The sequence below is a fragment of the Neorhizobium lilium genome, assembly GCF_004053875.1.
GTDB classification, from domain to species: Bacteria; Pseudomonadota; Alphaproteobacteria; order Rhizobiales; family Rhizobiaceae; genus Neorhizobium; species Neorhizobium lilii.
In genome coordinates this window covers 620,786-846,459 of sequence record NZ_SBIP01000003.1, presented here as the reverse complement: position 1 = coordinate 846,459, position 225,674 = coordinate 620,786, and the positions used below count along the sequence as shown (strand labels likewise).

The window sequence follows — 225,674 nt, the reverse complement described above, 5'->3', positions numbered from 1 at the left end:
TCCGGCTGGTCGGAGTGAGAGGATTCGAACCTCCGACCCCCACGTCCCGAACGTGGTGCGCTACCAGACTGCGCTACACTCCGTGACCAGTGGCGCCTCTATAGAACAGCATTTTACGTTCCACAAGCGGCCTCATCAAAAATTTGCGGCGCAGGATAAGGTGCGTGGCATGACGGAAATCCCGGGCTCCCAGGCGTGGCAAAAAAGCGGCGCTCGGTAAAATTCCGACGTGGGAACCGGTGCAGCCTCGCGGAAGGCTTGCGAAACCTGCTAATCCGAGCCCATCACCTTAATCCTCCCCCGGCGCCCTCAGAGGCGCCCCCAAGCGACACAAGGATCCGTCAAGACAATGAAGCGCCGCGTCATCGCAACGACTGCCATTCTCACCCTTGCCCTTTCGGCCTGCACCACGGTGAGCGTGGCACAAAACCCGATTTCCCAGCGCTGGGTCGGCCGTTCCGCCGGCGAGTTCTTTGCGAAATACAGCCCGCCGCTCAGCGACACGGAAAATGGTTCCACCACTGTCTACAACTGGCGTGGGGGCTATAGCCGCATCAAGCTGCAGAACGGCAAAAGCGCCAGCGTCAGCTGCTCTGCCAAGATCACCGTCGGCCAGGATTATGTGATCCGCGACATCACGCTCGTCGGCGACCGGCCCGGCGCCAATGGCGCAAGCTATTGCGAGGAACTGCTGGCCCCGGCCAAGTAGGTCGCTTTCGCGATCGGCTGCCTTTCGCAGCAATCGATGGACGGGCGGCAGCGACAAGCGGCGCCCGTCACATGCCAGCCCGGCTGGAGGGCATAAACCATGGCCGAAGATATAGACTTCGATCTCGAATTCGCTCCCGCGCATGACATGCCCGTTCCGGTTGCACCCGGCATACAGCGGCTGACCGCGAACAACTCCTCGCCCTTCACCTTTCACGGCACCAACAGCTATATCGTCGGCCCCGGGCAGACGGTGGCGGTCATCGATCCAGGACCGGACGATGCCGCCCATTTCGAGGCGCTGATGGCGGCACTTGGGCAACGCCAAGTCAGCCATATCTTCGTCAGCCACACCCACCGCGACCATTCCCCCCTCGCCCGCCGCCTCAAAGCCGAAACCGGCGCGTTGACCGTCGCCGAAGGGCCGCACCGTCCGGCCCGCCTTCTCCATGCCGGCGAGATCAATCCCTTTGCCGAAAGCGCCGATATGGATTTCGTGCCCGACATGGCGATTGCCGACGGCGCGGCCATCGAAGGCGACGGCTGGACGCTGTCGGCCGTCCATACACCCGGGCACACGGCCAACCACATGGCTTTTGCACTGGAGGGAACCGGCATCCTGTTTTCGGCCGATCACGTGATGGCCTGGGCGACCACGATCGTGGCGCCGCCGGACGGTTCCATGGCCGATTTCATGCGGTCGGTCGATCGGCTGCTGGCGCGCGACGACCGGATCTTCTTTCCCGGTCATGGCGGACCGGTTCGGGAGCCTGCCTCCTTCCTGCGGGGCCTGCGCACCCACCGGCGCATGCGCGAACGCGCGGTGCTGGAACGTATCCGGGCGGGCGACCGGCTGATCCCCGACATGGTGCGGGCGATCTATGCGAAGACGGACCCGCGGCTGCATGGGGCGGCCGCCCTCTCCGTGCTCGCCCATCTGGAAGATCTGGTGGAAAAAGGCCAGGTCTTGACCGAGGGACCGCCTTCGCTGTCTGGCGAATACCAGCCGGTCTAAAACCTTGTAATCTCAGCCGCCGGCAAGTCCCAGCAATTCGGCATCCAGCCGGGTTAGGAAATCTTCCGCTATCGCCGCGCCCATACCCAAATCGTGCGGGCCGTAGCGGGACTGGACGCGCATATCGACCGACGTGGTCTCGGCGTCCTCGCGCAGGCGGATGACCACGTCGAACTTCAAGCCGAGAATAAGCGTGCGCGTTTCGCCCTGGAGGAGAACGTCGCCGGGGGAGCCGGAGGCCGGCGTCAGCAAGGGTTCCGGCCGTGGCACGGGAATGGGCGCCACATCCGGCACGGGCGCCTGCTCGTCACGCGGCGCGGCCTTTGCAGAAATATCCGGCGCCACCAGCGACATGCCCTCCCTCCGGGTGATGGCGATGCGAGCGGAGGCCGCTGCCTTTTGCACACCCTGATACACCCGGTCGAGGGCGCCCTCATAGCGCCGGCCCGTCAGTGCCGGATAGGCCGCCAGCTGGGCACGACGATCTGCCGAGGTCATCGTGGAAGGACGCGGCAGCCATTGCTGGCCGGCATGCGGTTCCGCCACGAAGGCGGGGGGATCGGCGATATCGGTGGACACATCGTAAAGCGGCGGCAGGGTGAAATAGGAGACGAGGCCAAAGCCGACGGTGCAGAGCGGTATCGCCGCGTAAAGAAGTCCCTTGGCAGCCGCCATGCCGCCTTCCGCGCCCACCTGCCAAAACCGCAACAGCCCGACCACCGAAAGAAGCACCGATGCGGCGGCGATGGCCGCGGACAGGAACAGCAGCGCCAGAAGATCAGGCTCCGTCAGGGGACCGAAGCGGTGCGCCAGGCCCGCGATCAAAGCCAGCAGCAGGCTGGAGACGGCAAGCTTGTGGCCGGCATGAGCCGAGTGGGAAACAGGCCGGACGAAGCGGACGGTCATCGGGTGGAACTGGCTCCAGGGCGAAAGCGCGCCCCCATTTATTAGAACAGCTTGAACGGGAAGGGAATGCTCGCAAAAGGGCCAGCGGCTGCAATTCGGGATTGGCAAGGCTTCGACCAAAGCTTGGCAAGTGATCATAGCCGGAACTTCTGCTCCTTCGGGGGGTTACGGAGCTGCTGTCTTCAAGGATATCCCCATGGCCAATCTTTCTCCCCAGTCCACCGCCCGGATCGCCAGGCATCCGATCCATCCCATGCTGGTGCCATTTCCCATCGCCTGTTTCGTCGGCACCCTGCTGACCGACATCGCCTATTGGCGAACGGCCGAGATGATGTGGGCCAACTTCTCCTCCTGGCTCGTCAGCGCCGGTGTGGTGCTCGGCATCTTGGCCGCCATTGCAGGGCTCATCGATTTCATCGGCGACCGCCGGATCCGCAGCACGCCGCCCGCCTGGCCGCATCTGATCGGCAATGTCCTGGTGCTGGTCATCGGCACCATCAACATGTTCATCCACACACGCGATGCCTGGACCTCGGTCGTACCCTGGGGGCTGGCACTTTCGGCGCTCACTGTTTTGATCCTGCTGTTCACCGGCTGGATGGGGTGGTCCATGGTTTACCGTCATCGGGTAGGAGTAGCAGAATGACATTTTCCCCAATTCGCGCCGGCCTGAGCGGGCTTGCCGCTCTTCTCCTGTCCTCCGCAGCCGCGCTGCCGGTGCTTGCCGCCGAGGATTTCGACCCGATGAGCCAGGTCGGACCCAATCCCGTGCTTCCCGAGCCGCAGCAATATCTCTTTCCGCCCATGAAGATCGCCAAGGTCGTCGGCTGGAAGGAAGGCGAAAAGCCAACCGTTGCGCCCGGCCTCAAGGTCGAAGCGCTGGCGACCGGGCTTGAGCACCCGCGCTCCATTTACGTTCTGCCGAACGGCGATGTTCTAGTGGTGGAATCGCAAGGGCCAGGGGTCGAGCCCGTCAAGCGGCCGAAGGAAGTGGTCATGGGCCTGGTGATGGGCATGGCGACCGGCGGCGGCGACAGCAGCAAGAGCAATCGCATCACGCTGCTGCGCGATGCCGACGGCGACGGCAAACCGGAAACCCGCAGCGTCTTCCTGGAGCATCTGAGTTCGCCGTTCGGCGTGGCGCTGGTCGGCAGCGACCTCTATGTCGCCAATACCGATTCGCTGATGCACTACCCGTACAAGGACGGCGACACGAAGATCACCGACCCCGGCAAGCCGCTGACCGAGCTTCCGGGCGGGCCGATCGATCACCACTGGACGAAAAGCCTTGTCGCCAGCCCGGATGGGTCGCTGCTCTATGTTGGCGTCGGCTCCAACAGCAATATCACCGAAAACGGCATGCAGGCGGAGAAGAACCGCGCCGCGATCTGGGAAGTGGACCGTGCCAACGGCCGGTGGCGGATCTTTGCCGACGGGTTGCGCAATCCCAACGGCCTGTCCTTCGAACCGACGACCGGAGCGCTCTGGGCCGTCGTCAACGAACGCGACGAGCTTGGGCCGGACCTCGTTCCGGACTACATGACCTCCGTGAAAGATGGCGGCTTCTACGGCTGGCCCTACAGCTATTACGGCCAGCATATCGATCCGCGCGTCCAGCCGCAGCGGCCGGACCTTGTGGCGAAAGCCATTGTTCCGGATTACGCACTGAGTTCGCACGTGGCGCCGCTCGGCATGGCCTTCAACACAGGCGAAAGCCTGCCGGCCAAGTATAAGGGCGGCGCGTTCGTGGGCGAGCACGGCAGCTGGGACCGCGACAAGTTCAACGGCTACAAGGTCGTGTTCGTCCCATTCAAGGACGGCAAGCCCGAGGGCAAGGCGGAAGACGTAGTGACCGGCTTCCTCGACGGGAACGAAGCGGCGCGCGGACGCCCGGTCGGCGTCGCCATCGACAAGACCGGAGCGCTGCTGATCGCCGACGATGTCGGCAATACGGTCTGGCGGGTGACCGCAGGGCAGCAGACGGCAGCGGTAAAATAAATCGTTCCGCCTGCCCACGGCGGAGCAATCCAGATGCTCAGAAGTTCTTCATGTTGACGTGAGGAATGCCGACATCCAGGAACTCGTCGCCATAGGGCTTGAAACCGAAGCGGGCGTAGAGCGCCATCTTGTCGCTCTGCGCCGCCAGGTGGAATCTGCCCTCGCGTCTCTCGCGGTGTGCCTCTATCGCATGTCGGAGCATGGCGCTCGCGACGCCCATGCCGCGCCAGGGCATGCCGGTAACGACGCGGCCGATCTTCATGTAGTCCAGCGCTTCGATGACCCGCAGCGTGCCGCAGACATGGCCATGGATGATTGCCACGGAATGGGCAGCGGTAAGGTCGTCGGCGTCGAATTCCTCGTCCGGCGGCACTTTCTGCTCCACGATGAAAACTTCGCGACGCAGCCGAAAGCCTTCATTGCAAAGGGTACTGAAGACAGGAACGGTCAAGACGGTGATGTCGGTCATTTCGTCTCTCGAAGGTTGGGAATGTGAAAAGCCATCGCGTCACATAATGAACCTGTATCCGCTTTCAAAAGAGGCCTTGCTCTGCAATAATGGCTTCATGAACAACCTAGGCAAGCCAACCTCCCCTGAAGATGCCATTTCAGCATCACCCCTGGCGGCGGATGATGACTTGCACGCATGGCAGGTCGCTAAGCTGGCCGAGCGACGGAAGCGGGCCGACGAAGGACATTTTTCATCGGCGGAAACCGTGCGGGCTGTGATCCGCAAATTCATCCCCAATGGATGAACTCGTCTGGCTGGACGAAGCGCTGCAAGATCTCGACGAGATAGGTTCCTATATTGCTCTTGATAATCCCAAGGCTGCAGAGAACGTCATCCGACGGATCGTCGAGTCGGTCTCTGCTGGCTTGGCATCCGAAAATTGGACGCATCTCTGCGGATGGAGACACGAGAAGATTGACCATAAACGGCACGCCCTACATTGCCTTCTATCGCATGCGGGAGAGGATAGAGGTTCTCGCTATCTTCCACGCCGCCCGCAAATGGCCGGACCACTTGTGACTTAGCTTGACACACTGCGCTTTCCCTGTCGCTCGATGGCGGCCTGGGCTGCCGCAAGGCGTGCGATCGGTACGCGGAAGGGCGAGCAGGACACGTAATCCAGGCCCACATTCTCGCAGAAGCGGATGGAGTCCGGATCGCCGCCATGTTCCCCGCATATGCCGAGCTTCAGATCGCTGCGCGAGCGGCGACCCCGTTCGGCAGCGATCTGGATGAGCTCTCCCACCCCGTCGAAATCGAGAGAGATGAAGGGGTCATGCTCGATGATCCCTTTTCTCTGGTAGGTGGGGATGAAGGCGGCGGCATCGTCGCGTGAAATCCCGAAAGTGGTCTGCGTCAGGTCGTTGGTGCCGAAGGAGAAGAATTCCGCGGTCTCGGCAATGACATGGGCGCGCAATGCTGCGCGCGGCAGTTCGATCATGGTGCCGGCGAGATAGGCGATCGGGCTGCCGTTTTCGGCCCCCACCTCGGCTGCGACCCGGTCAATCACGCCCTTCACATAGTCCAGTTCAGCCCGCAGGCTGACCAGCGGCACGAGGATTTCCAGTTCCACGGCCTCTCCCGTCCTCTTCGCGGCGGCGACGGCCGCCTCGAAGATCGCCCGCGCCTGCATTTCCGCGATTTCCGGATAGGAGATCGCCAGCCGGCAGCCGCGCAGGCCAAGCATGGGATTGAACTCGTGCAGCGCATCTATGCGGCGTGCGAGAAACGCAGGCGGCATGTTCATGGCCCGCGCCACATCCTCGATTTCGGCCTCGGTCTTGGGCAGGAACTCATGCAGTGGAGGATCGAGAAGACGGATCGTCACCGGCAGCCCGTGCATGATGGAGAACAGTTCGGTGAAGTCGGACCGCTGGTAAGGCAGGAGCTTGGCAAGCGCCGCCCGCCGCCCCTTCTCGTCTTCCGCGAGAATCATTTCACGCATGGCATGGATGCGCTCACCCTCGAAGAACATGTGTTCGGTGCGGCAAAGGCCGATGCCTTCAGCTCCGAAATCACGAGCCGCACGAGCATCCTGGGGCGTATCGGCATTGGTGCGCACCGCCATGCGGCGCGTCTCGTCGGCCCAAGCCATCAGCTTGGCGAAGTCGCCGGAGAGCGCAGGCTGGATCATGGGAACGGCGCCGCGCAGAACCTGACCGCTCGATCCATCGATGGTGATCACCTCGCCCCGATGCAGCGTCACGCCGCCCACGCCGATCAGGGTTTCGTTGCGCAGATCGACACGCATCGAGCCGGCGCCGACGACGCAGGGAATGCCCATGCCGCGTGCAACTACGGCGGCATGGCTGGTCATGCCGCCGCGGGTGGTGAGGATGGCTTCCGCGGCATTCATGCCGTGAATGTCTTCCGGGCTTGTCTCGATCCGGACCAGGATGACCTTGCGGCCCTCCTCCTCCGCGTGAACGGCCTCTTCCGCCGTGAAGACGATCTCGCCGGTCGCGGCCCCCGGCGAGGCAGGCAGGCCGGAGCCCAACACATGCCGCTCGACGCGCGGATCTATCGTCGGGTGCAGGAGCTGATCGAGCGAGGGCGGTTCGATCCGGCAGACCGCTTGCTCCTTGGTAATCAGTCCCTCTTCCACCATATCGACGGCGATCTTCATGCCGGCCTTGGTGGTCCGCTTGCCGGAGCGGGTCTGCAGCATCCAGAGCTTGCCGCGCTCGATGGTGAATTCGACGTCCTGCATGTCGCGGTAATGCGCTTCCAGCCGGGTACAGATCGCCCGGAACTCCGCGAACACCTGCGGCATCAGCTTTTCCATGGAGGGCTTTTCGGAGCCCGATGCGAGCCGCCCTTCCTCCGTGATCGACTGCGGCGTGCGAATGCCCGCCACGACATCTTCCCCTTGGGCGTTGACCAGGAATTCGCCGTAGAGCGCATTTTCACCCGTGGAGGGGTTGCGCGTAAAGGCGACGCCGGTCGCCGAGGAAGAGCCGAGATTGCCAAACACCATGGCCTGAACACTGACCGCCGTTCCCCATTCCTCCGGGATACGGTGGAGCATGCGGAATGTCGCAGCGCGCGGGTTCATCCAGCTTGCAAAGACCGCGCCAATGGCCTTCCAGAGCTGAAGATGCGGGTCCTGCGGGAAGATCTCCCCCAGTTCCTCTTCGATGACATGTTTATAGAGCTGCACGACCTCCTGCCATTCCGCGGCGCAGAGATCCGTATCGTATTCATGGCCCGCCTTGGCCTTTTCGTCTTCCAGAATTTCTTCGAAGACCTCATGGTCGAGGCCCATGACGACGCAGCCATACATCTGGATGAAGCGGCGATAGCTGTCCCAGGCGAACCGGGGATCTTCCGAATCCACCGCCAGCGTCCGGACAGTCTCGTCGTTGAGGCCAAGATTGAGCACCGTGTCCATCATGCCAGGCATGGATGCACGCGCACCCGACCGCACCGATAAAAGCAGGGGCCGGGCCGTGTCTCCGTAGACGCGGCCGGTAAGCTCTTCCATGGCCGTTATGCCATCGAGCACTTCCTGCTTGAGGCCTTCCGGCAGGCTGCGCCCGCTGTTGAAATAATGCGTGCAGGCGTCGCAGACGATCGTTAGCCCCGGCGGAACCGGCAGGCCGAGACTCGCCATTTCCGCAAGATGGGCGCCCTTTCCTCCCAGGCGTTCGACATCTGCCGCTCCCCCTTCCGCCTTGCCACCGCCGAAACGGTAGACCCATTCCCCCATGCCTGCTCTCCACCCAATGCAGTCCACTATTGGCCTTTACCGCCTATCGGGCAATCTGAAAACGTAAGAAGGCAGGATTATGTTGCGCTGCAGCAATAGGGTTAGGACTCAATCATGTTGTGGAAATGGCGCGGGAACAGCAATGATATGCGAGGAGAAGCGTGCACGGATGGGTTCCAGACCCATTCAAGCGCTTCGACAAAGCAGATCGCAGCCGTCCGCGCGTCCCTTGGATGTGGGCGCTCCGGCGAGCTACGTCGTTGAAAAGCCTCGTCGATGCGTCAAGCATCGCCTGCGTTTTTCGCCTCGTATCTCACCCGGATCGCCTCACACCATTTCAACAAGATGATTAAGTCCTCACCCTTAGCGAGGCAACGGAGCAAAGCTTTGCGGGGCCGGATCACGGGCGGCCCCGCAAAGCTTTCCGCGCAGGACAGGAAACCTGCACGGGGGGTCTCATCAAAATGGATCAACCGGAAGCGGTAGAGGCACCGGAGCACCACACGTCTTATACCCATACTGCAATATTACTAAGCAACTGAACAGCCCCTAGGCGTAAGGTTTGTTTAGATCTGCGTCGTTTGACGTATCCGTGGTGAAATATTCGGTCGTAATCAGCCGACTTCGCGCAGCAGTTCTGCCGCCTGCAGATCCACGGATACGAGCTGAGAGACGCCCTGCTCGGCCATCGTCACCCCGAACAGCCGGTTCATCCGGGCCATGGTGATGGGGTTGTGGGTGATGATGACGAAGCGGGTTTCCGTGGACGCCGCCATCTCGTCCATCAGGTTGCAGTAGCGCTCGACATTGTGATCGTCCAGCGGTGCATCCACCTCGTCCAGCACGCAAATTGGTGCCGGATTGGTGAGAAAGACAGCAAAGATCAATGCCATGGCCGTCAGCGCCTGCTCGCCGCCCGACAGCAGCGTCATGGTCTGCGGCTTCTTACCCGGCGGACGGGCGAGGATTTCCAGCCCTGCTTCCAGCGGATCGTCGGATTCGATCAGCTGCAAATCCGCCGTTCCGCCGCCAAAGAGATGGGTAAAGAGGCGCCTGAATTGCGTATTCACCACATCGAAGGCGGCAAGCAGGCGTTCGCGGCCCTCGCGGTTGAGGCTCTGGATCGCGCCGCGCAGCTTGCGGATCGCGTCGATCACGTCGTCCCTGTCGCGGATCAGGGCACCAAGCTTGTCGGAAAGCTCCTTCTGCTCTTCTTCAGCCCGCAGGTTGACACCGCCCAGGCGCTCGCGCTCCATCTTCAACCGATCCACGTCGCGCTCGATCTCGCGCATGTCGGCAAGTGCGGCGCCGGGGGCGATTCCCGCCAGCCGCGCCACTTCGTGAGAGGCCACATGGAGAGCCTCGCGGATGCGCAATTCGCTCTCGTTCCGCTTCTCGGCGGCCGATACCAAGCGCTCTTCAGCGCGTCCGCGTTTTTCCCGCACGTCGGCGAGCTCGGCCAATGCGGTCGTCGCAATCCGATCGGCCTCCCGCTGGCGCGTTTCGGCTTCCGCCAACCTGTCTCCCGCGGCGCGTCGGGCCTCCTCCGCCTTCTGCAACTCGGTCATCAGACTACGACGCCTGTCGTCAAATTCCTCCGGCGCGATTTCAAGATCGGCGATTTCCTCCCTCGCCTCTTCCTCGCGCTCCCTCAGACTGCCGATCTGATCGGCAGCGCTTTTGGCGCGGGCGTTCCAGGCGGACCGCTCCTGCGCAATCGCGGACAGGCGGCGCTTGCGCGCTTCCGTCTCGCGGCTGAGACCTTCGTAACGGGCGCGCGCCTCGGCCAGAAAACCGCGATCCGTCGCCACCACCGACTGCTGGTCGCGCAGACGGTTGTCGATATCGGAGAGATCCGGAGCATCCTCCAGCTCGGCGCGGGCGTTCTCCTCCTGCAGGCCGAGATCCTCGATCTGACCCTGGAGCTGGCTGACGGCCTCGGCCACCACGTCGCGGCGGCGCATCAGGTCGCTGGCCGCCCGCTCGGCTGCGGCAAGAGCATCGCGCGCTTCGGTCAGCTGGCGGGCCGCGAAGCGGCTGCGCTCGCGTGCGTCGGCCAGCCGCTTGTCCTGCGCTGCCACCGCGCCCAGCGCCTGCGCAAGCCCGGCCTCGGCCTCGGAGACGGCGATGCGCGCTTCGTCGATCTCGCCTTCGAGTTCGGAGAGGCGGTTCTTCTGGGACAGCCGCAAGGCGGCGGCCCCCGGCGCTTCCGAACCGGCAATGTGCCCATCCCAGCGATAGACCGCGCCTTCGCGGGTCACCAGCCGCTGGCCGGGCAGGAGCTGCGGCATCAGGGCCTTCGCTTCGCCAGCCTCCACCACACCGATCTGCCGCAGCCTGCGGCGAAGCTCCGGTGGGGCGGTGACGCGGGTCGCCAGCGGCTGCACGCCATCGGGAAGATCGGGATCGCTCGATCCATCGCCGTTCAGCGCCCAGTGAGCGGGCGCCGCGGGATCGACCGGGGTTTCCAGATCGTCGCCAAGGGCTGCACCCAGTGCTGTTTCATAGCCGCGATCGACGCGGATCATGTCGGCAACCGGAGGATAGGCCCCGGAAACGGCGCCGGCGGCCAGCATGCGCGAAATGGTGCGCGCCTCGGTTTCGAGCGCGTTCAGCGCCGAGCGCGCTTCTTCCACCGGTCCGCGGGCCGCAAGTTCGGCTGCGCGGGCGGAGGCAAGTGCTTCCTCTACATCTTCGACAGCGATTGCCGCATCTTCGACAGCGACCTCCGCGGCCTCGACCGCCTCGCGTTTTTCTGCCGGATCGTCCATCAGATCGAGGCGTTCACTGATACCGTCGAATTCCGCCGAGGCGTCCGACAGCTGACGGTCGAGCCGCTCGCGGCGGTCGCCGAGATCGCGGATCACGCGCTCCAGCTGGGTTCGGCCGGCTGCGGCTTCGGCTCGCTCGGCGGTCAGGGCGGCAAACAATTTCTCGCTATCTGACAGCGCGAGTGCTGCCGCCTCGAAAGCCTCGCGCATTTCGTCGGCCTCCGACCCGGCATCGGCCAGCATGTCGTTCAGTTCGGCCTCTTCCTGAGCCAGACGATCGAGGAAGGCGGTATTGTCCGCCGCCAGCTGCTCCTCGCGGCGGATGTCTTCACTCAATTGAACCAGGCGTCGCGTGAGCTCGTCGCGCCGCTTCAGGAGGCGGCCCATTTCCTCTTCCAGCTGACCGCGGGCGATCTGCAGCCGCTGCAGGACAGCGCCCGCCCGCGCCTCCTCTTCCCGAAGCTCGGGAAGTTTGAGGCTCGCAATGGCCTGATCCTTGGCCGCCTGCATCTGCGCCTGCGCCTTTTCGGCAACCACCATGGTGGCCTGGTTGAGCGCCGTCTGCGCTTCCGTTTCCGCATCCCGGGCCTGGACCCAGCGGATGTGGAGGAGCATGGCCTCGCGCGCCCGGATATCGGCCGACAGCATCTTGAAGCGGTTGGCCTGGCGGGCCTGTCTCTTCAGGCTTTCGATCTGGCTTTCCAGCTGAGCAACCACATCCTCCAGCCGCTCCAGATTGGTTTCGGCGGCCCGCAGGCGAAGCTCCGCCTCGTGGCGGCGCGAATGCAGGCCGGAAATACCGGCGGCCTCCTCCAGAAGCTGGCGGCGCGCCTGCGGCTTGGCATTGATCAGTTCGCCGATACGGCCCTGACCGACCATGGAGGGAGAGCGGGCGCCGGTGGAGGCATCCGCGAACAGAAGTTGCACGTCCTTGGCGCGCGCCTCCTTGCCGTTGATGCGGTAGACGGAACCGGATTCGCGCTCGATACGGCGGCTGACCTGGATTTCGTCTGCGTCGTTGAAGGCGGCGGGCGCGGTGCGGTCGGAATTATCGAGATAGAGGCCGACTTCAGCGGTGTTGCGCGCCGGGCGGTTACCGGAACCGGAGAAGATGACGTCGTCCATGCCGGAGGCGCGCATGTTCTTGTAGGAATTTTCTCCCATCACCCAGCGCAGCGCTTCGACAAGGTTCGACTTGCCGCAGCCATTGGGGCCGACCACGCCGGTCAGCCCGCGCTCGATGATGAATTCCGTCGGCTCGACGAAGGACTTGAAGCCGACAAGGCGCAGCTTGTTGAACTTCATGCCGGCCTCCCCTCAAGGTAAGACCGGAGAAGGTTAGAGAAGTCCGTCGATAAGCTTCGACATGGCGTCAACAGACATGTCCCCGGAATATTTCTTGCCGTTGATCAGGAAGGTCGGCGTGGAATTGACGCCGAATTCGCTCGTAGCCCGCTTCACGACCGCATTTACATCATCGAGAAGCTTCTGGTTCGTCAAGCAGGCTTCGAAACTCTCCTGTGAGTAACCGGCCAGTTTGACCGTCTGGAGCAGTGCGCCGCGCACATTTCCGTCCTGCGGGGATGCCCAGGAGCGCTGCTGCTTGAACAGCATGGAGACCATGGCGAAGTATTGCGCCGACGTCGCCATGGTCTTCGGGTCCTGCGGGTTGCAGCGGGCGAGCATGAAAGCCGCCGTCGCAACCGGATCGAACGGGAATTCGCGCAGGATGAAGCGCACCTTGCCGGTGTCCACGTATTTTGTCTTGATGGTGTCGAAAGTGGTGGTGTGGAAGTGCGCGCAGTGCGGGCAGGTCATCGACATGTATTCGATGATCGTGACCTTGGCCTTCTCGTCGCCGAGCGCCATCTCCGGCAAAGAGCCGGGCTTCAGTGCCGCGGCCATGTCCACATCGCCCTGGGATTCCGGCGGCTGTTCCTGCGCCATGGCATCGGTGATGCCGAGCGGCAGGGCCAGGCAAAGCGCCGTTACGGCAACGCCGCCGAGAAGAGCGCGCCTGGTCATCGTCATATCGTTCAGCTGCATGAAACACCCGTGTGCGAGAAAACTGAATAAGGTTGGACATTCCGTATCGCGGCGTCTCAACCCCGACAAGCGGTCGATATGCAAATCTCTTCAAAGAATTGTGACGAAATGAAGGGGCGAAAGGCGACTTTACTTCCGCTTCTGCTGCAGCACCGCCGTGCCGAGCCTTGCCACTGCTTTTTTCAAAGCCTCGCTTTCGATACCCTCCATCATCCCTTCCAGTCGCTTCGCAGCCTCGCCCTTCAGGGGCGGCGGCTTTCTTGGATGCTTGAAGGTTTGCGACACAGGTTTCTGGACGATGCGGATCTGGCGGACGGCCGGAAAGCCGAAGAAGCCGTTGATGCGCGCAATCAACTCTCCCTGTGCATGGGTGAGGAAGAGGGCTCTTGCTCCTTCGCAGGCGACGGTCAGCACGCCCGGCTGGTGCCCCCCAGGATTATAGGAATCGTTGCGCGGCCAGGTGATCTTTTCCGGGCGGGTGCAATCAGCAAAATCCGCGCCGGCGATCTCGTCCCAGGAGCCGAGCAGCGCGGTCGAAATACCTGCGCGACGCGCCAGCACCGGGTCGATAATGCCATTCGCCACTTCAGCGATCTGACGCGCGCCTTTTCTGGGATAAGCCATTATGCCTGCTGCATTTGAATGAGCCGTTCTTGATACCGGCACGTTGTTCGTCCAGATATAGGTCATCTCACGCATAAACGGAAATCATGCTGCAGACGCTCTCTCAACCGCCTTCCCGCAACCTGGCGGAACACCTGCTCGCCTGGTACGACCGGCATCACCGCGAGCTGCCCTGGAGGGTGAGCCCGGCGGCTGCGAAGGCCGGAAAGCGTGCCGACCCCTACCATATCTGGCTGTCGGAAGTGATGCTGCAGCAGACGACCGTGCAGGCGGTGAAGCCCTATTTCGCCAAGTTCCTGACGCTCTGGCCGACCGTCGGAGAGCTTGCCGCCGGGCCGGTCGAGGATGTCATGGCCGCCTGGGCGGGGCTCGGATATTACGCGCGTGCCCGCAACCTCAAGAAATGCGCGGATGCCGTGGCGACGCTGCATGGCGGCGTCTTTCCGGACACGGAGGATGGTTTGCGTTCCCTGCCTGGCATCGGCGACTATACGTCGGCGGCCGTGGCGGCCATTGCCTTCAACCGGCAGGCGGCGGTGATGGACGGCAATGTGGAGCGGGTGATTTCCCGCCTCTACGCGATCGATTCGCCGCTGCCGGGTTCCAAGCCGACGATGAAGGCGAAGGTGGCGTTACTGACGCCCGCCGATCGTCCGGGGGATTTCGCTCAGGCGATGATGGATCTCGGCGCGACGATCTGCACGCCGAAGCGGCCGGCCTGCGCGCTTTGTCCGTTGCGGGAGGACTGTCTGGCCTTTGCCGAGCACGATCCGGAGCGGTTTCCGGTGAAGGCTAAGAAGAAGGACAGGCCGGTGCGGCTGGGGGCGGCCTTCGTGGCCGTGACGCCGGAGGGCGAGGTGCTATTGCGGCGGCGCGTCGAGACGGGCCTGCTCGGCGGCATGACCGAGGTGCCGACCACAGCCTGGACCGCGCGGATCGATGGCGGCGACACGGCCGAACACGCACCCTTCGAGGCGGCGTGGGAGCCCTGCGGCACCATCATCCATGTTTTCACCCATTTCGAACTGCGGCTTGCGGTTTTTCGGGCGAGGACGGAGAAGAGCCCGGCGGATGGCTGGTGGGAGCCGGTGGAAAATCTCGAGGCCCAGGCCTTGCCGACGGTCATGAAAAAAGTCATCACCCAGGCACTTCCGCTTGCCTTCGCCAAGAATCCGAACTGACCCCAAGCACCTCTCATCAGGACCCGTCATGGCTGCCAAGATCGACCACATTGTCTTCGACATCGGAAAAGTGCTGATCCATTACGATCCTCACATTCCCTTCAGCCGGATCATTCCGGACGAAGAAGAACGCAACTGGTTCTTCCACAATGTCTGCACCCATGACTGGAACCTGGAACAGGACCGGGGTCGCGAATGGCCCGAGGCGGAAGCGCTGCTGATCGCGCAATATCCGGAACGCGAGGAGCAGATCCGCGCCTTTCGCAAGCACTGGCATGAAATGGTGCCGCATGCTTACGAGGAGAGCGTTGCCATCATGGAAGGCCTGATTGCGCAGGGCCGCGACGTGACCATGCTGACCAATTTCGCTGCAGATACGTTCGTGGATGCGAGGAAGCTCTTTCCCTTCCTCGACAAGCCGCGCGGCGTCACGGTGTCTGGCGAAATCCGCCTGATCAAGCCGGATGTTGCGATCTACGAAAAGCATGCGCGGGATTTCGGCCTCGAACCCTCTGCAACGATCTTCATCGACGACAACGCCGACAATGTGAAAGGCGCCCAGGCAGCCGGCTGGCATTCGGTGCAGTTCATCGATCCGGCGACGTTGCGCAAGGACCTTGACGGCTTCGGCATCGAGGTCTGAAGACACCGCCGCCCTCGTCGCCTACACGCCCCTGCTATGGGAACGCAGCCGCCCGACCACGCCGAGGCCGGGGATAGCGGTTTTCTTGATCCTTTGCGGAGGATAGCGTTCGCTGTCCCCGCTCAGGAGTTCTAAACTGCCTTTTGGCAGATGGCGGACGCGCCGGATGATGGCGCCGTTGCCGGCATTGAGGACGTAGAGGCATCCATCGGAAAGCTCCCTGTCCGCGGTATCAACCAAAAGGAGCGCTTCTTCCTCGACCTCGGGCGCCATGCCGTGGTCGGTGGCGACCATGGCAAGCAGGTCGCGCGGGTCCACCTGCAGCCGGCCAAGATAATCCAATGGCACCGACAGATGGATAAAATCATCCTCTTCCGCCAGTCCGGCAGGGCGCAGGGGCGTCTCACGATCGCGGACATAGACGAGCGTTGGCTCGTCTTTGGGGGCTTGGGCTTGCGGCCTATCCAGTTCCGCCGGATCGCGGTAAACATTGCCTTGGCCGTCCGCAAACAACAGCTCGCCGTTTTCCACGCTCCACCGGAAATAAAGACAGGCTTGTGGCAACCCGGCCTTTTCCGTCAGCTGCCGAAAGGCGGTATGGCTGACATCGCCGATACCTTTGCGGTGGTTGTCTATCGTGTTGTCGGAAACATCGAGGAGAGCGGCGGCCTTCTCCCGTCCTCCAACCAATTCGACCAAAATGACCGCCTTGCCGCAGACCTGGTGCCGGGTTTCGTCCAATTCCGACCAATGCGGAGTGAATTTTTTCAGTCGAGCCGGGATGGTGCGCGCGAGCCGGGCGTCCAGCTTCATGGGCGCGCCCCGGAACAGGCGCCGCAATTCCTAGATGCGTTCAGTTGTGCGGCCATCCAACCTCGACATCGGATAAGAGCCTCCCAGCCAAAGGGTCGGCGCTCTTAATCTCGGTAGCGGGAACACATCTTCCAGCAACCTCGATTATTCAATGCAGTTGCATCAGGTTGTCAAACGGAATTGTGCCTCATCTCGGGATGCTGAAACGAATGACGCCCGAAGCTCATCGCTCCGGGCGTCAATTATCCTCATCCTGAATGTCGATAGGTTTTGGAGGTATATAACCGGACAAGGAATGCTGCATCTGGCGGACTGGTGGATCAGCTGAGTTTTGCCAGATCAGTTCGGATGATGGCGCGCAGGTCATCGATCGGGCGCAAGGCCTCGCCTTCCTGAAAATGCCAGAAGGTCCAGCCGTTGCAGGCGTCGAGCCCCTGGACCTTGGCGCCCAGGCGGTGGATGGAGCCGGCATCGCCATTGGCTGCGAGCGTACCATCGGCACGAATGATGGCGCTGTGTCGGCGCTTTACGTCGCTCAGGACCTGGCCGGGCTTCAGAAGCCCTGCCTCGATCAAGGTGTTGAAGGCGACGCGCGGCTCGGCCTTCTTGCCGGTCATGACCGTCAGTTCCGCCTTGCCGAGAGGTTCGACGGCGCCGATGCGGGCCGAGGCAGCGTCGATATAATCCTGCTCCCGCTCGATGCCGACGAAATTGCGCCCCAGGCGTTTGGCGACCGCGCCGGTGGTGCCGGAGCCGAAGAAGGGGTCGAGGATCACGTCGCCAGGCCTGGTGGAGGCCATGATGACGCGCGCCATCAGCGCTTCCGGCTTCTGGGTCGGATGAACCTTCTTGCCGTCCTCGCCTTTCAGCCGTTCGCCGCCCGAGCAGATGGGAAACAGCCAGTCGGAGCGCATCTGGACGTCGTCATTGGATGCCTTCAGCGCATCGTAGTTGAAGGTATAGCCCTTGCCCTTGGCATCGCGGCTCGCCCAGATCATGGTCTCATGGGCGTTCTGGAAGCGACGGCCCTTGAAGTTCGGCATGGGGTTGGTCTTGCGCCAGACGATATCGTTGAGGAGCCAGAAGTTGAGGTCCTGCATGATGGCGCCAACGCGGAAGATATTGTGGTAGGAGCCGATGACCCATATCGTGCCGGTCGGCTTCAATACCCGCCGGCAGGCAAGTAGCCAGGCGCGGGTGAAGATGTCGTAGGCTTCGAAGGAAGCGAACTGGTCCCAGTCGTCATCGACGGCGTCGACCAGTGACTGATCAGGCCGGTGCAGGGCGCCGCCAAGCTGCAGGTTATACGGCGGATCGGCGAAGATGGCATCGACGGAATGATCCGGAAGGGCCTCGAGGGCCGCCACACAATCGCCCTTGATAATGCTGTTTATCCAATTGCCCGGCCCCACCTGACGCTTCAGGTCGGCCAGCGGAAGAACTGCTGCCATCGGTCACTCGCTACGCTATACACACACGAATTTACTGGCTGTTATGGTTACTCATGTTGGTTACCAAAGCTTGAAGACATTGCGTAATTTTCGACAATAATTTCATTTGGGAACGGGAGGCATCATTTTCCTTAAGCAAGCGCGGTAAGGTCGACTGGACTCATTCAGGTCAAATTTGCCAATAACCGAAGCAGTGCGGCCCCGTGCAAAACCGCAAACTCCGATGAGGTCGTGATGGAAAGTGTCGGCATTGCCTTGATCCTCCTGGTAGCGGTTGTCCTCAGCGGCACGCTGTCGCGGCTCTCTCCAGTGGCGATCCCGCTACCGCTCATCCAGATCGCACTCGGCGTGCTGATCGCGACGGTGTTCGGAGCCGGTGTCGAGCTGCAGCCCGAAGTGTTTTTCCTGTTGTTTCTGCCGCCGCTGCTTTTTCTCGACGGATGGCGGATTCCGAAGGAGGGCCTGTTCCGGGACAGGGCCGTGATCCTCGAACTCGCGCTCGGCCTCGTGGTCCTTACCGTGCTGGGAGTGGGTGTGCTCATCAAATGGATGATTCCGAGCATGCCGCTACCTGTCGCCTTTGCGCTGGCAGCAATCGTCTCGCCCACGGATCCGATCGCCGTTTCGGCGATCGCGGCACGGGTGCCCATCCCCAAACGGCTGATGCACATTCTGGAAGGCGAATCGCTGCTCAACGATGCGTCGGGGCTTGTGTGCATGCAGCTTGCCGTCGCCGCCGCATTGACGGGCGTCTTCTCGCTTACCTCCGCCTTTGGCACGTTTCTGTGGCTGGCGATCGGCGGCATCGCCATTGGTGCTGGCGTCACTTTGGTCGTGACGAAGGTGAAGGACTACGTCTCGCACAAGCTCGGCGAGGAGCCCGGCTCGCAGATCCTGATCAGCCTGCTCATCCCCTTTGGAGCCTACCTGCTCGCCGAACACTTTCATTGCTCGGGCATTCTTGCAGCCGTCGCCGCCGGGATCGCCATGAGCTACGCCGAACAGACAGGCCAGGCGCTGGGCGTGACAAGGGTGAGACGCGGCGCGGTATGGGACACGATGCAATTTGCGCTGAACGGGATCATTTTCGTGCTGTTCGGGGAGCAACTGCCGAAAATCATCTCGGGCGCCGCCAAGGTGGTGACCGAGACCGGCCACATGCACCCGGCCTGGTTGCTGGGCTATGTGCTGGCCATCAACATCGCGCTGGGGCTGCTGCGCTTCGCCTGGGTTTGGGTATCGCTCCGGTTCACGCTGTTTCGAGCGGCGCGGCAGGGGCGTACGATGTACAAGCCGCACTGGCGGCTGCTTGCCGCGACTTCGCTTGCCGGTGTGCGCGGCGCCATCACGCTTGCCGGCATCCTGACCCTGCCGCTCGCCATGAACGACGGAACGCCTTTCCCTGCCCGCGATCTTGCAATCTTCCTGGCAGCCGGCGTCATCGTCTTCTCGCTCATTGCGGCCAGCATCAGCCTGCCGTTCCTGCTCCACAACCTGGAACTGCCGCCGGAACCCAGCGCTCGCCAGGAGGAGGATATTGCCCGCATCGCTGCCGCCGAGGCCGCCATCCGCGCCATCGAGAAGCACCAGCATGCGCTTGGGCAAGGGCGGACGGATGCCGACATCTATTCCGACGTGGGCGCAAGGCTGATGGAGCTCTACCGCCGGCGTATAGAAGGCTCCAAGACCGGCGATGACGCTGAAACCGCCCGGATGATGGCCGATGTCGATCGTCGCCTGCGGCTGGCGGCGCTTCGCGCGGAACGGGACGAATTCTTCCGGCTCGGACGGACGCGCGTGGTGTCGGACGAGATCATCCGCCGGCTGGTGCGCGAGATCGATCTGGCGGAGGCACGCTACAACCTCTCCAGTTGAGGATCACAAAAAACCTTCATCCCTGTGCCGCATGCACCTCCCGGCTATCTTTCGGAACCTCCTCCCGCTCGAACATGCCGTAGTCCCGCAGCACATGGCCGATGCGCAGGCGATAATCGGCGAAGATGCCGTTGCGCCCTGCCCTTTGGGCGGCGCGATGGGCCTCAAGATTGCGCCATTGGCGTACCGCCTCCTCATCCCGCCAGAAGGATAGGGACAGGAGCTTGCCGCGCATGGTGAGGCTCTCGAAACGCTCGATGGAGATGAACCCGTCCATGGTTTCCAGTTCGGAGCGCAGGTCTCCGGCGAGATCCAGATAGCGGTGCCGCTCGCCCATATAGGGTATGACTTCGAAGATGACGGCGATCATGGCATCACCAGAGCAGCATGCGGCAGCGACAGGTTCTTCAGAAAGATCCGATCTTCCTTGAGGATGAAGCGTTCACGGGCGGCGAGCTCATAGTTGTGGCGGCCGAGCGGATCGGCGGTGAGACGCGCGCGATAGGCCTCGTAGGCGGCAAGGCTTTCGATCGTGTAGACGCCGTAGGCAGTGGTGGCCGAGCCTTCATGGGGACCGAAATAGCCGACCAGATCGGCACCGCAGCGCGGGATCGCCTGGCCCCAGTTGCGGGCATAATCGGCGAACTGCTCCTTCTTGAAGGGATCGAGTTCGTAGCGGATAAAGCAGGTGATCATGGTCGTCTTCTCCTCGTCATGCTTATGGCGACGAGCTTGTTCTGCCATGTTGCGGAACGACAATGCTTCGGCTACGATCGAAGTATGAACGACGGAAGGTGATCCATGAAAGAAGGCCCGGACATAGCACGCATCGGAATGCTGATCGGCGATCCGGCCCGCGCCAATATGCTGACCGCGCTGATGGGCGGCCAGGCGCTGACGGCGACGGAACTGGCGCAGGCGGCCGGTGTCACGGTGCAGACGGCGAGTTCGCACCTGTCCAAGCTGGAGGATGGCGGGCTGATCGCCCAGCGCAAGCAGGGACGGCACCGTTATTTCGCGCTGGCCGATGCCGCAGCGGGGACGCTGCTGGAAAGCATCATGGGCTTTGCCGCCAGCCGCGGCCATCTGCGCCACCGGCCCGGACCGAAAGACCCGGCGCTGCGCAAGGCGCGTGTCTGTTACGATCATCTGGCGGGCGATTACGGCGTGCGGATGCTGGACAGTTTCGTGGCGCGTGGCGCGATCACCAGCGATGGCGAAAACCTCAGCGTGACCGCGCAGGGTCATAGCGAGCTTGCAGGCCTCGGCCTTGATCTTTCGCCGCCTGCCTCCAACCGCCGGCCGCTCTGCAAGTCCTGCCTCGACTGGAGCGAGCGGCGCTCGCACCTGGCCGGAACGCTCGGCAAGGCGCTGCTCCAGCATTTCATGGAAAAGGGTTGGGCGCGGCGCGGCGACGAAAGCCGGGCGGTTGTCTTCACGCCGGAAGGCGAACGGCAGTTTCTTTCCCTTTTCCCGATTTAGGGTGGCCTGCCGCTCCATTTACGCCAGTCACATCTTCGAATTGGTTGAGCTTCAGCTGGCGCTGGTATAGAAGGCCGCGCACTCTTCCAAACAAGGCACTTCATCATGAGCGGTTTCGACCTCATCATCTTCGATTGCGACGGCGTTCTCGTCGATTCCGAAATCATCGCCGCAAAGGTCGAATCCAAGCTTCTGACCGAGTCCGGCTATCCCATCAGTGTTGAAGAAATGGGCGAGCGTTTCTCCGGCATGACCTGGAAGAACATTTTGCTGCAGGTGGAGAAGGAGGCGGACATTCCCTTGTCGGCCACCCTGCTCGATAAGTCGGAGCAGTTGCTCGACGACCGCCTCGCCCGCGAAGTGAAGATCATCGACGGCGTCAAATTCGCGCTTTCGCGCATCAGCACGCCGCATTGCATCTGCTCCAATTCCAGCAGCGCGCGGCTCGACATGATGCTGGAGAAGGTCGGGCTGAAGCCCTATTTCGCTCCGCATATCTTCTCGGCAAAGGATCTGGGTCCGGACCGCGTCAAGCCGAAGCCGGACATTTTCCTGCATGGAGCCGAGCAGTTCAAGGTTTCGCCGGCCAAGTGCCTGGTGATCGAAGATTCGGTTCATGGCATCCACGGCGCCCGCGCCGCCGGCATGCGGGTCGTGGGCTTCACGGGAGCGTCTCACACCTATCCCAGCCATGCGGACCGGCTGACGGATGCAGGCGCGGAAACCGTGATCTCGCGCATGATCGACCTTCCGGCCGTGATCGCCGCCCTCAGCGACTGGGCCGGCGCTGTCTAAAAGTCGACGTTGACGCTGAGCATGATGGAATGGTTGACCAGACGGCGGGCGAATTCGCCCGCATAGGTCAGCTTCAGCTTGGCCGTCTTCGACAAGGGCGCGGTGAGAGCCGCCTCGACGACCGCCGCATCCCGCACCAGTGACACACCTTCGACCATGAACGGGCTGCCTGTGGCAAAGGCAAGCTGCGACGACGGCGTCAGGTCACCCATCGCGTGACGCCAGCCGAGCATGCCGGAGAGGGTAACCGGCATGTCATCGACAGGCATGTCCGCCGCCCACCGCAGACCAAACGTGGTCATCGTCACGTCATCATGACCGCCGCGTCCGGAGAGTGCCGCAGACCCGCCTGATTCGCCAAAGCCATCCGTATCGAGGTTGACATAGGCGAGATTGGCAAACGGGCGCAGCTCGATACCGCCAGCCCGCATGCGCCAGGACAGATCGGCAAACAGCTGCCTTGTCGCGCTGTCGTAGTCCGATTTCAGGCGGTCCGTCAGGCTTCCTGCGGAGACGTTGCGATCGGTCGAGATATCGTTATGCGACAGGATTGCGCCACCCGTAAAAGTCAGGTCTCCCCAATCGGCCGAGGCGTAGAGGCCGACATGGTAGGAATCCGCGTCGGCATCCCGTCCGACGGACGTATGGCTATAGCCTGCGAGCATGCCCAGCCGCCAGTTGTCGAAAGCTTCGACATCGGCGCCCGCCACCACCCCGCCGGTGTGGCCGTCGATACCGGCGGCGTTGCCGTCGCCATCCGTATGGCCTGCCGCGCCGAAACCGGTCATCCAGAACGTCGCGTCGCCGATGTCCGACTGCCGCGTCGGCACAGCGCCACTCATCCGGTCCAGAACGGCATTGCGCACGAAGCGGCTGTCCTCAAGCATCTGGCTCTTGAGCGACGCGTGGATTTCGCCGCTCAGCTGCCGGAACGCCGAATTGGCGCCATCGGCCGTCAGCGGCAGCACGGCGAGAAACACCGGGTCCGCCGTACCGAGGGAATTGATGGCGTTGGCCACCGCGCGGCCATTGGCCGTTTCCGCCACGTCAGCGAACTGGACGTCGTTGCGATAGAGCGCCAGAAGGACGCCGGTGGCGTCATAGGTGACGTATGGCGACAGGAAGGCCATGTCCGTCGTCACGTCATCGAACCTGCCGGTAAGGCTGCCGGACGTCAGGACGGTGTACTGCGTCGACAGCCCGTACGTGCCGCTGGCGGCCAGGATTTGCAGCGTGCCGCCATTGATCGTCGTCGTGCCGCTTACGGTTACCAGATCGGACAGCCCCGAGGCATCCACATCGACGCTATAGGTCGATCCGGTTTCGAACGTCACATCGCCGTCGATCGCCAGTGTCGCGATTCCCGGTCCGGGAGAGAGCGTACCGCCATTCGAGACGGTCAGTCCGCCGATGCTTCCGGATCCGGCGAGGAACCCGCCGGTGTCGACATCCACGCCGCCGGAAATGGTGCCGTCATTGACGAGGGTTCCGCCCGTCACGCTTGCGAGGCCGGTTATCGTGCCGCTGTTGAAGAAGGTGCCGTCGATATTCAGCAGCGAGGCTATCGTTCCGCCGTTCGAAGCCGTGCCGGCATTGGTGAAAGCACCCGTCGTCCCGGCCAGGTTGTTGACGAATGTCCCGCCTGAAAGAACCTCTACGGTATCGAATATCGAATTATTGGTGACACTGCCGCCGGCAATGGTCGTCGCGCCGGAGACGCTGCCGCCAGCATTGTTGGTGAACGTGCCGCCGTCGTTGGTAAGCGAGCCGATGGCGCCGGCGTTGGTGCTATCACCCGCATTGGTGACGGCCCCCGCACTGGCTGCCGTGTTGTTGGTGAATGCGCCTCCGGAGGCGATATCGACCGCGGCAAGCGCGCCGTTATTGGTCAGCGTTCCGCCGGTTACTCCCGTCGCGCCGGTGACAGTGCCACCGGAATTATTGGTAAAGCTGCCGGCCGTATTGACCAGCGAAGAGACCGTGCCGGCATTGGAGGCATTGCCCGCATTGGTGACGGCACCTGCGACCGCGCCCGTATTGTTGTTAAATATGCCACCCGAGCCGACATCAACCGATCCAAGCGTGGCGTTGTTCGTCACATTGCCGCCTGTGACGACCGTGGCTCCGGTGACCGTGCCGCCCGAATTATTGGTAAAACTGCCGCCGGCCAGATTATCGAGGGAGGCGATGGTGCCGGCATTCGAACTCGTGCCGGAATTCGTCAGATCGCCGACATTTCCGCCGCTATTGCCGGTAAACGTCCCCGCGCTCCCAACCTCTACCGATCCCAGAGCGCCATTATTGGTGAGCGTGCCGTCGCGAACCGCAGTGCCGCCGGTCACCGTCCCGGTTGCATTGTTGGTGGCGATGCCGCCGGAAGCGATGATCAAGTCGCGCAGCGTGCCGTTATTGGTGAGCGTCGCGCCATCGATGAAGGTTTCCCCGGTGATCCGTCCGTCATTGATGATCGTCCCGGCCGATGCGTCCAGATCGCCGGTCAAGGTGCCGGAGACGCCGAGATAGCCATCTGTCATCGTCACGTTGGAAACCAGCTCGCCGCCGACGGAGGCTTCGATCCGGCCCGTGTCGAACAGCGTCGTCCCCCCCGGGGCGGCAAGTTGCGCCTCGATCTTCAGCGTACCGCCGGAGACGGCCAGTGTATCGACGGCCGAATCGCTGCCGACGATCGGTGTGCCGGAGGCGATGGCAGCGCCATCCCCTGCCCCAGGGGCTGCCGGCGCGGTGTTCCAGTTCGCCCCATCGGAAAAATCACTGCCGCCGGCGCCGGTCCAGGTCGATTGTGCGAGAGCCGGAAGAGGCATGGAGATCGTCAGCGAAACCAGCGCCGTACAGAGCCGCAATCGCCTCGCCAGAGCGCCCAGCCCATCAGTCCGCATCATCCCTACCTCATGCAAGAAATCGCACAGGCGTCCTGGCCTTGGCGATCATTCAAGCCATAAGATATTATGGTTAATGGGGACTTAATGCGGGGGCTGGATGCACTGGCCCGGCCCCCGCAAAACCGATGTCAGCCGCGCTTGGCCGGCTTCTTGACCGGACCGGTGTCGAAGCCGAGCCGGACGCGGGTGAAGCGCGATGCGCCGCCCTGAGCGTTGGGGATCTGCACGTCCTGCTTGTTGAAGATGAACTGGGTGCCGCCGCTTGGAATTTCGACCGGGAAGGCCACCTTCTGCGAATAGATCACCTTGTCGCCATCCAGCACCTCGACCAAGACCGGCAGAGTGGCTTTGCCCGGAGCACCCGCCGGACCTTCGACGATACGACCCTGGGCAACGACATTGATGGTCATCGTCGTTTCGTTGGCGGTGCATTGGCGCGTCGCATCGGCGAGCGAAGCTTGGAACAGCAGCTTATCGGCATTGTCCTGCCCGCCCTTGGCATAGGAACGGTAGATGGCGTCCTGGTCGCGCATGACGACCTGCGGGCAATAGGCCTGCACCACCGGCGTCGCATTCGGATCCGGCCCGCGCTCTGGGAGCCTCATATCGATGGGGCCGGAGCCGTGGGACCGGCCATAGGGATTTGGTGCATCTCCGCTCGAGCTACATGCGCTCAAGAGAGCAACCAGCGATACAGTCAAAAAACCGCGTAAATTCTTTCCAGACACGATACTCAACCCTTTGCCGTCCCGTTTCAAAGGCGACGAAAAGCGTGTTTTTTCACTCTTTCACCGCCGATTTTCATGGTCTATACCAGCGGCGCGAACAAAAATCGATTGGGGATTGAAGCTCGTGGACTACATTTCTACCCGGGGCGAGGCACCCGCTCTCGGCTTCCGCGACGCTCTGCTCGCAGGACTTGCTCGTGACGGCGGCCTTTACGTGCCGCGCGAATGGCCGGTATTGACGAAGAAGGAGATCCGGGCGCTACGGGGCAAGGCCTATCCGGACGTGGCCTTCGAAATCATCAAGCGATTTGTCGATGGCGAAATCCCCGACGACAAGCTGCATGCGATGATCGGCGACGCCTATGCCACATTCCGGCATCCCGCCATCGTGCCCCTGGTGCAGACCGGCCCGAACGACTTCATCCTCGAACTCTTCCACGGCACGACGCTCGCCTTCAAGGACGTGGCGATGCAGCTGCTGGCGCGGCTGATGGATTATGTGCTGGCCGAACGGGGTGAGCGCGCGACAATCGTCGGGGCGACGTCCGGCGATACGGGCGGCGCTGCCATCGACGCCTTTGCCGGGCGCGACCGCACCGACATCTTCATTCTCTTCCCGCATGGCAAGGTTTCGCCCGTCCAGCAGCGGCAGATGACCGGCTCGTCGGAGGCCAATGTCCACGCGATCGCCATTGAAGGCAATTTCGACGACTGCCAGAACCTGGTGAAGGAGATGTTCAACGACGTCGCCTTCCGGGAAAGGGTCAGGCTTTCCGGCGTCAACTCCATCAACTGGGCCCGCATCATGGCTCAGGTCGTCTATTATTTCACAGCGTCGCTTTCGCTGGGCGGGCCGGACCGGAAGATATCCTTCACGGTTCCGACCGGCAATTTCGGCGATGTCTTCGCAGGCTATGTGGCCAAGAAGATGGGGCTGCCGATCGACCGGCTGGTGATCGCCACGAACGACAACGACATCCTGGCGCGGGCGCTGAAGACGGGTCGCTACGAGATGCGAGGCGTCAAGGCGACAAGCTCGCCGTCGATGGATATCCAGATTTCGTCCAATTTCGAGCGCCTGCTGTTCGAAGCGCATGGCCGCGATTCCACTGCCGTGCGCAACGCCATGGCGGGCCTCAAGCAGTCCGGTTCGTTCGAGATCGCGCCTGAAGCACTGAAGGCGATCCGCCGCGAATTCAAGGCGGGAAGGGCGACCGAACGCCAGGCGGCGGCAACCATTCGCGAGACGCTGGAAGCGACCGGCTACCTCCTCGATCCCCATACCGCGACTGCGGTTTTCGTTGCCGCCAGGAACAGCAAGGCGCCTACTCCGATGGTGACTCTTGCCACCGCCCACCCCGCCAAATTCCCGGCTGCCGTAAAATCCGCTTGCGGAATTGATCCCGCGCTTCCATCATGGCTCGCTGATCTGATGCAAAGGGAGGAGCGCTTCGACACTTTGCAGCCGGAGCTTAAAGCCGTCGAAACTTTTATCGGCGAGCGTGCCCGGGCTTGAGTGCGGCAGCGCCGGAAAGACTGAGTATGAATGTTGAAACCACCCGGCTGTCTTCCGGGCTGACTATCGTTACCGAGAACATGCCCCACCTGGAGAGCGTTGCCCTCGGTGTCTGGATCAAATCGGGATCGCGTAATGAGTCGGAGGAGGAGCATGGCATTGCCCACCTTCTCGAGCACATGGCCTTCAAGGGCACCGCGCGACGCAGCGCCCGCGACATTGCCGAGGAAATCGAGAATGTCGGCGGTGAACTGAACGCCGCCACCTCGACCGAAACGACCTCGTATTACGCGCGCGTCCTCAAGGACCATGTGCCGCTTGCGGTGGACATTCTTGCCGACATCCTGACCGAGTCGGAATTCGACGAGGAAGAACTGCGGCGCGAAAAGCACGTCATCCTGCAGGAGATCGGCGCCGCCAACGATACGCCCGACGATGTCGTCTTCGACCGCTTTTCGGAAGTCGCCTATCGCGGCCAGACGATCGGCCGGCCGATCCTTGGGACGCCGGAAAAGGTCAACAGCTTCACGCCGAACCAGATCCGCGGCTACCTGTCGCGCAATTACACGACCGACCGGATGTTCGTCGTCGCGGCCGGCGCGGTGGATCATCAATCCTTCTGCAAACAGGTTGAAGAGCGTTTTGCAGGCCTGCCACTCACCCCCAGCAGCCCCGTCATCCTGGAGCCGGCGCGCTATATCGGCGGCGATGTGCGGGAAGACCGCGATCTAATGGATGCGCAATTGCTGCTCGGCTTCGAGGGCAAGGCCTATCACATGCGGGACTTCTATTGCTCGCAGATCCTGGCCAATATTCTGGGCGGCGGCATGTCGTCCCGGCTGTTCCAGGAGGTGCGCGAGCATCGCGGCCTCTGTTACTCGGTCTACGCCTTCCACTGGGGCTTTTCGGATACGGGCATTTTCGGCGTGCATGCCGCCACAAGCGGCAATGAGCTGCCAAACCTCGTGCCCGTCGTGATCGACGAGCTGCGCAAGAGCGCCGAGCGCATCGAACAACAGGAAATCGACCGCGCCCGGGCGCAGATCCGTGCCCAGCTTCTGATGGGCCAGGAAAGCCCTGCCGCCCGCGCCGGGCAGATCGCCCGCCAGATGATGCTCTATGGCCGTTCCATTCCCAACGAGGAGATGATGGAACGCCTGGAAGGCATCACCACCGGTCGGCTGACCGATCTGGCAGGACGGCTGTTCTTCGATACGGTTCCGACCATGTCGGCCGTCGGCCCGATCGAGAAGCTTGCCCCGATCACCGATATTTCCACGGCGCTGTCTTCGCCTGCAATCAACACACAGAAGGCTGCTGGTTAGGGTTCCCCTAATCCGGCAGTCCTGCCCGGAGCAGCAGCAGAATGGCCAAGTCGGTGTTTCGGTTTCTGTCTCGACAGCCGGATACGCCCGAACTGTATGGCGCCGAGCATTTTCTGCGGCTGCCGCGCAATTCCGATTACGAACAGTGGTTCCGGCTGCGCTCCGACAGCCGGACCTTTCTGCAGCCATGGGAGCCCACCTGGCGAAGCGACGAGTTGACGGAAGCCTCCTTCCGGGCACGGGTGCTGCGGGCGGGGCAGGAATGCAGTTCGGGCCTTGCCGTGCCGCTACTGCTTTTCCACAAGAAGGACATGGAGCTGCTGGGGGGCCTCACCATCGGCTATATCCGCCGGGGTGCGGCGCAGAGTTGCATGATCGGCTACTGGATGGGCGAGAAACACGCAGGCAAGGGCCATATGTTGGCCGCATTGAAGGTCGCTATCCCTTACATCTACGGCGGACTTCAGTTGCACCGGATCGAGGCAGCCTGTATTCCGGACAATTGGAAGAGCATGCGGCTTTTGGAAAAAGCCGGCTTCGAGCGGGAAGGTCTTTTGCGCAAATACCTCAAAATCAACGGCGAATGGCACGACCACGTGATGTTCTCCCGCTTGCCGGAAGACGGCGAGTTCGGGAAGCTTCTGAGATCATGATCGTTTCAGCGGTTCCGCGTCACCCCTCCTTTCTCCGTCGCATCGTTTCCCTGCTTGCGATGATTGCCTGCCTCATCTGCATGACGGCCGCCGTCGGCGCGCGGGCGGCCGAGCCTGTGAAGATTTCGCGCGACGGCACGGCCCTCGACCTGACCCGCACGACCGATATCTACGCGAACCAGGGCGAAGCCTTCCAGGTCTCCACCGCAGCCGGCGCCGACGGCATCCGCCGTCGCATCGAAGTGCGGGCGAGTTCGCCGACGCACCAGGGCGACTGGGCCGTGTTCGCGCTCTCCAACGTATCGGAGGAGCAGCTGGAGCGCGTCATCGTCGCGCCGCACTTCCGCCTGGTCAATTCGCAGCTGTTCTGGCCGGATCTCGGTTCGCAACGCATCATTTCGATCACGCCGTCGGAAGGCTTCGCGCTCGACCGTATCGCCAGCCCCGACGCCGACGTGTTCCGCATCACGCTCAATCCGGGTTCGACCATCACTTTCGTGGCAGAGCTTGCGACGCCCTCTCTGCCGCAGATCTATCTGTGGCAGCCGGACGCCTATAAGGACACGGTCAACTCCTTCACCCTTTATCGCGGCATCGTGCTGGGGATTGCCGGGCTTCTGGCGGTTTTCCTCACCATCCTCTTCGTGGTCAAGGGAACATCCATGCTGCCGGCAGCAGCAGCACTCGCCTGGGCCGTGCTTGCCTATATCTGCGTGGATTTCGGCTTCCTCGACAAGCTGATCACCATCACCTCCAGCGACCAGAGGATCTGGCGGGCGGCAGCGGAAGTGGCGCTCGCCTCCTCGCTCGTCATCTTCCTGTTCACCTATCTCAACCTCAACCGCTGGCACGTCCATCTCGGCTATGCGACGCTGGCCTGGATCGTCGGCCTCGTGCTGCTCGGCGGCGTCGCCGTCTACGATCCGTCCGTCGCCTCGGGCATTGCACGGCTTTCGCTGGCCCTGACGGCAAGTGTTGGCATCCTGCTGATCATCTATCTCGGCTTCAACCGCTACGACCGCGCCATTCTTCTGGTGCCGACCTGGGTGCTAATCCTGGTCTGGCTGTTCGGCGGCTGGCTGACGGTGACGGGCCGGCTCGACAATGACATCATCCAGCCGGCGCTGGGCGGGGGCCTGGTGCTGATCGTGCTTCTGATCGGCTTCACCGTCATGCAGCACGCCTTTGCCGGCGGCGCCTATCAGCAAGGCCTGTTCTCCGATCTCGAGCGGCAGTCGCTGGCGCTGACCGGCAGCGGCGATACCGTCTGGGACTGGGATGTGGCCCGCGACCGCGTAGTGACGACGCCCGATATTTCCACCCGGCTCGGCCTCGATTTCGGCACGATGCACGGCCCCGTGCGCAACTGGCTGCCGCGCCTGCATCCGGACGACCGGGACCGCTTCCGCGCAACGCTCGACGTGCTCCTGGAACACCGTCGCGGTCGGCTCAACCACGAATTCCGCATCCGCGCGGAAGACGGCCATTTCCACTGGCTGCAGATCCGCGCGCGGCCGGTATTGGGCTCGGACGGCGAAATCATCCGCTGCGTGGGCACGATCATCGACGTGACCGAGCAGAAGAATTCGATCGAACGGCTGCTGCAGGATGCGCTGCACGACAACCTCACCGGGCTTCCGAACCGGCAGATCTTTCTCGACCGGCTGCAATCCGTGCTGGCGCTTGCGCCCGGCAGCGAGACCGTTCGCCCAACGGTGATGGCGATCGACATCGACCGCTACAAGCAGGTGAATGACAGTCTCGGCATTGCCGCAGGCGACAACATCCTCATCGCGCTCACGCGGCGTCTGCGGCGGCTCCTGAAGCCGCAGGACACGCTGGCCCGCCTTTCCGGCGACGAGTTCGGGCTGATCCTGGTTTCGGAACACGATCCGGCCAAGGTCGCGGATTTTGCCGATGCGATCTCCAAGGCTATCATGGTGCCGATCAACTTCGCCAACCGCGAAATCGTGCTGACGGCGTCGATCGGGCTCGCCTCCTGGGTCGACCAGCAGGAGAACGCGGCCGGTCTGCTTGCCGATGCGGAACTGGCCATGTACCGGGCCAAGCGCGCCGGCGGCAGCAAGGTCGAGCCCTTCCGTCCCGCCTTCCGTTCCACCACCACGGACCGCCTGCAGATCGAGACGGATCTGCGCCGCGCCATCGAGCGCCGGGAATTGTCCATGGTCTACCAGCCGATCATCCGGTTGAAAGACGGCGAGCTTTCGGGCTTCGAAGCGCTGATGCGCTGGGATCATCCCAAGCGCGGAACGATTCCGCCGTCCGAATTCATCCCGATCGCTGAAATGTCGGATCTCGTCGGCGCGCTTGGCATATTCGCATTGGATCGAGCAACCGCCGACCTGATGGCGTGGCAGACGCAGACCGGTGAGCTTCCGCTCTTCGTGTCGGTGAACCTGTCGAGCGCCCGGCTCATTAATGCCGACCTCTACAACGACGTCCGCTCGCTGCTGCAGAAGACGCAGGTGAACCCTGCGCAGCTGAAGCTTGAGCTGACCGAATCAATGATGATGGAAAACCCGGAACAGGCGCGGCTCGTTCTGGCGAAGATCCGCGAGACCGGTATCGGCCTCGCGCTCGACGATTTCGGCACCGGCTATTCGTCGCTCGGTCACCTCACGCAGTTCCCGTTCGATACGATCAAGCTCGACAAGTCGCTCGTGCGCGATGCGACCGACAAGCGCGCTGTCCTCTTACGCTCCGTCGTCGCCATGGCCCGCGGGCTCGATATGTCTGTCATTGCCGAAGGCGTCGAGACGGATGACGATGCGACGGAACTGGCCAAGATGGGCTGCCATTACGGGCAGAGCTATCTCTTCGGCCCACCGGCAGCGGCAGACGCCGTGATGCGCCTGCTCAAGGAACGCTTCCCGCTGACCAAACGCGCCTGACCGGCCTGCTCAGTCAGGCGGCAGGTGCTATTGTCCTTGCTGGAAGGCCTGGTTCGTCCATGACCGCTGACGCTGGTTGTCGTGGATGAGCATGTGGATGAATTCGAGCTTTGTCACGACCTGCGCCGTCAGGATGAACGGGTAGAGATCCGGCACGCCCATGGAGCGGTGCAGGCTGTTCAGCGCCATGCTGAAGGGGATCCAGGCCGTTACGAGCTGTTCGGCACTCTGGGCGTCATAGGGATTGAAAGCCACTTCGGCTGACAGTTCCTCATGGCGGCGCGGCTCGACGGTCATGCCGTAAGCGCGGGCCGTTTCCAGCGTATCGACGATGTGCAGGTAGTGGGCGAAGCATTCGGCAAAGTCCTCCCACGGATGGGAGCTTGCATAGGTGCTGATGTAAAATTGCTGCCAGTCCGGCGGCGGCCCCTGCTCGTAGTTGCGCTTCAGGGCTTCGCCGTAGTCGATCGTCTCGTCCCCGAAAATCGCACGAAAATCGTAGACCTTGCCGCCGTCGCGGACAAGCTTGTCCCAGATGTAGTGGCCGGTTTCATGACGGAAGTGGCCGAGCATGGTTCGGTAGGGTTCGTTCATCGACACCCGGATCTGTTCGCGCGTGGCATCGTCGGCCTCAGCCGCGCGGATGGCGATCAATCCGTCTTCGTGCCCCGTCATGGCCGGAACGATCGTGCCGTCCGGCTTGACCTCGTCCACAAGGAAATCAAACACGAGACCGCCTTGCGGATCTTCCTCGCGGTTCGTCCGCGGCAGGTCCCAGCGTATCAGGGAATAGAAAAGATGGCGTTGCGCCTGACTGATGCTACGCCACTGCTTCAGTCCTGCTTCCGTCGAGGCGTCGGGCACCAGACGGTTATGCCGGCAGGCCGGGCAGAACGCGTTCGGATCGTCGGTCAGCACAGTCCAGTTGCAGACATCCATCGCCGCGTTGGCGCAGAGCCTAACCTTGTGCCCGGGTGTCGCCACAAGATGCCATGTCCCATCTCCCGTTTCCGCCAGAGCGTGCATGGCGAGCTTCTCCGGCACGAAGGCCAGCCGATAGCCGCAATTCACGCATGTCCGGTTGTCGAAATGGATAGGCTGGCCGCAATGGTCGCAATCGTAAAGCCGCATGACAGTCCTGCACCGCGAAGTATGAACACAAAAAGAAAACCTGCCCCGGCAAACTGTCGGAACAGGTTTTTCGACGAATTGGGAGTTGGACCGTTAGAGGCGGTCTACAACACCCTTAGCCGTATCCTTAACCTTGCCCTTGGCCTGTTGGGCATCGCCCTTCAGTTCCTGAGCGGCGCCTTCGGCGCGGAGCTTGTCGTTGCCCGTCACGTCGCCGGTTGCCTGCTTGACCTTGCCAGCCAGCTCGTTGCCTTTACCGGCGATCTTGTCGCTTGTGCTACCCATTGTCTTTCTCCTTGATTGAAGGCTTTGTTTGCCTTGCGAGGATAAAACGCGCGGGCCGCGTCATCGTTCCGTTCATTTATTCAGGCGTGGCCAGCTTCGCTGGACAGCATTTCCGGGCTGATGCCCATGGAGGCGAGCGCGCGTTCATATTTTCCATCCACGGCGCGGTCGAAGATGAGTTCTTCGCTCGCCGGGCAGTTCAGCCAGCCATTGCTTGAAATCTCCAACTCGATTTGGCCGGGGCCCCAGCCGGCATAGCCGAGCAGCATGGTGGCGCGTGCCGGTCCATGGCCATCGCAAATGGCGCGGATGATATCGAGCGTCGACGTGAGCGAGATCTCGTCGCTGATGGGAATGGAGGAACTGCTGCTGAAATCGTCCGAGTGAAGGACGAAACCACGCCCCGTCTCGACTGGCCCGCCGGACAGGATGGGAAACTCTCGCGTTTCGCCGGGAAGCATGATGACGTCATTCTGGTCGGCGAGCTTCAGGTGCAGGAGGACTTCGCCAAAGGAAATTGCCTGCGGACGGTTGATGATGAAGCCCATGGCGCCGGCAGCAGAATGGGCGCAGACATAGACGACGCTGCGCGCAAAATTCGTATCCTGCATTCCCGGCATGGCAATCAGGAACTGGCCGTCGAGAAAGCCGCGCTCGCGTGTATCCGTCAGCCTTGAGAGAGCCATTCTGCCTCCACCGCCGTCCGCCCGTGAAAGGGGCTTGACCATTGTTTTTCCAAGATGCGGCAGTGTCTTCCATCAATCAACTGAAAATGAAGCGCACTCTCATCAGAGTGACTGGCCTGCCCTGCCGCATTCCACTACATGGCTGGAGCATGACGAAACGCTCGCCTTTCCGTTTTGCCCGTATGGTTTCGGGTTGGCTTCTGGTCGCATTGCCGGTGCTGGGCTTGGCCGCGGGGCCAGTGCGGGCTGACTTCACGCCCTGGGCGACCAATGAAGGCGGCCGCATGCGGCTGGTATTCATGCCGCCTGAGCCGGATGGCAAAATCCGCGGCGCGCTGCAAATCGAGCCAAAACCGGGCTGGATCACCTATTGGAAGGAGCCGGGCGATACGGGAATTCCGCCGAAACTCTCCTTTGGGGAAAACAGCGGCATATCCCTCGACCGCGTGTCCTATCCGGTGCCGAAGCGGATCGACAACGGGGCGCTGCGCGATATCGGCTACGACCAGCCGGTGGCCTTTCCCTTCGAGCTGACGGTAAAGGACGCGAGCAAGCCGGTCATGCTCAGTGCCTCCGCCTTCATCGGCCTTTGCCGCAATATCTGCATTCCCTTCCAGGCAGATTTCACTCTGGCTCTACAGCCGGCCAAGGGCACGCCTGTAGAAGAGGCGATGATCCTCAACGCCGCAACAGCCACCCTGCCCGAGCCTCCATCGGAGACATTCGCCCTCACGCATTACATTATGACCCAGGGGGGCCGGATTCTGAGGCTGACGCTGCGGCTGCCCGAGGGAACGAGCGACATGCCGCAGGTCATCGTTTCCGGGCCGGAAGGCCATATCCTGCTCGACGGCATCAATGGAAGGTTCGAGGGCGACAGCTATACGCTGGACATGCCGGTGGGCAAGCTACCCAAGGGCTACGAGATCAAAGGCAAGCGCTGGAGCATTCTCGCGATTGCCGGCAGCCGTGCCATGGAAACTTCCCTTGCCTTCGATTAGCCACAACGTCGCCAGCCCGCCGACATCCGCATATCTTGCCTTGCCCTGCCCCGCGCCTATAGTGCCGGCAACACATAACCCATGCCTATTCAAAAGGAGACGTTCATGACCATCCAGATCGGCGAGACACTGCCGCAGGCGACATTCAAGGAAAAGACTGCCGACGGTCCGGTCGAGGTTTCCACGGACGCCCTGTTCAAGGGCAAGAAGGTCGTGCTTTTTGCCGTTCCCGGCGCGTTTACGCCGACCTGCACGCTGAACCACCTGCCGGGATATCTGGAAAACCGCGACACGATCCTGTCCAAGGGCGTGGACGATATTGCGGTTCTTTCCGTCAACGACTGGCACGTGATGGGCGCCTGGGCGCAGCAGACCGGCGGCATGGGCAAGATCCATTTCCTGGCCGATTGGGACGGTGCCTTCACCAAGGCGCTCGGCCTTGATGCCGATCTTTCCGCCGGCGGGCTCGGGGTCCGCTCCAAGCGCTACTCCATGCTGGTGGAAGACGGCGTGGTCAAATCCCTCAACATCGAGGAAAACCCCGGCCAAGCGACCGTCTCCGGCGCTGCGGCCCTGCTCGACCAGCTCTGATCTTCGAATAACAAAGGAAACGGGCGCTTCCATGCGTCCGTTTCGTTTCGGCCTTTGGATCAAACAGCCAGGTCGAAGACCATGAGGCCCGACACGCCGCCGTCGCTGGCGGCGACGATCTTCTCGGCAACCGCCATATGCAGCGGATGGGGCAGATAGGCATCGCGGGATTCGACACTGTCGAAAGTAACGATGAAGCCGTCCAGGAAGCCGCCGTTCAGGCCTTCCGGCGAGACATTGGGGCCGAACTTCACGTCCAGAATGCCCGGCAGCGAATTTTTCAGCCCCGCCAGTTCATCGTATATTGCCTGCTTGTCGGCCTGTGGGAACGCGCTCTTGAAGCGCATGAAGACGCAGTGAAGGATCATGATTTCCGCCCTACCCTTTTTCTCGGTTGACATCAGGATAGAGTGCGAGGCCGAAAGCGCAACCGCCCGAGCTATTTCTTCTTGAACGGCGCCATGCCGAGCCGCGCCAGTTCATCGGCCCGTTCGTTTTCCGGATGGCCCGCATGGCCCTTGACCCAGTTCCACTTGACCTTGTGGCGCTGGTTTGCGGCATCGAGCTGTTGCCAGAGTTCGCCATTCTTGACCGGCTTCTTGTCAGCCGTCTTCCAGCCGTTCTTCTTCCAGCCGAAGATCCACTTGGAAATGCCATCCATCACATATTTGCTGTCCGTGTGGAGGTCGACTTCGCAGGGGGTCTTCAGAGCATTGAGGGCACTGATGGCCGCCATCAGTTCCATGCGGTTGTTGGTCGTGTCCGCCTCGCCGCCGAACAGTTCCTTCTGCGTCTCGCCATAGCGAAGGATCGCGCCCCAGCCGCCCGGCCCCGGATTGCCCGAACAGGCGCCGTCGGTAAAAATCTCGACCTGCTTCATGCGGCAACCCCATATTCGGCGACCGAGCCGACCTGCCGGTGGAAGCGGAGCTTGCGCAGATATTCCAGCGGGTCCTTCTTGACCACCAGCGCGCCGGCAGGCGTCGTCAGCCAATCATAAAGCCGGGTCAGGAAGAAGCGCAGCGCTGAACCCCGCGCCAGCACCGGCAAGGCCGCCAGCTCCTCGTCCGACAGTGGCCGGACGGACTGATAGCCTTCCAGCAGCGCCTTGCCCTTGGTGACGTTGTAGGCGCCGTCCTTTTCGAAGCACCAGGCGTTGAGGCAGATCGACACGTCATAGGCGAGCAGATCATTGCAGGCGAAATAGAAGTCGATCAACCCCGACAGACCGTCGCCGAGGAAGAAGACATTGTCTTGGAACAGATCGGCGTGGATGACGCCAGCCGGCAGATCGTTCGGCCAATGGCGCCCGAGAAAGTCGAGCTCGGAGGAAATTTCCTCCTGGAGGCCGCCTTCCACTTCGTCGGCCCGGTCCGCCGCCTTGGCCCAAAGAGTGCGCCAGCCGTCCAGCGACAGCGCATTGGGCCGTTCGATGGAAAAACCCTCTCCGGCAAGGTGCATCTGCGCCAGCGCCTTGCCGACTTCCCGGCAATGCCTTGCCTCCGGCTTGCGCAGCCACATCCCTTCCAGGAAGGAGATCAGCGCTGCTGGCCGGCCCGAAAGCTCGCCCAGCAATTCGCCGTCGCGGCGCGGCAGCGGCAGCGGGCAGGACAGGCCGCGAGCGGAAAGATGCTGCATCAGGCCCAGGAAGAACGGCAAGTCGTTCTTCTCGACGCGCTTTTCGTAGAGCGTCAGGATCAGCGGATCGCGGGTCGTGTGCAGGAGGAAATTGGAATTCTCGACGCCTTCGGCGATCCCCTTGTAGGAGGTCAGCTCGCCCACATCATATTGCTGGAGAAAATGCTTGAGATCGCCTTCGGAAATGTCTGTGTAAACGGCCAAGATGGAGATCCCGCTGTGATTCTGCCCGCTTCAGGGTGCCGGTTCTTCCTATCCCGTCGTCATGCGGTCCGCTAGGGATCAGGGCGTTCGAAGCTTAAATCGATTCACAGAATCGACTTCTCCGGCTGCGCCGGAACGCTTCTCACCCCATTGACCCACTCCATATCCTCATGGGTCAGCGGAACGCTGCGCAATTCGCGGTTGACGAGGAAATTTTCCGTCTCCTCGGCGGTGATGGCAAGTTCGATCCTTGCATCGAAGCGTGCCTTGAAGGCGGCGATGATTTCATCGACGATGACTTCAGGAGCAGAGGCGCCGGCAGACAGACCCAGCGTGCCGATCGGGCCGATATCCGCCCAGTCCAGTTCGTCCGCGCGTTGCACCAGCAGCGAGCGCTTGGCCCCGGCCCTCAAGGCCACTTCTACCAGCCGCTTGGAGTTGGACGAGTTGGGTGCGCCGACGATGATGAAGAGATCGCAGCCGGGTGCCGCCTGCTTGACGGCTTCCTGCCGGTTTGTCGTCGCATAGCAGATCGAATCGGCGGCCGGCGCCGTCAGGTTCGGGAACCGCTGCTGAAGCCGTGCAATAACGCCCGCCGTATCGTCCACCGAAAGCGTGGTCTGGGTGACATAGCCGAGATTATCCGGATCGACCGGCGCGTAGCGATCCACGTCGTCCACGGTCTCGACCAGCGACACGGTTCCCAGGGGAAGCTGGCCCATCGTGCCGATGACCTCCGGGTGGCCCGCATGACCGATCAGCACCACATGCCGACCGAGCCGCTGGTGGCGCATGGCCTGCTTGTGCACCTTGGAGACGAGCGGGCACGTGGCATCCAGATAGAAGAGGTTGCGGGCAACTGCATCCTCCGGCACCGATTTCGGCACGCCATGGGCCGAAAACACGACCGGCTGAGACCGATGTTCCGCCGGAATCTCGTCCAATTCCTCCACGAAGACCGCGCCCTTGGCCTCGAGCCCCTCCACGACATAGCGATTGTGGACGATCTCGTGACGGACATAGACCGGCGCGCCATAGGCCTTCAGCGCCAGAACCACGATCTGGATGGCCCGATCGACACCGGCGCAGAAGCCGCGCGGACCGCAGAGCCGGATGCTCAGGGGTGGTTTCATCACCTGGAGGTTCATTCGCTTTCCATCTGTGACCGGCGGCGGGCAGCTCTTGCGCCTCATATAGGCGAGCCGGCAGGGCGGCGCCAATAAAAATCTTGAGCCCGCGCTACTCCGCTGCCGGCTTCCTGCCCCGCCACCAGGCTCCTATCACGACGGCGACAAGGGCAGCGGCCAAGCCGTACCAGGTGACGGCATATTGCAGATGGCTGTTGGGCAGATCGAATTGCGTGACGCCACCTTTCGGCCAGCCGGCCGGATTTTGCACGGAGGCATCGACATCCACGAACAGCGGAACCAGCTTCGCTCGGTCGATGCCCGTGCTTGCCGCCATGGTCCACAGATCCTTCCAGTAGAAGATGTTCTTAGGCACATCATTGTCCGGGACAATGGAGGAAGGCTTGCCTTCGAGCGGCGCCCGCACATAGCCTGTTAGTCTCTGGACGCCCGCGACCTCCCCCGCCGCGCGCTTTTCCGGCACCTTCAGGTCGTAGGGCACAAAGCCGCGATTGACGAAGAGAATGCGGCCATCGGCAAGCGTCATCGGCGTATAGACGTAGAAGCCCGTCTGCCCCTCGAAAGTGGCGAAGAAGTGCCGTTCCTTCGTGTGATCGAAACTGCCGGTCAGCGTAACGCGCCGGTATTCCACGTCGGCCCCCGAGGCCTGCATGGCCTCGACCGCAGCCAGAGGCACAGGTGCCGCGGCACGGCGCTCGGCGATATCGGCAAGCAGGCCCTCCTTCCAGTGCAGCCGCTCGACCTGCCACGTGCCAAGCGAGATGAGGATAGCGAGGGCAGCCAGCACGATGATGGCGGTCGCGATGAACCGGAGCCTGCCGCCGGAAGGTCTGCTGTGAGAGAGATCCATGAGAGACGTCAAACCAGCTCTATCCGCAGGTTTCTTCCAACCGCGGCCGCGGCACGGCGCAGCGTCAGCAAGGTTACCGAGGGATAGTGGGGGTCAAGGAGGCGATCGAGTTGCTGGCGGCTCGAGTGCATGCGCTCAGCCATCGCCTTCTTGGTAAGGCCGTTTTCCGTCATCGCTGCGCGGACTTGATCCGCGATCACCTGCTTCAATGCTATCGCTTCGGTTTCCTCCAAAAGCCCATCAGCCTGAAGAAAATCATCAAAGCTTTCGCTTTTATCGACATAGCCTTTGGAATCGGTCACGTTTCAATCTCCCGCTTACGTTTCATGGCAAGATCTATATCCTGGCTCGGTGTCTTCTGGGTCTTCTTCTCAAAGCCATGCAAGAGAACCATCTCGCCATCCTGAATGACGAATATGACGCGAGCGATCCGGCCTCCGGCCAAATCGCTTCGAACCTCTCACAGACCGCGGCCCAGAGAACGGCAATAGGGCATTCCAAGAGGCCAGCCAAACTCAACCCGCTGGATATCGATGCCGACTTGCCGCCTGTCGTCGCGGGAGAGTTGCATCAACCAATCACGAACCGGCCTGCGACCGTTTCCAGTCGCATAGAACCGCCCGGTGATCTTCTTCAACTCCGCGCCCACAGTGAATCTGTACCAAAATTGGTACGTTTACACAACGAAAAAAGGCGGCTCAAAAGCCGCCTTCATCAATGCCCGCCGCTCACTTTACCAGCCCTTCGCTTTGGCTCAAGGCAAGCGGGACCGCGCCTCAGCCTGCGTGGAGCGGTGCACCCCAGCCGCCCCAGATATAGATGGCGAAGAACAGGAACAGCCAGACCACGTCCACGAAGTGCCAGTACCAGGCGGCGGCTTCGAAGCCGAAGTGATGGGTCTGGGTGAAGCCGCCATTCATGGCGCGGATCAGGCAGACGAGCAGGAAGATCGTTCCGACCAGAACGTGGAAGCCGTGAAAGCCCGTCGCCATGAAGAAGGTCGCGCCATAGATCGAGTTCGCGAACTCGAAGGGGGCGTGAGCATATTCATAGGCCTGGACGCAGGAGAACAGCACGCCGAGCGCCACGGTCATTGCGAGACCCGTCACCAGGCCCTTGCGGTCGTTGTGCAGGAGCGCGTGGTGAGCCCAGGTGACGCAGGTGCCCGAGAGAAGCAGGATCACCGTATTGTAGATCGGCAGGTGCCAGGGATCGAGCACTTCGATACCCTTCGGCGGCCACTGACCGCCCAGCGCCTGTACGCGAGAGGCCTGGATGGCTTCGTTGGGGTAAAGGCTTGCATCGAAAAACGCCCAGAACCAGGCAACGAAGAACATCACCTCCGAGGCGATGAACATGATCATACCGTAGCGCAGGTGCAGCGACACGACGCGGGTATGGGCGCCGGCACGGCCTTCCTTGATCGTATCCGACCACCAGCCGATCATCGTGTAGATGATGATTGCCAGGCCGATAAAGAAGATCCACGGCGTGGCGAGGTTCATCCCGAAAATGTGGAATTCGCCGCCGCGCAGGTAGCGCATATAGCCCACGCCGCCAAAGGTGATGACGAAGGCCCCGATGGATGCCAGGAGCGGCCATGGGCTTGGATCGATGATATGGTAGTCGTGATTTTTCTGATGCGCGTCGGCCATGTCAGAATCCCCCGTGAATGCCTCTCCGCCGTTGCCGGCGTCCTCTTAAAGTCTCTTGTCCGCCGCCTTTACGCCTTCCGGCAAAGCCGCGACCGGTTTGCCCGGCTGGCTCGGATAAAAGCTGTAGGACAAGGTAATCGTCTTGATGTTCTTCGTTTCTTCGGCCTTCGCCATGTCCGGATCGACAAAGAAGACGACCGGCATCTTGACCGTCTCGCCCGGCTGCAGCGTCTGCTCGGTAAAGCAGAAGCACTGGATCTTGTTGAAATAGACGGCCGCTTCCATGGGCGTCACGTTGAAGACCGCGGTGCCCGTCGTCGCGTAGGGCGAACGATTGGTCGCCGTGTATTCGATCTGCACGGTCTCGCCGATCTTCGGGTCCACCGTCTTGGCCGGCTTGAAATCCCAATTCAGGGCCGGCGAGATATTGGCGTCGAAGCTGACTTCAATCGTTTTGTTGAGCACGGTCGAGGAATACTGCTCGGTGCGCTGCGTCGTGCCGTTATAGCCCGTTACCTGGCAGAAGAGGCGGTAGAGCGGCACGGAGGCATAGGCCATGCCGACCATGCCGGCGACGAAGACGACGCAGCCGCCGAAGATCGCACTGTTGCTGACCCGCTTCGCTTGGCCATTCTGGCCCTGACCGTGGTGATCATGTTCCGCCATCAGTGCCTCTAGTTCCAGAATCCGCCGATTTTTGCGAGTGTGATCAGGTAGAAGATGACGACGAGCGCCGCCAGCACGAGGCCAAGCGCCACATTGCGGTTGCGCCGCGATTTCCTCTGCGCCTCACTGAGTTTGATCGTTTCGATCACAGCGCGCCTCCGAAAAGAGCACCGACGCTGGCCGAGACATGATCCGCCAGCAGGCCCGAGAAGATCGCAAACAGGTAGAAGACCGAATAGGCGAACATCTTCTTGGCCGGAACCATCCTGGCATCGCCCTCCGGCATCCGCCGGACGGAGATGGAACAGAGCACGAAAATGGCACCAAGCACTGCGGCAAAGATGCCGTAGCCTAATCCGGCAAGGCCGGTAACGCTTGGCGCGACGCTGACGACGGCGGTCAGCACGGCATAGACGATCATCTGGTTCTTGGTGGAGGTCTCGCCCGCCACGTTCGGCATCATCGGCACGCCAACAGAGCCATAGTCGCGCATCTTGAAGAGAGCCAGCGCCCAGAAATGGGCCGGCGTCCACAGGAAGATGATGAGAAAAAGCAGGATGCTGTCCAGCGATACGCCACCCGTCACGCAGGCCCAGCCGATCATTGGCGGAAAGGCTCCGGAGGCGCCGCCGATCACGATGTTCTGCGGCGTCGAGCGCTTCAGCCACATGGTGTAGACAACGGCATAGAAGAAGATGGTGAAGGCCAGAAGGGCGGCGGCAAACCAGTTGACTGCCAGCCCGAGGATGACAACCGAGAAGACCGACAGGGTGAGCCCGAAGGCGAGCGCCTCCTGCGGCAAAATGCGACCGGCAGGGATGGGCCGCCTGGCAGTCCGGCTCATGACCGCGTCGATATCGGCGTCGTACCACATGTTGAGTGCGCCGGAGGCACCCGCACCGACAGCGATGCAAAGGATAGAAACGGCGGCGAGGACAGGATTGACATGGCCGGGCGCCAGAACGAGGCCCGCAAATGCGGTAAAGACCACCAGCGACATCACGCGGGGCTTCAGAAGCTCGAAGTAATCACGCGCATTGGCTTCGGAGAGGCGAAAGCCTGCCTCTGAGCCGAGAGCGTCGTGATTGTCGATAACCGTCATGGAACCGTCCTAAAGTCTGTCGGAGATGGCGCTTGCCGCGCCACCTCCCCTTATCTGGCCGTCAGCGGATGCGCGGCAGCTGTTCCCACTGGTGGTATGGCGGCGGCGAGGATAGCTGCCATTCCAGCGTGGTCGCACCTTCGCCCCAGGGATTGTCGCCTGCGACCCTCTTCTTGGCGAAGGCTTCCCAAACGCCGAAGAGGAAGATCAGCACGCCGACAAAGGAGATATAAGACCCGATAGACGACACATAGTTCCAGCCGGCAAATGCGTCCGGATAGTCGATATAGCGGCGCGGCATGCCGGCAAGGCCAAGGAAGTGCTGCGGGAAGAACACGAGGTTCACGCCGACGAACATGACCCAGAAATGCAGGTTGCCGATACGCTCGTTGTACATGTAGCCGAACATTTTCGGGAACCAGTAGTACCACGCCGCGAAGATCGCAAACACGGCGCCGAGCGACAGCACGTAGTGGAAGTGGGCCACGACGTAATAGGTGTCGTGCAGCGAGCGGTCGAGGCCGGCATTGGCGAGCTGCACGCCGGTGACGCCACCCACGGTAAACAGGAAGATGAAGCCGATCGCCCAGATCATCGGCGTGCGGAACGATATCGAGCCGCCCCACATGGTCGCGATCCAGGAGAAGATCTTGATGCCGGTCGGCACCGCGATCACCATGGTGGCGAACACGAAGTAGCGCTGCGCATCGAGCGACAGGCCGACCGTGTACATGTGGTGAGCCCAGACGACGAAGCCGACCGCGCCGATTGCCACCATGGCATAGGCCATGCCGAGATAGCCGAAGACCGGCTTCTTGGAGAAGGTGGAGACGATGTGGCTGATGATGCCGAAGCCGGGCAGGATCAGGATGTAGACTTCCGGGTGGCCGAAGAACCAGAACAGGTGCTGGTAAAGGATCGGGTCACCGCCGCCTTCAGGCGCGAAGAAGGTCGTGCCGAAATTGCGGTCCGTCAGTACCATGGTGATCGCACCTGCCAGAACCGGCAGCGACAGCAGCAGAAGGAAGGCCGTGACCAGAACCGCCCAGGCAAACAGCGGCATCTTGTGCAGCGTCATGCCGGGTGCGCGCATGTTGAGGATGGTCGTGATGAAGTTGATGGCGCCGAGGATCGACGAGGCACCGGCAATGTGGAGTGCGAAGATCGCCAAATCGACTGCCGGGCCGGGATGGCCAACGGTCGAGAGCGGCGGATACATGGTCCAGCCGCCGCCCGCGCCGTAGGCACCCGCCGGGCCTTCCACGAACATGGAGAGGATGAGCAGGATGAAGGCCGGCACGATCAGCCAGAAGGAAATGTTGTTGAGGCGCGGGAAGGCCATGTCCGGCGCGCCGATCATGATCGGCACCATCCAGTTGGCAAAACCGCCGATCATGGCGGGCATGACCATGAAGAAGATCATCACCAGGGCATGCGCCGTGGTGAAGACGTTGTACATGTGCTTGCCGGCATCGATCGCCGCATCGCCCTCATAGCCATAGACCATGGACGCGAGACCGTGGAAGATCTGGATGCCCGGTTCCTGCAGCTCCATGCGCATGGCGACCGACAGCAGACCGCCGATCAAGCCCGCCATGATCGCGAAGATCAGGTAGAGCGTGCCGATGTCCTTATGATTGGTCGAAAAGAGCCAGCGAGCCGCAAAGCCCGGGGTGTGGGAATGATGATGGTCGTCATGGGCATGCGCATCGTCGTGAGAGGTGCGGGCATGAGCGTGATCGTCGTGAGCAGAATGTCCAGCCATTGTCCTCGCTCCTCCTTACTTCGAAACGTTCGCGGCGACGGCGAGATTACCGGCGGGCCGATCCGTCGAAGCCATGATCGCCTTGTTGGCGCCCGGCAGGTCGTTTGCCGCCTGCGCAAGCCATGCCGTGTACTTATCCTGCGAAACGACGCGGATTGCGATCGGCATGAAGGAGTGGTCCTTGCCGCAGAGCTCGGAACACTGACCGTAATACATGCCTTCCGCATCCGCCTTGAACCAGGTTTCGTTCAAGCGACCCGGTACGGCATCGATCTTGACCCCGAAAGCGGGCATTGCAAAAGCATGAATGACGTCTGTCGGAGCCGCGGTCACCAGAACGCGGACCGTCTTGCCGACCGGTAGGACCAGCTCGTTATCGACGGCGAGCAGGCGCGGATAACGGCCGATATCCGTCTTGCCGGCGCCGGCGCGATCCTGGTCCTTCAGCATGTAGCTGTCGAAGGCGACAGGGTTGGCGGAGCCCTCATATTCATAATTCCACTGCCACTGGGTGGCGGTAGCCTTGATTGTCAGATCCGCATCCGGCAGCTCGAGCTGCGCATTGAGAAGATTGAAGGACGGGATCGCCAGGAAGAACAGGATGAGCACCGGGCCGACAGTCCAGACAATCTCGATGACCGTGTTGTGGCTGGTCCTGGACGGCACCGGATTGGCGCTTGCCCGGAACTTGACGCCAACGACGATCAGAAGCACCAGCACCAGCAAGGTCACCGGAACGATGAACCAGAGCGTATAGTGCTCGAACCAGCGGATCTGGTGCATGATCGGCGACGCGGCCGCCTGCAGGTCCATCTGCCATGGACGCGGCTGGTCCGCATAACTTGTGGAAACACAGAACAGACAGATAAGCGCAGTCAAGGCTGCGTAAGCCCTATTCATCACGACGTTTCTCCCCAAGCGTCCAAGCTCCATCCAACCCGACGCAGAATCCAAGCTGTAGCTCTTGCTTCAATCACAGTTTGCAGGCCGCCGCAATATCCGCGACTTGAGCCCCATGCGGCATTTTGCTCCATTGCGAGCGCGATTTCCAATAGGGCGGCGCAGATTCATGGTGAAGGCCTTGAACTCAAGGCCGATTTCCACCGCGTCCGCCGCCAATGGCGACCCAAGAGGCTTTATTTGCCCCTCTCCCCGATCACAATCAGTGTTGCCATCGCGTCTCTATCCACAAGTCCCATTTTCGCCGCAGTCGGCTGGAAAGACGGCGGGGCTTTCATTTCGCCTCCCCAGCGACAAGAATAGCCGCACCGATTCGTCCATCCTGAGGTTTCCATGGGTCGTCCCCACCGTTTTACCGCCTGCCTTGCTCTGATGCTTGCGGGAGCCCTGTCGCTTCCGGCAATCGCGCAGCAGCCGGGGCCGCGGCCGACCCCGAACGCGACACAGCCAACTCTTCAGCCGCCATCGGCCACGCCGGCGCCCCCAACGAAGCCCAAGACGGGCGAGAACCAGCAGCCTGCTCCCCAGCCTGGCCAGCCGCCCGGCAATGTCAAGGAGAGCCATGGCGCCTGGTCGATCATCTGCGACAGGCCCGCGGGCGCCTCTGCCGATCAATGCGCGCTGATGCAGAACGTGATTGCTGAGGACCGGCCGGAAGTGGGTCTCTCCGTGGTCGTGCTGAAAACGGCGGACCGCAAGGCAAGGATCCTGCGTATCCTGGCTCCGCTCGGCGTGCTGCTGAAGGACGGCATGGAGCTCTATGTCGATAACAACAATATCGGCCGCGCCTATTTCACCCGCTGCTTCTCCGAGGGCTGCTATGTGGAGGTGGAGATCGACGAGGAGCTGATGCGCATTCTGCGGGCCGGCAAGAACGCCGTTTTCGCGCTGCGCGAATCGGCCGATCAGGACCGTGTCGGTATTCCGATCGAGCTTGCCGGCTTCGGCGAAGGCTACGACGCCCTGCCCTGATGGACCTGCAAGGCAGCCACCATTTCACCGTCCGTTACGATGAGGATATCGTGCGCGATGCCATCCGCACCTTCATCTGGCGCCGCGCCATCGTTGAACAGAAGGTGATATGGATCACCTCCGTGCTGATGGCGGTCTCATCCTTCTATTTTCTGTTCTGGGGCGATGCGGGATGGATGGCCGGCGTCATGCTTGGCGTCGCCTTGCTGCCGCTTGTCTTCGTCGCCGTCTTCTGGCGCGTCCGACACGCTAATACACTCAACCGCTTCAAGCGCATGGACGACCAGAAGGCCGAGATCACCATGGATGGCGAGGGCATGCAGATCCGGCCCGACCCCGGGAGCGGGCGAACCGCGTGGCGCGATGTTATCGAAGTCTGGGAGCGGCCAGGGTCCTTCATCGTCTTCAGCGGCGCAGCCACGTTCGACACGCTGCCACGCGACGGCATGCCCGAAGAGGTCCAGGCCTTTCTGCGGACCCGTCCGGTCCAGGACTGAATGCCCAGGCTTGCTTAGCCGCGGCGGCGGACCTACATCGGTCGCAACACCGTCGGGCGAATTTCGGCCCGCGCCAGGGAGCTTTGCATGAATACCGATCTCTTGAACCTGTTCGACTGCGACGAAGCCAGGTTGCGCTCCATCCTTTCGGAGGCTCTGTCCGGCGCAGACGACGGTGAGCTGTTTCTGGAACATGCACAGGCGGAATCGCTCACCTTCGACAATGGCCGCCTGAAGGGCGGTTCCTTCAACACGGACCAAGGTTTCGGGCTCCGGGCCGTGGCGGGCGAGTCCGTGGGTTATGCCCATGCCGGCGAAATGTCGGCAGCCGCGCTATCGCGCGCCGCCGACGCCGTGCGGGCCGTGACCGCCGGCTATTCCGGTTCCTACGCGACCGCCCCGCAGCGAACCAACAAGAAATACTACGGCGACGAGAACCCGATCGGCAGCCCGAGTTTTGAGGCCAAGGCAAAGCTTCTTGCCGATATCGACGCCTATCTGCGCAACAAGGACGACAAGGTGCGCCAGGTGACGGCCACGATTTCGGCCAGCTGGCAGGTGGTCGATATATTGCGGGCGGACGGGCACCGGGTGCAGGATATCCGCCCCATGACGCGCATCAATATTTCCGTGGTTGTCGGCGACGGGGACCGGCAGGAATCGGGCTCGTTCGGCACGGGCGGACGTATCGGCTTCGGCGATTTCGTGAGCGAAGGCAACTGGCAGACCGGCGCCGACGAGGCGCTGCGTCAGGCGCTCGTCAACCTGACGGCGATCGACGCGCCAGCGGGCACAATGGATGTGGTTCTTTCCTCAGGCTGGCCGGGCGTGATGCTGCACGAGGCGGTCGGGCACGGACTGGAAGGCGATTTCAACCGCAAGAAGACCTCCGCCTTTGCCGGTTTGCTGGGTGAAATGGTTGCAGCGCCCGGCGTCACCGTCGTTGACGACGGCACGATCGACAACCGCCGCGGCTCGCTGACCGTAGACGATGAAGGCACGCCTTCGGGATATAATGTGCTGATTGAAAACGGCAGGCTGGTCGGCTACATGCAGGACCGGCAGAACGCCCGGTTGATGGGCATGAAGCCCACCGGCAACGGACGCCGCCAGGGCTATTCCAGTGTTCCCATGCCGCGCATGACCAATACCTACATGCTGTCAGGCGACAGGACGCCCGAGGAAATCATCGCCTCGGTCAAGAAGGGCATCTATGCCGTCTCCTTCGGCGGCGGCCAGGTGGACATAACGTCCGGCAAGTTCGTGTTCGGCTGCACGGAAGCCTACATGATCGAGGATGGCCGGATCGGCCCGGCTATCAAGGGCGCCATGCTGATCGGCAATGGACCCGACGCGATGAAGCGGGTCTCCATGGTCGGCAACGACATGAAGCTCGACACCGGCATCGGCAATTGCGGTAAGGCCGGCCAGTGGGTGCCTGTTGGCGTCGGGCAGCCGCATCTGCGCATGGACCAGGTGACGGTAGGCGGCACGAAAGCCTGAGAGATCATGGCTTCCCACGCTCTCGTTCCCGAACTCTCCGTGACCGACTGGCGCAGGAGCCGTGATTTCTATTGCAAGATCATCGGCTTCGACGTGCTCTACGAAAGGCCGGAAGAAGGCTTCTGCTTTCTGACGCTTGGGGAAGCGAACCTGATGCTGGACCAGATCGGTACGGGCCGCGATTTCGACCTGTCGTCAGAACCGCTCACCTATCCCTTTGGACGGGGCATGAACCTGCAAATCCTCATACCCGCAGTCCTGCCCATGCTGGCGCGGCTTCAGGCAGCGGAAGTCCCGGTCTACCTTCCCCTCGAAGAGAAATGGTATCGCCGCGACGATCACGAGGTCGGCAACCGTCAATTCGTCGTCGCGGACCCGGATGGCTATCTTCTCCGGCTTTTCGAGGATCTGGGGGAGCGCAGCCTTTCCAAAGCCAGCACCGACTAGACGAAACCGTCATTGCGTATTCAACAAGGCTTAACGGGTGGCGCGTAGGGTCGCGACCTTGGGGTTCAAGCGGGCTTGGTCGTCGTGGGGTTTGGAAAGGCGAAGCTGCAGACGTTTATGCGGCGGGACGTGCGGCGTCAGGCGATGGCCGGCGGGCTGCAGCTTTCGGCCGCAATGGCGGTTGCAGGGCTCATGCCGCAGGCGCGCGGCCTTGGCGCCATCTTCACGCTCCACCATGTCAGACCCCACGACCGGCGGGCCTTCGAGCCTAACCGGCATCTGGAAGTGACCCCCGATTTCTTGTCTTCCGCCATCGAGCAACTGAGGTCGGACGGCTATGAATTCGTGCGGCTGTCCGACATTCCGCGCCTGCTCGCCGAGCCGGCCGGACGGCCCTTTGCCGCCTTCACCCTCGATGACGCCTACCGAAACAATGCCGAGCATGCCCTGCCCGTCTTTGCAGCGCATGACGTGCCCTTCACTATATTCGTGGCGCAAGGATTTGCCGAGCGAACGCATACGCTCTGGTGGGAAACGCTGACCGATATCCTTGGCCGCGAGCGGGAGATCCGCTTCGATTTCGGTGCCGGCGAGGAGAGCGTCCCCCTTACCTCCGTGCACCAGAAGCTTGCAGCATTCGAGCGTTTCGTTCCCCTGGTGATGACCGGCAAGGACGAAGCGGGTGCAATATCCCGTATCGATGCTCTTGCGCGCCTGCACGGTATCGATCCGCTCGCCATAACGGCGGATCTCACAATGTCGCCGGACGAACTCAAGGCGCTTTTCGACCATCCGCTCGTTGATTATGGGGCGCATACGGTGAGCCACCGCGCGATCAGCCGTCTTTCGCCCGAGGAGGCGCGTTATGAAATGCAGCAATCCGCCGATTATCTTCAAGCGCTGACGGGAGAACGGCCGGTTTCGATCGCCTATCCCTATGGGACGGCACAGGCAATCTGCGAACGGGATCAGGCCGCCGCGCGCGAACTCGGACTGACGGTTGGCGTCACGACGCGGCCAGGCACTCTGCATGCCGTGGATTTGAACCGGCTGACAGCCCTACCCCGCATATCGCTCAACGGATATTTCCAGCGGGCGCGATATGTCTCCGCGCTCGCCTCAGGCATTCCCTTCAGGCTCGGACGATAGCCGTCAGATTCAAGGGTACATCCGCACCTTTTCCCAGACCCCATCCGGCGCCGGACGGCGGAATTCCATGCGGTCGTGGAGCCGGAACGGCCGGTCGTGCCAGAACTCGATCGTCAACGGACGGATGCGGAAGCCGCTCCAATGGGGCGGACGCGGGATATCGCCGAGGGCATGGCGTGCCGTGTATTCGGCGACCGACTTTTCCAGCGCAAATCGCCCTTCCAGCGGCCGCGACTGCTTGGACGCCCAGGCACCAATGCGGCTTCCGCGCGGCCGGGTGGCATAGTACTCGTCGGCCTCGGCGTCGCTGACAACTTCGACCTCGCCCCGCAGCCGCACCTGGCGGCGAAGCGATTTCCAGTGAAAGCACATGGCCGCCTTTTTCTGGCCGAGGATTTCCTGCCCCTTCTGGCTTTCGAAATTGGTAAAGAACACGAAGCCGCGCTCGTCATACCCCTTGAGCAGGACCATACGGACATTGGGAAGGCCATGCTCATCCACCGTCGCCACTGCCACGGCATTGGGATCGTTCAGTTCGCTGGCCTCAGCCTCCTTCAACCACTCGCCAAAGAGGCTGAAGGGCTCGTTCTGCTCGGTAAAGTCACCGCTTGTTAACCCGCTTAAAGACATATTGTCTAAAATACTCCCAGTGTGATTTCCGCTTGCCCGGATTCTTACCAGACAGGACTCATGGTGGTACTAGTAACAAAGTCGCAGCGCCGCACAAAGCCCTCCTCCATCCGCAGCCTTGCTCTGGCCGCGGTTGCGATGTCCGCTTTTTCAATGACCGGCTGCACCAGCAGCATGGACTTGTTCGGCAGCGACAAAGTGGACCGTATCTCGACAGGCGCCGTACCCGGCAAGACGAATTCCGCAGGAGCCGTCTCGGACGAAGCGACCGTTCGCAATGCCGTGACCTCCGCCGATCTCAGCAAGGTTGCGACCGCTCCCGTGCCGTGGGCGAATACGGCAACCGGCAGTGCCGGCGTGGTTTCCTCCATCCGCGAGGATAAAGGCCAGGGGCATGTCTGCCGCGCCTTCACCACGACCAGGCACTCCTACGAGGGGATTGCCATGTTCTCGGGCCAAGCCTGCCTGACCGATAGCGGCGAGTGGCTGCTGACCGCCTTCGACCGCCAATAGAAACGGTTTCTTAACCGAGTCTCTAGCGAAAAGAGCGCCGTAACCACTGATTCAGCAGTTCGACCGTAGCCTCTCCAGCGAGTGATCGACCAGGCGCCGGGGCATGAGGAACCAGCGTATGGCCGTGAGAGTTGTGTCGAAAATCGGGGGGTCCAAGGATTAGCGGGGGCCCACCGCCCAGAGCGTTACCGGTGGCCCCACAATGCGCGATCCCTATTCCCTTCTCGGCGTCAAACGCAATGCCGGCGTCAACGAGATCAAGGCTGCCTGGCGCACCAAGGCCAAAAGCATTCATCCCGACCATAATCAGGACGATCCTTCCGCCGGCGACCGGTTTGCCGAAGTGGGCCAGGCCTATGAGCTTTTGAAGGATCCCGAGCGCCGCAAGCGCTACGACAGGGCGGCTGACATGCAGCAGACGATCATGGAGCAGCGTGAAACCGCCCGGCAGGCCGCAGAACGCGCCAAGGTGGCGAAAGCCAATGCCGAAAAGGTTATGGAAGAGCTGGCGCGTGCCAATGCACGCCGCGCGCAGGACAATGCCCAAGGCGCCGCACATGGCGAGCCGAACGCCCAACCCGCATCCTCTGCCGGCGCTTCTACGAAATCCTCCGCCGGAGCATCCACCGGCGCTGCAGGGGAAACACCGGAGGATATGATCGAGCGCATTTTCGGCTCCGGCCCGCAAAGCCAGAGCAGCCAGAGCAGCCAGAGCAAGCCGGAAGAACAAGCGCGACCTGCCGAAGGCGCCCATGCCGCAGATAGTTCCAGCGCAGATGCCGCTGCGGCCTCGCCCACAGCCGCCCACCCTGAGATGGGAAGCGACGGCAAGACGCCACTCCCGGTCCTTGCCGTCGATCTGATCGCTTCGCTGGTACGCCGCATCCGGGGCACGTCAGCGGCTGCGGAAAAGGCACCCGATCTTTCGGTCGATGCTATCGTGACGGTGGCCGACCTGCTGCAGCAGAATGCCGTGACCGTTCGGCTTCCCGACGAGCGGGAAGTTCGCGTTCCGCTGGATCGCGGCATGACGGAGGGACAGGTTCTGCGGCTGAAGGGCCAGGGCCTGAAGGTCCCGAACATGAAGCCCGGCGACCTGCTGGTCAATCTCAAGCTCGCCAAGGATGCCCAGTATCGCGTCGATGGTTTCAACATCCACACGGTGCTTCCCGTCTCGCTCGAAGACGCGGTGCTCGGAACGGAAGTTTCACTCGAAACGCTCGACGGCAGCCGCCAAGTGGTGATCCCGGCCTGGTCCGGTTCCGACCAGACTATCCGGATCGAAGGTCTCGGTCTTCATACCGGCGGCGGCGAACGCGGCGATCTGGTAGTCGAGCTGCGTATCCTTCTTTGGGAGAAGCCGGACCCCAAGGTGACGGACCTCATGCGCCATATGCGCCACGGCCTCTTCCTCTGAACGGCGGCCTCCCGCGCAAGATGACAACCATGTGACGGCCTCCACAGCCGCGCACCCTTTGTTACCAGCGCTTACATGAGATGATCCGGCTCAGCTTGAACCGACTGGCTGCCTATGCCATAGGCAACGCTTATCCAGAGTCTCAGAGGACAGAGAATGGTTCAGGCTTCCGGCCTCATGGCAGGCAAACGCGGCATCATCATGGGTGTCGCCAATAATCGCTCCATCGCGTGGGGCATTGCCAAGGCCATTCACGCCCAGGGCGGGGAGATCGCGCTGACCTATCAGGGCGACGCGCTGAAGAAGCGGGTTGAGCCGCTGGCTGCCGAAATCGGCGCCTTCATGGCCGGCCACTGCGACGTCTCGGACGAATCCACGGTGGACGAGGTGTTCAAGAACATTGAAAATCACTGGGGCAAGATCGACTTCTTCGTGCATGCGATCGGCTTTTCCGACAAGGACGAGCTGACGGGCCGCTACATCGATACGACGCCTGACAATTTTACCAAGACGATGCAGATCTCCGTCTACTCCTTTACCTCCGCCGCGCGGCGTGCGGAGAAGCTGATGACCGACGGCGGCTCGATGCTGACCCTCACCTATTACGGTGCTGAGAAGGTCATGCCGAACTACAATGTCATGGGCGTCGCAAAGGCGGCACTGGAAGCCAGCGTCAAGTATCTCGCCGTCGATCTCGGCCCCAAGAACATCCGCGTCAACGCCATTTCCGCCGGCCCCATCAAGACGCTTGCCGCCTCGGGCATCGGTGACTTCCGCTATATCCTCAAGTGGAACGAATACAATGCGCCACTGCGCCGCACCGTCACCATCGAGGAAGTCGGCGATGTCGGCCTCTACATGCTGTCGGATCTGTCACGCTCGGTCACCGGCGAAGTGCACCATGCCGATAGCGGCTATCATGTCGTCGGCATGAAGGCCGTGGACGCGCCCGACATTTCGGTCATCAAAGACTAACGAAACCGAGGCGGATCGCCGTGCTCCTTTATGTGATCCGCCACGGCCAGACGGACTGGAACGCGCAACGCCGCCTCCAGGGCCAGAAGGATATTCCGCTCAACGATATCGGCCGCATGCAGGCTGCGCAGAACGGCAGGACCCTGCGCGGCTTGGTTGGTGATGCGGAGGGATTTTCCTTCATCGCGAGCCCGCTTTCACGGACGCGCGAGACCATGCAGATCATGCGCCAGGCCATGGGCCTCGACCCTTCCGGCTACAGCACGGATGAAAGGCTGGTGGAGCTTTCCTTCGGCGACTGGGAAGGCCATACGTTGAAAGAGGTTCGGGGCTTCTCGCCCGAGAAGCTTGAAGGCCGGACGGCGGACAAGTGGAGCTTCATTCCGCCCGGTGCCAGCGCCGAAAGCTATGAAATTCTAAGCTGGCGGATCGGAGCCTGGCTCCAATCCCTGGATGGACCGACAATCAGCGTCAGCCACGGAGGCGTTATCCGCTCGCTGTTCCGCCTGATCGGCGGCATCAGCACGAACGAAGCCGCGGAACTTCCCATTCCCCAGGATTATGTTCTGGCGATCGACACCGCGGACGGCCGAATGGACTGGATCAACTAACGCGGAGCCGATACCCTCGTCACTGGACGATCTGCAGATCGTCCACCACCCGGTTGCCGTCCACCATGGTGAAGAAGACGAGCACCTTGACGCCCGCCTTCAGTCCCTCGAAATTGAACTCTTCCGGAACTTTATATGTCTTGCCGTCATCAAGCGTAAGGCTCATCGACTTGACGTCGATCGTCTTGATCGTCGCCTCGATGTCAGCGCTCTGCGCCCAGCTGTTGAGCGGCGAGAAGATGCTGGCTGTGGCGAGTAACGCGGCGATCAGGATACGCATGGTCTGAGCCCTTGAATCGGTCGTTGGTGTGCTGTTTCGAGGCAGAGATAGCCTTTCGAATGTGGCGAAAATCGCCCGCCCACGTGACATTTTCTGTATTAATAATCACCTGATTATTAACCATAATCAAGACCAGACGCCCCTGAACCCGGGCGCTCCCTGTATAGTTCTGGCATTGGTAAAAGTATTTCCCCCGAAATCTTACCATTAACATTGCAGGCCGGCGTTCAATCGTAAATTAACACGCTGCCTATATGAATAAGTCCCAATGTCACAGGAGTTAACGGGAAAAGGTGCCCACGTTGCAAATCTGGTTTCCGTTCTCCCGATCCAAGTCTTTCCGTTTCGACCGGGCATGCCTTCCGCCTGCTGCCGCAATCCTCATTTCGCTTGCGGTGATAGGCATCGGCATCTTGCTGGACGCTCGCAATACGCAAGACTACCGGCATGATCTGAGGGCCTCGGTCGAAGATACGGGGAACATGCTGGCGCGGCGCATGAACCGCCGGATCGAGGGCCATTTTGCGGCAGCCGATTATCTCGGCAATCTGCTTTCGGCGGATGGCAGCTTCAAATCGGAACTCATTCAGCGGGCGGCAAGGAAATATCTCGAGGACCGGCCCGACATCTCGCTTTTTGCGATTGCATCCGGCTTCGAACTGCAGGCGACGATCAGCCGCGAAAACCTCACGGCCGAAGCCGGTCGCGGCCTGACGGCTGGCGTCGATCTTGCAAGGCTCGCAGCCGATCTCAAATCCGTCGGCGATCGCAATCGCGTGGCGCTGATCACCGGAACCCAGGACGGCGGTGTGACGCTCATCGTGCCTGTGCGTGTTTCCGAAGAAGACAATGCTCCAATCTGGGGCGCAATTGCAGTCGTCATCGATGCCAAAACGCTGTTGGGCACTGCAGGTGGAAAGGCTTCACCCTTTTCGGTCCCCAAAAGGCTGACCGATCTCGATTGGCTCGACATTGCCGTCCGGGATGTGGAAAAGCCGGATCATCTCGCCTTTTTCGGTAATGACTCGATCGAGAGCGAACAGCCTCTGACCTGGTCGGTGCCGGTCAAGGGCGGCGCCTGGTATCTGATGGCGGCGCCTCGGCAGGGGTGGGATATCGCCCCTCCCAACCAGGCGCAGTTTCGTATGGCACTGCTGCTTGCGGCGCTGGCGATCATAGCGCCGGTGATCATGGTGAGTTCCCTGATTGCCCAGCGCAACGGCAATATTGCGGAGCTGAAGGCGCGGGAGACCAAGCTTCTGGAGCTTTCGCAGCGGTTCAATCTTGCCATGGAAGCGTCCAATATCGGCATATGGGAAGTCACCCGGGACGGACACTACCTGTTCTGGGACGACCGGGCCGCCGGTCTTCACGGCAAAGCCTCTTCCGCGGACAACCGGATGGCGGACTGGATGCAATCCATCGTGCCGGAAGATCGCGCCGTCGCCGAAGCGCATTTCTTTATCTGTACCTGCACCAAGCTTGCGAACTCGGAAATCTACCGCGTCGCCGTAGAGGGCGGCTGTCGGTATCTGCGCTCCGCAGGCGCCCATTTCGAGGGCGCAGACGGCAAAGTCCGCACCACGGGGATCGTCTGGGACGTCACTGCGGACGTGACGATGACGCAGACGATGCGAGACGCCAAAGAACACACCGAAATCAAGAACGCCGAGCTGGAGCTTGCGCTGGACGAACTATCGCATCGGGAACATGAGCTGGAGGAATTGTCCACCAAGCTGGATCTGGCGCTCGATTCCTATGGATGCGGCATATGGGAAGTGGATCTGGGAACGAGGATGGAGCTTTGGGACGCGCGCATGTGCCAGCTTTATGGCATTCCCTATGTCGATGGGATCATCAAGCGCGGGCAATGGCTGGACTTGATACTCCCCGAAGACCGAGAGATCGCGATCAAGGTTTCGGCGGCCTATGCCAGCGGCCAAACCGACGAGCCGCTTGTGCTGCGGGTGCCCCAGCCGGACGGGACGCTGCGCTATATCCGCTCCTTGGGGAAGCTCAGAACGGATCGCAATGGCGCCCGCAAACTGGTCGGGATCGCATTCGACGTGACCGAAGACGCCCTTTTGACGGCGGAACTCCAGTCGGCGAAGAAAGAAGCAGACGTCAAGAACATTGAACTTGAGCTTACCAAGAGCCGCATCGAGCATAATGCGCTTCATGACCCGCTGACCATGCTTGCCAACCGGCGCAAGCTGGACCAGGAACTGGATCTCCTGTCGCGGTCCAGCGAAGGGGAGCGGCAGAAGTTTTCGATCCTGCATCTGGACCTCGACCGCTTCAAGCAGATCAACGACACGCTCGGGCATGCTGCCGGCGATGCCATGCTGGTGCATGCCTCGCGGATCCTTTCACGCAGTGTCCGCAGCAACGACCTGGTGGCCCGGATCGGCGGCGACGAATTCGTCATCGTCACTGTCGGCAAGTCGAGCGCAGAAGAAATGGCACAGCTTGCGCAGCGGATCATCGGAGAATTTCACCAGCCTATCAGCTTCGAGGGCTTTTCCTGTCGCTGCGGCGTGTCGATCGGCATCGCTCAGGCGAGCGGCTTCAATATCGACTCCCGGCGCATCCTGGTGAACGCGGACATCGCACTCTACCGGGCCAAGAGCCAAGGCCGCAACCGCTATGAATTCTTCACGCAGAACCTGCAGGCGGAGATCATCAACCAGAAGCGCACGGCGGACGAACTGCTTGCCGGCATCGACCAACGCGAATTCGTGACCTATTACCAGCCCCAGTTCTCTGCCCGCACCAACGAGCTCACCGGGGTCGAAGCGTTGATCCGCTGGAACCACCCGCATCACGGCATTCTGGCTCCCAACCGGTTCCTGAATATCGCCGAGGACCTGAACGTGTCCGCCGTCCTGGACCACATGGTTCTCGAGACCGTGCTCAACGACAAACTCCGCTGGATCGCGGGCGGCCTGGTCATCCCCAAGGTCTCGGTCAACGTATCGTCCAAGCGCCTTCACGACGACACGCTGATCGAAGCGCTGACCAATCTTGCCATCACACCCGGCGAGATCGCCTTCGAGCTGGTGGAATCGATCTTTCTCGACGAAGGCGAGGAATCACCGTCCGGGAACGTGGAGCGCATCAAGGCGCTGGGGATCGACATCGAGATCGACGATTTCGGCACCGGGCATACGTCGATCGTTTCCCTGCTGAAGCTGAGGCCCAAGCGGCTGAAGATCGACCGCCAGCTGGTGATGCCGATCGTGACGTCGCCGCAGGAGCGGTCACTGGTTCGCTCCATCATCGATATCGCGCGTTCGCTGGGAGTCGAGACCGTGGCCGAGGGCGTGGAGACGATGCAGCACGCAGCCATGCTGCGGGATCTCGGCTGCGACCATCTTCAGGGCTATGCCTTTGCCCGGCCCCTGCCCTTCCACGAATTTACCAGTGCGGCACAGGAGGGCTGGAAGCGGCTGGCCGCTTGACGGCCTCGCGGCGACGGAGTGTTCACCGATGCCCCACCGGGGCGTCGCAAGAAGGGCTTGTCGCCCGGCAGCCTTTTCCATAAGACAGCCAACGTCATAATGGCGGAGAACAGCTCCGCCAAAGCCAGTCCGGTCTTCGATGTCGCACAATACGTTCGGTCACCTTTTCCGCGTTACCACATGGGGCGAAAGCCACGGACCCGCGCTCGGCTGCGTGATCGACGGCTGCCCGCCCGGGTTGCGCTTTACCCTTGGCGAAATCCAAGCCTGGATGGACAAGCGCAAGCCCGGCCAGTCACGATTCGTGACGCAACGCCGGGAAGACGACCTGGTAAAGGTGCTGTCCGGCGTGATGATGGACGAGGACGGCGAGACGATGATCTCGACCGGCACGCCGATGTCCATGCTGATCGAAAACACCGACCAGCGCTCTAAGGACTATGGCGAGATCGCCCGCAGCTACCGGCCCGGCCATGCGGATTTCACCTATGACGTCAAATACGGCATCCGCGATTATCGCGGGGGCGGCCGCTCTTCGGCCCGCGAAACGGCAGCGCGCGTGGCGGCCGGCGCCATCGCGCGCAAGGTCGTGCCGACGCTCAACGTCCGGGGCGCGCTCGTGCAGATCGGCAAGCACAGAATAGACCGGGCCAACTGGGACTGGTCGGAGGTGGATCGTAACCCGTTCTTCTGCCCGGACCCGGCCATGGTGCCTGTCTGGGAAGACTATCTCGACACGATCCGCAAGGCGGGCTCCTCCATAGGCGCAGTGGTGGAAGTGGTTGCCGAGGGCGTCCCTCCCGGCATCGGCGCTCCGATCTATGCAAAGCTCGACCAGGACATCGCCTCCCTGCTGATGTCGATCAATGCCGTCAAGGGCGTGGAAATCGGCGAGGGTTTCGCCTCTGCCGAGCTTTCCGGCGAGGAGAATGCCGACGAGATGCGCATGGGCAATGACGGGAAGCCGATCTTTCTGTCGAACCATGCCGGCGGCATCCTGGGCGGCATCTCCACGGGACAGCCCATCGTCGCCCGTTTTGCGATCAAACCCACCTCCTCCATCCTCACCGAGCGCCAGTCGATCAATGCGGACGGCCACAATGTGGAGGTTCGCACCAAGGGTCGGCACGACCCCTGCGTCGGCATTCGCGCAGTCCCCATCGGCGAGGCCATGGTTGCCTGCGCCATTGCTGATCATTATCTCCGTGACCGCGGCCAGACCGGCGGACGCCTCTAAGGATTTCTTCATGCCCTACGATCAAAAGCGTGTCGTCGATGCCATCCGTGCCTTCGAAGCCGGTGAAATCGTCGTCGTGACCGATGACAACGACCGCGAAAACGAAGGCGACCTGATCGTCGCTGCAGTCCATTGCACGCCGGACAAGATGGCCTTCATCGTTCGCCACACGTCCGGCATCGTCTGCGCTCCCATGCCGCGCGAGGAGGCCAAGCGGCTCAACCTCAATGCCATGGTCGCCGAAAACGACAGCGCCCATACCACCGCCTTCACGGTCACTGTGGACTTCAAGCACGGTACGACGACGGGTATTTCCGCCGACGACCGGACGCTGACGGTTCGCAATCTTGCCAACCCCAATGCAGGCCCCGCCGATTTCGTGCGCCCCGGCCATATCTTCCCGCTGATTTCGCGCGAAGGCGGCGTGCTGATGCGCTCCGGCCATACAGAGGCCGCCGTCGATCTCTGCAGGCTCGCCAACCTGCCGCCGATCGGCGTCATCAGCGAATTGGTCAATGACGACGGCACCGTGATGCGGGGACCACAAGTCGCCGACTTCGCAATCAAGAACGGCTTCAAGCTGCTCTCGGTGGCCGACCTCATTGCCTACCGGCAGCGCAAGGAAACACTGATCGAGCTGCAGTCCAGCTTCGATATCCAGACAACCTATGGCAAGGCCAAGGCGCATGCCTATTCCCTGCCCTGGGATCCCATGCAGCATGTGGCGGTGATCTTCGGAGACATCCGCGACGGCGTCGATATTCCTGTCCGGCTGCATCTGGAAAACGTCGCTCAAGACGTGTTCGGCGCCAACCGTTCCATCGACCGCTATATCGCAAAGATCGAGGAAGAGGGTCGCGGCGTAATCATCTACCTGCGCGAGGGCTCGGTCGGGGTGGGCCAGACGGAGTCCGGGCGCAAAGTGCGTCAGGGACAGGAAGCGCATGCCGAGGCGCAGGCCCGCGACAGCGAGTGGCTGGAAATCGGCCTCGGTGCCCAGATCCTGAAGGATCTCGGCGTCACCTCGATCAAGCTCCTGACCCGCAGCGAGCGTCACTATGTCGGTCTCGAAGGGTTCGGCATCAAGATCGCCGAAACCGTCCTCTGCTGATGCAGATGTAGGACCCGGCAGCCAAACGAAGCCGGAACAGGTTCGGCTCGAACCCGTTGATGTGCCGCAGCGCATCGACAGGGGAGCCGGCCGTGGACCGCAGCGTCAAAATTACCTCACCAGACGGCCAGACGGCACAGCCGACTTCCACCCTGACCGTCGAACACATCCTGTTCGAGCCGAGCGACTGGGTGCCGAACAATCCGCGCCTGCCGGTTCTGGTCTATCACCAGGCCTGCGCGGAGGAAGTGGACGTCGCCGGGGAATTCGAACGGCTGTTCAGCCAGGCCGGATGGCAGGGCCTCTGGCGCAACGGCATCTTCGACTATCACCATTACCATAGCGGCGCGCATGAAGTGCTTGGCATAGCCGGCGGTCGCGCGCGCCTCCTGATCGGCGGCCCCACCGGCCGCGAGATCAGTGTCAATGCCGGCGATTGCCTCGTGCTGCCGGCGGGCACCGGCCACAAGCGCATCGATGCGAGCCGCGATTTTCTCGTCGTCGGTGCTTATCCGCCGGGGCAGGAGGCGGACATCCAGACCGGTGCGCCGACGGAAGACCAACTCGACACCATCGCTTCCCTTCCGCTTCCGCAAAACGACCCGGTGGAGGGTGCCGAAGGGGCGCTGAGACGTTTCTGGCAGCCTAGGAACTGATCCGAAAAGCACCGCCGGATGCCGCCGAACACGCAATTCGGCGGAACCAGCACGCCCGCCAGACAGTTAAACCGCAGAACCGAGGCAAGGCAGAACGATGAACACGCGCCCCCAATTCTCCACGCGGAACTCGCTCACGCAGGTGCCCCCGCAGATATATTACGTCCATCCCCTGATGCTGAAAGGGCCGGAAGCCTGGCGGGAGATTTTCGCCCATGCCAGAGATCTGGGCTTCGACACGGTGCTGAGCGCGCCGCTTTTTCAGCGCGGGGAGAATGCCAGCGTCTTCGTCACCAAGAATTCCGACGCGCTGGACCCGGCGCATGGCCTCGGCACGTCCTTGGATGACGGCATCAAGGCGCTGGTCGCAGCAGCCCGCGAAAGCGACATCAAACTGATGCTCGATCTGGTCGTTGACCGGGTTGCGATGGATGCCGATCATCCGTCCTCTGCAGTTGCCGACCCGCGGGTGGCGCCGCAGGAGAGCTGCAGCCGCCGGATCGACTTCATGAGCGAGGCTCAGCATATCGAGGAATGGCGCGGCCGCCTCGTGCGGCTTGCGGGCCTCGGCATTGCCGGCTTCCGTTGCCTCGGCATTGGCCGCCTGGCACCCGAGGCCTGGCAGGATCTCATTCTTGCTACGCGTGCTTCCTCTCCCGATATCTCTTTCCTGGCCTGGACGCCCGGCACCTCGTTCGAAGACCGCAAGGCCCTGGTTGGCGCCGGCTTCGACGGAAGCTTTTCCTCGCTTGCCTGGTGGAACCTCGAAGAGCGCTGGATCATGGACGAGTACCAGATCCAGCGGGAGATCGGCTATCAGGTCGCCTTCCCGGAAGCCCCCTTCGGCAAGCGGCTCGGTCACGGAACCGACAGTTGTGAAGTGCTGCAGCGCAAGGCGGTGCGCGCATTGAAGCTTGCCTCGACATTCGCCAGCGGCCTGATGGTGCCGATGGGGTTCGAATACGGCACGGCATTGCCGCTCGACCCTCTGCACGGTGACGGGCTAGGGCTGCGGGGCCTGCGCGAACTGGGCTCCTTCGACCTGTCTTCAGAGATCCGGCAGGTCACGAGCGCCACAAATAAGACGGAGGCCGGCTTTGCCCGGCAGCCGCTGAAGGTGATTTCCACCAGCCAGACCGCCGCCGTTGCCCTGCTGCAGACGGATCAGGAAGATATCCGAGCTTCGGAGAAAGTGCGGGTGGTGGTGGTGAACCGCGACCTGCGCCGCGCCGTCACTGCACCGTTCAATCTGGTGCGGGACGCGGCGGCCGGGTTCCTACCGCTGACGTCGCTCGATGCGGATAACGAAGTGCTGGACGTCCAGCTCAAGCTGAAGCCGGGCGAGCTGCGCATCTTCGAAGGACGCGCCTCGGCCGCCATCGTGGATGCCGTTCCCGCAGGTGACGCAGCCGATGCCGCGGCCTCCCCGCGGCTCGCGATCGAGAAGATCACGCCAGCCGTCGATGAAGGACGTTTCGTCGTCAAGCGCGTGGTCGGCGAGACTGTGAAAGTCGAGGCCGATATCTTTGGCGACGGTCACGACCCACTGTCGGCGGCGCTGCTCTGGCGGGCGGCCGACGAGACGGAATGGCAGGAGACGCGCATGCAACTGGTCGTCAATGACCGCTGGAGCGCAGAATTCACCTTGCGGCGCCTCGGACGTCACGAATATGCCGTCGAAGCTTGGCGCAACCCGTTCCAAATCTTCCGCTACGAACTCACCAAGAAGAACGAGGCGCGGCTGGACCTGCGCCTGGAAATTCTCGAAGGCATAGAGCTGGTGAAGGATGCCCGCGATCATGCGGCCGGCGAGATCCGCAGCCGCCTGGACACTTTGTTCGACCAGTTGACCGCGGCACAGGACCCGCAGCGGACCGAAATGCTGCTGGCGCCTGACACGGCCGAACTGATGGCGCTGGCCGACCGCCGACCGCACCGGGTTCGTTCGCAGATCATTCCGGTCGATGCGGAGCGCAAGGCGGCCGCCTTTGCCAGCTGGTATTGCGTGTTTCCGCGCTCGCAGAGCGGCGATCCGCAGCGGCACGGCACGTTCGATGACGTGATCCAGCAGCTGCCGCGCGTCGCCGAAATGGGGTTCGACGTGCTGTATTTCACGCCGATCCATCCGATCGGCAAGACGAACCGCAAGGGCCGCAACAACAGCCTGAACGCCGGTCCCGACGATCCGGGCAGCCCCTATGCAATCGGCTCCGAGGATGGGGGTCATGACGCCATCCATCCCGAACTCGGTACGTTCGAAGACTTCCGGCGTCTAGTCGAGGCCTCCAAAGAGCATGGGCTGGAGATCGCGCTCGATATCGCCATCCAGGCGTCACCCGACCACCCCTGGCTGAAAGAGCATCCGGGCTGGTTCGACTGGCGCCCCGACGGCACGATCCGCTATGCGGAAAACCCGCCGAAAAAATATGAGGATATCGTCAACGTCGATTTCTACGCCAAGGATGCCGTGCCTTCGCTATGGATCGAGCTGCGCGACATGGTGCAGAAATGGGTCGATAACGGCGTGAAGCTGTTCCGGGTCGATAACCCGCACACCAAGCCCTTTCCGTTCTGGGAATGGCTGATCGCCGATATCCGTTCGCGCCACCCGGATGTTGCCTTCCTGTCGGAGGCCTTCACCAAGCCCAAGGTGATGTACCGCCTGGCCAAGATCGGCTTCTCGCAGTCCTATACGTATTTCACCTGGCGCAATGCCAAGTGGGAGCTTGAGCAGTATATGCGCGAGATCACCACAGAAGAGCCGAAGGAATTCTTCCGCCCGCATTTCTTCGTCAACACGCACGATATCAATCCGGATTTCCTGCAGAACGCGCCGCGTCCCGCCTATCTCATCCGGGCCGCTCTTGCAGCGACGCTTTCCGGCCTGTGGGGCGTCTATAACGGCTTCGAGCTGTGCGAAGGCCGGCCGGATGCCAAGCGCAAGGAATATGCGGACTCCGAGAAATACGAGATCCGCGCCTGGGACAATGACCGGCCCGGCAATATCAAGGGCGAGATCGGCCTGCTCAACCGCATCCGCCGTGAGAACCCGGCCCTGCAGTCGCATCTGGGCTTGCAGCTTCTGCCCGCCTGGAACGACAACATCATGTTCTTCGAGAAGGCGAGTGCCGGCCGCGAGAACGTGCTGCTCATCGCCATCAACCTCGATCCTGCCAATGTTCAGGAGGCGGATGTCGAAATTCCGCTCTGGTCATGGAACCTCCCGGACGATGGCGCGCTTGATCTGGAAGACCTCGTCGGCGGAGCCAAGTTCACGCTTGCGGGCAAGGTACAGCGAATCCGACTCGACCCACAGAATGGCCTGCCCTTCCTGATCTGGCGCGTGCGCTAAGGAGACTTAAAGAATGAACATGGTGACCGTTGGCCACAGCCAGATGGAAAATAACGCAGAAGCGAAGGAGAACGATCCGCTCTGGTACAAGGACGCCGTCATCTACCAGCTGCATATCAAGTCGTTCTTCGACGGCAATGGTGACGGTATCGGCGACTTCAAGGGGCTTCACGAGAAGCTGGACCACATCGCCTCGCTCGGCGCGAACGCGATCTGGCTCCTGCCGTTCTTTCCCTCGCCGCGCCGCGACGATGGCTACGACATTGCCGACTATGGTAATGTCAGCCCAGATTACGGCACGATCGACGAGTTCCGCGCCTTTGTAGAGGCTGCGCATGCGCGCAGCATCCGCGTCATCATCGAACTCGTGATCAACCACACGTCGGATCAACACCCCTGGTTCCAGCGTGCCCGAAATGCGCCTGCCGGATCGCCGGAGCGGGATTTCTACGTCTGGTCGGATACGGACCAGAAATTCCCGGAGACCCGCATCATCTTCCTCGATACGGAAAAGTCCAACTGGACCTGGGACCCGGTGGCCGGCTCCTATTACTGGCACCGTTTCTATTCCCACCAGCCGGACCTCAACTTCGACAATCCGCAGGTGCTGGAGGAATTGCTTGAGGTGATGCGCTTCTGGGCCGATACCGGCATTGACGGGTTCCGCCTCGACGCCATCCCATACCTGATCGAGCGCGAGGGCACCAATAACGAGAACCTCTCCGAGACGCACGACATCCTCAAGAAGATCCGTGCGGCGCTGGATGAAAGCCATCCGGGCAAGATGCTGCTGGCGGAAGCCAATCAGTGGCCGGAAGATACGCGCGAATATTTCGGCGATGGCGACGAGTGCAACATGGCGTTCCACTTCCCGCTGATGCCGCGCATGTACATGGCGATCGCCAAGGAAGACCGCTTCCCGATCACCGACATCATGCGTCAGACGCCCGAAATCCCCGAGAACTGCCAGTGGGCCATCTTCCTGCGTAACCACGATGAGTTGACGCTTGAAATGGTGACCGACGAAGAGCGCGACTACCTCTGGAATATCTATGCGGCCGACCGCCGCGCACGCATCAATCTCGGCATCCGCCGCCGGCTGGCGCCGCTGATGGAGCGCGACCGCCGCCGTATCGAGCTGATGAATGCGCTGCTGCTCTCCATGCCCGGCACGCCGGTCATTTATTACGGCGACGAGATCGGCATGGGCGACAACATCTATCTCGGCGACCGCGACGGCGTTCGCACGCCGATGCAATGGTCTCCCGACCGCAATGGCGGCTTCTCCAAGGCGGACCCGGCGCGCCTCGTGCTGCCTCCGGTCATGGACCCGCTCTACGGCTACGAAGCGGTGAACGTCGAGGCGCAGAGTGCGGATGCCCATTCGATGCTCAACTGGACGCGGCGCATGCTGGCGCTGCGCAACAAGCACAGCGCGTTCGGTCGCGGCACGCTGCGGTTCCTGACCCCCGGTAACCGCAAGATGCTCGCCTATATCCGCGAGTATGAGGGGGAGACCATCCTCTGCGTCGCCAATCTTTCGCGCCTGCCGCAGGCCGTGGAACTGGATCTCGCGCAGTTCGAAGGACGGATTCCGATCGAGCTTACCGGCATGTCTCCTTTCCCGCCGATCGGCCAGCTGACCTATCTTCTGACGCTGGCGCCCTACGGCTTCTTCTGGTTCCATCTTTCCGCCGATAGCGAAGGGCCCGCATGGCGCACGGCGCCACCTGAGCAGTTGCAGGATATGGTCACCATGGTGATCCGCCGCGATCTGCAGGAAGTGGCAGACGAGCCCCGGCTTGCCGCAACGCTGTCCAACGAAATCCTGCCGGCCTATCTCGCCAAGCGCCGCTGGTTCGGCTCCAAGGGCGCCATCGTCAGCGCCGCACGGATCACCGCCACCACGCCGGTCGCCTTTGCCCACAACATCCTGCTTGCCGAGCTGGAGGTGGACATCAGCGGCCGCACGGACACTTATCTCCTGCCACTTGCCGTGGCATGGGACGAGACGCAGCCGACAGCGCTTGCCCAGCAGCTGGCGCTTGCCCGTATCCGGCAGGGCCGCCGCGTCGGCTATCTGACCGACGGGTTCGCTCTCGAAAGCCTGGCACGCGGCGTCCTTCGCGGCCTCAGCGAACGCTCGGTCATCTCCGGCCGCGCCGGTACGCTGGAATATATCGGCGCCGACCAGCTCGACGGCATGGCAATCACGGATGACCTGCCGGTCAAATGGCTTTCCGCCGAACAATCCAACAGTTCGCTGATCCTCGGCGACCTGGCGATGGTCAAGCTCATCCGCCACATCTTCCCGGGCATCCATCCGGAAGTGGAGATGACCCGCTACCTGACCGAGGTCGGCTACCAGAATACGGCCCAGCTGCTGGGCGAAGTCGTAAGAACCTCGCCGGACGGCAACCGCTACACGATGATCATCGTCCAGAAAGCCATCCGCAACCAGGGCGATGCCTGGACATGGATGCTCAGCAGCCTGCGCCGTGCCATGGACGACATCATCGGCAACAGCCTGGAGGGCGAAGCTGCGGATGAGCACTTCAAGCCGCTGATCAACTTCGTCGCCACGATCGGCAAGCGGCTCGGCGAGCTGCATGTGGCGCTGGCGCAGCCGACCGAGAACGAGGACTTCAAGCCTGTGCGGGCCACGGCGGACGATGCCCGTTCGTGGAGCGAGGCGGTTCGCGGCCAGATTTCGGTCAGTCTTGCCATGCTGGAACGCATGGTGGGCGAGTTGAAGGAGGAGTCGGCGGCAGAGGCCCGCATCCTTCTGCAGCGTCAGGACGAACTCCTTAAGCTCACCTCCCGCTTCGCCAACGCGGCCGAAGGCACGCTGATGACCCGCAACCATGGCGATTTCCACCTGGGCCAGATCCTGGTGGCCGAAAGCGATGCCTATATCATCGACTTCGAGGGCGAGCCGGCCCGCGACCTGACGGAACGCCGCGCCAAGACGAACCCGTTGCGGGACGTCGCGGGGCTCCTGCGTTCGCTGAGCTATCTTGCCGCTTCGGCCGATCTCGACCGGGAACTGGTGAGCGAAGTGGCTGACACGCGACATGACGAACTGGTGGCCCGCTTCAGCACCATGGCCGAGCCCGCCTTCCTTGAAGCCTATTTCGAGGCGACGGCTGTATCGGACGAACTTCGCATTCCCGAAGAAGAGCGTAGCCGCGTGCTGGATCTCTTCCTGCTGGAGAAGGCTGCTTACGAAATCGCCTACGAGGTTCGCAGCCGTCCGCACTGGCTTCCGCTTCCGCTTGCCGGCTTCTCGGCCATCGCATCACGCCTTCTGGAGACTGTTGCATGAGATACGAGCGTTCGGACCTGATGATCGGCACCGTCCAGGAGGGGCTGCAAGCCTTGGTGGACAGTCGCCATGGCGATCCCTTCTCCATTCTGGGCCGGCACCAATATGGCGATCTCGTCGTGGTGCGGGCGCTGCTGCCTGGCGCGCTTGGCGTGCAGGTGGTGGAGGCTGACACGGGTCGTCTGCTGGCCGAGCTGGAGCCCATCCACGAAGGCGGGCTTTTTGCCGGCGTGACGGGAAGCACGGGCCCCTATTTCTACCGGATCACCTGGCCGGATGCCGTGCAGGAGATGGAGGACCCCTATTCCTTCGGCCCGCTGCTGGGGGACCTCGACCTGCACCTGATCGGACAGGGAACCCATTACGATCTTGGCCGCACACTGGGCGCAATCCCGATGGAGGTGGACGGCATATCTGGAGTCCGCTTCGCCGTCTGGGCACCGAATGCCCGCCGCGTTTCCGTCGTCGGCGACTTCAACGCCTGGGACGGACGGCGCCACCCGATGCGACTGAGGCCGCAGGCAGGCATATGGGAATTGTTCCTGCCGCGCCTGACCCATGGCGAGCGCTACAAGTTCGAGATCATCGACGGCAACGGCAATCTCCTGCCGCAAAAGGCGGATCCGGTAGCCCGCGCCAGCGAGGCCGCGCCGTCAACCGCTTCCATCGTCGCCTCGTCCAAGCCCTTCCGCTGGAATGACGAGGAGTGGATGCGCAGCCAGCGCCAAGTGCGCAGCGGCGAGACTGCCATATCGGTCTACGAGGTCCATCTCGGCTCCTGGGTCCGCATCCCGGAGGAAGGCAACAGGTCGCTCGACTGGGTGGAGCTTTCCCAGCGGCTGGTTCCCTACGTCAAGAGCCTCGGTTTTACCCATATCGAGATGCTGCCGATCATGGAGCATCCCTTCGGCGGGTCCTGGGGCTATCAGCCGCTCGGCCTGTTTGCGCCGACGGGCCGCTACGGCACGCCGGAGGATTTTGCCTATTTTATCGACCGTTGCCACCAGGCAGGTATTGGCGTGATCCTCGACTGGGTGCCTGCGCATTTCCCGACCGATGTCTGGGGGCTGGCAAAGTTCGATGGTACGCCTCTCTACGAGCATGCGGACCCGCGTGAAGGTTTCCACAAGGACTGGAATACGCTGATCTACAATCTCGGCCGCAACGAGGTGAAGGGCTTCCTGATCGCCAGCGCGCTCGAATGGCTGGAGCACTATCACGTCGACGCGCTACGCGTGGATGCCGTCGCCTCCATGCTCTACCGCGATTACAGCCGCAATGCCGGCGAATGGATTCCCAACAAATACGGCGGGCGCGAAAACCTCGAATCGGTTGAGTTCTTCAAGCACCTAAACAGCATCGTGCACGAGCGCTGCCCGCATGCCTTCACGGTCGCGGAGGAATCGACCGCATGGCCGGGCGTCACCAAACCGCCGGAAGAAGGCGGCCTCGGCTTCGATTTCAAATGGAACATGGGCTGGATGCACGACACGCTGCATTACATGTCCGACGACCCGGTCTACCGCAAATACCAGTATGGCGGCATGACTTTCGGGATGATCTACGCCTATTCCGAACGCTTCATGCTGCCCATTTCCCATGATGAAGTGGTGCATGGGAAGGGTTCGCTGCTGGGCAAGATGCCGGGCGACCCATGGCAGAAACTCGCCAATCTTCGGGCCTATTTCGGCTTCATGTGGGGGCATCCCGGTAAGAAGCTGCTGTTCATGGGCTGTGAACTGGCGCAGGAGACCGAGTGGAACCACGACGGCTCCGTCGTCTGGGACCTGCTCGACCAGCCGGGTCATGCGGGCATGCAGCGGCTGATCCGCGATCTCAACGCGCTCTATGCGAAGGAGCCCGCATTGCAGTTCGGCGACCTGCATCCGGAAGGTTTCGAATGGGCCGTGGCGGACGATGCGGAAAACTCGGTTTACGGCATGCTGCGCAGCGCGCAGGACCAGTCGTCCCGCATGCTTGTCGTGTCCAGCATGACACCCGTGCCGCGCGAGAACTACCGGATCGGCGTGCCAAACGAAGGCCGCTGGGAGGTGGTGCTGAACACGGATGCGGAGATCTATGGCGGGTCCAATTTCGGCCAGACCGAAGCCTGGGCCGAGCCGCAGCCTTCGCACGGCAAGCCGTTCTCGATCTCGCTCATGCTGCCGCCGCTCGCCACCGTCTTCCTGCGCTGGCGGGGCTGACGGGCACTCTCACGGCTCGCGCCAGCCGTCCTGATAAACAACCGCCTCGACGCCGGCGAATTTTGCAAGCCGGCTCAGCTCGGCTTCGAGGCGCTCCAGACGGCCGGCGGAGGGGCGGACGCCCTTCTCCAGCCATAGCCGCTTGACGTCGAGCGTGCCTGTCTTGCGGTCCGCCTTCATGTCGATGCGGCCGATCATCCTGTCGCCTTCCATCAGCGGAAACACGTAATAACCGTATTGCCGCTTCGGCTCGGGCACGAAAACCTCGATACGGTAGAAGAAGTCGAACAGGCGCTCGGCGCGATCCCGGTTGCGCAGCAGCGGATCGAAGGGGCTGAGAACCCTTATCCGGGCTGGCGGCTCGGCCATGTCGCCCAGAGTGTCCGGGAAGCCCTGAAAGGCAAAGGAAGGTCGCGGCCGGCTGCCGTCGGCCGTGCCGATCAGCACCTCCATCAGTTCGTCGCGATGGGATTTTACCCAGTTCCTCGCTTCATCCGGGGTGATGATATCCCAGAAGGCGGCGATCTCGCCCGAGGTCGCAAAGCCCAGCCGGGTCAGCGCGTTGCGGCAGGCCCAGTCGATAAACTCTACTTCGGTCACCTCAGGCTCGAAATGAACCGGGGGAATGACCCGCTCGGTCAGATCGTAGATCTTCTGGAAATTCACGCGACCGGCGATCGACAGCTTGCCGGTATGCCAGAAATATTCGAGCGCCGTCTTGTTCGGATGCCAGTTCCACCAGCCGCCGGATTTGTGATCCTCCGCCTTCATATCGCGGGACATGATCGCGCCGTTTTCCGCGATATGCCGGAAGGTCTCCTCGAAGGCGGCGTCGAAATCCTCGCCGTGCCACTTCCTCCAGCGTTCGGCAATGATGGGTTCGCGGCGGCGAAACCGGTGTTTCCAGTAGCGGAAGAAGCGGGCCGGAATGATGGAGGCGTCATGCGTCCAGTGCTCGAAAAGCTCACGGTCCTTTTCGATGAGCGCCGTCAGGTGTTCGCGCCGGTAGGTCTGGCTGCGCGAAAACAGGATCATGTGATGGGCGCGTTCGACGGTAGCGATGCTGTCCACCTGCACGAAGCCGAGGTCGTCGATCAGCTGCAGCAGGCCGGACTTGGTCAATATGCGGCCCGGCGGCTGCGAGAGCTGCTGCCGTTCGATGAAGATCTTTCGCGCTTGCTCGTTCGGAATGAGAATCGTCATGAGAGGAGACTAGGCTGCCCGGGCGACGGTTGCAATGTTCACCTTCAGTTCTGCATTCCCCTTGTCCATCATCCGGTCTATAGACGGCCAGACACCGAGGGGACAGGCTTGGATATCCGGTTCGAACAGGCAGAGGCGCGTTACGAGGGGCGAACGGTTCTTCACCCGCTGACGCTTTCGCTGACCGAGCGCCGGATTGGCGTAATCGGCCTCAACGGCTCCGGCAAGACGACGTTCGCGCGGATGATCAACGGGCTGGTGAAGCCGGCATCGGGTTCGGTTTCGATCAACGGCTACGACACGGTAAAGGAAGCCGAGCGGGCTCGCGGGCAGACTGGCTTCATCTTCCAGAACCCGCAGAACCAGATCATCCTGCCGATCCTGCGCGAGGATATCGCTCTCGGGCTGCAAGGTCGAAAGCTGCCGAAACAGGAGGTCACGGCGGCGGTCGATCATATCCTGTCGCGCTTCGGCATCGGGCATCTGGCCGAGCGCCGCTCGCACGAACTATCGGGCGGCGAGCTGCAACTGGCGGCACTCGCTTCCGTGCTGGTGACGGAGCCGGCCATCCTCATCATGGACGAGCCGACCAACCAGCTGGATCTCCGGAACCGTCATCTGGTGGCAGGCACGATCGGCAGCCTGGACGAGAACGTGATCGTCGTTAGCCACGATCTCGACCTTGTGGCGGATTTCGACCGGGTCTTGCTGTTCCACGAGGGACGGATTGTGGCAGACGGCGCGCCCGGTGAAGTGATTCAACATTACCGCGGGACCGCAGTGCGATGAAGACGCTCTATGTCGAGGGCAACACATTCCTGCACCGGATGTCGTCGCGGGTGAAGCTGCTATGCCTTGCGGCGACAAGCGTGGTGCTGTTTGCCGTTCAGTCCACGCCAGTGCTCGGGCTCTTGTGCCTGGCCAGCGCCCTCCTCTATCTCCTGCTGCGCCTGCCGCCGAAGGATGCTTGGGCAAGGCTGCGGCCGGTGCTGCTGACAATCATCGTCGTCGGGCTGTTTACGCTCGTGGTGGACAGCGCGACACAGGCTGCCGTTTTCGTGCTGCGGCTGACCAGCCTGATGCTGCTTGCAGCCACCGTTACGGCGACGACCGGTATCGCCGAGTTCATGGATGAGGTGACGCGGCTTGCCACGCCGCTGGAACGTATCGGACTGGTGAAGGCAAGCGATATCGGGCTTGCCGTGGGCTTGGTCATCCGCTTCGTGCCGGAAGTGCTGGCCCGCTATCAGGCGATCCGCGATGCGCACCACGCACGGGGGCTGCGGCCACGGATCCTGACGCTCGCGGTGCCCATGATCATCCTGACGCTTCGCAATGCGGACGAAATCGCTTCGGCGATTGACGCCCGCGGGCTGCGCGGGCACAAATAGCCGTCTATCAACCTCAAGAAAGTCGCATCATGCTTACCCGCGATCTCGTTCTGGCCGCCCTTTTTGCAGCCATCATCGTCGTGCTCGGGCTTCTGCCGCCGATCATGCTGGGCTTCATATCCGTGCCGATCACGGCGCAGTCGCTCGGCGTGATGCTGGCCGGTGTCGTGCTGGGCGCCAAGCGCGGCACGATTGCCGTGCTGCTGGTGCTGCTGCTGGCCGCCATTGGCCTGCCGGTGCTGTCCGGCGGACGCGGCGGGCTCGGGGTGTTTGCAGCGCCGACGACCGGCTACCTGATCGGCTGGGTGGCAGCCGCCTTCGTCACGGGCTTCCTCAGCGAGAAGCTGGTGAAGCGGGAACAGCCGGGCCTGGTTCAAGGCACCGGGTTCTTCATTTCCGCATTGCTCGGCGGCGTGGTCGTCCTGTACGCCTTCGGCGTCACCTATCTGGCGCTGGTAACCGGAATGGGTTTTGTGAAAGCCTTTCTCGGCTCGCTCGCCTTCATTCCCGGCGATGCGCTGAAGGCCTTGGTCGCAGCCCTTGCCGGGCGCGCCGTCATGGTCGGCTATCCGCTGCTGCCGCAGCGGGCCTAGGACTAATCGAGAAACTGGTAGAGCCAGTCGCGCAGGTCTTCCGGAAGCGCGATTGGGTCTCGGGTCTTTGCGTCACAGGCGATCCACACCAATTCCGCTTCCGCCACCGCCTCGCCATCTCGTGTCATGTGAACGATGAAGCCGGCCGACTTCCCGCCGATCTTGCTGACGGCGACATGTGCCTGGACTAGGTCGGCAAGTTTCAGCGGCGCATGAAATGTGCAACTGACCTTTGCAACATTGAAGAAGGGATCGTCCTTGGCCTTGCGGCGGCGCCAGAACTCGGTCACGGCCTCCTCGGCGCGAACCACATATGCCGCGCGGAACATCTCGCCGTTCATGTCCACATCACGGAACGGCACCCGGAATTCCTGAACTTTGCTGGACTCTTTGGCCACTGTCACCTCCGGCTCGCCGCCCTCATTTAAGCTTAGTCCATCCGCCGAAACAACCGTTAGGACCAATCGGATGCAGCTTGAAAAACGCTGACGTCTGCGCCATGTCCCACCGGATCCGTTCCGGATCTATTCCCACGAGGCCGCCTCATGACCACGCGCCTTTACGAACACGAGATTTTCCTCGAGCACAACACGCCGCCGGGCCACCCCGAGCGGGCGGACAGGTTACGGTCGCTGGCGATTGCGCTCCAGCACCCGAATTTCGACAAGCTCGACCGCAAGCCGGCGCCCCAGGCCAACGAGGACGCCGTCCTGCTGGCGCATCCGGAAGAGCATCTGCGCGCCGTCATGCGCGCGATTCCGGAAGAGGATACGATCCGGCAGATCGAGGCGGACACCTATGTGAGCCCGAAGAGTTTTCAGGCGGCACTGACGGGTATCGGCGGCGCGCTTGCCGCGGTGGACGACGTCATTTCAGGCAAGTTCGACAATGCCTTCGTGGCCAGCCGCCCGCCGGGGCATCATGCGGAACGCAACAAGGCGATGGGTTTCTGCCTGTTCAACAACGCCGCCATTGCCGCCCGGCATGCGCAGCAGACCTACGGCGTCGAGCGCGTGGCAATCGTTGATTGGGACGTGCATCACGGCAACGGCACCCAGGACATCTTCTGGAACGATCCGTCCGTGCTGTTTGCATCGACGCACCAGATGCCGCTCTATCCGGGCACCGGGGCCAGGGACGAGACGGGTACGAAGAATAACATCGTCAACGCTCCTCTCTCGCCCGACACCGGCAGCGAGCACTTCCACGAGGCCTTCCGGTCACGCGTGCTGCCGGCACTCGAAAATTTCCGCCCGGACTTCATCATCATCTCGGCCGGCTTCGACGCGCACCACCGCGATCCGCTGGCGCAGATCAATCTGGTCGGCAACGACTTCGACTGGGCGACGGGGCGGGTGATGGAAATTGCGGGGAAATATGCCAATAACCGGGTCGTCAGCCTGCTCGAGGGCGGCTATGATCTTGAAGGGCTGGCGGAATCGGCCGGCCTGCACATCTGCAGACTGATGAAAGGGTGAGGAATGACCGATAGCACGACGACGACCCAGACCGGGGCCGATGTGAGCGGCTATTCCTTCGAAAAGGCGGTGGCGGAGCTGGAAAGCATCGTCCAGCGCCTGGAGCGCGGCGACGTGGCGCTGGATGAATCCATCGCCATCTACGAGCGCGGCGAAGCCCTCAAGAAGCACTGCGAGAAGCTTCTGACCGCAGCGGAAAACCGCATCGAGAAGATCCGCCTCGACCGTTCCGGAAACCCGACAGGCGTCGAGCCGCTCGACGCCGAGTAAGGGGCGCGGGGCCTTCGGTCGCCGTATCGGGATCGGGCTCTCGACCAGAAGCCCCAGGTCGATTACATTGGCGATATGGACAAGGATCTGGTCATTGCCAAACTGAGGGAGCACGAGAACGAGTTGCGCGCCGCCGGCGCGGAGCACGTATCCATATTCGGCTCGGTTGCCAGAGGGGAAGCGACGGCGGAATCGGATCTCGATGTTCTGGTCAAATTCGCGGAACCGGTGATCCAGTCCGGCTTCGGATATTTCAGTGCGCTCGCAATTCTCCAAGAGCGTGTAACGGAAATTACGGGCTTCCCAAAGGTTGACGTGGTCGCCGAGCCGATTCTGAAAGAGAGTGTTCGAAAGTCGATTGAAAGGGACCGCAAAGTTGCCTTCTAAGCGCCCTCTGACCCGGTTGCGCGACATTGTTGAGAACGGAACTTCGGTTCTGGATTACACCAAGGATCTGGATTTCGAAGGGTATATAAGCAATCGGCTCGTATGCGATGCAACGGAGCGATGCTTGGCTCGTGTTTCGGAAGCGGCCGTGAAGCTCGATACGTTGGCTGAGGAATTGTTCCCCAACCATGATTGGCTTGCAATGCGGCATCTCGGCAATGTTCTTCGCCATGATTACAGCGGCGTTATGGACTCTGTCATCTGGATCATCCGCAACGATCGGCTTCCTCCGCTTCTGGCAGACCTTGAAACATTTCTGGCGCAGTATCCGGACGATCAGGAAATGCTTTAGCGAAAAAGCCGATGTCCTTCTTCTGCGAACCAAGACCGGCGACGGCGATGCCCTTGCCGCATATGCGTTCGAGAACCTGACTTCCCGAGGGCAGGCGACATCAAGCGATCGTTCAAGCCTCGTACCGGGGGACACGCAAGAGTTCGTACCCCTTGCCCACCGGCTAAAATCGATTAGAAACCTTGCCTCATAAAACTTGAAAAAGCCTGCATCCTTCTCATTTGTGAGAAGAGGCGCTTTAGCCGAGAAAAAGAGAAGGCCTAGCTTCCGTGACATCTCTCCCCGCGACGCCGCTGCTCGACCAGGTCGCGCTTCCTTCGGACATTCGCCAGATTGACGACCGCGAACTGCCGCAGCTTGCACGCGAATTGCGCGACGAGATGATCGATGCGGTCTCCAAGACCGGAGGCCATCTCGGCGCGGGTCTCGGTGTCGTCGAGTTGACGATCTCCATCCACAAGGTTTTCAACACGCCGGACGACAGACTGATCTTCGATGTCGGCCACCAGTGCTATCCGCACAAGATCCTGACCGGCCGCCGCGACCGCATCCGCACGCTCCGACAGGAAAACGGGCTTTCCGGCTTCACCCGCCGCGCCGAGAGCGAGTACGACCCCTTCGGCGCCGCCCATTCCTCGACGTCAATATCGGCCGGCCTCGGCATGGCCGTCGCGGCTGACCTGTCAGGGTCGAAGCGCAATGTCATCGCGGTGATCGGCGATGGCGCCATGTCGGCCGGCATGGCCTATGAAGCGCTGAACAATGCCGGCGCGCTCGACGCCCGGCTGATCGTCATCCTCAACGACAACGACATGTCGATTGCGCCGCCGACCGGCGCGATGAGCGCTTATCTGGCGCGCCTTGCCTCGGGCCGCACCTATATGGGCTTCCGCGAAATGGGCAAGAAGCTCACCGGCTATCTCGGCAAGTCGATCGACCGCGCCATTACCCGCGCCGTCGAACATGCGCGCGGTTACGTCACCGGCGGCACCATGTTCGAGGAAATGGGCTTTTACCATATCGGCCCCATCGACGGGCATTCGTTCGAGCATCTTCTGCCGGTTCTCCGAAACGTGCGCGACAATGCGCGCGGCCCGGTGCTGATCCATGTGGTGACGCAGAAGGGCAAAGGCTATCCGCCGGCCGAGGCGGCTGCCGACAAGTATCACGGCGTCAACAAGTTCGACGTGGTGACCGGTGCACAGGCGAAAGCCAAGCCGAATGCGCCGAGCTATACGAGCGTGTTCGGCGATGCGCTGGTGCAGGAAGCGACGATAGACGACAAGATCGTCGCCGTCACTGCCGCGATGCCCAACGGCACGGGGCTCGACAAGATGTCGGAGATCTTCCCGTCGCGCACCTTCGACGTCGGGATCGCGGAACAGCATGCGGTGACCTTCGCGGCGGGCCTTGCCGCCGAAGGCTACAGGCCCTTCTGCGCCCTCTATTCCACCTTTCTTCAACGTGGGTACGATCAGGTCGTGCATGACGTCGCCATCCAGAAACTGCCTGTGCGTTTCCCCATCGACCGGGCCGGTTTCGTCGGCGCCGATGGTCCGACCCATGCCGGTTCCTTCGACACGACCTTCCTTGCCACGCTTCCCGGCATGGTGGTGATGGCGGCCGCCGACGAGGCGGAACTGAAGCACATGGTGCGCACCGCAGCGGCTTACGACGATGGCCCGATCTCCTTCCGCTACCCGCGCGGCGAAGGCGTGGGAATCGAGCTTCCCGAACGCGGGCGCATTCTCGAGATCGGCAAGGGCCGGGTCATGAAGCAGGGCAGCAAGGTGGCGCTCCTGTCCTTCGGCACGCGCCTGAAAGAGTGTCTGCTGGCAGCCGAAGATCTCGAAGCTGCCGGGCTTTCGACCACAGTCGCGGATGCTCGTTTCGCCAAGCCTCTTGACCACGACCTCGTCCGGCAGCTTGCCCGCCACCACGAAGTGCTGATCACCATCGAGGAAGGCGCGGTCGGCGGGTTCGCCAGCCATGTCCTGCAGTTCCTGGCGCTCGAAGGCCTGCTGGATCAGGGATTGAAGGTTCGCCCTCTGGTGCTGCCGGATGTCTGGATGGAGCAAGCGAGCCCGGACGCCATGTATGCCAAGGCCGGACTCGACCGCGCCGGCATTGTCGCGGCCGTGTTCGGTGCACTCGGCAACCCCCATATCGGTGTCGGCGTTGCAGGCTGATGACCGCCGCGGTGAGATCCTGTGAAGGACAAAAAGCTTGCACGGCCGGCGAAAGAACGCCATTGACTGGGCCATGTCCACACCCTCTCCCAGCCAGCGTCTCGACCAGCTTCTGGTGTCGCTCGATCTCGTTGCGAGCCGTGCGCGAGCGCGCGATGCGATTTCTCGCGGCACCGTGACCGTCAACGGCCGCGTCGTCACCAAGCCGAGCCTCACTTTTCCTCTCGATGCCACGATCACCATTGACGATCCGGCGCAGGATTATGTGTCTCGCGCAGCGCTGAAGCTTGCCGCAGCGCTCGATCATTTCAAGCTCGATCCGGCGGGGCACGACTGTCTCGATATCGGCGCCTCCACCGGCGGCTTCACGGAAGTTCTGCTGAAGCGCAGTGCCGCGCATGTGACGGCAATCGATGTCGGGCATGACCAGCTGCATCCGCGACTCGTCGAGAACCCGAAAGTCACGAACATCGAAGGGCTCAATGCCCGCTATCTGACCGCGGAGGATTACGACGATCGGGAAATCACCTTTCTCGTTTCGGATGTGTCGTTCATTTCGCTGAAGCTGGCTCTTGCGCCGGCACTGGATCTTGCGGAACCCGGCGCCCATTGCGTGCTGCTGGTCAAGCCGCAGTTCGAGGCGGGCCGCGACGCCATCAGCAAGGCCGGTCTCCTCAAGGACCCGGAGACGGCACCTGCCGTGGCAGCCGAGCTGGAACGCTGGCTGACCGAGGACATGGGCTGGACGAGCCTCGGGATGATCCCTTCCCCGATTGCCGGCGGAGATGGCAATGAGGAATTCCTGCTGGCGGGACACAAGCCGCAATGAGCACGGTCTCGGTCACTATCGAAAAGCTCGGCGCCCAAGGGCATGGCATTGCGCATGCGGACAACGTTCCAGTCTATGTGCCCTATGCGCTGCCCGGCGAGACGATCGCTATTGCGCGCAACGGCGACCACGGCACGGTCATGTCGACCTCCAACCTGTCGTCGGACCGCGTCACGCCGCCGTGCAAGCATTTCGGCTACGAAGGCGACCTGTGCGGCGGTTGCGTGCTGCAGCATCTGGCGGACGAGCCCTACCACGCCTTCAAGCGCAACCTGGTTATCGAGGCGCTGAAGTCCCGCGGGCTGGAGCCGGAGGTCGCACCGCTGTTCATCGCACGGCCCGGCGAACGCCGCCGCGTGGTGTTTTCCGTACGCCAGACGGACAAGGGCTTCCTGCTCGGCTACAACCGCGCGGAAAGCAATCATCTCTTTTCGGTCGAGGAATGTCCCATCACCTCGGCGGGCATCGTGGACCGCCTCGACACGATCCGCGCCGTCGGCCGGGCGCTGGCTCAGGGTTCGGATGTGTTCCGGCTCGCCGTGCTCGAAACCCTGTCCGGCCTCGACATCGCAGCCGAAGGCCTGAAGCCGCTCAACGACAAGCAACGGCGCGCGGCGACCGAGACGGTTCTTTCACTGCGCGGCATCGCCCGGCTTTCGGTCAACAGTGAAGTGGTGATCGAGCAGCAACGACCGCTTATCGACTTCGGCGGCACCAAAGTCTCGCCTCCGCCCGGCGCTTTCGTGCAGGCGACCGTGCCGGCCGAAGAGGCCATGTCCAATCTGGTGCTCTCGCATCTCGCCAAATCCAAGCGCGTGATCGACCTTTTTGCCGGATCGGGCACGTTTGCGCTGCGGCTTGCCCGCAAGGCCAAGGTGCATGCGGTCGAAGGCGACGACAAATCGGTGAAGTCGCTGGACCACGCGGCGCGCAATACGCAGGGGCTGAAGCCCGTAACCGTGGAAAAGCGCGATCTCTTCCGCCGGCCGATGATGGCATCCGAGCTGAAGCTCTATGATGGGCTGGTGTTCGATCCGCCGCGGGCGGGTGCGGATACGCTCGCCAAGGAACTGGCACGTTCGGCGATCAAGTCCGTCGCAGCCGTCAGCTGCAACCCGGCCACGCTGGCGCGAGATCTGCGGATTCTCGTCGATGGCGGCTACAGGATCAAGACCGTCGTGCCGATCGACCAGTTTCTCTGGTCGGCCCATGTGGAAGCCGTTGCGCTTCTGGAGAAATAGAGCCGCTGCTTCGTATCAGTTGGTCAGATCCAGACGACCGGTTCCCACCACGTTTTCGCAACGGCAGGCGCCGCCCACCCGGCCCGACTGGGCTCGGCACACATAGGGGCTGTTGCGGTTATCGCTCTGCCGGGGCGGCACGACGCAGACATAGCGCTGCGGTCTGACCGGACGCTCATCCGACCGGGTGATCGTATTGCCCTGGTATTGGATGAGGCTGATCGAGACATCGGCGGACGGGCCGGAAAGACCCGCGGCCAAGGCCGTGGAACAGGACAGCGTCAGCAGGGTCAGGCCGGACAGGATGGTGCGCATGGGTGATCCTCCTCGTTTGCGATCATCTAATCCTGCTCGGTGCGCGAAGGAAGCCTTGTCCTTAGTCCTTCTTCCTGCGGTTAACGGCGCATAAAGGCCTCGAAGGCCGTCCGCGCTTCCGCACTTTTGAGCTGCAGCGAGAAATGGGTAATTTCTTCGTTCATCCGCACCAGAACCTCATTGCGCGGACCTCGGACCAGGTTGCGGGCGATCTTCAGCGCCTGGGGCGGTTTGGCCGCAAGGCCGGCGGCAAGCGCCAGCGTCTCCGCTTCCACGGCTTCCGGGGCGACAACCTTCCAGATCAGACCCGCCTGAAGGGCTGCTTCCGCCGAAAATCCCTCGCCTGCCACCAGCATGGCAAAGGCGCGCTGATGGCCCATGATCCTTGGCACGAGCAGGCTGGATGCCGCTTCGGGCACCAGCGCCAGATCCACGAAAGGCGTCCTGAAGGTGCTGCGGCTCGATGCAACCGTCAAGTCGCAATGCAGGTTGAGGGTTGTGCCGATGCCGATCGCCAGACCGTCGACGCCGGAGACCAGCGGCTTTTCGGCCAGCGCCAAGGCCTTGATGAAGCCTGCGGCAGCCGGCACCTCGTCGGAGCCAGACATCGCATAGGCCAGGAAATCGACCATGTCGTTGCCGGCGGTGAAACAGCCTTCGGTTCCGAGGAAGACGACGGCGCGGATCGTGTCGTCCCGGTTGGCCTCTCCTAACGCAGCCGTCATCCGGTGATACATGTCGGAGGTAATGGCATTCTTCTTTTCGGGCCGGTTGAAGCGGAGGACGAGGACCCCTCTGTGTTCTTCAGGCCGTTCGATCAGGATATGGCTGTCGCTCACGATGATCTCCTTCAGCTCAGCACGGCGTGGGCGGCCAGAAGGCTGGCGGCGCCCGAGATGACGCGGTCCTTCAGCGCTGCGGTTTCCGCCAGCAGGTTTTCCGCCGCAAACCGGCAGAGAGCAATGCGTTTCGCCTCTCCTCCGTCACCCACGTCGGCGACCGCGCCTTTCGCCAGATAGGCGCCGGTCAGTACCAGTCCGAACAGACGCTGATAGGGCGTTGCGCCCGCCAGAGCCTCGGCAACGCGGCCTCCTGTCTGCGCCTCCAGCAGCCAGGTCGTCGCCTGTTCCAGATCGGCAATCGCCTTGCGCAGGCGCTCGGCTGTTTCGCCCAATGCCGCATCGGAGGTCGCCACCCGTTCGGCGATCTCGCGCAATTCGCTCAGGAAGCCCGCGACCTCGCCGCCCGAAGACAAAGGCAGCTTGCGCATGACGAGGTCGATCGCCTGGATACCGTTGGTGCCCTCGTAGATCGGGGCGATACGGGCATCCCGCAGATAGCGGGCGGCACCCGTTTCCTCGATGAAGCCCATGCCGCCATGGACCTGAATGCCGAGCGAGGCGACATCGACGCCGGCATCGGTCGCGAAGGATTTGGCGACAGGGGTCAGCAGCGCTGCGCGCTCTGCCCACTTGCGGGCCTCGTCGCCTTCCGTATGGTGGGACATATCGATGGCATGGGCGCAGGCATAGCAGATGGCGCGGGAGCCTTGCGTCAGCGCCTTCATGGTCATCAGCATGCGCAAGACGTCAGGATGCTCGATGATCGGGCTCATGCCATCGCGCTTTTCCGCCCCCGCCCAGGCTGGTGCCTTCCCTTGCGTTCGCTCCCTGGCGAAGGCAACCGCCTTCTGGGTCGCAGCCTCGGCCACGGCGACGCCTTGCATGCCGACGGCCAGGCGGGCATTGTTCATCATGGTGAACATGCAGGCGAGGCCCTTGTTCTCCTCTCCCACAAGATAGCCGACGGCACCTTTCTGCCCGCTGCCCGCTGGGTCGAAGCGCCCGTCGCCATAGATCATCGTGCAGGTGGGCGAGCCGTGGATGCCCAATTTATGCTCGATCGAGTGGCAGAACACGTCATTGCGAGGCCCGAGCGATCCGTCTTCGTTGACCAGAAACTTCGGAACCAGAAAAAGCGAAATGCCGCGGGTTCCGGCCGGGGCATCGGGAAGCCGCGCCAGAACAAGGTGGATGATATTATCAGCCGCGTCATGCTCGCCCCAGGTGATGTATATCTTCTGGCCGAATATGCGGTAGGTGCCGTCGCCGGCCCGTTCGGCCCGGCTCTTCAATACGCCGAGATCGGAGCCCGCATGCGGCTCGGTCAGGTTCATCGTGCCGGTCCACTCGCCGGACACCATTTTGGCCAGGTAGGTCGCCTTGAGCGCATCGCTGCCGTGAGAAGCCAATGCCTCGATCGCACCCATGGTCAGCGTCGGCGCCAGTGCAAAGGCCATGGAGGCCGAGTTCCACATTTCCAGCGCCGCGACGTTCAACATATGGGGCAGGTTCTGGCCGCCGAAGGCCTCCGGTGCGGTCAGCCCGTTCCAGCCGCCCTCGCGCCAATTGCGATAAAGTTCCGGCCAACCGTCCGGCGTCGTGACCTTTCCATCCGCCAGTCGCGCGCCTTGTCTGTCGCCGATCTCGCCGAGCGGTGCCATTTCATTGCTTGCGAAGCGCCCTGCCTCTTCCAGAATGGCATCGACCAGATCGTCCGAAAGATCGCCGAACCTGCCGATTTCCAGTGCGGCTTCCAGACCGGCCACATGTTTCAACGTGAAAGCAATGTCTTCCAAAGGTGCGCGATACATGATGCTCCTCCCAAGCGGCGAGAAGTTCACCCGCCAAAACCGATCCTCTCACGCTTTTTACGTAAACGTAAACGGGATTGTCAACGGCGTGCTGATGCGCGCAGCAAAAGCTCTCGCCCATCCTGTCGAACTCCAGTTACATTACGGGCATAAGGAGTAATCCATCATGCCCGATTCTTCCGCCGCACCGCCCCTTACGCCCGCCATACCGGGCCTCGTCTGGGCCTATCGCTTCCAGCGAGGGCCAGCAAATTGTGTAGCCCTTCCAGCGGAACCATCGCTTTCCGATCTGGAAGTGGAGGACGGCTTCCTTTGGCTCCACCTCAATCTCGCCGATATGCGGGTGGCGAATTTTCTGGAGAGCCTGCCGGAGCTTCCGCCGGAGGTCATCGTGGCTCTGACGACGCACGATACCCATGCCGCACTGACGCTGGACGAACAATCGATCTACGGCACGCTTGTGGATTTCCAGCGGGATTTCGACCACGACACCCGCGACATCGGCTGGCTGCACTTCTTCGTCTCGGAAAGCATCATCATCACCACGCGGCTGCAGCCGCTCCGGTCGGTGGATCGGGTGCGCTCGGCCGTGGAGAAGAATGGCGGTCGCTACCGGCGTCCGGTCGATCTCTTCGAGACGCTGGTTGCCGAGTTCCAGCGTACGATGATCACGCTGGTGATGGAGTTTACCGAAGAGCTGAACCTGATCGAGGACTATGTCTACGACAACGCGCCGCGAGACGAGCGGCGAAGGCTGGCGCCCGTGCGGCGGACCGTGGTGCGGCTGCACCGGCATCTTCGCACCGTTCTGACGCTGATGCGGCGCGCTGCCGCCGCTGATGACGACGAGATGCCGGCCGGCTTCGAGGATGTCGCCGGGCGGCTGATAAGCCGGCTGGAAGCCGTCGATCACGATGTCTACGCGCTGCAGGAGCGGGCGCGGTTGCTGCACGAGGAAATCGATTCCAAGCTTTCGTCCGAGACGAACCGTCACCTTTACATCCTGTCGATCATGACGGCGTTTCTTCTGCCGCCGTCTCTGGTGACCGGATTTTTCGGGATGAACACGGAGGCCCTGCCGTTTGCCCATACCGCGCACGGTACAGCCTATGCACTTGGCTTCATGGTGCTTTCCGTGGCGGTGGCATGGTGGTTGCTGCGGCGGACAGGAATCTTCTGAGGCAATCAAACGACAGACGGCCACCCGTTCATGCAGGGGGCCGTCTCATCATATGATCTCGGTCTCAATAATAGGGCGAGACGCAGCTCTGGCGCGGCCCGTTATAGGGCTGGAAGGTGTTGGAATAGGCATCATAGGAGCGATACCGGTTCGAGCACCATTCCGCGTGGCGCGGGTTGATGCCGGTCGAGCGATAAACCGGCGCCGGTGCCGGCTCGACATAGCGAGGTGCCGCGATGGCGCCGCCGATGATCGCCCCTGCCCCGAAGGCCGCCAGCGGGAACCAGTAGCCTTGATGGAAGCGATAACCCGGCCGGTGCTGGCGGTAACCCTGATAGCCGCTGTAATAGCCCGGCCTGGCGTAATAATTTGGGCGCGGACCATAGAAGCCCGGGCGGGCTCCGTAATAGCCAGGACGGGGGCCGTAATAGCCCCGGCGTGGGCCATAGTAGCCGGGACCGGGGCCGTAATCGCGGTAATACTGGACATTAGTGACATCAGACGACGCAGCATCAATGACGGGGGCGGCCAGCAACGGCATGGCCTGCGCGGGCGCCATTGTGCCGAGTATGACGGCGACAGAGGCGGCGGCAAGAGCAAGTTTCTTGAACATTAGCGACATGTTGAGATCTCCATCCCCATGAACACAGCTTAGATTTGCTAAGGCGAGGACAGCACGTAAAAGCCAAGCCACACCCGTCGCAAACTATGGTCAACCTAGGATCGTCTTCCTGAACTGGCCATTAACGAGAAAGGGCGCCCGTTGGCCGGGCACCCTTTGCATTTCCGCCTGATCTCAACGGAAAGGCGAGACGCAGGATCGACGCACGCCGCCGCTGGCGACGAAGGTGTTGTCCGAAGCGCGGTAGGTCCGGTACTGGTTTTCGCACCAGGCATAGTGACGGCTGCCGTAATTGCTGCCGCGGTCGCGGTCGGCTGCGACAGCTCCGCCGATCAGCGCACCAGCGCCGAAGGCCGCCAGCGGAAACCACATGCCATTGTGCTGGCGATAGCCCGGGCGGCGGTCGCGGTAACCGCGATGACCATTATACCAGCCACGGCGCTCCTGAGGGCGGCGGTACTGCACATCGGTGACGCCCTGGTCGGAAGAGACCTGAGGAGCGGCGATAACCGGCATGGCGGCCTGTGCCGGCAGCAAGCTCGTAAGCGTGACGGCGAGGCCGGCAGCAACCGTGGTCAGGCGGAGGCGTAAAGAGGTCATGTGAGTGTTTCCCGTTTTCTTTTTATCGATAACGGCTAACGGGAAACACCATGGTTAGTTCCTGGGACGAAAGTCCCAGGGCCGAGTGACGCAAGCTCAGGCGACGACGGAGAGCTTTGCCTGGTCGCCCTGCAGGCGATTGATCATGAAGTTGGAATACCATTCCACGAACTGCATGACGCCGCCTTCATGCGCCTGCGAATAAGGGCCGGGCTCATAGGCCGGCGAGCGGATGCCAAAGGCATTTTCCTCGACGATCTGACGGTCCTGATCATTGGTCATGTCCCAAACATGGGTCAGTTCCTCGATCGTGTAGTCCACACCTTCCACCGCGTCCTTATGGACCAGCCATTTGGTCGTGACGGCAGTTTCCTCGGGGCCGATCGGCGTGACGCGGAAGGATATCGCGTGATCGCCGAGAAGGTGGTTCCAAGTACTGGGGTAGTGGAAGAGCAGCATGGTGCCGATATGGGAAATTTTCACGTCATCGGATAGTGCCCGACCAACGGCGCGTTTGCCGGTCATCGTGTAGCTTTCGGCACCCTCGATCAGCGGCATGCGTGCAACGCGATACTGGCCATCGGTCGACATAACGAATTCGCTCGGCAGGCCGGCGCTTTCGCAACGTGCCCAATGCTCGGCAATCACCGGATCGTCGGCGGCACCCTGGACGCCGGTCGCGGTCGGAGCTTCCGGGAATGTGCGGCAGAGCTCCGGATGATTGCCGGCGCAGTGGTAGCACTCGCGGTTGTTTTCCCAGACGAGCTTCCAGTTGCCCTTCTCGATGATGGTGTTCTGGTGAGCGACCTTGGCCTCGGAAAGGCGATGCGGCACCATGTAAGGCTCGAGCATGGCGTGCACCGGCGCGAAATCCGGTGCCTCCTGAGCCAGGCAGATAAAGATGTAGCCGGCAACGCTGCGGCAATGCACGGGCTTCAGGCCGTACTGGCTCTTGTCGAAATTCTCGCCCATATGGCGGGCGGACATCAGCGAGCCGTCATGCTGATAGGTCCACTGATGGTAGGGACAGACCAGCCGCACGGCCGAGCCGGTATCCTTGGTGCAGACCCGGTGTCCGCGGTGGCGGCAGGTATTGTGGAAGGCGCGGATCTCGCCGTCACGGCCGCGGATGACGAGGACCGGATAGTCGCCGATCTGGAGCGTGACATAGTTGCCGGGTTTGGCCACCTCGCAGTCATGGCCGATGAACAGCCAGTCGCGATACCAGATCATCTCGAGGTCGAGCTGGTAATAGTCCTGGTCGATGTAAAACGGTTGTTCGAGACTGAAACCGTCACGGCGGTTTCTCAGCTGCCGCAGAACCTGATTATGAATATCCATATGCCTTCCTCGTCAAAGCCTGCAGCGAAGGACATGGAGATGCGTTGCGGCACAAGGCCGTCACCACAAGCTCCGAACGCCCGCCGCGATCGGTCGTTATGTCGTCCAAGGCTGGTTTCCGGGCTCAGGAGCTGTCCTTGACGGACGACATGGCACCTTCCCAGGCGGCCGTTCCGGCTCTACCCAGTGGCTTTCCGCCATGCTTTCGCACTCCACCACCGTTGCGGGGGCAGCGCCGGATGGGCCGTTAGGCCTGCCGGCTTCCCAATTCTCCGCCTTCCCTAGCGAGGCGGCACCTTGAGCTTGTTTCGATATAAGCATCGGCCCTTCCTGTCGCATAGGCAACATTGCGACATCGGCGACCGCATTGACGACGGCGACATGCTCGTTACGCGACTGATGCTTTAGCGCAACCGCAAGAAACCGCTTGTTAAGGCCTGCGCGTTAAAATGCCGTCATCCATGGAGTAGGTCATGCCGACGACGGGTAAGCTCCGCTACTACGATGCCAGGCAACAGTCGCCGCCGGCAGTGCCGCCAAGCAAGGCTCCGGCGCATTCGGAATTTTTGCGCACCGGCCGGATTACCCGCGCAAAGCCGATCTGGAATTCGGACGAACGCCGCTATCTCACCTATGACGAGGTTGCCCAGCGCACAGGCGAAATGCTCGAAGCCGCCGGGGATATGACCTACACCAAGATCAACGGCTTCCACCGCGCCATTCAGTTCCCGAAAATCCTCTTTCACCGGACGCTAGAAGGCAGTCCTCACCTCGGCTATTGCCATGTCACGGCGGCCAAAACGGCCTTCGCACCGCATGCCAAGCTGAGCTGGTCCTTCTACATCGCGAACTTCTTCTCCGACATCGGCGAGGACGATCTGTTCTTCGAGCGCATCAATTCCAGTTATGCCCGCATGTATTTCGCCGTGGCGCTCGAAGGCGAACCGGGGCAGCCGCTGCAGATTTCGCGGCGCATCCGCAAGAACGGTCTGCTGTTCAAGACAAGCGATCCCAAACAGGCGATGAAGAACGTGCTGATGCTGGGCGCGCCCGACCAGACCATTCGAGAAATCATCAAATCGCTTTGAAGACCGGTGCGTCCGCGCTATGCACGAGCGGACATGACGGCAAAGATCATCGACATCGCGCGCGACCCAGAAGGCGCGCTTGAGGCGGCGCTCCAGGTGCTGGGCGAAGGCTTTCCCGTGGCCATCCCCACCGAGACCGTCTATGGCCTGGCGGCCGACGCCACCAATGCCGCCGCCATCGCCCGCATCTATGAAACCAAGGGCCGGCCACGCTTCAACCCGCTGATCTGCCACATGGCGGATCTTCAGATGGCGGAGCGATACGGGCAGTTCGACCCGCTATCGCGCAAGCTTGCCGAGGCGTTCTGGCCGGGGCCGCTCACCCTGATCCTGCCGCTCGTGGAGCAATCGGGCATCCATCCGCTTGCAACGGCGGGTCTGGACACGGTCGGCATCCGCGTTCCAAAGGGCTTTGCCGCCCAGCTCATCCGGCATTTCGGCAGGCCGCTCGCAGCCCCCAGCGCCAATACGTCGGGCAAGGTGAGCCCTACCAGCGCCGCTCATGTGGCGGAGGACCTGGGGAGCAAGCTGACACTGATCCTGGATGGGGGCGCTGCACCGGTAGGCGTGGAATCGACCATCGTGCGGGTCGAGGATGGGCGTATTCGTCTGCTGCGGCCAGGCGGCGTGTCCGCGGAAGAGATCGAGGCTGTCACCGGCATTGCGGTGGTGCGGCCAGACGGTCCATCCGCCACGATCGAGGCGCCGGGCATGCTTGCCTCCCATTACGCGCCGGGCGCTGACGTCCGGCTCAACGCCGAAACCGTCGAAAAGGGCGAAGCCCTGATCCTGTTCGGCGGACAGCCGGCAGCCGGCGCGGACCGTGCGCATGCGGTCTTTGACCTCAGCCCCTCCGGCGACCTTGCGGAAGCGGCTGCCAATCTCTTCGATTATCTGAAGCAGGCCGATAGCACGGGCGCGACGCGGATCGCTGTCGCCAGTATTCCGGCGCACGGGCTAGGCGAGGCAATCAACGACCGGCTGGCGCGCGCCGCAGCGCCGCGGGAATAGGTTAAACACCAGGAGAACGACGATGGATCTGTCGCAACCGAAGCCGGAGCTTCTCGACCGCTTTGCGGCCATCGTCGGCGAAAACCACGTGCTGCGCGATGCCGCCGACCTCGCGCCTCGCCTCGTCGAGGGGCGCGGTCTGTATAAAGGCGCCTCGCGGATGCTGCTGAAGCCAGGTTCGACGGAAGAGGTGGCCGCCATCATGAAGCTTGCCAGCGAAACCGGCACGCCGATCGTGCCGCAGACGGGCAATACCGGGCTTGTCGGGGGACAGACGCCGCGGGAGACCGGCGGCGATCTCATCCTGTCGCTCGAACGGATGAACCGCATCCGCGATGTCGATCCCGTCGCCAATGTGCTGGTGGCAGAGGGCGGCGCTATCCTCGCCGACGTGCAGAAGGCGGCAGACGCTGTCGACCGACTCTTTCCGCTGTCACTCGGCTCGGAAGGCTCCTGCCGGATCGGCGGCAACCTCTCCACCAATGCCGGCGGCACGGCCGTACTCGCCTATGGCAATATGCGCCAGCTATGCCTCGGGCTCGAAGTTGTGCTGCCCACCGGCGAGATCTGGAACGGGCTGCGGCGGCTGAAGAAGGACAATACCGGCTACGATCTGCGCGATCTCTTCATAGGCGCGGAAGGTACGCTCGGTGTGATCACCGGCGCGGTCCTCAAGCTGTTCCCGCGGCCGGCCGGTCACAAGGTGGCGTTTGCCGGCGTCAACTCGCCGACGGATGCCTTGGCGCTGTTCGGGCTGGCCTCGAACCTGTGCGGCGGCGCCTTGACCGGTTTCGAGCTCATGCCGCGCATTGGGGTCGAATTCACCAGCCGCAACATCGCCGGCGTGCGCGATCCATTGCCCGATGCGCATCCCTGGTACGTGCTGATCGACATTTCCACATCCGACACGGCGGAGACGGCCGAGGTCATGATCCAGTCGCTACTCGAACAGGGCATCGAGGCAGGGCTCGTCCGGGATGCCGTGATCGCGTCCTCGCTCGCGCAGGAAAAGGCGTTGTGGCACATGCGCGAGAGCCTGTCCGATGCGCAGAAGCCCGAGGGCGGCTCCATCAAGCACGACGTCTCCGTGCCGGTGTCGAAAATCCCCGCCTTCATGGAGGAGGCCGCGCAGGCAGTCCTCGCGGCCATCCCGGGCGCCCGCATCTGCGCCTTCGGGCATCTGGGCGACGGCAATATCCACTACAATATTTCGCAACCGGTGGGGGCCGACAAGGCAGCCTTCCTGGCTCGCTGGCGGGAGATCAACGGGATCGTGCACGGTATCGTGCTGGCGGCCGGCGGATCGATCTCAGCCGAACACGGCATCGGCCAGTTGAAGCGGGACGAGCTAGCGCATATCCGCTCGCCGATCGAGATGGAGCTGATGTACCGGATCAAGAAAGCCTTCGACCCGGCCGGCATCATGAACCCCGGCAAGGTGGTGGCGCTTCCTTGAACCCGCCGCTCAAGGCCACGATCCGTGTTGATCTCCAGAACGGGGTTCGGCTAGGGCCGGGCAAGGCGCAATTGCTGGAACTGATCTCGCAGCATGGCTCCATCCGGGCCGCAGGCGCCGCCATGGGCATGTCCTACCGCCGGGCGTGGCTCCTGACCGACGAGATCAACCGCATGTTCCGCGAGCCCTCCGTCTTCACGCGGCATGGCGGCAAAAGCGGCGGCGGCGCCGGCCTTACCCCGTTCGGGCAGGACCTGTTGGCGTGCTACCGCCGTATGGAAGAGATCTCCAACCGGGCGATCCGGGCCGAACTGGACTGGCTTGCAGACCAGGCGGACCCTGACTTCCGCCCGGACGATAAAGGAACGCCGCGCAGCCTATAGAGTCCGAAGCGGCCTGTGCCAGCGCTGCACAAATCCCGCGATTCACCCCTCGGAAACCCAAATTGGAAGGCCATTCGGTAACCATCCACCGAGGCAAGCCTTCCTTAACCGCAATTTTTAAGCGGTCTAGAAGGCGTGCGGCCTATCCTGAAGCCATCAGAGGACAAAAGTCCCACAGAGAAACCGGAAACGGCTCTCAGGTAAAACAAGGGTAGCATAGCCGATGACGAAAACTGTTCTGAAGCCCGTTTGGGCAGGATCGACATTGAGGATCGATCCGTCTCGCATCCCGCAGCAGGTGACCTACCGGCTGCATGACGAGACATCAGGAGATGTCACGATCTCCATCGACGAGCGCGGCGCGGTGATGCGCAAGATCCTTCCCGGAAGCGGCCTGCCGCTCTCCTTCGCGCTCCCCGCACGCGCCTTCAAGGGCGTCGCAGCCCGGGCTATCGACCACGGTGACGGCGAAGTCACCGTCACGCTCGAACTCCACCACGACGATCCGGAGCTCTGCATTCCGCTTCTGGTGGCGCACGATCTTTGCGATATCGCCGCCGACTGGCGCTCCTGGTCAGAAGCCTTCCGCATCCCCATGCTGATGGTGGAAGCCGACGGCATTGCCCGGCCGCTGGAAAAACATCTCGGCGATGTGCGCACCGAGGGCGTCAAGCAGCGCCGCCGCCACTCCTACTTCGCGGCCCGCCGCCCGCGCTTCCTGGTGCGCCGCACGACTGGAAAGCTGGGCGTCGCCATGAAGATCGAAGGTAAGGAAATCATCGCCCGGCGGTAAGGTTTTCCCTAGCCTGTTTCATGTTGACGCGACCAAGCCCGGGTTTTGCCCGGGCTTTTCGTTTACAGAAGGGCCGAGAGGCAGAGCCCTATGAAGATGGTTGCGCCGACGCGTGTATTGAATTTGAACAGTTTCAGGCACTGGTCGGCATTGCCGATGTCCAGAACCAGGATCTGCCAGGCGAACATGACAGCGGCTGCGGCGAGGCCCAGATAGGCCAGGACGCCGGCGCTACCGGCGATGAAGGCAAAAAGCAGCAGCAGCAGCGCCAGGCCGTAAAGACCGAAAAGCCAGGCTTTGGTATCCTCGCCGAACAGGCGCGCGGTGGAGCGGACGCCGATCAGTTCATCGTCCTCCTTGTCCTGATGGGCGTAGATCGTGTCGTAGCCAATGGTCCATGCAACCGCCCCTGCGTAAAGCCAGATTGCAGCCCAGGACACGGTGCCGAAGGTCGCCGCCCATCCCATCAGCGCGCCCCAGGAAAAGGCGAGCCCCAAAAAGAACTGTGGCCAGTCGGTGAAGCGCTTTGCGAAAGGATAGATGGCAACTGTTGCCAGCGACAGGATGCCGAGCCCAATGGCAAATCCGTTGAACTGAAGCAGGACAAGCAGGCCGGCAAGCGCCTGCAGCGCCAGAAACACCTTGGCTTCGAAGCGCGACACGCGGCCCGAGGGGAGCGGCCGCGAGCGGGTACGTGCCACCTCCATGTCGATCTCGTGGTCGATCAGGTCGTTATAGGTGCAGCCGGCGCCGCGCATGGCGACCGCGCCGATGAAGAACAGCACGAGATGGAACAGGAAGAGGCCGGGAGAAAATACACCCATTTCTTCCGCCGCATTGGCCGCCAGCGCCGCAGACCAGAAGCATGGCCACATCAGAAGCTGCCAGCCGATGGGGCGGTCCCACCGCGCCAGCTGCGCATAGGGCCATGCCGCACGCGGCAGCAGCCGGTAGACGAAATTGTCGGATGGGGCATCGGCCACGCGGCCGCTGAATTGCTCGCTCTTGCTCATGCGAATGTACTAGCGCTGCCCCAAAGACATGGTCAAGCAGGCGGGATGGCTCGATGTCACGGGCTGGCGGGCGGTATCGACCCCCTCACTTGCGATTTCCAACACTTAGCTGAAGCTAAGATGTTGAAATCGCTTTCTCCCCCACAAGGGGAGAGAAAGCGCGCCCGCGGCGCTGCTCGTGCTCCTTCGGAAACGTTGCCGCGATCTGAGCCGTCGAGCGAGGCACCCTGCCTCTCCCCTTGTGGGAGAGGTTACAAAATCATGATCTTAGCGTCAGCTAAGTCTTAGATTTTGTTGGTGAGGGGTTGCGCCCAAGGCCCGAACCTCCCACTCACCCGGCAACCTTCTCCAGCGGCCTGCGGCTCTGTTCGAAAGCCTTCAGTTCCGCTTCGCGCTCGTAGATATAGTTGCGGTTATCGGGCACGCCGGTGCGCTTCTTGACGATCTGCATCTGGAAAATGAAGAACGCCTCGTGGGTGAAAGCCATTTCGGAACCGGCCAGGTAGAATTCCCACATCCGCACGAAGCGCTCGTCGTAAAGTGCTGCCGCCTTCTCGCGGTTGGCCATGAAGCGCTCACGCCAGTGGCGCAGCGTATGGGCATAGTGCATGGGCAGGATTTCGATATCCGAAACGAGCAGGTCCGCCTTTTCGATGGACGGCAGCACCTCCGCGATCGACGGGATATAGCCGCCCGGGAAGATGTATTTCTCGATCCAGGGATTGTTATAGATCGCGGGGTAAGGCTGGCCGATGGAGTGCAGCACCATGACGCCATCCTCGGCAAGCACGTCGTTCACCTTGTTGAAGAACTTGCGGTAGTTCAGCCGGCCCACATGCTCGAACATGCCGACAGAGACGATGCGGTCGTATTTCCGTTCGGTTGGCAGATAGTAGTAATCCTGCAACTCGAACCGGACCTTGTTGCCAAGGCCGCGTTTGACGGCGCGCTCGCGCGAGATCTTCAGCTGCTCGGTCGACAAGGTGATACCGGTGACATCGACGCCGGAGGATTCGGCCAGATACATGGCCATGCCGCCCCAGCCGGAGCCGATTTCAAGCGCCCGCTGGCCGGGCTCCGCGAGCAGCTTTGCCACGATATGGCGCTTCTTGGCGATCTGCGCCTCGTCCAGCGAAATGCCCGGCGGGTTGAAATAGGCGCAGGAATACTGCCAATCCTCGTCGAGGAAGAGCGAAAAGAGCTTCTCGTCCAGATCGTAGTGATGGGCGACGTTGCGGCGATTGTGGTTGATCGGAACCCGGTTGCGGAACTGCGAGACGATGATGCGGCGGATGCCGTTCAGCACCATCGGGAAGGTCAGTCCCTCGCTGAGCGTATTGTCCTTGATGAGCGCCAGGAACTCGTAGATGTCGCCGCGCTCCACGATCATGCGGCCGTCCATGTAGAGTTCCCCCAGCTTCAGCTGCGGGTCGTAGGCCAGCTCGCGCTCGGCCGCCTCGTCGGTGAAACGAACGGTGACAGAGCGCCCTCCCCCATTGCCATAATGCCGTTCGCCGCCGGAGCCGCGCACAGTCATGCTGCCTATCTTGATGATCTTGCCGAAAAGCGTGTGAAGGGACGAGGCCATGGACTCACCACCGATACTAAGGCTAACTTATCAATTGCAAAGGAATAGACCAATCCGGGGAACTTGCAAGATGTTCCCAGACACGAAAATGACACAAAAAAGCTTGCGGTCAAACAGGGTCTGACCGATCAAGCGGCGGGCTTGCTCACGTGGCGTTCAGCGCTTTTTCAGGGCTTCCGCCAGCGCTGCGCCGAAAGCGCCCTGCTCGGACGGCTTCTCGGTTTTCATGAATTTCGGGTTGGCCGGCTTGCCGCGATCGCCCGTCTGTGGCGGCTGTGCAGCTTCGCCACCATCCTTGCGCATGGTGAGCGCGATGCGCTTGCGCTTCACATCCACCTCGACCACGCGCACTTTCACCACGTCGCCGGCCTTCACCACGTCATGCGGATCCTTGACGAAGCGGTCGGCCAGCTGGGACACATGAACGAGACCATCCTGGTGGACGCCGATATCCACGAAGGCGCCGAAAGCGGCCACATTGGTGACGGTGCCTTCCAATAGCATGCCGATCTTCAGATCGCCGATCTCGTCGATGCCATCGGCGAAGGTTGCCGTCTTGAAGCTGGGTCGTGGGTCGCGGCCGGGCTTTTCCAGTTCGGAAATGATATCCTTGACCGTCGGCAGGCCGAATTGCTCATCGATGAACTGGCGCGGATCGAGCGCCTTCAGGGCGGCACTATCCCCCATCACAGTGCGCAGATCGCGACCGCAGGCCGCGACGATCTTCTTGGCCACGCCATAGGCTTCCGGGTGGACGGCGGAGGAATCGAGCGGCTCCTTACCGTTCGGGATGCGCAGAAAGCCTGCCGCCTGTTCGAAGGTGCGGTTTCCGAGACGGGCGACCTTCAGGAGTTCCCGGCGGCTCTGGAACGGTCCGTTCTGGTCGCGGTGGATGACGATGGCTTCGGCGATGGACCGGCTGAGGCCCGAGACGCGCGACAGAAGCGGAGCCGACGCAGTATTGAGATCCACGCCGACGGCGTTCACGGCATCCTCGACCACGGCATCGAGCGAGCGCGACAGCTTGTTCTGGTCCACGTCGTGCTGGTACTGGCCGACGCCGATAGACTTCGGCTCGATCTTCACCAGTTCTGCGAGCGGATCCTGCAAGCGGCGGGCGATAGACACCGCCCCGCGAAGCGAAACATCCAGCTGCGGGAACTCGGCGGCGGCCGTTTCCGAGGCGGAATAGACCGAGGCGCCGGCTTCCGAGACGATGACCTTGGTGGGCTTGGCGCCGGGGAGGTTGGTCAGCATGTCGGCCACCAGCCGTTCCGTTTCGCGGCTGCCGGTGCCGTTGCCGATGGAGATCAGTTCCACATTGTGCTTGCGCACCAGCGCGGCAAGCTCCGCCTGTGTGCCGCGAACGTCGTTCCTGGGCGGGAACGGATAGACCGTCGTCGTGTCCAGCAGCTTGCCGGTGCCATCGACGATCGCGACCTTCACGCCGGTGCGGATGCCGGGATCGAGGCCCATGGTCGAGCGGGAGCCTGCCGGTGCGGCCAGCAACAGGTCCTTGAGGTTGCGGGCAAAAACGTGGATGGCATCTTCCTCGGCCCGTTCGCGCATTTCCCGCATGAGATCGAGCGACAGCGAGACGGACAGTTTGACGCGCCAGGTCCAGCCGGCGACCTCCAGCAGCCAACGATCGGCCGCGCCGCGGTCCCTGATGTCGAAAGCGGCAGCGATCATGCGTTGCGCGGGTTTCACCGGCGACGGATCGTCCTGATCGACCTCGATGGAGAGGGTCAGAAATTCCTCATTCCAGCCGCGCAGCATGGCGAGCGCCCGGTGGCCCGGCACGTTCGCCCAGCGCTCCGTATGGTCGAAATAATCCGAAAACTTGGCGCCCTGCTCCTGCTTGCCGTCCACCACCCTGGCCTTCAATACGGCACCGGCGCGCATATGCTGGCGCAGCTTGCCGAGAAGATCGGCGTTTTCCGAAAAGGTCTCGGCAACGATATCGCGGGCGCCTTCGAGTGCAGCCTTCACATCGGCAACGTCTCCGGTCACATAAGCCTGCGCCAACCTAGCCGGATCGGCGGCACGGTCGCCCCAGATGGCTTCGGCCAGCGGCCCCAAGCCCCGCTCTCGCGCAATCTCCGCCCGGGTGCGGCGCTTGGGCTTGTAAGGCAGATAGAGGTCTTCCAGCTCGGCCTTGGTCGTCGCCTTGGCGATCCGGGCGGACAGCTCGTCGGTCATCTTGCCCTGGCCCGAGATCGAATCCGCAATCGAGCTGCGACGCGCCTCCAGTTCACGCAGGTAGACCAGCCGCTCGGCAAGATTGCGCAACTGCGTGTCGTCCAGCCCGCCAGTCACTTCCTTACGATAGCGCGCGATGAAGGGCACGGTCGCACCTTCGTCCAGCAAGCCGACCGCCGCCACGACCTGATCGGGTCTGGCATTGATCTCGGATGCGATCACGACGGCTAGCGAACGGTTATCGGCGACCATGTATGACCTCGTTTCATCGGGAGGCGCGACCATAGTCAAACTTCGTGGCAAGGCAACAGCGCATCGGCTTGGTGCACAAGCTTCGACGCAACTGTCCCGATCCGGGACCGTCCTTACCCATTCTTAACTCAAGATCTGTGCATTAGGACATGGCCACTTCTCGGATTCGGGTGCCTGCTTATACTAAGGGCGCCGTATGACGCGGCTCGAACGGAGGTATAAATGCCTAGCAAGATCGCTCGCATTTTGGCGCAGGACGATGCCGTGGGTTCCGAAGAGCTGGAAGCGGCTATAAGTTATCTCAAAGACAAGATCTGCAATGCAGAGCTCAGCGATGAACCGACTCCCTTTCTCGCCTACCGCAACAAGGTGATTTTCGAGACCACCTTGAAGCTGCGACGGAGCGGGCTCCTGCCTCAGGATACCCAAAGCCCTAAGGCATAGGGAAGCCCTTTCGAAGGTCGAGGGCAGTGTGTGCCCTTGACCTTCGCCGCCTCTCGCCTTAACCGCCGGAGGACCATAAACGAAGGGCGGCAGATGAAAGTTCTCCTGATCGGTTCCGGCGGACGCGAGCACGCCCTTGCATGGAAACTCGCGCAGTCTCCCCGGCTGACCACGCTTTTCGCCGCGCCTGGCAATCCGGGCATCGCAGAGCATGCCGAACTCGTCGCCCTCGACGCGGAAGACCATGCGGCGGTGTTTGCCTTCTGCCGCAGGCAAGCTATCGATCTGGTCGTGGTCGGACCTGAGGCGCCTCTGGTTGCCGGGCTTGCCGATGTTCTTCGCGATGGCGGCATTGCCACCTTCGGACCCTCAGCCGCCGCAGCACAGCTCGAAGGATCCAAGGGCTTCACCAAGGATCTCTGCGCCCGCTACGACATTCCCACAGGCGCATACCGTCGCTTCACCTCCGCCGCAGAGGCAAAGGCCTATGTGGAGGAACAGGGCGCGCCGATCGTGGTCAAGGCGGATGGACTTGCGGCCGGCAAGGGCGTTACCGTCGCCATGACCGTGGACGAAGCACTGGCCGCCATCGACGACTGCTTCGACGGCGCCTTCGGCGAGGCGGGGGCGGAAGTGGTGGTCGAGGCCTATCTGGATGGCGAGGAGGCGAGCTTCTTCTGCCTCTCCGACGGCAAGACCGCCTTGGCGCTCGCAACCGCGCAGGATCACAAGCGAGTCGGCGACGGCGATACGGGGCCGAACACCGGCGGCATGGGCGCCTATTCTCCTGCCCCGGTGATGACGCCCGACATGGTGGAGCGGACGATGAAGGAAATCATCGAACCCACCATTCGCGGCATGGCCGAGAGCGGCTATCCGTTCACCGGCGTCTTTTTTGCCGGACTGATGATCACCGCCAAGGGGCCGGAACTTATCGAATACAATGTCCGCTTCGGCGACCCGGAATGCCAGGTGCTGATGATGCGGCTGGAAAGCGACCTGCTGGACCTGCTTCATGCGGCAGCGACGGGATCACTCGACCGGGTTTCCGCCAACTGGAGCGACGATGTGGCGCTGACCGTGGTCATGGCCTCCAAGGGCTATCCCGGCGCTTACGAGAAGGGCACGGTCATTGACGCCTTGCCGCCGACTGGCGAAGGGGAAAAGATCTTCCACGCCGGCACCGCGCTCAAGGGCGGGACGCTTGTTGCCACGGGCGGCCGCGTTCTCAACGTTACCGCTAACGGAGCGACCGTGGCCGAAGCGCAGGCAAAGGCCTACCGCCTTGCCGGGCAAGTGACGTGGGACAATGGGTTCTGCCGCAGCGACATCGGCTGGCGTGCGGTGGAGCGCGAGCGGGGCTGACGCAGTCGCTATTGGTTTAAAATTTACCAATTCTCCTGACGGGATGGAAACGAAGCGGCGTTAGTCTTTTGCGGAATCCGTGGGGAAATCCGTCTATGCGTCTCGTCCTGACAATTGCGTTCGCGGCTGCAAGCGGCAGCGCCTTCAGCGCCTCGATCACCACCCTCAGCGGCACCCCCGCGAATGTTCCCAGCATTATCCAGCAGCACTGCACGGATTGCCCGGCTCCGACGCCCAAGGTCGATCGCTCCACCTACCATGTCCCGAGCCTGGCATCCGGCACGCAGACGACGGAGATCCGCGATATCAAGGGCGAAAAGAAAATTGTCCGCACCGAAGCCTGGCTCGGCGGCTCGCCTGTGATCTACATCAGCAAGCTGCCGGACTGGGAAAAGGACGACACCGCATTGGCGGGCGTCCGGCCTCCGGCCGGGAGACTTGACGAAAAGTCGCTCGACAAAGTCGCATCCCCTGCCGACGGCATCGACCTGAACGCAACGACCAGTGCCGTCGACGCGACGTCCGCCAGCCAATCCGGGGCGCTTGCGCTCGACCATTTCGACCTGCGCCTGCAGGACGTCAACTGATCCGGTCCTGGGGCTTAAGCCAGACCGGCAGCAGACCCTCGGGACAAGCCCGAGGGTGACGAAACGGGGAACAGGATCAAGAGACGATCCTGGAGAAGTCGGCCACCGTGCCAGTCGCTTCACGGATCGCCTTCAGCAGCGCCAGACGGTTGGCGCGGATCGCCACATCTTCGTCATTGACCAGCACGTCCTCGAAGAAGCGGTCGACCGGCGCGCGCAGCTTTGACAGGGCTTCCATGGCGAAGCGGAAATCCTCTCCGGCAATAGCCTGCGATGCTTCGCTGGAGGCGGTCACGATTGCGCTCCAGAGCGCCTTTTCCGCGTCGAGCCGCAACAATTCCTCTGAGACGCCATCGGCGACGACCGTGCCCTTCTTCTCCTCGGCGGCCAGAAGCTGAACGGCGCGCTTGGTGCCGGCCAGCAGGTTCTTGCCATCTTCCGAGGTGATGAAGGCCGTCAGCGCTTCGGCGCGACGAGCGACCAGAAGCAGGTCGTCGGCGTCAGGCGTCAGCACCGCATCGATAATGTCGTGCCGCGCGCCCATATCCCGCAGATAGACCTTCAGGCGGTCGTGGAAGAAGGACAGGAGGTCAAGCGGAGTCGTATCGGCGATCTCAGCGGCATTTAACCGATCTTCATCCGTTGCCGCAAATTCCAGATAATTCAAAAAGAAATCAACATCGTCACTACCTGTCAATTCCGCAGCATTGCGCATTTCGGCAGGCGGATTCAATTGATTTGCTTCTTTCGATCGGCGGAGCAGCTCCAAGATCAGCATCTCGGTATGCGGCTCGATGATCTTCAAGAGCGGCAGCCGCACCTTCCGCTCCAGAATGATCCTAACCACACCCAGCGCCGCCCGCCGCAGCGCATAGGGGTCCTTGGAGCCGGTCGGCTTCTCATCGATGACCCAGAAGCCCACCAGCGTGTCGAGCTTGTCGGCCAGCGCCACCGTCAGGCCGACCTTGTCTTCCGGCAGGCGGTCGGACGGGCCGTTCGGCTTCCAGTGGTCTTCGATCGCGGCGGCAACGGAGGCATCCTCGCCCTGCAGCAGGGCGTAGCGTCGGCCCATCAGGCCCTGAAGCTCCGGGAATTCGCCGACCGCTTCGGTGCGCAGGTCCGCCTTGGCGAGCACGACCGCCCGATCCACGAGCGCGAGGAACTCCCCCTCACCCGGCGCATTCGCGCCACCCTCTCCCCGAAGCGTAGAGGTGGAGGATGCCGTACCCGCCTGCTCCCTCTTCTTCTCGGCGGGGAGAAGGTGGTCCGAAGGACTGGATGAGGGGGCATGACTTGCCGCATAGACGGCGCGCCCGATCTCCTGCGCCAGCGCCCGGATGCGGGCCACGCGCTTCCCTTGTGTGCCGAGCTTGGCATGGAAGGTCACGTTCAACGCGTCGAGCTTGGCCATGCGCTGGTCGAGCGGCTTCTTCAGGTCGAGGTCGAACTTGGCGGCGGAGGCTTGCAGCGTGCCGAGATCGGGCAGGTCGCCTTGGTCGCGGGTCCAGAAATGCTTAGCGTCCGACAGGCGCGCGCGCACCACCTTGCCATTGCCGTGAACGATTTCTTTGCCGCCATCTTTGGCGTCGATATTGGAGACCAGGATGAAGCGGTTGGAGAGCCCCTCTTCTGCACCGTGGGGGCGGGTGACGAAGCATTTCTGGTTGGTCTTGATGGTCAGCCGGATGATTTCCGCCGGAATTTCCAGATAGCCGGCCTCGAACTCGCCCATCAGCACATGCGGCCATTCGACCAGACCGGAAGCTTCTTCCAGCAGGCCCTCGTCCTCGACCAGATCGAGACCATTGGCGAAAGCGAGATCTCGGGCATCGTGCAGGATCACATCCTTGCGGCGGTCCGCATCGAGCATGACCTTTGCCTTTTCGAGGCTCGCCACATAGTCGTCGAAGCGGCGGACGGTGATGGCGGCGGGAGCGTGGAAGCGATGCCCATAGGTGATGTTGCCCGCAACAAGTCCGTCGATCTCGAAGGGGATGACCTGCGTTTCCTCATGCTCGGTCCCGAAGACGCAGACGATCGACTGTAGCGGACGCACCCAGCGCAGGCTTTCCGAACCGCGGCCTTCCACGCCGTCATAGGTATCGCCCTTCGGCATGGAGGCGGCACCCCAGCGCATGGGCTTCGGCCACGGGAAATTGCGGATGATGCCGGGCATGACATCGGCGATGATCTCTTCGGCCGCGCGGCCGGGCTTTGAGATGATGGCGACGTAGAAATCGCCCTTCTTCGGATCGTTGACGACCTGGGCTTGCGAGACGTCAGCAAGGCCAGCCTTGCGCAGAAAGCCCTGCACGGCCTGTTCCGGTGCCTTGGTGGAAGGGCCCTTGATCTCTTCCCGCTGGTCGGCCGAGCGGGCGTTCAGCCCGCGAATGTCGAGCGTCAGCCGGCGCGGCGTCCAGTATTCCCGCGCGCCTTCGTAGGTCAGCCCTGCCTCGACCAGTGCATCGGTCACGAGCTTTCGCAGATCTCCCGCCGCCTTGCGCTGCATGCGGGCCGGAATTTCCTCGGAACGAAGTTCAAGAAGCAGATCGGGCATGTCATTTTTCCTCACCCTCCCCTTGAGGAGGAGGGTCGGACCGCAGGTCCGTTGTGGGGTGAAAATCTTGTGCCTCTGCTAGCAAAATTGGGCGCCGCTGCACAACGGCAAATATCGTGTCGAGGCCTCGGCCAACTCTGGAGACGCTCAGACAACGCCCAGGAAAACCGCAAGCGACCGCGTGACGGCAATCATGGCGTCATCGCCAAGCTTCCCGAAGCTCTGACCCAGCTTGTCCCGCTTCACCGACATGGCCTTGTCGATCATCACCTGAGAGGGCTTGCGCAAGCCATTTTCCGCCGATGGTTCGACGGGGAGCCGGATCAGCGGCGCATCCACCAACGTTGCGGAAAGAAGCAGGACGGTGACAGTGCCGGTTTCCGCGAACCGATCGGATTGAATGACCAGCGCCGGACGCGGCTTGCCGAAATCGCCGGAGATTGCAACCGATACAAGATCGCCGCGCCTCATGACCGGTCGTCATCGTCCAGATCGGCCAAGGCAGCGTCCAGCAAAGCGCCAAGATCGGAATCCGAGGCATCGGCAACGGCCACGAGCATCGCCTGGCGCCGGCATTCGGCGTCGAAGTCGGGCCGACGGGTATCGGGCACCCATATCTGCACAGGGCGCAGCCCAGCAGACCTCAGGGCTTTCCGCCGCTTCTGAACTCTTGTGCTGACAGGTACAGGCATGAATGCGTTCGGTTATCGTTACATGTAACAATACTGCCGCAGCGGCCGGCGATCAAGCACCTTTACCACCCGCCTCCGCCGCCTCCGCCTCCACCGGAGGAGCCGCCGGAAAAGCCCGAGGAGGTGGACGATACCTTCGGCGTGGGAATGGTGGAGGCAATCGTTGAGGCCATGGAGGACGAGAAGCCGCCGATGCGGTCTCCGAAGCTTGAGCCGGCATAGCCCGAATACCAGCCGGGGTGGTAGGACGCGGCGGCGGCGCCCGCTGCGGCACTGGCAAGCCAGGTCTCGAAGGCACTGCTCCAGGGCTTTTCCACCCCCAGCGCCACGGCATAGGGCAATAGCGTTTCGAAATGCTGCGGCGACATGGTGGGGGCTCCGGCCATGTTCATCCGGTCCTTTTCGGCGAGTGTCAGATAGATTCGCAGCCCCTCGATGCCATCCATGAGCTTGCGACCGAGCGGCGTCGGCGCCGCCATCAGGAAGAAGAAGATGACGTTGGCAAGCACGATGCCGCCGACCGAAACCAGGACCGGCCAGTGCTCGTCGCCGGTCATTTCCGACATGAGCGCGACCAGAACCGCCGATCCGACCGAAATCGCGACAAGGCCGACAAAGCCGAGGACGACGATGGAAATGATCTTGGTGACGACCGACGATCCCCGCCGCAGGCCCTTGCCGAAGCCGACCGCCATCACCCCGAAGAAGATCGCCAAAACCACCGGAACGATCAGCGTCGCGATCATGTCCGGTTCGAGATTGCCGAAGGCGACGACGCCAAAGAGCGCGAGAGCGCTGATCAGTATCCCACCGATGACATAGCTGCGGTTGGCATTGTAATACTTGCCGCGATGTTCCTTTTCGATCGCCTGGCGGAAGGCAGCGCCTGCCGCCTGAACCGTTTCGCCATTGGCCTCGTCGATCACGAAACGACCGCCGGCAGCATCGACGGCGCCCAGAACTGCGGCTTGCGCGGTGGGCACCTGCTTGCCATCGCGCTTGGCCGTGCGGCTGATGGTGATGGAGCTCTTGAGGTCCTCCAGGACCACATAGCCCTTGACTGCAAGATCGAGCGCGCTTGCGGAAAAGGCCGTCCAGCCGCCGCCGGAAAAGCCCTTGTTATCAATATAGTTGACCAGCGCCGGTGACAGACCGTCCGGTGCATCCCAGCGCGGCACGACGACGCCCGCGGCCGGATCGCGGCCGACGCGCCTCCAGAATATTCCGTAATAGGCGAGGACGAGAACGAAGCCTATAACGGCGATGATGGTGCCGGCATTGTCGCGCCACCACCAGGCGCTGGCCTGAGCTTCGGAGGGCGGCGTGATGACGCCCTTCGGAATGCCGACGACGATGGTCAGTCCTTCCGCTTCGGCAAGAGGGCGAGTCGTTGCAAACTCTGCGACATCGCCATCCTGTTGCGCCTGCGCATTGCGGGCGGTCGATCCGAGCGGGCCGGTATAGGCGGCGGTGCGCATGACCTCCGCGCCATCGGGCAGCGTCACGCGTGCCGAAGCACTGGCAATGCGGAACTGCCAGCCATTGCCGGTGACGTTCCAGTAGAGTTCGTCGTGATCGGCAAAGAAACGGATCTGCCGGTCCGTCCGATAGGTCAGGACATAGGTGTGCTGACCGTCGCGCAGAAGCACGTCCTTTGAGCCGGCATAGATGCGCGTGCCGCCGCTTATGCTTTCCGTATGCCATTCTTCCGGCCGGCCATCCCGGGTAAGCGACAGCAGGTCGAAACCGACACGTACGGCGCGGCCTTGCGCATCCTGCATGGTCAGGGGGAAATCCCGGAAGATGCCGCGCTTGATCCGGTCGCCCTCGGCATTGACGATGATCGTCTCGGCGACAGTCAGATCGCCGTTCGGGGCAATCGTCATGTCCGAATGGTAGGAGCGGATATATTCCTCCGCCGCTGCGGGCAGAATAGCGGTCAGGCCGAAGAACAGGGTCAGGCAAAAGCCGGAGAACCACCGCATCAAGACATTCCTTTCCCTCGGCCCGGCCGATCCAGATCTTTCGCTTAAATTATGTCTGTGTATTCAACCCCGAGCGAAGCCAGCACGTCCCAGTAGCTGGGGAAGGTCTTGGCGACGCAATCCGGATCGAGAATGGTGATGCCGCCGATCATCAGCCCCGCCAGCGCAAAGCTCATGGCGATGCGGTGGTCGGCAAATGTATCGATTTCGGCCGGCAGGGTCTGGCCGGCAAGCGAGGGATCGGAGGCGACGATCAGGTCGTCGCCCTCTTCCGTCGCCAATCCTTCGCGAATGGCGTTGAGGCCAAGCGATAGCGCCCTCACCCGGTCGCATTCCTTGACACGCAGGTTGGCGATGCCGGTGAAACGCACCGGCGTCTGGTTGAAGGCGGCGAGTACGGCAAGCGTCGGCACTGCGTCCTGCATCTGTGAGCCATCGATTTCGGCCGGCAGGTGCGGGAATTGCGCGATGACTTCGTAAGCCTTGGCATCCGGCTGGGTAAAGGCGGTGGCCGGCACGCCGAGATCGATGGCGCCGCCGGTCAGCACTTCGGCAGCCCAGAGATAGGTGGCGGCCGAAGCATCCGGCTCGATAACGAAATCCGCAGCCTTGTAGCCGGTCGGTTCGACCTTCCAGGTCGCGGCGTCGATCTGCTCGACCGTGGCGCCGAAGGCCTGCATGGCCGCAAGCGTGAGATCGACATAGCCGCGGGCGCCGATTTCCGTGCCGGCGAGCGCCACGGTCAAGGGCGCATCGGCACCTTGCTGGACGAGCGGTCCCGCCATCAGCAGCGCGGAAACGTACTGGCTCGACAATCCGGCATCGATTTCGACGCGGCCGGAGGCAAAATGGCCCTTGCCGCGCACCGTCACCGGCGGGCAGCCCGTCAGCGCCTCGGCATCGACGCCGAGCGATTTCAGGGCGGCGACGAGCGGACCGATCGGCCGCTTGCGCATGTGTTCGTCCCCATCGACGACGACAGTGCCATCGACCGAAGCGACGGCCGCGGTCAGGAAGCGGGTCGCGGTGCCGGCATTGCCGAGAAACAGCGGGGCCTGCGGGGGCAGAAGCCTGCCGCTGCCGGTGACGACAAAGGTCGTCTCGTCCGGCTCGTCCACCGCTACTCCCATGGCCCGCAATGCGTCGGCCATGTAGCGCGTGTCGTCGCTTCTCAGCGCTCCGGTCAACCGGCTGGTGCCTATGGCAAGGCCTGCCAGAAGCAGCGCGCGGTTGGTGATCGATTTCGACCCCGGCGGCACGGCGCGTCCCGCAAGCGGCTTGCCCGACGGCAGGATGGTAAGTTTGGCTCTGCCCATGATATTCGTCTCTTAACGCAAACAGGGTGCCGACACGGGTCGGCCTAGCGCGCTCTTAAACCGTCGCGCACAAAGGTCCAATGACCGATTTCAGAACTTGACGCTCGGGACGGCGCGATCCGCTTCATTGGTGATCTCGAAATACTGGCGCTTGGCAAATCCGAACTGGCCGGCAATCAGGTTGGACGGGAAGCTTTCCACCTTGACGTTCAGGTCGCGGGCGGCGCCGTTGTAATAACGACGCGACATCTGCAACTCGCCTTCGATGGTTTCGAGCGATGCCTGCAGTTCGGAGAAGTTCTGGTTGGCCTTCAAGTCCGGATAGGCTTCCGCAAGCGCGATCACCTTGCCGAGCGCCTGGCCGAGCAGCCCTTCGGCCTGCGCCCTGCCCGCGACGTCGCCGGCGGGAACTGCCTGCGCCTGGTTGCGCAGCTTTACCACTTCCTCGAACGTGCCCTTTTCGTGGGCCGCATAGCCCTTGACAGTTTCGATCAGGTTCGGGATGAGATCGGCGCGTCTTTTCAGCTGTACATCGATGCCGGACCAGGCTTCTTCCGCCATCTGGCGAGATTTGACCAGCCCATTATACGCCATCATGACGTATAGTCCGATCAGAACAACTATTCCCAAAATGATGTACATGCGCCTGCCCCCGGATGATGCCTCGATTTGGCGGAGACATTATTGTGGACAAAGCAGAATGTCACCGGAAATCGGTGGGTTAGCACGCATGATGCTTAACAGGCGGATGGCCGTCAGGCGGCTTGGCTCCTGAGGTTGGCGCCACCGGCATCCGTCAGAAGAAACGCCTCGCCGCAGGCCTTGGCCAGCGTGCGCACCCGCAGGATATAGCTCTGCCGCTCGGTGACCGAGATCACCCCGCGGGCATCCAGCAAATTGAAGACGTGGGACGCCTTGATGCACTGGTCGTATGCGGGGAAGACGCATTTGTGGAGCATGTGATTGGCCTTGTCGCCCGGCGCTCCGGCTGCCAGAAGCGCCTGGCACTCCTGTTCCGCATCGATGAAGTGCCGATGCAGAATCTCCGTATTGGCATACTCGAAATTGTGCCGTGAATATTCCTGCTCGGCCTGCAGGAATACATCCCCGTAGGAAATCTTCTCTTCGCCCTCGCGACCGTTGAAGTTGAGGTCGTAGACGTTGTCGACGCCCTGCACATACATGGCGAGGCGCTCGAGACCATAGGTCAGTTCGCCAGCGACCGGCGAAACCTCGATGCCGCAGACCTGCTGGAAATAAGTGAACTGCGACACTTCCATGCCGTCGCACCAGCACTCCCAACCGAGGCCCCAGGCGCCGAGCGTCGGGCTTTCCCAGTCGTCTTCGACAAATCTGACATCGTGGAGAAGCGGGTCGAGACCGATCGCCTCCAGAGAGCCGAGATAAAGCTCCTGCAGGTTCGGCGGATTGGGCTTCAGAATGACCTGGTACTGATAGTAATGCTGCAGCCGGTTCGGGTTCTCGCCATAGCGTCCGTCGGACGGACGGCGCGATGGCTGGACATAGGCAGCCTTCCACGGCTTCGGCCCCAGCGCGCGCAAGGTCGTGGCCGGATGGAAGGTGCCGGCGCCGACTTCCATGTCGTAAGGCTGCAGCACGGCACATCCCTTATCCGCCCAGTAATTGTGGAGCGTCAGGATGAGGCCCTGGAAAGAGCGCTTCGGGGACATGTGGTCAGGCAGATCGGTCATCGGAATGCGTTTGCCGGTTGTTGCAGGATGCGGACGAGTGCCACGCGAGGGCGGAAGGGTCAAGGATTTATGCGTTTGCGGATCATGGAGTCGCACGACCGGGATGATCCATGATATTATGGTTCGACTTGGAGGCTCGCCATGAACATCAAGAACACGATTACGCTGTCAGACCCATATCTGCGCCGCGCGGAACGGCTGGTTGAAGACGGGCAGTTTCCGTCGGTCGAAAAGGTGGTCGAGGCGGGCATCGATGAACTCCTGCGCGCCGACCATCTGACGCCGGAGCAGAATGATTCCGTGACCCGCATGGGCGACGAAATCCGCCGGCGGATGGAATTGCCCAAGGATCAGTGGATACCGATGGACAATGACACAATGTTTGCCGAACTAAAGGAGCGGATATACAGGAAGATCGAAGAGGAGAAGAATGGCTTATAAGGTCATCCGGCATCCGCTGGTTCGCGATGACCTTTCAGACATCACGACCCTGATAGGTGAATATGCAGGTTATTCCTTGGCTCTCAACAAGATCGACGCCATCGAGGACGCGCTGAACAGCTTGGTCGATTTCCCAAAGATTGGCTCTACGCGCGACGATATCCTGCCAGGCCTTCGAGCCATTCCCGCAGCGGATAAAGCCGTGCTGTGCTTCACTGTCGATGACGAGACCGGTGTCGTCTTCATCATCTGCGTAAGCTATGCCGGCTCGGACTGGATGTCGCGGGTCAAAGCACGCGTTTAAACGAGCTCACTCCTCGTCGCGCTTTACCCGATACTCGCCCGTCACAGGGTCTTTTTCCAACGTGCCGACGGCGCCGGTCTGGCGCTCCTGCTGCTGCCGCCGATTGCGGGCCGACAGGCGCTCGGCATCCTTGATGAAGCGTTTGTAAAGCATCCAGCCGCCGTAAATCACGACGATCATAAAGATGAGCTGCGCCATTATCCCCCTCGTCAGGTCATCAGAGCCCGTAGCGGCTCCACAATGCCTTTTCCTCGAGGCCTTCCGCAAGACCTCCAACCGCGCCTGCGGCCATTTCGCCCAGCGAAGCGGAAGAGGATAGAACGCCGGGTATGCGCCGGCCGAAAAGGCTGCGGCTGCCGCCGATCAGCTCCAGCCGCGTATCCTTGCCGAAGCGGCGCTTGAGCACGTCGCGCATCTCGCCCAGCCCATCGATCAGTCCGAGATCGACACCGCGCATGCCGGTCCAGAACAGGCCGGAGAAGATCGTCGCTTCGTCGGCCAGCCGCTCGCCCCGGCGCATCTTCACCATCTCGATGAAGACCTTGTGGATCTCCAGCTGCAGCGTCTTCAGATATTCGACATCGCCTTCCTTTTCCGGCTGGAAGGGATCAAGGATGACCTTGTTTTCGCCCGCGGTGTAGACGCGGCGCTCGACGCCCATCTTGCGCAGGAGTTCCGGGAAACCGAAGCCGCCGGAGACGACGCCGATCGAGCCCACGATGGAGGTGGGATCGGCAAAGATCTCGTCGCCGGCCAGGGCTATCATGTAGCCGCCGGAAGCTGCGACATCTTCCACGAAGATCAGGACCTTCTTGTCCTTTTCTTCCGCAAGCGCCCGAATGCGCTGGAAGATCAACCGCGACTGGACGGGAGAACCGCCGGGAGAATTGATGGAAATGGCGACCACCGGGCTATCCTTTTTGGCGAAGGCTTTCTCCAGCATGGGTGCGACGCCGGCGATATTGAGCGCCGGCTTGAACTGGCTCCCGCCCGCCATGATCGTGCCGTGAAGCCGGACGACGGGAATGACGGTCCCCTTTTTGCGGAACCGCTTCGGCATCAGGCGCGTCAGAAAACCCATCTTCTATCCCGTTTGCAAGTGTGACAGCATCCGTGATGTATGTAGCTGGCTGAGGAACACAATGGCGCAGCGGCAAAAAACCGAATGCCTTCAGGCTTTGGGACGCTTGACCCGGCCATAGGCGGCGCGGCCATTGTTGAGGTCGTCCACGACAGAAGAAAAGGCGTGGCCGTTCTCCCCATGCACGAAAAGCGGCGAGCGTAACGCGAGGCGCGCCCTGGAACCCTTGATCGCCGTGACCAGAATGCGGATCGCATCGGCACCGATGCGCGGATGTACGACGGTGATCTCAAGGCCCCCGAACCGCTTGCCGCAGGCCTTGATGATCTCGGCAATCGACTCCGGCCTTGCGATCAGAGACAACTGGCCGCCCGGCTTCATGATGGCGCCCGCGGTGCGGACCCAGCTCTCGAACAGGCCGTCCGTCATGGCATGCGCCTCGGCCTTCAAGGCATCCGGCGTGCGGCGGTCACGACCGTGGTTGAAGGGCGGGTTCATAATCACGTGGTCGTGGATTTCGTCCTGCAGCCCTGCGTCCAGCCTCGCCTTGCCGGTCAGCGCCACGTCCGCTTCCAACACCTCCACACGCCCGGCGAGGAAGGCGTTTTCCGCGAGCGCTACCGAACGGCGGGCATAGTCCGCCATTGCGGAAAATTTCTCGACAAGCAGAACACGCGCATCGGGCAGCCTTGCCGCGACCGCCAGACCCGCCGCACCGGCTCCCGATCCGAGATCGGCTACGCTGACAGGTCCGGCGGCATCGACCAGAGAAGCCAGCAGCATGGCATCGACGCCGGAGCGATGGCCCTCGCCCTTGGGTTGGACAATGTGGAAACGCCCCCTGTGGAAGGCATCGACGGTAAAAGAGCCCGGACTTGCCGGCTCGTCTGCGTCGCCTTCAGTCACGATTTCAGCTCCGCTTCAAGGCCTGCATCCTTGAGAATGCGGCGTGCCTCGTCTGCGCGGTCGTCTTCCACCAGAAAGCGGCGCTGCAGGAGCCCGAGCGAGCCCTCCAACACGCTCATAGACTGATCGGCGATCATGCAGTGAATGCCGGCATCCCGCATCAGGCTTTCGGCGACCGACAGGGTCACGACGTCGTTGGTGCGGATAATTTCCTGCATGTGCCTTAAACCCCCAGTGAATTCCGCGTGATTAGCGCTTGCCGCCCTATGTCGCTCTTTCTATTGTTCTGCGAAAGAATTCACAGGGAGGCCTGATCATTGGGCGTCGTCATACCGCTTGAAGAAGGCAAAAACAAACCGGCATCGGTGAAGCCGCTGGTCGACCTCACCAGGGGCGACATGGACCGCGTAAACCAGCTGATCCTGTCCCGGGCCGGCTCCGACGTGCAGATGATCCCGGAAGTGGCCAATCATCTGATTTCCTCCGGCGGCAAGCGGCTGCGCCCCATGCTGACTTTGGCCTCGGCCTCGCTGTTCGGCTATCAGGGCGACGGACATGTGAAGCTGGCGACAAGCGTCGAGTTCATGCACACGGCGACCCTTCTTCACGACGACGTGGTGGACGAGAGCGATCTGCGCCGCGGCAGATCCACCGCGCGGATGATCTGGGGCAACCAGGCGAGCGTGCTGGTGGGCGATTTCCTGCTCGGTCAGGCGTTCCGGATGATGGTGGATGTCGGGTCGCTGGAAGCGCTCGACGTGCTGTCGACCGCCGCTTCCGTGATCGCCGAAGGCGAAGTGCTGCAGCTTTCGGTCGCCAAGAACATGGAAACGACCGAGGACGATTACCTCTCCGTCATTCGCGCCAAGACCGCCGCCCTGTTTGCCGCAGCCGCGGAAGTGGGTCCGATCATCGCCAATGCCGACAAGGGCGGGCGCTCCGCGCTGCGCTCCTACGGCATGAACCTGGGGCTGGCCTTTCAGCTGGTGGACGACGCGCTCGACTATGGCGGCAAGGCTGCCGATCTCGGCAAGAATGTCGGCGACGATTTCCGCGAAGGCAAGATCACCCTCCCCGTCATCCTCGCCTACCGACGCGGTACTCAGGACGAGCGCGCCTTTTGGCGCGAGGCGATCGAGAAAGGCGACAGCAGCGACGACAATCTGGAAAAGGCGCTGGGGCTGATCAACAAATACGGCGCGTTGAACGACACGATCGGGCGGGCACTACACTATGGCACGATCGCGCGCGACGCACTGGCGCCGCTGCCTCATACGCCGATGAAGGCAGCACTTCTGGAGGTCATCGACTTTTCCATCCAGCGGGTGAACTGACGCATCACGGAAGCTGACGCAAGGGCGACAATCCTTGCGATCCTGCTTCAAAAAAGCCATTCTATCGTGAATGAATCGCCTGAAGATCGGGCGGCCTTGGGCTGCATCCGAATTACGCTCTTATGAAAGGCCTTATTTTATGCAGCAGAAACCCGGGCTTCTTCTGCGCTCCGGCGTAGCGCTGGCAACCATCCTGCTGTTCAGCGGGTCGGGCTATGCCGCGACGGCCGTGCCCAAGCCGGCAGCTGAAGACGCCGTCACTTTCGATTCCAGCGATGCCAGGTCGTTTTCGGGCGCGTTTCTGGCTGCCCGGACGGCAGATGTCGATCATGATTACGTGAACGCGATCCAGCTTTACCGCAAGGCTTTGACGTTTGAGCCGGCCAATCTGCAGATCCGCGAACGGCTGATGATTTCGCTGTTCCTCAACGGGAACTTCGATGAGGGCCTGAAGGAAGCGCAGGCGCTGAAGGACGATGCAGCGGTGGAGCGCATCACCCGCATCGTGCGCGGGCTCGATGCCATTCGCGGCGGCAAGTTCGACACGGCGCGCAAGATCCTTGCCTATGACGGCCCTAACGACCTCGACAAGCTGACCCATCAGCTGCTCGGCGCCTGGGCGCAGGTCGGCGGCGGCAAGAGCAAGCAGGCGATCTCCACCATCACCAACCTCAAGGGCCCGGACTGGTTCAAGGTCTTTACCGACTACCATATCGGCTCCATGGCCCTGGTGGCCGGCGACCTCAACACGGCACGCCAGTACCTCAACAACGCGGTGACCAACCGCGATGCGGTGGCGACCGCTCCCGATACCTTCATGCGCGCGGTCATGGCGCTTGCCCGGCTCGAAGCTGCGGCCGGCAACAAGCAGAAAGCGCTCGATACGATCTCCGTCGGCGACGAGCAGGTCAATAATTACGCCCCGCTCAAGGCGCTTCGCCAGAGCATTGAAAAGGGCGAGAAGCCCGCCCAGCAGGTGACGACTGCCGCCCAAGGCGCAGCCGGCGTGCTGTTTTCGATCGGCGGCGCGCTGAACCGCCAGGGCGCAGAGGACATGGTTGCCCTCTATCTCGAAATCTCGCATGCGCTGGACCCCAACAGCGCCGACACGCTGATCATGCTCGGCGGCATTGCCGAAAAGCTCGAAAAGTCGGATCGCGCCATCGCCCTCTACAAACAGGTGCCGGCTGATTCGCCGATGCGGCGGATCTCCGAGCTGCAGCTCGGCGTCACGCTGTCCGACACGGGCAAGACCGACGAAGCAAAACAGCACCTGAAGGCGCTGATCGACTCCGATCCGGCCGATATCCGCAGCTATATCGCCTATGGCAGCGTCTTGTCCGAGGCCAAGGACTACAAGGCCATGGCGGAGAATTACGACAAGGCCATCGAGGTGATCGGCCCCGTGCCGCGGCCAGGCGACTGGACCGTCTTCTTCCAGCGCGGCATCGCCTATGAGCGGCTGAAGCAGTGGGACAAGGCCGAGCCGAGCTTCCGCAAGGCGCTGGAACTCAACCCCGAGCAGGCGCAGGTGCTGAACTATCTCGGCTATTCGCTGGTCGACATGAATATCAATCTCGACGAAGGCCTTGGCATGATCAAGAAGGCCGTCGATGCTAAGCCGGACGACGGCTACATCGTGGACTCGCTGGGTTGGGCCTACTTCCGGATGGGCAAGTTCGATGAGGCCGTGACCGAGTTGGAACGGGCCGTCCAGCTCCGGGCCGGCGATGCGACGATCAACGACCATCTCGGCGACGGATACTGGCGGGTGGGCCGCAAGCTCGAAGCCGTCTACCAGTGGAACCGGGCGTTGATCTCGGAAGGCGAGGATATCAACCGCGAACACGTCAAGGAGAAGATCGCCAACGGCCTGCCGCCGATCGATCCGAACGCGACGACGGCCGACCGCAGCGAGCCGGCCCCCGTGCCGCCGGTGGCGCCGGCTCCGGAAAATCCCGACAAGAAGTCCTGATGCTCTCGCAGCTCGACGACAATACGAGACCCGCCACTATGGCGGGTCTTTTCGAATTGGCGCCTGCCAAGATCAATCTAGCCCTGCATGTGGTGGGGCGCCGGGCGGATGGGTATCATCTGCTCGAGAGCATCGTGACCTTCGCGGACCATGGCGACCGCCTCGACTTCGCGCCGGCGGAGCGGGACCGTTTCAGCTTTTCGGGGCGCTTTGCCCCTGCCCTCAGCACCGGCTCCGGCAAACATGCGGACAACCTCGTGCTGAAGGCGCGCGACCGTTTGCGCAGCCTTTTGCAGGACCAGGGTCTGGCCGCTCCGCCGGTTGCCATACACCTTGAAAAGAACCTGCCTGTCGCGGCCGGAATAGGTGGCGGTTCTGCGGATGCCGCCGCTGCTCTGCGCGGGCTGCTGCGTCTGTGGGATGTCGAGGTTTCCGCGCCGGAACTGGACCGCCTGGCGCTGGAGCTTGGTGCGGACGTTCCCATGTGCCTGAGGAGCGAGCCGATGCTCGTGCGTGGGATCGGCGAGGATGTGACCCTGCTGCCGGATTTCCCTTCGCTTGCACTGGTTCTTGCAAATCCTCTGGTCGGCGTCAGCACGCCGCAGATCTTCCGCCGGCTGGAGCGCAAGAACAATCCCCCGATCGGGCCGAAGGGCGAAGGCGATTGGGTGGATTTTCTGGGAATGCTGCGGAACGATCTCGAACCCCCCGCCCGCTCGCTGGTGCCGGAAATTGCCCAGGTTTCGGCAATGCTGGATGCCGAAGACGCGTTGCTGACGAGAATGACCGGGTCCGGCGCCACCTGTTTCGGCCTGTTCGAGACGATGGACACGGCTCGTGGCGCGGCAAGCGCTCTGCAGCGCCGGAAACCGGACTGGTATTTTCAGGCCGTGCAGACAGCCGGCCACAAAAGCGGGACATCCTCATGAACCGGATCGACGAAAACCGCCCCTTCATTCCCGTCGGCATTGCGGTACTGACCGTTTCCGATACCCGCAGCCTGGCGGACGACAAATCCGGGGACACGCTGGCGGGTCGGATAACCGAAGCCGGGCACATGCTGAAAGCCCGCGCCATCGTGCCCGACGACAGGCAGGAGATCGCCAGCCAGGTTCGCGCATGGACGCTCGACCCGGAGATAGACGTGGTCATCACCACCGGCGGGACCGGATTTACCGGCCGCGACGTGACGCCGGAGGCGCTGGAGCCCCTGTTCGAAAAGCGCATGGACGGGTTTTCCGAAGTGTTTCACCGCATTTCCTACGACAAGATCGGCACTTCGACGATCCAGTCGCGCGCCACGGGCGGCGTTGCCAATGCCACCTTCATCTTCGTGCTGCCGGGATCGCCCGGCGCCTGCAAGGATGCTTGGGACGCCATTATCAAGGCACAGCTCGACTATCGCCACATGCCCTGTAATTTTATCGAGATCATGCCGAGGCTCGATGAACACCTGCGGCGCGGCAAGGGCTGAAAAAGCCCTATCGCGATTTCGCAACCCAGGCCGGGATCATCTCGCTGACCAGGCTTGCCGCCTTCTGCCCTTTTGCCAAGCCTTCGAGATTCATCCCCGATTGTGCAAGCGCAAGCACCTGTGGCTTGGGGATAAGCAGGCCGTATTCCAGCGGCGGCACATTGCGGCCGATTCGCTTGAAGAAGGGCCGGCGATAAGTCCGCGAGGGCGCAAACCGGGCCGCCCGCTTGTTCAGCGCGATGAATTCCATGACTTCTTCGATCCAGCCCGACTGCAGGCGCGCACCCGGCTCTATCAGAAGCAGCCACTGCCCGCGCGCAGCCTGCGCTACGTCCTTGAGGTTCCAGTTCGTATGGAAATGGCAGCCGGCAGCATCGGCGACCCGCGATGAGCCATCGGTCGAGCCGTTATCAAGGACGAAAACGTCGCTCACCAGACCCTCTACGGCGGCTGATACGAGGATCGAGAGCGTCTGAACAAGCTCCGACTCCTGATTGCGGCATTCCATCAACACTGTCAGCATGTTCCAACGTTTATCGCACAAGCTGCTCCCTTGCCAGAAAAGCTTTGAGTGTTTTGTTCTTGCATTGTTCTCTTTTGTGCGTTAGCTATTGAGTGACGAAACGGGAGTTTTCCCGCAGGAGTACCCCATGATAGAGCTGTCCCGTTTGCGGCAGGTCGCATTTGCGCCTGCTCATACGCCAGATATTGCCGACGCTCTGGTCACCGCGTCGGGATTGCGGATCGATGCGGATCGACGGCGCGGGCGTGGCGCGGGCCTCAATCCGAGCGGGCGTTTCGAGGAGGAGCGGCGCGAGGCATTCGATGATGGCTGGCAGAGTCTCGAAGACTTGGAGCCGTTCAAGACCGAAGTGCAGGTGGAGAAGCCGAAGACAGCCATCACCCGCAACGAATCGCCCGATCTCCCTTTCGACCGTTCCATAAACCCGTATCGGGGATGCGAGCATGGCTGCATCTATTGCTTTGCCCGCCCGACCCACAGTTTCATGGGGCTTTCACCGGGCCTCGACTTTGAAGCCAAACTGTTTGCCAAGCCGGACGTGCCGAAACTGCTGGAACGGGAGCTGAGCAAGGCGGACTACAAGGTGCGGGCGATTGCGATCGGCACCAATACGGACCCATATCAGCCGATCGAGCGGGAATGGCGCATCATGCGCCAGATCCTCGAAGTGCTGCAAAAGGCCAATCATCCGGTCGCCATCGTCACCAAGTCGGCGCTGATCACCCGCGACATCGACATCCTGTCGGAGATGGCGGCCAAGGGGCTGGCAAAGGTGGGCATTTCGGTGACGACGCTCGACCGAAAGCTCGCCCGCAGCATGGAACCACGGGCCTCGACGCCGACCAAACGGCTTGAAGCGATCAAGGCGCTCACGGATGCCGGCATCCCGACCGCCGTGATGGTGGCGCCCATTGTTCCGGCGCTCAACGACCACGAGATCGAACGCATTCTCGATGCCGGGCATGCCGCCGGAGCCACTGAGGCGAGTTATGTACTTCTGCGACTGCCGCTGGAGGTCAGCCCGCTGTTCCGCGACTGGCTGCTGCAGAATTATCCCAACCGCTACCGGCACGTCATGTCGCTGGTGCGCTCCATGCGCGGCGGCAAGGATTACGACGCGGAATTCGGCAAGCGGATGAAGGGCGCCGGACCCTATGCCTGGCAGATCAGCCGCCGATTCGAAATGGCCACCAAGAGGCTCGGCATGGTGAAGCGCGGCCTGCCGCTTCGCGACGATCTTTTCATCCGGCCGAATGGTGGAGGGATTCAGCTCTCCCTTCTCTGAACGAATTCGGTGTTCGGCCGCGGGTGGAACCCGTCGCACAATTTGATTTCGGCACGCGGTTCGCCTCCGTCTCGTGCCGGAAATACCCCGGAGCTACCGCACCCGCCCCCGAGGCCTTGCGGTGGATAGCGGCGCCGCAACCGCTTTCCGGGGTTGCAGGAGATCGGGCCGGTGTGCGAGGTTGCCACCATGTTGCTTCGCACACCGCCCGATACTCCGATGCTTTTTGAAGACGCGCCGCTGCTTCCCGATTTCAGTCTGGAACTTCTGGCGCGACAGGCAGGGCACTGGCCGGTTGCGGGGACGGACGAAGCAGGCCGCGGCCCATTGGCGGGTCCGGTCGTGGCGGCAGCCGTCATTCTCGATCCGAACAATATCCCACCCGGCCTGAACGATTCCAAGCAGCTCACCGCCAACCAGCGGGAAGTCTTGTTTGAAGCCATCATGGCGACAGCGGAGGTCTCGATCGCTGCGTCCAGCCCTCGCCATATCGATGAACGGAATATCCTGCGGGCAAGCCTCGATGCCATGCGCCGCGCCGTTGCAGGCTTGAGCCTGACGCCATCCTATGTTCTTTGCGATGGACGCGACGTGCCGGAAGGGCTTTGCTGTGCCGGCAAGGCCGTCATTCAGGGCGATGCCCGTTCCGTCTCGATCGCCGCCGCTTCCATCATCGCCAAGGTGACCCGTGATCGGATGATGACACGCGCCCATCAAGTTTTCCCGGTTTACGGTTTTGCCAACCATGCCGGCTACGGCACGCCGCAGCATCGGGCCGGCATCGAGGCGCACGGTCCTTGCCGCCTGCACCGCATGAGCTTTAGGCCGTTGCGCAAGGACGCGCCGGCCGAGAGTTGAAGCCTGGTGGCCTATTGGTCAGGCCGCGCTCCTTCGCCTTCACCAAATCCCAATATGCAAAAAGCCGGGCTTTTGGCCCGGCTTCGGAATTCTCTTGGCTTGTTTGGCTGGACTCAGTTCAGGCGAGCCTGAACCTTGCCGACGCCGTCCTTGAACAGCGCGTCCTGGGTCGAGCCATCGGCCTTCGCGGCGATAACGCGTTCGGCTGCTGCGATGGCAAGATCGACTGCGGCGGAGCGAACGGCCGAAATTGCGTCGGCTTCCGCCTGACGGATCTTCTGCTCGGAGAGCGCATTGCGGCGGGCGACGAATTCCTCCGTCTTCTGCCGTGCTTCCTCGGTCAGGGCAGCCGCCTCACGCTCTGCGGCGGCCAGGATCTGCGCGGCGTCTGCTTCCGCTTCCTTGCGCTTGCGCTGATATTCACCGAGCAGGATCTGCGCTTCCTCCCGGAGGCGCTTGGCCTCTGCGAGTTCCTCGCGGATGTTGTCGGCACGCTCGTCCAGCGACTTCGCCATCATGCCTGGAACCTTGAGATAGGCGATCAGGATGAAGAAGAGAATGAGGCCGACCAGAGCGAAAAATGTTGCGTCGAATGCCATGGGATCAGGCTCCCGTCTTCGCGGCCGCGACTGCAGCCTTGATGTCGTCGTTGGTTGCCTTGCCGCCGATCAGAAGATCGACGATCGACGATGCAGTTTCTTCGGCGATCTGGCCGACCTCTGCAAACGCCTGGGCCTTGATCTCGCCGATGCGGCTTTCGGCAGAGGCAAGCTTCGCAGCAAGTTCTGCTTCGATGGCATTGCGATCCGCAACGGCCTTCGCCTTGGCAGCTTCGCGAGCGGTCTCGGCAATGGTGTGGGACTTTGCCCGAGCCGCAGCCAGCTCGCGTTCATAGGTAGCCACGGCAGCGTCGGCTTCCGCCTTCAGGCGGCCGGCTTCGTCGAGATCCTGAGCGATACGGCTCTGACGGTTCTCGATAATGCCGCCAACGCGGGGAACGATGACGTTCTTGATGAGGATGTAGAAGAGACCGAAGGTGATGACGAGCCAAAGCAGCATCGACGGATAATAAGTCGCGTCGAAGGGCGGGAACGTACCACCATGCTCTGCGCCATGGGCGGCGCCGGTTTCGGTATGCGTTTCGCCTGCCGGCGCGGCATGCGAATCTCCTGCCGGTGCTGCAGGAGTCTCAGGAGCGGCCGGCGCGGTCTGCGCATATGCCGAGGTCACCAACATCATCACCTCCAGGTGTATTCAATACGAAAGATCACGACGCCCTTGAGGACGCCGTGATCCCGATGCCGGTTATGGCTCAGACTGCGTAAAGCAGCAGGAGCGCGATGAGCAGCGAGAAGATGCCCAGAGCTTCCGTAACGGCGAAACCGAATACCAGACGGCCGAACTGGCTGTCAGCGGCAGACGGGTTGCGCAGAGCGCCCGACAGGTAGCTGCCGAAGATATTGCCAAGGCCCAGAGCCGTGCCGGCCATGCCAAAGCAAGCCAGGCCTGCACCGATGTACTTTGCTGCTTCCGCTTCCATGAGAAACTCCTTCGAAATGGTTGTTGCGGCTGATGACTGACGCCTCAGGACGCCAATGTGGTTATCCTTAGTGCCCGCCGGGATGGACTGCATCATTGAGGTACATGCAAGTCAGCACCGCAAAGACATAGGCCTGGAGGAAGGCGACGAGGAATTCGAGACCGGTCAGGGCGACCGTCATGAGTAGTGGCAGGACTGCGCCGCCAATGCCGAGCGCGCCAAGGGCTCCAAGCGAGGCAACGAAGCCCGCGAACACCTTGAGCGTGATGTGACCGGCCAGCATGTTCGCGAAAAGACGAACCGACAACGAGACCGGACGGGACAGGAAGGAGATGATTTCGATGGTGACGACCAGCGGCAGAAGCGCGCCCGGAACGCCGCTCGGCACGAACAGCTGCAGGAAGTGCAGGCCATGCTTGTAGAAACCGTAGACGAGAACCGTGCCGATCACCAGAACCGCAAGCGCGAAGGTTACGATGATCTGGCTGGTGATCGTATAGAAATAGGGGAACATGCCGAGCAGGTTCGCGGTCAGCACGAACATGAACAGCGAAAAGACGAGCGGGAAGAATTTCATGCCGCCGCTGCCGGCGCCTTCGCGCAGCATGTTGGCAATGAATTCATAAGACATTTCGGCGACGGACTGGCCGCGGCCGGGTATCAGACTGCGCTGCGAGGTCGCGAAATAGAGGAAGCCGGCGGCACAAGCCACCGTGGCGACCATGAACAGCGATGCGTTGGTGAAAGAGAAATCGAGGCCGCCGATTTCGATCGGAACGATCTTGCTGATCTGAAACTGATGGATCGGATCGTTTGCCACCGTCTACCTCTTATCCTTCGCCGCCTCGGCGACACCAATCACTTCAGGAGAACGGCTTAACGGCCGTCCTTTTTCCCATTCTTATTCGTTTCGCCCGTCAGGCTGGGCGGCGCTGCCACCATGCCGACGGCCCGAAGGACGTTCAGAACCCCGGCACAGAAACCAAGCAGGAGAAAGATGATCAACCCCCACGGCTTTGAGGCCGGCCATACAAGCCCTAGCAGATAGCCCAGAACCGCACCCACTGCGACCGCGGCAATGAACTCGGAGGAAATCTTGAAGCCCAAGGCCACGCCCCTTCGGCTTTCTTCAGATTGCGCGTCCCTCTTCGCCTCTGCCGCGTCCTCCACGCGCCTTGCCGCCAAGTCGGCAGACAGGCGCTTGCGGCGCTCTTCCAGACCATCTTCCCGGTTGTCCGTCATTTGCGTCCTCCCCCTCGGCCTTCCCCTTCGGTGCCGGCTAGCCGCTTCAACGCAGCCAGCGAGGGATTTCGCGCCTTCCGCCCGGTTTTCAAGTCGCGCGCAACATAGTTTTGAGAGCCCTTATAGTCAAGGCATCGCGCATGGTTCATTCAGAGGAAATTAACACACATTTTTCAATCGGTTAGAAGTGGGCGCCGGCCGATAGCGCAAAACTTACGCGGGAATCGGGCCGGCTTTCCGGCGGGCTTCAGCTCCAACCACCACCATAGGTACGGTAGAAGACGTGCAGGCCGATGCGGCCGACCTTCTTCATGGTCTTCGCCCAGGCCGGCCGGACATAGACGGCGTGGTAGTGCGTGGCAGAGCCCACTTCCGGAAGCCAGATCTTGCCGGCGGTTACGGCCATGGCCACTTCGCGCGCCATGTCCCAGTGCTCCTGGGAGCGGATGCGATCCTGAATATTGTCGCAGGCGAAGGAGAACTGGCAGCGGTTGCGCCAGTCTTCGTTCTGGTAGACGACGTCACAGATGGTCTTAGGGTAGGACGGATTGCGGACGCGGTTGAGTATGACCTGCGCCACGGCGGCCTGTCCCTTGACCGATTCGCCCCGCGCCTCAAAATAGATGCCGGACGAGAGGCATTGCTGTTCCTGCGCAGAAAACACCAGCGGCGGCAGGGGCGAGGCCGCCCAGGCGTGGTCCTCCGGGCCGATCGGCGGAATGAACCGACCGGCCTTCGGCTTGTCCTTAAGGATGGCATCGAAGGGCGAGTCCTTGGAAAAATCCGGCCTTGCGGACGCATAGGCGGTCGCCAGCACATCGGCCTGATTATTGGTGACGAGGCTCGCAATCACCGGCGGCAGTTCGGTGCCCGGCTCCGCCTCGTCCTTGCGGAAGTAGAAGGCGGCCAGTTCCACCGGCTGCTCGTCCTGGCCGGCCTTGACGAAGGCGGTCATGTCCTCGCGCTGTTCGGCAGGCGCGGTGAGCGCGCTCGACCGCTGCAAAACAGAACCGGCGGAAAATGCCTTGGGCGGCTGCATGCGCTCGACCGCGACGATACGGCCCTTCTTGTTCGTGCGGGTGACGCGGTCTTCGTCCGGCGTCCCGTCCTGCGGCTTGTCTTCACCGGACAGCGCGAGCTTGCGGCCATCGGGAAGCGCAACGCCCGCATCGCTGCCAAAGGCTCCTCCCCCGCCCGGGAAAGACAGGGAGGCGGTATGGATGGAGCCGGCTGGCGAGTTGGTCAGCACCATGCGCCACTGCTCTGTGCCGCTGCCAAGGCCGGTAAAGAGATCGGCGAGATCGCCCTGGGCCGGCACGGAGGGGAATATCAGCCAGGAGGCCAGGCCGAAAACAGCCGGGGAAATCCATCCATCCCAGCGGGACGAGGACTTGCGGCGCACAAGACGCTTCGTACGCAAACTGGTTACTCCACAGGGCAAATCGACCCGGTGAAGATGAATCATTAACCTTGATGAGCGGTTAACGCAGCCATGCTGAACGGCCCGTGCGGCACTCTATTTCAGCATATTCACATAAACGTCAGCGCGGCGGGGGGCCAAGCGGAGACCCTCCGCCCTCAGATGATGACATGCGACCCCAGTTCCACGACCCGATTGGCAGGCAAGTGGAAATAGTCCGACGGATCGGTCGCGGCATTGGCCATGGCGATGAACAGCTTGTCCTGCCACATGGGCATGCCCGAGGCCGCATCCGGAACGAGCTTGCGCCGCCCGAGATAGAAGGAGGTGGACATGATGTCGAACTTGAAGCCGGTCTTGCGCAGATAGGCCAGCGCCTGCGAGACGTTGTGCGACTGCATGAAGCCGAAGCGCAGCTCGATCACCGTGAAGCGGTCGGAGATCTTTTCGATACGGAAGCGCTGCTCCAGCGACACGCGCGGCTTGTTGACCGTGGTGATCGTCAGGATCACGTTCTTCTCGTGCAGGACGTGGTTGTGCTTGATGTTGTGGAGAAGCGCTGCCGGCGCCGTTTCCGGATCGCCGGTCAGGAAGATGGCGATACCCGGTACGGACACGGGCGCGTGGTCGCTCTTCTTTTCCACCATGGGAATGAAGGTGCCAAGCGGCACGTCGATCCGGCGGGTCTTCTCGAACAGGATGCCCGCACCTCGGCGCCAGGTCCACATGACGATGGTGAAGATGATCGCCATCATCACCGGCACCCAGCCGCCGTCGTGGATCTTCAGCAGGTTGGCGCCCAGGAAGACGACTTCGAGCGCCAGCAGCGGTGCAAGGGCTGCGATGGCTAGACTTTGCGGCCAGCGCCATCTGATCCGGACGAATTCGAAGGCCATCAGCGTGGTCACCACCATGGCGCCGGTCACGGAGATGCCGTAGGCTGTCGCCAGCGCATCCGAGCTTTCGAAGCCGAGGACGAGCGCGATGACACCCACCAGCAGCACGGTGTTGACGCTCGGCAGGAAGATCTGCCCGGTATTGGTTTCGGATGTAAACAGGATCTGCATGCGCGGCAGGTAGCCGAGATGGATCGCCTGACGCACCAGCGAGAAGGCACCGGTAATCACCGCCTGGCTGGCGATGATGGTCGCTGCGGTAGCGAGGATAACCATGGGCAGCAGCGCCCATTCCGGAAACATGAGGTAGAAGGGATCGGACATGGCTTCCGGACGCTTCAGCACCAGCGCGCCCTGACCGAGATAGTTGAGGGTCAGCGCTGGGAAGACCAGCGTGAACCATGCCCACTGGATGGGGCGGCGGCCGAAATGGCCGAGATCGGCGTAAAGTGCTTCTGCGCCGGTAACGGTCAGGAAGACCGCACCGAGCACGACGATCCCGACGAAACCTTCGCGCAGCATGAACTGGATCGCATACCAGGGATTGAAGGCCGCCAGAATGCTGAGGTCGTCAAAGAGATGCGCGACGCCTCCGGCACCCAGCACGACGAACCACACGGCAGTGATGGGTCCGAAGAAGCGGGCAAGCGGACCGGTGCCCTTGGACTGGATGGCAAAGAGCGCAATCAAAATGCCGACCGACACGGGCAGGACCGCGCTTTGCAGGGAGGGCGCCACCAGCTTCAGGCCTTCCACGGCCGACATCACCGACAGCGCCGGGGTGATCATCGCGTCGCCCAGAAAGAGCGCTGCGCCGACGAGGCCCAGAAACATCAGCATGGCCCGCTGGCCGCTTGCGCCCTTGGTCAGAAGTGCCAGCAACGACAGCGTTCCGCCTTCGCCGTCATTGTCTGCGCGCAGCAGGAAGAGGACATATTTGAAGGTGACGATGATCGTCAGCGTCCAGATCATCAGCGAGATGAGGCCGATGACTTCCGCTTCCGTGACGCCGTCGCGCGCGACCGGCTTCAGGGCTTCACGAAAGGCATACAGCGGGCTGGTGCCGATGTCGCCGTAGACGACACCGACCGATCCGAGAGCCAGGGAAAACAGGCCCTGAACTTTCGTCTTTTCTGCAGCGTGATGTTCAGCGGGATGACCCATATGGGGATCTGGCTTCAGAGCCAGCCTTTCCAACGGAAAAAGAAAAAGGGGATGATGGCGGACAACAGCATGCCGAGAATGGCCAGCGGGTAACCAAGCTGCCATCCCAGTTCGGGCATGAATTGGAAATTCATACCATAGATGGAGGCGACGAGGGTCGGCGGCAAGAACACCACCGATGCGATGGAAAAGATCTTGATAATTGCGTTCTGCTCGACATTGATCAGCCCCAGCGAGGCGTCCAGCAGGAAGGCTATATTGCCGGCAACGAATGTCGCATGTTCGGAAAGCGTCTCGATGTCATGGGCAACGGTGCGGCACAGAGTATCATCCGTCTGGCTCTGGCACATCGACGGCGTATTGCTGAGAAAGGTCAGAAGCCGGGACAGAGAGTTCAAGCTATCACGCACCTTGCCGACGAGACGATGAAACTGGGCGATCTCGGCCAGCTTGCCCTCGAGGAACTGTGGCGGGCGGCGCTTGCCGCGATTGAGGAAAATGTCGGTCGACATCTTGTCTATGCCGTCGGCGGCCTGTTCCAGGATTTCGGCGGTGCGATCGGCAATGGTTTCGAGGAGCCTCGCCAGCAGCGTCGTGGCATGATCCATCGTTTCATTCGCCCGCCCAAAGGCGTCAATGAACAACCGGAAGCTCTTCGGGCTCGCATAGCGGACGGTTACGAGACGGTTGCCGGTCAGGATGAAGGCGACATCCGTCAAGCCCGGATTGGGGCCGTCGGCACCCGCGACCAGCGAAGCAGTCATGAAGACCGACCCTCCCTCTATATAAAGACGGCTGGAAGGCTCTATATCTTTCATGTCCTCGCGCGTGGGGATCGGCACGCCCAAAAGGCCTTCGACATAGGAATCTTCACGGGAGGTCGGTTCGAGAAGATCGATCCAGACCACATCCGGCGAAAGTTGGCGCAAAGCGTCAGCAGGCGCGAGCGTCTTCAACGAGCCATTGGCGCTATAGGCATTGATCAATCTTGGTCTCCGACCGAAGTGGATCGGCCTTGAAGGGGACTAAGGCATATGGCTCGCGAGCTATCGCGCACGCAAGACTGCCCCCGGCGGCCCGCGCCTATAAAGGCAGCTATATCCAAAATCAAGCGCTGCATCGAATTCCCCAATGACGCCGCACCATGGACCCGGCGCCAGCGATATTCAAGAAGCTTGCCGAAATCTATTGTGCGGCTTGAAGTTGTCGCTGGATTTGCTTGGGAATTTCATGCCCGAAGGCGAAGGAAAGCCAAATGGCTTGTCCCAGCGTCAATCGAAGACGATCGCCGGGGCCTCGCGCTTTACCCGGCCACCGAGCTCGGCCCAAAGCTTTGCCGCCATATCCCTGTAGATGAGCGCCGTCGGGCTTTCCGGATCCGAGACGACAACGGGAGTGCCGGCATCGGACCGTTCCCGGATATCGATCGTGAGCGGCACTTCGCCCAGGAAGGGGACGCCAATCCGCGCCGCCTCGTCTCGCGCACCGCCATGGCCGAAGATATCGTAGCGCGTGCCGGTGTCGGGTGCGAGGAAATAGCTCATATTCTCGATGATGCCGAGCAGCGGCACCTCGACCTTGCGGAACATGGCGATCCCCTTGCGGGCATCGATAAGCGCCAGATCCTGGGGCGTGGAGACGATGACGGCGCCGGCCAGCGGAACCTGCTGCGCCATGGTCAGCTGCACATCGCCGGTGCCTGGCGGCATATCGACGATCAGCACGTCCAGGTCTCCCCAGGCCACTTCCCGCAACATCTGTATCAGGGCGGATTGGACCATCGGCCCGCGCCAGATCATCGCGGTTTCCTCATCGACCAGAAACCCCATGGACATGGCTTTCAGGCCGTAATTCTCCATGGGCTTGATGATGCGGTTTTCGATCTGCTGCGGACGTCCGGAGATCTTGAGGAGGCGCGGAACGGAGGGGCCGTAAATATCCGCATCGAGAATGCCGACACGCAACCCGTTCGCCTGCAGGCCGAGCGCAAGATTGACCGCTGTGGTGGACTTGCCGACGCCGCCCTTGCCCGACGCGACCGCGATGATGGCGCCGATGCCGGGCACGCCGATCTTCTCGCGCCCCTGCGCTTGCGGCGGATGCGGGTGAGCGTGACCTGGGCTGTGATTATGGCTGTGGCTGGCTGGGGCTTGCGGTTGAGGACGTGGCGCGGGCGCAGTGCCCGCCTTTCTGTCGGCTGTCAGTGTGACCAGCGCACCCTTGACGCCCGGGATGGACTTGACCGTCTTTTCGGCGGCGATCCGAAGAGGCTCCAGTTCCGTGGCGCGGTCCGCAGGCACGGTCAGCGAAAAATAGACTTTGCCGTCGGAAATGAACACGTCGGAGACCACGCCGAGCGAGACGATGTCGCCCTGCAGGTCAGGCCCGCGGATCTTCGTCAGAGCCTGTATCACCTGATCTTTCGTGACGTCTGCCATGCCAAGCTCCCTCGGCGGAGCCAGTGGGCTACGCCTCTCATTCTGCGCGGTATATAGGAACTTGTATTGTGCTGGAGCAAGCAAGAATAAAGCCGCCACCCTCATGGCAGCCTTCAGGCGCTCATGGAGTGGCGGCTTTTCTTTGGCGCGTCTCTTGGGACGCTTTTAGTCCCCTCTGGACATGTTCTTCCAGAAGCAGGAAGTGTGCCAAGTCGCGTTTTTCGATCATCTCCACCTGGATGGGAGTATTTGCAGCCGTTTGCAGAGATAAAGCTGGCCCCTCTGCTCATCAGAGTGCCAGTGTTACGGCGCGCTATTGATGGATCCGCCTAATTTTGAGGCTGTATTACTTGATGAAGCCCATCCGTAGCGCCTTCGCAACGGCCTGGGTGCGGTTGACGCTGTCGAGCTTTCGGGCTGCCCGATTGAGGTAGTGATTGACCGTGTGTTCCGAGAGCCCGAGAATCTCGGCGATCTCAGCGCTGGTCTTGCCGGCCGATGTCCAGTTGAGGCAATCGATCTCGCGTTCGCTCAACACATCCGTCGGACGAACCTCCAGGTTGCGGATTTCCGCAAGGCGCTGGAAAACGTGAACGGAAATATACATCAACTCCATCATCTGCTGATGGGTGAACATGGCAGACGGACCCGCCCAGGACACGGCACCCCGCGCGCCCGATATATCGTGGACCGGGAAATAAGCGCCACGCACGATTTCGAACCGGAGGAATATTTCCCGCACTTGCGGCAAGACATGTTCGGCGCTGAGGGCATCGATATCGAAAGCAAAGGGCGTGGTCGAGCGCCGCAGCCTGCTGAAGACGAGGCTCGTCTGCATCAGACCTTCCTTATCGAACAGCGACATGAATTCAGCCGGCCAATTGGTGATGATGGTATTGGCGGACAATTCCCGGGAGGTGGTCGGCGGCAGGTTGAGGACCATGAAGCTGCGCGCGCCGTAGAAATCGGTGACGCGCTTCATGAAGCGTATGACGTCGAACTGGGTGCCGAGCTTGGCGATCTCGCCAATATCCCCATCGAGGATAAAGGAGTCGCGGGTTTTCAGGGTGTTGGACATCTTCTACTTCTTCGTTCGGACCAGCCGTTGTATGAACGGACCAATCGACCACTGGTTGGATCGCCACGCCAAATAGCCAGTAATAGCTGAGGCTTGCTACAGTCTTTCGCGCTTTGCGCGTCTGGTTGCAATTCGATGTTATGTCTGATGCAGATTATAAAAACGGGCTGAAATCGTTTCACTGGACGGCTGCACCAATGATGACGACATTCGCTCGGATTTGTAAATCGTCCGGTTCGTCGGTTCACTGTTTTATAAGGGGGTAAGTGTTCGAAGCACTTCCCTTGCGTCTCCAAGACTTCGACATGGACCCACCGATCCTCTACAGAGGCTGGCACTATGAATGAGGAGAATTCTGAATGACGACGACCCATGAATTCAGCGGCGCCGTTCTGTCGCCTTTGTTGTGCGAACTGGGCGAAGGCCCAAGTTTCGAGGCCGCAACCGGCACGTTGTGGTGGTTCGATATCGTCGGCAAGATCCTCCATGAACTCGAGCTGGCGACGAATCACCATACGAGCCATGCACTGCCCTTCATGGCGAGCGTCGTCGCCCGCATCGATGCCGAGCGTCAGCTTATCGCCAGTGAAAAGGGTCTTTTCATTCGCGATCGCGCGACGGGCGAACTCTCCCTTCACTGCGAGCTAGAACCGGACAAGCCGGGCAACCGCTCGAACGACGGGCGGGTGCACCCCTCCGGCAGTCTGTGGATCGGCACGATGAGCAAGACCGGGGAAGCAGCGGCGGGGGCGATCTACCACGTGGCGAAAGGTGCCGTGACACCTCTTTTCCGCGAGGTCGGCATTCCCAATTCCATCTGCTTCTCGCCCGACGGGGCGACCGGCTATTTTGTCGATACGAAAGTGAACCGGATGATGCGGGTGGCGCTGGATCCCGCCACCGGACTGCCGCAAGGCGAAGCCGAAGTGTTCGTGGACCAGGCGGGACAGCCGGGTGGGATCGACGGCTCCATCTGCGACAGCGAAGGCAAAATCTGGAATGCGCGCTGGGGGCAAGGTGCGGTGGATTGCTACAGCCCGACCGGCGAACATCTCGCCCGCTATCGTCTTCCGGCCAAGCAGACTACCTGCCCGGTGTTCATCGGCGAAGGCAGGATCGCGGTGACTTCGGCACGGGAAGGGTTGGACGAGGCGGCCAGGGCTGCAGATCCTCTCGCAGGCGTCGTCTTCAGCCTGTCTGTGCCTATCCGGGGCCAGGATGAGCCACACTATATGCTTTGACGCGTAGGAGCCAAAACCTACAGAAAATTGCCGATGTTCCGCTGCATTTGCCTAAAATAACAGCATTATGCGACGGAACCATTCGTGCTCGTGGTCATTTCCTATTCAGACGGCTCGGCAAATACTGGTCACACGGACTGGAAAATCGAGCCGCCTGAACGCGTAAAAGCAAGAGGATGGATCGCTATGAAGAAGACCCTTGGTACGATGGCAGCTGCTGCAGTTCTGGTGGCATCGACCGCCGCAGCTCCGGTATTCGCTCAGACGAGCCCCGCTGCTCCCACAACAACTGCTCCTGCTGCAGACACTGCAGCGGCCCCGGCACCAGCCGGTGACGCGGCTACCGCGTCCGGCACCTATCTGACGCAGCAGGCCGAGAACCAGATCAGCGCCAATGATTATATCGGCAAGGCGGTCTACAACGCCAATAACGAGAGCATCGGCGACGTCAACGACCTGATCTTTGAAAACAAGGGCCGCATCGTTGCAGCCGTGATCGGCGTCGGCGGCTTCCTCGGCATCGGCGAAAAGGATGTCGCCGTTCCGGTCGAGAAGATCAATATGACCCGCGATGCCCAGAACAACACCGAAGTGCGCCTGACGACGACCGAAACCGCGGATGCGCTCAAGGGAGCACCGGAGTTCAAGACGCTTCAGGATCAGCAGGCAGCAAAGGACTCGACGACCACGTCATCGACCATGCCTGCGGCAGGCAGCGCCACAAACCCGTCGACGGCTCCAACCAAGTAAGGTCGGGCCTGGAACGGACCACACGCTGCTGATCATTGGCGGGCGGCACCTAAGGGTGTCGCCCGTTTGCTGTCTGGATTTACAGCAATGAGCAGTATCGGGCGGCATCGTAGATCGCCGCATGGATATTGCGGCTGGCAACGGCATCGCCGATCCGGACAAGCTCGAACGCGGCATCCGGCGCCTTGGCCGGCAAGGGCGTCCTGCGTGCTATCAGCGCTGGATAATCCACCGCACCCAGGTTTCGAGACAGCGGTTTCAACGCCAAATAAAGGTCGGCATTGGCCGCCGTTCCATACTCCACCACAACTTGGGCGACACGCCGTTCTTCCACAGCGGCGGCCGCGAAATCCGAGCCAAGGACGGCCACGAGTGCATTGCCGTCGCGGCGAACCGATTTCAGCCGGGTGTTGATGGTCACGCGGACTTTGTTTTTCGCAAATGCGCGAGCATAGGGGACGTGATTCATGCCGCCCATTTCCGGCGCGAAGAACCGCTCCGGTGAAACGATTTCCAGTTCCGCACCCGATTGCGCGATGACCTCGGCCGCGCTCATGCCTGCATGGCCGCCATGATCATCGAACAGCAAGACCGGGCCGGCTGCCTTTGCGGCTCCGGCCAGAATATCCCAGCTGGAGGTCACGAGGTCTTCGCCCTCATCGAGCGGCGGAACCTGCGCCATGCCTCCCGTTGCCACCACCACCAGATCCGGCTCCAGCGCCAGCACGTCCTCGGCTTCCGCATATACGCCATAGCGGATCTCGACGCCTAGGCGCTCCAGCTCGGCCAGACGCCAGTCGACGATGCCGATCATTTCCCGCCGGCGCGGATTGCGCACCAGAAGGTTTACCTGGCCGCCAGCCTCCCCCGTAGCCTCCAGCACGACGACCGAATGTCCCCGCTCGGCCAGAACCCGCGCGGCCTCCAGTCCGGCCGGTCCGGCACCGACGACGACGGCCTTGCGTGGGCGCTCGGCCTTGATAACCTGATGCGGCAGCTCGGCTTCGCGTCCCGTGGACGCGTTGTGAATACAGAGCGCTTCACCGCCCTCGTAAATCCGGTCGAGACAGTAGGTGGCACCGACGCAAGGGCGGATGCGGGCTTCCTCGCCGCGCATGACCTTGGCGCCGATATGCGGATCGGCGATATGCGCGCGCGTCATCCCCACCATGTCGAGCTTGCCCTCGGCAATGGCATGGCGCGCCGTGGCAACGTCGGCGATGCGCGCGGCGTGGAACACCGGAAAACGGGTCGCCGCCCTCACCTCGCCTGCAAAATCCAGATGCGGCGAGGTCCGCATGCCCTGGATCGGGATCACCTCGTTCAGCGCCGCGTCGCTGTCGATATGTCCACGGATGATGTTGAGGAAGTCGATCTTGCCGGAGGCTGTCAGCCGGCGGGCGATCTCCACACCTTCCTCGCGGCTCAGTCCCTGGTCCCAATCCTCGTCGGCCACCATGCGGATGCCGACGATGAATTCCGGTCCAACCGCCTTGCGCACCGCTTCCATGACCATCGACGAGAACCGCATGCGGTTTTCGAGCGAGCCTCCGAACTCGTCTTCGCGCCGGTTGGTGGCCGGCGACCAGAACTGGTCCATCAGATGCCCGTAGGCTTCGAATTCGATGCCATCCAGTCCAGCCGCCTGCATGCGCGCCGCGGCATCGGCGTAGTCGCGCACGATCCGCTCGATATCCCAATCCTCGATCTCCTTGGGAAAGGCGCGGTGGGCCGGCTCGCGGATGGCGGATGGCGCCAGCACGGGCAGCCATGCGCCCTTGTTCCAGCCGGTCCGGCGTCCGAGATGCGTGAGCTGGATCATCACGGCCGCGCTGTGCTCATGACAGTCGTCCGCCAGCTTCTTCAGCCACGGCACGATCTCGTCGCGATAGGCATGCAGATTGCCGAAAGCGGGCGGGCTGTCATGGGAGACAATGGCCGAGCCCGCGGTCATGGTCAGCGCAATGCCGCCCTTCGCCTTCTCCAGATGGTAGAGCCGGTAGCGATCCTTGGGCATGCCGTCTTCCGAATAGGCCGGCTCATGGGCGGTGGACATGAGCCTGTTCTTCAGCGTCAGGTGCTTCAGCTGGTAGGGCTGCAGAAGAGGGTCGTTGGAAACGGACATGGCGCTCTCCGCAGGCTTGAGGGAGTGCCATCATCGCGCAGCCCTGCCGAGCTTGGCGACAACCAGACGCGTCGCAAACTATCCGGTCAGCGGCGTCGCTTTAGCCGCGCTCGATCATCAGGAAGTCGCGATAGTGCTCCTGAAGATACCGCAGCGTCGCGTTGCCATCGACAGGCTTGCCGTAATAATAGCCCTGGCCCATGCCGCAACCGAGCTCCTTCAGCTTGTCCGCATCGGCCTTTTCCTCGATCCCTTCCGCCACCACGTCCAGGTCAAGGCCCTGACACATGGTGATGATGGCCCTGACGATGTGCTCGGAGGGGCGATCGGACGTGATGCGCGAGATGAAGGCCTGGTCGATCTTGACCTTGTCGAAGGTGAAATCCCGCAAACGGCCAAGGCTCGACTGGCCGGTGCCGAAATCGTCCAGCGAGATCCGCACACCGGCCTTGCGCAGTTGGGTGATGATCCGGGCGGCGGTATCGGCCGATGTCATGACCGCCGTTTCGGTTATTTCCAGCTCCAGCCGATGGGGGTCGAGCCCCACGCGTGCAAGCGTTGCGAGTGTGGTTTCGGTCGTGGTCGGGTCCATCAGCTGCGCGGATGACAGGTTGAAGGACAGGAAGAGTTCCCTTGGCCAGGACAGCGCCGCTTCCGCTGCCTTGCGCAGCAGCGTTTCAGACAGCGCATCGATGAAGCCGCGTTCTTCCGCCAGCGGCACGAAGACGGCCGGCGACACGAAGCCGAGGTCGGGGTCGTTCCAGCGGGCGAGCGCCTCGAAGCCCACCGGGGCGCCGTCGCTCAACCGAACGATAGGCTGAAAATGCACATCGACCGCATCGTTGATAATGGCATTGCGCAGCGCCTGTTCCAGCTGGGTCGCCCGCTTCATTTCCTGCGCAATCTCGCGGGAATAGACGGTAATCTGCCCACGGCCGCGGCGCTTTGAGCGATAGAGCGCGGTCTCGGCGCTCTTTAGGAGTTCTTCGAAATCCTCCCCGGCAAAGGGATAGATGGCAAAGCCGAAGGAAGCGGAAAGCCGAACATTGCGGTCGCCGAGGTCGTAAGGCGCCGACAGGACGTCCTTCATCATCTGGCCAATGCGCTCGGCTCCCATCCGCTCGAAGACCAGAGGAAATATAAAAGCAAACTCATCGCCGTCGTGGCGGGTAACGGTTGCGCCGTCCGGGATGCAAGCCTTCAACCGATGCGCCACCTGACACAGGATCTCATCGCCCGCTTCGGCGCCGAAGAGGTCGTTGATGGGTTTGAAGCCGTCGAGGTTCGCGATGCAGATGGTGAAGGGGGCGGGATCGGCGGCCCGCTCGGCGGCCAGAAGCTTCACCTTGTCACGCAGTCGGTAGCGGTTACCGAGCCCGGTCAGCGGATCGCTATAGGCCATGACCTTTAGCTCATGCTGGCTGACCTGAGGCCATGGGTTTCCCGCAAATGTCATCTAAAATCCCGCTACCGCAATAATGCGGAAGAGTGCGGCAGAAAGATTAAGAAATCACCTGCCCGAGCCTTGACCCCCGAAGCGCTTCAAGTCCGCTATTTCCGGGTGGTGAATTCCTGTCTGGAATGGAGAAATTTACTGAACACGGTCTGCAAGGCTTCCGGGCTGATCGGCTTGAGGATGACGTCGTCCATTCCGGAGCTGAAGCATTCGTCGCGGTCCCGATCGAAGGCTTGCGGCAGGACGCCGATGATGGGCACCCTGCTCCCCTCCTCTTCCAGCGACCGGATGGAGCTTGCCGCCTCGAAGCCGTTGAGCCGGGGAAGGGTGATATCCATGAGGATGAGCTGCGGTGCGCGGTCCTGCCAAAGCTGCACCGCCTGCTCTCCGTCCGTCGCTATTGCATAGCGATAGCCGAGGCCTTCAAGGATCTGGGAAAAGACGATCTGGTTGACTTCGTTGTCTTCGGCAACGAGCACGTCGATGGTATCGTCTTTCGCTTCCTCGACGACTTCCCAGCCGTCGTCGGCAACGCTACCCGCGCCGGCATCTCCGGATGCTGCAAGGCACGCCATCACGTTGGAGACAAGCATGTCTTCGATGTCGTTCGCTGCTATTTCCACCGTCGGCACGCCATGGGCGGCGGCGATTTCCGCGCAATCGCCCTGAAGACTGGCATCGAGGACGACGAGATCCACCTGAATTTCGGCTTCCGAGGCCAGATGAAGGAAGAGCTTCAGCTCCTGCGCACTGGAGACCGAGGATGTATCGACCCGGAGACCAGAAAGTGCCGTAATGGCTTCCCGTTCCATCTCAGCATCTGCCGAGACGACCAGGATCTTGCGGCTGGCGAGACTGACCGATCCGCTCCCTGCCGACTGCCTGTCCTTTTCGCCTTGGCAAAGACTGAGAGAGACGAACTCTTCCCACATCATGGCAGGCCTGATTTCGCCCGTGCTGCTGGGGGTCAGAAACCGCGTAAGATCCTGCATGGCCGTTACGACATAGTAGCGGCCGGGCTTTCCGATACGGAATTTGTTGGCGACGACGATGGATTGCGAACCATCGGCGCGCGTAAGGCGCTCGGGCAACTGAAGGGCGTCGCCCGTTTCGAAAACATGGTCGTTGATAGCTTCCAGACGCTCCCGCAGTTCGATCGGCTGAAACTGCTCCCCCTTGTGGCCGAGAATGGACTCCGCGGTCTTGTCGTGGAAGCGGCAGGCGGCCTTGTTGATGGCGACGAAGGTGTGGGTCTGATCCTTGACTGTGACCGTGAAGGGAAGATTGTCGAGGACCTCCTCGGTCACCTGGACACGCTCCATGTCGGCCCGCCACTTTTCCTCGCGCTTCTTCTGATCGGACACATCACGGACGATGCAGACGCCGTAGCCGGAGGACAGGCGGCGCTTGGATAGGCTGATCCAGCGTTCAGGACCACGGCGCTCGATGATGTCCGCCTTTTCCCTCCAGAGGATCGCGATCTGCTCGGCAATCCAGTCCTCGCGGCTATTGGAGCGTCGTGAGGAGCTGGTCTCGGAGCAGAAGCGGACCCCTCCGTCATAAAGAGCGCCCAGGACGTCTCGCAGGCGAGTGCCCGGCGCCAGAAATTGTTCGGGCACGGGCAGGAGAGCCAGAACCTGCTGGCTGGCAAACAATATCCGGTCGTTCTTGTCGTAGACGAGGATGGCCCCGGAGATCCCCTCGGAGATCACTTCAAGCATTGTCGTCTGAATGTTCGGGTCCGCCGACGCCAAACCATCCATAGGATGAAACTCCTGCATGCCTCTCGATGGCGTTTCCTGGAACACTGCTTAGTCGGTCGTCACGGTCCGGCGCTTACCTCGGGTCGTCGTTAAGACAGGTTGGAAACATGCTGGCTGCAAGTCCTCAACGACTGGCGATCCTTGAAAGGCGGTGCCCAGCCGGCCGCCATATCGCCTCGTCGCGGGAAGCGAAGCTTCCCCGGGTTCATCCACAACAACACTAAAATAGGGCCTTTATGTTAAGGCGGGATTAATGAGAGCTTTTCCTAAAGACGGGGAGAACTCAGCCTTCGGCCTTTCCATCAATGCACGAATCCACGAAAATGATGGAATGTCCGTCAAGCAGCTGCCCGAAACTCTCATCAACCAGATCGCCGCCGGGGAAGTCATCGAACGTCCCGCAAGTGCTGCGAAGGAGTTGATCGAAAACGCGATCGATGCCGGCGCGACCAGGATCGAGATTGCGACGGCCGGCGGCGGCAAGAGCCTGATCCGCATCACCGACAATGGAGCCGGCATGACGCCGGCGGATCTGGAACTTGCCATCCGGCGGCACTGCACATCCAAGATCTCGGAAACGCTGGACGACATCCGTACGCTCGGCTTTCGCGGCGAGGCGCTGCCCTCCATCGGCTCCGTGGCCAAGCTGACGATCACCAGCCGGCGGCAGGGGGAAACCGAAGGCGCCCAGGTTGCCGTCATGGGCGGGAACGCCTCCAGCGTCAGGCCCGCACCGGCCAATACGGGCACAGTGGTCGAAGTCCGCGACATCTTCTTTGCGACGCCCGCACGGCTGAAATTCCTCAAGACCGAAAGGGCCGAGGCCGGGGCGATCACCGAGGTCGTGAAGCGGATGGCGATCGCCTTTCCCGAGATCCGCTTCGTGCTTTCCGGTTCGGACCGCTCTACGCTGGACTTTCCGGCAGCGGCCGGCGATCCGCTGACGCGCATGGCGCAGGTGCTGGGGCCGGAATTTCCAGACAACGCCATCGAGATCGACGCGCTTCGGGAAGACGTCGCATTGTCCGGCCATGTGGGCGTGCCGACCTTCCATCGCGGCAATTCGGCCCATCAATTCGCTTTCGTGAATGGGCGGCCGGTGCAGGACAAGCTGATCCTGTCGGCGATCCGCGGCGCCTATGCGGAACGTGTACCCTCCGGGCGCTATCCGGTCGCAGTGCTCTCCATCACGCTCGATCCGGCGCTGGTCGATGTCAATGTTCATCCGGCCAAAGCCGATGTCCGCTTTCGCGATCCGGGCCTTGTGCGCGGGCTGATCGTCGGCGCCATCCGCGAGGCGCTGCACCGGGAAGGCGACCGTGCCGCGACGACCGGAACCTCCGGGCTGATGCGCGCCTTCCGCCCCGGCTTTTCCGCGCCCCCCGCGCAAGCTGCCGCCCATCGCACGCCTTGGGCGGCGACCAGTTCCCCGTCCCGTCCGCTCCATTCGCAGCCTGCCAGCGACTTTGCCGAGAGCCAGCAGCAGGATTTCGACGTCATGGCCGTGCCGACGGCGCGGGCCGAGAGCGTGTCCGACGCGCGGCCGCAAGCCCAGGAGGAAATCTCCCGCTACCGGCTGGGTGCCGCGCGGGCGCAATTGCACGAAAACTATATCGTCGCCCAGACGGGGGATGGGCTGGTGATCGTCGACCAGCATGCCGCGCATGAACGCCTGGTCTATGAGGCGATGCGCAAGGCGCTCGAAGCAGACCGACTTCCCTCCCAGGTTCTGCTCATCCCGGAGATCGTGGATCTGCCGGAAGAGGATTGCGACCGTCTGATGACCCACGCCAAGGAGCTCGACCGGCTGGGTCTTGCCGTGGAGCGTTTCGGGCCGGGCGCCGTGGCCGTGCGGGAAACGCCCGCCATGCTGGGGGAAGTGGATGCCGCAGCCCTGGTGCGCGATCTGGCAGACGAGGTGTCGGAATGGAACACTGCGGGCGGCCTGCGCGGAAAGCTGGAATATGTCGCCGCAACCATGGCCTGCCATGGTTCGGTGCGTTCCGGCCGCAGGCTGAGGCCCGAGGAGATGAATGCCCTGCTGCGGGAGATGGAGGCGACCCCCGGCTCCGGCACCTGCAACCACGGCCGTCCCACCTATATCGAACTGAAGCTTTCCGATATCGAGCGGCTTTTCGGCCGTAGCTGAAAATGCTGGAAATCGTCGGGTTCTCGCTCTAAAGGCTAGGAATGATCTTCCGCAGGAGGCCAAGAATGAACCGGTTTGAAGGAAGCGGCTATCGCGAAGCGAAGATCCGGTATCTCGACGGCGACTACCAGATCCTGACGGCCGGCTCCTACGTCGTCTGCGCTATGACGGGCGTCCAGATCCCGCTCGATGAGCTGAAATACTGGAGCGTCGCGCGCCAGGAGCCCTATGCGGATTGCGTCACCGCGCTCGAAGCCGACAAGCGCGCCGGCATCCTGCCGAACCAGGTTCGTGCCTGACCGCCGCTGATACTGGCGATTTCAGATAGGTTTGCGCAGGCGCCTGAGACGAAACCGGTCGAAGGCCGCGTCGATGATCTTGGCTGGAGCCTGGTGATCGTCGAAGGCCATATCCACTTCGATCACCGTAACGCTTCGCAGCAGTTCCTCTGCCGGACCATGACGGCCCGCGAGCCGCGCTGCATCCTTGGCCGTGGTGACGAGGGTTAGCCCCTCCTTGCGGGCATCCTCAAGAAGGCTCAGCATCTCGTCTTCCGTAAAGAAGTGATGATCCGGGAACGACCGGACACCGGCAACGAGGCCGCCCACCGATTTCACCGTGCGGTAGAATTTCTCCGGATCGGCAATTCCCGTGAAGGCAAAGACATTGCGGCCGGCCAGAGATTGCCCGTCGCGTGGCCGCAGCGTCGCAACATGGATCTGCTTTCCGGCCCTTGCCGCCTGCCGCACGAGACGGTCGGCGGCGTCACCGTCACCCACCCTGAGGATGGCCGAAAGCTGTCGTATCTGTTCGCCGATCGGGGCACGAACCGGCCCGCCCGGCACGAGATGGCCATTGCCGATGCCGCGACGCGTGTCGATCACCACAAGAGCGAAATCCAGCTCCAGCCGGGCGCTCTGGAAGCCGTCATCCATGATGATGAGCTCCGCACCTTCCGCGACAAGGCGATGCGCGCCCTCCACACGGCCCCGGGAAATGACCGTCGGCGCCTCTCGCGCCAGCAGCAGGGCTTCGTCGCCCACCGCATCCGCCCGGTGATGCGCCGGATCGACCGTGGTTGTGACATCCAGCGAACCGCCATAACCGCGGGTGAGGAAGCCCGGCTTCAAGCCCTTCATTTTTGCTGCCCTGGCAAGCGCGATGGCCGTTGGGGTCTTGCCCGCGCCGCCGACAGTGAAATTACCGACACAGATCACCGGCACCGGGACTTGCGCCCGCCTGGTGCGTGCCATGCGTCGCCCGGCGATGCGGCCATAGACGAAGGAGAAAGGGGAAAGCGCCCAGGCCTGCCAGCCGGCCTTCATCCACCAGAAGGGCGGCGCCTCGGAGACCATGGCCTAAGCCTCAAGCTTCAGAGGCAGAAGCGCTTCGAGCGCGGTGATGTCGTCGAGGCAAAGATCGGCAGCAGCGGCGAGCGTTTCCCGAGAGCCGGTTCCGGTCAGGACAGCAATCTTGAGCCCGGCACCGGCTGCTTTTCCCATGTGCATATCGTGATTGTTGTCGCCGACCATCGCTACCTGCGACGGATGAAGACCCACCGCTTCGCAGAAACCAAGCAGCATGCCAGGACCGGGCTTCACGCCGTGACCGCTGTCATAGCCTGCCACGAAATCAAGATGCTCGGCGAAGCCGAAGCGGATCGCCGTCTGGCGGATCGATTGCTCGTTATCGCTAGAGGCGACCCCGAGCTTGAGGCCAAGATCCTTGAGGCGGGTGAAAAAAGTACCAAGATTCGTGACCGGCACGGCCCATTCCGTCGCCCGAACGAAGAGTGCGTCCAGAAGACGCGTCAACTCCGCGGCATCGAGCGGCGAGCCTGCGGCTACAAAGCCTGCGGCAATCTCCGCGGCGTTGCCGGCAGCCAGAAGACTATCGGCCCGCGTCTGGCCGGAGACCGGGTCCATGCCGGCCGCTTGGAGCAGCCTCAGTTCCAGATCGTCATCGCCGGCCGCGGCAATGCGCGCAGCCTCGCGATTGACCGGACCCCAGCTCTCGTCATAGCGCAGAAGCGTGCCGTCCTTGTCGAACAGGATGCCGGCGACGGAGCTCCAGTCGAGCTCCTTCATCGCGCTGCCGCTGCCTTTGGTCTCGGCTGCAGACGCGCCGTTACGGTGAGCGGGTTGATATAGGGTTCGAGCGCCTTGATGGTCTTGCCCAGGGCGCCGCGCATTTCTTCCATCGTCTCGTGGCCCGCATCCATCATCTTGCGCCGTGCAGCGTCGTTGATCAGCAGATAATGCACCGCTTTGGCCAGCATTTCGACATCACGCACGACACGCGCCGCGCCCTTTCGCGCCAAATTCTGGTAGGCGTCACGAAAATTCTGGAGGTTTGGACCCGACAGGACCGCGCAGCCCAGCATGGCAGGCTCAAGCGGGTTCTGGCCGCCCTCGTTCGTCAGGGAGCGGCCGACAAAGGCGATCTCGGTCAGCCTGAGATAGAGGCCCATTTCGCCGATGGAATCGCCGAGCAGAATGTCGGTGCTTTCGGTGACCGGATCGTTGCGGGAGCGGCGTGCGACAGAGAGCCCCTCCTCCTTCAGCATCGCCTCGATTGCGTCGGCGCGATCTGGATGGCGCGGCACGATAATCGTCAATTGATCGTTCTTGGGCCTCAGCACCTTGTGCACCTTGGCTGCGGCCTGTTCCTCGCCCTCGAAGGTGGAAATCGCCGCCCAGGTCTTTCGCGTGCCGATTTCGGCGCTATAGCGCGCAAGCAAGGCCTCGTCACAGGGCGGCGGATCGGTATCGGTCTTGAGGTTGCCGGAAACGATGACCGGCCAGGCGCCGAGATCGCGGAAGCGTTCGGCATCGAGATCCGACTGCGCCACGACCAGAGCCAGCTTCTCGAACAGAGCTTCCGCCAGGCTGTGGCGGCTGCGCCAGCGGTCGAAGGAGCGATCGGATATGCGCGCATTGACCCGGATCTGCGGTATGCCGCGCCGCGCAAGCTCGGCGATGGTGGTGGGCCAGATTTCCGACTCCGCCGTGATGCAGGCGTCCGGCTTCCAATAGGAGATGAAGCGCTTTATGGGGAATTTGATGTCGAGCGGCACATATTGGTGAATGACTTCCCGGCCCAGCCGCGCCTCGACCAGACTGGCGGAGGTGACGGTGCCGGTCGTCAGGAGCACATGAATCTGGCGGCGACGCAGTTCGCGGATCATCGGCATGATCGCCAGCGTTTCGCCGACGCTTGCGGCATGCGCCCAGACCAACGGGCCGCGAGGGCGCGGCATGCTGGCATAACCGAGACGCTCCAGCCGACGCGAGGGGTCTTCCTTGCGCTTCAAGCCGCGATAGGTGAGGTAGGGGCTCGCCAGCGGATAAAGCGCGACGCCGGCAATACGATAACCGTACAGAGCAAGCCGCGCCAAACCGCCGCTCATCGTCCCTGCCTCCTATCCATGCTGATCGCCGTCAAGAACCCGCCCCCGATTGCTCATCCATAACGCATTTTCTCTGTTTCACAAATGCGTCAAAAAAGAGGGTTGCCGACCGCATGCGGCCGAACCAACTCCATTCTGCAAGGACAGGATGTCAAGCCGCCTGGCTCACCTCAGCTCGACTTGGAATCCGGGTCGAGGAGGCGGTGCATGTGAACGATGAAGTAGCGCATCTGAGCGTTATCGACCGTCTGCTGCGCCTTGGAGCGCCACGCGACAAGCGCACTGGCATAATCGGGAAAGATGCCGACGATATCGAGACCCGAGAGATCCTTGAACTGCACGCCTTCGAGGCTTTCCAGCTCGCCACCGAAAACCAGGTGCAGCAGTTGTTTTTTCCCGTTCTCTTCCGTCATCTCATTCATCCCTGGCTTCTGCCTCCCAGGGCACTCCTCTGCTGCATTCCACAGGAAAGGTCAACCCGCCGTCCCGCCCAGCAGACGCGGCAGGAGGCTGGATATCGCATGTTCCGCGCCCGCCACCAGCACCTCGCGGTTCACCGACTTGCGGTTATAGGTCAAGGGGCGGTTGTCGAGGTCGGCAAGCCGGCCGCCGGCCCGCTCCAGGATCAAGTCCGCGGCGGCCAGATCCCAGTCATGGGAGTCGCGCTTGACCACGGTGCCGTCGATCCGGCTATCGGCCACCATGGCCAGCCGGTATGCGAGCGAAGGAACATGACGGATGCGGCGCACCCTTTCGCGGAAGGGGCTGTCGAACTTTTTGATCAGGCTCTCGTCGGCGGCGATGAGAAGCTCCGAACCATCACCGCCCGACACCCGGATCGGCATGCCGTTCTTGAAGGACGGTCCTTCGGCACTCGCCCAGAACTCCTCCTCCAGCGCGGGCGCCACGAGCACGCCGGCAACCGGTCGGCCTTGATGGACGACGGCCACCGAAACGCACCAGGTCTTCTCGCCATTGATGAAGGCGCGCGTCCCGTCGATCGGGTCGATCACGAAGACCGTCTCCCGAGCAAGCCGATCCGGATCGTCGTCGGTTTCCTCGGACAGCCAACCATAATGCGGCCTTGCCTTCATCAGGATATCGCGCAGACGATCATTGGCGGCAAAATCGGCGGCGCTGACGGGTGAGCTTCCCTCATTCTTCCACCAGACTTCCGGAGCCTGACCGAAATAGCTGAAGGCCACCTCGCCCGCCTGCCGGGCCGCCTCGATGATAAGATCGAGATCGTCCTGCCATTTGCTGCGCGCTGCGGGGTCGTCCATGCTCAACGTCCCGCCAGGGTCATGCCCTCGATGACGAGCGTCGGCGAGGCGACGCCATACTTGCGGTCGATGTCGTTGGCGGGCGTCACGCGCATGAACATGTCCTTGAGGTTCGAGGCAATGGTGACTTCCGAGACCGGATAGGCAAGCTCGCCATTCTCGATCCAGAACCCGGTCGCGCCACGGCTGTATTCCCCGGTGAGCATGTTGACGCCCTGTCCGATCAGTTCGGTAATGTAGAAGCCGTTGCCGATCGACCGGATCAGATCTTCGGGAGATGTATCGCCCGGCTCGAGCGCAAGATTGGTGGACGCAGGGGTGACCGCATTGCCGCCGCGCACGCCGCGGCCATTGGTCTTCATTCCAAGTTCGCGCCCGGTGGTGGTGGACAGGAACCAGTGCTTCAGCACGCCGTCCTCGATCATCACCAGCCGTTCGCCGGAAACGCCTTCGCCATCGAAGGGGCGCGACGAGGAACCGCGCACGACGAGCGGGTCGTCGGTGATGTTGAGCCCGGCCTTCAAGACCTGCTGACCCATCTTGTCGCGCAGGAAGCTGGTCTTGCGCGCAACCGAAGCGCCGTTAATGGCGCCCGCGATATGGCCGACGAAGCCGCGGGCGATACGCGGGTCGAAGACGACCGTGATATTGCTCCCCGTATCGATCTGGCGCGGATTGATGCGCTTGACCACCCGCTCGCCGGCGCGCCGGCCGATGAGCTTGGGATCATCGAGCTCGGCTGCAAACAGGCGGCTGTCGAAATCGTAGTCCCGCTCCATCTTCGTGCCTTCGCCGGCAATGACGCTCACGGAGCGTCCGAAACGGGTCGCCATGTAGCTGCCGGAAAAACCATGCGAGGTAACGAGGACGAGGCCACCCATGCCGGCGGAAGCACCAGCGCCGGAGGAATTCGTGACGCCCTCCACATCGAGCGCCGCCTGCTCCATCTCCAGCGCCGCCTCGCGCAGCGAATCGGTCGACACGTCCGTGGGATCGAAAAGCTCCAGATCCGGATAGCTGGTGGTGAGATCCGCCTCATCGGCAAGGCAGGCAAACGGATCTTCGGGGGAAACACGCGCCATGGCGACGGCACGCTCGGCCAGCGTCTTCATGTCGAAGCCCGGATTGGCAGAAACGCTGGCGACACGCTGTCCGATGAAGACGCGAAGTACGAAATCGTCGCTTTCGGAAGCTTCCGTGCCTTCCACCTTCCCCAGCCGGACGCTGACGGAGCGGGAACGGGAGCGCACGACGACGGCGTCGGCCTGATCCGCGCCTGCGGCCTTTGCCAGGTCGATCAGTTCGCCAGCGCGGGCAAGAAGCGGAGCAGAATCAAATTCGGAGGTCATTTTTACAGAGCCTTTCGTTCCGCTCCCATTTATTGTGCACCGGCCTAAGCATCAAGGGCAACCGATCGATTCCGGGTTGACCCATTCCTGCTAGCACTTGAAAGTACGTTCCATGTTCGACCACAATTCGCTCTTCGCCGAAATGCTGCTGCTGCTGGCAGGCGCAGTCATTGCCGCTCCCCTGTTCCGCAAGCTCGGTCTCGGAACCGTGCTCGGATATCTTGCCGCGGGCGTGATCATCGGTCCCGTCCTGCAGCAGGTAACGGATACGGAAGAAGTGCTGAAGGTCGCCGAATTCGGCGTCGTCTTCCTGCTTTTCATCATCGGGCTCGAACTGAAACCGTCCCGGCTGTGGCAGATGCGCGGTGATGTGTTCGGTCTCGGGCCTGCCCAGGTCGTCGTGACCGGCGGGGTTCTGAGCGGCCTTGCCTATCTGTCGAACATGGCGGATTGGCGCGGCAGCCTGATGGTCGGCTTCGGGCTTGCCCTGTCTTCGACGGCCTTTGCCCTTCAGATCCTCAACGACAGCGGAGACATGAACAGCCGTTACGGGCAGCGATCCTTCTCCGTGCTGCTGTTCCAGGATCTTGCCATCGTGCCGCTGCTGGCGCTGATCACCATTCTGGCGCCCGGAACCAGCGAGGCGGCTGCGACGCCGCTTCTCGATTTCGCCATCGCGGTGGCGGCCGTGGGCGCCATGATCATCGCCGGACGCTACCTGCTGACGCCCATGTTCCAGGTGATCGCCAGCACCGGCGCACGCGAGGTGATGATCGCGGCGGCGCTGCTGGTCGTGCTGGGTTCGGCAGCCGCCATGCAGGCGGTCGGGCTTTCCATGGCCATGGGTGCATTCCTGGCCGGCGTGATGCTGGCCGAGTCCTCCTATCGTCATGAACTGGAAGCCGATATCGAGCCCTTCCGCGGGCTGCTGCTCGCCCTCTTCTTCGTGGCCGTCGGGCTTTCGCTGGAAGTGGGCGTGATTGCCGAAAACCTGCTCTTCATCGTACCGGCGGTGCTGGTATTCATGATCGCCAAGACCGTCATCACCTATGCGCTATGCCGTCTTTGGGGTTCCTCCCATAACGACGCGATCCAGATCGCATTCCTGCTGCCTCAGGGCGGAGAATTCGGCTTCGTGCTGTTCACGACCGCAACTGCGGCCGGGCTGTTTTCGTCAGCCACGGCCTCGCTGCTGATCGCCTCCGTGACGCTGTCCATGGCGCTGACGCCGCTCGGCGCGGCACTTTCCAAACGCTTGCTGAAGGGCGAGACGCGGGAGGAGCTGGAAGAGGATTTCGACGGTGCGGGCGCCGACGTGCTGATGATCGGCTTTTCCCGTTTCGGCCAGATCGCCTCGCAGATCCTGCTGGCAGGCGGCAGTTCGGTCACCGTGATCGATGACAGTCCCGACCGTATCCGCCAGGCCGCGAATTTCGGTTTCCGGATCTATTTCGGCGACGGCACACGCCGGGACGTACTGATCGCTTCGGGCATCGAGCGCGCCAAGATCGTTGCCATCTGCACCCACAATCGCGAAACGACGGACCGCATCGTCGAGCTGATCCGCTCGGATTTCCCGACGGCGCGGCTCTTCGTCCGCTCCTATGACCGCATCCATTCGCTGGCGCTTCGCGACCGGGCCGTGGAGTTCGAACTGCGCGAAACGCTGGAATCCGGCCTCGTGTTCGGCCGGCGGACGCTGCAGGCGCTCGGCATGAGCGAGAACTCGGCTGCGGACATTGTCGAAGACATCCGCAACCGGGACGAGGAACGGCTGCAGATCCAGGCGGTACAGGGTCTTGGCGCAGGGCGCGAGATGCTGTTCAACAGCCCGGTCCGGCCGGAGCCGCTGATCAAGCCGAAGCGCACGGTTGTGATGGGTGAGAGGGCCGGCGAGGCAATGTCCGCCGAAGCGGATCAGGCATCCACGACCGTGTGAAGGGCTTCGATCGCACGCTTCAGCTCGTCCTTCACGGTCTCCGATTCCTGTAGGATTTCGCGGGCCTTCACGAAGTCGAGCACGCCGAAGCGATTGACGCTGGGGCGCAGAAAAATATGCGGCGGGTGAAGTTTCAGCTTCAGCGCTATGCTTGCCTGCATGGTGAGCTGGCTTGAACCGAATATGCTGTCGATACGGTTAGGCGCATGGGTGCCGTCGCCTTCCGGCGCCCCGACCACATCAATGCCGATCACGACATCTGCCAGCTCCATCAGGTGTTCGTAAGGAACGGGGTTGAAGATGCCGCCATCCATCATGACCCGGCCATTGACCCAGACCGGCATGAACAGGCCGGGAATAGCCGCCGAGGCGGCGACCGCAGAACGCAGATCGCCCGTCTCCAGCACGACCTCGGCCTGCCCGTAATAATCCGTCACCGAGACTTTTAGGGGAATATGCAATTCGGCGAAATCCGAAGGCACCTGCGGCGGTAGAAATGCTTCGATGATCCGCTCCAGGTTGAAGTGACCGAGGCGGAAACCGCCAAGCCTGTCGCGCATGGTGGCCGGTCCCAGGCTCCAGAGCCTGTTGAACAATGCGCCGCGACTGCCCACAGTCTCGATTGCATATTCGGCGATCTCCTTGCCCGTCATGCCAGCCGCCATGCCGGCGCCCATGATCGCGCCGATGGACGAACCGCCGATCGCCACGGGCCGGATGCCGAGCTCATCCAGAGCCTGGATGACGTGGATATGGGAGAGTCCGCGCGCACCGCCGGCACCGAAGGCGATGGCGAAGGTCAACCCGCTGCGGCCTTTCGTGAGGTCGTGAAGAGCTAACCGGGTCGTCATCCATGTCCTCTTTCGGTCAATTCGGCTGATAACGGAAGAACTCCATCCGCGTATCGCCGAAAAGGCGGCTTTCGAGCGGCTTGAAGACCGGATCCACCGCGAGAACGGCATCCGCCCGTTCCTCGAGGATCACCAGCGCGCCGGGAAGCAGCCAATTGCCGGCATGCGCGCCGGCCAGAGCCTTTTCGCCCAATCCTTGCCCGTAGGGCGGATCGGCAAAGAGAAAATTGAACGGCTCCATCGTGCCGGGCTGCCCAAGCTGGGTGGCATCGCGCCGCAATATCCTGGCGCGGCCGTGCAGGCCGAGCGCGTCGATGTTTTCCCACAGAAGCCCGCGGCCTTCCACGCCGTTCTCGACGAACAGCGCCTGGCGGCAGCCGCGCGAAACGGCTTCCAGCCCGACGGCACCAGTTCCGGCGAAAAGGTCGATCACGCGCGTGCCATCCAACGCCTCCGGATAGACGTGGCCGATAATGTTGAACAGGCTTTCCCGCGTCCGGTCGATCGTCGGCCGGATGGCATTTGACTTCGGCGTGGCCAACGCGCGACCACGAAATTCACCACCAACGATCCGCAATGCCGGCTATCCCCTCGGGGTGCGCGGCTTGCCGCCGCTTCTGGGGGCTGGACGTCCACCTGGCTTTCCGCCAGACGGCTGGCCCGAGCCGCCGCGACCGCCTGATGGCTTTCCGCCGAAGCTTTTGCCACCACCCGGCTTGCCGCCGAAGGGCTTTGCACCCGGTTTGGCCCCAAACGATTTGCCGGCCGGCTTGCCGCCAAAGGGACGATCACCGGTCGGTCTTTCGCCGGAAGGGCGCTCGCTGCGCTGAGGCCTGTCACCGAAAGAGCGTTCGCCCCGTGAGCGATCGGAATGTGGACGGTCGGAACGTGCGTCACCCGCCGAATAGGAGCGCGCCGGGCGCTCACCATCCTCACGCGGCTTGCGGTCGGTCCGGGGTTTGTCACCGAAAGAGCGTTCACCACGCGGCTTGTCGAAAGAGCGAGGACGGTCGCCCGCATCGCGAGGCTTGCGGTCGCCTCTCGGCTTGTCGCCGAAGCTGCGTTCGCGACGCGGCTCGTCCGATGATCGGTCGCTGCGGCCGGGGCGATCGCCAAACGAACGCTTGCCCCCGAAATCGCCTTCCTTCTGGGGCGGCGAGTCGGCGCGGATCCAGTCGGCATCGTCCTCCGCGCGCTTGACGACGACCGGCCGGTCGTTGACCGGCACCGGCTTGTCGAACAGCCGCTCGGCTTCAGCCCTTGCCGAAGATTTCTTGACGTTGGTTTCAAGGGTGGGCCGCGCGCCGGGCGCCATCCACACATTGGCAGTTCTGCTGGTGCCCATGGGTGGACGCTTCTTCGGCTTCTCCTCGCCGAAGCCGCGATCGTCGCTTTTGCCACGCGGCTTGGCGGCAAAATCGCCACGGCTGCCGAATTTGTTATCGACACGTCCAGGCGTACGCTCGCGCCGCTCTCCGCCTCGGTCTTCCCGACGGTCGTCGCGCCGGACCTCACGGGCAGTATCGCGCTTCGCATCAGACCGCTCGTTGCGCTCCGGGCGTTCGCCCCAGGCCGGCTTTTCCGTCCGGGCAGGCTTTTCCTCAGGTGCAGGCATCTCGTTATAGATCGGCGCTTCGAAATTGGCCTTGGAGTCCTCGATCAGCCGAGGCCCGAGCTGCTCGCGCAGGGTACGACCGCGCACTTCGATAACTTCGCCTTCCGGCAGGTCGCCGAGCTGGAACGGACCGTAGGAGATGCGGATCAGACGATTGACCTCGAGCCCGAGCGCGCCGAGCACGTTCTTGATCTCGCGGTTCTTGCCTTCGCGCAGTCCCATGGTGATCCAGACATTGCGGCCCTGACTGCGGTCCAGCGTCGCTTCGATGGCGCCGTAGAGAACGCCCTCGACGGCAATGCCGTCCTTCAGCTTGTCGAGCGCTTCCTGGTCGATCTCGCCATGGGCGCGGACGCGGTAGCGCCGCAGCCAGCCGGTGGTCGGAAGCTCCAGCACACGCGACAGGCCGCCGTCATTGGTCAGCAGCAGCAGGCCTTCGGTGTTGATATCGAGCCGCCCGACGGACATGACCCGCGGCAGGCCTTCCGGCAGGTTTTCGAATACGGTCGAGCGCCCTTCCGGATCAGAATTCGTGGTCACGAGGCCGGAAGGCTTGTGGTAGAGCCACAGACGCGTCCGCTCTATGCCGCGAATAGGCATGCCGTCCACTTCGATCTTGTCGGCGAGCGTAACGTTGATGACAGGCGTATCCAGCACCTTGCCGTTCAGGCTGACGCGGCCTTCCATGATCATCCGCTCGATATCGCGGCGGGATGCGACACCGGAGCGGGCGAGGATCTTGGAGATACGTTCCGCCTTGTCGTCGGCCTCGGTCGAGGTGGCAGACGGAGCGACACTGCGCGCCGGCTTGTCAGCCCGTTCGCCGTCTGTCTTGAAGGCGCGGGGCTTGGCTTCCCGAGGCTTGAAGTCGCCATCCTGCTTGAAGCTGCGCTCTCTCTTGGCGCCGCTCTCTGCCTTGAAACTGCGTTCAGGCTTGCCGAATGCGGCAGCCTTTGCCGGGCCACGCTTGGCGGCAGCGCCCGGCTTGGAGCTCGACTTGGGAGCGCCTGCCTTGGATGATGCGTCCGATTTCGGTTTGATCTCGCGGATGAAGGTCTTGCCTTCGCCGCGCTTCGGCTTGTCTTTGGAGGTCATTTGTTGTTTGCCTGAAGCGTGATGTCTACGGATCGATCCGGACATTCTTGTTCGTGTTGACTAAAGCGGATTTGGGCCTTTGTGGCGTCCAGTTGGATGCTTCCTACCAGTTCACGCGGTCCGGGTTAAGAGGAAATTGGCAGCAATGGCCAAGAGCGAAGGTTTCATGGCGGCAGCGCTTGCGCAGGCACGCACCGCGGCAGAGCTGGGAGAGGTTCCTGTCGGCGCCGTGCTGGTCATCGACGGCATGATCGTGGCCCGCTCCGGCAACCGCACCCGTACCGAAAACGATATTACCGCCCATGCCGAAATCACCGTGATCCGGCAGGCGGCGGCAAAGCTCGGTCAGGAGCGGCTTTCCGGGGCGGATCTCTATGTGACGCTGGAACCCTGCACCATGTGCGCGGCCGCCATTTCGTTCGCCCGTATCCGTCGCCTCTATTATGGCGCAGAGGATGCCAAGGGAGGCGCCATCGACAATGGCGTACGCTTCTTTGCGCAACCCACATGCCATCATGCACCGGAGGTCTATTCGGGGCTTGGAGAAAGCGAAGCCGCAGAGCTTCTGACCGGCTTCTTCAGATCACGCCGATAGGCTTAGGACCAATCGACATTCAGGATTTGGAGCGTGGTATGAGGGAAAATCGTTCACTTCGAGGAGCGAACCCGATGGTGGATCCTATATCCATCGAGGGTTCGCGACGCAGAAATGGGCGATTTTCACCATATCCCTGCGGGACGCGGCGGATTTTGTCCCTGAAGACGTCAGAAAGCCCTTGTGGAGGGAAGGCTCCACTGCAGGCTTCCCTCCTGTTCAGAAACAAAATCCGCTCGCGCCACGCCCGAAACCTGAATGTTGATTGGTCCTAAGCCCAGCCTACTGGAAGATCTGCCACCAGCTGGAATTCTTGGAAGCGGCGGCGGCCTGCTTCTTCCGCTCCTTTTCCTTCTGTGCTTCCGGCGTGCCAAGATCCTGCAGCACCGCGGAATCGGCTGCACGGTACTGCGTCGGCGGCTCGGCCAGCGAGCGGCGCGGTGCCGAAGGATTGGTGTCTTCCGCGTCTGACTTGGCCTTGCGGAAAGCTTCCCACTTCTGGCTTTCGGTCATCTGCCCAGCCTGGCCCTTACCGGACAGCAGAGGCGAGCGGTAGTTGGGGTTGTCGCTGTTCTCGTCAGCTTCCTGGCGAAGGCGCTTGCGCGTCTCTTCGGGCGATTCGACCCAGTTCGGGTTGTTCTCCCGGTTCGCCAGCGACGCCTGCGGCGGCGGCAGGGACCCTGTCGAATTCTTCGCAACGACCAAGGTCGGACGAGGATTGTACTTCAGGCCCTGTTTTTTTTCATCCGACCTTGCGCCGATCGAGACGGTGGAGCCGAGGTCGTCCACCAGCTGTTCGCTGGCCGTCTTGTCGGTGCCATAAGTGGGGCTTCCGACGCAGCCCGAAAGGGTCAATGTCGCGGCAAGAAGACCGGCCGCGCCCATGCCGACTCGAAACATGTCTGTCGTTTTCATCGAACCCCTTCCATGGGCGCCCGTCCTGGCACCGCAGAGACCATTGCTCTTCCCTTGCCGGAAATTCCGGCCAATTTCGGGCAGAAATACCGGATGACGCGCCAAAGCGCAATCATCCGGTAAGCGATGATCAACCCAGACGACCGAGCGCCGCCAGTTCACGAAGCGCCGCCGCATCGCGGGCGGAAACCTCTGGATAGGCCGGGTCCGAGCCGACATCGCTCGTTACCCGCCAGGAGCGGGCGCATTTGGTGCCTTCGGCAAGTTGCGGATCGACTGCGACGCCCTGCACTTCGGCCAGGCGGAAAGCCGTAACCGGCCCCTCGCCGTCAACGATTTCGATAGCCGAGGTGATGCAGGTTTCCTCGAAATCCTGCCCTTCCAGCGCAGCCGCCAGTTCCCTGTCCGTCACATAGACGACCGGAGCCGCTTCCAGCGAGGAGCCGATGCGCTTGTCCTTGCGCTCGATTTCCAGCGCGCCTGTGACGACGGAGCGCACCTTGCGGATCTTCGCCCATTTGTCGGCGAGGGCCGCATTTTCCCAATCGCCGGGGATTTTGGGAAACTGCTCCAGATGAACCGAAACTGCGTCGGGCTTGCGGGATAGCCAGGCTTCTTCCGTGGTGAAGGGCAGCATGGGCGCAAGCCAGGTCACCGTGCAATCGAAGATCTTGCGGATGACGGCAAGGCTTGCGCGACGGCGTAGCGAGGACGGCGCATCGCAGTAGAGCGCGTCCTTGCGGATGTCGAAATAGAAGGCCGACAGCTCGATATTGGCGAAATCGATCAGGGCGCGGGCGATCTTCTTGAACTCGAACGCGTCATAACCTTCGCGCACGAGCTTATCCAGCTCGAACAGACGATGCAGCATCAGCTTTTCGAGTTCCGGCAGATCGGCGTAGGCGATCTCCTCGCCCTCGTCATGGGCGAGCGTACCGAGCATCCAGCGGATGGTGTTGCGCAGCTTGCGATAGGCATCGACATTGGTCTGGATGATCGTCTTGCCGAGGCGCTGGTCTTCCCAATAATCCGTTGTCATGACCCAGAGGCGAAGGATATCGGCGCCCGCATCCTTCATGACGTCCTGCGGCGCCACGACATTGCCGAGTGACTTCGACATCTTCTGGCCCTTCTCATCCATGGTGAAACCATGGGTGACGACCGTGTCATAGGGTGCGCGGCCGCGGGTGGCAGCCGATTCCAGCAGCGACGAGTGGAACCAGCCGCGATGCTGGTCGGAGCCTTCAAGATAGACGTCCGCCGGCCATTTCAGGTCCGGACGGTCTTCGAGCGTAAAGGTGTGGGTGGACCCTGAGTCGAACCAGACGTCGAGGATGTCCATGACCTGCGTCCACTCTGAGGCATCATGGCCATTGCCGAGGAAGCGTTCCTTGGCGCCTTCGGCGAACCAGGCGTCGGCACCTTCCGCGTCGAAGGCTTCGAGGATGCGGGCATTGACCGCCTCGTCCCTCAGAACCTCGCCTTCCTCGTTGGCGAAGACGCAGATCGGGACGCCCCAGGCGCGCTGACGGGACAGAACCCAGTCCGGGCGCTGCTCGATCATGGCGCGCAGGCGGTTCTGGCCGGCAGCGGGCACGAAGCGCGTGTCGTCGATGGCCTTCAGCGCGCGGGTGCGCAGCGTCGTGCCGTCGGCAAGGTCCTTGTCCATATAGACGAACCATTGCGGCGTGTTGCGGAAGATGATCGGCTTCTTGGACCGCCAGGAATGCGGATACTGGTGCTTCAGCCGGCCACGCGCGAACAGCATGTTGCGCTCGATCAGCGCCTTGATGACGCGGTCGTTGGCATCGCCCTTCTTGCCGTTGTCGTCCATGACCCGGCCACCCTCGAAACCGGGGGCATCTGCGGTATAGGTGCCCGAATCATCGACCGGGAACGGGATTCGCGTGTCGATGCCGCGGGCTTCCAGCTCCCGGACATTGTCCATCCAGGCCTCGAAGTCCTCGCGGCCATGGCTGGGGGCAGTGTGTACGAAACCGGTGCCGGCATCATCGGTGACGTGGTCGCCGGCAAGCAGCGGGACGGTAAAGGTGTAGCCGAGGTCTGCAAGGGGGTGGGCACAGGTGATCGAAGCGAGTTCGTCGGCGGAAACGCCGCGCAGACGCTTGAACGCCAGCTTTGCCTTAGCAGCGGATTCCTCCGACAGGCTGTCGGCAAAGATCAGCTTTTCGCCCGGCCGCGGACCGAAATCATTGGTAGCTTCCGTGACCTCATAAAGCCCGTAGGAAACCTTGGGCGAATATGCGATCGCACGGTTGCCGGGGATGGTCCATGGAGTCGTGGTCCAGATGACGACCGAGACATCCGGATCATTGAACGCTACCGCAGACTTCGTCCGTTCGACCGGGAACTTCACCCAGATCGTGTCGCTCTCGTAATCATGATATTCGACTTCGGCCTCGGCCAAGGCCGTGCGCTCGACCACGGACCACATGATCGGCTTAGAGCCGCGATAGAGCTGCCCACTCATGGCGATCTTCAGAAGTTCGCCGGCGATGCGGCTTTCCGAATGGAAGTTCATCGTCAGGTAAGGGTTGTCGAAATCGCCGACGATGCCGAGGCGCTTGAACTCCTCGGCCTGGATCTTGATCCACTTCTCGGCATAGGCGCGGCATTCCTTGCGGAACTCGATCATCGCGGCCGGTGCTTTGAGGTCCGGCTTTGCCTTGCCCTTGGCGCGGTAGTTCTCTTCCTCGATCTTCCATTCGATCGGCAGGCCGTGGCAATCCCAGCCCGGAACGTAGTTCGAGTCATAGCCGCGCATCTGGAACGAGCGGGTGATGACGTCCTTGAGGATCTTGTTCAGCGCGTGGCCGATATGAATATTGCCATTGGCATAGGGAGGGCCGTCGTGAAGGACGAACTTTTCGCGGCCGGCGGCGGAGGCGCGCAGCTGCTTGTAGAGGTCCATCTCCCGCCAGCGGGCGACCAGTTCGGGCTCCTTCTGCGGCAGGCCGGCGCGCATGGGGAAATCGGTTTCGGGCAGGTTGAGGGTCTTCGAATAGTCGAGCTTTTCGGCTGTATCTGTCATGTGGGACAATCGTTGCTGGCGCCGCGGACAAGGGCGCATGTCGATGGAAATTCGGCGGCGGAGGCGCTGCAATACAGCGCCGAAAACCCGGACCCCCCGGCTGCCCTTACGGGGCGCGGAAGGCCGGGCCGATAATTCGTATCGCGATCGCCAGGCGGAATTTTTCCATGGGCCGGTTGTTTAAGGCTTTTCTTGGCGGAAAGGAAGAGGCGCCCGTCAGCAAATTCTTGTCGGAAATACTGATCGGATATATACATCTTCATTACAAGGAGATGGCGTTATGGGTAAAGAAGCAGTTTTCACCATGAAGCTGGAGGCCGAACTGAGAGACGATTTCATGGCCGCAGCGGAAGCCTCGCATCAGCCCGCCTCGCAGATCGTTCGCGAAATGATGCGTGATTATGTAAAGCGCCAGAACGCGGACTTGGATTATATCCAGTTTCTCCAGCGAAAAGTAGACCTTGCGAGGGGCCAGATTGCGGCCGGAAACAGCCATTCGAGCGATGTCGTTGAACAGGAATTCCGAGATCGCCGTGCCGCCATTCGAAGCGCGGACGTTGATGATACATGATCGTCCGCTGGGCTTCTGCCGCTATCCAAGACCGTGCCGACATTTTCGATTACATATTCGAGCGAAATCCCTACGCTGCACGCAGAATGGACGCGCTGTTTTCAGCGGCGGTTTCGGTACTTGCGGATTTTCCCGGTCAAGGTAAGCCTGGCGCCATCACGGGTACGCGTGAACTCATCCCGCACGAGAGCTATCGTATACTTTACGAGACAGACGATAAGACGGTCTGGATACTCGCCATCGTTCACACATCGCGCCAGTGGCCACCGGCAAGCGAATAATCCTCAAAACGATATCGCCCGGTCGAGTTCGCTCAGAGGCGTGACGCCGGAGAGAAGCGCCCTCGCCTCTTCCTCGTCGTGTTTCATCTGCTCCACCAGCGGCTCCAGCCCGTCGAACTTCAGCTCCTCGCGCAGGTAGCCGAAGAAGGAGACGGAGCAGGTCTCGCCATAAAGGCTGCCCGAAAAATCGAAGAGAAATGTTTCCAGGAGCGGCGCGCCGTTTTCCGTCACGGTCGGGCGGCGGCCATAGCTCGCTACGCCATCGTGGACGCGGCCGTCCGGGTGGCGGAAACGGACCGCATAAATGCCGGGTTTGAGATCGGCTTCCGGCGGAAGCTGCATATTGGCAGTCGGATAGCCTAGCTGCCGGCCGAGTTTTTCACCGCCGATCACGTCGGCCTCCACCGTAAACCGGTATCCGAGCAGACCGGCCGCTTCAGTGACATGGCCCTCCGCAAGCAGCGTGCGGATGCGGCTGGACGAGATGACATCCGTATTCTCGTCGCGGAAGGCATCCACCAGCGAAACGGTGAAACCGTGCTTCTCGCCCGAAGCCATGAGGAAGGCGGGACCGCCCTCCCTGCCCTTGCCGAAGTGAAAATCGAAACCGGTGACGACCGCCGTCGCGCCCAGCCAATCGACGAGAATGGTCTGGATGAACTCTTCCGCGGAACGGTCGGAAAAACCGGTATCGAAGGGATATTCGATCACGCAGCGGAAGCCCATGGCCTCCAGCAGCCTTGCCTTCACCGGCGCCGGCGTCAGCCGGAAAACCGGCGTATCGGGACGGAAGACGGTTCGCGGATGCGGCTCGAAGGTAAGCACGAGGGCCGGAACATTCCGCTCCTGCGCCAGCGACAGCGCCCTGTCCAGCACGCTGCGATGGCCGCGGTGCACGCCGTCGAAATTGCCGATCGCGACGACGCCGCCCTTCAGCGCGTCGGGCAGCGGCTCCTTCTTTTCATTGCGGTGGAAAACCGTCATTCGGATGTATCCAACTAAGCCCGAACTTACGCGAGACGCGGCATCCAGTATTTGGGAGCGGCGTTTTCCTGCCGCAGCCATTCGTTGAGGATAGCCTCGTCGGTCTCGCCGTTGACCGTATATTCCCGCACATGGATGCCGGAGCTGATGTAGAGCAAGTCGAGCCCCTGCGACAACGCACCGCGAACATCGGTCGGCATGCCGTCGCCGATCGCCAGAACCTTCTCGCGCCCAAAATCGCCGCGTGCATCGCGGGCCGCTGCCAGCGCCGCCTCGTAGATCGGCTTGTGCGGCTTGCCGGCGATGCGGGTCTTGCCGCCCAGCTGTTCGTAATAGGCGGCGACCGCACCGGCACAGGGATGATCTTTTCGCCGCGTTCCACCACGAGGTCCGGATTGGCGCAGATGAACGGAACGTCCCGCTTGGCGAAAGCGGTCAGCATTTCGGTGTAGTCTTCCGGCACTTCGGTCTCGTCATCGAAGAAGCCGGTGCAGACCACGCAGTCTGCATCGGCGGGCGATACGAGCTCGATGTCGAGACCGTCGAAGAAATTCTGGTCGCGCTCGGGACCGATCAGAAAGATCCTCTTCGGCGCGTCGGCAAGCAGGTGACGGGTAACGTCGCCCGAGGTCACGACTCGGTCATAGGTGTCATCCGCCACGCCAAGCTCGCCCAGCTGCTGGATGACCCCGGGCGCCGGGCGTGGCGAATTGGTGATGAGCACGACGGTGGCACCAGCTTTGCGGGCTTGCGCCAATGCTGCACAGGAGGTCTGGAAGGCTTCGACGCCATTGTGGACGACGCCCCAGACATCGGACAGCACGACATCATAGCCGCCGATCACTTCGCTCAAACCGCCGATGCGCTTCGCCATACGTCTCTATCCCATTCCAATTCCGTCGGCGCTGATGTCGCAAAGCTGCGCCTGCATGGCAAGACTATTCGCGCCGGCACTGGAGATTTCCCTAAAGCGCAGGGGCGAGATTGCGGAACGTGCGAAAGTTAGTTGCGCTCTCCGATCTGAGGCGTCTGGGACGGGAAATGGCCTTCATTTTTTTGCGGTCGTTCCTTGACTCGGCCAGCCGCTACCCTTATCTCCGCCATCGTTAGCACTCACACAGCTTGAGTGCTAATACTGAGGATACGGGCCTCGTTAAACCCGTAAAGGTCATTTGATCGAGGGATTAGACAATGGCAAGCACCAATTTCCGCCCGCTTCACGACCGCGTCGTCGTTCGTCGCGTAGAATCTGAAGCCAAGACCAAGGGTGGCATCATCATTCCCGATACCGCCAAGGAAAAGCCGCAGGAAGGCGAAATCGTCGCCGTCGGCACCGGCACCCGCGACGACAAGGGCACCATCACGCCGCTCGACGTCAAGGCTGGCGACCGCGTCCTGTTCGGCAAGTGGTCGGGCACCGAAGTCAAGCTTGATGGCGAAGACCTTCTGATCATGAAGGAATCCGACATCATGGGCATTATCGGCTGATCCTCAGCCTTTTGCCTTACGCACTATCGCTGACACCTCTTTTCAGGAGCTTTCAAAATGGCAGCTAAAGAAGTAAAATTCGGCCGCACTGCGCGCGAAAAAATGCTGCGCGGCGTCGATGTTCTCGCTGACGCAGTCAAGGTAACGCTCGGCCCCAAGGGTCGTAACGTCGTTATCGACAAGTCCTTCGGCGCTCCGCGCATCACCAAGGACGGCGTTTCGGTGGCCAAGGAAATCGAACTTGAAGACAAGTTCGAAAACATGGGCGCCCAGATGGTCCGCGAAGTCGCTTCGAAGACCAACGACATCGCCGGCGACGGCACCACGACTGCAACCGTTCTTGCCCAGGCCATCGTTCGCGAAGGCAACAAGGCCGTTGCAGCCGGCATGAACCCGATGGACCTGAAGCGCGGCATCGACCTCGCCGTAACCGAAGTCGTCAAGGATCTCCAGGCCAAGGCCAAGAAGATCTCGACCTCCGAAGAAGTCGCACAGGTCGGCACGATCTCCGCAAACGGCGACAAGCAGGTCGGTCTCGACATTGCTGAAGCCATGCAGCGCGTCGGCAACGAAGGCGTCATCACGGTTGAAGAAGCCAAGACCGCCGAAACCGAACTCGAAGTCGTCGAAGGCATGCAGTTCGACCGCGGCTACCTGTCGCCCTACTTCGTGACCAACCCGGAAAAGATGGTCGCTGACCTCGACGACGCTTACATTCTCCTTCACGAGAAGAAGCTCTCGAACCTGCAGGCCATGCTGCCGGTTCTCGAAGCTGTCGTTCAGACCGGCAAGCCGCTCCTGATCATCGCTGAAGACGTCGAAGGCGAAGCTCTTGCAACGCTCGTCGTCAACAAGCTGCGCGGTGGCCTCAAGATCGCTGCCGTCAAGGCTCCTGGCTTCGGCGACCGCCGCAAGGCCATGCTGGAAGACATCGCCATCCTGACGGGCGGCACTGTCATCTCCGAAGACCTCGGCATCAAGCTCGAAAATGTCACGCTCGACATGCTCGGCCGTTCCAAGAAGGTTTCGATCTCCAAGGAAAACACCACGATCGTTGACGGTGCAGGTCAGAAGACCGACATCGAAGGCCGCGTTGGCCAGATCAAGGCGCAGATCGAAGAAACCACTTCGGACTACGACCGCGAAAAGCTGCAGGAGCGTCTTGCCAAGCTTGCTGGCGGCGTTGCCGTCATCCGCGTCGGCGGCTCCACGGAAATCGAAGTCAAGGAAAAGAAGGACCGCATCGACGACGCTCTGAACGCGACGCGCGCTGCCGTTCAGGAAGGCATCGTTCCCGGCGGCGGCACGGCTCTGCTGCGCTCGTCCGTGAAGATCACCGCCAAGGGTGAGAACCAGGATCAGGACGCCGGCATCGCCATCGTTCGCCGCGCTCTCCAGTCGCTCGTTCGCCAGATTGCTGAAAACGCAGGTGACGAAGGTTCGATCGTGGTCGGCAAGATCCTCGAAAGCGACACCGACAACTTCGGTTATAACGCTCAGACCGGCGAATATGGCGACATGATCGCCATGGGCATCGTCGATCCGCTCAAGGTCGTTCGCACGGCTCTGCAGAACGCAGCTTCGGTTGCTTCGCTGCTGATCACCACGGAAGCCATGATTGCCGAACTTCCCAAGAAGGAATCGGCTGGCGGCATGCCTGGCGGCATGGGCGGCATGGGCGGAATGGACATGATGTAAGACCTTCGGGTCTTCATCCTGAGCCTCTGGTTCAGTTATGGAAGGGCGGTCTTCAGGCCGCCCTTTTTCATGTCCATTGGCCCGCCCATCCGGTTAAAATTCTTCAGCGCGTCAAGCGCGCTGAATGGCGGAATGGCGGAATGGCGGAATGGACATGACGTAAGACCTTCGGGTCTTCATCCTGAGCCTCTGGTTCAGTTATGGAAGGGCGGTCTTCGGGCCGCCCTTTTGTGTTATGGGATAAGCTCAGATGGCCGGCATGCGCAGCGCCGCCAGCGTCATCTCCGCAACCTGCCGATGCACTTCTCCCCGCACCACGCCCGGCACATCCACCCAAAGGTCTGGGTTGGAGCGGCGGGCCGTTTCCGTGCCCACCGGCAGCAGCATATAGTGGCCGACATGAGGCCCCAGGCTCAGCAGGCGGCTGTTCGGCAGGCGCTCCTGCAGCCAGCCAGCGCAGAGATCATAGGGCGCTTCCCGGTCGGCCTCGCCGCAGAGAAGCGTGACGGGAAGATCGATGCCGCGCAGGCTTTCGTCTGTGAAGCCGCGCACTGGCGGTGCCGGCGCAATAGCAACGACAGCGCGCATCCGATCATCACGGTAGTTCTGCGATTGCCTCTGCCAGGACTGACGGAACACGGCGCTGGAGGCCAGCAACGGTTCGATGTGAGCGGCGAGATCCGGCATTTCTCTCGGGCCACTGGCGAAGGGGTATTGCTGGACAAAGGACATGACCCGCCTTGTCTCGGTAATCGCACCGGCGAGCGCCAACGCCGTGTATCCGCCCAGCGAAAAGCCAGCAGCTGCGACATGCGACAGGTCCAGACGTCCCGTGAAGGGACTATCGGCACTGAGCCTGTCCAAGAGGACCGTCAGGTCGCGTGCCCTTTCCCACCAGCAGAGAAAGCCTTCCGGCCGGTAGGCTTCGGTGGCCGTATTGCCATGATGATCGACGCCGAGCACCACGAAGCCTTGCGCGGCCAATGCCGCAGCCAGCCAGCCGAGGCCGGAGGCGGCCCCACCCGTGCCATGCGAGAGGAGCACGACCGGATAGCGCGACTGCTTGGCGGAAAGCTCCGCGTCGCGCGCCAGCAGGCCCAAGCTGTAGAGCGCCCTTCCCGGCGGAAGGGTTATCTCTTTTTCGACGGCATCCTCCGAAGCCGGATACCAGGCCGACCAGCGCAGAGGGCGCGCACCATCGCCCGCCCAGTTCGGCCGCGCTTCATCCAGCAGGAGGCCGGTTCTAAACCCGAGTTTCACATCCATCACGTTTTTCCCCTCCACCTGACTGACTGCGAGAGAGACAGGAAAAATGAACCAAATTCAACGCCGAGTGTGCTTGGCCTTCGTTCTCAATTTGAGAACGATCTGTCTCTTCTCGTTCATCTTTCACGGCACAGATATTTCGCGCATAAACAACTCCAGATAATTCAACGCCTTCCCACGGCATTTTCGGAGACCTCTCATGTCCACCACGAACAACACTGTCATTCTTGTCGCGCGCATTCTGCTGTCGTTCATGTTCATATATAGCGGTTTTGCGAAGCTGACCGATCCGGCGGGCACTGCCGGCATGATCACCGGCGCCGGCCTTCCCGCCGCCACGGCGCTTGCCTATCTGGCCGGCCTGTTCGAATTCGTCACCGGCATTGCCGTACTCATCGGCTTCCAGACGAAGATCGTCGGATGGGCGCTTGCCCTCTTCTGCGTCTTCACCGGCGCCGTCTTCCACAGCGGCACGGTTACCGTTCCCGGCTGGCCTGACGCCGCTCTCGGCTGGATCAACGCGCTGAACGGCATCATGCTGATGAAGAACTTCACGCTGGCCGGGGCCTATATCCTGCTCGCCACTTTCGGACCCGGCCTCTACTCGGTCGACGCCCGCCGCGGCGCGGTCGCACTTGCTGCCTAACTTTTTGAAATTCCCTGCCCAAGCCAAGCCCGCCGGACCAGCCTCCGGCGGGTTTTGCATCCGAGTATGGAGGGGTTCAGCCCTTCGTACTCTTGGCAAGCCAAACGGTCGCGCCGCCGCATTGCGGATCCTGCGTCACTTGCTCAACGACGTCGAAGCCGTTGTCCCCCAACAATGCGGAATATTCATCGGCCGACAGGCTGGCGTGATACAGCGGCTCACCGCCGAACTCGCCCATGGCGACACCATCAAAATGGCCTGAGGTGAACATCAGCGCCGCCCCGGGTGCAGTCAGCTTTGCAAAGCGCGGGAACATCGCACGCTGGTCCTCCTTGCTCAGATGGAAGAAGCTGTGCCAAGCGAGAATGCCGTCGAACCTTGCCGGCGCATCGAAATCGCGCATGTCTGCGACGATCCATGACTGTTCCGGAAACCGGCTGCGGCAGAGACCAATCAGCGTTTCGGACGAGTCGACACCGGTCAGCCGGAAGCCGCTCCCGATCAGGCTGGCTGCAATGGGTTCCGCAGAGCCGCATCCCAGATCGAGAACATGGCCGTGCGGCGGGACGAGCGCCGCAAACTGGTCCAGCCACGGCTTTTCGAAGAGGTTGCGCCCGCGCAAGCCGTCGAAGGCCAGCGCATGACGCTCGTAGAGCGCGATGACCTTTCCGTCCTCGCCAGACATCACAGTGCCGCGCGGATGGCGTCCACAATCCCCGTGACGCGTGGATTGTCCTCATGCCCCGGTTTGCGGGCTCTTACCAGGCAGGCCTGCGACTTCAGGATGACGCCGTCGGAGAGGATCTTCAGGTGGTTGGCCTTCAGCGTCGAGCCGGTGGAGGTGATATCGACAATGATATCGGCCTGTCCGGCGGCCGGTGCGCCTTCCGTGGCGCCGAGGCTTTCCACGATCCGGTAGAGCTGGATGCCATGGCTGCCGGAGAAATGCTGCTGCGTCAGCCGCCAGTATTTGGTGGCGATCTGCAGGCGCCGTCCGTGCCTCGACCGGAAGTCGGCGGCCACATCGCCAAGATCGGCCATGGTATCGACATCGAGCCAGATTTCCGGCACCGCAACCACCACATCCGCGCGGCCAAAGCCAAGTCGGGCGACGATTTCGACACGGTTTTCGAAGTCGGCCAGCTCTTCGCGGATCAGATCCTCACCGGTGACGCCGAAATCGACGCTGCCGCTTCCGAGTTCTCGCGCAATCTCGGACGCCGAGAGGAAAGCGATCTCGATATCGTCCGTACCCTCGACCCGGCCGCGATAGGAGCGGTCACTGCCGACGGCTGCGATAGGCAGGCCGGCGCGCTCGAAAATGGCGGCTGCCTCTTCCTTCATCCGTCCCTTGGATGGCAGAGCGATGGTGATGGTCATCAGCGCGCCCTCGCCTGTTCGATCCGGTCCAGCCATAGCGAAAAGCCTACGGCCGGGATGTCTTCGCGGGCTCCGAGAAGGGTCAGCAGCCGGTCGAACCGCCCGCCGCCGGCGAGAACCGCATCGTCGCCAGCCCTGGTCACCTCGAAGACGAGGCCCGTATAGTAATCGAGCGGACGGCCGAATGCGGCCCGGTAGGTGATCTTCGACACATCCATGCCGAGCCCGGCAAGAGCCGCGACCCGCTCCTCGAAGCCTTCCAGTGCGGCGCCGAGCGACAGGCCCGCGGCATCGGCAAAGCCGGCCAAAGCAGCGGGCGCCTCCGTCAGGGGCAGTTCAAGTGATAGGAATTCGCCGAGCAGAAGCAGGGCGCTGCCATCCAGCCGGGTTTCCGCCAGCGCCAGCTTTTCCTTCAGCCGTGCGGCGATCTCGCGAGGCGAGCGGCTGGCATTGGTGGAATAGCCAGTCTCCTGCATGGTGCGGTCGATCTGGGCAATCAGCGCCGCCTCGTCCTGACGCACCAGCGCTGCGGTTTCTGCCGACAGGCCGGCAACGGCCTGCGGGCTTGCCAGCCGCTGCAGGAGTTGCTTCAGATGCGCCGTGTTGCCGAAGGACTGGATCAGCCGCTTCTGCCAGCCGGCGGGCAAGCCCAGCGCCCTGACGACCGCCTCGAAGACGCTCTGATCGCCAAGCCGGACGGCCAGACGACGACCCGGCAGCAGGTTTTCGAGGATCTGGACGGCGTCGGTAATGGCGCGCGCATCGGCTGCGGCGATATCGGTTTCGCCGAGATCCTCTATGCCGGCCTGATAGAATTCGTTGTCGCCATCCCGCCGCTGGCGAAAGACCTCGCCCAGATAGCAGTAGCGCCGGGGCGTGCCGGTGACGGTTTCGATATGGCGCAGGCAGACGGGAATGGTGAATTCCGGGCGCAGGCACAGGCTTTCGCCCGTCTCGCTTTCGGTGAGAAAAATGCGGCGGCGCAGATCCTCGCCGGCCATGTCCAGAAAGGGCGCTGCCGGCTGGATCACCGGCGTGTCGATGCGCGCGGCACCTCGGGCGGCAAAATCATCCAGCAGCCGGCCGGAAAACTCCGGCATGTTGATCAGGGGCATGGGACGGCTCCCTCCGCAACAGAACGCATGCCGCAGATCTCACTGGTCTGCAGCCCCCCTCTGCCCTGCCGGGCATCTCCCCCTCGAGGGGGGAGATCGAAGGAGGCGAGCTCTCGCACGGCCTGCCCATGAACAGCGAAAGGCAACGTTGCTTTAGGCATGGTGGGCAGGCGCCCAGCCGATCTCCCCCCTTGAGGGGGAGATGCCCGGCAGGGCAGAGGGGGGTAACGCCGCGATGACCCGGGAAGATCACGCATCCTTCGCCCGCCTGTGATCTTCCGCCTGAGCGGCGAGGATTTCCTTCACCTTCGCTACGAGATCGGCCTCGGGAACGGTATCCTGTGCCACGCGGGCCTCACGCCAGGAGGCATTGTCCTCGATCTCGCCGGAGAGGCGCTTGCCCTCGATCAGGTCCTTCAACTGGACGACGCCTTGGGCGCGCTCGTCGCCGCCCTGGATGATGGCGATGGGGCAGCCGCGACGGTCGGCATATTTCAGCTGGTTGCCGAATTTCTTCCAGTTGCCCTGGTACATTTCGGCACGGATGCCGGCATTGCGCAGGTCCTGGGTGAAACGCTGGTAGCGGCCCATGCTCTCGACATCGCCGTCCATGACGGTGACGAGGACAGGCGCGATCACGTCGTCCTGGCCGAGCTTGCCGAGGTTCTTCAGCGCCGTCATCAGCCGCGAGACGCCGATGGAAAAACCCGTGGCCGGAACCGGCTGGCCCATGAAGCGTGAGACCAGTCCATCGTAACGCCCGCCACCGCCAACGGAGCCGAATACGACCTTTTCACCTTTTTCGTTGGTGACGTCGAAGAGGAGTTCGGCTTCGAAGACCGGGCCGGTGTAGTATTCGAGACCGCGGACGACTGAGGTATTCATTTGAATGCGTTTGCTGCCGTAGCCGGCAGCTCTAAATAGTCCATTCATTTGGTCCAGTTCATTTACGCCTTCTTGGCCGACAGCAGACCCACCTACCAATGATCCCCAATGCCGAATTAGACCATCATTATCGTATCGAGCTTTGGTATCATTAGGCACAAGCTGACTGAGCAGTGCGTTCTCGCTCGCAGCAATGGTCAGATCGTCTTGCAGAGCACGATCAACCCCGTCCATATCGACAGAGTAATGGTAGCGATCGGCTGATATAAATTGCATCAGGGTCTCGATAGATTCTGCATTCAGACCTGCACCCTTCGTAAAATCTCCGGACTCGTCCTTGCGCCCTTCGCCGAGCAACAACTTGACCCCTTCCGGCCCGAACTTGTCGAGCTTGTCGATGGCGCGCAGCACGTTCAGCCTACGCCCGGCATTCTCCTCGCCGCCAAGGCCGATTGCCTCCAACACTCCATCCAGAACCTTGCGGTTGTTCACCCGGATCACGTAATCACCGCGCTTGATGCCGAGCGCTTCCATCGTGTCGGCCATCATCATGCACATTTCGGCGTCCGCCTGGACGCCGGGCGCCCCGACCGTATCGGCATCGAACTGCATGAACTGGCGGAAGCGGCCGGGGCCGGGCTTTTCGTTGCGGAACACGTAGCCGGCGCGGTAGGTGCGGAACGGCAGCTGGATGTCGTTGAAGTTTTCCGCGACATGACGAGCGAGCGGCGCCGTCAGATCATAGCGCAGGCTCATCCACTGGTCGTCGTCGTCCTTCAGCGAAAACACGCCCTCGTTCGGGCGGTCGCTGTCGGGCAGGAATTTTCCGAGCGCATCGGTATATTCGAACAGCGGCGTTTCCACCGGATCGAAGCCATAGCGCTCGTAGACTTCACGGATCTTGGCGATCATTTCATTGGTGGCATGGATATCGGCAGCCGAGCGATCGACAAAGCCGCGCGGCAGGCGGGCCTTGAGTTTCTGGGGCTTTTTCTGCTTGTCGTTCATGATCGATATCCATTGCCGGCGGCCCCTTGAAAGAGCCGGAATTGTGCGCCGTTTCTTAGAGGATGACGCCTCAAGCGGCAAGGGCGGCGGCTGGCGAAGAGGCGGGGGCAGTGGTATATTGCAACGTCATCAAGGGCCGAAGCCATGAACAAGCGCGTCACGATCGAAATTCCGGATGAAATGCTGAAGCTCGTCGAAAAGCATGCTGCCGAAAAGGGCGCCGCAACCGACGCCTATCTGCGGGACCTGATTGAGCAGCATCTTGAAGATTTGGATGACATTGCTGCTGCAGAGGCTGCAATGGAAAGAATTCGTACGGGCGAAGACGAGGTCATAAGCTCGGAGGAGTTCTGGCGTGGCCTGGATCATTGAGTACACGAACTCAGTCCAGAAAGCCGCCCAGAAGCTTGATCCCGTCATCCGCAAACGCGTTCGGCAATTCCTGGAAGAGCGCGTTGCTGAACATGAGAATCCACGCGAGCTTGGCGTCGCCCTTAAAGGTCATGCCCTGGGCGCCTATTGGCGCTACAAGGTCGGCGACTATCGCATCATCTGCGATATTCAGGATCAGCGGCTGATCGTGCTGGTGATTGAGATCGGCCATCGACGGGAAATCTATCGCTAAGTCATGATCCTCGAAGCCCTGCAATATGCCGCGACCAATGCGGTCACAGCGAAGGAATTCCGCCCCTTCGTGCGCTCTTCAGTTGGCCTCTGGTCGCGGGCCGGCCGCTGCGCCAAGGCATGGGCCGATCACGAGGAAAACTGCAAGGCCTTCATCCGCGACGCCACCTCCGGCATGAAGCAGCGGCGAACGGCGGTGGTGCTGGGCTCGGGCCTGCTGCGCGACGTGCCGATCGAGGATCTGGCGCGTACCTTCGATACGGTCGTGCTGATCGATCTCGTGCATCTGGCGACCGTGCGCAGCTGGCTTGCGGCAAAGCGGCTGCGCAATGTGCGGCTGATCTCGCGCGATCTTTCCGGCTTTGAGGATGCCGTGGCGGGACGGCAGCCGGAGCCGTTCGCCTTCATGCGGCAGGTCCCCTATCTAGATCTTGCCGTTTCGGCCAATATCCTGTCACAGATCGGCGTCGGATCTCAAAGGCGGCTGGAGCGCGAGCGGCACCCGGCGCCGGCGCCCTTGCTCAAAATGCTGGCGCAGGCGCATCTGGACGGGCTTGCCGGGCTTCCCTGCAAGACGGTGCTGTTGACCGATATTCGCTACGAGGTGAGCGACCGTGACGGCCAGGTGATCGAAGATGGAGACCTGCTTTACGGCGCCTCCCCGCCGGACCCGAAGCGCCGATGGTTGTGGCCGGTCGCGCCCTATGGAGAGTTGGCGCGGAACTCGCAGGCTGTACACGAGGTGGTCGCCGTCTGACGGCCATTGATTTTACCTGCTTTGGGATTAAGTTTACCTGCATGAAGCGACTTGCTCCTATCGCCATGTTTTTGGCCTGGCTTCTCTATGGCGCCATGCCTGCCATGGGCATGCCTTCGATCGCCACGCCGGGCATGCAGCACACGGATACTCAGCCTGCGGATCATTCCACACATTCGCAGCCTGCGGTCATGGGGGCGGACAAGGCTTTGCACTCCACGCTGGAGAAACACTGTCCGCATGGGGGTAAGATCTGCAGCGCGCCCTTCTGCGCCGGCTGCCTGACGACTATACCGTCTTTCGGCGCCCGCCACGACGAGCCTTTTTCGCACGACGCGCCGGCTCCTGCCGACGCCGAAGCATTGGTTTCGTCAGGATCGGCTCCGCCCACGCCTCCTCCCCGCGCCTGATCTCGTTCGCCGACTTCTTTCGAACTGATCAGACCCGGAAAGGAAACCCATGTCTGTAAAAACCAAACTCGCCCTTGTCGCTCTATCGCTTTCCCTCGCCGGTCCTATGGCCGCGCAGGAGATGAAGGGGATGGATCATTCCGGCATGAAGGCCACCGACAATCCCTCCACCAAGGCCTTCAAAGACGCCGATGCCAGGATGCACAAGAGCATGATGATCCAGTATTCCGGCGATCCGGATGTGGATTTCGTGCGCAGCATGATCCCGCATCATCAGGGCGCAATCGACATGGCCAAGATCGAGCTCGCCCATGGCAAGGACCCCGAACTGCGCAAGCTGGCGGAAGATATCGTCAAGGCACAGGAAGCCGAGATCGCCGACATGCAGGCCTGGCTGAAAGCCCATGGCCAATAACCGCCTTGGCAGTGGGCGGATCCCATGTTCGTCCGCCCGCTGCCGCCCAATCCACCATTTCTGCGGCTGGAGGCAGACATGCGCCCAATCACCGCCATCGGCTTCGATGCCGACGACACGCTCTGGCAGAACGAGCAGTATTATCGTCTGACCGAGGAGCATTTCCGCACGTTGCTCGGCGAGTTTGCGGAAGGCGAGCATATCTCGGCGCGCCTGCTGGAGGCGGAGAAGCGCAACCTTTCCTATTACGGGTTCGGTATCAAGGGCTTCACCCTGTCGATGATCGAGACGGCAATCGAGATCACCGAAGGGGAGATCCCGGCCAGGATCATCGGCGAAATCCTCGATATCGGGCGGGAACTGCTCCGGCATCCGGTGGAAAGGCTGCCGCATGTGGAGGAGACGCTGCAGGCGCTGAACGGCCAGTATCTGCTGGTGCTGATCACCAAGGGCGACCTCTTCGACCAGGAGCGCAAGCTGGCGCAATCCGGGCTTGGCGATTATTTCGATGCGGTGGAGATCGTCAGCGAGAAGAGTGCCACCACCTATCGGCGCGTTTTCTCCGGGCTGGCGGACGGTCCGGAACGGGCGGCGATGGTCGGCAATTCGTTGAAATCGGATATCGTGCCGGCCATTGCCGCCGGCGCCTATGGCGTCTTCGTTCCGCATGCGCTGACCTGGGTGCTGGAGCATGTGGAGCCGCCGACGGAAGCGCCGCGCTTCCGCCAGATCGACCATCTCGGCGAGTTGATCGGCGTGCTGGACGCGATTACGGCCGCCTGAAGTTCAGCCGCAGCGTATTGACTTGCGACTGGCAGAAGCAGCCGTCCAGATGATCGTTGACGAGGCCCATGGCCTGCATGAACGCATAGACGGTCGTCGGGCCGACGAAAGTCCAGCCGCGTTTCTTCAACGTCTTCGACAACAGGACCGAGACAGGCGTGGTGGGATTGGCGCGCAGGGTTTCGAGCGTCATGACCTCGGGGCGAGTGTCGGCTCCGGGCTCGAAACTCCAGAAGAAGCGGGCGAGCGAGCCGAACTCGTCGCGCATCTCGATGGCGCGGCGGGCATTGTTGATGGTCGAGACGATCTTGCCGCGATGGCGGATGATGCCGGCATCGGCGACGAGGCGGGCAATATCCTCTTCCCCGAAAGCTGACACCTTGTCGAAGTCGAAGCCGGCAAAGGCCGCGCGAAAATTCTCCCGCTTGCGCAGGATGGTCAGCCAGGAAAGACCGGACTGGAAGCCTTCGAGGCAGATCTTCTCGAACAGCCGGATATCGTCGGTGACGGGCCTGCCCCATTCCTCATCGTGATAACGGCGGTAGTCTTCCAGGCCGCCATACCAGAAGCAGCGTCCCCTGCCGTCCTCGCCTTCGATGACGCCCGTCTTCTCCATGCCGATTCCCCGGTTAACCTGGTTTTCGGCTTCTTTATCATTGGTCAACCATGAATGAAAACCGGGCGGTAACCCTGCCAAAAGCTTTATGGCGTTTGCCGCATTCCAAGCGCCACCCGTTTACCATTCGCTTTCACCTGCCGCTCACCATGATGCTCAACGCGGGCATTTGCGCCCGACCGGTATGTAGCGAGTAGACCCGATGATCAAAAAGAGCCTGTTCCTTGCCTTCGGCCTCGTGGCCGCTTTTTCGCAGTCCGCCTTTGCCCAGGACCGCTACCGCGAACGCCCACCGGTCGTCGTCAGCTCGGATCTCTCCGCTCCCTGGGTGATGCAGCTGGGCGGATCGCAGGCTCGGCCGGTGGTCTATCCCCGCCAGGCAGCGCAGCCCCGTGTCGTCTACCGCCAGCGCCGCGGCATTTTCGACAGTGGCACGGCCGCCCAGCCTGTCTCCATGCGTCCGGCACCGATCCGCAGCCGGCTCGAGCCGCAATGGCTGCCGCAGATCGTGCGCTATGACACAACGGAAAAGCCGGGCACGATCGTCATCGATACGAACAACCGTTTTCTCTATCTCGTGATGGACAACGGTCAGGCGCGGCGCTACGGCGTCGGCGTCGGCAAGCCGGGCTTCGAATGGGCCGGCGAACACAAGATCACCCGCAAGGCGGAATGGCCGGAATGGAACCCGCCTTCGGAAATGATCAGCCGCGAGGCCGCCAAAGGCCATTACCTGCCGGCGAAAATGGAGGGCGGACCGGAAAATCCGCTTGGCGCGCGCGCCATGTATCTTGGCTCGACCCTTTACCGCATCCATGGCACCAACGCGCCATGGACGATTGGCAGCGCCGTCTCCTCCGGCTGCATCCGCCTGCGCAACGAAGACGTCACCGATCTCTACGGGCGCGTCAATGTCGGCACGAGGGTCATTGTTCAATGACCGAGGTCATCGTCCAGTAAGCTGCCTGTTGCCGGATCGCCACGCTTGGCCGGCGTTTCGGCCCGTCGGACCTGGAAGTTCGCATATTCGCAAGGCTTCATCTTGTCCGGGCGTCAAAGCCCGGACATCTTGGCGCATCGTTTTGGGATGCTCAGGAGGGGCTTTGAATGAAATCCGGTAAGATGCTGCTTGCGGTCGCGGGCATGCTGGTGACGATGACGGCGACAGCTACCGTCGCCCAGAGTTCTCCAGCCAAGCCCCAGACGACGGCGAGCGATGCCGTGCCTGCCGTTCGCTCGAAGGTGGTGCCGGACAAGTTCAAGCGGCGTGTCGTGCGGTTTTCCACGACGGAGACGCCCGGCACGATCATCGTCGATACGAACAACAAGTTCCTCTATTACGTGGAAGGTCCGAACCAGGCGACACGCTACGGCATAGGCGTCGGGCGCGAGGGCTATGGCTGGTCCGGCGTGGTCAATATCGGCCGCAAGGAAGAATGGCCGACATGGACGCCGCCTGCCGAAATGCGGGCCCGCGAGCGGCTCGCCGGCCATATCCTGCCGGCAGTCCAGAAGGGCGGCGCGGACAATCCGCTCGGCGCACGCGCCATGTATCTCTACAAGGGCGGCCGCGATACGATTTTCCGCATCCACGGCACCAACCAGCCCTGGTCTATCGGCCTCAACATGTCGTCCGGCTGCATCCGCATGATGAACAAGGATGTCGAGGATCTGTACGAGCGGGCGTCGGTCGGCACCAAGGTCGTCGTCGTCGGCCCCGGCAACAAGCAGGGCAATGTCGGTTTCCAGGATCGCGGCATGGATATCTTCCGCACGATTTTCGGCGGCTGATTGTCCTTACGTCAGAGGCGGTTTCGTCCGCCTCCGACGTTTCTCATTTCACCCTTTGGCGAGCTTCACGGGCTCTGGACCGCCATAGGCCCAGTCCAGAAGCTCGACCGTGTGCAGGATGGGAATGGCGGTTCCGCTGGCGATCTGCGTCATGCAGCCGATATTGCCGGCAGCGATGACATCCGCCTTCGTCGCCTCGATGTTTCGGACCTTGCGGGCCTTGAGTTGTCCCGAAATCTCCGGCTGCAGAATGTTATAGGTGCCGGCCGAGCCGCAACAGAGATGCCCTTCGGCAGGTTCGCGCACCGTGAAACCCGCCGCCTTCAGCAGGTTCTTCGGCAGGGTGGTGATCTTCTGGCCATGTTGCAGCGAACAGGCAGAGTGATAGGCGACGCTCAGACGCCTCGGCTCCAGAACCGGCAGATCGAGCGTGGAGAGATATTCGCTGATATCCCTGGCCAGTGCCGAGACCCGTCCCGCCTTCTCCGCGTAAAGGGGATCGAGCCGCAGCATACGGCCGTAATCCTTGATGGTGGTGCCGCAGCCCGACGCGGTGACGATGATGGCATCGAGGCCGTTTGTGTCCATTTCGCCGATCCAGGCATCGACATTGCGACGGGCGAATTCCAGCGCCTCATCCTCTCGCCCCATATGATGCACCAGCGCGCCGCAACAGCCTTCGCCCGGCGCAACCACCACCTCGACGCCGAACCGCGCAAGCAGCCGGTGGGTTGCGGCGTTGATGCCGGGATCGAGTACCGATTGGGCGCAGCCCGAGAGAATGGCGACACGACCGCGCTTCTGCGATCCTGTTCCCGGCGTTTCCGGCACGGAGCGAGAAGCTCTGCGCCCCGCAGCCTTCGGAACGAGCGCCAGCATGGCGGCGAGCGGAGCGAGCGCCGGCACCCGGCCGAAAAGCGGCACCAGCGGACGTCCGAGGCGCGCCAATGTCAAAGCGGTGCGGAACCGGGCCGGATAGGGTAGGATCTTGGCCAGCAGGCTGCGGATCAGGCGATCGGATAAAGGCCGCCGATAGGTCTTTTCGATGTGGGCGCGGGCATGATCCACCAGGTGCATGTAATCCACGCCGGAAGGACAGGTGCTGACGCAGGACAGGCAGGACAGGCAGCGGTCGATATGAGTGACCGTCTCCTCGTCTGCCGGCCTGTCGTTTTCGAGCATTTCCTTGATCAGATAGATGCGGCCGCGCGGGCTGTCCAGCTCGTTGCCAAGCGTCACATAGGTGGGACAGGTGGCGGTGCAAAAGCCGCAATGCACGCAACGGCGCAGGATCTTTTCCGATTCCGCGATTTGCGGATCGGCCAGTTGCTCAGGCGTGAAAGAGGTCTGCATCAGATGGTTCCCCTTGAGCTTGAAAGGCCCCCTCTGGCCTGCCGGCCATCTCCCCCACAAGGGGGGAGATCACACGTGGTACGACCTCCGATCCAAAAATCGGCATTTAACCGATGCAAGGACCCATAGAGGATGCGGAGCATGCGCCCAGCCAGTCTCCCCCCTTGTGGGGGAGATGGCCGGCAGGCCAGAGGGGGTTGAGTCAGATGCAGCTTCATCTATCAACCATCCTGCCCGGGCTGAAGATACCGGCCGGATCGAGTTTCTGTTTTACACGTGCCGAGAGAAGCGCCACGGCGTCCGGCTGGGGCTCGAAAGCGGCTGTCTGTGCCCGCACCGGGTCGGATGCCCTGACGAGGGTCGCATGCCCTCCCCCGAGTGCGCGGATATAGCGCCGCAGCAGTTCCGCCTCGGGCTCTGCCTCCATCCGCATCCAGATCAAGCCGCCCTGCCAGTCGTAGAAGGCGTCGATGCCTGCTTCCAGCCGCAGCGCCGCAACCAGTTGATGTCCCGCAGACGGTGCCACGGATACCCGCCAGAGCGGCTTTTGCGTGCCATCGGCATAGGGCACCACATCGCGAATTTCCTGCCACAAGATCCGGCTGTCCTCGCCGGCAAGCCTGCTGACCGGGCCAAAGGCTTCCATGACTGCCGCAAGTTTGCCTGCCCGCACCTCGACCGACGGCGCCAGGCCTTCCAGTCGCAGCACGGTCGCTTCCCCCTCCGGCAGGCGGCCGTCGATAAAGCAATGCCTGACCGTGTAGGGCAGATGCGCCGCACCAGAGACTTCCACCGGAAGCGACAGGGCGGTCGCCATGGCCTTGGCGGCGGCCTCGTCACTCAGCCCGCTGATAACCAGCGTTTCGACCGCCTGGGGAACAGGCAGAACCTTGAACGTTACCTCCGTCAGGAAGCCGAGCGTGCCGAAAGAGCCGGCGAGAAGCTTGACCAGGTCGAGCCCGGTGACGTTCTTCATCACCCTTCCGCCGGCCTTGATCACTTCGCCCCGGCCGTTGACGAAACGGACGCCGAGCAGGCTGTCGCGGGCGGCACCCGCCACGAAGCGGCGCGGGCCGGAGACATTGGCCGCAAACACGCCGCCTATGGTCGGTTCACCGGCGGGTACTGCGCGAACCCCCATGATGCCGCGGTGATCCATCGGCTCGAAGGCGAGCATCTGCCGGTTTTGCGCAAGGGCTGCTTCTATTTCGGCGAGCGGCGTCCCCGCGCGAGCGGTCATCACCATTTCAGCGGGGTCGTAATCGACAATGCCGGACAGGCCGCGGGAACTGAACAGCTCGGCGGCCTCGACGCCATTGCCGAAGCCGGCGCGGGTTCCACCCCCGCAGGCCGCAAGCCTCTTGCCCTGGCTCAGGGCATCGCGGACGATATAGGCGGCATCCGTTTCAGACGTCGGTATCAGCACGAAATTTACGCCCTCCCGTCCAGAGGAAAAACCTTCGACGGATTGAGCAGCCACTTCTCGTCGAAGGCGGCACGCACTTCCATCTGCTGGGCCAGATCGGCCTGCGAATACTGGTAGCGCATCAGATCCCGCTTCTCGATTCCGACGCCATGCTCGCCGGTCAGGCAGCCGCCGGCCTCGACGCAGAGCTTGAGAATTTCGTTGCCGGCAGCTTCCGCGTTGGCGGCTTCAATGGGATCGTTGGCATTGAACAGGATGAGCGGGTGCATATTGCCGTCGCCAGCGTGAAACACATTGGCGACACGCAGGCCGAAGCTCTCGACGATTTCGGAGGTCCTGTTCAGCACGTAGGAAAGCTTGCCAAGCGGCACGGTGCCGTCCATGCAGATGTAATCGGCAATGCGGCCGGTGGCGCCGAAGGCAGACTTGCGGCCTTTCCAGATCAGCGCCGCTTCGGTTGCCGACTGACACTGCCGCACCGTCTTGACGCCGTGGCGCCCGGCAATCTCCACGATGCTTGCGAGCATGGCGTCCATTTCCGCCTCGGAGCCTTCCACCTCGACGATCAGCAGCGCACCGACATCGAGCGGATAGCCCGCCTTGGCGAAGGCTTCGCAAATCTCGATCGCCGCCTTGTCCATGAATTCGATGGCAACGGGAATGATACCGGCCGCGATGATGTCCGTCACGCAGGCGCCGGCCTCTTCGCAGGTCTCGAAGCCGAAGAGAACGGGCCTTACGCCTTCGGGCTTGGCGATCAGTCGCACCGTCGCTTCCGTCACCACACCGAGCTGACCTTCGGAGCCGCAGACGAGGCCGAGCAGATCGTAGCCTGCCGCGTCAAGGTGCTTGCCGCCGAGATCGATGACCGTGCCGTCGATCAGCACGAGTTTCACGCCGAGCAGGTTGTTGGTGGTGACGCCGTATTTGAGGCAGTGCGCTCCGCCCGAGTTCATGCCGATATTGCCGCCGATGGTGCAGGCGAGCTGCGAGCTGGGGTCCGGCGCATAGAAGAACCCGTCGATGCCGACGGCTTCCGAAATGCTGAGATTGGTGACGCCAGCCTGCAGCGTGGCCGCCCGGTTGGCATAATCGACTTCCAGGATGCGCGTCATCTTCGACAGACAGAGGACGACCGCGTCCTCCTGCGGGATCGCTCCGCCGGACAGCGATGTACCCGCACCGCGCGGCACGACCGGAATATCGTAGCGGTTGCAGTATTTCAGGACAGCGGCGACCTGTGTCGTCGTCCTGGGCAGGGCTACGGCAAGCGGAACGCGGCGGTAAGAAATGAAGGCGTCCGTCTCGAAGGGGGCAAGCCCTCTTGGCTCATGGACCAGGCATTCCGGCGGCAGAAGATCGGCCAGGTCCGCAATGATCGCCGCACGCCGCGACAGCACGCTCTCGCGTGGCACCAGAAATTCGATGGCCTGCGACATTTCTCCTCCTTGCTCCCCGATTACCAGATATTCCACGAACAGGTGATCGCTTCAATCATCTTCGCTGTCGCATTCAGACCATCCTTGTGGCTTGAACATGGTTAATCCCGGCGACCTTGCCCTCTATCGAAGGTATCGGTTGACGTGCAACTTTCAGCGCTCAGAATGGTTTGTGCGCTGGGCTAATCCGAGTGATTCCCTGAGCCTCGATGAGCGTCGTATCTCGCAACGCCCGCGCAAGCATATTATATTAGATTTAAATGAGATGAAGGAGGAACTACAGACCTTGGGCCTTTTGGATGGTGTGATTGGAAATTTCCGACTGATGCTGCAGCGCCCGCCGCGGCAGCAATATGCTGCGGTTTGCTATCGGGTGAAGAAGAAGCAGACTCAGGTGGAAGTTCTTGTTGCCACCAGCCGCGACACGGGCCGCTGGGTCATTCCCAAGGGCTGGCCGATGGAAGGCAAGAAGGCCCACCAGGTTGCGGAACGCGAAGCCTTCGAAGAGGTCGGTGTCAGGGGCAAGGTGGAAAAAGAACCTATCGGTTTCTTCCACTATTATAAGACGCTCAACAGCGGCCTAAAGGTTCCCGTGCGGGTGCAGGTGCATGCACTCGAGGTTCAAGATTGTCTGAAGAGCTTCCCCGAAAAGGGTTCCCGCATACTCGAATGGGTTTCTCCCGAGGAAGCCGCACGCCGCGTCAACGAACCGGAGCTCAAGGCGCTGCTGACGGCATTTGCGACGCGGTTTCAACAGCCCGTGACATCGCCGGGTTCCAAGGCCATTAAGCCTGCAGCCGTCAAGCCGGCAATGAAAGCCGCCGGCTGATCTCCAGCATCGTCTCCCGTCTTGCATTCCAGTATTCCCGCCGTTAATCGGGAGGCCAACCTTCACCGTGAGGCGGCAAACGGCCCGCTGTGGATCCTCTCCCGCCTCCGATCGATCCCAAGGACGGCGATATGGGCCAAAGACGGCCGCGTCTGGCCAAGCCGACGCTAGACAAGGATCTGGAAAAGCTGAGTTCGGTCGAGGAGGCCGGGCGGCAGATCTCCCGCAAGCTGGCGGCTCCAGGTGCAGCACTTCTCTTCATCATCCTGGTTGCGATCTTTGCCGCGTCCTACGTCACCGGCAAGCCGGGCGCGGTTATCGTCATCGCGGCCGCAGCCATTGCTGCCTATATGGCGATGAACATCGGCGCCAACGACGTCACCAACAATATCGGCGCGGCTGTCGGCGCGCGCGCCATGAGCATGGGCTTCGGGCTCGGGCTTGCCGCAATTTTCGAGGTGGCGGGCGCGGTTATTGCCGGACGCGGCGTAGCGAATACGATTGCAAGCGGTATCGTGCGCAGCAGCGTCATTACCGACCCGAGCATGATGATCTGGGCGATGATGGCCGCACTGCTCGCAGCGGCACTGCTGATCAATGTCGCAACCTGGCTCGGGGCACCGATCTCCACCACGCACGCCATTGTCGGCAGCGTCATGGGAGCCGGTGTGGCGGCAGCCGGGCCTTCCGCCGTGGATTGGACCACGGTTGCCGGGATAACCGCCAGCTGGGTCGTGTCGCCGATTTTGGGTGCGGTGATTGCCGCCGCCTTTCTTTACCTGATCAAGGAAACCATCATCTACCGCGACGACAAGATCGCCGCGGCACGGAAATGGGTGCCCATCCTGACCGGGACCATGGCAGGCGCCTTCATCGCCTATCTGCTCGTGCTCGGTCTCGGTCAGCTCGTCGCGGTTTCGATACCGGTCGCCACCCTTGCCGGCATCGTCTGCGGTCTCCTCGCCTGGCGGCTGCTCATTCCACTCGTCGCAAGGCAGGCAGAGGGGCTGGAAAACCGCAACCAGTCGCTGCGCAAGCTCTTCCGGCTTCCGCTGATCTTCTCGGCCGCCCTGCTCTCCTTTGCGCATGGCGCCAATGACGTCTCCAACGCGATCGGGCCGCTCGCCGCCATCGCCTCTGCCGCTCAGACGGGCGTTGCGGGCGCGGTGACCGTGCCGCTGTGGGAACTGGTGCTGGGCGGTCTCGGCATCTCGCTCGGCCTGCTGCTCTACGGCCCGAAGCTGGTGACGCTGGTGGGGGCCGAGATCACCAAGCTCAACCCCATGCGCGCCTTCTGCGTCTCGCTGTCGACGGCGCTGACCGTGCTGGTCGCCTCATGGATTGCCCTGCCTGTCTCGTCCACCCACATTGCGGTCGGGGCCGTGTTCGGCGTCGGATTCTTCCGCGAATGGTACACCCGGTACTCCCGCCGCCGCCACGATTACATCCGCGCGCGCTCGGGCAGAGAGGTGTATCTGGAAGAGCCGTTCGAGCATAATGAGGAGGAGGTACAGCGCCGCTTTCTGGTGCGCCGGTCGCACTTTCTCAGCATCATCGCGGCCTGGACGATCACGCTGCCGGCTGCCGCGGCACTTTCCGCCCTGATGACCACGATCATCTTCGCTCTCTTCACTTAAAGGGAACCCTTCATGCGCGCCAATTTCAGGATGCAGAGGCTTTTCGTGGAGACGCCCCTCGACAGCGCGGCGCGGGTAGAAGCCTCCTCGGAACAATTCAACTATCTCGCCAATGTTCTGCGGATGCAGGAGGGTGCCGAAATCCTTCTGTTCAACGGGCGGGACGGCGAATGGAAAGCAAAGCTCACCTTTCCGACGCGCAAGAAGATCCTGCTCGAACCGGTGGAACAAGTCCGCGCACAGCCGGCGCCGTCCGATCTTCATTACCTGTTTGCGCCGCTGAAGGTGGGCCGGCTGGATTATCTTGTGCAGAAGGCAGTGGAAATGGGTGCCGGGCTGCTGCAGCCGGTGATGACCCAGCATGTGCAGGGAAAGATCCCCAGCCTTGATCGGCTTCAGGCGAATGCCGTCGAAGCGGCGGAACAGTGCGGCATATTGGCTGTGCCGGAAGTTGCGGCGCCGCGAAAACTCACAGATCTGCTCGCCGACTGGCCGAGTGAACGGCGCATCATCTTCTGCGACGAGGGCGAGGACGGACAGAACCCGCTGCCGATCCTGTCGCGCATCGAGGAGAGGAAGCTTGCGCTGCTGGTGGGGCCGGAAGGCGGTTTTTCCGAAGCCGAACGCTCAATTCTGCGCGATCTTTCCTTCGTCACGCCGATCCCGCTCGGGCCGCGCATCCTGCGCGCAGATACGGCCGCCGTCGCAGCGCTTGCCGTCATCCAGGCTGCCATCGGCGACTGGATCTGATCGGTGGTGACCGGACTCCGATTTTCTGAACCGATCTTGAAAGAAATTCACTTGCAGGGAATATGATTCCGGTCCAAGCAGCCGGACGTTCGTCCAGATCGGCATTTCGAACAAGGTTAGTTTTATGGCGCGCGATACGACCGATACGACACCGCTTTCCTCGGTGTCCGAGCTTTCCGATTATCTTGCACAAGGCTCTCGGCCGAAGGAGCAATTTCGGATCGGTACGGAGCACGAGAAATTCGCCTTCTTCAAGGCCGATCATAGCCCCGTGCCCTATGCCGGCGAGGCCAGCATTTCCGCGCTGCTGAAAGGCATGCAGGCCAAGCTCGGCTGGGAGCCGATCATGGATGGCGACAACATTATCGGGCTCGGCGAGCAATCCGGCATGGGTGCAATCTCCATCGAGCCTGGCGGCCAGTTCGAGCTTTCCGGCGCGCCGGTGGAAACCATCCACGAGACCTGTCGCGAATCCAACCGCCACCTGGCGTTGGTGAAGGAAATCGCCGAACCCATGGGCATCGGCTTCCTCGGGCTCGGCGGCAGCCCGAAATGGACGCTGGCGGAAACGCCGCGCATGCCGAAATCGCGCTACGACATCATGACCCGCTTCATGCCGAAGGTCGGCACCAAGGGCCTCGACATGATGTACCGCACCTGCACGATCCAGGTGAATCTCGACTTCTCCTCGGAAGCGGACATGGCCGCCAAGATGCGGGTATCGATGAAGCTGCAGTCCATCGCGACAGCGCTCTTCGCCGCCTCCCCTTTCACCGAAGGCAAACCGAACGGGCTCCTGTCCTGGCGGGGCGACATCTGGCGCGATACGGACAACCGGCGCTCGGGCATACTCCCCTTCGTCTTCAACGCCGATTTCCGCTTTGCCGACTATGTCGAATGGGCGCTGGACGTGCCCATGTATTTCATCGTGCGTGACAGCCGATACCACGACTGCACCCATGTCACTTTCCGCCAGTTCATGAACGGCGCCCTGAAGAGCGAGATCGTCCAGTGGGAGCCGACCATGGGCGACTGGACGAACCATCTTTCTACCCTGTTCCCCGAGGTGCGGCTGAAGCGCTTCCTCGAAATGCGCGGCGCCGATGGAGGCCCGTGGCGGCGCATCTGCGCGCTTCCCGCCTTCTGGGTCGGCCTGCTTTACGACGACGCGGCCCTGGCAGCTGCCGAGGCGCTAACCGCCGACTGGACTGTGGAAGACGTGCTTGCCATGCGCGACGAGGTGCCGGCCAAGGGCCTCTCCGCCCGCATCGGCAAGCGGAGCGTCTTCGATGTGGCGCGGGATGCCGTCGCAATCGCGACGGACGGCCTCAAGAGCCGCAACCGCCTCAATGGCGAAGGGCAGGACGAGAGCATCTTCCTGCAGCCGCTGGAGGAAGTGCTCGCCAAGAAGCAGACCATGGCCGAAGACCTGCTGGCGCTCTATCGCGGCCGGTGGAATGGCTCGGTAGAACCCAGCTTCGAAGAATATCAGTACTGAGATCTTTTCAGCCGGCTCGATAACCCTCAGGGCGGGAAGACGCCCGGTCGTTCGCGACGAAATGAAAAAGCCCGGCGCGGATCAACCGGCCGGGCAAGCAGCAGGGTTATTGGCTATCACCCTGCGGGGAACTGTTGCGGATCAGCGCCGTGGCGGCCGCGAAAAACGGGTTCTAGCCCTCTCCCTTGCGGCTCCCGACAAAAGCAGCGAGGGATCGTCGAGGACGCCGCTGCGCTCCATAGCCACCACCACGTCGTGGCGGGTGATGCCGATGTCATCAAGCTGCCGGTCGTCCAGATCGTAGAGCCTATTGGACGCAAAGCGATTTCGAAGGGCACGCCAAACGGACATCGTTCGCACGATCACGATCGACAAGCGGCCCTGTGTGGCCGGCGCTCCATGCGCGAGGTCGATTTTGCTTCCGTAGTTGGCCGTGCTCATCGGACGATCCTTTCATCAGGCACGAGTGTGGCCGCCCCTTCCACAGTGAACTGCGGAAAGGCTGCCGGGGACTGTTGGCGCTTCATAAAAGAACGCGCCGTTTGTGGAATGAACTTGCAATTCCGTTATCGCGGAAAATCTATTGATCAGTCCAACGAATGTTTCTAATGATAAACATCAACCACTCTGATGGGTTATTTCCGATGTCCGCACCCCTTGATATCGACCAGCTCCATACCTTTGCCGCCATCGTGGACTGCGGAAGCTTTACCAAAGCTGCCGACCGGGTGTTCAAGACGCAGTCGGCAGTCTCCATGCAGATGCGGCGGCTGGAGGAGCGGGTGGGCAAGCAATTGTTCGCCAAGGACGGGCGCGGCAACCGGCTGACCGCCGAGGGCGAGAAGCTTCTCAACTATGCGCGGCGGATCATTCGCCTCAACAACGAGGCAATCGCCGCTTTCGACGACAACCGGCTGGAAGGCACGCTGCGGATCGGCACGCCCGACGATTACGCCGACCGCTACATGCCAGAGATCATCGGCCGCTTCGCCAAGACTCACCCCAATGTCGAGCTCTACATCGTCTGCGAACCGTCCGTGAGCCTGGCGGAAAAGATGACGCGCGGAGAACTCGATATCGCCCTGGTGACACATAATCCACGCCAGCGGATTTCCGACGTGGTGCGCACCGAGCCACTTTGCTGGGTAGGCTCTGCCAATCATCCGCTGAAAGACGATGCGGCGGTGCCGCTCGCTGTCGGTCGCCGTGACTGCCTGTGGCGTCAGCTTGCCTGCTCGGCGCTCGATGCCTCGGGGCGCGAGTACCAGATATTGTTCACGAGCTGGTCGTCTACGGTCGTTGCCGCGGCCGTGCTTGCCGGAATGGCCGTGTCGGTGCTGCCGGAATCAGCTTTGCGGACCGGCATGAAAGTGCTGACCTCTGCCGACGGATTTCCGCCGCTGCCGCCCGTTCAGATCGGTCTGATGAAGCGGCCGGGCCTTTCGCCCTCGCTGATGACGGCGATTACCGACCACATCACCGCCTGCCTCGACAATATCTCTCCGGCCGTGGTGCCGGACGATCTCGACGGCGACCTCAAGCCATTCCAACGCATGGCCCGCGGGCGCGCCGGATCGGTCATGCCAGGCTGGTGATCTGCATCCGGGCGCAGCAGCACCCGCCACTTGCAGGCGATTTTTTCAACGACCTAGCAGAATTGCGCCTGCCGCGACAACCAGACAGGCGAAAACGCGCCGCAATGTCAAAGATTCGCCCATGAACAGCCAGCCGATGAGCACGGCGAAAATGACGCTCGTTTCTCGCAGAGCCGTGATCGGCCCCGCCGGACCGAGCGAAAAGGCCGCGATGACGGCCCCGTAAGCAACCATCGCCACGACGCCGCCTCCCAGAGCCTTCCATGTATCGGAAGAGCGAAAATCGACCGTCAACTGCCTGCGCATGATGACGAACACGGCTGGCAAGAAAGTGCCATAAAGCACAAGCACCCAGGCTGCATACACGCCACTGCTGCCGGCCTGACGCACGCCCAGGGAATCGACCGTCGCATAAGCCGCTATGATTGCGCCGGTCGCCAGTGCGAGAAAAATGGACGATGCCGTGGCTCGGCCTTTTCCCAGCGTCAAGCTCATGATCCCGACGGCTATGAGGACGACGCCTGCCATCTGATGCGAACCGAGGCGATCTGAACCGAAAATGAAGCTTCCAAGAGTGACGAGCAGTGGCACCGTGCCGCGTACGACGGGATAGACCTGGCCCAGTTCGCCATAACGATAGGCCGCCACGAGGAATACGCTGTATGCGACCTGAAGAAGGGCCGACAAGACTATATATGGCCATGCGCCCGAGGACGGCAGCGGATGAATGAGCAGAAACGGAAGTGCCAGGACTGTGCCCGAAAAGCTCATGACGGTGACGGTCCAAAGCCGATCCGCACCGTTGCGCAGAAACGCGTTCCAGCTTGCATGAAGTATGGCTGCGAACAGCGCCAGACTTATGACCGTGGCGCTCATTCTCCTATCTCCCTGGCCAGAAGAACAGAGGCCACCTTGCGCGCATTATCGATCGCAGCTTTTCCCTGTCCCATCTGAGCAAGCATCGTCGCCGCCTCGATCAGCATGAATAAGATCATAGCGACATCCGCCGCGCGTACCGGCGGCATTGTCTGGCTGAGCATATCCACCATACGGTTCTGGATGCTCATCTTCTGGCGCGCCACGGCTGCAAAGACGGCATGGTCCGGCTCACCAAATTCCGCCAGAGCGTGCTGAAACAGGCAGCCGTGAAAATCGGCGCTGTCGAACCACCGCTCGTGCCAGCCCAGGATTGCTGCAATCCCCTCGTCCGGAGTTTTTGCGCTGTCTGAAAGCCTGTCAAGCTGGCTTTCAAATCTCGCCGTCCGCCAATCCAGAACCTCAACGATCAGCTCTTCCTTGCTCGGAAAGTGCCGATACATGGTCATCTTAGCGACCCCGGCCTGGGCAATGATCCTGTCTATTCCCGTGGCGTGGAAACCGTCACGCTTGAACAGCGCATAGGCAGTCTCGACGATATGCTGACGTTTTCCGGAACCGCGGACGTGGGAGGACATTGACAGACCTAAACGATACAGACCTGTCTCATCTCATAGACCTCGTGGTGTTTCCGGTCAATGGCAAGCGTCTGCGTTTTGAAGGTTCCCGCCATGAACAAAGCCGGGGGCTGGCATCAGCCCCGGCTTTTCTGTTCGTCAGTATGCTTATTCAGCGGCGGTCGGCGTGGCGCTGATCGTGTCGACCTTGTAGCCGTGCTGGTTTTCGAGAGCCGCACGCACACCTGCTTCGTAATCCTCGTGGATCATCTTGAAGTGAGCGAGCTGGCGCTCGACGATATGGCCCGGTACGCCACCCATGGCGGCGCCGATGTTGGAGAAGAGGCGTGCCTTCTGCTCGGGATCGAACAGGTTGAACAGAGCCCGTGGCTGCGAATAATCGTCATTGCCATCGCGGTGATCGTAGCGACCCATCTCGCCGTCGATCTTAAGCGGCGGCTCCTTGGCGGAAGGCTGCTCGACCGGACCGTTGACCGAGTTGGGCTCGTAGTAGGCATCCGGATTGCCGGTGGCGATCCCACCATAAGAGTTCATCTGGCCGTCACGGTGATAGTGATGGACCGGACATTTCGGCTGGTTGACCGGGATGTGCTCGTAATGGGTGCCGAGACGGTAACGGTGAGCGTCCGCATAGGAGAAGACGCGCGCCTGAAGCATCTTGTCCGGGGAATGGCCGATGCCGGGAACGATGTTGGACGGCGAAAAAGCAGCCTGTTCGATCTCGGCGAAGTAGTTCTCGGCGTTACGGTTGAGCTCCATTACTCCGATATCGATCGGCGGGAATTCGCCGTGCGGCCAGACCTTGGTCAGGTCGAAAGGGTTGAAGGAGGTTGCGTTCGCCTGGGCCTCGGTCATGACCTGGACCTGGACCTTCCACCTGGGGAATTCGCCGCGTTCGATCCCGCCGAACAGGGCTTCCTGGTAGCCCTCGCGGGTCTTGCCGATGATCGTTTCGCCTTCGGCATTGGTGAAGTGCGTGTGGCCCTGCTGGGTCTTGAAATGGAATTTCACCCAGTAGCGCTCGCCGGCATCGTTCCATAGCGAATAGGTGTGCGAACCGTAGCCGTTCATGTTCATCGGGGTCTGCGGCAGGCCGCGATCCGACATCAGGATGGTAACCTGATGCAGGCTTTCGGGCGAGAGCGACCAGAAGTCCCACATGGCGGTAGCGGAGCGCATGTTGGTCTTGGGGTGGCGCTTCTGCGTGTGGATGAAATCCGGGAACTTGTAAGGATCGCGGACGAAGAAGACCGGCGTATTGTTGCCGACGAGATCCCAGTTGCCCTCTTCCGTGTAGAACTTGAGCGCAAAACCACGAACATCGCGTTCATGGTCGGCGGCACCGAGTTCACCGGCCACGGTCGAGAAGCGGGCAAGCATGGGCGTGGAAGCGCCCGGCTGCAGACACTTGGCCTTGGTGTAGCGCGAGATATCGCCGGTGATCGTCAGTGTGCCGAAAGCCCCCCAGCCCTTGGCGTGCACAACGCGTTCCGGAATGCGCTCGCGGTTCTGGTGCGCCAGCTTTTCAAGCAGTTGGTAATCCTGCAGCATCACTCCGCCGCGCGGACCGGCGGTCAGCGTGTTCTGGTTGTCCGGCACAGGCGAACCGGCCGTCGTCGTCAGTATAGGACGATCTGTCATATCAATCTCCCTCGATTGGATGTCGGCCTTTGCGGCGTGACGCTTGCATGTTCCATCTCCGGCCGATAATTTCCAATCGTATTTGATGAAGCTGTCGATCGGAAAAACTTATCATGCTGACCCTGCGTCAGATGCGCTATTTCGAGGCTCTTGCTTCCATGCGGCATTTCGGAAGGGCGGCGGCGCTGGTGCATATCAGCCAGCCGGCACTTTCGGCACAGATCATGGAGATGGAGACCCATCTGGGCGTGCGGCTGGTGGAGCGCAGCCGCACCGGGTTGCTGCTGACGCGCAAGGGCCAGGACGTCCTGCGTCACATCCGGCTCATCCTGTCGGAAGTGGAAAAGCTCGAAATCTCGGTCCGCGACAGCGGCGCTCTTCTCGACACGCTGGTACGGATCGGCATCATTCCAACCGTTGCGCCCTACCTCGTCCCGAGACTGGTGCCGCATCTACGCGCCGACTATCCGCAGATCGAGATCGAGTTGAAAGAAGCCATCACCGACCGCCTCGTCGCCGATCTGGCCGACGGGCGTCTGGATGCGGTGATCGCCGCACTGCCGGTCGAAGCGGAGAATGTGGAAAGTACGCCCCTTTTCAGCGACCGATTCTTCATGGCGATGGCGAAGAACGACCGTGACGTGCTGACATCACCGCTGACCGAAAATCAAGTGGATGCGGAACGCCTGCTACTGCTTGAGGAGGGCCACTGCCTCCGCGACCAGGCGCTTGCCGTCTGCGGCACGGCTGGAAAGCGCAGCCTCGTCAATTTCGGCGCGACCTCCATGACGACACTGCTGCAAATGGTGTCGCACGATATGGGGATGACCTTGATCCCCGAGATCGCCATCGAGACGGAGACGGCCCGCAACAATCTGCGGATCGTACCCTTTGCCGACCCTGCCCCGTCGCGCGAGATCGGGCTGATCTGGAGAAAATCGAGCGGCCGGCCGCAGGACATGGCCGCCCTAGCACAGGCCATCCGGTCCTGCGCCGACCGAACCAAAGTCTCCGAAGCTAACGTCGATGGCGAACTGGTCTAGGCAAGCCCCGCCGCCGTTTAGCTGGCAGCGAGCCAGACCGCCAACCAGACCCACAGCGCCAAGAGCGAGAGGAACCCGACGACGAAGGCCGGACGGCGATAGCGCAGGCGGTTGCTGGTGATGTGGACATAGGAATGGGCGAAGCGCGACAGCACGAAGACCCATTCCAGCGCCACCGTAGCCGGATTGTCGGCCGTGGAGACGTAAAGCGCCAGGCTGACGGCATAGAAGAGGACGGGAAGCTCGAACTGGTTCTTGAGGTTGTTGTGAACCAGCAGGCTTTCCAGCGGCTCTTCCCGGTTCTCGCGGAACTGCCCGGCTTCGGCGCTGCCGGTCTTCACGGCCGCAAAGCGCCGCTTCGACAGGAGCCAATAGAGAAAGAAGACGAGCGCGGCATGCGCGATCATCGGCCACAAGGTCGCTTCGGTGGAAGGCATGACTACTCCTCGTCCTCAAGCGTTTCATAAGCCGTGTCGATGGCAGCCGCAATATGCTGGAAATGAATAAGAAAATCAGGCTCGCGGGTCCAGCCCCTAACCGAAATGTGTTCAGCCGCTCAGCTTGCTGGAAATATCCTCGTGAAGCATTCTGCGCCTCCATCTGGCGCGAAACACTGGTTTTGCGACGCCGAGAATACGGTCGAAAAACTGTCGCTTTAATTGGACAGACCGTCCGAAAACTCGGTGCGAGAAAATTTCGTTAGAAAATGATGCTAGCGGCCTCTCTTACTGCAGCCGTCTATAGAATGTATCACATTGAATAGTCAGAATACCGGAAAGAAATTCTACATCGGAAATTTCATTTTGAGTTTTCGGACGGCCTGTGGAATTTTCGTGACAAACAGTCCAGCCAAACGTTTGCAGATTTTCTGGGACACGCATCTATTGACAATGTCTGGAATGTATGACCGTTCTGGCGAAGGTTCCGAGCACCTGCCGCCTGCAGACGCAAGTCACGGTGAAGCCCGGAGTGTAAAAGATCTTTCTCACCCTCGAAGCATTTCGTCGGTGGCAATGCAGGCCCCATCACAGTTGAAATGCCTCTTTTGAGGAGTGAGTGATGTCTTTGCGACAATCGCCCGAAAACCGTTTTCTGACCGCCTCGCCAGGCAGAATTTTTGCCGCCACCGCGTTTCCTATGATCGCCATCATGGTGATGAACGGGATGCTGGGTATCATCGACGCAGTCTTTCTTGGGCATTTCGTTGGTGCGGACGCCATGGCGGCAGTCGGCATGGCGTTTCCAGTTCTGATGCTGACGATCGCGCTTTCGACCCTTGTCAGCGGGGGAATGTCAAGCTTGCTGGCTCGCCAGCTAGGCGCCGACGACCGTAACGCGGCCGACGCGACCTTCGCCGGCGCACATGGACTTGCGTTAACGATCGCTTCAATGCTGATCTTGATCTTCTGTGCGGGCGGGTGGGGTTTCGCCCTGCGCATTGCGGGCTCCGATGGCCCGGTTGCCGAAATGGTGTGGGTCTTCCTGGCAATCACCGTATTCGGAACTCCGATACAATTTCTGCTGGGTATTCATGCCGATTCCTGGAGGAACGAGGGACAGGCGGGGTTGATGGCGCTCATGTCGCTTGGAGTAACGCTCATCAACATTCTGCTGAACTACATCCTGGTGGTGATGCTGGAACTGGGTGTTGCGGGTTCGGCCACGGGGACGGTTCTGGCACAGGCGCTGGGACTGGTGCTTCTGGCGGGGTTACGCCGTTTCATCGGGGGCATGATGCCGCTCAACAGCCTGTTGCGGAACCGCTGGACCGGCAGTTGGAGGCGTATGGTTGCGCTGGGCGCTCCGGTCAGTCTGGGCTTCATCGGCATGGCACTTTCAGCCGCCAGCGTGGTTTTCGCCCTACGTTTTGCAGGCAGCAGCGACTACGCCAGGACCATTGCTGCCTACGGGATCGTGACACGCATTTTCGGTTTTGCCTTCTTGCCAATCATGGCAATCGCGATGGCGATGCAGAGCATCGTTGGCAACAATGTCGGTGCGCGTCTCTACGCCCGCTCGGATGCGGTCCTTCGGCTCGCCGCAGCAAGCGCATTGCTCTACTGTCTTGCTGTCGAGGTTTTGCTGTTCAGCGGGGGCACGGTCGTCGGAGCAGCCTTTGTCGCCGATCAGGATGTGATCGGCCAGGTCGGCCGATTGCTTCGTCCCATGGCTGCGGTCTATCTTTTTTCCGGGCCAGTTCTTGTGCTTGGGCTTTATTTTCAGGCCATCGGTCAACCAGCCCGCTCGGCTCTTCTGACTATGGTCAAGCCTCTTGTCCTGTTGCCCGTCCTGGTCACGGTCGCTGCGGCAATGTTGGGCGCGGATGCGATTTGGTTTGCCTATCCGTTGGCCGACGGCGTGGCCGCAATCATCGCAACTCTTGTGCTTTCTGCTGCGCTGAAGGCGCGGGGAAACGCCGGTATCGGGCTGAAGGCCATGGGGAACCTGTCATGACAGTCAGAAACATCGCAGAAGCCAAGGCGCACGCAAAATCTCTGAGGGGTGCACTTGCCGCCGCCGGTACCGTGTTGGGCCATGCCCAGGCGCTGGAACTGGTGGCCCGGCAGAATGGCGCACGCGACTGGAACACCTTGTCCGCTCGCCTCGCCCAGGCTAATCCCTTTTCTTTCCATGTGCGCCAAAGAGTGCAGGGGCGGTATCTTGGGCAGCCCTTCAAGGGCGAAATTACCGCATTGTCATCCTCGGGCACATTCTATTCCGTGACTGTGCGTTTCGATGAGCCGGTAGATACCGTTACTTTCGACAGTTTTTCCAACATGCGCCGAATCGTAAAAAGCATGGTCGACACTACCGGAAATTCTGTCCGTAAAACTTCGGACGGAGCGCCGCACCTGACGTTAAGCGCGCTAGGAAGCTAATTGGGAATCCTTCGCAAATCTTCTAACATTGCGACAAATCGTGGCGGCCGATTTCAGGGAACAATCTGTCGCAAAAGTCGGAGTCTTGCGACAGGTATTTGCGACAGAAAGTATTCCGCATTTTGGTCAAGGGCCGGGCTCGCGGGGAGCCGGCCGTTCGCCTTCAACGCACGATCAGAGGCCGGCGCCCGGATAGTTCGGGCTTTCGCGGGTGATCGTCACATCGTGCGCGTGGCTTTCGCGCAGGCCCGCGCCGGAAATGCGTACGAAGGTCGCACGCTCCTGGAAATCCTTCAGATTGGCGCCGCCCACATAGCCCATGGCCGCCTTCAGGCCGCCACCGAGCTGATGCAGGACGCCCGATACCGGGCCCTTGTAGGGAACCTGGCCTTCGATACCTTCCGGCACCAGCTTCAGCGTGTCGCGCACTTCCGCCTGGAAGTAGCGGTCCGCCGAGCCACGCGCCATGGCACCGACCGAGCCCATGCCCCGGTACGCCTTGAAGGAACGACCCTGGTAGAGATAGACCTCGCCGGGGCTTTCGTCCGTGCCGGCCAGCAGCGAGCCCACCATGACGGCGGAGGCGCCGGCGGCGATCGCCTTGGCGAAGTCGCCGGAAAACTTGATGCCACCATCTGCGATGACCGGAATGTTCTGGTCGCGGGCCGCTTCGACAGCCGACATGATCGCTGCCAGCTGTGGGACGCCAACGCCTGCCACGATGCGCGTCGTGCAGATGGAGCCCGGACCGATCCCGACCTTCACGGCATCGGCGCCGGCATCGATCAATGCGCGCGTGCCGTCATAGGTGGCGACGTTGCCGGCCATGATCCGTACATGGTTGGAGATCCGCTTGACGCGGGTAACGGCGTCGAGCACGCGCTGCGAATGGCCGTGTGCCGTATCGACCACGAGAAGATCGACGCCCGCGTCGATCAGACGCTCGGCACGCTCGTAGCCGTCATCCCCGACGCTGATGGCGGCGGCGGCACGCAGGCGGCCCTGCATATCCTTGGAGGCATTGGGGTTGAGCTGCGACTTCTCGATGTCCTTGACCGTGATGAGGCCGACGCAACGGCCTTCGCCGTCCACGACCAGCAGTTTTTCGATGCGGTGCTGGTGGAGAAGGCGCTTGGCTTCCGACTGATCGACGCTGCTTTCCTTGACGGTCACGAGGTTTTCCCGCGTCATCAGTTCGTAGATCTTCTGGGTCGGATCCGAGGCAAAGCGAACGTCACGGTTGGTCAGGATGCCGACCAGGCGACCCGACTTTTCGACAACGGGAATACCGGAAATGTGGTAGGACTTCATCAGCCCGAGCGCATCGGCCAAGGTCTCGTCGGGACCGATCGTTACCGGGTTGACGACCATGCCGCTTTCGAACTTCTTGACCTGGCGGACTTCCTCGGCCTGTTCGACCGGGGTCAGGTTCCGGTGGATGACGCCGATCCCACCCGCCTGGGCCATGGCGATCGCCAGCCGGCTTTCGGTGACGGTATCCATTGCCGAGGACAGGATCGGCAGGTTGAGCTCGATGTCCTGGGCAATGGTTGTGGAGATATTCGTCTGGCCCGGCATGACTTCGGAATGCCCGGGCTGCAGCAGCACATCGTCGAAGGTTAGCGCATCTGCGCCCGTTGCCGTTTCAATAATGCGTGCCATTGCCAATTCCTTCAGTTGAATAGGCGGAATCACCCGAAAAAAGGAAAACCTTGTCCGGCTGCTTCTGCATGAAATGCTTGGAAGTTGGCGAGGGCTGGTAACACGTTCATGACAGTATGGGAACAGAAAAAACCCGAGGGGCAGCCCCTCGGGTTTTGCATGGCTTTTCGTTCAGATTTCGAACTGGTAGGTCTTCGGCACGAAACGGTATCCCGTCTCCTGTTTTTCCGCATAGCCGACGGCCGGGAACGGCATGTGATAGCCGAGGAAGGCGATACGGTCGGTTGCGACCATGTCGAACACCTTCTTCCGGGTGGCAGCCGCCTGCGCCTTGTCCATGTCGAACCTTACCTCCCATTCGGGACGCTGCAGCGACAGAACGTAGTGGTTGGCCGTATCGGCCGTCACCAGAAGACGCTTGTTCTGCGATTCGACGTTGAAGATCAGATGGCCGGGAGTATGGCCGGGCGCCAGCATCGCCGTGATGCCGGAGACGACTTCGCCGCCGTCCTTCAGGAAGGTCATCTTTTCAGCGAGCGGCTTCACATTGGCGAGCACCGCCTTCTGATTGCCTTCCGCAGGCGTGCCGGCGCGGGCTCCGTCCGTCCAGAAATCATATTCTGTCTGGCCGGCGATATAACGGGCTTTCGTGAAGCTCGGCTTACCGTTTTCCATCAGGCCGCCAATGTGGTCCCCGTGCATATGGGTGATGACCACGATCGAAATGTCGTCGGGCATGTAGCCGGCCGCCGCCAGACCCTCGATCAGGCGACCTCCGCCCTGCGCGCGAGCTGCTTCCCCGAGACCCGTATCGAACAGGATGACGTCGCTGCCGGTATCGATCAGCACCGGCGAGAAGCTGTTGACGAACTGGTCTTTCGGCAGGAAATTCTGGTCAAGCAGCGTGCCGACGGTTTCAGGCTTCTGGTTCGTCCCGAAGGTCTCGCCCGGCTTGTCGGAAGGTCGCGCGCCGTCCTTGATGACCAGAAGCTTGAAGCCGCCGACCTTGAACTGGTGGATATCCGGCGGCGTGACGCGGTTGATGACCAATGTCTTGTTCTCCTGCGCCTGAACGCGGCCGCTCAGAACAGCCGGCGCGGCAAGCATGCCGATGCCTGCAGTACCCAATAAACTGCGCCGCGCTATTTTCGATCCCTGCATGATGTCTCCCTCCATTCCATTCATTGCAGCCGGTCGGCTACAGGGACGGTAGATAAAGAACGATCCCGGCGAGGAAATCGCGCCTCACGCAGACGTGACCCATTTTCGCAAAAGGTGAGATTCTCCCGTTGGCATAGAGTGACAAGAGGTTTAGACGAAGGCCACCCAGCGCATAGCAGGCCCTCCATGAACCGTATCATCCCCCTTATTCTTGCCGTCGCGCTCTTCATGGAGCAGATGGACTCCACCGTCATTGCGACGGCCCTGCCCACGATCGCCACCGATCTCGGCGTCAGTCCCATCACGCTGAAACTGGCGCTGACCTCCTACATGGTTGCGCTCGCCATGTTCATCCCGATCAGCGGCTGGATGTCCGATAAATTCGGTGCGAAGAAGATCTTCCGGATCGCGATCCTGGTCTTCGTGGTGGGGTCGATCTGCTGCGCCCTCTCCACCTCGCTGCTTCAGTTCGTCGTTTCCCGCTTCCTGCAGGGGATCGGCGGCTCGATGATGACGCCAGTCGGGCGCCTCGTGCTGTTGCGCACGACCAAGCGCAGCGAGCTCGTCTCCGCCATGGCGTTGCTGACGATCCCGGCCCTGGTCGGTCCGCTTACCGGGCCGCCGATCGGCGGCTTCATCACCACCTATTTCACCTGGCATTGGATCTTCATCATCAACGTGCCGATCGGGGTGCTCGGCATCTATCTCTCCGGCGTATTCCTGCCGGAGGTGCCGCCAACCAACCCGCCGCGAATGGATTGGACGGGCCTTGCGCTGACCGGGATCGCTGCCGCCGGCATCGTTTTCGGCCTTTCCGTGATCGGACTGCCTGCCCTGCCGCCTGCAATCGGCATCAGTGCCACGGTCGCCGGTTTTGCCGCGCTCGCCCTTTATATCAGGCACGCGCATACCCATCCGTCGCCGATCCTCAACCTCAAGATCTTCAACGACACGGCTTTCCGTGCTGCAACCACGGGCGGAACATTGTTCCGGATCTCGACCGGGGCAATGCCGTTCCTGATGCCGCTCATGCTGCAGCTTGGCTTCGGGCTCAACCCCTTCCAGTCAGGCCTCATCACCTTTGCGGGCGCGCTCGGGGCGCTCATCGTCAAATTCATTGCCCGGCGCGTGTTTGCCATGACCGGCTTCAAGACGACGCTGATTGCTGCTGGCATTGCCGGCGCGGCGACGACGGCCGTCAACGGCTTCTTCACGCCGCAATCGCCGCACATGCTGATCGTGCTCTTCCTGCTGCTGGGCGGCTTCTGCCGGTCCTTCTTCTTCACCGGCTCCAATGCGCTCAGCTATTCGGAAATCTCCGACGAGCAGGCCAGCCAGGCGACGTCAATCGCCTCCGTGCTGCAGCAGGTGAGCCTGGCGCTCGGCGTCGCCTTTGCGGCGTTTATCCTCGAACTCTCATCGACGCTGTCGGGTACGCATCTGCAGCTCGCGGATTTCCACCTCGCCTTCTTCCTGGTGGCCGGCCTGTCGCTCTGCTCCATCCTGCCACTGATCCGGCTCGACCCGATGGCGGGTGCGGCTGTTTCCGGTCATCTGGTACGCCGGAAGCTGCGGACGGAGCCCGGAGAGTAGGTCGGGCCTAGGGTGAGGACCTATCCCGTTCGTCGTCGTTATCCCAACTGTCGCCGTGGTTCCGTTCGTCGTCGACGTTAAGGTCCTGCTCCGACGCGTGGTCTGGTTGCGGAGGCAGCTCACCCGGCTTGCGACCCTTGAAGTGCTTGGCCAGCAGAAACATTTCGACCGATTCCTGCCGCGAGGCGCCGGGCTTGACGTGGATCACCTGGCGGAAATTCTGCTTGAGCATATTCAGCAGGTCGCGCTCGGTGCCGCCCTGGAAGGTCTTGGCAAGAAAGTGCCCGCCTTCGGCCAGAACCTCGACGGCAAAATAGGCCGCCACTTCACACAAGTGCATGGTCCGCAGATGGTCCGTCTTCTGATGGCCGGTGGTGGGAGCCGCCATGTCCGACAGGACGACATTGGGCGCTCCGCCGATCGAATCCATCAACAGGCGCGGCGCGTCGGGGTCGAGGAAGTCGAGCTGAAGCACCTTGACGCCTGCAAGCGGCGCCATATCCAGAAAGTCTATGGCAGCAACCCTGATGTCGTCGTCGGTCGATCCCGTGATATTGGCTGCGATCTGCGACCAGCTGCCGGGTGCGGCGCCGAGGTCGATGATCCGGCGCGCGCCCTTGAGAAGCTCGTGCTTCTCATCAATCTCGAGCAGCTTGAAGGCCGCGCGGGCGCGGTAGCCTTCGAGCTTGGCCCGCTGCACATAGGGATCGTTGATATGGCGCTCCAGCCAGCGGCGGGAGGACGCCTTGAGCTTGCCCTTCTTGACCTTTTGGCCAAGCTTGCGGCCGGTACGGTTGGTGCCTACAGGCGGTTTGGTCATTGATTGGCTCCTGCCTCTTCCCGCTGGCCGGTGCCGAAACGCCGCGACCGGGTACGCCGCCAGACGCCGTCATCGGCCATCATATCCGTCAGCAGCCCTTCCCGCAGTCCACGATCGGCGACACGCATTCTTTCGCTGGGCCAGCGCCGGCGGATGGCTTCCAGGATCGCGCAGCCGGCCAGAACGAGATCGGCGCGGTCGGGTCCTATACAGGGATTGGCGGCGCGGCCGGCGAAATCCCAGGACAGAAGCTTGGACTGCATGGCGCTCACCTCGTCATCCGACAGCCACAGGCCATCCACCTTGCGGCGGTCGTAACGCGGCAGGCCCAGATGAACCCCGGCCAGCGTGGTGACGGTTCCAGACGTGCCGATCAGGTGGAAATCCTCCGCCACCTGTCCTTCCGGCGTATTCAATGGCGGGCAATGGAAGCGGTGAAGCATGCCTTCCACCTCCGCCACCATGGCGGCAAAGACATCCGGCGTCACATCGCGGCCGCCATGCCGTTCCGAAAGCGTCACCACGCCCACAGGCAAGGACGTCCAGTGAGTGATGTGGTTGGCAAGCCGGTTCGAGCGGTTGTCTGCGATGCGAATAACCGCGATTTCGGAGGAACCCCCGCCAATATCGAAGAGCACGACGGACCGGGCCTCGCGGCCGACCAGTGAGGAGCAGCCGGACACGGCAAGTCTCGCCTCGGTTTCACGGTCGATGATTTCCAGCTCCAGGCCGGTCTCCGCGGTCACACGGGCAAGGAATTCCTCGCCGTTTTCCGCTGCACGGCAAGCTTCGGTGGCGATGAGCCGCATGCGCCGGATCGGACGGTTGGCAAGCTTGGAGGCGCAGATCCGCAAGGCTTCCACCGCGCGGTCCATGGCATCCGCCGAAAGGCGGCCGCTGGAGCCGAGACCCTCGCCCAGGCGCACGATTCGCGAAAAGGCATCCACCACCCGGAAATGCCCGGGGCGGGTCGGCTGGGCGATCAGCAGGCGGCAATTATTAGTGCCGAGGTCGAGCGCCGCGTAAAGATCATCCCTCAGATGGGGAGGCCGTTCCGCAAAACCATCCTGTACCGCCGAACCCGGCGGCATCTTCCCCCGATGCTCCTTGGCGGCGGGCGTGGGAGCGGACGACTGCTTGGATGTCACCACCACTGCCGTCTTCGCCTGTGTCAAAGGCCGACCCTGAAGGCCCCGGCCGCCTCTGTTCTTCTTGCGGCGATGCCGGCTGTGCGGCAGGCCCGCATCCTGGGGCTTTTCTGCCTTGGGTGGAACGGATGCCGGCGTTGGCGCCGAGACATCACCTGCCGCTGCCATTGCGGCCTGCGGCTCGTTCTGTCGCGACTTCGCCCTGCGCCGTTTGCGCTTTCTCGTCGTGCTTGTCGCGTCGCCTGGCTGGGAACGTACGGCAGGACCGGCTGGTTCGCCCGCCCCTGCATGGATCGACGCCGCCGCGCTACGGGGTTTCCCGTTCCGCTTCGTCTTGCGCCGGCGGGAAGACTTGGCTTCCCCGCGTTCCACAGCCGACGTACCGCCTTTTGGCGGCTTGTCGCCGCTTTCGGGGTCCATCACTTTATGTCCATCTCGCCGCGCAACACCAAAATGGCATGCTGCAGGCGTCTGTTCGTTTCGTTGCAATGAAGATAACAGCGTGGGGGCCATTCGCCAACGGCTTTTTGTCTGCGCACCTGCAGCCATGCCACGGCGGCCGAGGAAATTGCATTTTTCACAAAATCCGTATTTGCAATCGGCCCGGTTTTGGTTATAAGCCGCACCGTTCAGACGGCAATGCCGCCCCTGCTGGGGAATAGTTCAACGGTAGAACGACGGACTCTGACTCCGTTAATCTTGGTTCGAATCCAGGTTCCCCAGCCAGCTTCCCTTTTATCAATAAAATCAGACGTTTAGGTATCACTAGAAAAAGCTAAGTGTTACACCTTTGCGGATGATCCACACGTGACATTGCGACTCGCCGAACTATCAAAGATAGTTGCGGCTTAGGGGAGATCGCAATGACGGCATATAACGAAGATTTCACCGAGATAGCTCACTGCGGCGGACAGGCGACTTTTGCCGTGCGATGCGATGAAAGTGGCGTTCTTAGCATCGCGGCCGGATTTCGCGGGTCAAGTCCCGGTCCAATGGTCATGATCGCCATCTATGCCGCCGTTCCTCAAGGGTTTCCAGTTTCAGACGTAATGATGGGCGGCATTGGGCAAGCCTTCAAACCTCTGTGCCCGGCTGGCTGCATGGCGGTCTTTCTGGGGTCCGACTCTCATGCCAAGTGGGGCCACAGATGCCCCAGGTGCAGCGGCTACTACCGCAACGGGACTCACCCTGCGATATATCCCCTCACATGCCCATATTGCGGATTGCGCACCGAGGCATTCCATTTTCTTACAGAGGCACACGTTCGTTACATCAAACACTACATAGCCACTTACTACGAGGCTATTGAAGCGGACTTAGAACCGGGCACTGAGACTGAATTTGTGATCGATATGGACGCAATTGCTAGGTCCGAAGATACCGGCAATAGACCAGACTTCTATTATGTGTCGGAAACGCAGCAAACACGCTTCGATTGTGTGAAATGCGGTGAGTTCAACGACATACGAGGACTATACGGTTACTGCGCCTCGTGCGGCTATCGCAATAACATTGCAAGCCTCAACGATACCTTCCGGAAGTTGCGGAGCGGGCTGGTTGAAAAGTCCGTCGCGCCTGACGTCGTCGTAAGTCGGGCAGTCTCCGCATTTGATGCGTCGTGCCGGGACATGATCAATCAGCTTAAGAAGCGCATCCCGATGAAGCCTGCCCGAATGAAAAGGCTAGATCGGCTTGTCTTTCACGACATAGAAAGTTCCACCTTTAACGAGGTCAAGTTGGCGTTCGAGGTTGACTTACTAAGAGGTATTGACGCCGAAACAACCAACTTCTTAAAGATGATGTTGGAACGGCGTCACGTCTACGAACATAACAGTGGCGTTGCGGATGAACGCTATCTCGAGAGAAGCGGCGACAACTTATGGCGAGTTGGTGACCTGATTCGAGAGACAGAGACGAACACTCATAAATTACTGAGCACACTACCAATCTTGGTTCAAAACCTTCACGATGACTTTCACGAGATATTCCCATTGACCGAGTGGCCTGTTCAATATTTCGAAGAAAGGACGGGCAAGCGGAAACAAGCGACTTGGTTTGGTAAAGGGCAACCGGCCTGACGATGGTAAACCTCGCTCCCTACTTCCGCAGTTACCAGTTCGAGCACGGCCTTCGAATGCTTGAAACAGGATACATCGCAGCACGGGATTCCCTCGAAGAGGAAATAAAGCGCATCGAACACGATTCCGCTGCGTATGACTTAGCAGTCGCTAACGGGGCTGATCTGATCGCAGAATACGATGAGGACGGCGTTCGGCTATGGGAACAGTCGCAGGTGTATGAGGCTCAAATTACCGACGTTTACTCTGCCTTGTTCGAAGTCCGAAAAGCTTTTGTAATTGCGCTCTACCATTTTTGGGAAGACTCTGCGGCCCATTGGATGGCCCTGAACGGTAAACAGGCGAGCCATGAAGATATGGAACTTTATTGCTCCCGCGAAGGCTACGGTCCGTCTCCTGATCTAGGCGCTGTGCGATGCCTTGCAAATCACCTCAAACATGGCCGAAACTCTCGCACCGACTGGCTTGCGCGATTGAGAAGCGAATACCCCTCCTTTCTTCCACCCCAACAAAGTAAGATTTTCGGCTTCTCTGAAGAAACACTTTTCAAAGTTGCCGCTGTCATATTCGCGTCTGGGCCAACGACCGCGACCTAAGTTTCGCGCTGAAACTTCGGCTTCCACCCACGCACAAGGCCGGAGCTTATGCACATGGAAGCTGTTTGAAGCTGGTCGCATAGGAATTCCGCATCGGCGATGGCGCTGCGGAGCGCTGCGAGCGCGTCACCCGCATGGGCATCAAGCAAGACCTGAGCGAGGTCTTTCGCGTTGTGGTCATCGATCTGACGGGCTTCGGCGGGCATGGCAAGCGCTCCTGAACTGGAATATGTTCCTATTTTGTTCTCATTGTCGAAAGAGTCAACACCTGTCGGATTTTATCCAACTGATAAACCCGTTATTGAATGCAAGGCGTTAGAAGCAATTGATCCAACGGAGTAATCTCTATGCAAATTAAACGGTCTGGCGATGGCAAGTATGTAGTCGTGGACGCGAACGACAATGAGTTGTTCGGTCCAGCTACTTATGAGGAATGCGCCGATTGGATGCGTAATAATCCGACGCCGCCCCAGCATGGGCCTAAGTTTTAATATTAGAAGGCTCCGTGATAATAGCACCTAACTCCTTCCAACTCGCTATCATCGCCTTTACCTTCGGCTGGATGCGCCGACGGGCGTCCTTGCGCCGAACACCGACCATAAGCAGCTGATCATAGTCGGTGAATTCGTGTCGAAGGTGGTTCTGCATCGTCATATCGACCGCGGCCTCAATTGACACGCCTCCCCAGTTTTTAGGGTCGGTGCAGATGGACCTTGCGTAGTAGAGAACAGCGGCTTCCGGGCAGTGTGGATATTCCCGCCGGATGAAGTATTCGACTTCGTATTGATGAAACCACTGCCTATAGCGCCGCTCTTGCCGCTCGCGCCGGCGTTGCCTTTTGCTTTTCAAGGTGCACCCATGAGCCGGTTCTGGACAGCATAGAAGTCGCACAGGCGAAATAGTGTGGAAGGTAGGCGGCATCGCGCTCATCCCATTGCTTTTTGGTCATCGCCCTGGCTTCCCGCATCGCTTCCGCCACGAGAAGGCCAATGATGCCGATCGTGAGGTCATCGGCTTCCTCTGCGAACAATCCGTCGTATCTGCTTGGCATTAGCAATTCCGCGAAATGAAAAGGCCCGCCGGTGGCGGGCCAGGTATCAATCTTTTAGTTCTTCCGTCACGATGCCCCGAAGAATATCCAGTGCGACGACCTCGTTCACTTTATCGTTGTCGCTGGCCTGGGCGTGTTTTTCGTGATGACCGTATCGGACGATGATCATCCGGCCCTTCCGCTCCCATGTGGCAACCAGCTTCCCGTAGGTAGAGTGTTCAAGCGAAACTGTCCTCATTACGCAGCCTCCGTTTCAATGACGACCGACAATGGGAGGCAGGTCTTTGGCCACACGCCAAGGTCGCCTACTGCTTCAATGATCCGAGTGCGCAGATCGTCCGGTGCAGCGGGTTCAAAGTTTCTCGCTATATTCTCAAGCCGGTCGATGCCGGCGAAGTATGTTTCATTGTCAAGGTATGCCGGTGGTTGCATGTCGATTTCAATCCCCTGCCCATGAGTGGGCAGCACCATCATGATTCAGCGGCTGCGACTTGGCAAGCTACTATTTCTTGTAAGTTATTGATTAGCAACGATAAACTATAAGTAAGCACTTACTTATAGTTACAGGAAAGCCCGCCACTGGCAGAAATGGCGGGCTTCTTCTCCAAACCCAGACGGCGAGAACCAATCTCCGCCTGTGCTTTATCTATAGCAAGATTTTGCCAGCGCGCATGAAGTCGTGAGCGGTTAGGCGGCGGCACGATCTGCGACGACCTTCTCCATCTTGGCGGTGAGCTTCACGTGCTTCTTGTGCTTGCGGTAGGCATCAACATTGCCGAAGCCGAGCGCGACAGCATCCTTGGCCTCGTTGTCATTGAAGTCAGCCTTGCGACGGCGATTGCCGACGTTCTTAATATAATCAACGGCCATAAGGCGAATGAGGCCGAACTTCCGCGCCTTCTCTCTCCGGGCGCTGTGAGCCTGTATCGTCTCGTGATCACCCCTGGGTTCGTTGAACAGTGCGGGAAACGGTCTGCGCTTATCGCGTTGCCAAGTCGCGACCACATCAATCGCGGCAGGCAAGGGAAGCTCCAGGAGCTCTTCGGCAAGCTCATACAGTTCGGTCATCTCTGCCATCTCAGCGGCGACCTTCTCAGCCATCTTCAATTCCTTCTGCTTTGAGCGCTTCACGTTCTGGCGCGCCTTGTTCTGTGAACGAATGCGCTTCACCCATTCTTCCGGGGTGAGGTTCAACTTGGGTCGAGGCATCAGCTTTCCTTCGTAACGTAACTGATTACGTTATAGCGTCAGCCTCGCCGGTATGCAGACGGAAGCCAAAGATTCCTGAAGTCGGAGGGAAGTTGCCTCCCGTTCCCCGGAAGGGCTTCGCGTGACTTCGAAGGCGTTCCAGCACCTACAGGGTTTCCCGTGACTGACCACCCATTCGAGCTACTTTTCTAAATTCTCTAAGGATAATATTATATAATAGCAGAACGGGTGGAGCGGTCACGTCATTCAGGCTCCCGGCTGCGGTTGTGTCCCGGCAATCGGAAACACGCTCCCGGCTCCGAAGTGAGATGGTCCCGGCGCGGTCGCCCGGACCGGTTTCCGCCATACAGACTCACAGACGAGCGCCGACGTTCCCGGATCAGAAAGACACGTTTACGCTGACGAAGCGCTCCAGTGACTTGCTATGGCCGTCTACCGGCTCCGGGTGTTCATCATATTGCCGGGCCGAGTCTGACGACGAAGTTCATCCGCTACAAGGCCGCGCATCTGCCGTTCGACCTGCTTCCCGACCTTCGCGGCAAGGTCGGCGTTCTGCTCGGCGCTCCCGCCGCTGGCGTTTACGGTCACATTCGTATTGATGTTGACCGGTGAGCCGGCCGGGGCGTTGCCATTCGCGGCCACAAGGGCAGGCTTGCGAAGTGCCGGCGCGTCACCAGCATAGCCACCGGCCGCAAATGCCGCCACGCTGCCACCGTTGATCGCTTCAAGAACGGCGCGGTTCCTCTGGGTTGCCCTAGCGTTTACGACAAATTCGCCATTCGAGAGCCGCGCCGGAATGCTGTCGCTGGTCCCGGTGCCGGGGCCGCGAACGTGGCCGCCCTCCTTCAGGCCAAGGATGGAGCCAAGCAGGGAACCGCCCGCCTTCTTCCCGCCACCGCCGGCAGTGGAAGAGGTCTTGCCCTTCCCGCCAAGGATACCGGCGAGCGGACCTTCACCGAGAATAGCGGCCTGAAGCGCCGCACGGATATCGAAGTGATGGCGAAGGACCGGGTGCCCGTTGTGGCGGATGCTGAACCCGTTCACGACGCGCTCAAGGGTGCCGATAGCCGGTCCCATGGTGAGCGGTCCCTGTCGCATCTCGATTGCGGGTAAGCCGTCATCATGAAGGCGCTGCATCGTCATCCGGGCTAGGTGCGGGTCGAAAGCGATTTCCTGCACGTTGTCATTGTCGGCGCAAATGTCGCGAATGTGCTGCTCGACGGCTTCCGGTTCGATTACCGGGCCATCAATGACAGTAATCTTGCGTTCGTCGCGCCACTGCTCATAGGGCACGCCGTCACGCTGCGAACGGCCCTTGAGGTCATCGCCGGGCACGAAGAACCACGGATGGACGGAAATCCGGCCATCGTCATGACGCCACGCGCCGACAACTGCGGTCAGGTCGCCAAGGCCGATCCCTTCCTTGCCGAACGTGATCGGCGAGGTTGCGAGAAACGAAGGGATATGGAGGATTTCGGTATGGGGATAGTCGCGGGCGCCGCCTGCTTCCTGCACACGGTAGACCGGCGCACCGGAAATCTGGTCTTCAAGGATCGCGACCTTACCGGGCTTCAGCCGGTGAAACTCGAAAGGCCGGCCGTCTTCGAACCGGACCACCCTAGCAAAGCCGTTGCCGTGAATGAGGGCGTCGGCGGTCAAGCGGGTGCGGAGATCGCCCGCGCCCGTCCATTCGTTCGCACGATTATGGACGATGCGATAAGCGGAATGATCCTTGGCGGGAAGCTTACCGGCATCAGTGTCACGATAGACCTTGCAAGGAAGCGAGCCAATAGTTTCGGAGATAAGGCGCACGGCCTGAAGAACAGCCGGGATATAAAGAGCGGATTGCGCGCCGATGTTGACGCCCGAATAAGTAGGGCGAAAGCCGATCAGGTCGGCGAAGTCAGGACTGTTGAGGGAATACGCCTTCTGTTCTACCGGAAAGCCGAGTGCCTTCTTCGCACTTGAAACAACTTCGGCAAAATTCATTCATTCCGTCCTCAATTAACTTGAGGCGAATCATCTCACATCAGGAATCACTTGTGAATCCCTTATTAGGTATTTTTTCCTACTTAGGCCTATTGTCCTACCTGTTAGCGCGCAATCAGAAAAAGAAACTTAAGGGTAGCGACCGACAAACCGGCCAACATGAGGCAGAAAAAAGCGGTGAGCCAGGTCCATCTCACTCTCACGCTTGGCGTTGTGTCTCTCCAAATTTTCTCCGACATCAATGGCAACTTTTTTAGCGAGACTGAGAATGTGTAGATTACAAGCTCTTTCGCAATCAGCCAAAGGACTACTGCCAAATAGATTGCCACGGATAAAATTGCGAAAAATCCCAAATAATCTAAACTGTAACTGAATGTTAGAAATGAAATGCTCCAATTCCTCAGAGAGTAAACACAGAACAGGACCGCTCCCCAGAGAAAAACCATTCTGTTTATCGCCCCCGCATAGTCTGAGGCGTTCTTTAATCTATCCTTTGGAGAGATCCCCTCCTTCTGCGTTATCTCTGCGGCTTTAACTAAATCGCTCATGGATAGCCCTGCGGTTGTTACGAATTTTTCCGAGCACCGCGATAGGTTAAAACCATTTCCGCAACCTTAACGTGACGCGTCGTATAAATGCAGCAAGATCAAACCGGGATAGCCAATCGAGTTGACTAGTTCGACACGCTGCTCAAGCATCCCTTGCGGCAATGTCCCGTGACGCTGCGTAATGGTCGCGGACGTATGGCCGAGGATAAACCCAAACTGCTCATCTAAGTGGCCGGCACGGCGGAGTGCATCGGCTGCACCATGGCGGAAGCTGTAGAGTGACAGCCCGCGCCCTTCCTTCATGCCGAGCTTGATGAGGTAGCGGCCAAACTCGCGGCTGTAATCCGCAATCATCTGGCCGCGTGCGTTCCGTTCGGCGAGCGGGAATAGCCTGCCCTGGCCGGCCTTCTTCATGCCGGCGTGGTAGTCGAGAAAGCCGAGCTTCACCAACTCCTGGTGAACCGGCACGACACGCATAGAGCCTTCAGTCTTCACGCTCTTGTCGCCGTCGCCTTCCGTGGTGATATGGAAAATCCAATGGCCGTGTTCCTGGCGCACGTCATCAAGGGAAAGCTGCGCGATCTCTGCCGGCCGCGCGCCGGAATAGAGCATAATGAGCGGCACCCAATAACGATGGTCGCGAATCTTCACGTTGCCAGGTCTCGCGATGAGCCGCCATTCGGCCGCACTCTGGCATCCGGCAAACAGCGGCGACTTGAACAGCTTGTTCATGTCGTCAACGCTGAACGGCTTCGTGGTCTTCTCCTTCGACTTCTTCAGGAACATATCGGCAGCCGGGTTCTGCTGAAGATAGCCGTGGTTCGTCAACCAGGTGCAAAAAGCGCTGAAGCCGGCCAGGTAGCGGTTGACGGTCTTGGCGTTGATCGCGGGCTTGCCGACCGTTTCGTTATGCTTGACGATCTGCGGAAGGGTCATGCCCTCGAATGCCTTGGACTCCTTCGCCTTGACCGGGAACCGCATCAAGAGCGCCTTCCACTCGCGCACGGCCTTCTTGTCGATCCGATGCACCGGAAACGTGCTGCCGACGTATTCGACAAAGAGCCCCACGTCACGGCGCGCCTGGGCGAGCGTGTCTGGCTTGATCTGCCTAGGGTTCTCACGAGCGTAATTCTCGAACAGCTCCATGATGCTTTCACCCTGCGCTGCCGTCTCGCGTGCGCTGCCGGTGACAGGCTTTACGATAGGGTCGCGCGGCACGCCGGAATAGTCGCCCTGGTCGCGCTCAAAGCTGCGCTGAAGCCCTTCAATCTCTGCACGCATCTGGCGGGCGCTGTCCTGCCAATCGGGGTTTGTCCGATCCACAAGCAGGCGGTTCCGCGCGGTAAAGTCATCGACTTCATGGGCAATAAGCGCCGTCTCGCCTGCAATAAGGTGCTTTCGCATGTTGTCCAGCTTCACACGACGGGCAAAAGCGTCAAACTCACGGGCGCGCTGGAGAACCTGCACGTCAAGCGTGGCATCGAGGATCGCGAGCGGGCTGGTCGATGAGACTTCCCCGCGCCGTGCGCGCTCGAACACCTGGCGGCTGGCCTCGTCAATGTCGGCCTGGTTCGGCATCGACTGCCGGGACTGCTCATCGCGATCAATCACGGCGTTGTAGTGCTGCCAAACTGCATCGGCCTTATCGTCGGCAGCCATAGTGCGCCTGGCGCGTAAGTCTTCAAACTCGAGACGCCACGCTTCCGTGACCGCACCTAACCGGCGCTTAGCTTCAGATTCTTCCTTCGTGCCGAGGGCCTTCACAAGCTCCTTCTTCCCGACAATATCGACAAGATCCAAGGGGACGCGCGTCCTTGCATAGTAGCTTGCACCGCGACGAAGAAGAAAGCTTATACGTGCCATAGTTGCCCCACGTGGACTGACTTTGTGTTACAGCCATGTGTTACAACTATCTTCAAAATAGGTCAATGAAATCAATTATCTTAAGCAAATTAGGCATTTAGTTTTTGTTGGAATACTGTCCAGGTTCCCCAGCCAATCTTTTTTCTGCTTTATTCGAGCTTTCCGTAGCACGGCTCCCTTCCCAACAGTCATTCCTCCGTCCGGCCCGAGCTCTCCCGATTGTGCTCGTAACTGTGCTTGACCGGAAAGGGCGGCAGCCAGGATTCGCGGCGTATCGACCAGAGTTCGTAGGTCGGCTGAAATTGATCCTGGGCGTCAAGCGCTCCCAGGTTGACTTCCACCTCGTCGCCTGAGCGTCCGAAGACCGGGGAACCGCAACGGGGACAGAAATGACGCCCGGAATATTCGCCTGTTTCACCCTCTACCGTCACGGCATCTGCCGGGAAGATGGCGGACGCATGAAACAGGGCTCCATGATGCTTGCGGCAGTCGAGACAGTGACAGAGGCCGACCCGATAGGGTTGCCCCGTCGCCACGACCCGAACATTGCCGCATAGGCAACCGCCGGTAAATCGATCCATTCCGCGTCTCCTCCTCAAGGTCAGCAGGCAAGACATTAAACCCCAGATCGGCGGAACCGCAAATCTGTGCCCTACATCTGGCTTGGATCGCTGTTCGCGCTGGTCATTCCGCGTCTCGTTAATCGTTCAGTGGGATGCCGTTGGCGTTGCAGATTCCGAAGCGATCGCTTCATGAGAATAAGGCAAGCCGCTGCTTCACGTCGATTTGTATGCGCGCTGTTACGACCGGAGACTGATCTTCCTAAACCGTGCCCCTATATATCCGCTCGACGGAGGCCGAGGTCCGTCGGCAAAGGAGAACAGGCGTGAAGATCGACAGGAACGGCTCGCAGCCATCTGCGAAAGGTCCATCGGACTGGTTTACCGGAATCGTGCGGATTGACCCGCTGTTTGCGGCCAATGACTCACGCAGATCTGCCTCGGCGGCGGTAACGTTCGAGCCCGGCGCCCGCACCGCCTGGCACACGCATCCGCTTGGGCAAACCTTGATCGTGACGGCGGGCTTCGGTCTGGCGCAGCGCGAGGGCGGCCCGGTCGAGGAGATCCGTCCAGGTGATGTCGTCTGGTTCGAGCCGGGCGAAAAGCATTGGCACGGCGCCTCCCCAACCACTGCGATGACCCATATCGCCATCCAGGAAAACCTCGACGGAAAGGTCGTGGACTGGATGGAGCACGTTAGCGACCAGCAATATCAGGCAATCTAAGGACGACGCATGCGCCCACGCATCATATGCCACATGACAAGCTCGGTCGATGGCCGACAACTGCTTGATCGCTGGACCAAGCCGGCATCCGGCATCGAACCGGCGATTCTAAGCGGCCATTACAACGAGATCTACAAACGGCTCGACACCGCGGGATGGATCGTCGGCCGCAAGACAATGAGCTACTACGCCGAAGAGCGGGCGCCGGAGACGGCAACCCCTGAGGTACATCCGGCCGGGCCGCGGGAGAACCATTTTGCGGATCGCAGAGGCCGTGCGCTTGCCGTCGGCGTCGACCTGCAGGGGAAGCTTCACTACGATAAGGACAATGCCGAAGGCGATCATATCGTCGCCATTTTGGGACCCGGCGTGTCAGACAGCTACCTTGCCGAATTGCACTCCATCGGCGTCTCCTATGTTTTTGCCAAAGACCGCGAAATGGGGTTGGGCCATGCCCTGGAGGCGATTGGGGAGGCATTTCAGGTCGAGCGGCTTTGTCTGCAGGGCGGCGGCACCATCAACGGGGCGTTCCTGAAGGCTGGGCTGATCAACGAGATCAGCCTGCTCGTCTACCCCGGCATAGACGGGCTTTCCGGCATACCGAGCATTTTCGAGTATCTTGGCGGGCCGGATGAAAAACCCGCAGCAGGCAAGTCCCTTCGTCACGTGCTGACGGAGACGCTCGAAGGTGGAACGGTGTGGCTGCGCTATCTCGTGGAGCAGGAGCCTGCAGCCTGATCGTCAAACGATGGGGTGCATGGTCTTCTGCGTCATAGCTCCAAAACCAATCGACATTCGGGGCTTGGGGCGTGGCTTGCCTGCCACGCATGTTTGCAAACGACGAAACGAATCTATCCCTTAGGGGGCATTCGGTTCTATCTACCGCCGAGCGGCGGCCCAAGGCTGATTTGATTGGTGACGACCTACTGCCGACCGTTCCGGGCCCGGGGGAGGCATAGGTGGAAAATAGTCGATCGACCATGAAGGCGGCAGGGTGGATGATGGCGTCGATCGCCCTGCTTCTGCTGATGGCGGTTTCGGGTCGTGCCATTACACGCGAGATCGACGTTTTCCAAGTGATGGAGATGCGCTCCGTCATCGCCTTCTTCATGCTCCTGCCGCTCGTCTATCGCGAGGGTGGTATCCGGGGGATGGGCACCCGCATTCTGCGTAGCCATATCGGCCGCAACGTCGCGCATTATATCGGCCAGTTCGCCTGGCTGATGGGTCTCACGATGATCCCGATGGCCCAGGTCATCGCCATCGAGTTCACGGCGCCGACCTGGGCTGCCATCATGGCCGCCGGTTTCCTCGGCGAGCGGCTGACATGGCGCAAGATCGTCGCGATTCTGTTCGGGCTCGTCGGGGTCGTGCTGATCCTGCGGCCGGGTGCCGCACCGCTCAACCCGGGCCATCTGATCGTGCTCGGCGCGGCCTTCGTCTTCGCCATCTCCTTCATCACCACCAAATTCCTGACACGCTCGGACAGTGCGACCAAGATCATCTTCTGGATGCTCATCATCCAGTCCGTCGTCGGGCTTGTGCCGGCGCTACGGGTCTGGACCTGGCCATCGGCCGGTCTCTGGCCTTGGATCTTTCTGATCGCCTTTACCGGAACCTTTGCCCATTACTGCATGGCAACGGCACTCGCCCATGCCGATGCCACCGTCGCCATGCCGATGGATTACCTGCGAGTGCCGCTGTCGGCCCTGCTCGGCTACCTGCTTTATGCGGAAGTGGTGGATGGAATAACGGCGCTCGGGGCGGTGCTGATCCTTGCGGGCAATCTGTTTAACCTGCGCCGGCCGAATGCCGGCTGCATTCGCGCAACGCCACCCTGATTCAAGACTTGGCTTCTGGACTGATCGACTAGGAATCTTTGTCCTTGCCGAGCCGGATCGCGCGAAGACGAGCGGTTTTCTCGTCCCTGGCCTTCTTTTCCGCTTCGGCGGTTGACCGGGCAGTCTGGTTGGTCTGTTCGGCTGCAAGGCGCTTGCGGTCGGCCGAGGTGATCTTCTGAGGGGCATTATTGGACATAAGGGTAACCTAGGCGCGGGAGAATGATCGGCAAGGCTTGGACGATACCGGCAGGCCTGCGGGGGCGGTATCGCCATTATCTGAGCACTGCTCCGGCGGCCAGCAGCGACACGACGAACGCGACCAACAAGAATGTCTCGATGTTTTCAGGCATTGCTCCTCCGAAGAAGCCAAACAGGCAGGAGGGCAGTCGGTTCCGCAACGCGGGGAGCAACAGAAAATTTTCTGTGCTCACCCGCGCGCACGCCGTCGCGGGCGGATCGCGCCGGGCGTTCTTGTTGGTTGATAGATGAAGAAGTTACGATTTAGATGGGGACAATCGACCCCACCTTCAAGAGGGTTTTCCGCTATCGGGCAGCACAAAGCCGATAAGAATACCGAGTTCGGCGCGGCGCTACTTTAGTTTGGTGCGGGATGAAACTTTCTTCCTCCTTCCCCGTTAGGTGGGTGTCGCGAGGGCAGTGCCCCGTCCCCCGAAAAGAGTTCTGTCCCCCAATCGAACTCCTGCCCTCGCGATGACTTACCTTGCCGAAGCCAGAAATCGGCCTAGCTCTGCGCCCAACAAGGAAGATGCAATGGACGACCCTTCGGCTCAACTTTCGGAAATTGCACAACAGCTTGCGGCACTGGCTGCCGCTGCCAAGCAGCTGTCTGAACAACCTCTCTTCGAACCCGACCTGCCTGCGAACGAGAACGATCCCGCTCCACCCGAGGGTACGAACGATCTTGTCGAGGCGCCTTTTTCCTCAGGTAATCCAAACCGTTAGTTGATCGAACGCCGGATAAATTTCCAGGCTGGTCGACAAATGCCTATTTCCATCCTACCTGTACAAAACCGCCACTGGAACAAGAGCTGGGGCGGAACGGAGAGGCGTAACCTCTCATTTGCAGGCAAGGACCATTATGGCAAATACCCAATCTGATACGGCTGATCGTGTTCGCAAAATCATCATGGATCAGCTGGGCCTCGACGCGACCAAGGTCGTGGATACTGCCAGTTTCTCCGACGATCTCGGAGCCGACTCGCTTGAAGTCGTGCAGATCGTGATGGAGATCGAGGAAGCTTTCGGCATCGAGATCAGAGACGACGCTGCCGACACAATTCTCACTGTCGGCGATGCGGTCAATTTCGTTCTGACAAGCCAGAAGCAGCCGGCATTGAAAGATTAGGCGGGCGATGGCGCCCCTGCACCGCTGAAACTTCAAGGTCACCTGTCATATAGCGACTGGAATGCGCGTCAGCATGGCAGGGGCCGGGACATGTCGTCCTTGGCGGCGAGCCGCCGCATAGGAAAGCGCTCCTCGGATTATGCTGTCACTGTAAGGCTTCTTGACCACGCCGACGCCGGCGCGGCTTTCCAGAACCATTTCGGGATTGCCTGTCGTGAAGACGACGGTCACGCCATGACGCGCCTTCAATGTCTCGGCGATCTCAGGCCCCGTCACGCCGTCGCTGAGGCGGACATCGACGAAGGCGATCTCGGCGCCATCGACCACCTCCAGCGCCTCTTGCTTGTTGCTTGCCAATCCGACGACTTCATGGCCGAGTTCCGACAGCATATTTTCGAGATTCATGGCGAGGAGGAATTCATCTTCGACAACAAGTACGCGCATGTGAATTTCGAAGCCCTATTTCCTGTGCGCAGAGGCTGAATATCACCTCTACTGTACCAGAACTACGAAGCTTCCCCACACGTTCCACATTTTAGGGGCGCTTCAGGGTAAATGGAAACAGTCCTATCGGCCCCTAAGCCCTGCAGAAAGCAAAAGGGCGGCACGTGCCGCCCTTGAAGCTATTTGGACTTCTTTCCCGTCTCGGTGCTGCCGGCAAGCTTCACCTGAGAGCCCTGCGTGGATACGGCTGCAGGAGCCGCCTTGTCCTTCTTAGGCTTTCGCGTTTCGCGATTGCTACGTACTTGGCCCTTGGCCATGGCTGTCTCCTCATTGTCGACTGAACTGCGCAAGCAGTTGCCTATCCATTATGATGTGGCTTTCCAATCCGCTCAAGCGGATATCAGGGCCAAGGCGGAGGTAAGAGGCGTTAAAGGTCCTCAAGAGCAAGCGGCCACAAAAAAAGGGCGCCGGAGGCGCCCTTTCCTATCGATATTGGATTAGATCCGGCCGGTTACGATCAGGTCTTCGTCTTCGTCCCGCTGGCGACCACCGAGAGCTGCGGCAGCACAGGAAACGAAGGCACCGACCAGAAGCGACAGCGAGCCGATGAGAGCCGTCGTTGCAGCTGCCTTGCGGGCATCGTCGGCTGCTTTCTGTGTGGCAACCTTGGCATCGTCGATACGCTTCAGCACGGTATCGACACGGGCCCGCGATTCTTCCGGCGAAAGACCTGTCCGGGCGGCAACAATGCCGGCCATATAGGCCTTGTCGTCTTCCGGAATACCGCCGGCCGCAGCACCGTTCACGAGGATGCTGGAGATCTCGGCAGTGGCGGCACCGTTATCGCTTTCGGCGCGGGCAGAAATCTGCTGCGGGCGCAGAAGCGCGTCGGTAAAGTAGCTGGTGGGATTGCTCGACGAGGAATCGCTGGAGGAAGCTGCGGCTGTCGTTCCGGCAATGCCGGCAGTCTGCGCAACCGATCCCACTGCCTGTGCGCCAGCACCGGCAAGCGATGTCAGCGACGAGGTCAGGAAGCCGGCGACGATGATGGTTGCGATCGCCCAAGACACGAAGCCATGCGCCGTGTCGCGGAAAAAGACCTCATCCGTGTGGACTGCCGCCCATTTTGTGCGCAGACGACCGGTGATGTAACCGCCGAGTGCCGCTGAAAGCCACTGCACCACGACCAGCCAGATCGCGGCGCTGACGCCGACGGTGGCAGCCGAGCTGCTCTGGCCGGACCAGGGCGAGATCATGGTCAGGCCAAGGCCGGAACCGAACATGACCAAGATCAGGGTGACGCCGATGGCCGAGGCCACGCCGCCGAGGATAGGGCCCCAGCTTATGCCTGATTTGGAGGATTCGACCGGTAGGGCCGATGTCCCGCTTGTTGATGTGAACGCCATGATGGGTTCTCCTCAGCGCATGAAGAGAACGAGAAGAATGATAATCGGCAGGGGAATGCCAAGCAGCCAGAGAAGAATACCGCGTCCCATGATGAGCCTCCTAGATAGTGTTGTTAGTGGTTCGGTGTGGTGCAACAATCGTTCTGGATGGTTTTCGTTCCCTAAAACGTGATCTCCTGCCATTCATCCAGGTAAGGGTGCCTGCCCTGCGGTGGTCGCCGGCTTAAATTCCTTTACGCGAGCCTCGCCTTCGGCTCCGATGGCCTTGCGGAAAAGCCGCAGGAATTCTTCCGCCTCCTCCGGCGTCAAGACGCGCAGCATCACCTGTTGAGCCGCTTCCACTGCAGGCAACACGCCTTCAAGCGTTCTTCGACCTTCATCGGTTATCTGAAGTATGTGGCGCGGCCTGATCGACTACGAGAAGATGTTCTGCCCGGATTTGAAGTCGGCAAGGACATGTTCGATATGCGCGGAATAGATCGGCAGCAGGGTTGCATGGTGGTGGTGCGGCCGGACCAATATGTGGCGCATGTCCTGCCGCTCGATGCTCATGAGGAGTTGGCGTCTTTCTTCGAGGGCTTCATGCTGCCGCAGATCGCCTGACCGTCTGGAGCAAGGGCCATTAGCCTTTGGCCGCCCTGGGTTCGCTCGGCGGCCACCCGCCGGACCTTCTGCCAGCGTTCCAGTTCCAGTTGCGCATCCGGCAGGGCGCGGTGGGCAGGCGACACGGGAGGTTCCGTCGCGGCGATGACCTCCCTGACCAGCTGGCGGATCTCCTTATCCGGCACGGTTTCGCCCATGATGTCCCGCGCTGCCGTGGCAAAGGCTTCGTCCGACTTCGCCAGCCGAAGGGCATGCCTCGGATGACCGGCGCCGCGCAACAGCGTGCTCAGCCACTTGCCGTCCCAGGACGGCGCGCTGGCAAACAGGTCGTGTCCGGCAAGCTCCCGCAGCATTTCCTCGGCCACGTCCTCCACCGCAATGCCCTGCGCCATCAGAAGACCCCTAGTGATGCCGTGGATCTTTTCCGCCTCGTAGGACCAGTCCGTCCACTCCGGGGTTGGTCGGATCAGTCGCGTTGTGGATCGCCCGTCTTCGAACACCCAGGCGATTTCGATCGGGTAGCTGTCCTTGCGCAGCGATGAGGCTTCGAAATCCAGGAAGACGATCATGCCTGAACCACTGGCGATAAGGTCACGGCCCCACCGAGCCCGGCTGGGAATTCTGATGGTGATGTGGGCGCGGCATGAATGGCCTCTGTTTCGACAGCTCCGACCACATTTAGGGCGGTATTGCCATGCTGGCTACCCCGCAACAGCCGGCCTGATACTTGCATTGAGCAGCTATACATGTGTCATGCAGGCAAGGGGCAGTCAGCAACGCGCAAGATCGACAATGGCCGATAAGAAGAACAAGAAAAGAAGTGCCAAGCCCCGGTCGCAAAAGCCCCGGCCTTTGTTGCAGCAATTGGCGGCAGTTCCCGGCAAGCTTTTTGCCGGCGCCTTCCGCAAGCAGTATGGCGCCCTTTGCTTCCGCTATATCGGTGATGGCCCGGAGATCGAAATCCTTGTGATAACCTCCCGCGACAGCGGCCGCTGGATCATCCCCAAGGGCTGGCCGATGAAGCGCAAGACCCCTTACGCCGCGGCCGCCACGGAGGCCTGGGAGGAAGCCGGCGTCCTCGGCACTGTCCGTAAGAAGCCGGTTGGACACTACACCTATTTGAAGCTGCTGGACGATAGTGAGGTCTTGCCTGTGGTGGTCGACGTGTTTCAGATCGAGGTCTCTGAAATCAAGACCGACTTCAAGGAGCAGGGCGAACGGGTTCTTGCCTGGGTCAGCTCCGACGAAGCGGCGCGGCGGGTGCGCGAGGTGGAGCTCAAATCGCTTCTGGTGGATTTCAGGCCGCACGGAAGAACATCCCGGTCCACTCGCCGGAAACCTGTAAAACGCGTCAGATCTAGTTGAGGACCGGCCGTCCGCCGTTCTGCTGCGAGATCCGGCTTTGCAGCAACTCCCCCTGCCGCTCCAGAACGGGATAGGCGGTGGAGGCGACGAGATGCGAATTGATCTGCTTGAGGTCGCGCAACAGGTCCAGGTGCAGCGAGCTGCTTTCGGCAGTTTCGACGTCGCCCTTCTGCAGGCGCCGGAAATGCTCGTCCGTTCCTTCGCGCTCGGCCTTGCGGAAGACGATCTTCTCGTCGGCGAGAAGACGCGCCACCCGCTCGTCCTGGGACATGAAGAGCGCAGCTGCCGTCCTCAGATTGGAGCCGAGGCGGTCGATCAGCCGGCCGAGTTCCCTTTGCCCTTCCTCGGAGAATTTAAAGCCCCTGCGAAGCCGCTTTGCCAGATGCGGCAGCACGTTCTGGTCCAGCACGTCGCCAGCATGTTCCAGCCCGGTAGAGAAGAGCAGGATTTCGCTGAGCCGCTGCCGGTCCGCCTCGCTGAGTTCCTCCGGGTCGATGGAGGTGAGATAGTGCTTCACGGCCGTGTTCAGGCGGTCGAGAATATTGTCCTTCTGGCGCAGGAGCGAGAGCGCCCGCCGGTCGGTGCTGGAAAGGGCGGCCTTGGTGCCCGCAAGCATGTCCTCGAGCACATCCACCAGCCTCAGAACCTCGCGCGCCGCGGCCTGCAGCGCAACCACGGGCGTTTCCTTGGCGGATGGGTCGAGGTAGCGCGGGTGTCCCGGATCCGTCTCGTCCAGCCTTTGCGGCATCATCCGCACCAGAAAATTGGCGAAGGGTGTCAGGAACGGCATGACGACGAGCGCGACCGCGAGGTTGAAGGCCGTATGGAAGTTGGCCACCAGCCGCGCGCCGTCGTCGTCTATGGCCGTCATCCAGGCCGTGATCGGCTCAAGAAGCGCAAAGACCACGGTAATGCCGAGAATGCGGGTGACCAGATTGCCGACGGGAAGCCGTTTGGCGGAAAGGTCGTGGCCGGTCTGTCCCTCGACGACAGGGTTGATGGCCGTGCCGAGGTTTGCCCCAAGCGTCAGCGCAAAGGCCTGATAGGGATCGAGCAGCCCCTTGCTGGCCAGCGACATGACCAGCAGCACCACGGCGACGCTCGAATGGGCGGCCCAGGTCAAGGCCGCCGCAAGCAGCAGGCTCAGCACCGGCATCTGCGATATGGCGCCGAGGATCGCCTGGAACGCTGCAGTGTCGGAGTATTCCGTGAGCACGCCGAGAAGCTGATGCAGGGCGAGAAGCATGAAGCCGATGCCGATGAAGACGCGGCCGAGGTCGTGGATCTGCGGGTTCTGCGCGCGGCGGAACATCAGAACGCCGATCAGGATGAGCGCCGGCGAGACAGCCGCGACGTCGAACGAGAGCACCTGCACGATCAGCGTCGTGCCGACATTGGCACCAAGCATGACTGCAAGCGCCGGAACGAGATCGACCAGCCCGCCGGCCGCGAAACCCGAGGCCATCAGACCGGTCGCCGTGCTGCTCTGGAGAATGGCGGTCACTCCCAGGCCGGCCAGAAAGGCCTTGAAGCGGTTGCTGAGCGTGCGGCCGAGAAACGAGCGGAGACTGGGGCCGAAGGCGCGCTGGATGCCCGTCTGCACCATGCGCGTGCCCCATAGCAGAAGCGCTATATGGCCAGACAAGGCAATGAGGGCAGTGATCACAGGCATGGGGTTCTCTTGAGGTGAGCGACAGGCAGATGAACTGCCGAGGAAGATAGCCAGCTAACAGATCCGAGGCGCCAAAGTATGGCAAGCTGCAGCGATGGTCAGGCACAGGAATATCATCAGCCGAGCCGCGATGTCTTCCGGAATGCGGCATTCGACACTGTATGACCGCCCTGACAAAGGTGCAGGTCGCGCACGCGCCATGAGGCTTTCTGAGCCACGCGGAAGATTCATTAACCGGCTCTAATCTTCAGCGTAAACCACCCTTTCCTTGGGCATCAAGCTCAACTAAATAAGATGCGTAATCAACCCTGGCCGCCATGAATCCCGACGCATTCAATTTCCTCTCCCATGACGGCAAACTTGCGCGTCTGATCCGAAATTTTGACTGGGCCTCCACCTCGCTGGGGTCGCCGGAGCAATGGCCGCAGGTCGTGAAAATCACGACGACGACGATATTGCAGTCGCCGGTCCCCATCGTCACGCTGTGGGGCGAGGAGGGCATCATGATCTACAATGATGCCTACTCCATCTTTGCCGGAGGACGGCACCCGCAACTTCTCGGCTCCAAAGTGCGTGAAGGCTGGCCGGAAGTTGCCGATTTCAACGACAATGTCGTGAAGGTGGTGCTCGCTGGCGGAACGCTCGCCTATGAGGACATGGAGCTGACGCTTCATCGCAGCGGGCAGCCCGAACAGGTCTTCATGAACCTCGATTACTCGCCCGTCATGGACGAGAACGGCAAGCCCTGCGGCGTTATGGCGATCGTGGTCGAGACAACCGGCAAGGTCAGGGCGGAGCGGTGGCGGCAGGGCGAACAGGGGCGCCTGCGTCGCATGTTCGAGCAGGCGCCGGGTTTCGTAGCGATGATGCGCGGTCCGGACCATGTCTTCGAACTCGTCAACGCCGCCTATCGGCAACTGGTCGGCGATCGCGATCTGGTCGGGCTGACGGTGCGCGAGGCACTGCCGGACCTGCACGGCCAGGGCTATTTCGAACTGCTCGACGAGGTCTACAGGAGCGGCAAGCCCTATGAGGGCCGCGCCATGGCTGTCGATGTGCGGGCGTCCGAGGATGCTCCGGTAGAGCGCAAATATGTCGATCTCGTCTATCAGCCGATTTCCGACGAGGAAGGCGGCGTCATCGGCATCTTTGCTCAGGGCACCGATGTCACCGACCGGGTCGTTGCGGACGAGGCGCTGAGAGCCGGCGAACGGCAAAGCCGTCAGATCCTCGACGGCGCCACGGACTATGCGATCCTCGCCCTGGATATGGAGGGCAAGATCTTTCGCTGGAACGAAGGCGCACGCCGCATCTTCGGCTGGACGCAGGAGGAAACGCTCGGCCACTCCTGGGAAATGCTGTTCGTGCCGGAAGATACGGCATCCAACAAGCCGCGAGAGGCCATGGATGCAGCCTGGCAGCTGGGAACGGCGCATCATGATCGCTGGCACATCCGAAAGACCGGTGAACGGTTCTGGGCCAGCGGTTCCATCAGCCGGCTCCTGGACGAGGCAGGACAGCCGGCAGGGCTGGTCAAGGTGCTGCGGGACCTCACGGAGGAGCACCTGGCGGCCCAGGCATTGGCCGAGGCCGAGACAAGCCTGAGACGCGCACAGGAGGCGGGCGGCGTCGGCGTGTTCTCGCTGGACCTGGCAACCAACGTCCTCAATCCGACCCCCGAATTCTGCAAGATCTACGGTCTGCCGGAGAGTGGCGACATCTCCATCGAGCGGATCGAGGCTCTGGTGGAAGAGGAGGATCGCAACACCGCATCCACGATCGAAAGCCGCCGCAAAGGAAGCTCGCTGCTCAATGTCGAGTACCGCATTCGCCGTGCCGATGACGGGCAGAAACGGGTCATCGCTCGCCGGGGTGAGTTCGAGTGGGATGCACAGGGCAATCCGGTGCGGTTCGTTGGCGTGGTGCAGGACATCACCGAGCGGCGCAGAGCGCAGCGCGAGATCCGCGAGAGCGAGGCACGTTTCAGGGCCTTGGCGCAGGCGATCCCGAACCATGTCTGGACAGCTCGGCCGGACGGCCATCACGAGTGGTTCAATGACAGGACCTATGAATATTCGGGGCTTGTAAAGGGCACGCTCGACGGAAAGAACTGGATCCAGATCGTCCATCCGGAAGATATCTCCGCAGCTTCGCAAGCCTGGAGCGAAGCCATTGCGGCAGGCGATACCTACCAGATGGAATACCGCCTGCGCGACAGGACGGGCGCCTATCGCTGGCACATCGTGCGCGGCGTTCCCATCAAGGACGAGACCGGCCGGATCATGCGCTGGATCGGAACGAATACGGACATTCAGGAACAGCAGGAAAGCAGGGCCAAGCTCGAAGAGCTGAACCGAACGCTCGAACATCGGGTCGCCGAGCGAACCGCAGAGCGGGACCGGATGTGGCGCCTGTCGACCGACATCATGCTGGTCGCCGATTTCGGAGCAGCGATCGTTGCGGTCAATCCTGCCTGGAAGACGATCTTCGGCTGGGAGGAGGACGATCTCCTTGGTCGCTCCTTCATGGATCTTATCCACCCGGAAGACGTGGCCGCCACCTTGGCCGAGGTCGAAAAGCTGAGCGAAGGAGTGACGACTTTCTCCTTCGAGAACCGGTATCGCGCCAAGGATGGAAGCTACCGCACGATCTCCTGGACAGCCGTGCCGGACGACGGTTTCATCCACGCAAACGGTCGTGACGTGACGGAGGAGCGAGAGGCCGCAAAAGCCCTGCGCACGACGGAAATGGCTCTCCAGCAGGCACAGAAAATGGAGGCGATCGGCAACCTCACCGGCGGCGTGGCGCATGATTTCAACAATCTGCTGCAGGTCGTGGCCGGCAATCTCCAGCTCCTTGCAAAGGATGTCGCCGGGAACGACAAGGCGCAGCGCAGGGTCACCAATGCCCTTGCAGGCGTTGATCGCGGAGCGAAACTTGCCGCGCAACTGCTGGCTTTCGGCAGGCGGCAGGCGCTGGATCCCCGGGTCGTCAATGTCGGCCGCCTCATCCGCGGCATGGACGAAATGCTCCGCCGCACGATCGGCGAGGGCATCGAAGTCGAAACCATCGTCTCCGGCGGTCTCTGGAACACTCTGGTCGATCCGATGCAGATCGAGAACGCGCTTCTCAACCTCGCCATCAATGCGCGCGACGCCATGGACGGCTTCGGCAAGCTGACCATCGAGGTCGGCAATGCTTACATCGACGATGCCTATGCCCGGCTTCACGATGATGTTGCACCAGGTCAATATGTGGCGCTTTCCGTCTCCGATACCGGCACGGGGATGCCGCCGGAGCTGGTCGCGAAAGTGTTCGAGCCCTTCTTTACCACCAAGCCCGAGGGGAAGGGCACCGGGCTTGGGCTTTCCATGGTCTATGGCTTCGTCAAGCAGACCGGCGGCCATGTCAAAATCTATAGCGAGATCGGACACGGTACGACCGTGAAGATCTACCTGCCCCGTTCCATGCAGCAGGAAGACCTTGAGGTCAGTCATGCCGACCAGCCGGTCGAGGGCGGGCAGGAAACCATTCTCGTTGCCGAGGATGACGAGGGCGTGCGCGCAACCGTGGTCGAACTGCTGCAGGAGCTCGGCTACCGGGTTCTAAAGGCGCCGGATGCCACTGCAGCGCTGAACATCATCGAAAGCGGCGTGGCGATAGACATGCTGTTCACCGACGTCGTCATGCCGGGCGCGCTGAAGAGCGCGGAGCTGGCGCGAAAGGCCAAGGAGCGTATGCCGAGTCTCGCCGTGCTGTTCACCTCCGGCTATACCGAAAATTCGATCGTCCATGGCGGCAGGCTCGATCCGGGTGTTCAGCTCCTCTCCAAGCCATATACGCGCGAAGCGCTGGCCCTGAAGATCCGTCACGTCCTGAACAACGAGAAACAGGTAAAGGTCGCTGTCGAGCGGCGGGAGGAGCCACAGGCAATAATTGCCCCCGATCCGCAACCCGTGCAGCGCGTTCATCCGGGAAGATCTTGTGTGCTGTTGGTCGAGGACAATAGCCTGATCCGAATGGCGACCGCAGATATGCTGTCAGACCTCGACTACGAAGTGATCGAAGCCGGCTCGGCGGAAGAAGCGCTATCGATACTGGAAGAAGGCGGGATCGACATTCTCGTCTCGGATCTCGGACTTCCGGGCATGTCGGGCGAGGCCTTTTGCCGGGAGGTTCGGCGTCGCTGGCCGCAAATCGGCATCGTGTTCGCAACAGGTGCAGATCAGGGGCCTCTTCTGGAGGATGCGTCGCGCACGGCACTTCTGCCCAAGCCGCACGGACTGGAGGAATTGCGGACTGCGCTGGAGGCAATCCGCTCCGCCTGATGGTGTTGGCAGCGCCACGCCCGAAACCTGAAGTCGATTGGTCCTAGCTGTTTGATCCCGGCAAATCAGGCTTTCTGCACAGCCGCGCCGCGCCTCGGATGCGGGACGAGCAGACAGGCAGGAACGATCAGCACGGCGATGACGAGCATGACCAGGAAGGTCGCATGCAGCGCCTGCTGCAAGGCAAGCCGTATCGCCTCGCCATCCGCCAGCACCGCGCCGGTGCCGTTCAGCAGCGTCCGCAATTGCTCCGGCGTGATCGTCTGGCCGTTGGTGGCATGCGCCAGACCGTAGGTCAGCACGGCGCCCAGCACGGCGGCACCCAGCGTGCTTCCCAGATTTCGCGAGAACACGTTCGAGGCCGTGGCGCTTCCGCGCTGGTCCCAGTTCACGCTCTCCTGCGTCAGGATCAGCGCACCGATGTTCAGAAGGCCCATGCCGAAGCCCATGACAAGCGAGCCGACGCCGGCCAATACTGGCGAGCTTGACGGCGACAGGAAGACTAGAAACAGCGTGCCGGCTGGGATCAGCAGTGAACCTGCGATCATGATCGGACGCAGGCCCAGGCGATGGAACTGGCGCGAGGCGACTGTCGCTCCAAACGGCCAGCCGAGCAGAAGCATGGTCAGCGCGAAGCCTGCAATCAGCGGCGAGCGGTTGAGCACCGTCTGCACATACATGGGCAGGAAGGTGGTGAGCCCCATGATGGACATGCTGGCGAAGAAGACCGCGACATTGGAGAAGGCGATCGGGCGCTTCAGCCAGAGATCGGGCGCCACCATGGGCGCTTCCGCACGACGCTCCTGCCAGATGAAGGCAACGAGTGTGACGACGAAAATGACAAGCGCAATCAAGGTATAGCTTGACGACGTACTTTCCATTTCAGTGAGCGCGATCATAAGTGCGGAAATGGAGATGGCGAACAGCCCTGCACCGAGCACGTCGATCGAGACCGATCGCGTCTGCTTTTCCTCATGCAGGAACATCATGAAGCCGAGCGCTGCCAACAGACCCACCGGCACGTTGATCCAGAAGATCCAGGCCCAAGGCAGGTTGTGGATGATGATGCTGCCCAGCAGCGGGCCAACGACCGCCGAAAGCGCCCACACGCTGGCAAGATAGCCCTGCACCTTGCCTCGCTGATTGCCCGGAAACATATCTGCGACCACGGTCATGGCTACGGGCTGAATGGCACCGGCACCGATGCCCTGCAGCAGACGGAAGGCAATCATGGAGGGCATGGACCAGGCAAAGCCCGCCAGTACGGAGGCTGCGAGGAAAAGCGCGATGCCCAAGAGGATCATCGGCTTGCGGCCATAAATGTCGGCCAGCTTGCCGAAGACCACGGTCATGGCCGTCTGGGTCAGAAGGAAAGACGAGAAGACCCAGCTGTAGAGGTTGATCTGGCCGAGCTGCGCGGCGATCTGGGGCATGGCCGTCGATACGATCGTGGCTTCGATCGCGATCATCGCCATACTGGCCATGACCGCGACGACCACGAAGGCGCGGTGAGAACGATTGTCTTTCATGAAATGAAGTCCAGCGCGCAAATGCGTCTTGCAGGTGGGGAATCGGCGGTCGAACGGCCGTCAGCACATTATGTGTGTACTAAGCATCCGGACCCAGGCGTCAAGAATGAATTTGATGAAAATCAAATGCGGGATTGAATGTTGCGGTCGAGCCCGCCGGCGGGAAGACAGCGTTCCCGTTGAAGGACCAGATGGTCGTTCAGGTCTGCCAGTTAGCGTCCCAGCCAATTCATCGCCAGGCGTTGCTTGCGCAAGTAATCAGCGAGGCCACTCCGAGCACCATCAACAGCACCACGAAGGTCGGCAGAACCAGCTTCAAAGAGGGCGCAGTATCATTTTCCCAAACACATATGCGCGGATAGACGTATCCGCGCATATAATCAAACATGCGAACCACAATATTGCCCTCACGCCTTGCGACCGGTCCCGATTGCAGGTCCCAACGCACGTTCCGTGACGACGGGACCGAGGCTGAACGTCACCATGTCCGGGACACAGCACACCGCGCCGGGCTCGTGATCGCTTTCGAACATGGCGAAGTGCACGGCGGCGGCACGGTCGGTGAACAGGCCTCCGACAAGCCCGTCGCGGTCGGAAACGACCCAGCGGCCTTGCGCGTCGCGACCGACGGTGAAGCGGATGCCCCGGGCGTTTGCTTCGGCATTGAATACTGCTCTACCCATGACACGGCTCCTCAACTGACCCGCAACGCGACGGCTCCGGCCAAACACAGCAAGAGGCTAAGCACTCCGGCCAACCTGAGGAATATACCGAGTTCAGGCTCCGCGCCTCGGACTGCTGTGACACTCCGAGGCCGCGCGTGTTGCGCAAGCCGGGTTCGATTGAATGTGTCTTGACGACCGTACACGAGTTCTCTCCGTGCTGAATGTGGCGGCTCCGGCGACGAGATGTCGCAGAGCTGGCATCGAAGCCGATGCACACCCAAGATAGCGGTTGCCGCATAGGCTTTCGATTGGTGCCGGCCTGCGCAGAAATAGAGAATCCATAGGCATTCGATGATTTTTCATTTGCACCGCAGCATCGGCAGCGGCATGGTCAGGCATCCAAAAAGACTTCAAGACTGGACGGGAAAATCATGGCAGCAGATGCGATCGTGCTGGGAGCCGGCATCGTAGGGGTATCGACGGCATTGCAACTCGCCCGGCGCGGTAAATCGGTCGTTCTCATCGACCGGAAAGAGCCGGGCCTCGAGACCTCCTACGGAAATGCCGGCCTGATCCAGCGCGAAGGCGTCGTGCCCTACGGTTTTCCGCAGCAATTCGGCATGATCCTGCGCTATGCGCTCAACAATCGCATCGATGCTCATTATCATTGGAAGGCTATCCCCTCCGTCACATCCTTCCTGGCGAAATACTGGTGGCATTCCAACCTGACGCGGCATCAGTTGATCGCCCGAGCCTATGCGCCGTTGATCGAGCACTCGATCTCCACGCACAACGAGCTGATCGAGGAGGCCGGTGCGGAAGCGCTGATCGCCAAGAACGGCTGGACCGAAGTCTTCCGCACCCGCGCCAAGCATGACAGCGAAATCCGTGAGGCGGACCGGCTGAAGCGGGAATACGGCGTCGCCTTCAAGGAGCTGTCCGCTGCCGATATCGCCGAGCAGGAACCGAACCTTTCGACGGATTTCGTCGGCGGGCTGAAGTGGGAAGACCCGTGGTCGGTCAAGGACCCGCTGGCGCTGACGAAGGCCTATGTCGCGCTGTTCGAGAAGCTGGGCGGTCGCGTGATGAAGGGCGATGCGAAGACCCTGTCGCAGACAAAGACCGGCTGGCGCGTCGTCGTCGCCGACGGCACGGTGGAAGCCAAGGACGTGGTGGTGGCGCTTGGCCCATGGTCGGACACGGTCACCAAGCCGCTCGGCTATAATTTCCTCGTCGGCGTCAAGCGCGGCTATCACATGCACTATGCCGCCAAAGGCAATGCCAAGCTGAATGGCTGGACCATGGATGCCGAGCGCGGCTATTTCCTGGCGCCGATGAACCAGGGTATTCGCCTGACCACCGGTGCGGAGTTCGCTCGTCGCGATGCGCCGAAAACGCCCGTGCAACTGGAGCGCGCCGAAGCGGTGGCCCGCAGCATCTTTCCATTGGCAGAACGTCTCGACCAGGAGCCGTGGATGGGCGCCCGCCCCTGCACGCCGGACATGATGCCGGTCATCGGCAAGGCGCCGCGCCACGAAGGCCTGTGGTTCGCCTTTGGCCACGCGCATCATGGCCTCACGCTTGGCCCGGTGACGGGTCAGATTATCGCCGAGGCCATTACCGGCGAGAAGACGCTGATCGATATCTCAGCCTATCGGCCCGAACGCTTCGGCGCCTAGAGTGTGTCCGGGCTAAATAGAAACAGTTCTGTTGGCTCAAGCGGGAGCAGATGCGAGGAGAGCGGCGGCGAGTCGTAGCCGTCGCATACGGCCAAGCCGCTCGACAGTGAGACGAACAAGCAATCGATCCAGTGAATCGATTGCCCGCCGAACGATGACCCGCTTCAGCCAACCCGAAAGGCCGGGTGCTTTTCCGCCATTATCTTCGGCAGAACGGTTCAATTTAGCCCGGACACACTCTAGTCTATTTAGGCGGAAGCTTCCGGGTAGCGGCCAGTGAAATAATAGGAAGCCTGTACACGGACGACCGATTTGAATTGCGCAACGATTTTTCCCGCCTCCTCGGCCGGCACCATCAGCGCAAGGCGAAGGGTAGCTGCGGCCATGTTGAACATCAGGAAAAGCGTGTTTCGATAGCTATCCTTCAGCGGCTCCAACACGAACTGTTTCGTGTTTTCAAACAGAAGCTCCGACTGGAAGCGGATTTCATTAATGTCCCGCTCGGCCAGCGTCTTGTCCGCCTGGATCGCGTTGATAAGGTCTTGAGTGGCGGGCTTTTCGCGCATTCTCACATAATAAAAGTCGAAAAGCTTTTCCGCTACATCAAGCGCCTCATCGGCGGACGCGATCATGGATGTGTAGCCCGCGACAGTCAAACGGACATCATCCACATAGCGTTCATGCAGCATGGCAATGATGGCTGACTTGTTCGGAAAATACTGGTAGACGGAAGCAATCGGGCCGCCCGAGAGCGCCGCGATCTCCTTCATCGTGACTGCATCTATTCCCTTTTGACCGATAAGCTCCATCGAGACCTTCAGGATCTCGTCAATGCGCTCGCGGCTTCTTTCCTGCTTTGGCACGCGGCGAAGCAACAAGCCGGCATTGCCATTACTGTAATCCTGCATTCTACTTTCGTCTCCTCGCACAGCCACCCCCCGCGCCGGCAACGAAAGCTCGGTCGGAACGGATTCACTTTAAATTTGCGGCTTTATACGTGCAAGGAAGAATTTCAGATCACGAGGGCAGATAATTTTAAATAACAAGCCGCAGCAGGCAGGTTCCGCCAAAGTCGATGGCGATCGGTCAAAGCCTGTTTTCTTCGGCCCGCCAAAGATTTTCCAATCCGGTGAGTGCACTGTCAACGATCAAGTCTATGGATGCATCTATATCGACGGTCACGACGCCTTCCTCGCCTTGCGGCGATTCCAGCGTGGCAAGTTGGCTATGCAAAAGCGAGGCCGGCATGAAATGGCCCTTTCGTTCTCCCATCCGTACGGAGAGAAGCGCTTCCGATCCATCGAGGAAAACAAAATACAGGGGACCTTGGCTGGCTGTCCGCAACCGCTCGCGATAGCTTCGCTTCAACGAAGAGCAGGTGGCGACGATGCTTTCGCCCCTTGCCTTGGCCGCTGCAAGCTCGCCTCCGATGGCATCGAGCCAAGGCCAGCGGTCGTCATCCGTCAGCGGAACGCCATGAGCCATCTTGTCGATATTGGCCTGGGGATGAAGCCGGTCGCCTTCCACGAAGATCCATCCCAGACGCTTGGCGAGGTTTGCTGCTATCGAGGTCTTGCCGGCCCCGCTCACTCCCATGACGACGACTGCCTTGGCTGACCGCTTTTCCATCTCCGACTCCCGATTGCAAATGCCTGTTTTGCCGCAGAGGGGCCGAAACGGCCAGGGATGTCAACAGCGGGCGGAGGCTCGGAAAGGTTTAGCCGGCGCCTGCACAAACAAAAATGCCGGCGATCCGCCGGCATTCAAGCTTGGTCTGGCTGAGGGTTTCAGGCGGCCGGTGCGGCAACCTTCGGCAAGTTGACCCTGGGCAGATTGACAGTATCGATTCCCAGCAGGAAATTGATCTGCGGACGCGCCTTGACGAGGTCGTCGATCGTATATTCCGTCAGAACGTCGAAGAAGGCATTGAGCGCCTTGCGCAAGGCGGCATTCAGGCCACAGCTATCCACCAGCGGGCATTCCACCGCCCCGTCTTCGAAGCATTCGGCCATGGCGAAGCTGTCTTCGGTGACCTTGATGACATCGAACAGGGTAATGCGGTCGGCGGGCCGGCCGAGCTTGACGCCGCCATTGCGGCCCCGCACCGTCGCCACCAAACCGGCCTTGTTCAAGGGTTGGAGAATCTTGAACAGGAAAAGTTCGGAAACGCCGTAGGCGCGGGCGATTTCCGGGATGCGGCTCAGATAGCCTTCATTGGCTGCGCAATACATGAGCATGCGCACAGCGTAATTGGTCTGCTTGGTCAAACGCATCATCGTCTCCCGGTCTCTTAGACCGCTTATATAAAGGCTCAAGCAGTTTTGAACAATTCCAAAATAAGAAAATGCTGCTCAAGTTTGCGCGGGGCGACATGGAGTTATTTTCGCGCCTAGTCAGCCTCCGACTTCCATGTAAAAATGAACGATGGTTGCCGACGATCTGCATGAGGTTCTTCTGATTTTGTACAATGCCGGCGCCTCGCGCGTCCCGGCAAGCGATGTCGAATGGAGCACCCAGATGGCACCAGCCCTTAATCGCGCGTTCAGCATGCAGTACATCATATATCGGGACACATCGAGAGGCCGCCGCTTCTCTTTGACTGAATCGGGCTATCTGGCAATCGGCAAAGAGCCGCCGAACTACATGTCCATTTCGCGGATGTTCAGGTCCATGCTCGGGCTTGAACGCTGAGGGTGTCGCGATCTGTCAGATTCGCTTTCCACGCTTTAAGCCTTGTTTTATCGCATGTCGTTGACGCAAAACCGATACACACTTTTACACACTTTTGCGCGACATGCTGTAGGATCAATCGACACCTATACGTAAAAGCCGAAGTTCATGACGATCCAGACCGCGATCCCGGCCGTCAGGAGGATGGCAAGCAAAGCCATGCTCCTTTTCGTCAACCGCGAGCGGCGGGCTCGCTTGACGTCCCACTCATACACCATTGAACAGAACTCCCACTCCTACTCAACCGGCTAAAGTAGAGTGGGATTCCCTCGCGTCAATGGCAGGTTGCAGCGGGTAAAACAGAGAGAGGCCGGTATCCCGGCCCCTCCCATGCTTGACATCACTTCCCCGGGCTCGATCTCACTTCATCGTCGGCATGACGAATTCGGCCCCGTCCTTGATGCCCGAAGGCCAGCGGGCGGTGATGGTCTTCGTCCTAGTCCAGAACTTGATCGAGTCCGCACCGTGCTGGTTGAGATCGCCGAATGAGGACGCCTTCCAGCCGCCGAAGGAGTGATAAGCGAGCGGCACCGGGATGGGCACGTTGATGCCGATCATACCGATATTGATGCGGCTTGCGAAATCACGTGCAGCATCGCCGTCGCGTGTGAAGATCGCGACGCCGTTGCCGTATTCGTGCTTCATCGGCAGCGACAGGGCCTCTTCGTAGTTCTGCGCCCGAACGACGGACAGAACCGGTCCGAAGATCTCCGTCTTGTAGATTTCCATCTCCGGCGTCACGTGATCGAACAGTGAGCCGCCGACGAAATAGCCGTTCTCATAGCCCTGAAGCTTGAACCCGCGACCATCCACCACCAGCTTTGCACCCTCTTCGACGCCCTTGCCGATCAGGCCGTTGATGCGCGCCTGCGCCTCCTTGGTGATCACGGGGCCCATATCGGCCTTGTCATCGGTGTATGGCCCGATCCGCAGGGACTCGATCTTTGGCGTCAGCTTTTCCACGAGCCGATTGGCCGTATCTTCGCCCACCGGTACGGCGACGGAGACGGCCATGCAGCGCTCGCCGGCCGAGCCGTAGCCGGCACCCATCAAGGCATTGACCGCCTGGTCCAGGTCCGCATCCGGCATGATGATCATGTGGTTCTTGGCGCCGCCGAAGCACTGGGCGCGCTTTCCGTTCATGGCCGCAGTGCCATAGACGTAGCGGGCAATCGGCGTGGAACCGACGAAGGAGATCGCGCCGATATCCGGATCTGTCAGGATCGCATCTACCGCAGCCTTGTCGCCATTGACGACGTTGAGGATGCCGGCCGGCAAGCCGGCCTCGATCATCAGTTCGGCCAGACGAATCGGCATGGACGGATCGCGCTCGGACGGCTTGAGGATAAAGGCGTTGCCGCAGGCGATCGCCGGCGCAAACATCCACATCGGGATCATGCCCGGGAAGTTGAACGGCGTGATGCCGGCGCCAATCCCGACAGGCTGGCGGATGGAATACATGTCGATCTGCGGGCCGGCGCCTTCGGTAAACTCGCCCTTGGAAAGATGTGGTATGCCGATCACGAATTCGCAGACTTCCAGACCGCGTACGATATCGCCCTTGGAGTCCTCGACAGTCTTGCCGTGTTCACTGGACAGCAGCGTCGCCAGCTCATCCATGTTCTTGTTGAGCAGATCGACGAACCTCATGAACACGCGAGCGCGGCGCTGCGGATTGGTGGCGGCCCATTTCGGCTGCGCCTCCTTGGCGTTTTCGACCGCGGCGCGGATCTCGGAAACGCCGGCGAGTGAGACAACCGCCTGAACTTCGCCAGTGGCCGGATTGAAAACGTTCGCGGTGCGGCCGCTGGTGCCGGCAACGCGCTTGCCGCCGATGAAATGTCCGATCTCGCGCATAAAAATATTCTCCCGATTTTCGTTGATGGGAGGATAACCCTGTTATTGCACAACGCAACGCCGTTGTTTACGCATCCGTTGTGCGTTTTTCGACATCAGGATGCTGCCATGAATTGGGATGACGTTCGTCTGTTTCTCGCCGTGGCTCGGGCCGGGCAGATTCTTTCCGCGTCACGCAGGCTAGCGATCAATCACGCGACGCTCGGG

217 protein-coding genes, 2 tRNA genes, 4 pseudogenes and 1 riboswitch (1 of these 224 cut by a window edge) are annotated in these 225,674 nt (G+C 61.5%); of the genes and pseudogenes, 103 read left to right on the top strand and 120 right to left on the bottom strand.

Annotated elements, in window-relative coordinates; translation table 11 throughout:
* Positions 1-6: 6 nt before the first annotated feature.
* Positions 7-83, bottom strand: a tRNA-Pro gene (locus EPK99_RS16585).
* Between the two features lie 266 nt (positions 84-349).
* Here EPK99_RS16585 and EPK99_RS16580 point away from each other — a divergent pair.
* Together EPK99_RS16580 and EPK99_RS16575 are read left to right on the top strand one after the other, a co-directional pair.
* Complete coding sequence (locus tag EPK99_RS16580) at positions 350-709, top strand: hypothetical protein (protein WP_128444167.1); 360 nt, start codon at positions 350-352, stop codon at positions 707-709.
* 99 nt (positions 710-808) lie between these two features.
* Positions 809-1,723 carry an MBL fold metallo-hydrolase gene (locus EPK99_RS16575; protein ID WP_128444166.1) on the top strand — a complete coding sequence of 305 codons (915 nt, stop codon included), beginning with the start codon at positions 809-811 and terminating at the stop codon, positions 1,721-1,723.
* Positions 1,724-1,735: 12 nt separating this feature from the next.
* Here the strand turns inward: EPK99_RS16575 and EPK99_RS16570 are convergent, their stop codons facing one another.
* Positions 1,736-2,629: a DUF1499 domain-containing protein gene (locus EPK99_RS16570; RefSeq protein WP_128444165.1), complete on the bottom strand. Its 894-nt coding sequence runs from the start codon at positions 2,627-2,629 to the stop codon at positions 1,736-1,738.
* Positions 2,630-2,825: 196 nt separating this feature from the next.
* Here EPK99_RS16570 and EPK99_RS16565 point away from each other — a divergent pair, with 196 nt between their 5' ends.
* Both EPK99_RS16565 and EPK99_RS16560 read left to right on the top strand, forming a co-directional pair.
* Positions 2,826-3,275 carry a DUF2231 domain-containing protein gene (locus EPK99_RS16565; RefSeq protein ID WP_128444164.1) on the top strand — a complete coding sequence of 150 codons (450 nt, stop codon included), beginning with the start codon at positions 2,826-2,828 and terminating at the stop codon, positions 3,273-3,275.
* Positions 3,272-4,627, top strand: coding sequence for a PQQ-dependent sugar dehydrogenase (locus EPK99_RS16560; RefSeq protein ID WP_128444163.1), 1,356 nt, complete (start codon positions 3,272-3,274; stop codon positions 4,625-4,627). Before EPK99_RS16565 ends, EPK99_RS16560 begins: the two co-directional genes overlap by 4 nt.
* 37 nt (positions 4,628-4,664) lie before the next feature.
* Here EPK99_RS16560 and EPK99_RS16555 read toward each other — a convergent pair whose 3' ends face one another.
* Positions 4,665-5,096, bottom strand: coding sequence for a GNAT family N-acetyltransferase (locus tag EPK99_RS16555; protein WP_128444162.1), 432 nt, complete (start codon positions 5,094-5,096; stop codon positions 4,665-4,667).
* Between EPK99_RS16555 and EPK99_RS16550 the strand changes: the two genes are divergently transcribed.
* Together EPK99_RS16550 and EPK99_RS25990 are read left to right on the top strand one after the other, a co-directional pair.
* Positions 5,086-5,382 (top strand): hypothetical protein, encoded by a 297-nt coding sequence (locus EPK99_RS16550; RefSeq protein ID WP_128444161.1) that lies wholly within the window; start codon positions 5,086-5,088, stop codon positions 5,380-5,382. The two genes, EPK99_RS16555 and EPK99_RS16550, sit on opposite strands and share 11 nt — an antisense overlap.
* Positions 5,375-5,657, top strand: a pseudogene (locus EPK99_RS25990) (type II toxin-antitoxin system RelE/ParE family toxin). Before EPK99_RS16550 ends, EPK99_RS25990 begins: the two are co-directional and overlap by 8 nt.
* Before the next feature lies 1 nt (position 5,658).
* Here the strand turns inward: EPK99_RS25990 and ppdK are convergent.
* The 4 genes from ppdK to EPK99_RS16525 form a co-directional block, all read right to left on the bottom strand.
* A complete protein-coding gene (gene ppdK / locus EPK99_RS16540; protein WP_128444159.1) occupies positions 5,659-8,346 on the bottom strand; it encodes a pyruvate, phosphate dikinase in 2,688 nt (895 codons plus the stop codon).
* Positions 8,347-8,960: 614 nt separating this feature from the next.
* Positions 8,961-12,422 (bottom strand): chromosome segregation SMC family protein, encoded by a 3,462-nt coding sequence (locus tag EPK99_RS16535; protein WP_128444158.1) that lies wholly within the window; start codon positions 12,420-12,422, stop codon positions 8,961-8,963.
* 33 nt (positions 12,423-12,455) lie between these two features.
* On the bottom strand, positions 12,456-13,163 hold the full coding sequence (locus EPK99_RS16530; RefSeq protein WP_128444157.1) for a DsbA family protein: 708 nt from the start codon (positions 13,161-13,163) through the stop codon (positions 12,456-12,458).
* A gap of 129 nt (positions 13,164-13,292) precedes the next feature.
* Positions 13,293-13,787: a DUF721 domain-containing protein gene (locus EPK99_RS16525; RefSeq protein ID WP_128444156.1), complete on the bottom strand. Its 495-nt coding sequence runs from the start codon at positions 13,785-13,787 to the stop codon at positions 13,293-13,295.
* A gap of 83 nt (positions 13,788-13,870) precedes the next feature.
* Here EPK99_RS16525 and mutY point away from each other — a divergent pair, with 83 nt between their 5' ends.
* On the top strand, positions 13,871-14,968 hold the full coding sequence (mutY, locus tag EPK99_RS16520) for an A/G-specific adenine glycosylase (protein ID WP_425374212.1): 1,098 nt from the start codon (positions 13,871-13,873) through the stop codon (positions 14,966-14,968).
* 28 nt (positions 14,969-14,996) lie between these two features.
* Entirely contained in the window at positions 14,997-15,611 is a 615-nt protein-coding gene (locus tag EPK99_RS16515) for an HAD family hydrolase (protein WP_128444154.1), read from the top strand.
* A gap of 21 nt (positions 15,612-15,632) precedes the next feature.
* Here the strand turns inward: EPK99_RS16515 and EPK99_RS16510 are convergent, their stop codons facing one another.
* Positions 15,633-16,424 carry a S24 family peptidase gene (locus EPK99_RS16510; RefSeq protein WP_128444153.1) on the bottom strand — a complete coding sequence of 264 codons (792 nt, stop codon included), beginning with the start codon at positions 16,422-16,424 and terminating at the stop codon, positions 15,633-15,635.
* Between the two features lie 320 nt (positions 16,425-16,744).
* Complete coding sequence (locus tag EPK99_RS16505; protein ID WP_128444152.1) at positions 16,745-17,875, bottom strand: site-specific DNA-methyltransferase; 1,131 nt, start codon at positions 17,873-17,875, stop codon at positions 16,745-16,747.
* 234 nt (positions 17,876-18,109) lie between these two features.
* On the opposite strand from EPK99_RS16505, the gene EPK99_RS16500 reads away from it, so the two are divergent.
* Positions 18,110-19,750 (top strand): Na+/H+ antiporter, encoded by a 1,641-nt coding sequence (locus EPK99_RS16500; RefSeq protein ID WP_128444151.1) that lies wholly within the window; start codon positions 18,110-18,112, stop codon positions 19,748-19,750.
* 16 nt (positions 19,751-19,766) lie between these two features.
* Here the strand turns inward: EPK99_RS16500 and EPK99_RS16495 are convergent, their stop codons facing one another.
* Together EPK99_RS16495 and EPK99_RS16490 are read right to left on the bottom strand one after the other, a co-directional pair.
* Positions 19,767-20,120 (bottom strand): antibiotic biosynthesis monooxygenase family protein, encoded by a 354-nt coding sequence (locus tag EPK99_RS16495; protein WP_128444150.1) that lies wholly within the window; start codon positions 20,118-20,120, stop codon positions 19,767-19,769.
* Positions 20,117-20,446: an NIPSNAP family protein gene (locus tag EPK99_RS16490; RefSeq protein WP_128444149.1), complete on the bottom strand. Its 330-nt coding sequence runs from the start codon at positions 20,444-20,446 to the stop codon at positions 20,117-20,119. The genes EPK99_RS16495 and EPK99_RS16490 overlap by 4 nt, the downstream gene beginning before the upstream one ends.
* A 105-nt stretch (positions 20,447-20,551) precedes the next feature.
* Between EPK99_RS16490 and EPK99_RS16485 the strand changes: the two genes are divergently transcribed.
* Both EPK99_RS16485 and EPK99_RS16480 read left to right on the top strand, forming a co-directional pair.
* Positions 20,552-21,232 carry an ArsR/SmtB family transcription factor gene (locus tag EPK99_RS16485; protein WP_128444148.1) on the top strand — a complete coding sequence of 227 codons (681 nt, stop codon included), beginning with the start codon at positions 20,552-20,554 and terminating at the stop codon, positions 21,230-21,232.
* Positions 21,233-21,337: 105 nt separating this feature from the next.
* Positions 21,338-22,027: an HAD family hydrolase gene (locus EPK99_RS16480; protein ID WP_128444147.1), complete on the top strand. Its 690-nt coding sequence runs from the start codon at positions 21,338-21,340 to the stop codon at positions 22,025-22,027.
* On the opposite strand, the gene EPK99_RS16475 is transcribed toward EPK99_RS16480, so the two are convergent.
* Entirely contained in the window at positions 22,024-24,927 is a 2,904-nt protein-coding gene (locus EPK99_RS16475) for an autotransporter outer membrane beta-barrel domain-containing protein (RefSeq protein WP_245582445.1), read from the bottom strand. The two genes, EPK99_RS16480 and EPK99_RS16475, sit on opposite strands and share 4 nt — an antisense overlap.
* A gap of 128 nt (positions 24,928-25,055) precedes the next feature.
* Positions 25,056-25,532, bottom strand: a complete 477-nt coding sequence (locus EPK99_RS16470) for a PilZ domain-containing protein (protein ID WP_245582444.1) — start codon at positions 25,530-25,532, stop codon at positions 25,056-25,058.
* Positions 25,533-25,770: 238 nt separating this feature from the next.
* Here EPK99_RS16470 and thrC point away from each other — a divergent pair, with 238 nt between their 5' ends.
* The 4 genes and pseudogenes from thrC to EPK99_RS16450 form a co-directional block, all read left to right on the top strand.
* Positions 25,771-27,171, top strand: coding sequence for a threonine synthase (thrC, locus tag EPK99_RS16465; protein WP_128444146.1), 1,401 nt, complete (start codon positions 25,771-25,773; stop codon positions 27,169-27,171).
* Between the two features lie 26 nt (positions 27,172-27,197).
* A complete protein-coding gene (locus tag EPK99_RS16460) occupies positions 27,198-28,496 on the top strand; it encodes a M16 family metallopeptidase (protein ID WP_128444145.1) in 1,299 nt (432 codons plus the stop codon).
* 41 nt (positions 28,497-28,537) lie between these two features.
* Complete coding sequence (locus EPK99_RS16455) at positions 28,538-29,149, top strand: GNAT family N-acetyltransferase (RefSeq protein ID WP_128444144.1); 612 nt, start codon at positions 28,538-28,540, stop codon at positions 29,147-29,149.
* A 95-nt stretch (positions 29,150-29,244) separates the two neighbouring features.
* Positions 29,245-32,061: pseudogene (locus EPK99_RS16450) on the top strand (EAL domain-containing protein); the annotation flags it as partial.
* A gap of 27 nt (positions 32,062-32,088) precedes the next feature.
* Here the strand turns inward: EPK99_RS16450 and EPK99_RS16445 are convergent.
* The 3 genes from EPK99_RS16445 to EPK99_RS16435 all read right to left on the bottom strand — a co-directional run bounded on the left by EPK99_RS16445 (position 32,089) and on the right by EPK99_RS16435 (position 34,163).
* Complete coding sequence (locus EPK99_RS16445; RefSeq protein WP_128444142.1) at positions 32,089-33,192, bottom strand: zinc-binding metallopeptidase family protein; 1,104 nt, start codon at positions 33,190-33,192, stop codon at positions 32,089-32,091.
* A gap of 93 nt (positions 33,193-33,285) precedes the next feature.
* Complete coding sequence (locus tag EPK99_RS16440; RefSeq protein ID WP_128444141.1) at positions 33,286-33,477, bottom strand: CsbD family protein; 192 nt, start codon at positions 33,475-33,477, stop codon at positions 33,286-33,288.
* A gap of 80 nt (positions 33,478-33,557) precedes the next feature.
* Positions 33,558-34,163, bottom strand: a complete 606-nt coding sequence (locus EPK99_RS16435) for a YqgE/AlgH family protein (RefSeq protein WP_128444140.1) — start codon at positions 34,161-34,163, stop codon at positions 33,558-33,560.
* 149 nt (positions 34,164-34,312) lie between these two features.
* Between EPK99_RS16435 and EPK99_RS16430 the strand changes: the two genes are divergently transcribed.
* Together EPK99_RS16430 and EPK99_RS16425 are read left to right on the top strand one after the other, a co-directional pair.
* Positions 34,313-35,164: a protein-disulfide reductase DsbD domain-containing protein gene (locus EPK99_RS16430; RefSeq protein ID WP_245582443.1), complete on the top strand. Its 852-nt coding sequence runs from the start codon at positions 34,313-34,315 to the stop codon at positions 35,162-35,164.
* A 105-nt stretch (positions 35,165-35,269) separates the two neighbouring features.
* On the top strand, positions 35,270-35,755 hold the full coding sequence (locus tag EPK99_RS16425; protein WP_128444139.1) for a peroxiredoxin: 486 nt from the start codon (positions 35,270-35,272) through the stop codon (positions 35,753-35,755).
* Positions 35,756-35,814: 59 nt separating this feature from the next.
* Here the strand turns inward: EPK99_RS16425 and EPK99_RS16420 are convergent, their stop codons facing one another.
* The 13 genes from EPK99_RS16420 to coxB form a co-directional block, all read right to left on the bottom strand.
* Positions 35,815-36,123 (bottom strand): Dabb family protein, encoded by a 309-nt coding sequence (locus tag EPK99_RS16420; RefSeq protein WP_128444138.1) that lies wholly within the window; start codon positions 36,121-36,123, stop codon positions 35,815-35,817.
* A 71-nt stretch (positions 36,124-36,194) separates the two neighbouring features.
* A complete protein-coding gene (rnhA, locus tag EPK99_RS16415; protein WP_128444137.1) occupies positions 36,195-36,635 on the bottom strand; it encodes a ribonuclease HI in 441 nt (146 codons plus the stop codon).
* On the bottom strand, positions 36,632-37,597 hold the full coding sequence (locus tag EPK99_RS16410; protein WP_128444136.1) for a homoserine kinase: 966 nt from the start codon (positions 37,595-37,597) through the stop codon (positions 36,632-36,634). Before EPK99_RS16410 ends, rnhA begins: the two co-directional genes overlap by 4 nt.
* A 104-nt stretch (positions 37,598-37,701) precedes the next feature.
* Complete coding sequence (ispH, locus tag EPK99_RS16405; RefSeq protein WP_128444135.1) at positions 37,702-38,745, bottom strand: 4-hydroxy-3-methylbut-2-enyl diphosphate reductase; 1,044 nt, start codon at positions 38,743-38,745, stop codon at positions 37,702-37,704.
* Positions 38,746-38,836: 91 nt separating this feature from the next.
* Positions 38,837-39,595: an SURF1 family protein gene (locus EPK99_RS16400; RefSeq protein ID WP_128444261.1), complete on the bottom strand. Its 759-nt coding sequence runs from the start codon at positions 39,593-39,595 to the stop codon at positions 38,837-38,839.
* Positions 39,596-39,603: 8 nt separating this feature from the next.
* Entirely contained in the window at positions 39,604-39,897 is a 294-nt protein-coding gene (locus EPK99_RS16395; RefSeq protein ID WP_128444134.1) for an XRE family transcriptional regulator, read from the bottom strand.
* Entirely contained in the window at positions 39,894-40,040 is a 147-nt protein-coding gene (locus tag EPK99_RS25985) for a type II toxin-antitoxin system RelE/ParE family toxin (protein ID WP_342633743.1), read from the bottom strand. Before EPK99_RS25985 ends, EPK99_RS16395 begins: the two co-directional genes overlap by 4 nt.
* A gap of 331 nt (positions 40,041-40,371) precedes the next feature.
* Positions 40,372-41,250, bottom strand: a complete 879-nt coding sequence (locus EPK99_RS16385; RefSeq protein WP_128444133.1) for a cytochrome c oxidase subunit 3 — start codon at positions 41,248-41,250, stop codon at positions 40,372-40,374.
* Between the two features lie 45 nt (positions 41,251-41,295).
* Positions 41,296-41,916: a cytochrome c oxidase assembly protein gene (locus tag EPK99_RS16380; protein WP_128444132.1), complete on the bottom strand. Its 621-nt coding sequence runs from the start codon at positions 41,914-41,916 to the stop codon at positions 41,296-41,298.
* 8 nt (positions 41,917-41,924) lie between these two features.
* Entirely contained in the window at positions 41,925-42,065 is a 141-nt protein-coding gene (locus EPK99_RS25335; RefSeq protein ID WP_164901771.1) for a hypothetical protein, read from the bottom strand.
* The gene (locus tag EPK99_RS16375) at positions 42,062-43,018 is read right to left on the bottom strand and encodes a heme o synthase (RefSeq protein ID WP_128444131.1); all 957 of its coding nucleotides are present in this window, start codon (positions 43,016-43,018) and stop codon (positions 42,062-42,064) included. The genes EPK99_RS25335 and EPK99_RS16375 overlap by 4 nt, the downstream gene beginning before the upstream one ends.
* Before the next feature lie 61 nt (positions 43,019-43,079).
* Entirely contained in the window at positions 43,080-44,783 is a 1,704-nt protein-coding gene (ctaD, locus tag EPK99_RS16370; protein WP_128444130.1) for a cytochrome c oxidase subunit I, read from the bottom strand.
* 15 nt (positions 44,784-44,798) lie between these two features.
* On the bottom strand, positions 44,799-45,683 hold the full coding sequence (coxB, locus tag EPK99_RS16365) for a cytochrome c oxidase subunit II (RefSeq protein ID WP_128444129.1): 885 nt from the start codon (positions 45,681-45,683) through the stop codon (positions 44,799-44,801).
* A gap of 393 nt (positions 45,684-46,076) precedes the next feature.
* Between coxB and EPK99_RS16360 the strand changes: the two genes are divergently transcribed.
* From EPK99_RS16360 to EPK99_RS16340, 5 genes are all read left to right on the top strand, one after another.
* The gene (locus tag EPK99_RS16360; protein WP_245582442.1) at positions 46,077-46,715 is read left to right on the top strand and encodes an invasion associated locus B family protein; all 639 of its coding nucleotides are present in this window, start codon (positions 46,077-46,079) and stop codon (positions 46,713-46,715) included.
* Positions 46,715-47,212 (top strand): YcxB family protein, encoded by a 498-nt coding sequence (locus EPK99_RS16355; protein WP_128444128.1) that lies wholly within the window; start codon positions 46,715-46,717, stop codon positions 47,210-47,212. Before EPK99_RS16360 ends, EPK99_RS16355 begins: the two co-directional genes overlap by 1 nt.
* An 87-nt stretch (positions 47,213-47,299) precedes the next feature.
* The gene (tldD, locus tag EPK99_RS16350) at positions 47,300-48,715 is read left to right on the top strand and encodes a metalloprotease TldD (protein ID WP_128444127.1); all 1,416 of its coding nucleotides are present in this window, start codon (positions 47,300-47,302) and stop codon (positions 48,713-48,715) included.
* A gap of 6 nt (positions 48,716-48,721) precedes the next feature.
* Complete coding sequence (locus tag EPK99_RS16345; protein WP_128444126.1) at positions 48,722-49,162, top strand: bleomycin resistance protein; 441 nt, start codon at positions 48,722-48,724, stop codon at positions 49,160-49,162.
* A 117-nt stretch (positions 49,163-49,279) separates the two neighbouring features.
* On the top strand, positions 49,280-50,311 hold the full coding sequence (locus EPK99_RS16340) for a polysaccharide deacetylase family protein (protein ID WP_205909105.1): 1,032 nt from the start codon (positions 49,280-49,282) through the stop codon (positions 50,309-50,311).
* A 9-nt stretch (positions 50,312-50,320) separates the two neighbouring features.
* Here the strand turns inward: EPK99_RS16340 and pdxH are convergent, their stop codons facing one another.
* Positions 50,321-50,941, bottom strand: coding sequence for a pyridoxamine 5'-phosphate oxidase (pdxH, locus tag EPK99_RS16335; RefSeq protein ID WP_128444125.1), 621 nt, complete (start codon positions 50,939-50,941; stop codon positions 50,321-50,323).
* A gap of 60 nt (positions 50,942-51,001) precedes the next feature.
* On the opposite strand from pdxH, the gene EPK99_RS16330 reads away from it, so the two are divergent.
* The 4 genes from EPK99_RS16330 to EPK99_RS16315 all read left to right on the top strand — a co-directional run bounded on the left by EPK99_RS16330 (position 51,002) and on the right by EPK99_RS16315 (position 54,457).
* Positions 51,002-51,454 carry an RT0821/Lpp0805 family surface protein gene (locus tag EPK99_RS16330; RefSeq protein ID WP_164901790.1) on the top strand — a complete coding sequence of 151 codons (453 nt, stop codon included), beginning with the start codon at positions 51,002-51,004 and terminating at the stop codon, positions 51,452-51,454.
* Positions 51,455-51,656: 202 nt separating this feature from the next.
* Positions 51,657-52,871 carry a DnaJ C-terminal domain-containing protein gene (locus tag EPK99_RS16325; protein WP_128444124.1) on the top strand — a complete coding sequence of 405 codons (1,215 nt, stop codon included), beginning with the start codon at positions 51,657-51,659 and terminating at the stop codon, positions 52,869-52,871.
* Positions 52,872-53,027: 156 nt separating this feature from the next.
* A complete protein-coding gene (gene fabI / locus EPK99_RS16320) occupies positions 53,028-53,846 on the top strand; it encodes an enoyl-ACP reductase FabI (protein WP_128444123.1) in 819 nt (272 codons plus the stop codon).
* 20 nt (positions 53,847-53,866) lie between these two features.
* Positions 53,867-54,457 carry a histidine phosphatase family protein gene (locus EPK99_RS16315; RefSeq protein WP_128444122.1) on the top strand — a complete coding sequence of 197 codons (591 nt, stop codon included), beginning with the start codon at positions 53,867-53,869 and terminating at the stop codon, positions 54,455-54,457.
* Between the two features lie 19 nt (positions 54,458-54,476).
* Here the strand turns inward: EPK99_RS16315 and EPK99_RS16310 are convergent, their stop codons facing one another.
* On the bottom strand, positions 54,477-54,737 hold the full coding sequence (locus EPK99_RS16310; RefSeq protein ID WP_128444121.1) for a DUF1344 domain-containing protein: 261 nt from the start codon (positions 54,735-54,737) through the stop codon (positions 54,477-54,479).
* Positions 54,738-55,030: 293 nt separating this feature from the next.
* Between EPK99_RS16310 and EPK99_RS16305 the strand changes: the two genes are divergently transcribed.
* From EPK99_RS16305 to glgB, 7 genes are all read left to right on the top strand, one after another.
* Complete coding sequence (locus tag EPK99_RS16305) at positions 55,031-58,198, top strand: bifunctional diguanylate cyclase/phosphodiesterase (protein WP_245582441.1); 3,168 nt, start codon at positions 55,031-55,033, stop codon at positions 58,196-58,198.
* 139 nt (positions 58,199-58,337) lie between these two features.
* On the top strand, positions 58,338-59,435 hold the full coding sequence (aroC, locus tag EPK99_RS16300) for a chorismate synthase (protein ID WP_128444120.1): 1,098 nt from the start codon (positions 58,338-58,340) through the stop codon (positions 59,433-59,435).
* Between the two features lie 10 nt (positions 59,436-59,445).
* Positions 59,446-60,546, top strand: a complete 1,101-nt coding sequence (gene ribB / locus EPK99_RS16295) for a 3,4-dihydroxy-2-butanone-4-phosphate synthase (protein ID WP_128444119.1) — start codon at positions 59,446-59,448, stop codon at positions 60,544-60,546.
* 152 nt (positions 60,547-60,698) lie between these two features.
* The gene (locus EPK99_RS16290) at positions 60,699-61,202 is read left to right on the top strand and encodes a cupin (RefSeq protein WP_128444256.1); all 504 of its coding nucleotides are present in this window, start codon (positions 60,699-60,701) and stop codon (positions 61,200-61,202) included.
* A 97-nt stretch (positions 61,203-61,299) separates the two neighbouring features.
* On the top strand, positions 61,300-64,554 hold the full coding sequence (locus tag EPK99_RS16285) for a maltotransferase domain-containing protein (protein WP_128444118.1): 3,255 nt from the start codon (positions 61,300-61,302) through the stop codon (positions 64,552-64,554).
* A gap of 43 nt (positions 64,555-64,597) precedes the next feature.
* On the top strand, positions 64,598-67,879 hold the full coding sequence (gene treS / locus EPK99_RS16280; protein WP_128444255.1) for a maltose alpha-D-glucosyltransferase: 3,282 nt from the start codon (positions 64,598-64,600) through the stop codon (positions 67,877-67,879).
* Positions 67,876-70,083 (top strand): 1,4-alpha-glucan branching protein GlgB, encoded by a 2,208-nt coding sequence (gene glgB, locus EPK99_RS16275; RefSeq protein ID WP_128444117.1) that lies wholly within the window; start codon positions 67,876-67,878, stop codon positions 70,081-70,083. The genes treS and glgB overlap by 4 nt, the downstream gene beginning before the upstream one ends.
* A 9-nt stretch (positions 70,084-70,092) precedes the next feature.
* Here the strand turns inward: glgB and EPK99_RS16270 are convergent, their stop codons facing one another.
* On the bottom strand, positions 70,093-71,286 hold the full coding sequence (locus tag EPK99_RS16270; RefSeq protein WP_128444116.1) for a winged helix-turn-helix domain-containing protein: 1,194 nt from the start codon (positions 71,284-71,286) through the stop codon (positions 70,093-70,095).
* A 108-nt stretch (positions 71,287-71,394) separates the two neighbouring features.
* On the opposite strand from EPK99_RS16270, the gene EPK99_RS16265 reads away from it, so the two are divergent.
* From EPK99_RS16265 to EPK99_RS16255, 3 genes are read left to right on the top strand one after another with little or no spacing between them, the layout of a single operon-like run.
* Positions 71,395-72,075, top strand: a complete 681-nt coding sequence (locus EPK99_RS16265; RefSeq protein ID WP_128444115.1) for an energy-coupling factor ABC transporter ATP-binding protein — start codon at positions 71,395-71,397, stop codon at positions 72,073-72,075.
* A complete protein-coding gene (locus EPK99_RS16260; RefSeq protein WP_128444114.1) occupies positions 72,072-72,677 on the top strand; it encodes an energy-coupling factor transporter transmembrane component T family protein in 606 nt (201 codons plus the stop codon). Before EPK99_RS16265 ends, EPK99_RS16260 begins: the two co-directional genes overlap by 4 nt.
* 29 nt (positions 72,678-72,706) lie before the next feature.
* A complete protein-coding gene (locus EPK99_RS16255) occupies positions 72,707-73,270 on the top strand; it encodes a biotin transporter BioY (protein WP_128444113.1) in 564 nt (187 codons plus the stop codon).
* 2 nt (positions 73,271-73,272) lie between these two features.
* On the opposite strand, the gene EPK99_RS16250 is transcribed toward EPK99_RS16255, so the two are convergent.
* Entirely contained in the window at positions 73,273-73,668 is a 396-nt protein-coding gene (locus EPK99_RS16250) for an acyl-CoA thioesterase (protein ID WP_128444112.1), read from the bottom strand.
* Positions 73,669-73,815: 147 nt separating this feature from the next.
* Here EPK99_RS16250 and EPK99_RS16245 point away from each other — a divergent pair, with 147 nt between their 5' ends.
* The 7 genes from EPK99_RS16245 to EPK99_RS16215 all read left to right on the top strand — a co-directional run bounded on the left by EPK99_RS16245 (position 73,816) and on the right by EPK99_RS16215 (position 80,016).
* Complete coding sequence (locus tag EPK99_RS16245) at positions 73,816-74,748, top strand: histone deacetylase family protein (RefSeq protein WP_128444111.1); 933 nt, start codon at positions 73,816-73,818, stop codon at positions 74,746-74,748.
* Positions 74,749-74,751: 3 nt separating this feature from the next.
* A complete protein-coding gene (locus tag EPK99_RS16240; RefSeq protein ID WP_128444110.1) occupies positions 74,752-75,018 on the top strand; it encodes an exodeoxyribonuclease VII small subunit in 267 nt (88 codons plus the stop codon).
* A gap of 75 nt (positions 75,019-75,093) precedes the next feature.
* Positions 75,094-75,405, top strand: coding sequence for a nucleotidyltransferase family protein (locus tag EPK99_RS16235; RefSeq protein ID WP_128444109.1), 312 nt, complete (start codon positions 75,094-75,096; stop codon positions 75,403-75,405).
* Positions 75,362-75,757, top strand: a complete 396-nt coding sequence (locus EPK99_RS16230; protein WP_245582440.1) for a HepT-like ribonuclease domain-containing protein — start codon at positions 75,362-75,364, stop codon at positions 75,755-75,757. The genes EPK99_RS16235 and EPK99_RS16230 overlap by 44 nt, the downstream gene beginning before the upstream one ends.
* A 269-nt stretch (positions 75,758-76,026) precedes the next feature.
* On the top strand, positions 76,027-77,946 hold the full coding sequence (dxs, locus tag EPK99_RS16225; protein WP_128444108.1) for a 1-deoxy-D-xylulose-5-phosphate synthase: 1,920 nt from the start codon (positions 76,027-76,029) through the stop codon (positions 77,944-77,946).
* A gap of 73 nt (positions 77,947-78,019) precedes the next feature.
* Positions 78,020-78,775 (top strand): TlyA family RNA methyltransferase, encoded by a 756-nt coding sequence (locus tag EPK99_RS16220; RefSeq protein ID WP_128444107.1) that lies wholly within the window; start codon positions 78,020-78,022, stop codon positions 78,773-78,775.
* On the top strand, positions 78,772-80,016 hold the full coding sequence (locus EPK99_RS16215) for a class I SAM-dependent RNA methyltransferase (protein WP_128444106.1): 1,245 nt from the start codon (positions 78,772-78,774) through the stop codon (positions 80,014-80,016). Before EPK99_RS16220 ends, EPK99_RS16215 begins: the two co-directional genes overlap by 4 nt.
* Before the next feature lie 15 nt (positions 80,017-80,031).
* On the opposite strand, the gene EPK99_RS16210 is transcribed toward EPK99_RS16215, so the two are convergent.
* From EPK99_RS16210 to EPK99_RS16200, 3 genes are all read right to left on the bottom strand, one after another.
* On the bottom strand, positions 80,032-80,331 hold the full coding sequence (locus tag EPK99_RS16210; RefSeq protein WP_128444105.1) for a hypothetical protein: 300 nt from the start codon (positions 80,329-80,331) through the stop codon (positions 80,032-80,034).
* Between the two features lie 80 nt (positions 80,332-80,411).
* On the bottom strand, positions 80,412-81,170 hold the full coding sequence (locus EPK99_RS16205; protein ID WP_128444104.1) for a crotonase/enoyl-CoA hydratase family protein: 759 nt from the start codon (positions 81,168-81,170) through the stop codon (positions 80,412-80,414).
* An 11-nt stretch (positions 81,171-81,181) separates the two neighbouring features.
* A complete protein-coding gene (locus tag EPK99_RS16200) occupies positions 81,182-82,984 on the bottom strand; it encodes an acyl-CoA dehydrogenase (protein ID WP_128444103.1) in 1,803 nt (600 codons plus the stop codon).
* A gap of 166 nt (positions 82,985-83,150) precedes the next feature.
* Here EPK99_RS16200 and EPK99_RS16195 point away from each other — a divergent pair, with 166 nt between their 5' ends.
* Positions 83,151-84,164, top strand: coding sequence for a transporter (locus EPK99_RS16195; protein ID WP_128444102.1), 1,014 nt, complete (start codon positions 83,151-83,153; stop codon positions 84,162-84,164).
* A gap of 64 nt (positions 84,165-84,228) precedes the next feature.
* Here EPK99_RS16195 and EPK99_RS16190 read toward each other — a convergent pair whose 3' ends face one another.
* The 3 genes from EPK99_RS16190 to EPK99_RS16180 form a co-directional block, all read right to left on the bottom strand.
* Positions 84,229-84,786, bottom strand: coding sequence for a BA14K family protein (locus EPK99_RS16190; RefSeq protein WP_128444101.1), 558 nt, complete (start codon positions 84,784-84,786; stop codon positions 84,229-84,231).
* Positions 84,787-84,960: 174 nt separating this feature from the next.
* Positions 84,961-85,386 carry a BA14K family protein gene (locus EPK99_RS16185; RefSeq protein WP_128444100.1) on the bottom strand — a complete coding sequence of 142 codons (426 nt, stop codon included), beginning with the start codon at positions 85,384-85,386 and terminating at the stop codon, positions 84,961-84,963.
* Positions 85,387-85,482: 96 nt separating this feature from the next.
* Positions 85,483-86,727, bottom strand: a complete 1,245-nt coding sequence (locus tag EPK99_RS16180; protein WP_128444099.1) for an aromatic ring-hydroxylating oxygenase subunit alpha — start codon at positions 86,725-86,727, stop codon at positions 85,483-85,485.
* 92 nt (positions 86,728-86,819) lie between these two features.
* Positions 86,820-87,042, bottom strand: a riboswitch (cobalamin riboswitch).
* A gap of 158 nt (positions 87,043-87,200) precedes the next feature.
* Between EPK99_RS16180 and EPK99_RS16175 the strand changes: the two genes are divergently transcribed.
* The 5 genes from EPK99_RS16175 to EPK99_RS16155 all read left to right on the top strand — a co-directional run bounded on the left by EPK99_RS16175 (position 87,201) and on the right by EPK99_RS16155 (position 91,458).
* Positions 87,201-87,815, top strand: a complete 615-nt coding sequence (locus EPK99_RS16175) for a DUF6656 family protein (protein ID WP_128444098.1) — start codon at positions 87,201-87,203, stop codon at positions 87,813-87,815.
* Positions 87,816-87,848: 33 nt separating this feature from the next.
* Positions 87,849-88,826 carry an L-threonylcarbamoyladenylate synthase gene (locus tag EPK99_RS16170; RefSeq protein ID WP_128444097.1) on the top strand — a complete coding sequence of 326 codons (978 nt, stop codon included), beginning with the start codon at positions 87,849-87,851 and terminating at the stop codon, positions 88,824-88,826.
* A 22-nt stretch (positions 88,827-88,848) separates the two neighbouring features.
* Positions 88,849-90,282 carry an FAD-binding oxidoreductase gene (locus EPK99_RS16165; protein ID WP_128444096.1) on the top strand — a complete coding sequence of 478 codons (1,434 nt, stop codon included), beginning with the start codon at positions 88,849-88,851 and terminating at the stop codon, positions 90,280-90,282.
* On the top strand, positions 90,279-90,665 hold the full coding sequence (locus EPK99_RS16160; RefSeq protein WP_128444095.1) for a winged helix-turn-helix domain-containing protein: 387 nt from the start codon (positions 90,279-90,281) through the stop codon (positions 90,663-90,665). Before EPK99_RS16165 ends, EPK99_RS16160 begins: the two co-directional genes overlap by 4 nt.
* A gap of 223 nt (positions 90,666-90,888) precedes the next feature.
* Positions 90,889-91,458, top strand: a complete 570-nt coding sequence (locus EPK99_RS16155) for a DUF6101 family protein (protein WP_128444094.1) — start codon at positions 90,889-90,891, stop codon at positions 91,456-91,458.
* Between the two features lie 62 nt (positions 91,459-91,520).
* Here EPK99_RS16155 and ubiA read toward each other — a convergent pair whose 3' ends face one another.
* The 3 genes from ubiA to EPK99_RS16140 form a co-directional block, all read right to left on the bottom strand.
* Positions 91,521-92,471, bottom strand: a complete 951-nt coding sequence (ubiA, locus tag EPK99_RS16150) for a 4-hydroxybenzoate octaprenyltransferase (protein ID WP_128444093.1) — start codon at positions 92,469-92,471, stop codon at positions 91,521-91,523.
* A 331-nt stretch (positions 92,472-92,802) separates the two neighbouring features.
* Positions 92,803-94,059, bottom strand: coding sequence for a cyclopropane fatty acid synthase (locus tag EPK99_RS16145; protein WP_128444092.1), 1,257 nt, complete (start codon positions 94,057-94,059; stop codon positions 92,803-92,805).
* A 156-nt stretch (positions 94,060-94,215) separates the two neighbouring features.
* Positions 94,216-96,513, bottom strand: a complete 2,298-nt coding sequence (locus EPK99_RS16140) for a Tex family protein (protein WP_128444091.1) — start codon at positions 96,511-96,513, stop codon at positions 94,216-94,218.
* Positions 96,514-96,735: 222 nt separating this feature from the next.
* On the opposite strand from EPK99_RS16140, the gene EPK99_RS16135 reads away from it, so the two are divergent.
* The 3 genes from EPK99_RS16135 (at position 96,736) to EPK99_RS16125 (ending at position 98,909) form a co-directional block, all read left to right on the top strand.
* On the top strand, positions 96,736-96,957 hold the full coding sequence (locus EPK99_RS16135; RefSeq protein WP_128444090.1) for a hypothetical protein: 222 nt from the start codon (positions 96,736-96,738) through the stop codon (positions 96,955-96,957).
* 93 nt (positions 96,958-97,050) lie between these two features.
* Positions 97,051-98,322 (top strand): phosphoribosylamine--glycine ligase, encoded by a 1,272-nt coding sequence (gene purD, locus EPK99_RS16130; RefSeq protein ID WP_128444089.1) that lies wholly within the window; start codon positions 97,051-97,053, stop codon positions 98,320-98,322.
* A gap of 95 nt (positions 98,323-98,417) precedes the next feature.
* The gene (locus EPK99_RS16125) at positions 98,418-98,909 is read left to right on the top strand and encodes a plant virulence effector HPE1-like domain-containing protein (RefSeq protein WP_128444088.1); all 492 of its coding nucleotides are present in this window, start codon (positions 98,418-98,420) and stop codon (positions 98,907-98,909) included.
* A gap of 76 nt (positions 98,910-98,985) precedes the next feature.
* Here the strand turns inward: EPK99_RS16125 and glyS are convergent, their stop codons facing one another.
* The 7 genes from glyS to EPK99_RS16090 form a co-directional block, all read right to left on the bottom strand.
* Positions 98,986-101,466, bottom strand: coding sequence for a glycine--tRNA ligase subunit beta (gene glyS, locus EPK99_RS16120; protein ID WP_128444087.1), 2,481 nt, complete (start codon positions 101,464-101,466; stop codon positions 98,986-98,988).
* 147 nt (positions 101,467-101,613) lie between these two features.
* Positions 101,614-101,937 (bottom strand): type II toxin-antitoxin system PemK/MazF family toxin, encoded by a 324-nt coding sequence (locus EPK99_RS16115; RefSeq protein ID WP_128444086.1) that lies wholly within the window; start codon positions 101,935-101,937, stop codon positions 101,614-101,616.
* Positions 101,934-102,158 carry an antitoxin MazE family protein gene (locus tag EPK99_RS16110; RefSeq protein ID WP_128444085.1) on the bottom strand — a complete coding sequence of 75 codons (225 nt, stop codon included), beginning with the start codon at positions 102,156-102,158 and terminating at the stop codon, positions 101,934-101,936. Before EPK99_RS16110 ends, EPK99_RS16115 begins: the two co-directional genes overlap by 4 nt.
* 62 nt (positions 102,159-102,220) lie before the next feature.
* Positions 102,221-104,143: a DUF2207 domain-containing protein gene (locus EPK99_RS16105; RefSeq protein ID WP_128444084.1), complete on the bottom strand. Its 1,923-nt coding sequence runs from the start codon at positions 104,141-104,143 to the stop codon at positions 102,221-102,223.
* Positions 104,144-104,187: 44 nt separating this feature from the next.
* Positions 104,188-105,462, bottom strand: a complete 1,275-nt coding sequence (locus EPK99_RS16100) for a 3-phosphoshikimate 1-carboxyvinyltransferase (RefSeq protein ID WP_128444083.1) — start codon at positions 105,460-105,462, stop codon at positions 104,188-104,190.
* Positions 105,463-105,549: 87 nt separating this feature from the next.
* Positions 105,550-106,101: a LemA family protein gene (locus tag EPK99_RS16095; protein WP_128444082.1), complete on the bottom strand. Its 552-nt coding sequence runs from the start codon at positions 106,099-106,101 to the stop codon at positions 105,550-105,552.
* Positions 106,102-106,214: 113 nt separating this feature from the next.
* On the bottom strand, positions 106,215-107,171 hold the full coding sequence (locus EPK99_RS16090; RefSeq protein ID WP_128444081.1) for a glycine--tRNA ligase subunit alpha: 957 nt from the start codon (positions 107,169-107,171) through the stop codon (positions 106,215-106,217).
* Positions 107,172-107,312: 141 nt separating this feature from the next.
* Here EPK99_RS16090 and EPK99_RS16085 point away from each other — a divergent pair, with 141 nt between their 5' ends.
* Both EPK99_RS16085 and EPK99_RS16080 read left to right on the top strand, forming a co-directional pair.
* Positions 107,313-107,612 (top strand): hypothetical protein, encoded by a 300-nt coding sequence (locus EPK99_RS16085; RefSeq protein WP_128444080.1) that lies wholly within the window; start codon positions 107,313-107,315, stop codon positions 107,610-107,612.
* Positions 107,602-107,916, top strand: coding sequence for a type II toxin-antitoxin system RelE/ParE family toxin (locus tag EPK99_RS16080; RefSeq protein WP_128444079.1), 315 nt, complete (start codon positions 107,602-107,604; stop codon positions 107,914-107,916). The genes EPK99_RS16085 and EPK99_RS16080 overlap by 11 nt, the downstream gene beginning before the upstream one ends.
* 6 nt (positions 107,917-107,922) lie before the next feature.
* Here the strand turns inward: EPK99_RS16080 and EPK99_RS16075 are convergent, their stop codons facing one another.
* The 4 genes from EPK99_RS16075 to EPK99_RS16060 form a co-directional block, all read right to left on the bottom strand.
* A complete protein-coding gene (locus tag EPK99_RS16075; RefSeq protein WP_128444078.1) occupies positions 107,923-108,114 on the bottom strand; it encodes a hypothetical protein in 192 nt (63 codons plus the stop codon).
* A 19-nt stretch (positions 108,115-108,133) separates the two neighbouring features.
* Positions 108,134-108,997, bottom strand: coding sequence for a S49 family peptidase (locus tag EPK99_RS16070; protein ID WP_128444077.1), 864 nt, complete (start codon positions 108,995-108,997; stop codon positions 108,134-108,136).
* Between the two features lie 90 nt (positions 108,998-109,087).
* A complete protein-coding gene (locus EPK99_RS16065; protein ID WP_128444076.1) occupies positions 109,088-109,903 on the bottom strand; it encodes a tRNA1(Val) (adenine(37)-N6)-methyltransferase in 816 nt (271 codons plus the stop codon).
* On the bottom strand, positions 109,900-110,121 hold the full coding sequence (locus EPK99_RS16060) for a putative signal transducing protein (RefSeq protein ID WP_128444075.1): 222 nt from the start codon (positions 110,119-110,121) through the stop codon (positions 109,900-109,902). Before EPK99_RS16060 ends, EPK99_RS16065 begins: the two co-directional genes overlap by 4 nt.
* 99 nt (positions 110,122-110,220) lie before the next feature.
* Here EPK99_RS16060 and EPK99_RS16055 point away from each other — a divergent pair, with 99 nt between their 5' ends.
* The 4 genes from EPK99_RS16055 to moaB all read left to right on the top strand — a co-directional run bounded on the left by EPK99_RS16055 (position 110,221) and on the right by moaB (position 114,686).
* Positions 110,221-111,237 (top strand): polyprenyl synthetase family protein, encoded by a 1,017-nt coding sequence (locus tag EPK99_RS16055; RefSeq protein WP_128444074.1) that lies wholly within the window; start codon positions 110,221-110,223, stop codon positions 111,235-111,237.
* A gap of 139 nt (positions 111,238-111,376) precedes the next feature.
* Positions 111,377-113,212 carry a tetratricopeptide repeat protein gene (locus tag EPK99_RS16050; protein WP_128444073.1) on the top strand — a complete coding sequence of 612 codons (1,836 nt, stop codon included), beginning with the start codon at positions 111,377-111,379 and terminating at the stop codon, positions 113,210-113,212.
* Positions 113,212-114,141 carry a 4-(cytidine 5'-diphospho)-2-C-methyl-D-erythritol kinase gene (locus tag EPK99_RS16045; RefSeq protein WP_128444072.1) on the top strand — a complete coding sequence of 310 codons (930 nt, stop codon included), beginning with the start codon at positions 113,212-113,214 and terminating at the stop codon, positions 114,139-114,141. Before EPK99_RS16050 ends, EPK99_RS16045 begins: the two co-directional genes overlap by 1 nt.
* On the top strand, positions 114,138-114,686 hold the full coding sequence (gene moaB, locus EPK99_RS16040) for a molybdenum cofactor biosynthesis protein B (RefSeq protein ID WP_128444071.1): 549 nt from the start codon (positions 114,138-114,140) through the stop codon (positions 114,684-114,686). Before EPK99_RS16045 ends, moaB begins: the two co-directional genes overlap by 4 nt.
* A 7-nt stretch (positions 114,687-114,693) precedes the next feature.
* On the opposite strand, the gene EPK99_RS16035 is transcribed toward moaB, so the two are convergent.
* Positions 114,694-115,209, bottom strand: a complete 516-nt coding sequence (locus EPK99_RS16035) for a glycosyltransferase (protein ID WP_128444253.1) — start codon at positions 115,207-115,209, stop codon at positions 114,694-114,696.
* Positions 115,210-115,336: 127 nt separating this feature from the next.
* Between EPK99_RS16035 and EPK99_RS16030 the strand changes: the two genes are divergently transcribed.
* Positions 115,337-116,494 (top strand): PA0069 family radical SAM protein, encoded by a 1,158-nt coding sequence (locus tag EPK99_RS16030; protein ID WP_128444070.1) that lies wholly within the window; start codon positions 115,337-115,339, stop codon positions 116,492-116,494.
* 189 nt (positions 116,495-116,683) lie between these two features.
* Positions 116,684-117,352: a ribonuclease HII gene (locus tag EPK99_RS16025; protein ID WP_128444069.1), complete on the top strand. Its 669-nt coding sequence runs from the start codon at positions 116,684-116,686 to the stop codon at positions 117,350-117,352.
* Positions 117,353-117,465: 113 nt separating this feature from the next.
* Here EPK99_RS16025 and EPK99_RS16020 read toward each other — a convergent pair whose 3' ends face one another.
* The 10 genes from EPK99_RS16020 to EPK99_RS15975 all read right to left on the bottom strand — a co-directional run bounded on the left by EPK99_RS16020 (position 117,466) and on the right by EPK99_RS15975 (position 127,130).
* A complete protein-coding gene (locus EPK99_RS16020; RefSeq protein WP_128444068.1) occupies positions 117,466-117,951 on the bottom strand; it encodes a F0F1 ATP synthase subunit B in 486 nt (161 codons plus the stop codon).
* Positions 117,952-117,955: 4 nt separating this feature from the next.
* A complete protein-coding gene (locus EPK99_RS16015) occupies positions 117,956-118,588 on the bottom strand; it encodes a F0F1 ATP synthase subunit B (protein WP_128444067.1) in 633 nt (210 codons plus the stop codon).
* 76 nt (positions 118,589-118,664) lie between these two features.
* Complete coding sequence (locus tag EPK99_RS16010; protein WP_128444066.1) at positions 118,665-118,892, bottom strand: F0F1 ATP synthase subunit C; 228 nt, start codon at positions 118,890-118,892, stop codon at positions 118,665-118,667.
* 67 nt (positions 118,893-118,959) lie between these two features.
* Positions 118,960-119,712, bottom strand: a complete 753-nt coding sequence (locus tag EPK99_RS16005; protein WP_128444065.1) for a F0F1 ATP synthase subunit A — start codon at positions 119,710-119,712, stop codon at positions 118,960-118,962.
* A 56-nt stretch (positions 119,713-119,768) separates the two neighbouring features.
* Positions 119,769-120,134, bottom strand: coding sequence for an AtpZ/AtpI family protein (locus EPK99_RS16000; RefSeq protein WP_128444064.1), 366 nt, complete (start codon positions 120,132-120,134; stop codon positions 119,769-119,771).
* A 247-nt stretch (positions 120,135-120,381) separates the two neighbouring features.
* Positions 120,382-121,536 carry a cell wall hydrolase gene (locus tag EPK99_RS15995; RefSeq protein ID WP_425374211.1) on the bottom strand — a complete coding sequence of 385 codons (1,155 nt, stop codon included), beginning with the start codon at positions 121,534-121,536 and terminating at the stop codon, positions 120,382-120,384.
* Positions 121,537-121,712: 176 nt separating this feature from the next.
* Positions 121,713-123,614, bottom strand: coding sequence for a potassium transporter Kup (locus EPK99_RS15990; RefSeq protein WP_128444062.1), 1,902 nt, complete (start codon positions 123,612-123,614; stop codon positions 121,713-121,715).
* A 14-nt stretch (positions 123,615-123,628) separates the two neighbouring features.
* Entirely contained in the window at positions 123,629-124,600 is a 972-nt protein-coding gene (locus EPK99_RS15985) for a magnesium transporter CorA family protein (protein WP_128444061.1), read from the bottom strand.
* Between the two features lie 285 nt (positions 124,601-124,885).
* Entirely contained in the window at positions 124,886-126,052 is a 1,167-nt protein-coding gene (locus EPK99_RS15980) for an Mrp/NBP35 family ATP-binding protein (protein WP_128444060.1), read from the bottom strand.
* A gap of 346 nt (positions 126,053-126,398) precedes the next feature.
* On the bottom strand, positions 126,399-127,130 hold the full coding sequence (locus tag EPK99_RS15975) for a helix-turn-helix transcriptional regulator (protein WP_128444059.1): 732 nt from the start codon (positions 127,128-127,130) through the stop codon (positions 126,399-126,401).
* 359 nt (positions 127,131-127,489) lie between these two features.
* Between EPK99_RS15975 and EPK99_RS15970 the strand changes: the two genes are divergently transcribed.
* Both EPK99_RS15970 and EPK99_RS15965 read left to right on the top strand, forming a co-directional pair.
* A complete protein-coding gene (locus EPK99_RS15970; RefSeq protein ID WP_128444058.1) occupies positions 127,490-128,371 on the top strand; it encodes an SMP-30/gluconolactonase/LRE family protein in 882 nt (293 codons plus the stop codon).
* A gap of 186 nt (positions 128,372-128,557) precedes the next feature.
* Positions 128,558-129,121, top strand: a complete 564-nt coding sequence (locus EPK99_RS15965; RefSeq protein ID WP_128444057.1) for a PRC-barrel domain-containing protein — start codon at positions 128,558-128,560, stop codon at positions 129,119-129,121.
* A gap of 79 nt (positions 129,122-129,200) precedes the next feature.
* Here EPK99_RS15965 and EPK99_RS15960 read toward each other — a convergent pair whose 3' ends face one another.
* The 3 genes from EPK99_RS15960 to EPK99_RS15950 all read right to left on the bottom strand — a co-directional run bounded on the left by EPK99_RS15960 (position 129,201) and on the right by EPK99_RS15950 (position 134,465).
* Entirely contained in the window at positions 129,201-131,246 is a 2,046-nt protein-coding gene (locus EPK99_RS15960) for an NADH:flavin oxidoreductase (protein ID WP_128444056.1), read from the bottom strand.
* Between the two features lie 100 nt (positions 131,247-131,346).
* The gene (locus tag EPK99_RS15955) at positions 131,347-132,702 is read right to left on the bottom strand and encodes a putative bifunctional diguanylate cyclase/phosphodiesterase (protein ID WP_128444055.1); all 1,356 of its coding nucleotides are present in this window, start codon (positions 132,700-132,702) and stop codon (positions 131,347-131,349) included.
* Between the two features lie 95 nt (positions 132,703-132,797).
* The gene (locus tag EPK99_RS15950; RefSeq protein ID WP_164901789.1) at positions 132,798-134,465 is read right to left on the bottom strand and encodes a response regulator; all 1,668 of its coding nucleotides are present in this window, start codon (positions 134,463-134,465) and stop codon (positions 132,798-132,800) included.
* Positions 134,466-134,796: 331 nt separating this feature from the next.
* Here EPK99_RS15950 and mutL point away from each other — a divergent pair, with 331 nt between their 5' ends.
* Positions 134,797-136,614: a DNA mismatch repair endonuclease MutL gene (gene mutL, locus EPK99_RS15945; protein WP_128444053.1), complete on the top strand. Its 1,818-nt coding sequence runs from the start codon at positions 134,797-134,799 to the stop codon at positions 136,612-136,614.
* A 65-nt stretch (positions 136,615-136,679) separates the two neighbouring features.
* Positions 136,680-136,913: a DUF2093 domain-containing protein gene (locus tag EPK99_RS15940; protein ID WP_128444052.1), complete on the top strand. Its 234-nt coding sequence runs from the start codon at positions 136,680-136,682 to the stop codon at positions 136,911-136,913.
* A gap of 21 nt (positions 136,914-136,934) precedes the next feature.
* Here the strand turns inward: EPK99_RS15940 and lpxK are convergent, their stop codons facing one another.
* From lpxK to EPK99_RS15910, 6 genes are all read right to left on the bottom strand, one after another.
* Positions 136,935-137,969 (bottom strand): tetraacyldisaccharide 4'-kinase, encoded by a 1,035-nt coding sequence (lpxK, locus tag EPK99_RS15935; protein WP_128444051.1) that lies wholly within the window; start codon positions 137,967-137,969, stop codon positions 136,935-136,937.
* Between the two features lie 3 nt (positions 137,970-137,972).
* A complete protein-coding gene (locus EPK99_RS15930; protein WP_128444050.1) occupies positions 137,973-138,701 on the bottom strand; it encodes an HAD family hydrolase in 729 nt (242 codons plus the stop codon).
* Complete coding sequence (gene waaA / locus EPK99_RS15925; protein ID WP_128444049.1) at positions 138,698-140,023, bottom strand: lipid IV(A) 3-deoxy-D-manno-octulosonic acid transferase; 1,326 nt, start codon at positions 140,021-140,023, stop codon at positions 138,698-138,700. The genes EPK99_RS15930 and waaA overlap by 4 nt, the downstream gene beginning before the upstream one ends.
* Positions 140,024-140,193: 170 nt before the next feature.
* A complete protein-coding gene (locus EPK99_RS15920; protein ID WP_128444252.1) occupies positions 140,194-140,436 on the bottom strand; it encodes a DUF4170 domain-containing protein in 243 nt (80 codons plus the stop codon).
* 60 nt (positions 140,437-140,496) lie between these two features.
* Positions 140,497-141,306 carry a 3'(2'),5'-bisphosphate nucleotidase CysQ gene (locus EPK99_RS15915; protein ID WP_128444048.1) on the bottom strand — a complete coding sequence of 270 codons (810 nt, stop codon included), beginning with the start codon at positions 141,304-141,306 and terminating at the stop codon, positions 140,497-140,499.
* 2 nt (positions 141,307-141,308) lie between these two features.
* Positions 141,309-142,655, bottom strand: a complete 1,347-nt coding sequence (locus EPK99_RS15910) for a TldD/PmbA family protein (RefSeq protein ID WP_128444047.1) — start codon at positions 142,653-142,655, stop codon at positions 141,309-141,311.
* 112 nt (positions 142,656-142,767) lie between these two features.
* Here EPK99_RS15910 and EPK99_RS15905 point away from each other — a divergent pair, with 112 nt between their 5' ends.
* On the top strand, positions 142,768-144,594 hold the full coding sequence (locus EPK99_RS15905; RefSeq protein ID WP_128444046.1) for a monovalent cation:proton antiporter-2 (CPA2) family protein: 1,827 nt from the start codon (positions 142,768-142,770) through the stop codon (positions 144,592-144,594).
* Here the strand turns inward: EPK99_RS15905 and EPK99_RS15900 are convergent.
* From EPK99_RS15900 to EPK99_RS15890, 3 genes are read right to left on the bottom strand one after another with little or no spacing between them, the layout of a single operon-like run.
* Entirely contained in the window at positions 144,573-145,445 is an 873-nt protein-coding gene (locus EPK99_RS15900; protein ID WP_128444045.1) for a patatin-like phospholipase family protein, read from the bottom strand. The genes EPK99_RS15905 and EPK99_RS15900 overlap by 22 nt on opposite strands.
* A gap of 16 nt (positions 145,446-145,461) precedes the next feature.
* Positions 145,462-146,022, bottom strand: coding sequence for a 16S rRNA (guanine(966)-N(2))-methyltransferase RsmD (gene rsmD, locus EPK99_RS15895; protein WP_128444044.1), 561 nt, complete (start codon positions 146,020-146,022; stop codon positions 145,462-145,464).
* A 6-nt stretch (positions 146,023-146,028) separates the two neighbouring features.
* Positions 146,029-148,155 carry a pseudouridine synthase gene (locus tag EPK99_RS15890; RefSeq protein ID WP_128444043.1) on the bottom strand — a complete coding sequence of 709 codons (2,127 nt, stop codon included), beginning with the start codon at positions 148,153-148,155 and terminating at the stop codon, positions 146,029-146,031.
* A gap of 145 nt (positions 148,156-148,300) precedes the next feature.
* Between EPK99_RS15890 and EPK99_RS15885 the strand changes: the two genes are divergently transcribed.
* Positions 148,301-148,750, top strand: coding sequence for a nucleoside deaminase (locus EPK99_RS15885; protein ID WP_128444042.1), 450 nt, complete (start codon positions 148,301-148,303; stop codon positions 148,748-148,750).
* Between the two features lie 282 nt (positions 148,751-149,032).
* On the opposite strand, the gene EPK99_RS15880 is transcribed toward EPK99_RS15885, so the two are convergent.
* A complete protein-coding gene (locus EPK99_RS15880; protein ID WP_128444041.1) occupies positions 149,033-149,665 on the bottom strand; it encodes a hypothetical protein in 633 nt (210 codons plus the stop codon).
* Positions 149,666-149,795: 130 nt separating this feature from the next.
* On the bottom strand, positions 149,796-152,717 hold the full coding sequence (gene ileS, locus EPK99_RS15875; protein ID WP_128444040.1) for an isoleucine--tRNA ligase: 2,922 nt from the start codon (positions 152,715-152,717) through the stop codon (positions 149,796-149,798).
* Positions 152,718-152,997: 280 nt separating this feature from the next.
* Here ileS and EPK99_RS15870 point away from each other — a divergent pair, with 280 nt between their 5' ends.
* Together EPK99_RS15870 and EPK99_RS15865 are read left to right on the top strand one after the other, a co-directional pair.
* On the top strand, positions 152,998-153,288 hold the full coding sequence (locus tag EPK99_RS15870) for an antitoxin of toxin-antitoxin stability system (RefSeq protein ID WP_128444039.1): 291 nt from the start codon (positions 152,998-153,000) through the stop codon (positions 153,286-153,288).
* The gene (locus tag EPK99_RS15865) at positions 153,285-153,569 is read left to right on the top strand and encodes a type II toxin-antitoxin system RelE/ParE family toxin (protein WP_128444038.1); all 285 of its coding nucleotides are present in this window, start codon (positions 153,285-153,287) and stop codon (positions 153,567-153,569) included. The genes EPK99_RS15870 and EPK99_RS15865 overlap by 4 nt, the downstream gene beginning before the upstream one ends.
* A gap of 3 nt (positions 153,570-153,572) precedes the next feature.
* On the opposite strand, the gene EPK99_RS15860 is transcribed toward EPK99_RS15865, so the two are convergent.
* Both EPK99_RS15860 and EPK99_RS15855 read right to left on the bottom strand, forming a co-directional pair.
* Positions 153,573-154,553, bottom strand: a complete 981-nt coding sequence (locus tag EPK99_RS15860) for a bifunctional riboflavin kinase/FAD synthetase (RefSeq protein WP_128444037.1) — start codon at positions 154,551-154,553, stop codon at positions 153,573-153,575.
* A 26-nt stretch (positions 154,554-154,579) separates the two neighbouring features.
* Positions 154,580-155,427: pseudogene (locus tag EPK99_RS15855) on the bottom strand (TIGR01459 family HAD-type hydrolase).
* 317 nt (positions 155,428-155,744) lie between these two features.
* On the opposite strand from EPK99_RS15855, the gene groES reads away from it, so the two are divergent.
* Both groES and groL read left to right on the top strand, forming a co-directional pair.
* Complete coding sequence (gene groES, locus EPK99_RS15850) at positions 155,745-156,041, top strand: co-chaperone GroES (protein ID WP_128444036.1); 297 nt, start codon at positions 155,745-155,747, stop codon at positions 156,039-156,041.
* A gap of 57 nt (positions 156,042-156,098) precedes the next feature.
* Entirely contained in the window at positions 156,099-157,739 is a 1,641-nt protein-coding gene (gene groL / locus EPK99_RS15845) for a chaperonin GroEL (RefSeq protein ID WP_128444035.1), read from the top strand.
* A gap of 246 nt (positions 157,740-157,985) precedes the next feature.
* Here groL and EPK99_RS15840 read toward each other — a convergent pair whose 3' ends face one another.
* A complete protein-coding gene (locus tag EPK99_RS15840; RefSeq protein WP_128444034.1) occupies positions 157,986-159,005 on the bottom strand; it encodes an alpha/beta hydrolase family protein in 1,020 nt (339 codons plus the stop codon).
* A gap of 199 nt (positions 159,006-159,204) precedes the next feature.
* On the opposite strand from EPK99_RS15840, the gene EPK99_RS15835 reads away from it, so the two are divergent.
* Complete coding sequence (locus tag EPK99_RS15835) at positions 159,205-159,651, top strand: DoxX family protein (protein WP_128444033.1); 447 nt, start codon at positions 159,205-159,207, stop codon at positions 159,649-159,651.
* Positions 159,652-159,727: 76 nt separating this feature from the next.
* On the opposite strand, the gene EPK99_RS15830 is transcribed toward EPK99_RS15835, so the two are convergent.
* From EPK99_RS15830 to hisS, 4 genes are all read right to left on the bottom strand, one after another.
* Positions 159,728-160,336: a class I SAM-dependent methyltransferase gene (locus EPK99_RS15830; RefSeq protein WP_128444032.1), complete on the bottom strand. Its 609-nt coding sequence runs from the start codon at positions 160,334-160,336 to the stop codon at positions 159,728-159,730.
* Entirely contained in the window at positions 160,336-161,031 is a 696-nt protein-coding gene (gene hisG / locus EPK99_RS15825) for an ATP phosphoribosyltransferase (RefSeq protein WP_128444031.1), read from the bottom strand. Before hisG ends, EPK99_RS15830 begins: the two co-directional genes overlap by 1 nt.
* Positions 161,031-162,146, bottom strand: a complete 1,116-nt coding sequence (locus EPK99_RS15820; RefSeq protein ID WP_128444030.1) for an ATP phosphoribosyltransferase regulatory subunit — start codon at positions 162,144-162,146, stop codon at positions 161,031-161,033. The genes hisG and EPK99_RS15820 overlap by 1 nt, the downstream gene beginning before the upstream one ends.
* 249 nt (positions 162,147-162,395) lie before the next feature.
* Positions 162,396-164,039 carry a histidine--tRNA ligase gene (gene hisS, locus EPK99_RS15810; RefSeq protein ID WP_128444029.1) on the bottom strand — a complete coding sequence of 548 codons (1,644 nt, stop codon included), beginning with the start codon at positions 164,037-164,039 and terminating at the stop codon, positions 162,396-162,398.
* Between the two features lie 144 nt (positions 164,040-164,183).
* Between hisS and relB the strand changes: the two genes are divergently transcribed.
* The 6 genes from relB (at position 164,184) to EPK99_RS15780 (ending at position 167,028) form a co-directional block, all read left to right on the top strand.
* A complete protein-coding gene (gene relB, locus EPK99_RS15805) occupies positions 164,184-164,411 on the top strand; it encodes a type II toxin-antitoxin system RelB family antitoxin (protein WP_205909104.1) in 228 nt (75 codons plus the stop codon).
* The gene (locus tag EPK99_RS15800) at positions 164,395-164,664 is read left to right on the top strand and encodes a type II toxin-antitoxin system RelE family toxin (protein WP_128444028.1); all 270 of its coding nucleotides are present in this window, start codon (positions 164,395-164,397) and stop codon (positions 164,662-164,664) included. The genes relB and EPK99_RS15800 overlap by 17 nt, the downstream gene beginning before the upstream one ends.
* 3 nt (positions 164,665-164,667) lie before the next feature.
* Positions 164,668-165,420, top strand: coding sequence for a hypothetical protein (locus EPK99_RS15795; RefSeq protein WP_128444027.1), 753 nt, complete (start codon positions 164,668-164,670; stop codon positions 165,418-165,420).
* 41 nt (positions 165,421-165,461) lie between these two features.
* Complete coding sequence (locus EPK99_RS15790) at positions 165,462-165,830, top strand: FYVE zinc finger domain-containing protein (RefSeq protein WP_128444026.1); 369 nt, start codon at positions 165,462-165,464, stop codon at positions 165,828-165,830.
* A gap of 49 nt (positions 165,831-165,879) precedes the next feature.
* Positions 165,880-166,245, top strand: coding sequence for a CopM family metallochaperone (gene copM / locus EPK99_RS15785; protein WP_128444025.1), 366 nt, complete (start codon positions 165,880-165,882; stop codon positions 166,243-166,245).
* Between the two features lie 78 nt (positions 166,246-166,323).
* Positions 166,324-167,028 (top strand): HAD family hydrolase, encoded by a 705-nt coding sequence (locus EPK99_RS15780; RefSeq protein WP_128444024.1) that lies wholly within the window; start codon positions 166,324-166,326, stop codon positions 167,026-167,028.
* Here the strand turns inward: EPK99_RS15780 and EPK99_RS15775 are convergent.
* Complete coding sequence (locus tag EPK99_RS15775; protein ID WP_128444023.1) at positions 167,015-167,644, bottom strand: DNA-3-methyladenine glycosylase I; 630 nt, start codon at positions 167,642-167,644, stop codon at positions 167,015-167,017. The genes EPK99_RS15780 and EPK99_RS15775 overlap by 14 nt on opposite strands.
* 202 nt (positions 167,645-167,846) lie before the next feature.
* Between EPK99_RS15775 and EPK99_RS15770 the strand changes: the two genes are divergently transcribed.
* Entirely contained in the window at positions 167,847-168,584 is a 738-nt protein-coding gene (locus tag EPK99_RS15770) for a L,D-transpeptidase (RefSeq protein WP_128444022.1), read from the top strand.
* A gap of 167 nt (positions 168,585-168,751) precedes the next feature.
* Positions 168,752-169,435 carry a L,D-transpeptidase gene (locus EPK99_RS15765; RefSeq protein WP_128444021.1) on the top strand — a complete coding sequence of 228 codons (684 nt, stop codon included), beginning with the start codon at positions 168,752-168,754 and terminating at the stop codon, positions 169,433-169,435.
* 48 nt (positions 169,436-169,483) lie between these two features.
* Here the strand turns inward: EPK99_RS15765 and glcF are convergent, their stop codons facing one another.
* The 3 genes from glcF to EPK99_RS15745 form a co-directional block, all read right to left on the bottom strand.
* Complete coding sequence (gene glcF / locus EPK99_RS15760; protein ID WP_128444020.1) at positions 169,484-170,788, bottom strand: glycolate oxidase subunit GlcF; 1,305 nt, start codon at positions 170,786-170,788, stop codon at positions 169,484-169,486.
* 214 nt (positions 170,789-171,002) lie between these two features.
* Complete coding sequence (glcE, locus tag EPK99_RS15750) at positions 171,003-172,214, bottom strand: glycolate oxidase subunit GlcE (protein WP_128444019.1); 1,212 nt, start codon at positions 172,212-172,214, stop codon at positions 171,003-171,005.
* 5 nt (positions 172,215-172,219) lie between these two features.
* Positions 172,220-173,653, bottom strand: coding sequence for an FAD-linked oxidase C-terminal domain-containing protein (locus EPK99_RS15745; protein WP_128444018.1), 1,434 nt, complete (start codon positions 173,651-173,653; stop codon positions 172,220-172,222).
* Positions 173,654-173,978: 325 nt separating this feature from the next.
* Here EPK99_RS15745 and EPK99_RS15740 point away from each other — a divergent pair, with 325 nt between their 5' ends.
* The 4 genes from EPK99_RS15740 (at position 173,979) to EPK99_RS15725 (ending at position 178,367) form a co-directional block, all read left to right on the top strand.
* Positions 173,979-174,482, top strand: a complete 504-nt coding sequence (locus EPK99_RS15740; protein WP_128444250.1) for an NUDIX hydrolase — start codon at positions 173,979-173,981, stop codon at positions 174,480-174,482.
* Positions 174,483-174,613: 131 nt separating this feature from the next.
* Positions 174,614-176,119 carry an inorganic phosphate transporter gene (locus tag EPK99_RS15735; RefSeq protein WP_128444017.1) on the top strand — a complete coding sequence of 502 codons (1,506 nt, stop codon included), beginning with the start codon at positions 174,614-174,616 and terminating at the stop codon, positions 176,117-176,119.
* Positions 176,120-176,131: 12 nt separating this feature from the next.
* On the top strand, positions 176,132-176,869 hold the full coding sequence (locus tag EPK99_RS15730) for a 16S rRNA (uracil(1498)-N(3))-methyltransferase (protein WP_128444016.1): 738 nt from the start codon (positions 176,132-176,134) through the stop codon (positions 176,867-176,869).
* Positions 176,870-176,993: 124 nt separating this feature from the next.
* Positions 176,994-178,367, top strand: coding sequence for a glutamate--cysteine ligase (locus tag EPK99_RS15725; RefSeq protein WP_128444015.1), 1,374 nt, complete (start codon positions 176,994-176,996; stop codon positions 178,365-178,367).
* A 141-nt stretch (positions 178,368-178,508) separates the two neighbouring features.
* Here the strand turns inward: EPK99_RS15725 and EPK99_RS15720 are convergent, their stop codons facing one another.
* Positions 178,509-178,808 carry a YjiS-like domain-containing protein gene (locus tag EPK99_RS15720; RefSeq protein ID WP_128444014.1) on the bottom strand — a complete coding sequence of 100 codons (300 nt, stop codon included), beginning with the start codon at positions 178,806-178,808 and terminating at the stop codon, positions 178,509-178,511.
* A gap of 203 nt (positions 178,809-179,011) precedes the next feature.
* Between EPK99_RS15720 and EPK99_RS15715 the strand changes: the two genes are divergently transcribed.
* Positions 179,012-179,962: a LysR substrate-binding domain-containing protein gene (locus EPK99_RS15715; RefSeq protein ID WP_128444013.1), complete on the top strand. Its 951-nt coding sequence runs from the start codon at positions 179,012-179,014 to the stop codon at positions 179,960-179,962.
* A 45-nt stretch (positions 179,963-180,007) separates the two neighbouring features.
* On the opposite strand, the gene EPK99_RS15710 is transcribed toward EPK99_RS15715, so the two are convergent.
* From EPK99_RS15710 to katA, 3 genes are all read right to left on the bottom strand, one after another.
* Complete coding sequence (locus tag EPK99_RS15710; protein ID WP_128444012.1) at positions 180,008-180,838, bottom strand: DMT family transporter; 831 nt, start codon at positions 180,836-180,838, stop codon at positions 180,008-180,010.
* Positions 180,835-181,416 (bottom strand): TetR/AcrR family transcriptional regulator, encoded by a 582-nt coding sequence (locus EPK99_RS15705; protein ID WP_128444011.1) that lies wholly within the window; start codon positions 181,414-181,416, stop codon positions 180,835-180,837. The genes EPK99_RS15710 and EPK99_RS15705 overlap by 4 nt, the downstream gene beginning before the upstream one ends.
* A gap of 147 nt (positions 181,417-181,563) precedes the next feature.
* Positions 181,564-183,057: a catalase KatA gene (gene katA / locus EPK99_RS15700; RefSeq protein WP_128444010.1), complete on the bottom strand. Its 1,494-nt coding sequence runs from the start codon at positions 183,055-183,057 to the stop codon at positions 181,564-181,566.
* A gap of 113 nt (positions 183,058-183,170) precedes the next feature.
* Between katA and EPK99_RS15695 the strand changes: the two genes are divergently transcribed.
* Positions 183,171-184,100 carry a hydrogen peroxide-inducible genes activator gene (locus EPK99_RS15695; RefSeq protein ID WP_128444009.1) on the top strand — a complete coding sequence of 310 codons (930 nt, stop codon included), beginning with the start codon at positions 183,171-183,173 and terminating at the stop codon, positions 184,098-184,100.
* A gap of 17 nt (positions 184,101-184,117) precedes the next feature.
* On the opposite strand, the gene EPK99_RS15690 is transcribed toward EPK99_RS15695, so the two are convergent.
* On the bottom strand, positions 184,118-184,537 hold the full coding sequence (locus EPK99_RS15690) for an MAPEG family protein (RefSeq protein WP_128444008.1): 420 nt from the start codon (positions 184,535-184,537) through the stop codon (positions 184,118-184,120).
* Positions 184,538-185,159: 622 nt separating this feature from the next.
* On the opposite strand from EPK99_RS15690, the gene EPK99_RS15685 reads away from it, so the two are divergent.
* Together EPK99_RS15685 and EPK99_RS15680 are read left to right on the top strand one after the other, a co-directional pair.
* Complete coding sequence (locus EPK99_RS15685; protein WP_128444007.1) at positions 185,160-186,554, top strand: MATE family efflux transporter; 1,395 nt, start codon at positions 185,160-185,162, stop codon at positions 186,552-186,554.
* The gene (locus tag EPK99_RS15680; protein WP_128444006.1) at positions 186,551-186,979 is read left to right on the top strand and encodes a glyoxalase superfamily protein; all 429 of its coding nucleotides are present in this window, start codon (positions 186,551-186,553) and stop codon (positions 186,977-186,979) included. The genes EPK99_RS15685 and EPK99_RS15680 overlap by 4 nt, the downstream gene beginning before the upstream one ends.
* Before the next feature lie 174 nt (positions 186,980-187,153).
* On the opposite strand, the gene guaB is transcribed toward EPK99_RS15680, so the two are convergent.
* Both guaB and EPK99_RS15670 read right to left on the bottom strand, forming a co-directional pair.
* Positions 187,154-188,641 carry an IMP dehydrogenase gene (gene guaB, locus EPK99_RS15675; RefSeq protein WP_128444005.1) on the bottom strand — a complete coding sequence of 496 codons (1,488 nt, stop codon included), beginning with the start codon at positions 188,639-188,641 and terminating at the stop codon, positions 187,154-187,156.
* Between the two features lie 171 nt (positions 188,642-188,812).
* On the bottom strand, positions 188,813-189,802 hold the full coding sequence (locus EPK99_RS15670; RefSeq protein ID WP_164901788.1) for an MBL fold metallo-hydrolase: 990 nt from the start codon (positions 189,800-189,802) through the stop codon (positions 188,813-188,815).
* A gap of 186 nt (positions 189,803-189,988) precedes the next feature.
* Between EPK99_RS15670 and EPK99_RS15665 the strand changes: the two genes are divergently transcribed.
* Positions 189,989-191,395: an MDR family MFS transporter gene (locus EPK99_RS15665; protein WP_128444004.1), complete on the top strand. Its 1,407-nt coding sequence runs from the start codon at positions 189,989-189,991 to the stop codon at positions 191,393-191,395.
* A 7-nt stretch (positions 191,396-191,402) separates the two neighbouring features.
* Here the strand turns inward: EPK99_RS15665 and EPK99_RS15660 are convergent, their stop codons facing one another.
* Both EPK99_RS15660 and EPK99_RS15655 read right to left on the bottom strand, forming a co-directional pair.
* Positions 191,403-192,215 (bottom strand): RlmE family RNA methyltransferase, encoded by an 813-nt coding sequence (locus EPK99_RS15660; RefSeq protein WP_128444003.1) that lies wholly within the window; start codon positions 192,213-192,215, stop codon positions 191,403-191,405.
* On the bottom strand, positions 192,212-193,783 hold the full coding sequence (locus tag EPK99_RS15655) for a Ppx/GppA phosphatase family protein (RefSeq protein ID WP_245582438.1): 1,572 nt from the start codon (positions 193,781-193,783) through the stop codon (positions 192,212-192,214). Before EPK99_RS15655 ends, EPK99_RS15660 begins: the two co-directional genes overlap by 4 nt.
* A gap of 232 nt (positions 193,784-194,015) precedes the next feature.
* Here EPK99_RS15655 and EPK99_RS15650 point away from each other — a divergent pair.
* The 3 genes from EPK99_RS15650 to EPK99_RS15640 all read left to right on the top strand — a co-directional run bounded on the left by EPK99_RS15650 (position 194,016) and on the right by EPK99_RS15640 (position 196,037).
* Positions 194,016-194,089, top strand: a tRNA-Gln gene (locus EPK99_RS15650).
* A gap of 137 nt (positions 194,090-194,226) precedes the next feature.
* Complete coding sequence (locus EPK99_RS15645; protein ID WP_128444001.1) at positions 194,227-195,441, top strand: hypothetical protein; 1,215 nt, start codon at positions 194,227-194,229, stop codon at positions 195,439-195,441.
* Positions 195,442-195,443: 2 nt separating this feature from the next.
* Positions 195,444-196,037, top strand: coding sequence for a hypothetical protein (locus EPK99_RS15640; RefSeq protein ID WP_128444000.1), 594 nt, complete (start codon positions 195,444-195,446; stop codon positions 196,035-196,037).
* On the opposite strand, the gene EPK99_RS15635 is transcribed toward EPK99_RS15640, so the two are convergent.
* The 9 genes from EPK99_RS15635 to EPK99_RS15600 form a co-directional block, all read right to left on the bottom strand.
* Positions 196,034-196,243, bottom strand: coding sequence for a hypothetical protein (locus tag EPK99_RS15635; RefSeq protein ID WP_128443999.1), 210 nt, complete (start codon positions 196,241-196,243; stop codon positions 196,034-196,036). The two genes, EPK99_RS15640 and EPK99_RS15635, sit on opposite strands and share 4 nt — an antisense overlap.
* Before the next feature lie 274 nt (positions 196,244-196,517).
* Positions 196,518-196,928, bottom strand: coding sequence for a DUF2293 domain-containing protein (locus EPK99_RS15630; RefSeq protein WP_245582470.1), 411 nt, complete (start codon positions 196,926-196,928; stop codon positions 196,518-196,520).
* Entirely contained in the window at positions 196,837-197,088 is a 252-nt protein-coding gene (locus tag EPK99_RS25755) for a hypothetical protein (protein WP_245582474.1), read from the bottom strand. Before EPK99_RS25755 ends, EPK99_RS15630 begins: the two co-directional genes overlap by 92 nt.
* 46 nt (positions 197,089-197,134) lie before the next feature.
* Positions 197,135-197,326 (bottom strand): hypothetical protein, encoded by a 192-nt coding sequence (locus tag EPK99_RS15625; protein ID WP_128443997.1) that lies wholly within the window; start codon positions 197,324-197,326, stop codon positions 197,135-197,137.
* Positions 197,326-197,562 carry a hypothetical protein gene (locus EPK99_RS15620; protein ID WP_128443996.1) on the bottom strand — a complete coding sequence of 79 codons (237 nt, stop codon included), beginning with the start codon at positions 197,560-197,562 and terminating at the stop codon, positions 197,326-197,328. Before EPK99_RS15620 ends, EPK99_RS15625 begins: the two co-directional genes overlap by 1 nt.
* A 213-nt stretch (positions 197,563-197,775) precedes the next feature.
* Positions 197,776-198,258: a hypothetical protein gene (locus EPK99_RS15615; protein WP_128443995.1), complete on the bottom strand. Its 483-nt coding sequence runs from the start codon at positions 198,256-198,258 to the stop codon at positions 197,776-197,778.
* A 471-nt stretch (positions 198,259-198,729) separates the two neighbouring features.
* Entirely contained in the window at positions 198,730-200,286 is a 1,557-nt protein-coding gene (locus tag EPK99_RS25750; RefSeq protein WP_245582437.1) for a terminase TerL endonuclease subunit, read from the bottom strand.
* Positions 200,287-200,900: 614 nt separating this feature from the next.
* On the bottom strand, positions 200,901-202,697 hold the full coding sequence (locus tag EPK99_RS15605; RefSeq protein ID WP_128443994.1) for a site-specific integrase: 1,797 nt from the start codon (positions 202,695-202,697) through the stop codon (positions 200,901-200,903).
* A 188-nt stretch (positions 202,698-202,885) separates the two neighbouring features.
* Positions 202,886-203,278 (bottom strand): GFA family protein, encoded by a 393-nt coding sequence (locus tag EPK99_RS15600; protein WP_128443993.1) that lies wholly within the window; start codon positions 203,276-203,278, stop codon positions 202,886-202,888.
* 305 nt (positions 203,279-203,583) lie between these two features.
* Here EPK99_RS15600 and EPK99_RS15595 point away from each other — a divergent pair, with 305 nt between their 5' ends.
* The 3 genes from EPK99_RS15595 to EPK99_RS15585 all read left to right on the top strand — a co-directional run bounded on the left by EPK99_RS15595 (position 203,584) and on the right by EPK99_RS15585 (position 205,823).
* Positions 203,584-203,982 (top strand): (R)-mandelonitrile lyase, encoded by a 399-nt coding sequence (locus EPK99_RS15595; protein ID WP_128443992.1) that lies wholly within the window; start codon positions 203,584-203,586, stop codon positions 203,980-203,982.
* Positions 203,983-203,991: 9 nt separating this feature from the next.
* Entirely contained in the window at positions 203,992-204,720 is a 729-nt protein-coding gene (locus EPK99_RS15590; RefSeq protein WP_128443991.1) for a dihydrofolate reductase family protein, read from the top strand.
* Positions 204,721-204,941: 221 nt separating this feature from the next.
* Positions 204,942-205,823, top strand: a complete 882-nt coding sequence (locus EPK99_RS15585; RefSeq protein ID WP_425374206.1) for a DMT family transporter — start codon at positions 204,942-204,944, stop codon at positions 205,821-205,823.
* A 28-nt stretch (positions 205,824-205,851) separates the two neighbouring features.
* On the opposite strand, the gene EPK99_RS25330 is transcribed toward EPK99_RS15585, so the two are convergent.
* A complete protein-coding gene (locus EPK99_RS25330) occupies positions 205,852-206,019 on the bottom strand; it encodes a hypothetical protein (protein WP_164901787.1) in 168 nt (55 codons plus the stop codon).
* Between the two features lie 23 nt (positions 206,020-206,042).
* Between EPK99_RS25330 and EPK99_RS15580 the strand changes: the two genes are divergently transcribed.
* The 3 genes from EPK99_RS15580 to EPK99_RS15570 all read left to right on the top strand — a co-directional run bounded on the left by EPK99_RS15580 (position 206,043) and on the right by EPK99_RS15570 (position 207,189).
* Positions 206,043-206,312 carry a hypothetical protein gene (locus EPK99_RS15580; protein WP_128443990.1) on the top strand — a complete coding sequence of 90 codons (270 nt, stop codon included), beginning with the start codon at positions 206,043-206,045 and terminating at the stop codon, positions 206,310-206,312.
* Between the two features lie 282 nt (positions 206,313-206,594).
* A complete protein-coding gene (locus EPK99_RS15575; RefSeq protein WP_128443989.1) occupies positions 206,595-206,786 on the top strand; it encodes a hypothetical protein in 192 nt (63 codons plus the stop codon).
* A gap of 136 nt (positions 206,787-206,922) precedes the next feature.
* Positions 206,923-207,189 (top strand): acyl carrier protein, encoded by a 267-nt coding sequence (locus tag EPK99_RS15570; protein ID WP_128443988.1) that lies wholly within the window; start codon positions 206,923-206,925, stop codon positions 207,187-207,189.
* A 45-nt stretch (positions 207,190-207,234) separates the two neighbouring features.
* Here EPK99_RS15570 and EPK99_RS15565 read toward each other — a convergent pair whose 3' ends face one another.
* From EPK99_RS15565 to EPK99_RS25320, 4 genes are all read right to left on the bottom strand, one after another.
* Positions 207,235-207,633 carry a response regulator gene (locus EPK99_RS15565; RefSeq protein ID WP_128443987.1) on the bottom strand — a complete coding sequence of 133 codons (399 nt, stop codon included), beginning with the start codon at positions 207,631-207,633 and terminating at the stop codon, positions 207,235-207,237.
* Between the two features lie 179 nt (positions 207,634-207,812).
* Positions 207,813-207,950: a hypothetical protein gene (locus EPK99_RS25325; RefSeq protein ID WP_164901786.1), complete on the bottom strand. Its 138-nt coding sequence runs from the start codon at positions 207,948-207,950 to the stop codon at positions 207,813-207,815.
* Between the two features lie 180 nt (positions 207,951-208,130).
* Positions 208,131-209,039, bottom strand: coding sequence for a hypothetical protein (locus tag EPK99_RS15560; protein WP_128443986.1), 909 nt, complete (start codon positions 209,037-209,039; stop codon positions 208,131-208,133).
* 183 nt (positions 209,040-209,222) lie between these two features.
* The gene (locus EPK99_RS25320) at positions 209,223-209,393 is read right to left on the bottom strand and encodes a hypothetical protein (protein ID WP_164901785.1); all 171 of its coding nucleotides are present in this window, start codon (positions 209,391-209,393) and stop codon (positions 209,223-209,225) included.
* Positions 209,394-209,442: 49 nt separating this feature from the next.
* Between EPK99_RS25320 and EPK99_RS25745 the strand changes: the two are divergent.
* Positions 209,443-209,642: pseudogene (locus EPK99_RS25745) on the top strand (hypothetical protein); the annotation flags it as partial.
* Here the strand turns inward: EPK99_RS25745 and EPK99_RS15550 are convergent.
* Complete coding sequence (locus EPK99_RS15550) at positions 209,588-210,211, bottom strand: 3'-5' exonuclease (protein ID WP_245582435.1); 624 nt, start codon at positions 210,209-210,211, stop codon at positions 209,588-209,590. The pseudogene EPK99_RS25745 and the gene EPK99_RS15550 sit on opposite strands and share 55 nt — an antisense overlap.
* A gap of 223 nt (positions 210,212-210,434) precedes the next feature.
* Between EPK99_RS15550 and EPK99_RS15545 the strand changes: the two genes are divergently transcribed.
* On the top strand, positions 210,435-211,007 hold the full coding sequence (locus EPK99_RS15545) for an NUDIX hydrolase (protein WP_128443985.1): 573 nt from the start codon (positions 210,435-210,437) through the stop codon (positions 211,005-211,007).
* Here EPK99_RS15545 and EPK99_RS15540 read toward each other — a convergent pair.
* Positions 211,000-212,679 (bottom strand): Na/Pi cotransporter family protein, encoded by a 1,680-nt coding sequence (locus EPK99_RS15540; protein WP_128443984.1) that lies wholly within the window; start codon positions 212,677-212,679, stop codon positions 211,000-211,002. The two genes, EPK99_RS15545 and EPK99_RS15540, sit on opposite strands and share 8 nt — an antisense overlap.
* Before the next feature lie 317 nt (positions 212,680-212,996).
* On the opposite strand from EPK99_RS15540, the gene EPK99_RS15535 reads away from it, so the two are divergent.
* Complete coding sequence (locus EPK99_RS15535; protein WP_128443983.1) at positions 212,997-217,007, top strand: hybrid sensor histidine kinase/response regulator; 4,011 nt, start codon at positions 212,997-212,999, stop codon at positions 217,005-217,007.
* Positions 217,008-217,072: 65 nt separating this feature from the next.
* Here the strand turns inward: EPK99_RS15535 and EPK99_RS15530 are convergent, their stop codons facing one another.
* Together EPK99_RS15530 and EPK99_RS15525 are read right to left on the bottom strand one after the other, a co-directional pair.
* The gene (locus EPK99_RS15530; RefSeq protein WP_128443982.1) at positions 217,073-218,536 is read right to left on the bottom strand and encodes an MDR family MFS transporter; all 1,464 of its coding nucleotides are present in this window, start codon (positions 218,534-218,536) and stop codon (positions 217,073-217,075) included.
* Between the two features lie 407 nt (positions 218,537-218,943).
* Positions 218,944-219,219, bottom strand: coding sequence for a hypothetical protein (locus tag EPK99_RS15525; protein WP_128443981.1), 276 nt, complete (start codon positions 219,217-219,219; stop codon positions 218,944-218,946).
* A 413-nt stretch (positions 219,220-219,632) separates the two neighbouring features.
* On the opposite strand from EPK99_RS15525, the gene EPK99_RS15520 reads away from it, so the two are divergent.
* Entirely contained in the window at positions 219,633-220,880 is a 1,248-nt protein-coding gene (locus tag EPK99_RS15520; protein ID WP_128443980.1) for an NAD(P)/FAD-dependent oxidoreductase, read from the top strand.
* Positions 220,881-221,128: 248 nt separating this feature from the next.
* On the opposite strand, the gene EPK99_RS15515 is transcribed toward EPK99_RS15520, so the two are convergent.
* The 3 genes from EPK99_RS15515 to rirA all read right to left on the bottom strand — a co-directional run bounded on the left by EPK99_RS15515 (position 221,129) and on the right by rirA (position 223,153).
* Positions 221,129-221,788, bottom strand: a complete 660-nt coding sequence (locus tag EPK99_RS15515; protein WP_128443979.1) for a TetR/AcrR family transcriptional regulator — start codon at positions 221,786-221,788, stop codon at positions 221,129-221,131.
* Positions 221,789-221,966: 178 nt separating this feature from the next.
* Positions 221,967-222,509 (bottom strand): gluconokinase, encoded by a 543-nt coding sequence (locus EPK99_RS15510; protein ID WP_245582434.1) that lies wholly within the window; start codon positions 222,507-222,509, stop codon positions 221,967-221,969.
* A 158-nt stretch (positions 222,510-222,667) separates the two neighbouring features.
* Positions 222,668-223,153 carry an iron-responsive transcriptional regulator RirA gene (gene rirA / locus EPK99_RS15505; RefSeq protein ID WP_128443978.1) on the bottom strand — a complete coding sequence of 162 codons (486 nt, stop codon included), beginning with the start codon at positions 223,151-223,153 and terminating at the stop codon, positions 222,668-222,670.
* A 151-nt stretch (positions 223,154-223,304) separates the two neighbouring features.
* Between rirA and EPK99_RS15500 the strand changes: the two genes are divergently transcribed.
* Positions 223,305-223,571, top strand: coding sequence for a hypothetical protein (locus EPK99_RS15500; RefSeq protein ID WP_128443977.1), 267 nt, complete (start codon positions 223,305-223,307; stop codon positions 223,569-223,571).
* Positions 223,572-223,970: 399 nt separating this feature from the next.
* Here EPK99_RS15500 and EPK99_RS15495 read toward each other — a convergent pair whose 3' ends face one another.
* Positions 223,971-225,467 carry a CoA-acylating methylmalonate-semialdehyde dehydrogenase gene (locus EPK99_RS15495; protein WP_128443976.1) on the bottom strand — a complete coding sequence of 499 codons (1,497 nt, stop codon included), beginning with the start codon at positions 225,465-225,467 and terminating at the stop codon, positions 223,971-223,973.
* A 108-nt stretch (positions 225,468-225,575) separates the two neighbouring features.
* Here EPK99_RS15495 and EPK99_RS15490 point away from each other — a divergent pair, with 108 nt between their 5' ends.
* Positions 225,576-225,674, top strand: the 5' portion of a protein-coding gene (locus EPK99_RS15490) for a LysR family transcriptional regulator (protein WP_128443975.1). Its footprint extends 801 nt past the window's final position; only the first 99 of its 900 coding nucleotides appear in the window; the start codon lies at positions 225,576-225,578; its stop codon lies off the right edge, out of view.

Excerpts from the sequence above, each read along its gene's own strand:
- EPK99_RS16580 (WP_128444167.1), top strand. The coding sequence starts at position 350 with ATGAAGCGCCGCGTCATCGCAACGACTGCCATTCTCACCCTTGCCCTT.
- EPK99_RS16575 (WP_128444166.1), top strand. The coding sequence starts at position 809 with ATGGCCGAAGATATAGACTTCGATCTCGAATTCGCTCCCGCGCATGAC.
- EPK99_RS16570 (WP_128444165.1), bottom strand. The coding sequence starts at position 2,629 with ATGACCGTCCGCTTCGTCCGGCCTGTTTCCCACTCGGCTCATGCCGGC.
- EPK99_RS16565 (WP_128444164.1), top strand. The coding sequence starts at position 2,826 with ATGGCCAATCTTTCTCCCCAGTCCACCGCCCGGATCGCCAGGCATCCG.
- EPK99_RS16560 (WP_128444163.1), top strand. The coding sequence starts at position 3,272 with ATGACATTTTCCCCAATTCGCGCCGGCCTGAGCGGGCTTGCCGCTCTT.
- EPK99_RS16550 (WP_128444161.1), top strand. The coding sequence starts at position 5,086 with ATGTCGGTCATTTCGTCTCTCGAAGGTTGGGAATGTGAAAAGCCATCG.
- EPK99_RS16555 (WP_128444162.1), bottom strand. The coding sequence starts at position 5,096 with ATGACCGACATCACCGTCTTGACCGTTCCTGTCTTCAGTACCCTTTGC.
- ppdK (WP_128444159.1), bottom strand. The coding sequence starts at position 8,346 with ATGGGGGAATGGGTCTACCGTTTCGGCGGTGGCAAGGCGGAAGGGGGA.
- EPK99_RS16535 (WP_128444158.1), bottom strand. The coding sequence starts at position 12,422 with ATGAAGTTCAACAAGCTGCGCCTTGTCGGCTTCAAGTCCTTCGTCGAG.
- EPK99_RS16530 (WP_128444157.1), bottom strand. The coding sequence starts at position 13,163 with ATGCAGCTGAACGATATGACGATGACCAGGCGCGCTCTTCTCGGCGGC.
- EPK99_RS16525 (WP_128444156.1), bottom strand. The coding sequence starts at position 13,787 with ATGGCTTATCCCAGAAAAGGCGCGCGTCAGATCGCTGAAGTGGCGAAT.
- EPK99_RS16515 (WP_128444154.1), top strand. The coding sequence starts at position 14,997 with ATGGCTGCCAAGATCGACCACATTGTCTTCGACATCGGAAAAGTGCTG.
- EPK99_RS16510 (WP_128444153.1), bottom strand. The coding sequence starts at position 16,424 with ATGAAGCTGGACGCCCGGCTCGCGCGCACCATCCCGGCTCGACTGAAA.
- EPK99_RS16505 (WP_128444152.1), bottom strand. The coding sequence starts at position 17,875 with ATGGCAGCAGTTCTTCCGCTGGCCGACCTGAAGCGTCAGGTGGGGCCG.
- EPK99_RS16500 (WP_128444151.1), top strand. The coding sequence starts at position 18,110 with ATGGAAAGTGTCGGCATTGCCTTGATCCTCCTGGTAGCGGTTGTCCTC.
- EPK99_RS16495 (WP_128444150.1), bottom strand. The coding sequence starts at position 20,120 with ATGATCGCCGTCATCTTCGAAGTCATACCCTATATGGGCGAGCGGCAC.
- EPK99_RS16490 (WP_128444149.1), bottom strand. The coding sequence starts at position 20,446 with ATGATCACCTGCTTTATCCGCTACGAACTCGATCCCTTCAAGAAGGAG.
- EPK99_RS16485 (WP_128444148.1), top strand. The coding sequence starts at position 20,552 with ATGAAAGAAGGCCCGGACATAGCACGCATCGGAATGCTGATCGGCGAT.
- EPK99_RS16480 (WP_128444147.1), top strand. The coding sequence starts at position 21,338 with ATGAGCGGTTTCGACCTCATCATCTTCGATTGCGACGGCGTTCTCGTC.
- EPK99_RS16475 (WP_245582445.1), bottom strand. The coding sequence starts at position 24,927 with ATGATGCGGACTGATGGGCTGGGCGCTCTGGCGAGGCGATTGCGGCTC.
- EPK99_RS16470 (WP_245582444.1), bottom strand. The coding sequence starts at position 25,532 with ATGAGGCTCCCAGAGCGCGGGCCGGATCCGAATGCGACGCCGGTGGTG.
- EPK99_RS16460 (WP_128444145.1), top strand. The coding sequence starts at position 27,198 with ATGAATGTTGAAACCACCCGGCTGTCTTCCGGGCTGACTATCGTTACC.
- EPK99_RS16455 (WP_128444144.1), top strand. The coding sequence starts at position 28,538 with ATGGCCAAGTCGGTGTTTCGGTTTCTGTCTCGACAGCCGGATACGCCC.
- EPK99_RS16445 (WP_128444142.1), bottom strand. The coding sequence starts at position 33,192 with ATGCGGCTTTACGATTGCGACCATTGCGGCCAGCCTATCCATTTCGAC.
- EPK99_RS16440 (WP_128444141.1), bottom strand. The coding sequence starts at position 33,477 with ATGGGTAGCACAAGCGACAAGATCGCCGGTAAAGGCAACGAGCTGGCT.
- EPK99_RS16435 (WP_128444140.1), bottom strand. The coding sequence starts at position 34,163 with ATGGCTCTCTCAAGGCTGACGGATACACGCGAGCGCGGCTTTCTCGAC.
- EPK99_RS16430 (WP_245582443.1), top strand. The coding sequence starts at position 34,313 with ATGACGAAACGCTCGCCTTTCCGTTTTGCCCGTATGGTTTCGGGTTGG.
- EPK99_RS16425 (WP_128444139.1), top strand. The coding sequence starts at position 35,270 with ATGACCATCCAGATCGGCGAGACACTGCCGCAGGCGACATTCAAGGAA.
- EPK99_RS16420 (WP_128444138.1), bottom strand. The coding sequence starts at position 36,123 with ATGATCCTTCACTGCGTCTTCATGCGCTTCAAGAGCGCGTTCCCACAG.
- rnhA (WP_128444137.1), bottom strand. The coding sequence starts at position 36,635 with ATGAAGCAGGTCGAGATTTTTACCGACGGCGCCTGTTCGGGCAATCCG.
- ispH (WP_128444135.1), bottom strand. The coding sequence starts at position 38,745 with ATGAACCTCCAGGTGATGAAACCACCCCTGAGCATCCGGCTCTGCGGT.
- EPK99_RS16400 (WP_128444261.1), bottom strand. The coding sequence starts at position 39,595 with ATGGATCTCTCTCACAGCAGACCTTCCGGCGGCAGGCTCCGGTTCATC.
- EPK99_RS16385 (WP_128444133.1), bottom strand. The coding sequence starts at position 41,250 with ATGGCCGACGCGCATCAGAAAAATCACGACTACCATATCATCGATCCA.
- EPK99_RS16380 (WP_128444132.1), bottom strand. The coding sequence starts at position 41,916 with ATGGCGGAACATGATCACCACGGTCAGGGCCAGAATGGCCAAGCGAAG.
- EPK99_RS16375 (WP_128444131.1), bottom strand. The coding sequence starts at position 43,018 with ATGACGGTTATCGACAATCACGACGCTCTCGGCTCAGAGGCAGGCTTT.
- ctaD (WP_128444130.1), bottom strand. The coding sequence starts at position 44,783 with ATGGCTGGACATTCTGCTCACGACGATCACGCTCATGCCCGCACCTCT.
- coxB (WP_128444129.1), bottom strand. The coding sequence starts at position 45,683 with ATGAATAGGGCTTACGCAGCCTTGACTGCGCTTATCTGTCTGTTCTGT.
- EPK99_RS16360 (WP_245582442.1), top strand. The coding sequence starts at position 46,077 with ATGGGTCGTCCCCACCGTTTTACCGCCTGCCTTGCTCTGATGCTTGCG.
- EPK99_RS16355 (WP_128444128.1), top strand. The coding sequence starts at position 46,715 with ATGGACCTGCAAGGCAGCCACCATTTCACCGTCCGTTACGATGAGGAT.
- tldD (WP_128444127.1), top strand. The coding sequence starts at position 47,300 with ATGAATACCGATCTCTTGAACCTGTTCGACTGCGACGAAGCCAGGTTG.
- EPK99_RS16345 (WP_128444126.1), top strand. The coding sequence starts at position 48,722 with ATGGCTTCCCACGCTCTCGTTCCCGAACTCTCCGTGACCGACTGGCGC.
- EPK99_RS16340 (WP_205909105.1), top strand. The coding sequence starts at position 49,280 with ATGCGGCGGGACGTGCGGCGTCAGGCGATGGCCGGCGGGCTGCAGCTT.
- pdxH (WP_128444125.1), bottom strand. The coding sequence starts at position 50,941 with ATGTCTTTAAGCGGGTTAACAAGCGGTGACTTTACCGAGCAGAACGAG.
- EPK99_RS16330 (WP_164901790.1), top strand. The coding sequence starts at position 51,002 with ATGGTGGTACTAGTAACAAAGTCGCAGCGCCGCACAAAGCCCTCCTCC.
- EPK99_RS16325 (WP_128444124.1), top strand. The coding sequence starts at position 51,657 with ATGCGCGATCCCTATTCCCTTCTCGGCGTCAAACGCAATGCCGGCGTC.
- fabI (WP_128444123.1), top strand. The coding sequence starts at position 53,028 with ATGGTTCAGGCTTCCGGCCTCATGGCAGGCAAACGCGGCATCATCATG.
- EPK99_RS16310 (WP_128444121.1), bottom strand. The coding sequence starts at position 54,737 with ATGCGTATCCTGATCGCCGCGTTACTCGCCACAGCCAGCATCTTCTCG.
- aroC (WP_128444120.1), top strand. The coding sequence starts at position 58,338 with ATGTCGCACAATACGTTCGGTCACCTTTTCCGCGTTACCACATGGGGC.
- ribB (WP_128444119.1), top strand. The coding sequence starts at position 59,446 with ATGCCCTACGATCAAAAGCGTGTCGTCGATGCCATCCGTGCCTTCGAA.
- EPK99_RS16285 (WP_128444118.1), top strand. The coding sequence starts at position 61,300 with ATGAACACGCGCCCCCAATTCTCCACGCGGAACTCGCTCACGCAGGTG.
- treS (WP_128444255.1), top strand. The coding sequence starts at position 64,598 with ATGGAAAATAACGCAGAAGCGAAGGAGAACGATCCGCTCTGGTACAAG.
- glgB (WP_128444117.1), top strand. The coding sequence starts at position 67,876 with ATGAGATACGAGCGTTCGGACCTGATGATCGGCACCGTCCAGGAGGGG.
- EPK99_RS16270 (WP_128444116.1), bottom strand. The coding sequence starts at position 71,286 with ATGACGATTCTCATTCCGAACGAGCAAGCGCGAAAGATCTTCATCGAA.
- EPK99_RS16260 (WP_128444114.1), top strand. The coding sequence starts at position 72,072 with ATGAAGACGCTCTATGTCGAGGGCAACACATTCCTGCACCGGATGTCG.
- EPK99_RS16255 (WP_128444113.1), top strand. The coding sequence starts at position 72,707 with ATGCTTACCCGCGATCTCGTTCTGGCCGCCCTTTTTGCAGCCATCATC.
- EPK99_RS16245 (WP_128444111.1), top strand. The coding sequence starts at position 73,816 with ATGACCACGCGCCTTTACGAACACGAGATTTTCCTCGAGCACAACACG.
- EPK99_RS16240 (WP_128444110.1), top strand. The coding sequence starts at position 74,752 with ATGACCGATAGCACGACGACGACCCAGACCGGGGCCGATGTGAGCGGC.
- EPK99_RS16235 (WP_128444109.1), top strand. The coding sequence starts at position 75,094 with ATGGACAAGGATCTGGTCATTGCCAAACTGAGGGAGCACGAGAACGAG.
- EPK99_RS16220 (WP_128444107.1), top strand. The coding sequence starts at position 78,020 with ATGTCCACACCCTCTCCCAGCCAGCGTCTCGACCAGCTTCTGGTGTCG.
- EPK99_RS16215 (WP_128444106.1), top strand. The coding sequence starts at position 78,772 with ATGAGCACGGTCTCGGTCACTATCGAAAAGCTCGGCGCCCAAGGGCAT.
- EPK99_RS16210 (WP_128444105.1), bottom strand. The coding sequence starts at position 80,331 with ATGCGCACCATCCTGTCCGGCCTGACCCTGCTGACGCTGTCCTGTTCC.
- EPK99_RS16200 (WP_128444103.1), bottom strand. The coding sequence starts at position 82,984 with ATGTATCGCGCACCTTTGGAAGACATTGCTTTCACGTTGAAACATGTG.
- EPK99_RS16195 (WP_128444102.1), top strand. The coding sequence starts at position 83,151 with ATGCCCGATTCTTCCGCCGCACCGCCCCTTACGCCCGCCATACCGGGC.
- EPK99_RS16190 (WP_128444101.1), bottom strand. The coding sequence starts at position 84,786 with ATGTCGCTAATGTTCAAGAAACTTGCTCTTGCCGCCGCCTCTGTCGCC.
- EPK99_RS16185 (WP_128444100.1), bottom strand. The coding sequence starts at position 85,386 with ATGACCTCTTTACGCCTCCGCCTGACCACGGTTGCTGCCGGCCTCGCC.
- EPK99_RS16180 (WP_128444099.1), bottom strand. The coding sequence starts at position 86,727 with ATGGATATTCATAATCAGGTTCTGCGGCAGCTGAGAAACCGCCGTGAC.
- EPK99_RS16175 (WP_128444098.1), top strand. The coding sequence starts at position 87,201 with ATGCCGACGACGGGTAAGCTCCGCTACTACGATGCCAGGCAACAGTCG.
- EPK99_RS16170 (WP_128444097.1), top strand. The coding sequence starts at position 87,849 with ATGACGGCAAAGATCATCGACATCGCGCGCGACCCAGAAGGCGCGCTT.
- EPK99_RS16165 (WP_128444096.1), top strand. The coding sequence starts at position 88,849 with ATGGATCTGTCGCAACCGAAGCCGGAGCTTCTCGACCGCTTTGCGGCC.
- EPK99_RS16155 (WP_128444094.1), top strand. The coding sequence starts at position 90,889 with ATGACGAAAACTGTTCTGAAGCCCGTTTGGGCAGGATCGACATTGAGG.
- ubiA (WP_128444093.1), bottom strand. The coding sequence starts at position 92,471 with ATGAGCAAGAGCGAGCAATTCAGCGGCCGCGTGGCCGATGCCCCATCC.
- EPK99_RS16145 (WP_128444092.1), bottom strand. The coding sequence starts at position 94,059 with ATGGCCTCGTCCCTTCACACGCTTTTCGGCAAGATCATCAAGATAGGC.
- EPK99_RS16140 (WP_128444091.1), bottom strand. The coding sequence starts at position 96,513 with ATGGTCGCCGATAACCGTTCGCTAGCCGTCGTGATCGCATCCGAGATC.
- EPK99_RS16135 (WP_128444090.1), top strand. The coding sequence starts at position 96,736 with ATGCCTAGCAAGATCGCTCGCATTTTGGCGCAGGACGATGCCGTGGGT.
- purD (WP_128444089.1), top strand. The coding sequence starts at position 97,051 with ATGAAAGTTCTCCTGATCGGTTCCGGCGGACGCGAGCACGCCCTTGCA.
- EPK99_RS16125 (WP_128444088.1), top strand. The coding sequence starts at position 98,418 with ATGCGTCTCGTCCTGACAATTGCGTTCGCGGCTGCAAGCGGCAGCGCC.
- glyS (WP_128444087.1), bottom strand. The coding sequence starts at position 101,466 with ATGCCCGATCTGCTTCTTGAACTTCGTTCCGAGGAAATTCCGGCCCGC.
- EPK99_RS16115 (WP_128444086.1), bottom strand. The coding sequence starts at position 101,937 with ATGAGGCGCGGCGATCTTGTATCGGTTGCAATCTCCGGCGATTTCGGC.
- EPK99_RS16110 (WP_128444085.1), bottom strand. The coding sequence starts at position 102,158 with ATGCCTGTACCTGTCAGCACAAGAGTTCAGAAGCGGCGGAAAGCCCTG.
- EPK99_RS16105 (WP_128444084.1), bottom strand. The coding sequence starts at position 104,143 with ATGCGGTGGTTCTCCGGCTTTTGCCTGACCCTGTTCTTCGGCCTGACC.
- EPK99_RS16095 (WP_128444082.1), bottom strand. The coding sequence starts at position 106,101 with ATGTACATCATTTTGGGAATAGTTGTTCTGATCGGACTATACGTCATG.
- EPK99_RS16090 (WP_128444081.1), bottom strand. The coding sequence starts at position 107,171 with ATGACCGATCTGCCTGACCACATGTCCCCGAAGCGCTCTTTCCAGGGC.
- EPK99_RS16085 (WP_128444080.1), top strand. The coding sequence starts at position 107,313 with ATGAACATCAAGAACACGATTACGCTGTCAGACCCATATCTGCGCCGC.
- EPK99_RS16080 (WP_128444079.1), top strand. The coding sequence starts at position 107,602 with ATGGCTTATAAGGTCATCCGGCATCCGCTGGTTCGCGATGACCTTTCA.
- EPK99_RS16075 (WP_128444078.1), bottom strand. The coding sequence starts at position 108,114 with ATGGCGCAGCTCATCTTTATGATCGTCGTGATTTACGGCGGCTGGATG.
- EPK99_RS16070 (WP_128444077.1), bottom strand. The coding sequence starts at position 108,997 with ATGGGTTTTCTGACGCGCCTGATGCCGAAGCGGTTCCGCAAAAAGGGG.
- EPK99_RS16060 (WP_128444075.1), bottom strand. The coding sequence starts at position 110,121 with ATGCAGGAAATTATCCGCACCAACGACGTCGTGACCCTGTCGGTCGCC.
- EPK99_RS16050 (WP_128444073.1), top strand. The coding sequence starts at position 111,377 with ATGCAGCAGAAACCCGGGCTTCTTCTGCGCTCCGGCGTAGCGCTGGCA.
- EPK99_RS16045 (WP_128444072.1), top strand. The coding sequence starts at position 113,212 with ATGCTCTCGCAGCTCGACGACAATACGAGACCCGCCACTATGGCGGGT.
- moaB (WP_128444071.1), top strand. The coding sequence starts at position 114,138 with ATGAACCGGATCGACGAAAACCGCCCCTTCATTCCCGTCGGCATTGCG.
- EPK99_RS16035 (WP_128444253.1), bottom strand. The coding sequence starts at position 115,209 with ATGCTGACAGTGTTGATGGAATGCCGCAATCAGGAGTCGGAGCTTGTT.
- EPK99_RS16030 (WP_128444070.1), top strand. The coding sequence starts at position 115,337 with ATGATAGAGCTGTCCCGTTTGCGGCAGGTCGCATTTGCGCCTGCTCAT.
- EPK99_RS16025 (WP_128444069.1), top strand. The coding sequence starts at position 116,684 with ATGTTGCTTCGCACACCGCCCGATACTCCGATGCTTTTTGAAGACGCG.
- EPK99_RS16020 (WP_128444068.1), bottom strand. The coding sequence starts at position 117,951 with ATGGCATTCGACGCAACATTTTTCGCTCTGGTCGGCCTCATTCTCTTC.
- EPK99_RS16015 (WP_128444067.1), bottom strand. The coding sequence starts at position 118,588 with ATGTTGGTGACCTCGGCATATGCGCAGACCGCGCCGGCCGCTCCTGAG.
- EPK99_RS16010 (WP_128444066.1), bottom strand. The coding sequence starts at position 118,892 with ATGGAAGCGGAAGCAGCAAAGTACATCGGTGCAGGCCTGGCTTGCTTT.
- EPK99_RS16000 (WP_128444064.1), bottom strand. The coding sequence starts at position 120,134 with ATGACGGACAACCGGGAAGATGGTCTGGAAGAGCGCCGCAAGCGCCTG.
- EPK99_RS15990 (WP_128444062.1), bottom strand. The coding sequence starts at position 123,614 with ATGGGTCATCCCGCTGAACATCACGCTGCAGAAAAGACGAAAGTTCAG.
- EPK99_RS15980 (WP_128444060.1), bottom strand. The coding sequence starts at position 126,052 with ATGGCAGACGTCACGAAAGATCAGGTGATACAGGCTCTGACGAAGATC.
- EPK99_RS15975 (WP_128444059.1), bottom strand. The coding sequence starts at position 127,130 with ATGTCCAACACCCTGAAAACCCGCGACTCCTTTATCCTCGATGGGGAT.
- EPK99_RS15970 (WP_128444058.1), top strand. The coding sequence starts at position 127,490 with ATGACGACGACCCATGAATTCAGCGGCGCCGTTCTGTCGCCTTTGTTG.
- EPK99_RS15965 (WP_128444057.1), top strand. The coding sequence starts at position 128,558 with ATGAAGAAGACCCTTGGTACGATGGCAGCTGCTGCAGTTCTGGTGGCA.
- EPK99_RS15960 (WP_128444056.1), bottom strand. The coding sequence starts at position 131,246 with ATGTCCGTTTCCAACGACCCTCTTCTGCAGCCCTACCAGCTGAAGCAC.
- EPK99_RS15955 (WP_128444055.1), bottom strand. The coding sequence starts at position 132,702 with ATGACATTTGCGGGAAACCCATGGCCTCAGGTCAGCCAGCATGAGCTA.
- EPK99_RS15950 (WP_164901789.1), bottom strand. The coding sequence starts at position 134,465 with ATGGATGGTTTGGCGTCGGCGGACCCGAACATTCAGACGACAATGCTT.
- mutL (WP_128444053.1), top strand. The coding sequence starts at position 134,797 with ATGTCCGTCAAGCAGCTGCCCGAAACTCTCATCAACCAGATCGCCGCC.
- EPK99_RS15940 (WP_128444052.1), top strand. The coding sequence starts at position 136,680 with ATGAACCGGTTTGAAGGAAGCGGCTATCGCGAAGCGAAGATCCGGTAT.
- lpxK (WP_128444051.1), bottom strand. The coding sequence starts at position 137,969 with ATGGTCTCCGAGGCGCCGCCCTTCTGGTGGATGAAGGCCGGCTGGCAG.
- EPK99_RS15930 (WP_128444050.1), bottom strand. The coding sequence starts at position 138,701 with ATGAAGGAGCTCGACTGGAGCTCCGTCGCCGGCATCCTGTTCGACAAG.
- waaA (WP_128444049.1), bottom strand. The coding sequence starts at position 140,023 with ATGAGCGGCGGTTTGGCGCGGCTTGCTCTGTACGGTTATCGTATTGCC.
- EPK99_RS15920 (WP_128444252.1), bottom strand. The coding sequence starts at position 140,436 with ATGACGGAAGAGAACGGGAAAAAACAACTGCTGCACCTGGTTTTCGGT.
- EPK99_RS15915 (WP_128444048.1), bottom strand. The coding sequence starts at position 141,306 with ATGGACGACCCCGCAGCGCGCAGCAAATGGCAGGACGATCTCGATCTT.
- EPK99_RS15910 (WP_128444047.1), bottom strand. The coding sequence starts at position 142,655 with ATGACCTCCGAATTTGATTCTGCTCCGCTTCTTGCCCGCGCTGGCGAA.
- EPK99_RS15905 (WP_128444046.1), top strand. The coding sequence starts at position 142,768 with ATGTTCGACCACAATTCGCTCTTCGCCGAAATGCTGCTGCTGCTGGCA.
- EPK99_RS15900 (WP_128444045.1), bottom strand. The coding sequence starts at position 145,445 with ATGACGACCCGGTTAGCTCTTCACGACCTCACGAAAGGCCGCAGCGGG.
- EPK99_RS15890 (WP_128444043.1), bottom strand. The coding sequence starts at position 148,155 with ATGACCTCCAAAGACAAGCCGAAGCGCGGCGAAGGCAAGACCTTCATC.
- EPK99_RS15885 (WP_128444042.1), top strand. The coding sequence starts at position 148,301 with ATGGCCAAGAGCGAAGGTTTCATGGCGGCAGCGCTTGCGCAGGCACGC.
- EPK99_RS15880 (WP_128444041.1), bottom strand. The coding sequence starts at position 149,665 with ATGAAAACGACAGACATGTTTCGAGTCGGCATGGGCGCGGCCGGTCTT.
- ileS (WP_128444040.1), bottom strand. The coding sequence starts at position 152,717 with ATGACAGATACAGCCGAAAAGCTCGACTATTCGAAGACCCTCAACCTG.
- EPK99_RS15870 (WP_128444039.1), top strand. The coding sequence starts at position 152,998 with ATGGGTAAAGAAGCAGTTTTCACCATGAAGCTGGAGGCCGAACTGAGA.
- EPK99_RS15865 (WP_128444038.1), top strand. The coding sequence starts at position 153,285 with ATGATCGTCCGCTGGGCTTCTGCCGCTATCCAAGACCGTGCCGACATT.
- EPK99_RS15860 (WP_128444037.1), bottom strand. The coding sequence starts at position 154,553 with ATGACGGTTTTCCACCGCAATGAAAAGAAGGAGCCGCTGCCCGACGCG.
- groES (WP_128444036.1), top strand. The coding sequence starts at position 155,745 with ATGGCAAGCACCAATTTCCGCCCGCTTCACGACCGCGTCGTCGTTCGT.
- groL (WP_128444035.1), top strand. The coding sequence starts at position 156,099 with ATGGCAGCTAAAGAAGTAAAATTCGGCCGCACTGCGCGCGAAAAAATG.
- EPK99_RS15840 (WP_128444034.1), bottom strand. The coding sequence starts at position 159,005 with ATGGATGTGAAACTCGGGTTTAGAACCGGCCTCCTGCTGGATGAAGCG.
- EPK99_RS15835 (WP_128444033.1), top strand. The coding sequence starts at position 159,205 with ATGTCCACCACGAACAACACTGTCATTCTTGTCGCGCGCATTCTGCTG.
- EPK99_RS15830 (WP_128444032.1), bottom strand. The coding sequence starts at position 160,336 with ATGTCTGGCGAGGACGGAAAGGTCATCGCGCTCTACGAGCGTCATGCG.
- hisG (WP_128444031.1), bottom strand. The coding sequence starts at position 161,031 with ATGACCATCACCATCGCTCTGCCATCCAAGGGACGGATGAAGGAAGAG.
- EPK99_RS15820 (WP_128444030.1), bottom strand. The coding sequence starts at position 162,146 with ATGCCCCTGATCAACATGCCGGAGTTTTCCGGCCGGCTGCTGGATGAT.
- hisS (WP_128444029.1), bottom strand. The coding sequence starts at position 164,039 with ATGAACGACAAGCAGAAAAAGCCCCAGAAACTCAAGGCCCGCCTGCCG.
- relB (WP_205909104.1), top strand. The coding sequence starts at position 164,184 with ATGAACAAGCGCGTCACGATCGAAATTCCGGATGAAATGCTGAAGCTC.
- EPK99_RS15795 (WP_128444027.1), top strand. The coding sequence starts at position 164,668 with ATGATCCTCGAAGCCCTGCAATATGCCGCGACCAATGCGGTCACAGCG.
- EPK99_RS15790 (WP_128444026.1), top strand. The coding sequence starts at position 165,462 with ATGAAGCGACTTGCTCCTATCGCCATGTTTTTGGCCTGGCTTCTCTAT.
- copM (WP_128444025.1), top strand. The coding sequence starts at position 165,880 with ATGTCTGTAAAAACCAAACTCGCCCTTGTCGCTCTATCGCTTTCCCTC.
- EPK99_RS15780 (WP_128444024.1), top strand. The coding sequence starts at position 166,324 with ATGCGCCCAATCACCGCCATCGGCTTCGATGCCGACGACACGCTCTGG.
- EPK99_RS15775 (WP_128444023.1), bottom strand. The coding sequence starts at position 167,644 with ATGGAGAAGACGGGCGTCATCGAAGGCGAGGACGGCAGGGGACGCTGC.
- EPK99_RS15770 (WP_128444022.1), top strand. The coding sequence starts at position 167,847 with ATGATCAAAAAGAGCCTGTTCCTTGCCTTCGGCCTCGTGGCCGCTTTT.
- EPK99_RS15765 (WP_128444021.1), top strand. The coding sequence starts at position 168,752 with ATGAAATCCGGTAAGATGCTGCTTGCGGTCGCGGGCATGCTGGTGACG.
- glcF (WP_128444020.1), bottom strand. The coding sequence starts at position 170,788 with ATGCAGACCTCTTTCACGCCTGAGCAACTGGCCGATCCGCAAATCGCG.
- EPK99_RS15745 (WP_128444018.1), bottom strand. The coding sequence starts at position 173,653 with ATGTCGCAGGCCATCGAATTTCTGGTGCCACGCGAGAGCGTGCTGTCG.
- EPK99_RS15740 (WP_128444250.1), top strand. The coding sequence starts at position 173,979 with ATGCTGCAGCGCCCGCCGCGGCAGCAATATGCTGCGGTTTGCTATCGG.
- EPK99_RS15735 (WP_128444017.1), top strand. The coding sequence starts at position 174,614 with ATGGGCCAAAGACGGCCGCGTCTGGCCAAGCCGACGCTAGACAAGGAT.
- EPK99_RS15730 (WP_128444016.1), top strand. The coding sequence starts at position 176,132 with ATGCGCGCCAATTTCAGGATGCAGAGGCTTTTCGTGGAGACGCCCCTC.
- EPK99_RS15725 (WP_128444015.1), top strand. The coding sequence starts at position 176,994 with ATGGCGCGCGATACGACCGATACGACACCGCTTTCCTCGGTGTCCGAG.
- EPK99_RS15720 (WP_128444014.1), bottom strand. The coding sequence starts at position 178,808 with ATGAGCACGGCCAACTACGGAAGCAAAATCGACCTCGCGCATGGAGCG.
- EPK99_RS15715 (WP_128444013.1), top strand. The coding sequence starts at position 179,012 with ATGTCCGCACCCCTTGATATCGACCAGCTCCATACCTTTGCCGCCATC.
- EPK99_RS15710 (WP_128444012.1), bottom strand. The coding sequence starts at position 180,838 with ATGAGCGCCACGGTCATAAGTCTGGCGCTGTTCGCAGCCATACTTCAT.
- EPK99_RS15705 (WP_128444011.1), bottom strand. The coding sequence starts at position 181,416 with ATGTCCTCCCACGTCCGCGGTTCCGGAAAACGTCAGCATATCGTCGAG.
- katA (WP_128444010.1), bottom strand. The coding sequence starts at position 183,057 with ATGACAGATCGTCCTATACTGACGACGACGGCCGGTTCGCCTGTGCCG.
- EPK99_RS15695 (WP_128444009.1), top strand. The coding sequence starts at position 183,171 with ATGCTGACCCTGCGTCAGATGCGCTATTTCGAGGCTCTTGCTTCCATG.
- EPK99_RS15690 (WP_128444008.1), bottom strand. The coding sequence starts at position 184,537 with ATGCCTTCCACCGAAGCGACCTTGTGGCCGATGATCGCGCATGCCGCG.
- EPK99_RS15685 (WP_128444007.1), top strand. The coding sequence starts at position 185,160 with ATGTCTTTGCGACAATCGCCCGAAAACCGTTTTCTGACCGCCTCGCCA.
- EPK99_RS15680 (WP_128444006.1), top strand. The coding sequence starts at position 186,551 with ATGACAGTCAGAAACATCGCAGAAGCCAAGGCGCACGCAAAATCTCTG.
- guaB (WP_128444005.1), bottom strand. The coding sequence starts at position 188,641 with ATGGCACGCATTATTGAAACGGCAACGGGCGCAGATGCGCTAACCTTC.
- EPK99_RS15670 (WP_164901788.1), bottom strand. The coding sequence starts at position 189,802 with ATGCAGGGATCGAAAATAGCGCGGCGCAGTTTATTGGGTACTGCAGGC.
- EPK99_RS15665 (WP_128444004.1), top strand. The coding sequence starts at position 189,989 with ATGAACCGTATCATCCCCCTTATTCTTGCCGTCGCGCTCTTCATGGAG.
- EPK99_RS15660 (WP_128444003.1), bottom strand. The coding sequence starts at position 192,215 with ATGACCAAACCGCCTGTAGGCACCAACCGTACCGGCCGCAAGCTTGGC.
- EPK99_RS15655 (WP_245582438.1), bottom strand. The coding sequence starts at position 193,783 with ATGGACCCCGAAAGCGGCGACAAGCCGCCAAAAGGCGGTACGTCGGCT.
- EPK99_RS15645 (WP_128444001.1), top strand. The coding sequence starts at position 194,227 with ATGACGGCATATAACGAAGATTTCACCGAGATAGCTCACTGCGGCGGA.
- EPK99_RS15640 (WP_128444000.1), top strand. The coding sequence starts at position 195,444 with ATGGTAAACCTCGCTCCCTACTTCCGCAGTTACCAGTTCGAGCACGGC.
- EPK99_RS15635 (WP_128443999.1), bottom strand. The coding sequence starts at position 196,243 with ATGCCCGCCGAAGCCCGTCAGATCGATGACCACAACGCGAAAGACCTC.
- EPK99_RS25755 (WP_245582474.1), bottom strand. The coding sequence starts at position 197,088 with ATGCCAAGCAGATACGACGGATTGTTCGCAGAGGAAGCCGATGACCTC.
- EPK99_RS15625 (WP_128443997.1), bottom strand. The coding sequence starts at position 197,326 with ATGAGGACAGTTTCGCTTGAACACTCTACCTACGGGAAGCTGGTTGCC.
- EPK99_RS15620 (WP_128443996.1), bottom strand. The coding sequence starts at position 197,562 with ATGATGGTGCTGCCCACTCATGGGCAGGGGATTGAAATCGACATGCAA.
- EPK99_RS25750 (WP_245582437.1), bottom strand. The coding sequence starts at position 200,286 with ATGAATTTTGCCGAAGTTGTTTCAAGTGCGAAGAAGGCACTCGGCTTT.
- EPK99_RS15605 (WP_128443994.1), bottom strand. The coding sequence starts at position 202,697 with ATGGCACGTATAAGCTTTCTTCTTCGTCGCGGTGCAAGCTACTATGCA.
- EPK99_RS15600 (WP_128443993.1), bottom strand. The coding sequence starts at position 203,278 with ATGGATCGATTTACCGGCGGTTGCCTATGCGGCAATGTTCGGGTCGTG.
- EPK99_RS15590 (WP_128443991.1), top strand. The coding sequence starts at position 203,992 with ATGCGCCCACGCATCATATGCCACATGACAAGCTCGGTCGATGGCCGA.
- EPK99_RS25330 (WP_164901787.1), bottom strand. The coding sequence starts at position 206,019 with ATGTCCAATAATGCCCCTCAGAAGATCACCTCGGCCGACCGCAAGCGC.
- EPK99_RS15580 (WP_128443990.1), top strand. The coding sequence starts at position 206,043 with ATGATCGGCAAGGCTTGGACGATACCGGCAGGCCTGCGGGGGCGGTAT.
- EPK99_RS15575 (WP_128443989.1), top strand. The coding sequence starts at position 206,595 with ATGGACGACCCTTCGGCTCAACTTTCGGAAATTGCACAACAGCTTGCG.
- EPK99_RS15570 (WP_128443988.1), top strand. The coding sequence starts at position 206,923 with ATGGCAAATACCCAATCTGATACGGCTGATCGTGTTCGCAAAATCATC.
- EPK99_RS15565 (WP_128443987.1), bottom strand. The coding sequence starts at position 207,633 with ATGCGCGTACTTGTTGTCGAAGATGAATTCCTCCTCGCCATGAATCTC.
- EPK99_RS25325 (WP_164901786.1), bottom strand. The coding sequence starts at position 207,950 with ATGGCCAAGGGCCAAGTACGTAGCAATCGCGAAACGCGAAAGCCTAAG.
- EPK99_RS15560 (WP_128443986.1), bottom strand. The coding sequence starts at position 209,039 with ATGGCGTTCACATCAACAAGCGGGACATCGGCCCTACCGGTCGAATCC.
- EPK99_RS15550 (WP_245582435.1), bottom strand. The coding sequence starts at position 210,211 with ATGATCGTCTTCCTGGATTTCGAAGCCTCATCGCTGCGCAAGGACAGC.
- EPK99_RS15545 (WP_128443985.1), top strand. The coding sequence starts at position 210,435 with ATGGCCGATAAGAAGAACAAGAAAAGAAGTGCCAAGCCCCGGTCGCAA.
- EPK99_RS15540 (WP_128443984.1), bottom strand. The coding sequence starts at position 212,679 with ATGCCTGTGATCACTGCCCTCATTGCCTTGTCTGGCCATATAGCGCTT.
- EPK99_RS15535 (WP_128443983.1), top strand. The coding sequence starts at position 212,997 with ATGAATCCCGACGCATTCAATTTCCTCTCCCATGACGGCAAACTTGCG.
- EPK99_RS15530 (WP_128443982.1), bottom strand. The coding sequence starts at position 218,536 with ATGAAAGACAATCGTTCTCACCGCGCCTTCGTGGTCGTCGCGGTCATG.
- EPK99_RS15525 (WP_128443981.1), bottom strand. The coding sequence starts at position 219,219 with ATGGGTAGAGCAGTATTCAATGCCGAAGCAAACGCCCGGGGCATCCGC.
- EPK99_RS15520 (WP_128443980.1), top strand. The coding sequence starts at position 219,633 with ATGGCAGCAGATGCGATCGTGCTGGGAGCCGGCATCGTAGGGGTATCG.
- EPK99_RS15515 (WP_128443979.1), bottom strand. The coding sequence starts at position 221,788 with ATGCAGGATTACAGTAATGGCAATGCCGGCTTGTTGCTTCGCCGCGTG.
- EPK99_RS15510 (WP_245582434.1), bottom strand. The coding sequence starts at position 222,509 with ATGGAAAAGCGGTCAGCCAAGGCAGTCGTCGTCATGGGAGTGAGCGGG.
- rirA (WP_128443978.1), bottom strand. The coding sequence starts at position 223,153 with ATGCGTTTGACCAAGCAGACCAATTACGCTGTGCGCATGCTCATGTAT.
- EPK99_RS15500 (WP_128443977.1), top strand. The coding sequence starts at position 223,305 with ATGGTTGCCGACGATCTGCATGAGGTTCTTCTGATTTTGTACAATGCC.
- EPK99_RS15495 (WP_128443976.1), bottom strand. The coding sequence starts at position 225,467 with ATGCGCGAGATCGGACATTTCATCGGCGGCAAGCGCGTTGCCGGCACC.